The organism is Paenibacillus gansuensis (assembly GCF_042684925.1).
Classification (GTDB): domain Bacteria; phylum Bacillota; class Bacilli; order Paenibacillales; family DY6; genus Paenibacillus_N; species Paenibacillus_N gansuensis.
The window spans coordinates 229585-460270 of sequence record NZ_JBHUME010000002.1 but is presented as its reverse complement, the minus strand read 5'-3'; the positions used below and the strand labels follow the sequence as shown (position 1 = coordinate 460270).

The window sequence follows — 230686 nt, the reverse complement described above, 5'->3', positions numbered from 1 at the left end:
AGCTTCAAAGACTCCGTGTCCTTCCTGTACACAGGATTGAATCCGGTTCAATACGGAGTTACTCCCGGCGTCTTGAGGGAAGAGCAGATGAGTGTGGTGACAGGCAAAGTCCAGGACACGGAAGGCAGCCCTATTCCCGGCGTAAAAGTGACTGTTCTCAATCACAACGATTACGGTATGACGGCCTCCCGCCTGGACGGGGCATATGATATTGTCGTCAACGGAGGGAAAGGCATAACGCTTCAATTTGAAAAGGCCGGCTACATGACCGTACAGCGCAAGGCACCTGCGGACTGGAACGAGTTTCACACGATGCCGGATGTCGTGCTCAAGCCATATGACACGAAAGTTACGGAAGTAACACTGAGTGGTTCAACCGAAGTGCAGGCGGCCCGGGGCAGCCTTGTCACGGACGAGGACGGTTCGCGGCAGGCGGCGGTACTGTTTCAACCGGGTACGACAGCTACGATCCAGCTTCCTGACGGTACTGTCAGAACGCTGGATAAGTTGAACGTCCGGGCGACAGAGTACACGGTCGGCGACAAAGGCGAGGAATCTATGCCCGGCGAAATCCCTTCCAGTGTAGCTTACACCTATGCCGTCGAGCTTTCTGCGGATGAAGCGGTAGCTGCGGGGGCAACCAGACTGGATTTCAACAAACCGGTTTATGTGTACGTTGATAATTTCCTGGACCTGCAAGTGGGCAGTATTGTGCCGAGCGGCTACTATAACCTGAAGCAAGGGGCATGGGAAGCGGAGCCTGACGGCTATGTGGTTCAGGTCGTTTCCGAAAATGGCGGCACCGCCCAGATCGATATAAACGGCGACGGGGTCGCTGAGGCGGATTCGGTGCTTGCCGGGTTCGGCTGGACGCCGGGGGAACGCCTGAAAGTCGCTCAACTTTACGATGCAGGCAAAACCTTATGGAGAGTACCTGCACATCATTTCTCACCATACGATTACAATCAGAACTCCATTGTTCGTCCGGATGACAGGCTGATGCCGCCTAACGATCCGGTTGACAATCCGGCGAAGGATAAGGGAGACGGCAAAGCGGATCCTTGTAACGATAAAGGTTCGATTATCGGATGCTACAGCCAGACACTGGGTCAATCCATCCCGATTCAGGGGACTTCGTTATCCTTGGACTATCATAGCGATCTGACCGCGGGTTACAAACTGAGGGGCGAGATAGAAGTGCCTGTCACCGACGGCAGGTCCCTCTCTTCGCAGCTGATGATGGCGGACGTAACGGTTACCGTCGCAGGAAAAACCATGAAACAAACGTTTGCGGTCTCTTCTCTAACGAAAAACTTAAAAGCCAAGTTTACTTGGGACGGTCTGGACCGCTACGGCCGCAAGCTGATCGGTGAGCAGCCCTATACGGCCATCGTCAGCTATCACTATCCTTCTACGATGTATATCGGGACACTGCCGCCTTCCGGCGGGGGAGGAGGAGGTTCAGGCGGAGGTTCAGGCGGAGGAACCGGGGGAACGAGGTCATTCGGCCAGGCCCCCTCGATGGCGGACAGTACCGGCTATTTCCGCCAAGGCCGGGACAATGGCTTGTTGAACCGACAATATAACGGTTATATGGTCAGCCCAAATAACCCTTATGAAGAAACCGGAATTGCCGGATGGAAGCTAAGCAGCCAGGATATGCTCCTGAACTTGGACCAGGGTTACAGAACGGAGCAAATGAACGGGACTGCAGAAGGAATCTCCATCCCGTCGTCACCCGGCAATGTAGTCGGTCCCGATGGCAGCTTTTATGTGAAGAAAGGATCCGATCTGTACCGTATCCTTCCTGACGGCAATGGAGCGGAAAAGGCCGAGACGCTAAGATCCGCTCAAGACGAACTGATCGCTTACGGAGCGGACGGTACGATGTACGCGAAAGATGTATCCACTCAGAATGTATACCGCAAAAGGGCCGGAGAAACATTCTGGACTCATTTTGCAGGGAATGGAACGGCCCGGCCTTTAGGTACTCCTGAATATTACGAGGACGGTACGCCGGCGACCTCTATTTCGTGGAGCAGCCAATTTACGGATTATGAAGTGGGACCGGAAGGGAAGCTTTATTTTATCAATGACAGTGTTCTTTACCGGGTGGACCCTAACGGAGTCATGTTCAACTATGCCGTAGCCGATAGCACGGTCAGAGACGATAATTATCTGGGCACCGGCGTTGCGGAAGGGGTTTCGTCGAAAGAAAATATCGGCTCGGTTCTCTCTGCCGAGATCGGCAAAGACGGTACCATTTATGTGCTGCAATATCACAGCATACAGCCCTGCCGGTCAGGCTGCGAGTCCAGAGGGAAAAGCGTATCCTTGATCAAAGCGATCTACCCGACCGGGGAAGTGCGGAATGTGGCCGGGGTGCCTTTTGCGGAGAACTTTGAGAGCGAAAACCAAGAGACACAGTACAATCTGGCTGACGGAGTGAATGCGTCCGAAGCGATCTTCTACACCTTGACTTTTGAAATGGATGAGCAAGGGACGATCTATTTCCCGGATTATACTTCTTCCAGCTTGAACCGCAATCTGTACAAAATCGATCAGGACGGAGTAATCCACTCGTTTGACCGCCGTGCCGTCGAGAAAGTGCAGCGGATCACCTCTGCGGAGGAAGAGCGCGACCCTGAACTCATTAATGTGCGTCTGCTGCAGGCGGGGCCGGGGGACCGGGTATATCTGTTCACGCAGGTACGGAATGTGGAAGCGATGGTATTCTATACGGGCAGCGGGCAGAACGGCGGAGAGACCCAAACCTGGACCAAACCGGACGACAGCAGCGCTTACGCGGGTGTCTACAGCCTCGAGAACGGAAGATTGCTTCGCACTGTAAGCACATTAACCGGAAAGACGCATGTTTCCTATGATTACGACGAAGCGGGCCGCCTGACCGCGATCCGGGATTTTAAAGGGGAAACCATCACCATCGCAAGGGACACCAACGGCGTTCCAACGCAAATTGTCAGTGCATACGGTCAAGTAACGCAACTGATTGTGGAAAACGGCCAGCTGAAACAGGTGACTAGTCCTGCAGGCGAAGCCTACACGATGGAATATGATGATTTCGGGTTGATGAAGCAATTTACCGATCCGGAGCAGCAGATCAAAAAATACGGCTTCGACGACAAAGGCCTCCTGACAAGAGCCGAAACGCCGCGTGAAGGTGTAAAAACACTGCAGCGCTCCAAAAATGATTTCGGATACGAAGTTAAAGTCACGGACCCGGATCAAAACGTCATGATCTACAAAGTAAGAAATCAGACCGGCATCAAGTCGATTACCGTGCAGGATGCGTCAGGAGCCGAAATCACAGTGAACGAATACACAGCCTTGACCACTAAGAGGTATCAGGATGATTCGATTGATTTCATGACCTTTGCCGCCGATCCTCAATGGGGTGAGGCCTATGTAACGCATATCCGAAGCCTGACGCACGACAGACAGGAAATAAATCAGGATATTAAGCGGGAAGCCGTGCTGTCAGATCCGAACAATCCTTACAGCCTTGTCTCTTTGAAGACGACTTTAACGCTGGAAGGAGCTTCTAGAACAAGCGAGTACTTCCCGGCAGAACGCAAAGTGAAGACGGTCACTGCAGAGGGACACCAATCTCTCATTTACATGGATGAGTGGGACCGTACGGTGCGGATTGAAGAACCTGGCACGACAATTGCCCCAATCCTGTACAGCTACGACGAGAGAGGGCGTTTGAAACGCGTCGAACAAGGCAACCAGTTCCTGGAATACACCTACAATGCAGCGGGTTTAGTCGAGACAGTTACCAATGCCGCAGGGTATGTGAAAACGTATAAATACGACGAGGCAAACCGCCTGAAAACAACCATTACTCCAGGCAAAAAGCAATATGAGTTTGGCTATGACGCCATGGGGAACCATACTTCTCTTGTGATGCCAAACGGGGAGACGGTCAGCCAGTCTTATAACAAAGACGGGGCTTTTGAAAGCATCCGCTTCGGGAACGAAACGAACGGGTTGTTCGTAAATCGGACGCTTACCTCTTCGAAAGATTTCTCTACTCTATGGAGCGGAAAAACAATCGATTACACTTATGAGGGAGACCAGTTGACTGGTATCAATGATACGGACATCCAACGGGGAATCTCATACGCTCCGGGTGAAAAGTGGGGCAGATTCGAAACGGTCAGCAGTGTGACGAACAATGTGTATAAGGATGCGCAGCAGGTGAAGTTCGCCTATGACGGCCTGAATATTACAGCCACCGAATTTACGGGCGATGCGAACGGCAGGTTCAGTTACAGCAATACTAAGTTTGGTCTGTTAACAAACATTGTTTCTTCAGTTACCTCATCCGTATACGGGAATCAGATCAGAATCGATGCGGTAGGCTACAACAACGATTTTGAGGTAAAACAAGCCGGTCCTTACAGTTTCGGATACAACGGGCCGAACAAAAGGCTGGACAGCATTGACGACGGACAAATTACAGTAAGCAGAAGCTATGATGACATGGGACGGGTGAGCAGCATTGCTTATACTGCCAAAGGGGCTGAAATTTACCGCGTCGCTTATACGTACGATCTGCGTAATTTCGTCGAGACTAAGACAGTAGTCAGCGGCGGAGCAGCTGAGACGTTTACCTACACGTACGATGCTGACGATCAATTAACCGACGTGGTGCGTACCCTGAACGGAGAGGCTTCCATTACGGAACATTACGAATATGATGTCAACAAAAACCGTACGATACGTGAAATCACCGGCGCAGCGAGGGAAATCAGCACTTACGGTGCCTTCGACCAGCTGCAGCAATCAGGGAATACGGCGTATGAATTCGATGCGGACGGTTTTATGACGAAACGGGGAGATGATACGTTCCGTTACGGGCCGAAAGGCGAATTGCTTGAGGCGTCCGCCAATGAGGATTTCATTCATTACACCTATGATGGCATGGGACGAATGACGGCACGCGAAGACGCTCAAGGCAAGACTCAATATTTGTACGGCAACAGAATGCACCCGAAATCCGTAAGTGCAGCTGTTGGACCGGATGGTGTCGTTACCTGGTATCATTACGACCTGAGCGGGTATTTGTTAGGTCTGGAGAGAAACGGCATCCGCTATGAGACGGTTACGGATCAGGCGGGAACACCGGTTCAGGTACTGGACGCCGACGGGAAGCTGGTTAAGGAAATGAAGTATGACAGCTTCGGCGTACAGCTTTCCGATACGAATCCGTCGTTCAAGCTCGATATCGGCTTTGCCGGGGGGATAGCGGATGAAGACACCAAACTAGTGCGTTTCGGCTCCCGGGATTATGATCCTGTGTCGGCACGATGGACGGCAAGAGATCCGATCTACTTCGACAGCGGGCAGGCCAACTTGTACGCATACGTGAATAACAACCCGATCGTTGTCCGCGATCCTTGCGGCCAAGGCTGTGTCGGCGGATCCATTTACAACTTCGTCGGCATTGGAGCGAAAATCTGTAAGGAAGGCGACGACTGGGCAATTTGCGGTGAGATTGGAGCCGGCTTCGGCGGTGGAATTGACATTGCGCCCGGTGAAGGGCTGCCTTCCAATCATACGGCTTTCGAAGTCGGTGTGAAGGTCAAAGGCGGGCCTGCATCAATAGCCGGAGGTTATGAATGGAAGCGGGAAAAAGGATCACCTTGTGTTCAGGGATCACCTAAGCTTTCAGCCGGGTTTGGACCTCTTGAGGTGGATATCCTTTCACCGAACGAATCCAAGGCTACGGGAGAATTGGATGATCTGCTCAAGCCGAACGATGCGATCGGCGAGAAATTTAAAGATGTGAACGATAACGGCTGGACTGTCAAAAATGGCTTGGAGGCAGCAGCCAAACTGAAGGGATGTAAGTCAACCAAGGCATAACACAGGCATATAACAAAAGGCTGCCCTCAAGGTCATTTTACCTTGAGGGCAGCCATTTCTATTAGTGCTTGGTCCGTATAAATCAGTTCCGGCTGACATCCGCATACTTATCGCGGATATTCAGAATTCCCGGCAGATTCTCGAAGAATAAGTCTACCAGCACCGGATCGAAGTGTTCTCCGCGCTCTTTGCGGAACAGCTGCAGAATATCTTCCAGCGGCCAAGCTTTCTTATAGACTCTGTCGCTGCCTAGTGCGTCGAACACATCGGCTAAGGCCGTAATCCGGCCGTAAATGTGAATCTCCTCGCCGGCTAACCCGTTCGGGTATCCTGTGCCGTTATATTTCTCATGATGCTGGTGGGCGATGATCGCCGCCGCTTTAATGATGCTGCGGTTGGACGACTTCAACATTTCGTAGCCGTAGGTGGAATGGTTTTTGATCGTGTCGAATTCCTCCGGCGTCAGCTTGCCCGGCTTGTTCAGGATGGCATCTGGGATGGCAACTTTCCCTACGTCATGCATAGAGGAAGCCATCCGCACCAGCTCCGCTTCGTCTTCCGGCAGGCCGTACTTGAGGGCCAGCAGCTTGGAGTATTCCGCTACTCTTTTGACATGATTGCCGGTTTCCTGAGACCTGGTTTCCACAATTTCGCCCAGCGTAAAGATAATTTCCTTGGAAGCATTCTCCACCTCTTCGTTGAGGTAGATGTTCTCGAAGGCTGCGGAAACGTTGGAGCAGTAAATTTCAATCAAATATCGGTTCCATTCGGTCAGGGAATGGACGCCTTCGAAGTAGATGACGTTCTCCATACCGGTTTTGCTCTGAAAATAGCAGACAAAATGATTATCCCGGAACTCGCTTTGCTTGGAACGGAACGCCTGCTCGATGTTCTGTAAGACCAGCGTGGGGACAATTTCGTCGATGCGCCGGTTTTCATCGTAATCGTGGTAGTCTCCCGTAGCTGCTAATATGTAGATTTCCTCCTGGCCTTTCGTCACCGCGAAGCTGTTGCAGTGAAGGGCATTCTTATGAAGATTCAGAATGGAGGTCAATTGGGTAAGCACACCTGTAGCGAAATTCTTCATCGACTTGGGCTCGAACAGGGCGGCAGAAGCCGTAATGATCCGTTCCAGGCCCACCTTATTGTTCTCTATGACTGTAATATCGCGATAAGAACGGAGGGCTGCCATGACCGTGGTGTACAATTTCTGCGAAGTCAGCTCCGTTTTCTCTTTATAATCGTTGATATCATAATTCGAAATGACGACTTTCTCCGGCGCTTGACCGGGCTGGCCCGTGCGCAGGATGATACGGACTGCATGATACTGCAGTTCCTCTCTTATATATTTCACGATTTTTAGGCCCGAATCGTCCTGATCCATCACCACATCCAGCAGAATGATGGCCGTGTCCGGGTTCTCGCGGATAACAGTGCAAGCTTGCGCTTCGGTAAAAGCGCTTAGAAACTCCAGCCGCTTCCCGTCGAATTCAAAATCGTTCAGCACCAGAGAGGTCAGATGGTGAATCTCCCGCTCGTCATCGACAATGATGATTTTCCATTTCTCTTCCGACCGTGAGGGTTCGCTGCTGCCGCCATGTTCAGCGGGGTCCTCATCGGCAAAAAGAAGCAGGTCGTCTAGATGTTCATTAGCCATGGTATCATCCCTCATTCATAGGTATCTGGATCGTAAAGTCGGTGCCCTTGCCTGCATGGCTTTCGCAGCTGATCGTTCCGCCCAGCGATTGGGTCACCAGATTGTACACAATGTGCATGCCGAGTCCGGTGCCGCCGCTGCTTCGGTTAGTCGTAAAGAACGGATCGAAGATCTGTGCGAGCACTTCAGGTGTCATGCCTTTGCCGTCATCGGAATAATGCAGCAGGGCATAACCGGGGGCCCGGGTAACTTCGATAACCATTTGGCCCTGATCGTCATTGCTGTATGCGTGAATTAAAGAGTTCATGATAAAATTCGTCAAGATCTGGGATATCACGCCCGGATCGGTGTATAGCTCAAGTCCTGCGTCACCTTTCACCGAAATCGTATGTTTCTTTTTCTTCAATTGAGGCTGCAGGCTCTTCAGTACCTCTTCGACATATGCTTTTACAAGAAATTTGCGCTTCACATGGGCGGAGCTGTCTACTGCCACCTGTTTGAAGCTTTTGACCAGTTCGGAAGCCCGCTGCAGATTGCTCTGGATCATGCCTGTTGTTTCGCTGACTGTCTTCAAGTATTCATCAAGATCGGACCGTTTCATCTGGTTTTGCTGATACAGCTTCAGGAAATCCCTAGATTTCTCATCTAAAAAGGAAGCTGCAGTCACACCGATCCCGATGGGCGTGTTGATTTCATGCGAAACCCCTGCCACCAAGCTGCCCAGCGCTACCATTTTCTCAGACTCCACCAGCTGCTTTTGTGCCTCCTGAATTGTAGTCATGGCCTCCTGAAGCTCTCTATACCGGCCTTCCAGATCATGAACCATTTCATTGAAAGCCGTCGCCACTTCTTCGAGCTCCTGGCTGGAGTGCAAGGTGATATCATCGTATGGAACTCCTTGTTTCACGGAGACGGCTGCAGCTCGGATCCGAAGCAGCGGATGGATCACCAGCTTGCGGATGATAAACCAAAGTGCAATAAGCAGCAGTGCCGTACTGGTCAGAGCAACCGCAATGTTGAATGTTATCCTGTTCCGGACGAGCGCGTAATTCTCGGAGGTATCAAGGATAAGTTCAATCGCACCAATCGTGGCGCCGTCTTCTTTCAGCGGAGCTGTAAGGCGGTCTATCGGGATTTCCGTTGCAGGGTCATGCAGGTGGATAACCGTAGCCTGATCCTTTTCCATCTGTCTAATCAGTCCGATCGGGGTTTTGTCTCCTATACGTGACCGGTCCGTAGAGGCGTGGACTTCATTCTGGCCGTACAAAGTGAGCTGCAGGACTTTGGAATTTTTGTATTGTATATAATCGAATATTTGCTGTACGTCCTTAAAAGAATGGGATTCTTCATATCTGCCGTTAATGGCGGTGGTCATCCCCTCAAGCTGGCTCACGTAGGTTTCTTCTACGGATCGCTGCAGGCTGTAGGAGTCGAACCCGACGATCACAGACATAGTCAGAATGGTAACGGACGAGACCAGAATCAGAACACGGTTCTGCAAACTTAATTTACGAAACACAGGACAGCTCTCCCGGGCGTTTTATTTGATGTCAAAATGAATCAGATCGGTTACATCATAAGGCGTGTGATCGTTATTATGAAGGGAGATTTTCAACGTATACGTTCCCGGCGGTAAATCGTTGAAGACATAGATGCCGTCTTTTACGCCGATCTTGTCCCCGTTATTCAAATACATATGAATGTGGCCTTCGCCTTCTTTGCGGGCTTGTCCGTAATGTTCCGGCGAAATTTTCATATCCGTGTCCACGGTAACCGTAGCCTTATTTCCTTCCACTTTCACGTCGACACCCATTTTAGGCTTATACCGCTCATGAGCTTCAGCCGTGTCCGCTGTCTTGGAGTCCCCGTTTCCGCAGGCCGCCAGAAGAGCACAGCAAACGGCAAGTATATACCATAACTTCATCGTTCCACCTCTTTACCTATCGATCTTACTTGTAACGGTACAGTTTCTACAAAATGCTCAGAAAATCCTTCCTAAAAACGCGAAAAACGCAAGATATTATCGAATTTTGTTGAGGAAGGGGAGGGACTGCTTAATTTTGCAGCCGGAGACACGCGAAATTTACAAATTTCTTTACATTCGACTGCCTTGTTTTATACTTAATGTAGATAGCATTTCAGGCGTTTACTGTTGTAAAGGAGCAAGGGAATGACCGATCAATCCATGATGGCGCAGCTGGCTCGGCTGCTTCCGCATATGCTGGATGTAATAGAGGATTCCATCTATATTATGAGGGTCGATAACGGAACTTTCCGTTATGAATATGTGAACCGGTCGGCCACCAGGTTCAGCGGGATTACTATGGACGCGGCAGGCATGTCGTTCGGGGAAATCAATCAGCCTGAGATGGCCGAGTATCTTCACAAGAAATACTCCAACGTGCTGGACAAGCGCAAGAGCATTAAATTTGAGGACGGCATCCTGATGCCAAACGGTTCCTTCAGCGGGGAGAGCATTCTCACGCCGATCATGGATGCTGAGGGTAATATTACGCATATTATCAGTGTTACCCGGGAAACTACGGAGCGGAAGCAATACGAGGAGCAGCTTCACCATTATGCTTATCAGGATGATTTAACGAAGCTGTATAACCGCAGATATTTGCTCGAGCATGTGCAGCAGCCTGACGTTCTTTATTTATTCGATTTGGATAATTTCAAGAATATTAACGATACGTTCGGACACGATGCCGGAGATCTTTTGCTGATGGAAGCGGCAGGACGCTTGAAAGACAGATTTGGCTCCGAGGCTGAGCTGATCCGCTTGGGAGGGGATGAGTTCATTGTGGCGTACATGCAGAAAAAGCAGGGACCGGGGGACGGTGCGCGCTTCATTAAAGAGCTGTTCCATCAGCCCTTCACTGTGAACGGACGGGAACTTTATATCAGTGCAAGTATCGGCGTGGCTGTCCGAAAAAGGGACGAGGATACCCCGACCTTGCTGAAACAGGCGGACATCGCGCTTTATCGGGTGAAAGGAAACGGAAGGAACGGCTATCATATTTATGAAGCAACCGCCAAATACGAGCATGTGGAGAATTTCATTCAGGAATTAAATAAGGGGGAAGCCGGTCACAGGTCGATAGGGTGACCGGTTGAAACGAACCGAGCCCACTTCCGCCAGCCGGTAAAGGGTCGCGGACTGGTAGGTACGGGCTTGACAAGCTTGCGGCACGCCGTCCATCGGTCCGGACCCGCATAGCGGCCGGGACGTGCAGCACCCCTGTGCCGCAATGCCCAAAAGTACCGTTATAGCACACACTCCTAACCTGTAACGCCCAAAAGTACCGTTACAGTACACACTCCAATCCTGCAACACCCAAAAGTACCGTTACAGCACACACTCCAATCCTGCAACGCCCAAAAGTACCGCTACAGCGCACACTTCCGCCCTGCAACACCCAAAAGTACCGTTACAGCGCACACTTCCGCCCTGCAACACCCAAAAGTACCGTTACAGCACACACTCCAATCCTGCAACGCCCAAAAGTACCGTTACAGTACACACTCCAATCCTGCAACGCCCAAAAGTACCGCTACAGCACACACTTCCGCCCTGCAACACCCAAAGTACCGTTACAGCACACACTCCTAACCTGTAACGCCCAAAAGTACCGTTACAGTACACACTCCAATCCTGCAACGCCCAAAAGTACCGCTACAGCGCACACTTCCGCCCTGCAACACCCAAAAGTACCGTTACAGCACACACTCCTAACCTGTAACGCCCAAAAGTACCGTTACAGCACACACTCCCGCCCTGCAACGCCCAAAAGTACCGTTACAGTACATACTCCAATCCTGCAACGCCCAAAAGTACCGATACAGCGCACACTCCTAACCTGTAACGCCCAAAAGTACCGTTACACACGCCCGGAAGTAGCTGTAGTGCCCAAAAGTACCATTCCATGCGACCGGAAGTAGCTGCAGTGTCCAAGAGTTCCGCCCCACTTTAAACGGCAGATTCTGCTGTTGCCGGGCGAGTCAGTCGAGAGATTCCAGAAACTCGTCCAAATCTTTGCTTCCTTTGGACTGATTGCATTCGTTGCAGGCGCATACGCAGTTGACCGGCGTAGTATGGCCGCCTTTGGCCCGGGGGAGAAGATGATCGATCGTGTCGCCATAGTTTCCACAGAAATAGCAGGTATAGCGGTCCCGTTTTAAAAGATACTGCTTGAAAGACCGGTTCGTAAAAAGCCGGCGGACGGTGTGGGAATTCACGACTACGGCCGCGTGTTCCATCACAAGATTGACCGCTGTCGCGAGGTCAGTCTCCTGATGCCAGCGGCGGCCTTTGTCCGTGCGGCCCCGCATGCGCAAGATGCCTGCCCGCGTCGGGCGCAGCTCGCCTACGCGCGCCCGCGCCAGCTCTGCTGCGCCGGCCAGCGGCCGCGGGCGCACTGCACGGAAGCCCGGTGAATGCGGATGCCGGGGAGGGGGCGGTGTTTCGCCGATCCCCGGAACGGACGTACCGCGGACTATGGAGGCTTTTGCCGCCGCGGCCGGCACAACGGCCGCTTGTTCGCCGGCAGCACTGTTTTTGCGCTGTTTCCGGCAGGTGCGGCAAGCCCCGCGTCTTGAGTTCGCACCTGAACGCCGGCCGGAGCGGCGCATGAAATGGCTTAGCGGCCGCTGCTGCTGACAGTAGCCGCATAGTTTATATGCAGGAAGTTCACCTTCCGTCGGTTCTGATTCGGATTCCGATGCTAAACCGGAATTGATTAGGGATTGCTGCTTTTCGCCCATCCGGGTGTCACCTCAACTTTTTTCTATTTCCTATTATACCCTTTCCTTACTTACACTGCACAACCGTTATCTCCGGCACAAGCCTAAGGACCTAGCGCAGGATTCGATATTTCCTAGGAAATATGCGGTGCTTTGTTGTCATTTGTCATACTGCGGCTGCAATGGAAAAGCCGGGTAAGACCAAATCCCCGTTTGCGGAGACGGCCTTCCCGGCTTTGTTTGTTACCACATAAGAAAGTATAATTTTTCGAAAATGAAAACGGGCCTTCTTTTTGTCGCGTAACCTACATATAAACGCGGTCGCTCCGCTTCGAAAGACCTCAATAGAGAGGTTTATCTCATCCCAGCCATTCCTGGCGCAGAGCGAACAAATCCTGAAGTTCGTTATTGGACAGCTCCGTGATCCAGCCCTCTGAGGTCGAAATCACATTCTCGGAGAGGGCCATTTTGCTTTCCAGCATCTCGTCGATCTTCTCTTCCAGCGTGCCCAGTGAAATGAATTTGTGCACCTGCACGTCACGGGTTTGGCCCATGCGGTAGGCGCGGTCCGTCGCCTGGTTTTCGACAGCGGGGTTCCACCATCTGTCGAAATGAAAGACATGGTTGGCCGCCGTAAGGTTCAGGCCTACACCGCCGGCTTTAAGCGATAGGATGAATACACCCGGTTGGCCTTCCTCCTGGGACTGAAACCGTTCGATCATGCGGTCCCTTTCGGCCTTCGGTGTACTGCCGTTCAGGTATTGCACGGGTTCATCCAGCTCTTGCTCAAGCACCCGCTTTATGATGCCGCCCATTCCGATATACTGGGTGAAGATAAGGCATTTATCGCCTTCTTCCCGAAGCTCCTTGACCATCGCAAGAAGACGCTCGAGCTTGGCAGACCGTTCAATAAAGGCTTCGTTGAACAAAGGTTCCGGAGAAGTTCCGGCAGCTTCAGACAAGGGCTCCTTCGTAAGCAGGACCGGATGGCCGCACAGCTGTTTCAGGCGGGTAAGCGCCGACAAAATAGCCCCTTTGCGCTCGATGCCTTCAAGCTTCTGCATCTTTTCCATCAGCTCCGTTACCGTCTGCTCGTACATGGCGCCTTGCTCTGCGGTCAGGTTGATATATACTTTCATTTCCTGCTTGTCCGGCAGGTCGAGTTGAATGTTAGGATCTTTCTTTTTGCGGCGCAGCATGAAAGGCTTTACGAGTTTTTGCAGTTCTTCCGTCTTACGCTGGTCCTGCTGCTTCTCGATCGCATTGGCGAACCTGTGCTGGAACGCCCGTTGATTGCCTAGGTATCCCGGGTTGGTAAAATCGTAAATGGCCCAAAGTTCCGAAAGCCTGTTCTCGATCGGCGTCCCTGTCAGCGCGACCCGGTGAGCGGAATGCAGGCTGCGTACCGCCAAGGATTGCTTGCTTTGCGGATTTTTGATGTTTTGGGCTTCATCCAAACAAATAGAGTTCCAGGTAACCCTCTGCAATGTGTCCTGATCCAGAAGGGCCGTTGCGTAAGATGTTAAAACAATATCCGCATGGGCGCAGGAGGCTAGAAGATCCTCGCTGTTTTCCCGTTTGGCTCCGTAGTGCAGCAAAATGTTCAGATCCGGAGCGAAGCGCGCGATCTCTTTCTGCCAGTTGCCCAATACAGATGTAGGGCAGATGAGCAGGGAGGCCCGGACCGCCGGCAGTGCTTGTTCGTTGTCGCCGGAAACTACGGAAATCGGGAGGGCCGCCGCCTCTTTCATGTGGAGGAGGTACGCGATGTACTGCACCGTCTTGCCGAGGCCCATGTCGTCGGCAAGGCATGCCCCGAGCCCGAACTGCCGCAGGAAGGCCAGCCAGGCGAAGCCGTCGCGCTGGTAAGGCCGAAGCTCTGCGCGAAGCCCGGCAGGGACCGGCACTTTCGCCCACTCGGACGCCTGGCCGAGCTGGGCGATCAGCTTAGCGAAATGTTCGCTAAGCTCCACCTCGAGGCGGAGATGCTCTTCCCGGGCGGCTCCGTCAGCCTCGTCAGCATCACCGCCGGCGCCGCCCAGCAGATGTAGCTGGAGGACGTCCTGGAAGGTGAGGCCTTGGGCTTTATCAACGCCGGACATCATCCGGCGCATTTGGGTAAGCAGGGCCGGATCCAGTTGGATCCACTGCCCGCGGAAGAGCACGAGGCGCGAGTTCCTGGCGACAAGCTCGGCGAATTCGGCCTCGCTGAGGTCGGCTTCGCCGATCGCAATACGCCAGTCGAAGTCGACGATGGCGTTCAGCCCGAACAGCGAGCCGCCGCGCCCGGTGCTGCCGCTGACGCGTGCGCGAAGCCGCGGCTTCTTCTTGCTGACGGCTTCCCACCACGCCGGCAGCAGCACCTGCCAGCCCGCAGCGATCAGCATGCGGCTGTCTGCGGTAAGAAACCGCCAGGCCGCGTCATCGCTGAGCGGCTCGGCGAACAGCGCGCCGCCTTCGGCTGCGCTTGCAGCGGCTGCGGGCAAATACGCCCGCAGCCGCTCGAGCCAGCCCGCGGCGCGCTCGCGCACGTGCGCGGTCCAGGCGCCCGGCCAGGCGCCTGCGGCAGTGCCATCCGCTTGCAGGCGGATGGGGTAGAGCGCCGCTGCATCCAGCTTGTCCTGCAGGACAAGCTGGAGCCGCCAGTCCGGAGCTTCTTCATCCGGCTCCAACAGCCGCAGCAGCGGCCGGAACGGCGCGGTGTCCTCGCGCCAGCCGATGGCGGCCAGCCAGTCCCTGGCGGTCGACCGCACGGCATCGGCTGACAGCGACTGGCTCGCCGGACCGCCTGCCGTTCCGCTGACCGCATCCGGGCTTTCAGCGCCGTTCACCTCATTCTTTCCGCGGGCCATCGCCAGGCCAGCACCCGTTCCGCGTCCCTGAAACAGGGCCGGAAACTCCCGGCGCAGATCGGCGGAAGCGGCTTCGCTGCCGTAATGACGCTCCGAAACCGCCGCCGAAAAGGCCGACTGCAGCGCACCGGTAAACCCGGCATCCTCCTGCTCGGCCTGTTCCAGCAGCAGGCGTTCCTCCGCCGTCAGCTGCTCCTCGTCCCATGTCCAGGCAAGCTGTCCCTGAACGAACCGTTCATAACTCGGGATATGCTGCCCAGCGTCCATCAAGCGCATCAGCGGGGGAGCGGCGCCGGCCAGACGTGCCGCTTCTCCGTCCCAACCCCATTGCACCGAGCCCAGCAGCTTCGGATCCGCGAAAAATGGCAGCACCCGTTCCGCCGGCAGAAGCGTGACATACACATCCTGAACCTGCTTCTGCTCCAGCGAAGTCCCGTAAAAGGTAGCCTCATCCCAGGCAAACAAAAGCTGCGTAAAATACTGCCCGTGCACCGCAGAGCCGTCTTCCGAGGATCCCCATAGCAGCGCATCGCCCTGATCGGTCAGTTTGGCATGAAGGGTTATATGTTTGGTATAAAAGTTCATTCCGTTAACTTTCCTTTCTTCAGCTCTTCCTGAAGGGCCCGGAGCCGGCTGTACCGCATGGTGAAGCCTTCCAAAAACAGTTCCCACCGGTCGGTCCGCTTTAATTTCTTATACAGCTTCGCCAGCCGTTTCAGCATCTTTACGGCAGCCTTGTAACTTTGCCTGTTTTTGAGGATCACATAGCGCTCGACCGCCTGGTGGTAGAAAGGCAGCAGCAGCTCGGGTGCGTCCTTCTCGATCGGGGCGAGTTCGCTCACTTTAAAATCCAGCGGGTCGCTGGCGATCGACAAATGAAAATCCATCCAAGCTTTCCACTTGCCGTGTTCGTACAGCTTCTCCTCGTATATATGCTGAGAGTAGGGAAGCATGTCGGCGAGAATATCCCAAAAGACCGGTTCTGCAGAAGGCAGCGCAGGGATCAGCAGATCCCAGTAAGCGGTGTATTCCCTCATATCACTGTGGGGCCGTCCCTTGAAAAAGGGCGAAAATTCCTTTAACCACGTAAATAACCGCTCCCACTCGGAATTTTCACTGATCCGGTGCAGGAAATAATACAGGAAATCGGAAGAAAACGATCCGGCTCGACCGGCCTCCCGAAGGGCTTCCCAGCAGTCGTCGTCGTTCCCGATATAGTAATACTGGAGTGCCAAAGCAATCTGCAGATTAAACGCAGAGACGGCCTGTGTTCCGGTGCCGGCTTCCTCCGCATCCGTGGGATGTGCCGCCGTCCGTTCCAACGCCTCAATTTCCTCCCGGTGGACTGCCACGTCGTTAGTTCCTGCCCCGAACCAGTGGCGCCACAGGCTGAAATAAATTTTGACAAAATGCCTTAAATCCTTCGGCTCCGTAACCGCACATTGCCGGACAAAAGCGGCGGTGCCGATCGCCATGGCCCGGCGTTCTGCCGACAAAGCGGACGCTTGGGCATCCGAGATTTTGCGCTGAAGCAGCTCCATCATATTGGAGACGGACTGATCGGTGTAAACCCCGCGTGAAGTAAAATAATAGCTGTGTTCTTCCGTGCGTTTGCGGACCAGATGCTGCAGCAGGTACAGATATAAATGGATTTGCAGCCACAGCCACTCATCAGCGTCCAGCCGTTGTCTGGCCGGTTCGAAGGTCTGCATAACCGCATTGGCGTAATGAAGGCCGCTGAGATGAGCGGGGAGATGAGCCGTGCTTTTGACGATAAAAGCGTATCGTTCTTCGACCGTCATTTGAGGCAATAGCATGATTTGCGCTTCGGTAAGTTCCGCCGCCTCGGCCGCAGGCTGCTGCTGGCGCGCTTTAATCGCTGCTTTGGCTTGCATCAGGGCCAGCTCGGATCTGGCGTTAGCCAGTTGATGTACGGACCGGCCCTGCTCCTCGGCAATGGCCAGCAGAACCGCTACCATATGTTTGCAGCCCCGGGGTACCGGGCATTCACAGTAACTCTGCCCCAGGTCGGCGAGATCGACAGACACGAGATAAGGCTCGCTGCCTTTCACTTCCGCTTTGACCGTCTTTTCGCCGGCCATCTTGATCAGCTCCGCCCGGCCTTGTTTATAGTATTGATATCCGCGCTTTAACGTAAGGTCATCGAACATAGAGGCTGTGTCTTCAACCAGCTTATTCCATTCCTCATCTTCCAGCGTTAGTAACAGGTTCATTCCGCTAAACTCCTTCATCTTCTATCCGGGTGTTTCTATGCTTTGTTTCTATCATTATACCATGTTTCCCGATGCACCCGGGTACAGGGCTGCCGGAAGCTTTTTGAGTTATAATATAGGGGACACTATGACGCAGGAGGGCTGTCTATATGCCAACGGCAGACAGAAAAACAACACTGATTCAATATATGAGCGAACACAGCATCGACCTGGCGGTGATCACTTCGCCGACCAACGTATATTATTTTACCGGATTTTACTGCAATCCTCATGAACGGTTTTTTGCCTATGTGGTAGACGGGCGGACGGGCGAAGAGACGCTGTTTGTCCCTTTGCTTGACCGTGCTGCTGCACAGGAAGAAGGCTCGGTTTCGAGGGTGGTCGGCATTTCCGATACGGAAGACGGTTATGAGGTATTGAAGCGTGAAAAAGGGAGCGGCGTACACAGGATCGGACTGGAGAAAAATATGGTGTCGCTGCTGCAGGGAGAACGGTTTGCCGGCCTTTGGCCCGGCTGCGGATTCGACAATATCGAGGAGTTCATTCTCTCGCTGCGGATGAAGAAGAGCGAGCAGGAAATCGGTAAAGTGGTTCATGCCGTTAAGCTTGTCGAGCAGGTGCTGGACCACGCAGTCAAGCTGGCAGTACCCGGCATGACGGAGCTGGAGCTGACGGCCGAGTTGGAATTCCAGATGAAGCGGTTGGGAGCGGAGAGGCCCTCATTCGATTCCATCGTTCTTACCGGTGCCCGTTCGGCGCTGCCCCATGGCGTGCCCGGCCATACCCCGATTGAAAACAATGCGTTTCTCCTCATTGATATCGGCGTGAAGGCGGACGGGTATTGCTCGGACATTACCAGGACATTTTTGATGGGAGAGGGCACGAAGGAGCAGGAAAGCATCTACGATGCGGTGCTGAACGCGAACCTGCTTGGGATCGCAGCCGTCCAGGCCGGCCGGCCGGTCTCGGTTCTGGACGATGCGGCCAGAAATGAAATCAGCCGCCTGGGGTACGGGGAGTATTTTACACACCGGGTAGGACACGGCTTCGGGATGGATATTCACGAGGCACCGTCGATTTCAGGCAACAACGGACTGATCATGGAGCCCGGGCTGCTGTTTACGATCGAGCCGGGCATTTATGTTCCATCCGTAGGAGGCGTCCGGATTGAGGATGATGTCTATATTGGAGAAGACGGTCAGGCAAGAGTGCTGACTTCATATCCTAAGGAATTGACCCGTCTTGGGTAAGAACGATGCAAAGAAGGGAAGCCTGCCGGCTTCCCTTTTTTTATGGACAAATATGATGGTGTAAATTTAGGGACGAATTGTACGCCTACACGAACAAAATATGTTACCTGGTTCTTTTCGCCCGTAGTCCCAGCAGGATCACTATGACGGCCAGCAAAACCGGAGCGATATGTTCGATGCCGGGCACTAGGGGCTCGAGAATCGGTTGGATGGCCTTATCGGTGACAATCATTTCGCCGGCAGTATATCCGAGTAATCCAGCCCCGATATAGACGATAATAGGAAACCGGTTCATGAGCGACATCAGCAGCTGGCTGCCCCAAATGATCAGAGGAATGCTGATCGCAAGGCCGGCGACAATGAGGAGCAAGTTTCCTCCGGCGGCGCCTGCTACGGCTACTACATTATCCAGGCTCATGACCAGATCCGCGATAATGATGGTGCGGATGGCCTCACCGATATTCGTGCCGGATTTCAGTTTATCGTGGCCGTCGTCTCCCTTGATAAGCTGAAGCGCGAGGAAAATCAGCAAAATTCCGCCGGCAGCCTGCACAAACGGGACACGCAAAATCCATACCGCCGCAACAGTAAGCACAATCCGCAGCACAATCGCTCCGAAGCTGCCCCAGAACACCGCTTTCCGCTGTTGGACCGGTTCCAGGTTCCGGCAGGCCAGCGCTATGACAACGGCATTGTCGCCGCTCAATACCAAATTGATGAACAGCACCTGTAACAATCCTAAAAGAAAACCTTCTCCTAACCAACTTTCCATGCCTTCACTCCTCTGAAACTTGTCCAGCTTGTGTATCTACTACATCTGCATTCCCCGAACCTGTGGAACCCATACGCATATTCCAAGCCTATCTACCATTTAAACAAAAGTGACCGTCAAACTCACTCCCGGACCGTATGATATGGATTGAACGCAAAAACAAGCCGCCCATTCGCCGGGCGGCTTACTGGCCAAACCATTCTAAGTTGCAACTTTACCCACAGATTCACCTTTCACCAGGGTGACATAGATTCTTTCATTCTCCACGGATTCGCCGGATAACAGCTTCAGCAGCTGTTCGGCCGCCAAGGCGCCCCATTTCTTTTTGGAATAATCGATCGTGGCGAGTCTTGGGGTTGTGTACTCCATCACTTCAATGTTATCGAATCCAATCAGATGAATGTGTTCTCCGATTCTATATTCGGTAGATTTCACTGTATTGTAGAAACCGAGCGCCATTTCGTCATTGAGGCAAAAGACAGCGCAAGGGCCGTTGTAGCCGCCTATAATCTGCCGGGCCGCCGCTTCGCCTGCCCCTTTATTAAAGTCACCGGGGATTTCTGTCAGGGTTACGCCGCCGTACCGCTTGACCGTTTGGCGTACCGCTTGCAGCCGCTGAAGGGAGTCGAACGAGTTGTCGGGGCCTGTAACGACATAGATATGATGATGGCCTTGCTCAATCAGATACTCTGCCGCCAGGGTCGCGCCTGCTTTGTTATCCAGCTGAACGAGATTGACATTCGGATGAACGAGCTCCCGGTCCAGGACCACCAGCTTATGGCCGCGGTCGGCGTACTGCAGCATTTTGCCGCTGTCGAACGTCCAATCCAGAACAATAGCTCCGTCTACCATCCGTTCCGGAAGCATCCGGTGCGATTGCATGCCGCTGCATACGACCAGGTCGTAACCTTTCTTGTGCAGAACATCTTTCATGCCCTGTACAAGCTGCCCGTAAAAGCCCCCGCTGAAATCGGTCAGAAATACGCCGATAATGCGCGTTTCCTGTTTCTTTAAATTCCGTGCCGCCGCATTCGGAACATAATTCAGTTCTTCGGCGATGGCCAGAATTCTCGCACCGGTTTCATCCGTTACTTTAGGGCTTCCATTCAGCGCGTAAGACACCGTTGAAATGGAAACGCCCGCTCGTTTGGCAATGTCTTTAATGCTTACCACGGCATTCGCTCCTATCTTGATTACAACCTGGACATACCATATTTTACTATAAAAAAGTACAAGGAACCATTATGATATCCGTTTATTTTTTTCGAGTTAGCCGAAACCGCAGTTCCGCTGTGTCCCTGCTGTTCGGGCCGACAAAAACGCTGAAGCTGCCCGCGTCGCTGGTGAACGACAAATCCGTGTGGAAATACCGGAGCTGTTCTTCCTTCAATATGAATTCAACCTCCCGGCTTTCGCCCGGCTGCAGAAGGATTTTGCGGAACTCTTTGAACTCTTTGAGAGGCCGCACTACTTCACCCGCATGATCCCGAGTATATAGCTGTACGGTTTCTTCCCCCGCCATGGCGCCCGTATTGGTTACGGTAAGAGTGGAACCATCAACCAGAGTGGCACGGAGAATGAGGATGTGCCGGAAAGAGAAAAGCGCGCTACTGTGAGCGCGCTTGGGTCGTTCGTTCGTATCTTACATCACTTTCGTGTTATCTGTGCAATAATTCCAGGTTGAACTCCGGCACGAGGCCCTCGAGCATAGCGCGGCTTAGGAGTGCCGTCACGGCGGCGTAGCCTTCTTCACCGAGTTCCGAGGTGAAGTTGTTAACATAGAGGCCGATGTGGGATTTGGCCACTTCGGGATCCATCTCCTGGGCGTGCTGCATCACGTAGTCGCGGGATGCGTCCGGATGCGCCCAGGCGTATTCCACCGAGGCGCGGATCCAGGCGGAGAGCGAGGAGGTGTCCAGCGTACGGCGGGCGATGATGGCGCCAAGGGGGATGGGCAGGCCGGTGTCGGACTCCCACCATTCCCCCATGTCAGCCATCAGCTGAAGCCCATAGTCCGGGTAGGTGAAACGGGCCTCATGAATGACGAGGCCGGCATCGACCCTGCCGTCGCGTACGGCGGGCATAATTTCGTGGAACGGCAGGACCACGATTTCGCCTACGCCGCCCGGGACGTTTTGGGACGCCCACAGCCGGAACAGGAGGTAGGCGGTGGAGCGCTCGCTTGGTACGGCGACTCGCCGGCCGGACAAAGCGGCGGGATCGGCTGCACCGTCCGCGGTGAGAACGAGCGGACCGCAGCCTCTGCCCAGCGCGCCCCCGCAAGGAAGCAGGGCATAGTCTTCGAGTACCCAAGGCAGGGCGGCATAGGAGATTTTCAGCACTTCAGGACCTTTGCCTTCCGCGGCCCAGCCGTTGGTAAAATCAATGTCCGCGTAGGTTACGTTCCATTCCGGAGAGCCGGGGATGAGACCGTGAACCATCGCATGGAAAACGAACGTATCGTTAGGACACGGGGAATAAGCGATATTCATCGCGGTTTCTTGCTTTGTCATGATGTTAGCACCTCCGCTGCTGCTGCGCTCGCGGCTTCCAGCGCCGCGAGCGCTTCTTTAATCCGCCAGGCCCCGCGGTCGCGCGGGCCTACCGGATTGGACACGGCGCGCAGTTCGGCGCAAGGCACGCCGAACTGCTTCGCCGCCGAGGCCGCGCCGAAGCCTTCCATGGCTTCGGCCACGGCCCCCGGCACGCGCTGCGCCAAGCGTGCCGCGGTTTCCGCCGTCCCGGTCACGGTAGATACCGTGAGCACGGGACCGGCGTGCGCCGGCAGACCGGCAGCGGTAAGCGCTGCGGCCAGCCGGGCGGCCAGGCTCGCGTCCGCCGCAATGCGCGCGGATCCGAAGCCCAGCTCGTCCACGCTGAGGAAGCCTTCCGGCGACTCAGCGCCTAAATCGGCGGCGACGATCTCGCTGGCGACGACCAGCTCGCCCACCGCCGCGCGGCCCGCGTAACCGCCGGCGATGCCGGCGCTGACGACAAGGCCGTAGCTGCCGCGGGCTAGCGCTGCCGCGGTGCCGGCCGCCGCTGCCGCGGGCCCTACCCCGGCCGCAAGGACGTCGATGCGGCCGGCGCGTTCCTGCCCCGTGCTGCGGATGCCCCGCAGCACGGCATCACGTTCCGCTTCGACGGCGGTCACGATCAGCACTTTTTTAGTATCGTTTATCATGAACTGCACCTCGTTCTCGTTTTGCCTGATTCGGATATTCCGTAAACCAACATTCCCATTGTAGCAAAGTTGCGGACGGTTTGGAAAACGGCTGACGGCGGGCTTATCTGATCGTGTATACTAGTAAGAAATCAACATGTCTTTTTGACAGGAGAAGAGAGCAGTGGGAATACATATGACAGGAAGGGCAGGAGGATACATATGACGGGAGAGTTAGCATGGGGACTTTTGGCGGCTGTATTGGCAGCGGGTTTCTTCCTAAGAATGAAGCTCCGGAATTACGGAGAACTCGGCAGGGCGAGGAAGGGATTGCGGTTGTTAACACAGCGACAGCTAACAGGGATTTCGGATGCGGCGGACCTGCCGATGTGGGATCATCATCAAGCCGTATTGAAAAAGCACCCCAGCGAATACAACCAGCTCAATATGGAGATTCAGTTCGAGCTTGCATATTTGGCTTTTTTGGAGCAGCATGTTCCCGAAGACAGTAGAATTGAGGTCTTGAAAGCAACAGCAGGGTACCGGAAGGACACCATTTGGGGCTTTAAAGTAAACCACAAATAACGAAGGGGACAGATCATCGTGAAAGGAACTCCCTCGCTGACGTGGCCAGGGTTATCGGGGATGGCGGCTGCTTTTAACAAATTATAGACATTCCTGTGAACGCAAAATTCGGTTTCGACTATACAGCCCCGCCCTAGCGCCCAAAACTACCGTTACAGCTAAGAGTCCACCGCTTAGCGCCCAAAAGTACCGTTACAACTGAGCGTCCAACGTTCTAGCGCCCAAAAGTACCGTTACAGCCGAGCGTCCACCGCCCTAACGCCCAAAAGTACCGTTACAGCCGAGCGTCCACCGCCCTAGCGCCCAAAAGTGCCGTTACAGCCGAGCGTCCACCGCCCTAGCGCCAAAAAGTAACGTAACAGCCAAGCGTCCAACGCCCTAGCGCCCAAAAGTAACGTAACAGCCAAGCGTCCAACGCCCTAGCGCCCAAAAGTACCGTTACAGCCGAGCGTCCACCGCCCTAACGCCTGAAAGTACCGTTACAGCTGACCGCGCTTCAGATTATCCCCTAGTGAAGCTAAAGCTGGCTCCCGGGGACCCGTTACCGATGCAAGTTTGACACGTCCCAATAGACCCCTCTTTTTGTCCTAAACACCCCGCTATAAGAAACCGCTTCCCTGCTAAAATAGGGCTATCAGAACTCAATTTATATAGAGAGAAGGTAATCTAATTGCAAAAGCCTGTGTATGAAACCCAAACGGAATGGAATGCCTCCTGGATATGGGGCGGTACGGAGACAAGCCCGAGGAATGAGTGGCGCTGTTTCCGCAGGAAGTTTCAAGTGCCTGCCGAAGGATGGAAGGATGCGGTTTTTTCGATTACGGCGGATTCCCGCTATGCGGTTTATATGAATGGAGAATTGTGCGGGAGAGGGCCGGTCCGTTCCTGGCCGGCAGAGCAGGCATATCACAGGTATGATGTAACTTATTTGTTGAAGCGGGGAGCGGAAAATACGATTGCCGTGCTGGTCATGCACTATGGCGTTTCCAACTTCATGTATCTGTTGGGCAGGGGCGGGCTGCTGGCCCAGCTTGAACTTCAGGACGCCGCAGGGCGGACGGTATTGCTGGAAGGAACCGGTGAGAGCTGGAGGACATCGCTTCATCAAGCTTACGATAAGTGCGCGCCGCGGATGTCATGCCAGCTGGCTTTTTCGGAGCGGATCAACGCAGGAGCTTGGGATCCGGAGTCATGGAAAGAGTCAGGGTATGATGACAGCTCCTGGCAGCAGGCAAAAGCGATCGGCAAGCCGGGAATGAAGCCTTGGACGTCGCTGCGGCCTAGCGGTATACCGGCTCTAACGGAAGAGGCCCTGTGGCCGGTCCGGGTAGAGTCCCTGAAGAAAGTAAAGCCCATTTCATGGGCGGGCTATGTGGATGTAAGGCCGCTTTTGGTACCGGATATTGTCAGTCAAGCCAATCAGGCTGGATTCGCAGGATTTCTCGTAACCGTCGTAAGCATCAAGCAGCCGGGGCAAGTCACGTTGGGAACGACCGGCGGCTTTTGGGGTTTCGGGGGCATTAGCGTAGCCGGAGTCCGGTATTCCCCGGATGAGATGCATGGGGAGCAGCCGGAGAGGTATATCACGGTTTCTTTGCCGGCCGGAGAGCATCTGGTTCTGTTCGAGCTGCTGGGCATGGACCATGGGTACGGTCTCCACATAGGGATCGATGCGGACCAGGAGTTGGAAGTTCTGTCCCCTATACTTGACACAACGCAGGGAACTCCTTTTGCTTATGCGGGACCCTTCGTTTCCTTTGTGACGCTGGATCATCAGGAAGGAAGCAATCCGCTGGCAGACTATGCAGGCTTCGGAGGGCAGAAGCCGCTGGACAAGGAGGCTTTCCCTGAGTATGAGAGTTTTGTCAGGATCCGGACGGCAGCCAACCTTCCAGAGGTGGAGAAGAGCGGCATTCTGCTACAGCCGGTTCCAGAGTCCTTTTCAGCAGAGGACTCGGTATACGTGCGGGCCTTATGGAATAAAGAAACCTTGCAGCTTCCTGTTCCCGGCCAGCTGCAGGCAGTCGTCATAGCGAACCGGATGCCTGGGGAAATTCCGTTGTTCGGCGACGGGGATACCGAATTGATTATCGATTTCGGCAAAGAAAGATCAGGCTATTGGCAATTTGAGGTGGATGCCCCGCAGGGCACGGTATTGGATTGGTACGGCTTCGAATATATGCGCGACGGCTGGAGACAAGACACATTCGGGCTGGACAATGTCCTGCGGTATGTATGCAAAGAAGGGCATCAGACATACCAGTCCCCTGTCCGGCGGGGATTCCGCTACGTTATGCTGACGGTCAGAGGGGCTTCCCGTCCGGTAAAGCTTTTCGGGGTGCAAACAGTGCAAAGCACGTTTCCTGTCGCTGAAATCGGCCGGTTCCACAGCTCGGATTCCCTGCTTAATGAGATTTGGGAAATCAGCAAGCATACGACCAAACTTTGCATGGAAGACACGTTCGTCGATTGCCCCGCATATGAGCAGACGTTCTGGGTCGGGGACAGCCGCAATGAGGCGTTGGTGAATTATTATGTGTTTGGGGCAACTGATATTGTGAAAAGGTGCTTGGAACTGGTGCCCGGCTCAAGATTTCAGACACCTCTCTATGGAGACCAGGTGCCGAGCGGCTGGAGCAGCGTCATTCCGAACTGGACTTTTTTCTGGGCAGCCGCTTGTCTGGAGTATGTGCAGCATACCGGGGATACAGGCTTTGCCACCAAAATTTGGCCGGACGTTAAGTACACACTGGAGCACTATCTGCAAAAGCTGGACGACCGCGGCTTATTGTTTATCAAAGGGTGGAATCTGCTGGATTGGGCTCCGATGGATCAGCCGGACAATGGGGTGGTGACACATCAGAACTTGATTTTGGCCAAAACGCTTCGCGCCGCCTCGGAACTCGCTTCCCTTGCCGGTGAAGGTTCCGAAGGAACACCGTTTGCCCAAGCAGCCGAACACCTCGCCGAAGCGGTTAACCGTTATTTGTGGTCGGAGGAACAGCAGGCTTATCTGGATTGTATCCATGCGGATGGAAAGAAGTCGGGTATTCTCAGTATGCAGACACAGGTAATCGCGCTGCTTAGCGGAGTTGCTCAAGGGGAGCGCAGGGAACGTCTGGTTGCGTATATGGCAGACCCGCCGCCTTCTTTTATCCAAATTGGCAGCCCGTTTATGTCTTTCTTTTATTATGAAGCGCTGGAGAACCTGGGGCGGTTTGATCTGTTATTGCAGGATATGCGGAAGCATTACGGTCAAATGGTGGAATATCAAGCTACGACTTGCTGGGAGATGTACCCGAACTTTGCGGAGAACCGGGCCAATTCCGCCATGTTAACCCGGAGCCACTGCCATGCCTGGTCGGCCGGCCCTGCTTATTTCCTGGGTGCGGCGATTCTCGGGGTACGACAGTCGGAGATTGGGTGGACGAAGGTGACGGTAGCGCCGCAGCCATGCGACCTGAAATGGGCCCGCGGGGCCGTGCCTTTGCCTCAAGGCGGCCGGGTCGATGTAGCTTGGCAGGTGGAGGAAACGGAAGCGGGCCGGGTGATCCATTTAAGCGTGCAGGCGCCTGAGGAAGTAGAAACGGTGTTGGAGATACCGGTAGGCTTTCTTCGCGGTGAGGTGGTACGTACCCACTTGTAACATAAAGCTAATCCCGGGGGGCTGCGCCCTTCGGGATTATTTATTGTGCATTTGTCACCCGGCTTTCCCCGGGGATTGGGTTATGCTACAATTTTTCCAATTCATGATGATGTGGAACCTGAAGTTACATACTATAGAACAAAAAGTACAAGGAGGGGCACCGGCATGGATTTACGCAAACTACGGCTCGACGAATCCACCCTAAGCCCGTTCAGCGAAGAGCGCGACGAAGTGGAACGGGATTACGCGAGACTGATTCAATCGCCGGCGTTCCGGAGACTGCAGGGGAAATCGCAGGTGTTCGGCGCAGGAACAGGGGATTATTACCGGACCAGGCTGACGCACTCGCTGGAAGTGTCGCAGGTTGCCCGCGAAGTGGCCCGTCGTATGCAGAAGCAGTATCCTTTTTTAGCAAAAAAAGAGCACCCCGGATTAATGATGGATCCGTCCGTAGTGGAATGCGCGGCAATTGCGCATGACTTAGGGCATCCGCCTTTTGGACATAAAGGGGAAGAAGTTTTAAATCATCTGCTGATGGAGGAGCACGGACTGCCATATGAGGGCAATGCCCAGAATTTCCGCATCCTGATGTTCCTGGAGAAGCGCGCGGGCAGTGACAGCGGCCTGGACTTAACGGCGGCCGTTCTGCTAGGCATTAACAAATATCCTTATTCGTTGAAGGAGCCGGGGCGCTTGAAGGGGGTATATCCCGGGGAATGGGAAGGCATCGGGTATTTGCGCGACCGGTGGAACATGCCGAAGGGCTGTTCGACGCTGGAGGCGCAGCTGATGGATCTGAGCGATGACATCGCCTACTCCACCCACGATATCGAGGACGGCATCAGGGCGGGCAAAATCCAGATGAACCGGACTTTTTTCGAGAATGAAAGCTTGGCGGAGCATATCGTGTGGGAGATTGTGAACGACCAGGGGAATTTGGAAGTCGGCTGGGATCAGGTGGATATCAAAGCAATGGTCAAGCAAGTGCTTGCCTCTTATCTCGATCAATGGGAAGAGATTTATCAGAAGGCGGGGCAGGAACCGTCGCGTACGCGCAGAGAAATGAAAGCCCGCTGGGTCAGCACCTTTGCCGGGCGTGTGGGCATTATTGACGACGGGGGCCGAAGCTGGAAGCGCGTGACGTTCATGAAGGACGGGCAAGAGGATATCGAGCTGCTTCGGACCATGGAGATTCTGAAAAAGCTTGCGTGGGTAACGCTGATTAAGGATTTCCGGGTGCAGCGTCTGCAAAAACGGAGCGAAATCATGATCCGCGGGTTATGGGACAGCTTTAAGGTAGAAGAGCACGGACGCCTGATCATTCCGCCGGATTGGATCAACAATTACGAACGCCATAAATCGGTGTGGAGTTGGCCGCGTTTTGTGGCGGACTATTTGTCGGGGATGACGGATGCTTATGCCGAAAAAGTGTATGCCGAACTGTTTGCCAGCAAGTCCGGAACGATCTATGAAATGGATTAGTACCGCATAAGGGAGAGGAAATGCCGTGACCGTCCATTCGGTTGAATTGGAATTTAACTTTACTAGAGAGCAGAATACTGCCGTGATAGAAACAATAGCGGAGTTATCCGAGAATGCATATTATCAGGGAGGCCGGGTTGCCGGGCTTTTTGCAGATGAGATGCGGGTGCCGGATGTGTACAGGTATGATTTGAGGTATATAGCAAATACGGAGAGTTGGGAGGCGGTCAGACTTCCTCAGGATGCAAGCCCTGCCGGGGGAATGGGGGAGGACACCCGTCCAACGCTTCTAGTTCTCATGGAATCTCCGCATAATGACGAGTATCTGTATTTGGATGAGAATGGGGATCCGGTAAAGATCCCTGTTGTTAGGGACCGGGCTGACGCTGTAAGGCGGATAGCCCGGGTTGAGCCGGTGCGGCCGGCAAACGGGAAAACGGGCGAGCATATGGACCGTTTTCTCGCCGCTGTGGCCGAGGGGCTTGCGCCCTCCGGGCGCGATGTGATGTACCGGGTGATTGTGGCGAACCCGGTTCAGTACCAGACGTCCCTGCATGCGGTGCATGGCGGGACGCTCAGCAAGCCATTGTACGGCGCATTGCGCGACAATGTGTGGAAGGCGCTGTGGACGCAGGAAGCGGTCCGCAGCGATTTTGCGGCGCGGCTGGCGGCGTATAAGCCGGCCGTTATCTTCAACGGCTGCACGCGGGTCGTGAAGCCGCTGGTGGAAGAAGCGATCCGCGAAGTCTTGCGCGGACAAGCTGTCGAATGTTACCGGGTGGCGCACCCGTTTGCCTGGTTCAGCGCTGCGAACCGTAAATTAACTAGAGTAGAGTTGGAAGAGTAGAGCTTTTTCAGGAGAAGAGCAAGCCTATTTCAGGTAATACATCTCATCTATTCCCGATTGACTTGTTCTTTATTGAGAACTATAATGTTCTTTGTGAAGAATATATTTTCATTTGGGGGGAAAGCTTTATGTTCAAAAAAGTAATGCCCTGGCTGCTCTGCACTACGCTTCTGCTGCTTCCTTTAAGCACGGCGCAGGCACAGTCGGAGCCGCAAGGCGATTCCTGCTCCTGTATCAGCTTAGTAGGAGACGAAGACAACTTTGGTCGGCAGACCTGCTGCTGGGATGTGACCCATGAACCGGATGACGGCGATTTCGACATCTGGAATACGGCCCCGAAATCGTGGACTCATAAGGTATTCGTTCCTCAAGGTGCTCAAATTACATACGCTGCATTAACGATCCGTTCGTTTAATGTACAAGACGGCGGTACTTCTTATGATCTGAAGCTTTATGCGGACGGTGTGGAGATTGCCGATGCTTTTGACCAAGTTTACAATCAGACGGCTGCTATTACGGTATTTCAATTAAGCACGGACGTAATCAGCCAGCTGAAGGATCATGAACTCAAGGTCGTTATGACGAATGCATCATCGGCTCCGCAGGACAGTTTCGCCGTAGATTACTCCAAGCTGGAAGTGAAATACCCGTGCATCGTACCCGTGCAGATAGACATTAAGCCTGGCAGCGATCCGAGCAGCTACGGCGCGAACTCGAAAGGGAAAATTCCGGTTGCCGTGTTCGGTACCTCTACATTCGATGTAACACGCATTGACGACAGTACGGTCCGTTTCGGAAATGCAGCTTACGGCGGTGCGGCCCCTGCCCACGCGTCGGTTGAAGATAAGAACGGGGACGGTATTCCTGACAAGGTGTACCATTTTAGCTTTCAAGATACAAATTTACAAATAGGAGATACGGTCGGTTATTTGAGCGGTTATGCGGACGGAATCCGGTTCTTAGGCTCAAGTGATGTAAATATTACCGGAAAAGGCGCTGCTAAGGGCAAAAAGTAGTTAGATGAGAAGTCGATGAAAATAGCACGGCCATGAAACATTCCTCTACTTTCGTATGTTAGAATAAGAGGAATGTTTTTTGGCGTTCTTACAGATTCTGCATATCCCTGCAAAGGAGTGAAAGATCATGGAGAAACAACCATTTCTTCAGAACCGTTCCCGTTCCCGCTGGATCGTGCCCGGCGCTGCCTTGGCGCTGCTGCTGTCACTTAGTGCGGGCAGCTTAGGCAGCCTTCCGGCAGGCCGGCAAGCGGAAGCTGCTGTACCGCAGCCCTCCGTCATCCTGGATGGCCAAAAGCTGGCCTTCGATGTGCCGCCGGCTGTATTCAACGGAACTACACTTGTGCCTATGCGCAAAATTTTTGAGGCTCTGGGCGCGGGAGTATTGTACAACAACTCCACTAGAACCGTAACGGCTGTGCGAGATCAGCTGGAAATCCAATACACCATTGGCCAAAAGACCGCTATTAAGAACGGTTGGACACTTCAGCTGGGCTCGGAACCCGGTCGTGTCACAAAGGGGGCGACACTGGTGCCGCTGCGTTTCGTCAGTGAGTCCATGGGGGCTTATGTGGGCTACGACCCCAAAACGCGTGTCGTTACCATCCGCAGCAACCGGAAAGGGAACTCTGTGACCCCAGCCGATCAATTGTCAGGTTACCGCATAACCCTCCCTTACCAGACGATCCTGAGCGATTTACCGCCATGGGTTTCTTATATCCGGCAAAATCAAAGTAAGGAATCGTATTTGTTTTTTGGAGATTCGACCACGTACGGGTCTTACTTGGGCAAGGCTGAAACCCTGCCTGCCAAAGTGCAGCAGCTTACGGGACATGCCTCCTATAATCTGGGGGTGCCGGGCTTCACAGCCGCTCAACTTGTTCCGTTCATGGAAAAAGCGCTGCAGGGAGTCGACCGCCCGAAAGTAATTGTTGAGCTTCAAAGCTTTTGGGGAGGCACACCTAAGACGTTTACCGGGTTTGAAGAGCTTTTGCAAGCGGACGTGCCGGCCTACGCGGACGCGCTGAACCATTTGCGGCGCGAATGGGTGAAAGACGCAGACCTGTTGGACTTGGCTTATCCATCTTATGCCCAGCAGCCAAAAGACCGCATCAAAGGACGCATTGCCCGGGGCAAGGAGCTGTTCACCCGTAAAGCCGAACTCGACCCTCAATTGAAAAAGCAGCTAACCAGTCTCCGGGAGCTGATCGCAGCACGGCCGGAACAGCAATTTTACTTATACATTCCTCCTTATCTGACATCGGAAATCAGCAAACATACCGCGTTGTCCGAAGCGGATTTGAAGGCCTATAACGCTAAGATGAAGGACCTTTTTGACGGATTGGACAATGTGAAATTCCAGGACTTTAACGCCGGGGATACGGTTTATGGACCAGCCGACTTCATCGACTGGTTACATCGCTCCAAAGCCGGCGAACAGCACTTCTCCAAAGCGATGGCCGGCTGGCTGGCGGGCGAGTAATGCCGTCTCTGGGTATGTTGAATGGCAGCATGCGGGGAGCATGGGGGATTAGCGGAACAAATTACTTCTAATTTCTGGGAAATTGGTAGCAAAAGTCAGTTAGAGGAAAAAAGGTTACTTATTACTCCAGATTTTCGCTGAATGTTGATGTTTTTCTGGTATTAAAGGAAGTTTTATCCGCTAAAATTCATTTTTGGCATGAAAAAGGGATAAATAGATAACCTTTTCCCCTTAATTTTTACGGGGGAGCAGCTGCGGAAAAATCGGGGACCGGAAGGGAGCGACCTGGTAAGAGGCAAATAGCCCGCTTGAACCGCCGGTTGGCCCCACGTCCGCCCGCATCGCCCGGCGCTTGCCACCCCCGCCGCCCGCACCGTGCTGGCTGTTTGCACCGTGCCGTCGTGCCGTGCTGCGCCACGTACGCATGCCGTGCCTTGCCACCATGTCGTGCCGCATACCCAGCCCGTGACGCACACCCGCACCACCGCACCGTGCTGTACCGCCCACCCACAACCGCCCGCAAGTCACCTTGCGGGCGGTTTCTTTTTGGCTTGTCACGCTTGTCATGCTAGTCTGCATAATTGTCCAAGTTCCCTCATAGACATGTTATCAGTTGTGAAACCATTACTGGTAAGGGGATGATGTTATGCGGAAGGTCGCCTGGATTTTGGCCATGGTGATGTGCGTGTCCGTGTTTTTGGCAGCATGCGGAACAAAAGACGCGTCAGGGGTAGTGAAAGACCTGGAAGGCAAAGCAAAGAAGCTGGACAGCTACCAAGGGTCCGGAACGATGAAACTGTATACGGGGCAGCAGCCTCAGGAGTACAACGTGGAAGTATGGTACCAGCAGCCGCACTATTACCGGATTTCTTTGACCAATGAGAAAAAAGATATTTCCCAAATCGTGCTCCGCAACGACGACGGGGTGTTCGTTTTGACGCCGCATCTGAACAAAAGCTTCCGGTTCCAAAGCAACTGGCCGGAAAATCAAGGACAGGTGTACCTCTACCAGACGCTTGTCCAAAGCATCCTGATGGACCAAACCCGCCAATTCGCCTCGGATAAAGAATATTATATGTTTGATGTAGTAGCGAATTACCAGAACGGTTCCCTGGCGCGCCAGAAAATCTGGCTGGATAAAAAGAACTATGCACCGCAAAAAGTCCAAGTTTCCGATGCCAACGCCAACGTGGTGGTGGAAGTGAATTTCAACCAGTTCGATTTCGGCAAAAAGTTTGAGAAAGACTCGTTCAGCATGCAGCGCAACATGACGGCTTCTTCGCTGGAGTCGATTCCGACGCTGGAAGAGGAGAACGAAGGAACAGAGCCTGTCGTCGCCGGGGAACAGGACGGCAAAGGAAACAACGCAGCTGCCGGCAGCAGCGCAGACAACCAGGCTGACGATCCAAACGCGGAGAACAGTGACGCGCCGGCCAAAGATCCGAACGCAGAGAACAGCGATGCGCCTGCTAAAGATCCGAGCGGCAATGCATCCGAGGAAGACGGCGATTCCCCGCAAGATGCTGATGACACGCAAGGCAAAGCTGATGATGCGGCAAAAGGTAACGAGGAAGGAACTCCGTCCGACAAAAACGATGATGCAACTTCAAAAGCGGACGAAGGTCAAGGTACTTCTGCAGGCGAAGAGGACGGCCAAGCATCGAAACCGGACAAAACCGCTCAATCCATGGCGGTTCTGGAGCCCGAGTACCTGCCTGAGGGCGTAGTGAAGAAAGACGAGTCCCAGATCAAGCTGGGCGAAAACAACGCAGTTATGATGCGCTACACAGGCGAGTATAACTATACGTTGATCCAAACTGTACCGCAGGACCATACGGTTACTTCGGTACCGGGCAAATTACTAGATCTTGGCTACACTTTCGGCGTCCTGACAGGCACGGACATGAGGACACTTATCTGGACTCATAACGGTTCAGAGTTCCGCCTGTCCTCGGGCGAACTGACTGACGATGACATGATTCGCATCGCCCAGTCCGTACAGGGTGAAATTGGCAAGTAACAGCTTCGGCCGCAGCAAGCAGTTTTGTAGTACAATGAGAAATCGAAAAAGCGGGGCGGGGCGCGCGTGTGCTCCGCTTCTTTGCGCCATTTTGCCTGCGGATTGCTAGATGATGGTTATGCCCGGTTCATTGACACGGCTGCCACCTAACCGCTAACATAGGGATATTGATTCCAAACGAGTGCAGGCATCGTAACAAAGGTGGACGGTTGTTGTGGAAGATTATTACCGGCAGACCAGGGTGGAGATCGACTTAGACGCCTTGGACCATAATTTGAATGAATTCAGACGGACTATATTGCCCGGCCAAAAGATTCTTGCTTCCGTGAAAGCGAACGCATACGGCCATGGCGCCGTAGGGATCGCCCGTGCCGCGGAGCGGTGGGGCATTGACTACGCGGGCGTTGCATTTCTCGACGAAGCGATCGAACTCCGCAATGCAGGGGTCCAAGTGCCGATTCTGGTGTTGGGGTACACCCCGCCGGAAGGTATACCTGCTGCGCTGGAGCATAACATTACATTAAATGTGTTTCACGAAGACTTGCTTACGGCCGCTGCAAAGCTTGCTTCCGCCGAGCGCCCGCTAAAGGTCCACTTGAAGGTGGATACCGGGATGGGCAGGCTTGGCGTGCTTGCGGACGGAGAGGCTGTTCCTTTTGTAGAGAAAGCGGTCTCGATTCCCGAGATCATGGTAGAAGGGCTGTTTACGCACTTTGCTTCCGCGGATGAAGCGGACAAAGAATACACGTACAGCCAATATGCCAAGTTCAAGCAGGTCATCGACGAGCTCGAAGCGAAGGGGATCCGGATTCCGCTGATCCACGCAGGCAACAGCGCCGCGGGTATCGACCTGCCGGAACTCAGCTGCTCGATGGTGCGGCTCGGCATTGCCATGTATGGCCTTTATCCTTCCGAAGAGGTCGATAAGAACAAAGTGAAATTGAAGCCTGTCATGAGTTTCAAGACTGCGCTGACTCACATCAAGACGCTTCCTCCCGGTTCAGGGATCAGCTACGGCACGATCTACCACACGGACGGAGAGGCGTTGATCGGCACGCTTCCTGTCGGTTACGCCGACGGCTTCAGCCGGATGGCGACAGGCAAAGCGGAGGCGCTCATCCGGGGACATAAGCTCCCTGTGGTAGGCCGCATTTGTATGGACCAGTGCATGGTGAATCTCACCGGACTTCCCGAGGAAGTGAAGGCCAGCTTACGCGTCGGCGAAGAAGCTGTCATTATGGGAACCCAAGGGGATGCATGCATTTCCGCCGAAGAAATCGCCCTGCATCTGGGGACGATTAATTACGAGCTGACCTGTATGGTAGCGAACCGCGTTCCCAGGGTGTTTTTGCGCGGCGGTAAAGCGGCGGCAGTAAGAAATTCGCTTCGGTAACGAGGCGGATGGAGGAAGTTTCCAGGGTGAATTTTTTGCGTATGAAGAGGAATTTGTCGCTTGGTGTTGAATGTATTGCAAGAAAGGTTTTGCAGGCGGATACATCATAGTTGATACACGATGCGCATATATTTACTCTTGTATAATTTTGCTTGGCGCACGACATAATGGTAGTAACGGTTTTGGAAATGTTTTGGGGGTGCGGAATCAGTGTCCAATATGCATAACACGAAGAGGATCATGATTAGTTTGCCGGATTATTTACTACAGGAGGTCGATGGGATCGTGGAGAAAGAAAATTCGAACCGGAGTGAATTTATCCGTCAGGCAATGAAACTGTACCTTACCGAGCGCAAGAAGAGGCAGCTTCGTGAATCCATGCAGCGCGGCTACATGGAAATGGCAAAAATCAACCTGAATATGGCATCGGAAGCGTTCTATGCGGAGGAAGATGCCGACAGCATTCTTGACCGCTTAGTTAGCGGGGTGTAACCATTGATCGTTAAACGCGGCGATGTGTTTTTTGCCGACCTCTCACCGGTGGTCGGGTCCGAGCAGGGCGGCGTACGCCCGGTGCTGGTCATACAGAACGATATAGGGAACCGGTTCAGTCCCACGGTCATCGTAGCGGCAATTACCGCCCAGATTCAGAAGGCGAAGCTGCCGACGCACGTGGAAATCGAAGCGGAAACGCACGGGTTCGACCGAGACTCGGTTATTTTGCTGGAACAAATCCGGACGATTGACAAACAACGGCTGACCGACAAAATCACCCATCTGGACGAGGAAACGATGCGCAAGGTGGATGAATCGCTGCAGATCAGCGTCGGATTGATAGAATTTTAAAATAAGATCAACGGGAACGGGGGGCTGACGAGGCTTCTCGTTTTTTTGATTTTTAGAGTATGGTAGAATATAGATTGCTGTTCTTGTAAAAATGGGGGAGTCGGATGATCAAAAAACTGGCGGGGCATTCGTTTACCAGGTTTCTCATGGTCGGGGTGCTGAACACGATGGTGGGGCTTGGCGCAACGTATCTGTTTTTGAACGGAATCGGGACGGGCTACTGGGTTTCCACGTTTCTGGGGAATGGTGCGGGGGCTGTGGTGAGCTATATTTTGAACCGGAGATTTACGTTTCAGTCCACGGCTCATGTCGGGCGCAGCTTCGGGAAATTCATCCTGGTTATTCTCGTGTGCTACTTCGTGTCGTACGGAGTCAGCTTAAAATTGGCCGAGGTTGTGCTGAAGGGGCTGGGGCTGAAGGAAACGCTTGGCAAAGAGCTGGCGGTATTGATCGGCACAGGCATTTACACAGTAATCAATTATGCCGGGCATCGGTTCTTCACGTTTCGCGCCCCTGCGGCGGGGACGCGCAGCGGCGTTCAATAAATAGGCTTAGGCAGGTTTTCGTGAATACATAAATTTTGGAGAAAAGGGATGATTCATATGTCGGAACAACAATCCATCGTAACGGAAGATCCCGCGCTGGTGAGAGAGCGCATTATCAAGCAGATGACCGGGGAGCTCCAGCTGTCGCTGAAGCAGGTGCGCACGACGGTGGACCTGTTGGATGAGGGGAACACGATTCCTTTTATCGCGAGGTACCGGAAGGAAATGACGGGGGAGCTGGATGAGAACCAGCTGCGCTCCATTGAAGAGCGGATGCAGTATTTGCGGAACCTGGAGGATCGCAAGCAGGAAGTGCTTCGCCTGATCGAAGAGCAGGGGAAGCTGACGGACGAGCTGCGCGGCCAGATCGTGCAGGCGGTGAAGCTGCAGGAGGTCGAGGACTTGTACCGGCCGTACCGGCAGAAACGGAAGACGCGCGCGAGCATTGCGAAGGAGCGCGGATTGGAACCGCTCGCGGATTGGCTGCTGTCGCAGCCGCGGAGCGGGTCTGTTGAGGCCGAGGCCGCGAAGTTCGTGGACGAGGCCCGCGGGGTGGAGAGCGCTGAAGCTGCGCTGCAGGGCGCGATGGATATTATCGCGGAGAGCGCTGCCGATGACGCGAAGGTGCGGGCTTGGGTCCGCCGGTATACGACGGACCACGGGATTGTGGTGACGGAGGCGAAGGACAGCTCGGCGGAGTCGGTGTATGAGATGTACTACGCTTACCAGGAGCCGGTGAAGCGGCTGCCGCCGCACCGGACGCTGGCGATCAACCGCGGAGAGCGCGAAGATGTGTTGAAGGTAAGCTTGACGGTGCCCGTGGAGCGGATCCATGAATTTATGGCGCGTCAGTTGATTCGCGGGGAATCCGTGACGAAGTCCTATCTGCTTGCTGTCGTAGAGGATGCTTATAAGCGCCTGATTGCGCCATCCATTGAGCGTGAAGTACGCAATGAGCTGACGGAAAAGGCAGAGGAGCATGCGATTCAGATTTTTGCGGAGAATCTGCGGAATTTGCTGCTTCAGGCGCCGATTAAGGGCAAAGTCGTACTGGGCGTGGACCCGGCTTACCGGACCGGCTGTAAGCTAGCGGTCGTCGACGATACGGGCAAAATGCTCGAGATCGCCGTCACTTACCCTACGCCGCCTAACAATAAGGTGGCGGAGGCCGAGAAAAAGTTCCTGGAGCTGATCGATAAATACGATATCGAGCTGATTGTTATCGGGAACGGCACCGCTTCCCGGGAAACGGAGCAGTTCGTTGCCGATGTGATCCGCAAGGTGAAGGGCCGTGAGCTGAAATATTTGATCGTCAGCGAGGCGGGCGCAAGCGTGTACTCCGCTTCAAAGATCGCGCAGGACGAGTTCCCGACGCTGGATGTAGCGGAGCGGAGCGCGATTTCCATCGCGCGCAGGCTGCAGGACCCGCTGGCCGAGCTGGTGAAGATCGATCCGAAGGCAATCGGGGTTGGGCAGTACCAGCACGACGTGGTGCAGAAGCGCCTGGAGGAGAGCCTGAAGGCGGTCGTAGAGTCTGCCGTTAACCATGTAGGCGTAGACCTGAACACGGCGTCTCCTTCGCTGCTGTCGTATGTGTCGGGCATTAATGCAACGCTGGCTAAGAACATCGTGAAGTTCCGCGAGGAGAACGGCAAGTTCATCAGCCGCCAGCAGCTGTCGAAGGTACCGCGGCTGGGGCCGAAAGCTTTCGAGCAATGCGTCGGCTTCATGCGCATTGCCGAAGGCACGAACCCGCTCGACAACACGCCGATTCATCCGGAATCGTACAAAACCGTCGACGCGTTGTTCAAGGAACTGCGCTTGGAGCTGGCGGCGCTAGGCTCCAAGGAGCTCAAGGACAAGCTTCAGGCGTTGGAGCCTGAAGCGGTGGCCGCGCAACTGGGCGTCGGGGTGCCGACGCTGCGCGACATCATGGACAGCCTTCAGCGCCCGGGCAGAGACCCGCGCGAAGAGCTGCCGCTGCCGATTTTTCACACGGATGTGCTCAAAATCGAAGACCTCGTGCCCGGCATGGAGCTGCAGGGCACGGTGCGCAACGTCATCGATTTCGGAGCCTTCATCGATATCGGCGTAAAGAACGACGGGCTGGTACATATCTCCCAGCTGGCGGACAAATTCGTTAAGCACCCGATGGACGTCGTCTCTGTCGGAGATACGGTAACCGTCTGGGTGCTGGGCGTGGACCTCAAGAAAGGCCGTGTCAGCCTTACCATGAAAAAGCCGCAGTAGTTGAAAAAGGGCTGTCCTGAAAGGTATAATTTACCTGTTGGACAGCCCTTTCATGTTAGGTCTGCTGAGGGGCGTTATGCCCTCCGGTCAGCTTGAATTCGTTGTCGTCGCCCGAATTGTGCGCGTCGACGGACTTAGTGCGGTAGAAGTACCAGCAGTCGGTCAGAAGTTTGATCTGGCGCCGGTCTTTTTTCAAAAAGGCTCTCATCAGTTGATTGCAAAGCCATTGCGGCATGGGTATCTCCCCTTCCCGGCAGTTCTAAGGTGACGTAGGTGAAACGGTTTACTTTAGAATATGGGAATAGGCAGCAGCCCGTGCAGGTCCGACCTAATTATTGGCAGAAGTTGCTGACGAGTTACCGGAAGGAATCTTCCAGCTCCTCGTACCATTGCTCAAGCTGCGCTTGCAGTGCCCGAATCTCCGTAAGCAGGGAGATCAGCGGGTAAGACTGTTCATTTATCGAAGCAAAAGTCCGCTCTAACTCATTGATATAATCCAATCCGCTGATTGTTGAATATTGAGGATCTACGAAATCCAGCTCTTCGCATTCGGCTACGGCGTATGGCAGCATAGGTACGTTAGATGCGGTAAGTTTGTCTATTTCCTTATGTAGTCTGCGGTTTAAAGCGCTGAGTTGGTAGGCATAGTCGGCGGGCATTTCCACAAAATGAAGCTGGTCCTGCATCCGCAAAATTACGTAACGCATTTTCGACATGTATTGACCTCCCCTCGGTTCCATCATACGTTCTTACTTGACAGTGTATCGTATAATTTAGTAAAAATTCAAGTAGGTGTGTATAAGGAAGTTGTCCTATTTTGGCGAAATGCAGAAGGGGGGTCGGACTATGGATAATGCGCAGCTGCAAGCTTGGGTAGAGCGGGTTTCTCTGGAATCATTCCGGCGTCCGTTCCTGCATAAAGCGACGTTTAATTCCAGGCTTCGATCTACGGGCGGCCGGTACTTTTTGCGTTCGCATAACATTGAAATCAGCCCTAAGCAGCTCGAAATGTTCGGATCAGAAGAAGTAGAAAAAATCATCAAGCATGAACTCTGCCATTATCATTTACATCTGATGCGCAAAGGATACCAGCACAGGGATGCGGATTTCAAGCAGCTGCTTGCCCAGGTGGGCGGAAGCCGGTTTTGCCAAGCTATGCCGGGTACCAAACGAAAGGAACCGTACCGGTATAAGCTGGTTTGCAGCGGCTGCGGCACTGAATTCATGCGTAAACGCAAAGTCGACGTCAAAAAGTATGGCTGCGGCCGCTGCCGAGGAAAGCTGGTACAGAGCTTGGTAGAGTCGCAGGGGTGAGCAAAGGTTCGGGTCAGTCTTCCGGGGGCAACGTGTGTGTTGAGTAAATATGTCGGGAAATGGCCTGGTTAGTGATATGACATATCACTAGCGGCCAAAATGTTAAAGTTAGTGATATCACATAGTACTAACAGGGGGGAATTAGCTGTTTTGAAGTAAATGTGGCCGGTATTATAAGGTTACAGCAAAGCTGCTCATGGAATAAATTCCGACGCGGGCGGGAAAAGTAACCCCAAGTGCTGATGCTGCTTGACTTGGCACCGCATTCATGATAATTTAATTACAATATTCCCTGATAGCTCAGTTGGTAGAGCACTCGACTGTTAATCGAGTTGTCACAGGTTCGAGTCCTGTTCGGGGAGCCATTTCTTTTTGGAGAGATACCCAAGTGGCTCAAGGGGACCCTCTGCTAAGGGGTTAGACTGCGTAAGTGGTGCGAGGGTTCGAATCCCTCTCTCTCCGTAGATGAATCAAGATCCGCATTCGGCGGATTTTTTTATTTGATTGGTTCTTACTTGTCTGAAATTCCCTGCAAATAAAGCTTGTCATTACGCTCTGTATACGCTATAATCATTTTTGTCGCCAAAAACGACAAGCATGAATCATGGCCCGTTGGTCAAGGGGTTAAGACACCTCCCTTTCACGGAGGTAACAGGGGTTCGAATCCCCTACGGGTCACCATTTTCTCACTGTTGGAATCGAATGCGGCTTCTGGGCTGACAACAAGATTCACATCATGAGCCATTAGCTCAGTTGGTAGAGCACCTGACTTTTAATCAGGGTGTCGTAGGTTCGAGTCCTACATGGCTCACCACTTTATCCTCAATAGAGTGGCAGATAGTATTATGCATCACTTATATGCGCGGTCGTGGTGGAACGGCAGACACGCTATCTTGAGGGGGTAGTGCCCAATGGGCGTGAGGGTTCAAATCCCTCCGACCGCATACGAAGGAAGTCCTTGCTGAGCAGGGGCTTTTTTTGTGTTCTAAAAACAATAAATTATTGTCGAAAACTGCTTGGGGACAGATTGGGGACGAAGTTTTTTTAGACCATAAGCTTATTGGTTATCTAAACATGAGGCTTTAAATCGGATTAAATTTATACTTGCCGTAAAGGGGATCAGTGCGATCTGATCTCACTAGCTGGTATTCTTGGTGAGGCTGGAGATTTGAGCGATTTGCACACGGAAATGCACTGCTCCGGCACGCTGGTCTTAACCTGGCAGAAGCAAGCTCATGCAAATGGACGGGACAGATGAAGATTAGTAAACATGGACGTTCTCGTCTCCGACATTTCGTTTTCATGATGACCAAAAATGGCCACCGTTCCTGGCGCAGCCGGGAACGCCCTTCACCCGGTCTTTGCCGGCGCACCCGGCCATCGGAACGCAGAGGAGAAAAGAGGAGCAATGGAACGTATCAGGTCTTGGCAGGCCCATGGCCGGCGTAGAGCTGGTCGTTCGCTTGCTCCTCCCGACTGAACGAGCTGAGGGATCCAAAGGAAGAAGAGAAAAAAATGTTAAGAGAAAATAAAGTATAGTCTGAAAACCCTTGATATATAGGAAACAATGATCCCATATAATGTCGCTAAACAAATGAAAAAAAAAAGAAGACCCGCAAACTACCGGGTCTACTCCTCTTTTTCATAAAGTATTCTTGACCATGCAGATTATTATACCTGACTCGTGGAGCGGTTTAACCAATCCTCGAAACGGGTCGGGGCGATGCGTGCATTGCCGCGAGGGACGAGAGAATGATCTTTATCGTCTATCTCAACACCATAGTACCGTGCTTTGTCGTCTGTAACCACCTGTCTAGTGTCTTTTTTTGCGGTCAGGAATCGACGAACGAGTTCGTCGAGACCTAGACGTTCTGGACCAGCCAGATCAACGATACCATTCACGGGTGTCTCAAGAGTGAAATCAACTAATGCTGCAGCAACATCATCCGATACGATCGGTTGTATAGGGGCAGACGGCATACGAACGATTTGGCCTTCTGTGGAGAATTGTGCAATGGCTTCAACGAACTCGAAGAACTGTGTCGCTCGAACGATTGTATAGGGAACTTTGGAAGCTTTAATCAGTTCTTCTTGTGCCATCTTCGCTCGGAAATAACCACTTTCAAGAAGGCCATCCGTACCAACAACCGACAACGCAACGTGATGTTTCACGCCAGCGGCAATTTCAGCTTCGAGGAGATTTTGAGTAGATGTTTTAAAGAACTCTAGAACTGCATTGTCCTCCCATGAAGGAGCGTTCGTAACATCTACGACAACTTGAGCGCCACTAATCGCTTCAGCCAATCCCTCTCCCGTAACGGAGTTGACACCTAAGGAAGGTGATGCCGCCACAACCTCATGGCCTAGCTTACGAAGGTTGTTTACTAGTTTATTTCCAATAAGTCCACTACCGCCAATAACTACAATTTTCATATAAATCCTCCTATTTTATACCCGTTATTTACAGGCTATTGTTATTTTCTTTTACACTATTAAGACAATTGGCAGTTTCAATGTGTGACATTCAAAAAAGCAGCCCCAATTTGATTAGGGACTGCTGCAGCTTTATTCAGTAAATCGTTCGAACCAGAGATCCGGAAAGAAATCTATAGAATTTACAATTTGTGGCTTATAAATAATAGAGAAGTTCTATACAAAGAACCCAATCCAATGTCGGGGAGTGGTTTCTTGTTTATATGTTGTACATTACGGTGAACCGTCTATGGTCGTTGCGACCAGGCGGACAGGCACAAGGACCTCCGGTGTATGGCTCACGGAAAATCCGCTGCTACTTATCGAGCACTAAGCACGAAAACCACTCCGACCGGTTGCGGGTGCATTGAGGTCTTATGTAAGAGAATAAGACGTGATTTAAGACGGAGTACAAGCTGAATAAAGACGTTACGACAGCCTGCCTCTTCGACCGGCTGTTTTTTTGGACCAAAAGCAGTTATCTACAACCGAATGAGATTGATCAAGCAGTTCTGATACCCAACAAAACGGAGAGATGATAGTAATAAACTCTTGATTATTGACGAACGTTTCACTATAGTTATGTGTTTGGATGACCAAAATGGAGAGGTAGTGGAAGTGTGATCAATGTTGGGTTGATTGGTGATTTCGATTAGACAGTGGTAGCACACGTCGCTATACCCCGTGCAATCCAGTTGGTGGCAGAGGATATCGCGGGGTCAATTATGAATGGGTTTCAACGCCTTCTTTGGATCACGATTTCGAACAAAAACTCTCCAGATTTCAAGCCCTGTGGGTAGTTCCTGCGAGCCCTTACCGTAGTATGAAGGGGGCAATGAATGGTATTCGGTATGCTCGGGAGCATCAGATTCCTTTTTTTGGTACATGCGGGGGCTTTCAACATATGATTATTGAGTTTGCCAGGAATGTCATGGGGGACTTACTGAAACCGATCGTGCGGAGGAAAACCCACGGTGTATATTATATTTTAGAGAGGTTTCATGTTAATCATCTGGCTGCATTTTTAATTCAACAGATATTGAAACACTGGAAAAACGACTATCGAGACTGAATGCACATTGTGTACTGTTGACTTTATCTCAACATGACTTATGCAAGACAAATACTCACGTTGAACTAAACTAAAGGCCACCGCTGCGAACATTGGCGGTGATGAGAATAGCTTCCATTAAAGGATGAAATTGCCGTCGATTGGTTAAACTTGCTAATCACATTTTAGAAGGAAGCATGCTAATATTGGCGGTGGAGCCAAGTCGCTTGGACAGAATGGATACGATGTTGCTTTATTGACCCATCCATTCTTAATACAGGCGGCGCCGGTATCGAGCTTGCCGCGGCTCGGTTGTTCTCTGCTAACGAAGCAACATGCACATCATCGGGGCGCCAAGCGGAACTGTCGAAACTTGGGGAAAGGCAGCCAGTTAGTTGGCTGTCTTTTTGGAATTATTCACTATACAAATTACAGAAGAGGGGCTATTATGCAAATTCAAACAATAAACCACACACAATTAGAGAACATCGAAGATTTGTATAAGACCTACAAGCCCCATTTATTTTCAATTGCATACCGTATGCTTGGTTCCAGTTCCGATGCCGAGGATATGGTTCAAGATTTATTCATAAGCATTTATGCATATCAAAATGAGAATATTAATAATATCAAATCATACTTAAGCAAAATGATGATCAATCGGTGTCTGAATGAATTAAAAAGTGCAAGAAAAAAAAGAATACGTTATGTAGGAAATTGGCTTCCGGAAGCATCTGTACCATTAATCGTAGAATGTCCGTTGGTAAGCTTAGAGCGTCATGACACGACTTCTTATGCTTTTCTTATACTTTTGGATAATCTTACGCCGTTGGAACGAGCTGTCTTTATCTTAAGAGAAGTCTTTATGTATAAATATAGTGAGATTGGCAAATTGTTCAACAAATCGGAAGTTAATTGCCGTAAAATATTCAGTCGTGTCAAGAAAAAAGTGAATCAGCTCGCCGAAAAAAACGAACTCTTAACGCCCCATCCAACTGAAGAAAAGGAACTGATGATCCGGTTCATCTCTGCCGTTACGAATGGAAACATTCAATCACTTGTGGACTTCGCTCGGGCTCGATTCCGGTTTTAAAAATAAATAAACAGCCGTGCTACGCGATAGCACGGCTTTTATGTTTTCTTGCCATGTTGAGGGGTTTCTTATCAAACTCGCAGTAATTCTGACAGAAATTGAGATGGCCTGCTGAATGCTGGTAAGTATGGAAGATCAAGATTGGAGGTATGCGGTGAACAGCTATGTCACAGATTGATAATGCCAATTGCCTTAATAGTGTTTAAGCAAAACAACTAACAATGAGGGTAAATGACACTAAAGATGATGAACCGTGAATCTTAGTAATTGTCCGGTTTGCTTAGTGAAAAATAGTAAATTCGAGATAGAAGGGGGTTGGGAAATATGTCCGATGTAGTGATTAAAGTAAACGATAATGGTCCGTTGCGTATAACAGGTAAAGTTGAACTGGTAGATGCAGAAGGGAATGGCTTCGAGACAAAAGAAACTTTCATTCTTTGTCGTTGTGGATTATCAGGCCAAAAGCCTTTCTGTGATTTGACGCACAAAGGTAAGTTTGAAAGTGCACCTCGTGCTTAAGGATGTAAGTACTTGAAATCATTAAACTGGGCTAAATAAACGGAGGTCATTAACATCACTCAAAAAACAGCTGGAATTCACCACATAACATCGTTTGTTCGCAATCCGCAGGCGAATGTCGACTTTTACTCAGGAGTGTTGGGTCTCCGACTCGTGAAAAAGACCATCAACTTTGATGCTCCGGACGTTTATCATCTTTATTTCGGAAATGAAGTTGGCAGTCCCGGAACAGCCATGACTTTCTTTCCGTCCGAAGGCGCCCGACGCGGCAGAATCGGAGGCGGACAAGTCGGATTTACAACTTTCGTAGTTCCTGTAGGGGCACTGGCGTTTTGGGAAGAACGCCTTTCCAAATTAAACATTGAATTTAATCGGACACAACGTTTCAACGAGACTTTTTTGCAATTCACGGATAAGGACGGCTTGCAGCTTGAGATCGTGGAAAGAGAAGGCGGCGCTCCCAGCAAATGGTCTTTTGGAGGCGTCCCAGCGGATAAAGCGATCAAAGGTTTCGGCGGTGCGATTCTTTACAGCATTGCCCCGGATCAAACACAAAAAACGCTGCAAAACGTCATGGGTTTGGAAAAAGTCGGTGAAGAGGGCGGACTGGTTCGTTATCGCTCCTATGGTGATATCGGGAACGTCATCGACATCAATGCGCAGCCGATGGACTGGGGAGCTGGAGGAGCAGGTACCGTCCATCATATCGCATGGCGTGCACAGAACAACACTGATCACGTGAAGTGGCGCGAACATGTCGTGAACAATGGTTTTCAGGCGACTGGAATCATTGACCGCCAGTACTTTAATGCGATTTATTTCCGTGAGCAAGGCGGCATCCTGTTTGAAATCGCAACGGATGATCCGGGATTCGTGACGGATGAACCTTTCGAAACCCTTGGGGAAAAACTTCAGCTTCCGGTTTGGTATGAGCCCAAACGTGACCTCATCGAAGAGAACCTCATGCCGATCGAAGTAAGGGTGTTGGAGGAAGATAAATCATGAAGCATGTTTATCAACCGAAGTTAAAGCCGCCGCAGTTTGGTACAAAGAAACATTTCAATAAGAAAGGGTGTTCGGATGATTTCGATTGATCCTTCCAGCTTAAGCGAGCGAGACAATTATAAATTCTTGATCGGTAGCGTTATTCCCCGGCCGATTGCCTGGGTAACAACGCAAACAGAATCAGGTATCGTGAACGCCGCCCCTTTCAGTTATTTTAATATCGTGACAGCGAATCCTCCCATGTTGTCCATTTCGGTACAGCGCAAGAATGGAAAGAAAAAGGATACGGCCAGAAATGCAAAGCGGGCGGGAGAATTTGTCGTCCATATCGCGGACGAAATGAATGTGGAATTTATGAACCAAACGGCCGTATCTTTAGGACCGGAGGAAAGTGAAATCGATTTTTCCGGTCTCCATCTTATGCCTAGCGAGATTGTGTCGATCCCCGCTATTGCGGAGGCCAGAATACGGATGGAATGTTTGCTTGAATCCTCGGTTACCCTGGGTGGAACCAAGGAAGAGCCCGCTTGCGACTTGCTCATCGGCAAGGTCGTAAGATTTCATATTGAAGATGAATTGTACAGCCAGGGACGCATAGATGCCCAAAAACTGCAACCGGTCAGCCGATTGGCAGGCATGAATTACGCGAAGCTTGGGGAAATATTCAGCCTGGAACGCCCTTGAAGAAAAAAGATCGATTCCTTTAAGGAATCGGTCTTTTTCTGTTTAGGGTGACGTTTGATTTTATTCTGGTGTTGTCAGGTGAGAGACAGAGACAAGCATGAAAATTAAAATGAGTGATTTGCCGGGGTTAGGCAAACGAATCTCTATGACGATGGCTAACGACAGCCGCTTCGTTCTGATCGTTCACCACACGGGTGTGAGAGAGCTTTATTATTTCGACGAAGATGAGGATGAAGAATGTATTCATCATATGCTGGCTCATTCGGATAACTATGACTCTTAAGGCCGCCTGAAGAATTTGTTGTTTCTGCTGTGGAAACTAAATAGTCGAAAAAAAGACGACTGTTATTCCTTATTACGGGAAATCGGTCGTCTTTTCTCTTACTTTTAATCTCTTTTTTGTTCACGGAAAAATGGCGTCACAGGATCTTATTTAGTTGCCTTCGGATCCTCCGAACATTTCTTCTGCATAGTGGGCGCCAAGACCATACGTACCGCCATGCTGTTTCGCGATATCCAGAACTTCTTTGTAGTTCTCTTGGTTCGCCCAGTCACGTTGCATTTCGAGCATATATTGCATCCAGGTCATCGGCTTCGCGCCCGCTTGGATCATGCGTTCTACAGCCATGTTGTGGGCTTCTTCGCTCACGCCTCCGGAAGCATCCGAGATGAAGTATACTTCAAAGCCTTGATCCAGTGCGGACAGGACAGGGTCAACCAAGCAAACTTCTGTCCAGAGTCCGGCCATCACGATTTTCGATTTGCCAAAGCTGTTTACTTTATCGGTGACGCGCTTGTCTTCCCAAGGGTTCATGGTCGTACGGTCGATCGGCTTTTGGTCCGGGAAAACCGCTTGAACTTCCGGGAAGATAGAACCGCTGAACGATTTGGCAGATACGGTGGTCAAAATCGTCGGCACGTCAAACACTTTTGCGGATTTCGCTAGAGCTTCCGTATTGTTGCGTACCAGTTCAACGGAATGGGATTTAACGGCGAAACCCATTTGAGGCTGGTGATCAATCAACATGAGGGAGTGGTCATTCGGTGTCAGTAGTTGAGAAGCCGCAACAGGTTTTGCGATCGGAGTTTTTTGACCTCCGGCTTCAGCAGCTGAAGTCGTTTTTAACGTATTGGAGAATGCAGCGACACCTGAGATCAGAGTCAAAGCAAGTGCTCCTGCTGCTAATTTTTTGATAATCGATGCTTGCATGAGAGTAGCTCCTTCTGTAGACTGATTTGGATTTCGTAAGCGCGCACTTACATAGATTAAAGGCAATCAAGCATCTGAATTTGTGACAAGGTTAATTGCAAGACCATATCAGAAGGGCAGGATGAGAAGAAGTTTGAGCAAAAGTTCGGGCAAGTCCATTCAAACAATAAACCACCTACAATTGGAGAACATCGAAGATTTGTATAGGACCTACAAGCCCCATTTATTTTCAATTGCATACCGTATGCTTGGTTCTTGTGGACATCGCTCGGGCTCGATTCCGATTGTAAAAATAAATAAACTCTGACAGCAATTGAGATGGCCTGTTGAATGCTAGTAAGATTGAAGATCAAGATAGAAGGTGTGTGATAAACAGCTATGTCACAGATTGATAATGCCAATTGCCTTAGTAGTGTTGCTTGGAACCCCAACGCTGTTTTAAATGTACAGAATTTACTTAGAAATCTTTCAGATGAAGTTGCAGTTCTACAGTTTTGGTTGCTTGCCGGTCAGAAACCTAAGGAAAGAATGGTTTATATTATAAAAAGTACAAACTTCAAATTAGGGACAAAATTCTTCATAAGTACTATGATTTTCCTTTTTGATCATGTTTATTTCGAAGCTAATACTGTCAGTTTAAGTCTAAAAGGGAGAATAACTTGTTATTCATACCTCCTCAACTATCTTGAGGGGGTAGTGCCCAATGGGCGTGAGGGTTCAAATCCCTCCGACCGCATACGAAGGAAGTCCTTGCTGAGCAGGGGCTTTTTTTGTTTGAAAAAATAATCAGCAACATTCTGCAGAAATGCTTGGTCGGACCTGTTTGGGGACGGAAAAGCTGCCTCGCCTTCTCTTATTTAGTGTCATTGACAAGGTGGCAGGATTAAAGGGGATCTTCCTTTTTTATTATAGTAATACTTTCATAAATCTACTGATTTACAAATTATGTGTTGTGAGCTACGATATTGAAAAGATGAGGAAGGAGTTGTTATATGATCCAAACATTTACTATTCATCAAGGCTATACGGATGCGTTGCCCGCGGATGTGGATATGGATGCGGAACGCTTGAATCTCCTAGATCGGTTTTATGGGGACATGATAGCCCAAGAGAAGCTGCAGGCAGCAAGTTATCTGGTGGCCCGAAGGGGAAAGATCGTGATACATCGTTCCCAAGGAAAACTAACGCCTGACAAGGACGGCAAAGATTTAATGCCCGATTCCGTACGTAAATTATACTCCATCACCAAGATTATTACCGCCGTCGCTATCGTCCAGCTGCTAGAGGAGGGCAAGCTTCACATTCAACAGCCGGTTTCCTCCATCATCCCCGAGTTCGACACTTCCACTCATCGTTCCATCACCATTTGGCATCTGCTTACACATACCTCGGGCTTAAAGCCCGACTCTGGCGTACTTTTTGAACCTTATGAACGGCCGCACTTTGAATGGTGGGCTAGGGAGAAGGAGAAGCATTTCGGCAGTTCGGATAAGGCAGACCGGATCAAGATGATTTTAAGCGGGCCGCTTTTCTGCAAACCCGGGGAACAATGGTTATATAATACAGCCGGTTATGCCATTCTGGGCGAGATCATTTCCCGCGTTGCCGACATGCCTTACGAGGAGTATATCCATAAGAAAATTACCGGGCCCCTCGGCATGGAACGATCCTTCTTTAGAGTGCCGGCATCGCTTCAGGACGAGACCTGCTACACGATGGACTGGGAGCGCGGGCAGATTTACGAACCGATAGAACGTGAACATTCACTTCCTCAAGCAGGCAGCGGGCTTTATTCGACGCTGAACGACCTGTACCGGTTTGGGCAGGCTATCCTACATGGCGGCACGTTGAACGGAACTGAAATTTTAGGCCGGCGGTCGGTGCAGATGATGCTGGCCAATCAGTTGCATCTAGTGGAAAACCGGTGCTGGGGCGGGGATAACAAGGATATGAAAATGGGCTTGGGCTGGTCTATGAGCCGCGACGATATTTGTACGCCGGGCACGGCTTCGCATGAAGGCTATGGCGCCAGCGGGTTGTTTATTGACCGGGAGGAGGAGCTGCTTTTTGCTTATTTCATTCCTTTTGTAAATGATTGGATTCACGATGCCGTTACGAACCCCCGCAACATGGTCTGGTCGTCTTTACTTTAAGAAGGGTAGGGTGAAATTCTATGCAGCAAGCAACGGATCAACTCCAGCAGCATTGCAGTCCGGAGGAGGCCGGGTACAGCCGAACCGCTCTGGACCGGCTGGATCATCATCTAAAGGACCTGGTTAGTTCAGGTAAACTGCAGAGCGCTTCCTATATGCTGTCCCGGGAAGGAAAGGTGTTTGCTTCCAACTCTCTGGGAAATCTGCGGTATACGGAGAATTCCCCCGCATTCCGAACGGAATCCATCCGCCGGATCGCTTCGATAACGAAGTGGTTCACGCTGGCTTCGATTATCATGCTGATGGAAGAAGGCAAGTTGAATCTCCACCAGCAGGTGAAAGTATATATTCCTGAATTCGATAAGCCCCTCTATGAAAAAATTGATATTTATCATCTATTAACTCATACATCCGGCATTGTTGCCGACGGCGGTTACTTCTTGGAAGCGTATCCAACGGGCTGGGGAGACATTCAGTTCATGTACGGCGACCATGATTTTAACGGGCCTGCACCCGACCGGACGCCTGAAGAAGCTGTTGCGTTCCGCAAATCCCAGTGGATTAAGGCCATCCTTGCCGCCAACCCGATCTGCGAACCGGGGAAATCCTGGAGGTACAGCTCTGCGGGATTTATAATCCTTGGCGAAATCATCAGCAGAGTTAGCGGGATGCCTTACGAACAGTTTGTAATGGAGCGGCTAGTCAAACCTTTAGGGTTGAATGCCACCTTCTTCGACGTGCCTGCTTCTTTGCAGAACGAGGTATGTGTGGTCAATGAGTGGGAAGCAAGGCGTCTCGGCCAGGCGGAGGACCGCACGGGATTGCCTCCGAGATCCGGCGGGGGGCTGTACTCAACGCTAGCGGATCTGACGGTGTTCGGAAACATGATGCTGAACGGCACGTCCCGCGGGCAAAGATTCATCAGCCGCAAGTCGATGGAGACGATCGTCCGGGATCAGTTTCCGCAAGGCATACCTGCCTATCACTGGGGAGCCGAACTCAAGAATTATCATTACGGCCTAAGCTGTATTCTTGGGTTACTGCCGGACTTGCACTGGCCATCCGGGTTCTCGCATGAGGGCGCGGGCCGAAGCGTGCTGGCGGTAGATCCGGCAGAGAAGTTTGTAGCTGCTGTGTTTGTCCCGACCGCGGAAGAATGGATACCGGAATCCATCTTGAATGTGAAGAACATCATTTGGTCAGGGCTGCGGTAAATGACATTTTGGCAGAGTACATTGAGGGCATGGAATGTAATGAGGGCCGTGGCATTCGTTACGTTTAAAGAGTGGGCAGCCTATCGCTCACACATGATTGCGACGCTGTTTGTAGGCCCGGTTTTTTTTCTGGTGCAGATGTCGGTATGGAATGCCGCTTTCTCCACGAAGGAGAAAATAGGCGGCATGGGCCTGCAGGAGATGATCATTTATTTTGCGATTACGATGATCATGAACTATATCGTTTTTGACTTTGCGGATTGGAATTTTCAAATGCTCATTCGCACGGGGAAGTTTCTCACGTTCCTCCTGAGGCCGGTATCTCACCGGTATTTCGCCCTATCCCAGAAGGTCGGGCACCGCTCACTCGGTTTTCTTCTGGAGTTTATCCCGGTCTATGCGGTGCTGTGGCTTGGATTTGGAATCCGTCTGGTACCGGATGACCTGGTTTGGACGGCGGTTTCCGTGCTGCTCGGATTTATCATGGTGTTCCTGATCAATTATTGCGTAGGTATGACTGCTTTCTGGCTTACCAATACCGGCGGTGTAAGGGGCGTGTTCCTCATCCTTAGGGATTTGTGCGCGGGCGTATTCGTGCCTCTTTCCTTTTTCCCGCACGAAATCCAAAACGTATTGTTTTATCTGCCGTTTCAGTTCATGTCTTATGTCCCCGTCAGAGTGTTTCTCGGTCATTATGAGCTGGCGGGACATACATATTCTGTTCCGTATATCGTAGGGCTGCAGGCGTTGGCCGTTGTGCTGATGTGGGGAATATCGGAATTGATGTGGCACCTTGGCATACGGCGGTTCACGGGGGTGGGGGCATGACGGAATCGTCGCGGGCGTTTCTGGCGGCTATGAAAGTTATTGTTTCCAGCAGGCTTGCCTACCGGGGGGATTTATACATCAGCATATTCGTGATGCTGCTTGGGGAAGCGATTCTCCCGTTCATCACCCTTCTAATCTATCGGTCGGGGGCATCTTTTCCGGGGTGGACGCTGGAGGAAGTGATGCTCTTGCAGGGGGTCTTTATGCTGTCCAAAGGGATCGCCTATCCTTTCTTCTACGGCATGGTTTACAACACATTGGACCGTGTCAGGGAAGGAACGTTTGAAGTGCTGCTGCTTAAGCCGAGGTCGGCCATGTTTATGACGATGGTAACGGGGTTTTCGCTGGACGGGATCGGGAGATTGTTAGGAGGCTTGTTCCTGTTCGGGTTCAGCCTTTCGGTTCTGCCCGCGCCTGAGCCGCTGCAGTGGGCGGGTTTTCTTCTCTTCATGGCGCTGTCCGCTTGCGTGCTGTTCGGATCGGCCTTAGTCATGTCAGGCATCTTATTTCACTGGGTTGGCAGCAGCCGAGTATATGATATACATGATGCCGTAACCACCTACGGGCGATATCCGCGAACCATATACTCGAAACCGCTGCAGTTTCTATTATCTTCATTGCTGCCGGTAGCCATGATTTCCTACTTTCCCTCATCGCTGCTGCTCGGGAAGGCTGACAGCGCTATGATGGGAGCGGCGGTCTCGAGCGCGGTTTTTTTGGCGGCGGCTATCGGATTCTGGCATTACATGCTGAGCAAGTATACCAGCGCGGGAGGATAATATGATTGAAGTTCGAGGCTTGCGAAAAAGTTATAAGACGTACGAACGGGGCCATACCCTAGCTGATGCATTCAAGAGCCTCTTTTATCGGAAGCCGATCGAGGTAGAAGCTGTCAAGGACATTAGCTTTCAAGTCGGCCAAGGCGAAATCATCGGTTTTCTGGGTCCGAACGGGGCGGGAAAATCGACAACGCTAAAAATATTGACGGGTGTCCTTCATCCAACCTCCGGCGAGGTTAACATTATGGGATATGTTCCATGGAAACAGCGTAAGCCCTATGTTGCCAACATCGGCGCCGTGTTCGGTCAGAAATCCCAGCTGCTGTGGGATATTCCGCCGCTGGATGCTTTTTATATGAATAAGGCGATCTATGGATTATCAGAGGCTTCCTTTCGAAGCACGCTGGACGATCTGGTGCAGCTCCTTGAAGTAGAGAATGTGTACCGTAAGCCCACCCGTCAGCTGTCCCTCGGAGAGAGGATGAAATGCGAATTTATCATGGCAATGCTCCACCGCCCGCAGATTGTGTTTTTGGATGAGCCCACGATCGGGCTGGACGTTGTAGCCAAGGAAAATATACGTACGTTCGTACGGAAGATGAATGAGGAGGGTGTCACGTTCGTCTTGACTACGCATGATTTGGACGATGTGGAGCAGCTTGCTCAACGTGTGCTGGTCATTAATCATGGGGAATTGATATTTGACGACCATTTGGCTGCGCTCAAAGGCGTTCTGGGGAACCACAAGCGTGTGCGTCTTGTTACGGAGACCCCGCTGCCGGATGAGATCGGACCGGATGCCTTTGTGATTGAACGGATTTCACCTTATGAGATCAAGCTGGAAGTGGATTCCTCCGGGCAATCGTTGAACCGGTTTATCCGCAGCTGCAGCGAACGGTTTTCCATTGTCGATATATCTATTGAGGAAGTTCCGATTGAAAGCGCGATGAAACAGTTGTACGGCACTCCTGCGAACCGGTTGGTGAGTGTATAGCTTGGACGAGTATTTTATGCAAACCGGTCCGATCAGGACAACGTCCCTGAGGACATTCGGCTCCGTAGCGGTTAATATTCCCCCTCCCGGGCTGATAATAATAGCCATAAGAACAGGTTGTTTGTTGCCTGCGTCTTATGGCTTTTATTGGTTACGGTGCTGGAGATCTTGTTGTTCTTATGAATCTTATATTGGTAATATAAATCAGGGTGAAAATGCTAGTAAACTAGGTTAATCTAAAAAAGCGGCAAAATTGCAACGGAAAGAGCGGGTCTTCATGATACGGCTGAAAGAGAAATTTGCACAATTTACCTTAAGAAAGAAACTGATCTTAACATTTTCTTGCTTTATCGTCATCCCTTTTATTATTATTGGCGGCACCTTGTCCTGGCTGTATGTCGAATCCAATCGGAGCATGATTCTCGATGCAGCCGTTGAAAGCAATAAACAAATCGTCAGGAATATTGATACATCGCTTAATCAGATATTACGCTTATCCTTATATCCCGTGCAGGATAAGGCTATATTACAGATCATGCATAAAGACTACACAGCATCTGCATTTCCGTTGTTTGAAAGGAGCCAGGATTACGATACGGCAGGCGCAATGATTAAGAACAGCATTCTGCTGTATTCGGATCTGATTGAATCCGTTGTCATGTACCAAAGCAAAAATCGGATGGTCATAGGGAGAAGTAATGACGATTACATGAATCATGCGTATTTGGAAACAGAGTTTCAACAGGAACCTTATGTCCGGAAGATCATAGATAAAAAAGGATTGTATGTGCCGATCGGCGTGCATCCGGAAAAATTGATGTCCTATGACAATACTCCCGTCGTCTCTATCGGCCGGGCGATCGTCGACCCCTACTCGAAAGAAAATTTGGGTTTTATTTTGCTTAATATCAGTGTGGACAAGTTGAAGACGTTATGGAGCGACATTCGTTTTACAAAGAACACCGGATTCTATTTGATCGATGAGAACAGAAGGATCATATACAGCAAAAATAAACGGGAAATCGGAGAATGGGCAGCGGACGTTATCGGAAATGACTTTGTCCACATGGACGGGGAGCAAAAAGGGTTACTGGAAAACAATAACGAGTATTTGATTGCCTCTACCTCACGTATTTCGAGTTGGATGGCCGTTACGATTATCCCCAAGAACGAATTATTCGCTTTCGTCAATACGATTGTAAGAACGATAGCCATTTCCCTTTTGGTTCTGTTGGGACTGTCGATACTCAGTTCGATATATATCGCCACAGGCATTACAAAGCCTTTATTCCATCTTCAAAGAAAGATGAAGCTGGTCTCTCAAGGGAATTTGGATGTTAGGATCGATATCCAGCAAGGGGAAGTCGGTAAAATCAGCATTACGATTGATAATATGCTCAAGGAAATTCGCAGGCTGATTCAAAAGATTTATGAAGATGAGCAGGAGAAAAGGAATTTGGAAGCACTAGCGCTTCAATCCCAAATCAAGCCTCATTTTATTTACAATACGCTTAATGTCATCAAGTGGATGGCGAAGATTCAGGGGGCTTCGGGAATTGAAGAAGCACTGACCGCTTTTACCAACGTGATCAAGTTTACGGCCAAGACGGAGAGTGATTATGTAACCATCTCCGACGAAGTGGTGTTCATCAAAAACTATACGAAAATTTTGGAGTTCCGTTATTTCAATAAATTTGAGGTTTCTTTCAACATAGATCCAGCTGTAATGGATTACAAAACTTTGAAGTTTCTGCTGCAGCCTCTAATCGAAAATGCGGTTTTCCACGGGTTTGATGAAATCCCTTATAAAGGTACATTAACGGTCAGCATTTTTGAAGATTCCGGCAGCTTACACATGATTGTTGCTGATAACGGCAGAGGATTTCGTGCCGAACAACGGAAAGAGGAGCTCGGCAAAACCGGTGATCAGTTAAATGAGATCGGTGTGAAGAATATAAGAAAACGCATTGAACTCCATTTTGGGGAAGAATATGGTTTGTGGATCACAAGCCAGGAAGGCGGCGGTACGGTGGCTAAGATTGTCGTGCCTGTCATCAATAACAACCACAAAGGTGAAACAAAATGAAATTGATTATCGTAGATGATGAGCCGCTTATTCAGATCGGAATTAAATCATCGATAGGCTGGCAAGGTTCGGGTGTGGAAATCATTGGGGAAGCGGCTGACGGCGAAGAGGCGTTAAAGCTGATCGAGGAGAAGAACCCTGACGTCGTTCTGCTGGATATCAAAATGCCGAAAAAAGACGGGCTTGAGGTGCTTTCAGAAATGAAGGCCAAAGGAATGAAGGCGAAGGTTATCGTTCTAAGCAGCTTTGACGATTTCGGTTACGTGAAGAAAGCTATGAAACTCGGAGCTGTGGATTATTTTCATAAACCAAGCATGAACATTGAGGAAATCTTAGACGTATTAAATAGCCTCAAAGAAGATATCGCAACGGATAACGAAAGCCGGCCACAGGAGCCGAATGCCGAACAGGAACGGGACAGGCTGCTTCATCATTTGCTGACAGGCAAAACGGATGATGCCCGACTGACGAAACTAAAGGAAGGCAACCTGCACGTCGTCTTATTTACGGTAAAACATTACCACCAGGTTATGAGACGGTACACCAAGGAAAGTCCGGCATTTCTGCCGAATATGATCCAAAACCTAATGAACGAGCTGCTCTCCAAAGAGAGCGAGATTGAATGTGTACGGATGGATGAAAACTTGTATGCTGTCATGGTTAGCTACAGCAGCTCTAAAAGTGTTAAGGAATCCTTCTCCCGTGTAAACGATCTCGTGTACATGATCCATTCTTCACTTAAAAGGTTTATCAACATCGATACAATATTCGGAATCAGCGAGGCGTTTCACTCTTTTGGACACTTCAGTCAAGCGTTCAGGCAGGCAAAGCAAGCTTTGGAAATGAAGTTTTATCATCCTAACGATCCGGTTTTCTACTACCGTGCCCGCAATGAGGATGAAGAGCAGAAGCACGAACAGATTCATGATTATGTCGTAGCTATGAAAAACGGATTAAAGGAGGAGAAATACGATGTGTTTGCCATAAATTTGGAAGCGTGGGAACGATATGTTGAGCAGTATGAATGTCTGACCGAGCGGGACGTCAAAAAGATTTATGAAGGACTTCATTTTATGCTGCAAGAAGGGGAGACTTATTCCGGAAAAAACACGGAACAGCAAGAGATTGAGGACTTTGTTGAATTATCCGCTTACTATCACGCGTTATTTAATGAAAAGCTGAAAGCTAAACTAACCGATACGAATAAGGAATATAATCCGCTCATAAGGAACATCATGCAATATATAGAAACGAATTATCAACAATCGATTTCATTAAAAATGTTAGGTGACATCTTTAAGGCCAGCCCGAATTATATCAGCCGTCTATTTAAACAAGAAGTGGACCGAGGTCTATTTGACTATCTGAATGAAGTTAGAATTCGCAGGGCCAAAGAGTTACTGAAGGACTCCAGTCATAAAATTTATGAAATCGCGGAAATGGTCGGATTCAACAGCCAGGTCCATTTCGCTATTGTATTCCATAAATATGTCGGGATGTCTCCGAAAGAGTATCGCAGGGAGATAGGTTGATTACAATAAATAAAAGTAAATTACAATAAATAAGTGCTCGAGATGAAAGCATGAGAAAACATGAGAACTAAGAAAATACTCCATTTTATTAAATTAATCATAATTTGATTAATTTTTTTTTGTCTGCACAACCTTTAACATTACTTGCAGATAGTAAATTACTCATTTTTATGAAGGGGGACTTACCATGAGAAACAAGAAAAAGCTAACGTCAATGCTTATGCTTGCGTTTGTTTTCATCTTCGTTCTGGCGGCTTGCGGCGCCGGCAAAGACAACGGAGGCAACGGTAACCAAGACGGAGCTAACGGAAATACAGGCAACAAAAAAACTACGGTAACGATGGGCTTCTGGGGTACCGCGCAGGATTTAAAGATTTATCAAGCGGCGGCGGATTCCATTTCGGAGAAGTATCCGAACATTGAGCTCAAAATCAAACAATACCCGAGCAGCGATCAATTCTGGAACGCACTTCCGGGTGAAATCGCAGCGAAAGTGGCGCCTGACTTTATTAAAATCTCAAATGAAGGTTCTTATGAGTACATCAATAAAGGTTTGTTCGCGGCACTGGACGATTTGATTCAACCAGCAGGCGTGGATATGAATAAATTCAGCAAAGCCTCGACTGATATTTGGAAAGTAGACGGCAAGCTGTACGGTGTTCCTAACAGCAGTTCTCCGGCCATGTTCTTCATCAACGAAGAGATGTGGAAGAAAGCGGGGCTGGGCGCTTATCCTACAACTTGGGAAGAAGTTCAGGCTGCAGCGAAAAAGCTGACAACGAAAGACGTATACGGTATCACGATTAATCTTGATCCTTACCATATTACTAATTACGCAAAAAGCTTCGGCGGAGGATGGAATAACGGTAAAACGATCAACTCCCCTGAAAACGTCCAAGCATTGCAAACGATATTCGATATGTATAAAGACGGTGTCGCAGTAACTCCTAAATCCGTCGGCTTTGGCTGGGACGGGGAGGTATTTGCTAACGGAAAATCCGCTATGACAACAGGCGGGCACTGGTATAAGAGCTTCTTGAAAGATGCTGCTCCTGACTTGAAATATGCAGCAATTCCTGTACCGAAAGGAACCGTTGCAGGAAGCGCCATGATTGCTGACGCTTATGTGGTCCTTCAAGATGCGAAAAATAAGGAAGCGGCACTGCAGGCAGCGTACTATATGACAAACGAGAAAACGCAAACAGAATTTATGAAATTGGGGAACAACTCGGCTGTAACAAGCTTGTCCTCCAAGTATTTCACGGAAAACCCGGAATTCAAAGGGGTTGAACCGGCACTTGCATACAGCACGGACTTCGGATATCCGGCGGAATCGAAGAAATTTAAAGATGAGCTGGTCAATCAGTTAGAAGCAAATATTCTGGGTGGAGCGAAGAAATCAGCTCAAGAAATTCTCGACAACATTCAGTCGCAATTCAAATAATTGATCGGTTCCCGTTTCTATTTATGAAACGGGAACCTTTTTTCCAGAGAGTTTTTACAATAAGAATGGAGGGATATAATGGCTGGCTATGAAAAACAGATTGCACAAGTTAGCGTAAATAGCGCAAAGAAGCATTCATGGTTCCGTTCCGTCACGGATTCGGATAGGGCTGTCGGCTGGTTGTTCTCTTTACCTTTTTTAATATTATGGGTATGGTGGTTTTTCTATCCCTTTATACAGTCTTTTATCAGAAGCTTTCAGGACGCGAATTTCGCTGATTTGGATGAAGCGAAGTTTATAGGTTTGCAAAACTATATCAATATATTGCAGGACTCGGAATTTTACAGGGCGGTTCTTCACTCCTTGCAAATTGTCTTAATTGCGGTACCGGTTCAAACGATCCTCGGTTTGCTTATGGCGGTTTTGGTCAATCAGAAGGTGAAAGGAAAGGGATTGTTCAGAACCATCTTTTTCATTCCCTATATCACTTCGCAAATCGCGGTGACAACCGTATTTATGACGCTGTTCAAACAAGGCACTTTCGTCACTGAATTTTTTACTTTTTTCGGTTTTGACAATGTCACCTGGTATGCCAGTACAAATTATGCCTTATTGTTCATTGCGATCCTGTTCATTTTTCAACAGAGCGGATTCAGCATGATCGTGTATTTATCGGCACTTCAGGAAGTCCCGAAAGACCTTTATGAAGCGGGACAAATCGACGGAGCATCAAAATGGGCTCAGTTCCGTTATATTACCGTGCCTTATTTGAAGCCGATTACCTTCTTTGTCGTTTCCGTATCCACGATACTCGGTTTTCAAATCTACGACCAAATTGCGGCGATTTCAAGATATGGCGCCCTGGGATCTCCGGCAGGCGCAACGAGCACAGTCGTAACTTATTTCTACCAAAACGGTATTCGTTATTTAAACATCGGTTACGGTAGTGCGGCCGTCGTCTTATTTTTCTTTATCATCATGATCATTACGTTTCTTCAGAAGAAACTGCTGGATGAAAAGGGGTGATGTTGAATGTCAGCTAACAAAAGGGTTTCTACTATTGCAATTTACGCACTGCTTATCATTTTTGGATTTATCTTTGCCGTTCCGTTCTTGTACACGATATACACGTCGCTTGTCAGTTTGCAGGACGTCAACAAGTTTGCGGAATTATCGGATTTGACGTTTAAAAATTACACGCTGTTTTTTACCAATGAAGCCTATAATGTTCCGAAATGGCTATTCAATACCGTGATTATAACCGGTTTGGTTATTCTCGGAAATTTGATTATAAATCCGATGGCTGCGTTTGCTCTTGCGAAATTGGAATTTACAGGAAAGAAAATGGTTTACTGGATTGTTGTTGCAACGATGATGGTTCCATATCAGATGATCCTCATTCCGGTATACGTCAATGTAGCCCACTTGGGGTGGTTGAACACCTTTACGGCTTTGACGGTTCCTTTTCTTTATCAGTGTTTGTATATTTTCATGTTAAGGCAGTTTTTCATTACCGTACCGGGTGAATTTATTGAAGCGGCCCGAATGGACGGACTGACGAAAATGGGTGCCTTCTGGCGCATTGTTTATCCGCTCGCTAAATCGCCGTTGATAACGATGTCGATTCTTGCTTTTGCAGGGACGTGGAACAGTTACCTGATTCCGAGCACTTTGATCAATATTCCGGAGAAATATGTGCTCGTTGTCGGGTTGAACAGCCTAAAAGACGCATTCTTCGAAAACACGCCGCTTATTATGGCAGGTGTAGTGCTGACCACGCTTCCGATTTTGGTCTTCTTCTTCATTTTCCAAAAACAATATATCGAAGGCGTATCCAGCGCCGGTATCAAAGGATGAGCTAATGCTTGACTACATGAATTTACAGAGGAATGAGGGCTGCGGATGGATTACCGTGTCATAAAAGAAGGCGGGTTATTTTATCTTACAGATTTAAATGGCGATGTAGCCGGTAACGATGAAAAAGGACATGGCCTGTATACTAACGATACCCGTTTTTTAAGCCGTATGGAGCTTTATATCGACGGAGAAAAACCGTCGCTGCTGTCTTCAGATGCGGACAAGAGCTATTTTGCTGCCATGCGGCTTATGAAGGTGGAGAAAGATGCAGGCGCGATTGAAATTGTCAGGGAACGTTATATCTACGACGGCACCTTGTATGAGAAGGTGTCGCTCACAAATTATTTTCCTGACGCGGTACGGTTCGATTTCGCAGTTCACTTTGATGCTGATTTCCAGGACATGTTTATCGTCCGGAAATACCGTACGGGTGACGTCGGCCATATAAGCGGCAGGGAACTGAACGAACAAAAGCTTTCCATCCGTTATGAAGGAAAGGACAACATTCAACGAGAAACACTGATCCGCTGGGACGAGAAGGAAACGGCAGCGGATTTGAATGGGGAGATTCATTTCACCGTTGCGCTGGAGCCGAAGCAAACGAAGCAAATATGCTTCTTTATTACTCCTATATTGCAGGATCAACGTAAGACGAGTGCCAGAACATTCGAGGACGGGCTTCAGCTTCTGGAAGCCTCTTACGAAGAATGGTATAAAGCAGCCACTAGCGTTACGACGGACTCCGGCATTTTCAACGGATTATACCGGCGCGGAGTGCAGGATTTACGGATGCTTATGACCGACGTAGGCTACGGCGACATTCCGGTGGCCGGGCTTCCATGGTTCGCTGTTCCATTCGGACGGGATAGCCTGATCACGTCATTGTTCATGCTTCCTCTCAATCCGGACAGCGTGAAAGGAACGCTTCGCACGCTGGCGGCCTATCAGGGAACGGCAAACGATGCGTGGCGGGATGAGCAGCCGGGGAAAATTATGCACGAAATCCGTTTCGGTGAACTTGCGAATACGAACCAGTCACCATTTTCCCCGTACTACGGTTCTGTAGATTCTACTCCGTTGTTTCTTGTGTTGATTGTAGAGTATGTACGCTGGACAGGTGATCTTGCTCTTGTGGAAGAGTTAATGCCGAATGTGATCCGTGCTTTGGAATGGATCGATGCAGCCGATCAGGCGGGCAATGGGTTCCTCACTTACCATCAGGAGGCGGAGAAAGGCTTTCCGAATCAAGGATGGAAAGACTCCGCAAATTCGATCGTGCATGAAACGGGAGCGTATGCCGCAACTCCCATTGCACTTTCTGAGGTGCAAGGCTACGTTTACCAAGCACGAAAAGGGCTGGCTCCGATTATGGAGAGGCTTGGAAAACAGGAATTAGCGGATAAATTGCAGCGTGAAGCCGAGGCGGGCAAAGCTCATTTTGAAAGGGCCTTTTGGATGGAAGACGAACGATATTATGCAATCGCTCTGGATAAGGAACAGCGCCAGGTACGTTCTGTTACATCCAATCCTGGACATTTGCTTCTGGCTGAGCTTCCCGATACGGCACGTGCCGACGATCTTGTCAAACGGCTGACCGCACCGGATATGTTTAACGGATATGGCATTCGTACGATGAGCACGGAGTCGAGCGGTTACTATCCGATGAGCTATCATAATGGCAGCGTGTGGCCGCACGATAATGCGATGATATTGTTAGGCTTAAGCCGAATGGGCTATAACCGTGAAGCAGCCGAGGTTATGACTGGACTTCTTGCTACATCTACTTACTTTGAATACCAACGTTTGCCGGAATTGTTTTGCGGCCATGATTCGGCTCTAGGTAGTCCTGTACCATATCCTACCACTTGCTCTCCGCAGGCGTGGGCGGCGGGTACGTCCATCGTCTTTTTACAAGTGATTTTAGGACTCGTTCCGGATGCGTTAACCAAAACCATTACCCTTGATCCGTTTCTGCCGGATACACTTAACGAGTTTAAAGCGGAGCATATCGGCGTCGGTGAAGGGCGTTTATCGGTTAAGCTGACACGGACAATCGATTCGGATCGTCCGACCGTTGAAATTATTGAAAATACAACCGGTTATCAATTGATAATGGGAATGGGAGCATAAACGTATGAAAAAAACATGGTGGAAGGAAGCCGTTGTTTATCAGGTGTATTGGCGCAGCTTTTATGACACCGACGGAGATGGATATGGAGATTTGGAAGGTGTCATCCAAAAGCTGGATTATATTCGTGAATTAGGCGCTGATGTCATTTGGTTGAATCCATGCTACGGTTCGCCGGACGTGGATAATGGATACGACATCTCCGATTACCGATCCATTATGCCGAAGGCAGGGACAATGGATACCTTCGAGCGGCTGTTGAAGGAAGTGCATGCCCGCGGAATGAAGCTGATCATGGACCTTGTTGTGAACCATACCTCCGATCAGCATCCATGGTTTATCGAATCACGTTCCTCCAAGGATAACCCGAAGAGGGACTATTATATTTGGCGGAAAGAAACCAACAATTGGCGCTCCTACTTCACTCCGTCCACGTGGGAGTACGATCCGCGTACCGATGAATCGTATTTCCACTCCTTTGCGGTGGAACAACCGGACTTGAATTGGGACAATCCACAGGTACGGGAAGAAATTTATGACATGATGCGCTTTTGGCTAGACAAGGGCATTGACGGATTTCGTATGGATGTCATCAACCTGCTTGCTAAACAGCAGGGCTTTCCTGACGCGGAACAACCGGATAACATCTCTTATTTAGGGAACAACCCGGGTATACATGAATATTTGCAAGAAATGAATGAAAAGGTATTAAAACATTATGATATTTTCACCGTAGGCGAAATTCCTTTTGTCACACCTGAGGACGGGCTTCTTTATGTAGGGGAAGATCGGGCTGAACTTGATACCCTATTTCATTTTGAAGTATGCGACTACATGCCGCACTGGGACATGCACCGTTTCAAAGAGATTCAGAAGAGATGGTATGACGGGATGTGGGGAAAAGGGTGGAATTCGCAGTTTCTCAATAACCATGATCATACAAGACTCGTGACCAGGTTCGGCAACGACAGCACCTACAGGGTCGAATCGGCTAAATGCTTTGCTACATTGCTTCATACGCTCCCTGGCATGCCTTACATTTATCAAGGGGAAGAAATCGGGATGACGGGCGTGCGTTTTGAGTCGATTGATGACTACGACGATATTGCTATGAAGAATAAATATAAAGAGGAGGTGGAGAAAGGCCGCGATCCGCAAATGGTGTTCGAGGAACTTCTCCATCTATCGAGAGACAATTCCCGCACACCGATGCAGTGGGACACGTCGGAGCAGGCCGGTTTTACCCAAGGAACTCCTTGGATCAGAATGAATCCGAACTATACGAGCATTAACGCGGAACAGGCGCTGGCCGACCCGGATTCGATATTTTACTATTACCAAAACCTGATTCGGCTGCGAAAAGAAAATGAAGTTATGATTTATGGTTCATATGAGCCATTGATGGAACAAGACCCGGAAATTTACGCTTACTTACGGGTTTTGGGACAAGAACGTTGGTTGGTGCTGCTGAATATATCGGATCAGTCCGTCAAATTCGAGCTACCCGGGTCGTTGTCTGGAAAGTTAGGAGAAATGCTTACTTGTAATTATTCTCAACCGGTAGAGGATGATCTTAGATTAAGGCCTTATGAAGCCCGCATATACCGGGTATCGGTTGGACTGTAGGGATTAAAGCCATTCCATTCGGAATGGCTTTTTCATTGCTTCGGGAGTCAAGCCGGAGTATGGAATATAGAGCAGCGCACAGGCTTTCCGCCTGTGCGCTGCTCTTTTATGATCTTTTAGCTGTAGTGTTCCCAACAACAAGATCGGCCTCATAAGACGACGATAAGGCTTCGTTACCTTGAATTAGCTGGAGGAGGGTTTCAAAGGCCTTTTTTCCCATTTCTTCTTCTCTTTGGCGCATGTGTGTAAACCGGCGTTGCTCCGAAGAAAAGGCCGGGTGGTCAAAGCAAAGGATGGACAAATCTTGCGGGATTTGCAGACCCAGCGATTCGGCTGCGACGGCAGCCATATTAGCTATGTTATATTCTGCTGTGATGACGGCGGTCGGGTTCGTTTCTGAAAGGTAGGACCGGATTGCTTCGACGTTCTTTTGCGAGTCCGTATGGAAGTAAGTGGTGTCCGGCAGTTCCAGAATTTTCTGCACCATGATTCCGTTCTCAGCATGACTTTGGATATAACCCTGAATCCGATCGTCGACTACAGTTGTGACGGCTGTAGGAGGGGCGATGAATCCGATTTTCTCGTGTCCCAGCTCAAGAAGGTAATTCGTCGCCTTAACGGCCGCCGCTGCGTTATCCGTGCATACCGAGACTGCGTCCAACCCCTTAAGCGGCCTATCTACCAACACAAGAGGGAACTTCTCCACAACTAGTTTCAATATCTGATTGTTATAGGTGTCGTTGCTTGAGGGCCAGATGACCAAACCGTCCACCCCGGAATTCATCAGAAACTGAATGGCCTCTTCTTCTTCTTCTCGAATACCGAGGGACCTTCGTACAGTGAGGAAGCACCCCGTCTCTGCAGACTTGCGCTCTAACCCGTAAAACAAACGCGGACCATAGGAATCGTCGTAATCAGGTGTTATATATCCAATGACAGTTGGAAGTACCGCTCCTTGTTTCCGCGGGGGATGATTCCTGTTGTCTTCGGAAGCCGGCTGTGCGGAATAGGAATCAAGAACGAAGGATCCCCGTCCCGGATGCCGGTAGATATAACCCTGGGCCACAAGCATATCATAGGCTTTCTTTGATGTGATTCGGCTTACCCGGTATTGATCGGCCACTTCCTTCTCGGTCGGCACTTTCTCTCCCGATTTATAATGGCCCTCTTCTATATTTTTCTTCAAATCGTCGTAGATGATTTCATACATGGGTTTGGCAGAAGTACTGTTCATAGGTTCACGCTCCAGACTATATATTCCACATCTTATAGGAACCTTCTGCAATGAGCAAGTGAGGGTATGTGATAAGACATAATCATAATATCATATACAACATTATATTTATATCATTTATATCAAAAATAACATTGACATCTTTAATATGTAATATTTATAATGACAATTGAAAGCGTTAACTACATACATCAAGCATAAAAATTAACGCTTATATCCATTTGGGGGAGGAAATATTCGATGAAGAATTGGAAAGGCATATTTACCCTGGCTTTAGCACTTATGCTCATCTTTACAACGGCAGCTTGCAGCAACTCTAACAACGCAAGCGGCAACGGAAACGGCAACACAGCAGCAAACACAAATAAAGACGGCAATGGAGGCAGCGAACCTGCACCGGAGCCGAAAACAGTGAAAGTGGCGTTTGTGAAGTGGGGCGAAGACCATATTTGGATCAAATGGATGAATAAGGTGAAGAAAGAATTTGAAGAGAAGCATCCGGGGGTTACAGTGGAACTGATTCCTGTACCGGGCCAGGATTTTCAAACTAAGTTTTCTCTCATGATGATGGATGAGAAGACTGCGCCGGATGTACTGACGGAAGATACGTTCCTGGTGAACTCCGATGTGGCGGCAGGCAACTTATCCCCGTTGGACGATAAGCTTGCCGCATGGGAAGATTGGTCCAAAATAAACCCTGCAGTACATGAGGCTGTGAAGGGCGCGGACGGTAAATTGTATGGAGTCCCGTTCAATACAGATACCCGCGGACTGTATTACAACACCAATATCTTTAAAGAAGCAGGCATTCCGGTTCCTTGGCAGCCGAAGAACTGGAACGAGATTCTAGATGCCGCAGCCAAAATTAAGACAGCCAGACCGGATGTAGTTCCATTCTGGGCTAACGCAGGTAAAGCTACAGGCGAAGGCACTACGATGCAGACGTTTGAAATGCTGCTTTATGGAACCGACGATACTTTGTATGACTACGATCAGAACAAATGGGTAGTAGAAAGCCCGGGAATCGTGAAATCTCTGCAATTTGTCCAAAATATGTTCTCTAAAGGGCTGGGGCCGAAACTATCTCAGATCCTTACTCCGCAAGCCCCGCAAATTCTGGAGAAAGACCTGCTTCGCAAAGAGAAAGTTGGTATTGTCCTTAACGGCAACTGGATGCCGGGCCCGTTCCGTGAAGGCGGAACGCTTGCATGGCCTGAGATGACGAAAGTGTATCAGCTGGCTGCCATGCCTACCGAGCAAGGACAAGGGAAAGGCTTTACGTCCATGTCCGGCGGATGGGCGCTGTCCGTTCCAGCTAAAGCTCAGCAGAAAGATCTGGCATTCGAATTTGTAACGACAGCTATGAACTACGACAACCATAAGTTCTTGAGTTTAGGCGACGCTTCACTAACGCCTAGAACGGATTTGGCGGAAGACCCTGAGTATAAAGATGCGCCGGGCATGGTTGTCGGCAGAGCGGCAGAATTTATTCAATACACGAATTTCCGTCCTGCTTTCGCTGAATATCCTTCCGTATCCACTCACATTCAAGAGATGGTTGAAGTAGTGGCGGCAGGTAAGATGAAGCCTGAGGAAGCGATGAAGCAATTTTCCAAGAATGTCGTTCGTCTAGTTGGCGAGGATAAGGTCATCAAGAAATAATGTTTTCATTACATTAGTCCGGGATAAACTTCTTCCTGGACTAATGATTTTAATGCCCCGGAGGATTCATAGCATGTCAAAAACCGTAAACAGCAGCCTTCAACGGCACACGGCAGTGAAAGCTTCCTTTTTCCTATTGCCGGCATCTGCTTTAATGATTTTTTTCTTTTTTGTACCGGTAGCCATGACTTTTTTCTACGCCTTCACAAATAAGACTCTAAACGGACTGCATGCCAAACAGTACGACTTTGTAGGATTCGATAACTTTGTTTTCCTGTTCTCCGATGATAATTTTCGGGCTATCCTATTGAACACTTTGGTCTTCCTGTTCTTCTCGGCGATTGTCGGGCAGCAGGTGCTTGGATTTATAACAGCTTATTTAATGGACGAAAAGCCGAAGTTTATCCGAAGCGCGGTAGGTATCATTCTTATTGCGGCCTGGGTAGTTCCGGAGACGATCTGCGCATTTATCTGGTTTGCCTTTTTTAGCGATGAAGGAACGCTGAACCGCATTATGGATTTCGTCGGCATTAAGCCAATTGCTTGGCTCATCACGTTCCCTATGATTTCAGTCATCGTAGCCAATATCTGGCGCGGTACCGCTTTTTCCATGATGGTATTTCAAGCGGCTCTCGGAGACGTTCCGAAAGATATCAAGGAAGCAGCCAAAATGGACGGTGCCTCAGGCTTTCAAATGCTGATCCGCGTAACCTTGCCGGTGATCAAAAACGCCATCTTAATGAATATGGTACTGATTACATTAGCTACCTTGGGCGTGTTCACCCTGATTTTTGCCATGACCGGAGGCGGCCCAGGCATACAGACCGAAACGCTTCCTTTGTATATGTATCATCAAGCTTTTGTAGGATATCAAATCGGCTATGGAACCGCCATTGCTCTGATTCTGTTGTCAGTAGGGATTGTGGCCAGTCTGTTGTATATCCGGATTCTCAGAGTAAAAGTATGACCTAGGCAATAGTCAGGAGGAACTATGAAAAACAACGCTTATTTGAAGTTATCGTCATCTAACCCGGTTCTTGCTTACGGGATACTCGGCCTATTGGCTATTATTTTCTTGCTGCCCCTGCTGTGGGTCATTCTATCATCGGTCGATTCCAATGCTACGGTGTCCCTGCAGGCGCCGAGATCGTTGACACTGGATCATTATAAGGATGTTATCGGCAACAAGGAACAGCAAAGAGCGTTTATAAACGGACTTCTGCTGTCCATCGGGGCAACCTTAATCGTACTTGTGCTGGCGGGATTTGCCGCTTATCCCCTTTCCCGTTACCAATTCAAGACGAAACGCATGTACTTGTTTACGATTCTGTTCGCAACAGGGCTGCCGTTGTCGGCGGTTATGATTCCTGTATATCAGATCTTTGTGTACTTTAACCTGCATAATTCTCTGTTGTGGACATCCGTGTTTATGGCAGCAACGGCCTTGCCGGTAGGGATTTGGATGTTAAAAAATTTCATGGATTCGATTCCATACGAGCTTGAAGAAGCCGCTTGGATGGACGGTGCTTCCGCTTTTCAAACGCTGACGAGAATTATGGTCCCGCTGATGCTTCCAGGATTGTTTGCGGTAAGCATTACGTTGTTTTCAGGAGCATGGGGGAATTTCTTAGTTCCGTTTCTGCTGCTTCAATCTCCCGATAAGGTACCTGTTTCGGTCACTGTATTTCAATTTTTTGGCCAATACGGGATGGTTGAATATGGGAAGTTAGCGGCGTTCTCCATTCTTTATACGGTGCCGATCGTTGCGCTGTATGCTATGGGGCAGCGGTACATGTCGCAAGGATTCAGTTTCGGGGGAGCTGCCAAAGGCTGAGCAGGCTGCAACCAATAGAAACCAAGCATAGTAAGGAGTATAGGTATGTTCTGGACAGAAGAGAAACTAAAAGCACGAATAAGGGAACTATCATCCTACCGTTACAGAAATATGATCGAAATTGAAAGCTTTCAGTTTCGGCTGGGACAACAGGAAGATGTTCTGCGCCAAGGGGATCAATGGGGGGGGCGCGATGTTTATGCGGGTCTCAGTGCGCGATTTTCTTTTCCTAAGGACTGGCGCGGGAAGACTATAATAGGATGGTTCGATTTCGGGAAAACGGCTTTCGGCACGACGGGAGGATTCGAGTCCTTGCTGCTGGTAGACGGAGAGCCCTTCCAAGGGGTGGATACTTTTCATAGGGAAGTGCTGTTTCCTTCGGAGTTTGCGGGGCAGGAGAAGCAGCTTGAGTTCCAAGTCTGGTCAGGACTGGAAGGCATGCAGCGGGAGCAGATCCAGATGGTGCATCAGTTTAAGGCAGCCCGGATCGGCTGGTTGGATTCGGCGGCGGACGATCTGTATTTTACCGGCAGAGCCGCATTGGAGACACTGTCTGCTTTGACGGATGAAGCACCCGAGAAGCCGCTTATAAGGCAGGCGCTGAATAAGGCGTTTCAGCTTATTGATTGGGGGCACCCTGGATCGGACCAGTTTTATGCATCATTGTCCTTAGCGCTTGCGCATCTGAATCAGGGGATAGAAAGGATCGGCAAGCACCACCCCGTTACCGTGCTTGCCATAGGACATACGCATATTGATGTAGCCTGGCTATGGCGGCTCAAGCATACCCGGGAGAAGATCGCCAGATCTTTCTCTACCGTGTTAAGGCTGATGGAGCATTATCCGGAATATCAATTCCTGCAAACCCAGTCTCAGCTGTACGATTATATCCGCGAAGACCATCCTGCTATTTACAAGCAGATCAAGGATCGGGCAGCGGAAGGACGCTGGGAAGCGGGTGGCGCGATGTGGCTGGAGGCAGACTGCAACTTGCCGTCAGGGGAATCTCTGGTGCGCCAGATCCTGTACGGTACCCGGTTTTTTCGCGATCAATTCGGTGTAGAGTGCACCTATTTATGGCTGCCTGACGTATTCGGATACTCATGGGCGCTTCCCCAAATTCTGAAAAAATCGGGAATCGAGATGTTCATGACCACCAAGATCAGCTGGAACCAGTATAACCGTATGCCGCATGATACGTTCCGGTGGCGGGGCATCGACGGTACAGAGATACTGACTCATTTCATAACAACGCCTGATGTTGATAATACTGCGGCAACCTCTTACACCTATAACGGCGTTGTGGCTGCGCAGACTGTCAAAGGTATATGGGATCAATACCGGGATAAGGAACTCACTCAGGATTTATTAATGTGTTACGGATACGGCGACGGCGGAGGCGGCGTGAACAGGGATATGCTGGAGATGCGGCGCAGGCTGGACCGGATGCCGGGCATTCCCCGCGTCCAGACAGGAAGAGCCGATGTCTATTTCGATAAGCTCCGGCAGACGGTGGAAAACACAGAGGCTTATGTACATACATGGGATGGAGAACTATATCTGGAGCTGCACCGGGGAACCTACACAAGCCAAGCCGCCGTCAAAAAAGCCAATCGCAAGCTTGAGCTGCTGTTCCGTGAATCGGAGATCCTGAACATTTTGTTGGGCATACATCAGGAAAACCTCGATATGTACCCTAAAAAGCGGCTTCAAGCAGGATGGACGATCTTGCTGCGAAATCAGTTTCACGATATTATCCCAGGTTCGTCCATTCAAGACGTCTATAAGGACAGTTTGCAGGAGTATAGTGAAGCTGACGCCATTGCAAGAGAAACGATAGGGGCTGCCGCCGAAGTTTTGCAGGCGAGTGAGGAACCGGCATATACCGTCTTTAATACAGTTTCGTGGAAACGGGACGGTCTGGCTTTGCTGCAGGGTGCAGACGCTGAGCAGAGTTCCGCTCGCTGGACCGATTCCCGAGGACGGCTGCTTGTCAGCCAAACGGATAAACAGGGTGTATGGATCAAGATGGCCGAAGTACCCCCGATGGGATATCAGACGATTTATCCTGCCGGCAAAGCAGTACAGGTTTCGAAGGAGCTTCCATTCCGCTTTACGCCCACAGGCATAAGTACTCCTTATTATGAAATGAGCTGGAATGAGTGCGGGCAGTTTACCCGGATTTACGATAAGCAGGCTGCCAGGGAAGTGCTCAAGCCGGAGGAAAGAGGCAACGTACTTCAAGTATATGAAGATAAGCCTTTGGACTGGGACGCTTGGGATATTGAGCTCTATCACAGGGAGAAAATGTTGGAGGTTACCGGCTCTTTAGAGATAAAGCTTGTAACGGAAGGTCCGTTGTTCGCGATTGTCCGAATGAGCTGGCAATACCAGTCTTCGACCATTGAGCAGGATATCGTATTCTACTCAGAAGACAGGCGTATCGATTTTCGTACCAAAGTGCATTGGCACGAACAGAATCAGCTGCTGAAGGTATCTTTCCCTGTGAACATCAGAGCCACCGAGGCTACTTACGATATTCAGTACGGAAACGTGAAGCGCCCGACCCATTGGAATACAAGCTGGGATATGGCGCGCTTTGAGACGGCAGCTCACCAATGGGCGGATCTTTCAGAAAGAGGGTACGGCGTAAGTATCCTGAACGATTGTAAATACGGGCATGCCGTGAAAGATCATATTATGACGCTGACGCTGATTAAGTCGGCTGTATGGCCAGACCCCCAAGCGGATCAAGGTTTACATGAGTTTACTTATTCCCTGTATCCACATCAGGGCGACTGGGCCCAAGGCAGCACTGTTCCGGCGGCCTGGGATTTGAACCAGCCTCTTACCGTCCTGCCCGGAAAGGCGGCGGATCGTCCGGCCGAGAAATCCTTTGTGACCATTTCACAGCCTAATGTGATGTTGGATGCATTAAAGATGGAAGAGGACGGTTCTTCCCTGATTGTACGGGTACATGAATATACGGGACAGAGCGGGCCTGTTGAGATTACGGCGGATTTCTCCGTTCAAAGCTGGCAGGAATGCGATTTACTCGAACGCGGGTCGGGGGAGATGCGGACAGGAAAGTCGATATCTTTTGATATCAAACCATACGAAGTCAAGACGTTTCTGCTGACGATCGGGTAGCATTTCGGGGCGGGGCTTTTGAGAGGGGTGATGCCGGAAGGTTTTTGACACCTTAGATAGACTTGAATTAGCAATGGGCTTCTACAATTTATTGAGGAGGAATTGTTACATGCTAAGTGTAAAGTCGTTTCGTGCAAAAACGCTCAAATGGATTCTCCTGTCGGCCTTGCTGCTCACCTTGATTCCGGTAGGGACCGCCCAGGCAGCGGTAAACAATTTTTACAATGTAATCATGCAGGACGGTGCAGACCCTTGGATGTATAAACACACCGATGGCTATTATTACTTTACCAAGACCACGGGTGATGGGGTTACTTTGTGGAGATCCAAAACGATCAGCGGTGTGGATGCGGGCGAACAGAAGCAGGTCATGTCCGGATGCTGCGGCATATGGGCTCCCGAGCTTCACTGGATCAATAATAAATGGTACATTTATTACGCCAAAGACAATGGAAATAATGTGAATCATAGAATGTATGTGTTGGAAAACAGTTCGGCAGACCCTTTCACCGGAACTTGGACGGACAAAGGGCAGATTACCGACAGCACCAATAAATGGGCGATTGACGGGACAGTGCTGAATAACGGCGGCAACTTGTACTTCCTGTGGTCCGGCTGGGAAGGGGATACCGACGGCCAGCAGAATCTATACATTGCTCATATGAGCAATCCTTGGACAATTGATTCCGCCAGAACCAAAATTGCAACTCCGCAGTACAGCTGGGAAACCAATACTTATCCGACGGTAAACGAAGGGCCGCAAGTGATCGTTCGCAATGGAACGATCAGTCTGGTGTACTCCGCCAGCGGCAGCTGGACGAACGGATATTGCCTTGGATTGATTACGGCAAGCACAAGCAGTGATTTGCTGTCGGCGTCTTCCTGGACAAAGCGTTCCACGCCGATTTTCTCCAGCGCCAACGGAATTTACGGCCCCGGGCACCACAGCTTTACGAAGTCCAAAGACGGCAACGAGGACTGGATTATTTATCATGGCGCACGCTGGGACGGCGCAGGGTGGACCCGTTCTGTACGCGCACAAAAATTCACTTGGAATACAGACAACACTCCTTATCTCGGTTCGCCTGCGAGTCCTAACACTCCTATCACGCTTCCGTCCGGAGAGGCCCAGCATGACCGTTATGAAGGAGAGTCTGCTTTCATGTCCGGAGGCGCTTACGCTTCGTCGGACACCACGGCTTCCAACGGAAGTAAAGCGGGGCATATCGACGCCGCCGGCAGTTACGTCGAGTTTACCGTGCAAGCGCCTGCAGCAGGCAACTATGTTGTTGCTGCAAGAACAGCGAACGGTACATCGGGTCAACCGATGGCTACTTTTAAACTTTCAATAAACGGGGGTACGGGAAGTACGTTCTACGTAGTATATTCCGGCTGGCAGAATTGGACGAATGCAACAGCCAAAGTATACTTAAATGCAGGGACGAACAAGGTGCGTTTCACGAGGGATACGAATTATGCCGAAATCGACGCCATTGACGTCTTCCCTGTGCAATAAAGACTGTTTCCAGCCCTAATTCAGTAGGAGGCATTATGAACAGAAAAACTTCGGGAAACCCCATAGCAGAAGGATATTACGCCGATCCGGAAAGCCGTTTTTTTGAAGGGAAGTATTGGATTTATCCAACTTGGTCTGCACCTTACGAAGAGCAGCGCCATCTGGATGCGTTCAGTTCAACGAACCTTGCGGATTGGGACAAAACAGAGCGAATCCTGGACGGTGACGTGATAAGCTGGTTCACGCATGCCTTATGGGCGCCATCGCCGATCGATGCGAATGGGAAGTATTACTTATACTTCAGCGCGAATGACATTCAAAACGACAACGAGCTGGGCGGCATCGGCGTAGCCGTAGCGGATCGGCCGGAAGGCCCGTTCCGCGATGCGCTGGGCAAGCCGCTCATTGACAGGTTCCATAACGGAGCGCAACCGATCGACCCGCATGTGTTCCGGGATGATGACGGAACGTACTATTTGTACTACGGCGGTTGGAGGCACTGCAATCTCGTTAAGCTCGGTGCGGACATGACCAGCATCGTGCCGTTCGAGGACGGCAGCGTCTACAAGGAGGTTACGCCTGACGGCTACGTGGAAGGTCCTTGCATGCTGAAACGGAACGGCGTTTATTACTTCATGTGGGCCGAAGGAGATTGGGGCGGCCCGGGATATTCCGTCGGATACAGCATGTCGGACACCCCGTTCGGGCCGTTTAAGAGGCTGAGCGTGATCCTGAAACAGGATGAGAACATTGCTACTTCAGCAGGACATCACAGCTTCCTTCAAGTTCCTGGGAAGGATGAGTGGTACATCACCTACCACCGCCGGCCGCTGGGAGAAACGAATATTCATCACAGGGTACTCTGTATCGACAGGATGCATTTCAACCCGGACGGAACGATCCGGCCGGTAGCGATGACGCATAGCGGTGTGGAGCGGATATAGCTGTACAACGGTTTGGGAAGGTGCCCGGCCATGACCAACAGGTCATGTGCCGGGCACTTTTTTTATGGTACGCTAGCTAAAAAAGGAGGACAAGCGATGCTGAAGCTGTTAATTGCCGACGACGAACTTTGGGTGAGGCAGGGGCTGACGGAAACGATCGACTGGATCGTCCTAGGTATTTCGGAAGTAAAAGAAGCGGCTACCGGGGCCGAAGCGCTCCGTATTTCCAGTGCCTTCGAGCCGGATATCATTATCACGGATATTAAGATGCCTGGGCTGGACGGCCTGCAATTCATTGAAGAACTTAGAAACACAGGGAGCAAGGCGAAGGTGATTTTTATCAGCGGGTTCAGTGAATTCGGCTACGCGCAGAAGGCAGTGAAGCTCGGGGCGTTCGATTACATGCTGAAGCCGATCGAGGAGCCGGTCCTAATGGATATCATGGAACGCTGCGTGAAGGAGATCCGCAAAGAACAGGAATCGGTCTTTCAGCTTGAATCCATGAACGGCTGTATTCGGGAAAGCCTGCCTCTGGCCAGGCAGAAGTTTATCGAGCGCTGTTTAACGACGCCAGTAAGGGCGGAGGAATGGAAGAGAGGCGCAGAACAGCTTCAGCTTCAGTTACATACAGGGAATCTGTACGCTGCATCTATCATAGTCCACCATTGGAAGGCCGGCCGTTCGAATGGACTCAGCGACATGAACTTACTGCGGTATGCTTTAGGGAACATGGCGGAGGAACTGCTGGGAGAAGCGGGGCTTCAGGTATTCTCCTGTCCGCTGCAGATGGAAGGGCAGCCGGATGTGGCTCTGGTGCTGTCTTATGCAGAGGCAGGGCCTTCAGAAGAAGAAATCGCTTTGGCGGCCGGCAGGTTGGTTCAAGCTGCCGGGCACTATTTGAATATGCCGATAAGTATAGCCATTCGTTCATGCCAGACGGAGGAGACTCTTTTTGGAACATTCCAGAAAGCGCTAACATTATGTGCCGAATCCTTTTACAGCGGTGAAGGCAGCTTGTTCATTTCCATGAAAGATGAAACGTCGGTCCCTGCACTGAGCGGTGTTACGGTCGATAAGCCTGCGCTGATGCCCGTTGTAGACTCCACCTGGGGAGCAAGGGTGCTGCATGCTTCGGCTACCGGCGACAAGGACAAGCTGCAAGAGTTGGCCGAAGAGGTGATCAGGCGCCTGTTAGCGATTCAAGGAACAGCCGAAACTCTGCGGATCCGGCGCGAGGTGAATTATCAGCTGCAAGGTCTGCTTTTTACGTGGGAAGAACGGCAGCAGAGGTCAGTTTCAGCGGCAGAATCTGTATTTGATAAGCTTACACTGATGCAATGTACATTAGCTGGCTGGAAAGAAGCCTTTCTCTCCGTGTTCCTTCCTGTACAGCGGGAACGCCCTTCTGCTGCCCGCAGACCGATTGAAAAGGCGCTCCAGTTTATCGAGGAGAATTATAACCGGAGCATCACTCTTCAGGACACGGCCGATCTGTTATATCTCAACCCCTCCTATCTCAGCCGCCTGTTTCATGAGGAAACCGGGGAGACATTCAGCAAGTACATTGTACGTGTAAGAATGAGGCGTGCCAAAGAACTGCTGAAAAATACGCCGCTGAAGGTTTACGAAATTGCTGACCGGGTAGGTTACAAGGACTTCCGCCATTTTGCGAAAACATTTAAGGAAACAGAAGGCATTACGCCAGCTCAATATAGGGATTATGGAAATTAGGAGGGCAGCGAATGACATCGCCTGGTTTTTTGAAATGGAGATCGGTAGGGTTAAAAGTATTCGCCTTCTATTTTCTATCGATGGTGCTGGTCATTGGCGTCATGGGTTACTTGTCTTATATCCGCTCGGCCGACATGATGAACTCGAAAATCGGCGGGGTGGCCAGACAGTCTGTAGAACAGACGCGCAAAAGGCTAGAGATGATTGTCAATGAATACGAGAATAGAGCTTGGCTCATTTTCAGCAATCAGGAAGTACAGAAACAACTGCTCAACCACTACGCCGACGGTGTGGAGAAATCGGAGGTTACGCTTAGGAACAACCGGTTTCTCTCCAATTTAATCAATGCCAATAACGACACGGTGAATATATATTTACTGAGCGATCAGGACACGTCATACAGGTATTCTCCGAATAACCAGTTTTTCGTGTATAACAACTTTCCTAACACTTACCGTGAGGAAGCTTGGTACAAGCAAATCCAAGAGGCGGACGGGCAAACGGTTTATTTCGGGATCAGGCGCTCCAATATCCGTTATATCGCGGACCAGGATCCGGACCGTCCGTTGTTCTGCTTTGGCAAGGCGATCAAAAATTTGGCGAACCGGAATGAAATTATCGGAGTTATGCTTTACGAGGTAGATCCGGAGCAGATAAGAGGTATTTTGGAGGAACTGGACTTTAACCACACAGGGGAGACATTTCTTATCGAGAATGAAGATTCCAGCGTGGTAGCGGACAGGATGGCCAGCGGAAGCGCAAAGCCATTGCAGGTGAGTGCGCAAGCGCTGTCGGATCGTACGGGTAGCTTCAAACAGACCGTCGGCGGGAGGGAAGAACTGGTGGTGTTCGATCGGTTTCAAGACTATCCGTGGACACTGGTCGGCTTGATCCGTGCAGAAGAGTACATGAAGGATTCAGCGGAAATCGGGATATTTATGACTGTGATTGCAGCCGGGTTTGGGGCTATAGCTGTTGCTCTCGGCTTTTTTGTAGCGCGCCAGGCTCACAAGCCTCTCTACATTATGATCCGGGCGATGCGCAAAGCGAGGGAAGGGGACCTGAATTCCCTGATTTCCCATAGGAGGAAAGATGAATTCGGCATTTTATATACGCACTTTAATGCGATGGTCATGGAGCTTAAGGAACAGATTAACGAGGTTTACGTTCAGAAATGGCTGCAAAAGGAACTGCAGATGAAAATGCTCGGCTCGCAAATCAACGCTCACTTTCTATATAACACCCTGGATTCCGTTCATTGGATCGCAAGGATCCGCAAGGTGGATGAAATTAGTACGATGGTGTTCGGACTGTCCCGATATCTCCGTTTGAGCTTGAATGAAGGACGGGATGAGGTGTCCCTGTCTGAAATTAAGGAGCTGCTGGAAAGCTATTTGTCCATACAAATGGTGCGTTACCGTGATAAATTTACGTTTTCCCTCGAAATAGAGGAGAGCCTCTACGAGTACCGGGTGCTGAAATATATTTTCCAGCCGCTCATTGAAAATGCCATTTATCACGGGCTGGAAAAGAAAGAGGGCAGCGGCAGCCTGCGGGTACGGTTTTTGAGGCAGGAAGGGCTTTTGTGCTTTGAAGTGGAAGATGACGGCGCAGGGATTGCAGAGGAAGAATTGGCAAGGCTGCAGGAAATGCTTGCACAGAAGGAGACGGCGGGAGAGCATTATTTTGCCCTGAGGAACATAAGCGCACAAATCCATATCACCTACGGACCCGAATACGGACTAACGATCAAGAGCAGACCCGGAGCAGGGACGCTGGTCCGGATGATCATTCCGCTAAAGAAGTAAAAATACACCACTAAACCTCAAACCGCTCTCCTTACGCTTCCCTTCGGGAACGCTTACAATTTACTTATCAGGGACGCCTGACAACATCATTTACACAATGAAGGGGACGATCGTTATGCCAGCAAACAGAGCGTGGAAGTGGACGGCCGTTATGGTGCTGCTCTTTGTATCCATCTTGTCCGGGTGCAGCGGCGGGAATAATGGCGGCAAAGAAGGAAATTCAGGGGAACTGTCTGCTAATAATCAGGCAAACAATGCTGACGCAGGCACGGACAAATCCGATGCCGGCCCGGTGACCATCAACTTCTGGTTCCCATGGAGCGGCGACTTTCAGAAAGATTTCAAAAAGTTTGTAGTAGAACCGTTTGAGGCGTCTCACCCGAACATTAAAGTGAAAATGACGTTTGTGGAGAACTCGGGCAATACACAGGCCTCCGACAAGCTTCTGACAGCCGTTGCCGGCGGAAAAGCGCCGGATGTGGCATTGTTTGACCGGTTCATGGTCGGCTCCTGGGCGGAAAAAGGTTCACTGGAAGACTTGACGGACCTCATTGCCAAGGACGGGGTGAAACCGGAAGACTATTACCCTAGCGTTTGGAAAGAAGTGAATTATAAAGACCGCGTTTATGCGATGCCTTGGAATACGGATAACCGCGGAATGTACTATAACAAGACTTTGATGAAAAAGGCGGGCCTTGACCCTGAACAGCCTCCAAAAACGATCGAAGAACTAGACCGTATGGCGGAAGCTATGTTTGTGAAAGGCAAAAACGGCAAGTTCGAGCAAGTCGGGTTCATCCCTTGGATGGGGCAGGGCTATCTGTTTACGCAAGGCTGGAATTTCGGCGGCCAATGGGAGAAAGACGGCCAGCTTACGCCAAACGATCCCCGCATTGTGAAAGCGCTGGAGTGGATGGTGGGTTATTCCAAGAAATATGACACGGCAACGATGAACGCATTCTCCGATGCGGCAGGCCAGTCCGGCCAAAATCCGTTCATTTCCGGTAAAGTCGGCTTTATCTTCGACGGTAACTGGCTGCTGAACGATATCGAGAAGTACAAAGCTGACTTTGAGTGGGGCGTAGCGCCGATGCCTGCACCGGAAGGTTATCCGTCGATCACTTGGGCGGGCGGATGGTCCTATATTATGCCAAAAGGCGCAAAACACCGCGATGAGGCATGGGAGTTCATCAAGTATGTTGCAGGTAAAGAAGGCGTATTAGCTTGGGCGAAACGTCCGAATGCTCAATTCGACATCACTTGTCTGCCTGCTGCCAATGAAGAACTCGGTATGACCACCAAACCGAACATGAGCGTGTTCGTGAATATGATGCAGACTTCCTTTACGAGACCGGTATCCCCTGTAAGCGGATTTTTGTGGAACGAAATGTTCCGGGTTCAGGATTTAGCGCTGAATAACAAGGGGAACCCGCAGCAGCTGCTGGATGATGTGAAGAAGAATGTAGATGCGGAACTGGCGAAGCTGAAAACACAATAATGAAGTGTGCACGGGAAAGCGGGCGGTACTTGTGATGAGGTGCCGCCTTTTTATCGGGCAGAACGGCCGAAAGGAGACTTATGAATGCCGGATCAGCAAAGGTCGTTGGCGAATCGCCATGCTGTAACGAATGAAGCCTATATCCCGATACCTCGGAAGAAGGCGTGGAACGCATATGAAAATAAAATTAAACTGTACGGGTTTTTGTTTGCCATGCCTTGGATTATCGGATTGCTGCTGTTTAATGCATTTCCGCTGCTGGCCTCGCTTTATTACAGTTTTACGAATTACAGCATATTAGAATCAGGAACCTGGGTCGGTTTAGAGAATTACCGTGCTTTGCTGCAGGACGATATCTTCTGGGTCAGTATATACAATACTCTTTACTATACTGCCATTTTTGTGCCGGTGAGCATTATTGCCGGAGTCGCACTTGCGCTGTTGTTAAATTTGAATATCCGCGGCCAGGGAATTTACAGAACGTTATTTTTTATTCCCAGTCTGGTGCCGTTAATCGCTTCTGTCATCATCTGGATGTGGCTGCTGAACCCGCAGTTCGGAGTCATTAACTATTTGCTCGATCTGGCGGGAATTTCAGGTCCTTCCTGGCTGGGTGACGAAAGGTTCTCGAAAATTTCCCTGATTCTCATTTCGTTGTGGGGCATTGGCCAATCGATCGTGATTTATCTTGCCGGTCTGCAGGATATCCCTCAGGATTATTACGATGCTGCGGATGTGGACGGTGCCTCGGTGTTTCAAAGATTGAGGCATATTACATTGCCCCTGCTCACGCCTGTTATATTCTTTAACCTGGTTATGGGGACGATCGGCGCGCTTCAAAACTTTATTCTGCCACAGGTGCTTACTGGCGGGCAAGGAACCCCTGCAAATTCCATGATGTTCTATGTCATGCACTTATACCGGAACGGTTTCGGATATTTGAAAATGGGGTATGCCTCCGCGATGGCGTGGATCCTGTTCCTGCTGGTGGTAGGACTGACCGCCCTGATTTTTGCAACACAGAAGAAATGGGTTTATTACCAGGGAAAAGAATAACGGCATAAGCAAGCGGAAGGAGAGGTAGCATGAATTCCTGGAGTAGTAACAAGCTGCTGCAGCGCTCAGCAGCACATATCGTTTTGATCATCGCGGCATTATTCTTTGCGGCTCCGCTGCTGTTCATGATCTCGATCTCGGTGAAGCCGAACAGCGAGCTGTTCGATTGGCCGCCCAAGCTCATTCCGGGCGCCTTCGAATGGAGAAATTATACAGACGCCTTGGAGTACATCCCTTTTTTCTCCTATTTATGGAATACAGTCAAAGTAGCTTTACTGGCAACAGCCGGGATCTTGTTCTCGTGTCCTATGGTCGCATATAGCATGGCGCGGTTCCAATGGAGAGGTTCCAAGCTCCTGTTTGCGCTCACCTTGGGTGTCATGATGCTCCCTTTTCAGGTGACGATGATTCCTATCTTTATCTTTTTTAAAGAGATTGGCTGGGTAGATACGTATTTGCCTCTGTGGGTTCCGGCCTTTTTCGGCTCGCCGTTCCTCATCTTCCTGTTAACGCAATTTTTTCGGGGACTTCCCAAAGAGCTGGAGGATGCCGCGAGAATCGACGGCGCTAACGAACTGTTGATTTATCTGAGGATCATGCTTCCGCTCTGCCGGCCTGCCTTGCTGACTGTAGCTTTATTCCAGTTCATGGGCAGCTGGTCGGATTATATCGGTCCGCTCATTTACTTGTCGGATGATACCAAATATACGGTTATGCTCGGATTGGCCGCGTTCCGTACCCAGCACGGCGTAGAATGGCAGATGCTGATGGCGACCTCGATGATGGTGACAGTTCCGATTATTGTGCTGTACTTCTTTGTGCAGAAATCGTTTATTCGGGGAATTACATTTTCAGGGATCAAATAAATCGGAGGAGGCTGTATTATGGGAAAATGGTGGAAAAGCTGCGGAATCTGGTGTGTTGCCTTACTATTAATTGCAGGTATTATTCCGGGAAAGGCTCTTGCGGGCACTCCTGATTTCAGTAACCCGGTTCTATCCGACGGGGCGGATCCTTATGCGGTTTTCAAAGACGGCTATTATTATTACACACATACTACCGGCGGGGATGTAACGATTTGGAAAACCAAGTCCTTGACGAATCTGGAAACAGCCCAGAAAAAGACGATCTGGCGCACAACCGACAATCCGGGGCTGTGCGACGGTGCGAACTGTACGTACGTATGGGCTCCGGAACTGCATTATACCGCCGGTAAGTGGTACTTATACGTCGCCTTGGATTTCAAAGTGTACGCATTCGAAGCCAATACCCAAGATCCTATGGGGGCTTATGCGCTCAAGGGATTGATGACCAGCGGTATTGACGCGACTTTATTTGAATTGAACGGGAAAACGTATTTTATGTATAACGACTGGCTGAACGGCACGAACGGTATCTTTATTCATGAAATGAGCAATCCGTACACGTTGACATCCAAGCGCACCCGTATTGCAGTGCCTACTTATAACTGGGAAATCAATCCTAACTCCCAAGGGGGTACGAACGAAGGGGCGGCTGTGCTGATAAGGAACGGGAAAGTATTTATCATCTATTCAGCGAATGACTGGATGTCCGAGAACTACTGCCTGGGACTGTTGACCGCATCAGCTTCAAGCGACCTGTTTAACACCGCTTCCTGGACGAAATCGGCGAACCCGATTTTCCAGAAAAACTCCGCAAACGGCGTGTACGGACCGGGCCATAACAGTTTTGTGAAATCACCGGACGGTACAGAAGACTGGAATGTATATCACGCCAAGAAAATTCAGGCACAGGACGGAGCGAGAAATGTCAGAATCCAGAAAGTAACCTGGAATCCGGATGGCTCTCCGAATTTGGGCATCCCGCTTGCACTGAGCGCTAAACAGCTGGTACCGTCCGGAGATCAGCAAATCCGATATGAAGCGGAAGACGCGAAAATAAATCATGCAGCAACGGCTTCGGATCCGAATGCTTCCGGCGGCAGCAAAGCGGCTTACATCGATTATTCGGACAGCTATGTTGAATATTCGGTGAAGGTTCCCTCTTCCGGAACTTACAGTATGAAGGTACGGTACCATAACGATTGGGGAACCAGCACGCATAACGTCAGTGTCAATGGCGGCTCGGGCACGGCCCTTTCCTATGGCAGCGGCTATGGTACGGCAGTGTTGAATGTGAATTTGAATGCGGGCAGCAACACGATCCGTTTCAGTAAGGGCAGCAGTTTCGCGGAATTAGACTACATCGATATACCGCTCCGCCATGAGGCGGAGAAGGCAGTCCTAAACCATGCAGGTACAGCGTCCGACAATACTGCCTCCGGCGGGCAAAAGGCCGGGTATATCGACTACGCCGACAGTTATGCGGAATTCAGTGTGAATGTGCCTGCAGCCGGAACGTACAACGTGCAAGTCCGCTACCATAATGACTGGGGAGCCAGCACCCACAATGTGTCCGTCAATGGGGGAGCGGGGTTCAGCCTTTCCTACGGAAGCGGGTGGAACATCACCTCATTCAATGTATCGTTAAATAAGGGTTATAACAAAATCCGCTTCAGTAAAGGCAGCAGCTATACGGAACTGGATTACATTGAGGTGGCTTACCCTTAATGATGCAGAAGAAGGCTTGGTTTAGCAAAATTGCGTTGGCCGCCTTGCTGCTTGCGGCGGCCGGCTGGGGAGGATGGGTGTTCATGTCTCATTCGGAACAAGTATCGCACCAAGATTCGGACGGCAAACCGGAGACTGCTTCCGTATATCAGAATCCTGTCTTTGGGCCGACGTTCGCGGATCCAACGATATTGAAAGCTGGCGACGGCTACTACTATGCATACGCTACCCAAGAGGATTGGTACGACGGGAACGGTACGCATCTGGTTCCGGTGATTCGGAGCAAGGACCTGGCCGCATGGGAGTACGTAAGGGATGCCTTCGACCGGAAACCGGCTTGGCGGCCTGACTCTTTCGGCATTTGGGCGCCTGATATCTCGTACCATAAGGATGGAAAATATTACCTATACTACTCATTGTCTGAGTGGGGAAATTTGGCCGATCCGGGTGTCGGCGTTGCGGTGTCGGACCGGCCCGAGGGGCCTTTTAAGGATCAGGGCATGATTCTGGACACGGCGGGAAGCGGGGTCGGGAACTCGATTGACCCGCAATATGTGGAAGATGATGACGGGAAACCCTATCTGATATGGGGAAGTTTTCATGGGATTTACGGAATACCGTTATCCGAAGACGGCTTGAAAGCAGTTGGTGAGAAATTCCCGATTGCAGGACCTGATTTCGAAGCGCCGTATATCGTTAAGAGAGACGGTTATTACTACTTCTTCGGATCTACGGGAACTTGCTGCGAAGGGGAAAACAGTTCGTACGCGGTTGCTGTGGGCCGGGCGGAATCGCTGAGGGGACCATACCTCGACAAGGAAGGCAAAGACTTGTTGCATTCTTCGGGAAGCCTGCTGTTGGTGGGAAGCAACCTGTGGGAAGAGAATGGGACATTTGCCGGACCCGGGCATAATTCATTGGTAACGGATGAACAGGGAGAGGATTGGATCGTTTATCACGCGATCGACATCAAGAAGCCATATAACGACAACGGCGGTACGGTCCGTCCGCTGATGGTCGACCGGATAAAGTGGAAGGACGGATGGCCGGAAGTCGCGGGAATGGTACCCAGCCAGACTCCGCAGGCGTTAAAAACGAAGAAGTGAAGGCAGAACAGCCCGCGAGGGCTGTTTTGTTGTGTTTGCGCGCTGACCAGGAATTCTGATCATATCCGAAGATATGCAGCATTTCCCCTAATCCATGCGAAGTATGGAATGACTATCCGGGATATAATGGCTTCAGTTAACAAAATCCGTAATTAACTGGAGGTTATACCAATGACAACCCAAGCTCTTTCGAAGCAGGAAGTTGAGTTTTATAAGGAAAACGGATATTACTTGTACAAGAAACCCCTCTTTAGTGCCGAAAAAATGCAGGTTCTGACTTCCATCTTTGAAGAGCAGCTTGCAGAGAAAGGAAGCAAATTGTCCGACGAACTGGATACCCCCCATTTCCGTGATGAACGGCTGCTGGATTTCCTTTTGTCGGATGAGGTACTTGATCTGGTAGAACCGATCATCGGGCCGAATATTGGATTGTGGTCGAGTCATTTCATCTGTAAAGATCCGTATGTAGGCCGCGCTACGCCATGGCATGAGGATTCGGCTTATTGGAACGGCAGATTGAGCAGCTTCGACAAAATCATTACCGTCTGGCTGGCGATAGACCGCAGCTGGAAGGAAAACGGATGTATGCGCGTTATTCCGGGCACGCACCGTAATGGGTTCTCCGAATACGAGGAAGTGGACGGAACCAGCAATTTGTTCAACACACAAATTAAGAGCGATGCCGTCGATGAGTCACAAGCGGTATACTTCGAGTTAGAATCGGGGGAATGCTCGCTTCACGATTCACGGATTATTCATGGCGCAACGCCGAATACAAGCCCGTATCGCCGCTGCGGTTACACGATGCGTTACTTCTCTACAGAAGCGCTCGTATATCCTGAGAAGAACCCTGGTTTTAAAGTTTGGCTTGCCCGTGGCAAGAATATAGCCGGAACGCAATTCGTCAACGAATAACCGGAATTCGGCCCTGCCAATTCCGGTTATATGCATACCCTTCCATACACCAAGGCTGCTGTAGCGGATTTATGGGATGTTAACGAGTGGATGGCGGCTAGAATCGCAGCAGAAATGAAGACTTTATAGAAGGAAATACACGCAACAAGCCGGACTAAAAAGTTCCGGCTTGTTTAACGTGCGCATGGCAATGATTCCCGCCTAAAGTCCCATTTTCCAGATTTGGATAATGGAGCGCTTTTGTGATGACATCTACAGATAGTGTAAACTAGGAGCATAACATTGCTTATTAAAGGGGGCCCCAATGAACCGACTTATCTTTGTCTATAACGCGAACAGCGGAATGCTAAACGGCCTGTTGGACAGTATACATAAAATCGTTTCCCCGGACACGTATCCCTGTTCTTTATGCTCTCTGACCTACGGCTACGCAGGTATGCGTAAAGAATGGCGAAGCTTTATCCAGGAACTGCCGGTGGAAGCCGCATTTTTGCACCTGGATGAACTGCCGTCCCATCTTCCGCCAGCGGAGTACCCTTGTGCCTTCCTGCAGGATGGAGATCGTGCGCGCTTGCTCATTTCAGCGGGTGAATTAAATGCATGTACTAGTATAGAAGAACTTAAAACACTGGTCCTCTCGAAAATAAAGGGAAATGTTGGATGAAAGCTTTAAGATCAATAAGGACTAATGTATCGGGGAAGGAGTGTCTCTAGTGGAGCGAAAGCAGCCCCCCAGGCTGACCAATGCCGAATATATTTTGCAAAAGCATGTTCCTGTTCAAGTGTTTCACGGGATCCATTCGGGAACTATTGCCCTTCATTGGCATGAATTTTACGAGTTGAGCTTTGTTGTGTCCGGAGCAGGGGAGCACCGGCTGAACGGTTCTTCTTACCCCTTATCTGCAGGGACTGTCTTTCTTCTGACTCCTGCGGATTTTCATGAGCTGGTATCCCTTGCGGATCAGCCTCTGGAAATATATAATTTCATTTTCACGGAGGCTCTGTTGGATGACCGTTTGTATCATTGGCTGTTCAGCGGAGGGCTGCGTCTTCAGGCACAGCTACCAGAGGAGCAGCGGCGTCGGGTGTATTTGGATTATGAGCGCTTGCATGAAGAGACCGCGGTTTGGCAGGAGGGCAGCGAAATTGTTGTTAAGGCAACACTCCAGAGGCTGCTCGTAGATTTGTACCGCGCAAGCGCAGTAAACTATATGGAACCCAGAAGCCAGCTTGCCGAACCGCAGAATCTAAACCTCAATTTGCAAAAAGCGCTGATTTACATTCATCATCATTTCCGCGAAAACCTGAGTTTGGACGATGCCGCGGCGCAAGCCAATTACTCTGCCACCTATTTCAGCGAAAGTTTTTCAAAATCGATAGGGCAGCCGTTCCAGCGTTATTTGCAAAATGTCAGGATGCAGTTCGCCGAATCGCTGCTTAAGGCGTCCGCCCTGCCCGTTACCGAAATTTGCTATGCAGCCGGCTTTAATACGCTGGGGCATTTCGAGCGGGTGTTCCGTCAGCGGACGGGGATGTCCCCTCGGGAATATCGGACCGTTTCGGAGATAGCGGAAAGATCCGGGAACGGCTGAATATGGATTTCGGAGCCATGCTAACCCTGTCGCTTCTTCTGCCGATCGTTCTTTTGCTGGTTTATATCTTGGTAAAAATGGCAACGAAAAAGGAAATTCCTGAATCGAACTATACGCCTCTGGATTTTATTATGGGGCAGACGCCAATTGAGTTTCATGAAGAAAAGAAAACGAAAGAGGAGCAAGAAGGACAAGGAGAAGATAAGTAACCCGTCCATGCATAAGGCAAGCCCCCCAACAGGCAGAGACGCGTTGGGGGGCTTTTCCTGTTACTTGATTTGTTTCGTAACCGAGTAGGTTAACAGCATACGGGCGTAGCTGATCTGGTCTCCCAGCTTTTGGACCACGACGGGGTTGATCCCGGTAGTATCCAAATTAATCAACGCTTCGATCTGTCCCAGCATAGCCTCTACGCTTCCATAAGCCTTCCAAGGAAGGTCTTCGTTTAACTGCTTCGTTACAACTTGGACTTTCTGTTCCAGCAATTTGGCCGTTTTCTCATCCATAGCTTTGCGAGGCACATACACTTCGTTCGCGTCCTTTACCATGGATTCCAGCAGCGCTGCTATAGCCTGTTGCGGATGCATGCCGGTAGAGACTGCCTTGTCTCTCCACGGGCCTTTGCGCAAGGCATCCACAGCCAGCGGGCTTGCCTGGCCGAAAGCAAAAATCGTAGTGCCGTGATCAATGTCGCGTGCCGCCTGTACTTGGGCTACCGTTTCGTAAGGCCCCATGTGCACATACATCGGAAAGATGCCGCTGTAAGTGAGGTTGCCCGGCTTCAGCTCGGACATATGCTGCTGAACGGACTCTCTAACGCTATCCACGCTGTAGGAGTAGGCCTGCGGAATGACAACGTCGACGTATTGCGACCAGTTGCCGATTTTCTCGGCTTCGGCTCCCGGTTCCGGCGTAGCTGACACTACGAGCTGGCTGTTCAGCGCTTTCATTTCACGATACACCGTTTTGACAAATTCGTCTTCGGCATCGACGATCCAATCCGACCACTGTTTCCACTGCTCAGGCTGGGTTTGGGGATCCAGGGTATAAGGATCTATGCCGGACTCCTTCGCATAGGCTGTGCGCGAGTAGTCGCTGAAGTTGTAGCTTTCTTTCCAATCGGACGCATGCGGGAAGCGCATGTAGTCGAGATCCACGCCGGCCATATGGTAGGACGTCACCATTTCCTTTGTAATTCCGAGCAGGTAATTCTGTACCGCCGGGTTGGTTATGTCCATCCAGAAGTAGCCGTTGCCCTTCTGCGGCATAGGCTTGCCGGAACCGACCTGGCTGCGGGATACAGCCGACCAGTCCGGATGGGCTTTCAGCACCGGACCGCCGGATGGGTCAATGCCTACCATGAATCCGTCAAGCCAGGCATGTACGGCGATCCCTCTCTTGGCGGCCTCCTCCATGAACACTTTCAGCGGGTCCCATCCCTTAAACAGCGGGTTCTGTTCTGCGATGCCATGCTCTGCCGCCGTCTTACTCGGGAAGATCGTATACCCCTGCCACCATGTCTCCAGGTACAGTTCATTGAAGCCGGCTGCCTGCATCCGGTCCAACGTCTTGGCGATTTGCTCCGGACTCTTCTCGAGTGGACGGTACCAGACACCGCGGCTTTCCGCTGTCCGGCTTGGAAGGGAGAGGTAGAAAGCATCGCGCGCTGCCGCTGTAGCTTGTTTGGAAACGTATACGCTTGCTACCGGATCGGATTCCAGCACTAAGCGTGCCTGCTTCAGCAAAGTTTCTGCTTTCTGCACTTGTGCGGAGGCCTGTTCGAACGGCGCATTTACAAATTGATCATAACCCTTTTGGATGGCGGCTTTCGCTTCGGAAACCGCTTGACCCGCCTGATACACGTAAGAAGAGGCGTCTTTGGATATGGTCAATGCCAGTCCGTTCAACTGCACTTTCGCGCCAACCTCGGAAATCGAGCTCAGCCAGGCTGCATTCGTGCCATGTGCGCTGATGACATATCCGTTAGCAGGAATGGCCGAATCCGCGCCGCCTGCAGACTGAATGATCCCGTCCACGACAGTCACTTCATAGCCGTATTGATTCGTCCGGGTAGACGGGCCAAAAGCAGGGGTATATACGAGCAGCTGATCCGGTCCGCGATATCCGTCGAATAGCGCGCCCGCCGGGTTATTTTGCGGTGTCGGGTCGATGACCATGACGGTGTTGCTTGCTGATTTGGTTATAGGTTCGCTGTACGTAACTCGATCACCGACTTTGAAATGGGTTAACAAGTCCTTGCGAACGTCCGGCGTGCCTCCAGGGCCTGCTGATAACACGAGGCCATTAACGGGAATTTCCGAGTTACCGCTGCGCGAAACGTCGCCGAAAGCGGAATTCACGTCTTTTACCTCATATTGTCCCGGTGTTCCTGTCTCCACCAGCACGACTTCGGCTCCGAATGCATTCGTCGAGGTGGAATAACCCCACAGCGGAGTATAGGCTACCAGCATGCCTGCTCCTCTTGTCATATTCAATCCTGAGATAACTGCTGTAAACCCGTCCGAAGCGGTGACCGAATAGCCTGAATCCGCGCTTTGCGCATACACGGCGGCTTGCGGCGCACCGGGGAAGGGAGCAACTGCGGCCATGGCAACTGCTAACGTTCCGGCAAGAGCCGCTTTACGGAACGCAGGTCCAAACAAGGTTTTCTCGTACATCATGTACCTCCTTCAGTTTAGATAATCTTTAATAATGAAAACGCTTTAACGATTGCGTGATTATTATAAAACAGAAAGAAGGAAATTTCCACCACAAATTTAATTTAAAAAGAAATATATTTTCTATTTAGCATAAAAAAAGGGCAGATTCCCTGACAGGATCTGCTCTTATGGCCAAGCGTCTATTCTATGGATTCCCGAAACCCAACCAAGCTGCCGGCAGCCGTCTCCGGCTGTACCCATACAACTCCGTCAGCTGAAGTTTGATAGGGGATACCGCTCTTTTGCAGCATGTGATGGACCTGTGGCATGCTCTTTACGGCGACGATGAACCCTAAAAATCCGTTCCGGATGTCCGTCTCGAGCCCGGAGAATCGTTCCCGCGAGCGGGCCTCATCCAGCAGCGTAAGCCGGCCGCACCAGGTCACATGGTTCTGAAGAGGGTTTACGTTACAATGGGCGAAGGATAAGCTGCCGTAGCGTTCTGCCGCCTGATCTGTATCGTCTACAAGCAGAATAACCTCGTCCAGCCTGAAAGCTCCGTTCGGATGCTGAAACCGTTCTTTTTGATAGATCAGCTCCGGCGTAAGATGCTCTACAACACAGACGAGCCCTTCGGGGAAGGAAGGTTCCGCAAAACCGAACCATTCAAAAGAGGCGGTGCCTGTTACCTCCCCATGAACGGCGGGACGCGTGGAAACCAGCGTGCCCGCAGGCTGCAGCGACAACCGCTGAAACGCCTCGCGGCTTGCCTGCGCGTTGCCGGAAGCCATGGCAAGAATATGGAGTCCTTCACGGCGGCTCACATAGCGGGCCAAGTGATCGTCTCCTTGAGAGGCGATCAGCTCAATATAACCGGCATCAAATACGAAGTGACTGTTCCGGGAAGGCTGCCTTCCGCTGTCATCCCCAAGTGCTAGAGAGGTCACGCCGGGAGAATAAAATCCCAGCCTGCCCAAAGCCTCTCTCATCTCAACTACATTGCGGCCCACGATTCCGACATGATCGATAGGAACGTTCAGCGTCAGCCGGCCCCTCATCAGATTACGGCAATGGCTTCCATCTCTAGAAGCAGTTCAGGGTAATACAGGCCGGTGATCGGGATCGTTCCGCTTGCCGGAACGGCTCCTTTAAACATTTCATTGCGAATCTCAGCCACAATCGGCATATGAGTAATATCGGTCAAGTACCATGTCGTTTTTACGACATCGGCTAAGGTCGCCCCGGCTGCGGCCAGGATGAGCTCCAGGTTCTCAATGGTTTTACGGGTTTGTGCCCGAATATCTCCCGCGCCAACCACATTCCAGTCCACATCAAGAGCTGTAATCGTTCCTGTGTAAATCGTCGAAGTGACATTGCTCACTTTAATCGCTTGGGCATACGGTCCGCGAGGGGGGAGTACTTCCGGGGTGAAGACAATTTCTTTAAGTGCTTTATGTGTCATGATTAAGTTCCTCCTGAAGTATGATTATTTCCAGTAATCCGGTTTGGAAAAGCCTTTGGACGCTTCGTCAGTTTCAATGAAAGTTTTAAATTCATCGGATTGGTAAGCCTCCACAAGATCTTTGGCAAAAGGCTTATCTTTGTCCTCGCCGCGTACCGCCAAAATGATTTGATAGATCGCCGGCGGTTCTTCCAGCAGCAAAGCTTCGGAAAGCTTCATACCGGCTGCAATGACATGATTCCCGGTAATGACCGAAAAGTCAACGTCGGCCAGCGAACGAGGCAGCTGCGGTGCTTCCAGCGGAACGAATTTGAGGTTTTTAGGATTTTCCGTTACATCTTTTTCCGTTGCAAGCAGCGGGTCGATATCCGGTTTGATTTTGATCAGGCCGGCTTTCTCAAGCAGTACCAGGGATCTGGCCAGGTTGGAAGCGTCGTTAGGCAGCGAAATTTCCGCATTGTCTTTCAGCTCGTCCAAACTCTTGGCATTATTGGAATAGATGCCAAGCGGTGCGGTAGGAACTTTAATGAGTTCTGTGATATCGGATTTATCTTTCTCGTTAACAGATTTGAGATATCCTTCATGCTGGAATACATTCGCGTCAATAGACTTGTCCGTCAGAGAGGAGTTAGGCTGAATCGCATTGCTGAATTCAATGACTTCGACTTTGTACCCTTTCTTCTCCAGAACAGGTTGAACGGAACGTTTGAACTGATCGCTGTAAGGTCCTGCCATAAAGCCGAGCTTGATGCTTTTCTTGTCGCCTTCCTGTTCTTTGCTGCTGCAGGCCGATAAGCCGAATGCCAGCGCGATGGCCAGCGTGGCAAGTGTTGCTGTTTTTCCTAACTTCGATAATTTCATGTGGTTTCTCTCCCTAAAATGATTATTTTCTTTTATCTAACCGGCCTGCTGCCCATGTGCCCACAGACTGTACCAGCTGAACCAAAAACAATAAAATAACGATACACGTGACCATAATGTCGGTTTGAAACCGGTAGTATCCGTAGCGGATCGCCAGATCGCCGACCCCGCCTCCGCCAACCGCTCCCGCCATGGCCGAGTAAGAGATGAAGCTGACGATGGTAACGGTCAATCCCGACATCAGGCTTGGCCTTGCTTCGGAAAGCAGCACTCTTCGAATGATGAACCAAGTGTTCGCACCGGTGGAGACCGCAGCCTCGATAATTCCCCTAGGCACCTCTCTCAGGCTTTGCTCCACCAGCCTGCCGAAAAAAGGAATAGCGGCTACTGATAAGGAAACGGACGCTGCTACGGGCCCGATCGTCGTACCCGTAATGAGACGCGTAAGAGGGATCAAGGACAACAGCAGAATAATAAACGGAAAGGAACGGACCAAATTGACCAAATAGTTGGCCGTCCGGTTTAACCAGCGGCTTTGGTGAAGGCTGTTCTGTGAAGTCAGGTAAAGGAAAATACCGAGCGGACCGCCGAACACAACCGCAGCCGTGATCGAGATGACAACCATCATAATGGTCTGTTGAATGGACTTTACAATCTCCGGAAGCATATTGATGATGTTATCCATACGTCACCGTCTCTTTCGTCCAGCCGCCCGCCGTCTCAAACAGAAATTTGCCCAAGTCCGTACTCGGAGTCACGTCGCCGCGGGTCAGATCCAGGTGTTCGATAATCTGCCCGTTTTCCATTACGGCTGCCTTGTTGCATATATATTTGACGACATTGATCTCATGCGTAACGATGACGATGGTTACGCCCAGCTCGCGGTTGATGCGTTCCAGAAACTTGAGCAGGGAAAGAGTCGTATGCGGGTCCAGCGAGGAAGTCGGCTCATCGCAGAGCAGCACCTTCGGATTATTCGCCAGTGCCCGGGCAATGGCTACCCTCTGCTTCTGTCCGCCGCTGAGCCTTGCAGGATATTCAAGCGCTTTGTCGCCAAGCCCGACAATGTCCAAGCAGTCCGCCGCGCGTTTGGTCCGTTCCGAGGCAGGCACACCTGCCACTTCCAGCGCGAATTCCACATTAGCAAGGCAAGTCTCGTTGCTCAACAGGTTAAAATGCTGAAATATCATGCCGATCGAATGTCTGGCTTGCCGTAATTCCTTGGCACCTAAGGAAGTCAATTCCTGTCCGTCCACCGTTACCGTGCCTGAGGTCGGCTGTTCCAAAAGATTAATCAGCCGCAGCAGAGTCGATTTGCCTGCGCCGCTGAATCCGATCAGTCCATAAATGTCGCCTTTCTCCACTGTTAGGGAGGTTGGGGATACGGCTTGAAGGGTGTGTTTGCCAGTTGTAAAGCTTTTACTGACATTGCGCAATTCAATCATGTAGAAGAAACCCTCCTTTTCATAGTAGTTTACTAGGATTTAACCCAATGTAACATGAAAGAGGGGAAAGATCAATATTGTGAGTGTCAATTTATGTCGAAGTGAGAGGGGAGCAGCATAGGATAAATTTCAGTTTTACTGCGGCGGCGGCTCTCTGAAATTCTGATGAAAAATAGGAAGCCCCCTGCGACGGATTACAGGTGGTTTTTTTCTCCGTGTTGCGTCAGGCCCCATCTTTACTCCCTAAAATAGGCATGCTATGATCTACATCATAATTGATATATCTGGTAATTAACAAACTTTCTTGGTGGAGGTACGTAGGATGAATGGATTCTCGCTTTGGTTTGAAAGGGCTTCCATGGAATGGGCGCAGGGCTTGCCTGTAGGAAACGGCAGACTGGGCGCTGTTATTCACGGAGGGCAGGGAGAAGAAGTTTGGAGCTTGTCGGAATCGACCTACTGGTCCGGCCGTCCCGAGCCGCTTGCTCCGCCGGCTAACGACAAGGCCGGTTTGGAGCGGATGCGCAAGTTGTTTTTTGAAGGCGATTACATAGCGGGCGAGGCGCTGGCACAGCAAATGCTTCAGCCGGCAAAGCGAAACTTCGGCACGAACCTGCCGTTAGGAAAGGTTAGGCTGCAGCTGGCAAATGAGTCCGGCAATCGCCGGAGGGAACTTAAGTTGGGGGAAGCGCTGGTAATTTCGGACTACGTGACGGAGTCCGGTCCCGTTCAAAGCGAGGTACTGGCTTCACACGCCGACGGCGTGCTTGCCGCTCGAATCCGGAGCGGGCGGGGCGGAGGGGTGAACTTCTCCGTCGCCATCGAAGGGGATCATCTGGCGGTGATAGAGTTGTCGGCAGCGGTGGGCTCGGGTGAGCTTCGCTTCTCGGCGCAGGCGCTCGAGACAATGCACAGCGACGGTACTTGCGGCGTTCGCTGTGAAGGAATACTGCGCTTGGAAGCTTCAGGCGGTGCCGTTTTGTACGAATCGGGAGCCCTGCATGTGCGTGATGCGGATGAGGCGATTCTATACTTAGCCGTGTCTACTGATTACCGTGCGAAAGACGATGACTGGGCGCTGGAATGCGGAAGGCTGATTGCTCAGGTGAGTTCCAAAGGCTTCGATAACGTGAAAGCCGACCATCTCTCCGATTACCGAGGACTATACGACCGCGTGCAGCTGGAGCTGGGGGACACGCCCCGATCTGCGCTGCCGACCGATGAACGCATTCGGCTACTTGCGGCCGATCCGGAGGGAGATCCGCAGCTGTTCGCGTTATTTTATCAATATGGACGCTATTTGATGATTGCGGGATCCAGGGAGGATTCGCCGCTTCCCCTGAACTTACAGGGCATTTGGAACGACGGCGAGGCCAACCGGATGCAGTGGAGCTGCGACTATCATCTAGACGTCAATACACAGATGAATTATTACCCGGCTGAGGCCGCCAATTTGGCGGAGTGCCACCTTCCGCTCATGCGATTTGTACAGGACCTTGCTCAGTCAGGGGAGAATTCGGCGAGGCATTTTTACGACAGCGAGGGCTGGGTAGCGCACGTCTTCACGAACGCTTGGGGCTTTGCCTCCCCCGGATGGGAAACTTCATGGGGGTTGAATGTGACCGGCGGGCTATGGATCGCGGCCCATCTGAGGGAGCATTATCTGTTCGGACCGGACCGGGAGTTTTTGGCGAATACTGCCTACCCGGTATTACGGGATGCGGCCCGCTTTTTCCTGGATTATATGACCATCCATCCCGCTTACGGCTGGCTCGTGACAGGGCCGTCCAATTCGCCGGAGAACAGCTTCTATCCCGGCGGCGGAGAGCGTTCGCACCAGCTGTCCATGGGGGCTACGATGGATCAGATGCTCGTCCGGGAGCTGTTCGAGTTTGTCCTCGACGCGGCCCGGCTGCTTGATGCGGATGAAGAGCTTCAGAGGAAGCTGGAAAAAGCCGCCACCAAGCTGCCGCCGCTTCAAATCGGAGCCTGGGGCCAGCTCCAGGAATGGCTGGAGGATTTCGGCGAAGTCCAGCCGGATCACCGCCATCTCTCTCATCTGTACGGATTGTATCCGGGGGATCAGATTTCTCCGCTCACCACGCCGGAGCTTGCGGCAGCGGCGAAGCAAACGCTCGAGGGCCGAAGCAGCCGAAACTCTCTCGAGGATGTTGAATTTACCTTGGCGTTGTTTGCATCCTGCTTCGCAAGGCTCCGCGACGGGGATGCGGCTTACCGGCAGATCGCCTATTTAATTGGAGCGCTCTGCTTCGATAACCTGTTCACCTATTCCAAAGCGGGTATTGCGGGCGCCGAGACGAACATTTTTGTCATCGACGGAAATTTTGGCGGCACGGCCGCAGTTACCGAAATGCTGCTGCAGAGCCAGCTGGGCGAGATCGATCTGCTGCCCGCGCTCCCGGCCGCATGGCCGAACGGCAGTGTTCGCGGACTGAAGGCGCGCGGCGGCACTGAAGTGGCCGTCCTCTGGGAGAACGGCCGGTTAAAACGGGCGGAGTTCATTCCAGCCGCGGCAGGCAAGCTTCGCATACGTTCCGGTGAACATACGGCTGAGCTGGAGGTCCAAGCGGGAGTGCCGGTTTCCATTGGTTCTTTGCTCGAACCCTTGCATGTGTAGTGTTAAGCGGCAGAGGCGCCATTGCCGATGCCGCTTGGATGCAATATAAGGATCACGAATTTGCTAGTGTTATCATAAAAAGGGAGGTCTGTTTGTGCTGAAACCTTCCCCTCTTTTCCGCCGGTTTTTGGTTTCCTACCTCGTTATTCTTCTCATTCCCAGTCTCGCCGGCTATATGTCATACCGGACTTCGATTTCCGTTGCGACGTCGGTATCCATCGAGAACGGCATTTCGCAGCTTAGAAGCAGCCAACAGCTGCTGGAGCGGCGCATGGCTGAGGTGGAGGGGTTTACGCGACAGCTCGCCATTAACGAAAATTTGAACCAATTGATGAATGAGTATGCGACGGGCGGCAAAACCAATGTGTTCGGCATATGGAAAAGCATGCAGGAAGTCACGACGTTTGGGCAGACGAATGATTTTTTGCGCCATTATTTTATTTACTTGCGAAACTACAATGTCGTACTGACGCCCGGATCCGCCTATGTAAGACCGGAGCATTACTACGAGAACTATCATTATCGGAATATGGCCTTCACGGAGTGGAAACGGGAAATTATCGGAAAAACCCACCAAAGGGAGATGCTGCCTTTGCATCCCTTTGTGTCCGCGGGCGCCGGGAGCACGGTCATGACCTATATGCAGTCTCTGCCGCTCGACAGTTTCAGTGAATCCTCGCCCGCCGTCGTTGTGGTGCTTATTGACCAAAAAACAGTTTCCAGCCTGTTCTCCGGCATAACCCGGAGTTACGGAGGGTGGGTACGAGTCGGAGACAGCCAGGGCCGTACGCTCAGTCTGCAGGGCAGCGGCGCGCCGGACATTCCTTCGTTGAACCGCGATCCCCGGTTCAACCCCGCCAAGGTTACCCAACACTACAAAGACGATCTCGTCATTACTATTCAATCGGAGAAGAATGGCTGGGTATACCAGGCGGGGATCCCCGAAAGCGCACTTCTGGAGAAGGCGAACCGGATTAAAGCGATTACGTGGATGTTTACCGGCGCCGCCTTGCCTATCGGCCTTATAGCCGGCTTGGTGCTGGCCTACCGGGACAGTGCTCCGATTGCCAGACTGCTTGGCGTATTTGGGCAGGAGGGGAGGCAAGGACGCAATGCTTACGATTTTCTGCAGGGCAATATCGCGGAGATGATCACGAGCAACCGGAAGCTGGAGGCGGAGCTGCGGCGTCAGCAGCCTTTGGTCAGAGACGCTTTTTACAAGCGGCTCATCGCCGGAGAGCTTCAAACGAGGGAAGAGATCTCAGCTGCGGCCATTCAGGCTGACGCGAGCTTAACCGGGAACGCCGGGTATGTAGCATTAGTAAAGATCAACGGATATTCCGGGATGGATAATGTAGAGGTGCTCAACGAGCTGAACGCGGCCCGGCTTGTGTTGAAGCAGGCGGTGCTGGAGAGGGAAGGTCCTGTGCAGATGACGGATCTGGGCGCTGACAAAATCGTACTTCTATACCTCACGGAAGAGGGCAGGGAGAATGAGCTTACCGAGGAACGGGTCCATCAAGGACTTCATAGGCTGGCGGACGAGATATTCCAGGAGTACAAGATTTCCGTGCTTGCCGCCGTCGGCGGGCGCTTTGAGGCATTGACGGAGATCAGCCATGTATATGAACTCGCGAAGCAGACGCTGGACCATGCCGTGCAAACGGGCAGCAAGACGGTCGTATGGTACGGCGAATCGGCATTGGACAGCGCAACCTATTATTACCCGCTCGATGTCGAGCTGCGTTTGATCGGGACACTCAGGGCCGGCGAACTGGAGGAGGCGAGGCGTTTCATCCAGACCATCCTGCAGCAAAACATGGAGGCGCGGGAGCTGTCGGCCGAGATGAGAGGCCAGCTCGGACTAGAGATCAAGGGCACATTCCTGAAGCTGCTTGAGCAAAAAACGTTCGCGGAAGCCGATGCGTTTGAACAGGTGAAGTCGCGGATCATCGGACTTCAGCCTCCCGAGTCCATGGAGACATTCCGGATGGAGATCGACGGAATTATGGCGATGCTGTGCGGGATGGTTGCTTCGAAGAAGAATGAGCTTCACGTGCGGACAGTTGAGAAGATGAAACAGTTTATTATGGAGCATTATACGGATACGGAACTGACTCTGTACCGTGTGGCCGAGCATGTGGAGCGCCCGGAGAAATACGTCTCTCAGTTATTTAAGGATGTAACGGGCACCAATATGTCCGATTATCTGGAGCAGGTCCGTATGAATCAGGCGGCTTCGCTGCTGAAAGCAAACTCGTATACCATTGACGAGATCTCCTCGATGGTCGGCTATAACAGTTCTCATTCTTTCAGACGGGCGTTCAAGCGCGTTACCGGTGTCTCGCCGAGTACGTACCGGCAGTCCATGGAGGCATAGCGGCTGAGATCAGGACATTTTAACTAAAAAGCGGAAAATCCGGGGTGCGCAGCACTCCGGTTTTTTTTATGACCGCTGATGCTTCCGATGCCAGCTTTTTTTACAAAAGCTCTTAGCCGCCTTTGGATTCGTGTTCTCAACAGCGGCTGGAGGCCTACTGAGAGGGAATAGAGGACGGTCAACGGATGAATTGGGCTACGTACGATTGGAAAGCTGTACGCATAACAACCGAATTGTACCTATTCGGCCATATTCGTATCCACTATGATGAAAAAATGAAATCGCTATCATTTTATGACGGCATGCTTCCATGCGAAGGGAGGGACGTTACAGGCCGGCTTTCACATGTAAAACCACGCATCTTTTTTAATGACCAGACAGGTAAAAGAATGGAGATGACTGAGGGTGAGAAGAAGAAGAAGCTTGTTTTTGATAGTACTGGTTATGCTCGTAGTTACAGCTCAACTCGGCTTGGCCGTGCAGCCCGCACGTATTGCAAAGGCAGCGGACAACGGTTTGGCCCAGCGTCCTTACATGGGCTGGAGCAGCTACAGTATGCAGGTTTACAGCGGCGACTCCAAGTGGATCAACGCGGCGCAAATCATGGCTCAATCCGACGCCATGCATGAGAAGCTGCAGGCTCATGGCTATAACTACATAAATATCGACGCAGGCTGGAACGGCGGCATGGATGAGTACGGCCGTCCGGTGCCGAGTCAAACGCTATATCCGAACGGGCTTCAGGAGGTCATCGATCATGTGCATGCCAACGGGCAGAAAATCGGCTTGTATATGATTCCGGGCCTTTCGAAAGAAGCCTATGAAAAGGATCTCCCCATCTACGGAGCCGAGAATTGCTCGGCACGGGACATCGCAGCACAGCCGCTGCGGACGGGGGATTACTGGAACATCGGGCTGAAAATAGACTTCAGTAATTCCTGTGCGCAGTCTTATATCGATTCCATTGCGGATATGTTGGGCGAATGGGGAATCGATTTCCTGAAGTTTGACAGCGTCACTCCCGGCTCAGGACATAACGACACATCGATCGATGCCCGTGATGACGTCGCTGCCTGGTCGAAGGCACTGAAGCCCCACGGCATCTGGTTCGAACTGTCTTGGGCGCTCGACCACAACTATGCTGATTATTGGAAGAAGCATGCCAACGGCTGGCGGATCGATTGGGATGTAGAATGCTATTGCGAAAATGTGGCGCTCACAAACTGGAACAATATTGCCCGCCTGTTCCCGTTAGCGGCCACCTGGTGGAGAGACGCAGGGCCGGGCGGCTGGAACGATTTCGACTCGCTTAACATCGGCAACGGGGCCATGGACGGCTTGACGCCGGTCGAAAGGCAAACGGCCATGACGTTCTGGTCGGTCTCTTCGGCCCAGCTGTTTACCGGCAATGACTTAACAAACCTTGACGAATACGGGCTTTCCCTGCTGACGAACGATGAGGCCATTGCAGTCAACCAGGCTGGGCATCCGGCCCATCCCGTTTCCCTCGAGACGAAACAGCAGGTATGGTATGCCAACAATGGGGACGGAACGTTAAACGTAGCGTTGTTTAATCTGGGCGACTCGGCGGCCTCCGTCACTGCCAGCTGGAAGGAACTCGGGATAACCGGCTCAGTTTCCGTTCGGGACTTGTGGAGTCACAGCGAGCTTGGCGTGTTCGAAGACGGTTTCACGGACGAGGACATTCCAGCTCACGGATCCCGCCTGCTTAAGCTGACTGTGCAGAAGGGCGGAACGGTTTCAGCTAACGACGACGACACCGATATGCGGTATGACGGCGTTTGGCAGCGCAACGGCGGCCTGGAGCTTGCAGCTGCAAGCCAAAAGCTCGCCGTAAAGGTAACTGACAGTTCGGTAGTCAGCAGCGGTCTCGATCCGGCCGAAGCTGTCTTTGATAAGAAAGCGGATGCTCAAACTGATATTACTACCAAGGTGATCGCGAACGGGAATACCCTTACCGGCATTACTTTCGGCGGGAATCGTCTAAAGGAAGGAACAGATTATACGGTTACGGACAACACCGTTACCATTCGTAAGGAGTTCCTCGCCCTCAGCCCGGTCGGCACGGTCAATCTGATCTTTATGTTCAGCGGGGGCAAGCCGCAGACGTTCTCGATTCTGGTGAAAGATACGACAATCCAGAACAGTTCCGTCAACCCAGGGGCCATCAGTTTCGACAAGGGGGACGGTGACCGGCAGCCCGTCACAGCGAAGCTCTCGTTAAGAGGCAACACCTTGACCGGCATTACGAATGGCGGGGTGCCGTTGACGCCGGATACCGATTACACAGTGGCCGGCGATACAGTGACCTTCAAGGAGGACTATTTGTTTGCGCTTCCTGAGGGATCCTCGCCGCTAACATTTACATTCAGCGGCGGCACGGCCAAAACAATCGCGCTTACGATCCGGGACACCTCCAAGGGAGGATCGTACACGATCAATGACACCGATTCCAATATTGCCTATCATGGACCGTGGAATTACAGCTATAACCGGAATCTTGGAGATTACCGCGATGACGTCCATTTCCTTGAGGCGGACGGTGAGTACTTCGAATACACGTTTCAGGGTACGGGCATTGAGGTGTTTACCGAGCTGGATCCTTCCCAAGGAGCCATTGACTTTTACATGGATGGGGACTACAAAATGACGGTAAACGCCGTGAATACAGGGCGGTTGACCCAACAGGCCGTCTTCAGCACGGCCGGTCTTGAGGCCGGCACCCATACAGTGAAGGCCGTGAAGAAATCGGGGTGGTTCATGCTTCTCGACAAGCTCCGCGTCACGCTGCCGGACCTGATCGCCCCTGCGGAAGCGTCGTACGACAAAGCCGCGGAAGGGCAGACCGGCATCGTTATTACCCTCAATCATAACGGCTTGACAGCAATCCGCAGCCAATCCGCCCCGCTTGCTTCGGGCAGTGATTATTCGGTAGAGGCGAATCAGGTTTCCATTGGCAGCAGCTATTTGGCTGCGCAGCCGGTGGGCACAACAAAGCTGACTTTTGACTTCCAGGACGGCTCCACGCAAACACTTGAAGTGAGGATCGACGACAGTTCCGCAGAGAATAGCACGATTGCTCCGGATACGGCTGATTTTGACCGGAAGACGGATCGGCAATCAGACGTATCGACAAAACTCACATGGAACGGGAATACATTGCTCGGTATCAAGAACGGCGGTGCGGCCTTAACAGCCGGAACCGACTATTCGATTTCGGGAGATCAGCTTGTGATCAGCAAAGCTTATCTGGCCAATCAGCCGGTCGGGACGACGAAGCTGATATTCACTTTTAGCGCTGGAGCTTCGCAGACTCTTACAGTACACATCTCCGACACGACAGCTCCTAGCAGCGAGATCCGTCCCTCCGCCGCAAGCTTTGATAAAGCGGGAAGCGATGCGGGTGTTGTAACGACGATCATACCGAACGGCAATACACTGGCAGGGATAACGAACGGCGGAGAGCCCCTGAACGCAGGTGAGGATTACAGTGTTTCCGGCGACATCGTTACGATCAGCCGCGAATATTTGGACGCCCAGCCCGTCGGGATGACCGGACTGCAGCTTCAGTTTAGCGCAGGGCAGCCCCAAACACTGGCCATTGCCGTATACGATTCGGCGCTCGGCCGTTACGTCTCGCTGAACGACGACGCGTCAGGAATCCAGTATACAGGCTCTTGGCAGACCAGCCGGGGACGAGGACTCGGCGATTATTCGGATGACGTGCATTATACGGAAAAGAACGGCGACTACTTTGAGTTTTCGTTCACAGGTACGGGTATTGACATTGTTACTGAGAAAGAAGGGGCACAGGGCGATATCGAAATCTGGATTGACGGCGTGCAGCGCCAAACGATCAGCACTTACAACCCTAGCCGGCTTGTGAAACAGACTGTGTTTGTTGCCGCCGATTTGCCTTATGGACCTCATACGCTGAAGGCCGTCAAAAAATCGGGGTATTACATGCTGCTTGACCAGCTTCGTTACAAAGTAACGGATCTCATTACACCTTCAGAGTTCATATTTGATAAAAATGATGCAGAAGCCAAGGACGTAACCGTGTCAACAGCCGTCGACGAGAGCGGACTCATCAGCGTCCGCAACGGCGAAGTTTCCCTATCGGCGGGGACGGATTACACCGTGAACGATAATCAGATTCTCATCGCCAAAAGCTACCTGGCTGCGCAGCCTGCCGGCACGAGCTATCTATCGTTCGACTTCGCAGGCGATTTCAGGAATGACGTTCATGCTTCGGCGGGTGACGGCGCTTCCGTGTCATACACCTTTAAGGGCTCCGGCTTCTCTTGGATCGGACCGAAAGGCCCCGGACTCGGAGATATTGATTTCTACGTCGACGGCGTTTACCGGCAAACGGTCAGCGCTTATCATTCCAGCCGTCAAGTCGAGCAGACGCTCTTTACCCTAACGGGGTTGGCGGAAGGGGTCCACACCGTAAAGGCGGTCAAGAAATCGGGAGATTACCTGCTGGCGGACCGGTTGGATTATCAGGTCGGCGCAGCGGGCTTGGAGCTGGCGAATACGGATTTGCCTGATGGCAAGGTCGGCCAGCTCTACGAAGTTCAGTTGGCGGGGAAGGGCGGAACGGGCTCCTACCGGTTTGAAGTGACCGGGAAGGGATTGCCGGAAGGGTTGACGTTAAGCCACAGCGGCAACCTCTCCGGCACTCCAGAGAAGCCGGGGATGTCTAAATTCAGCCTGACCTTAACCGATGAAGCCGGCGCAGTCGTTCATCGGGAGTTTAAAATCAAAATTTCAAACGGAAATAAACCGGCCAAGTAATCTTAAGGGCGTTCTTCCGGCATTCTGCCGGGGGAGCGCCCTCTGGTTTAGGACCGGAAAATCGGGATTGGGATGCCTGCCGGTGAATTGTACCTTGGGCAAGAAGCATGGTTCTGCAGCATACAGCAGTTCAACAATCGACAGGCATACCTTAAGTAGTTACCGGATCTGCTGACATTAAGCGGAATGCTGTACCCTTCCCTCCGGAGGAGAATTGTACGTTCTCCGTCTTAAGTTGTACCTACTCAAGCGGTGTCCGATCAGCTAAGATCGTGGTGTAGAAAGCGCTAACATATGCGCCACACTATCACTAGGGGGGATCCTTCTGCAGCAATTCACAACTTCGCCACATCATACGCATAAGCGCCGGAGGGTAAAGGGGCACGGGCTCGGCAGGCAGGCGTCGAAGAGCTTCCGAAAGCATTGGCAGCTTTACCTGCTCATCTTGCCGCCGCTTCTGTTTTTTCTTATTTTCAAGTATTACCCGATGCTGAACGCGGTACTGGCCTTCAAAGACTACAACGTGATCAAAGGCATTTGGGGCAGCCCATGGGTAGGCCTTAAAAACTTCCGTCTCCTTTTTGAGAATCCAGCCTTTAAGGATCTCGTGAAGAATACGCTTCTGATCAGCTTCTATCTGCTGGCGGCGGGCTTTCCGATCCCGATTCTGCTTGCCTTAATGCTGAACGAGGTGCGAAATGCCCGGTTCAAGCGGTTCGTCCAGCTGGTAACCTTTGCGCCGTATTTCATCTCTACGGTTGTCATGGTCTCTATCATCATGCTGTTTCTGGCGCCCCGGCTTGGCTTTGTCAATACATTTTTAAATCATATGGGGCATGATTCCGTAAATTTCCTCGGTGAAGCAGGTATGTTCCGTTCCATATATGTATGGTCGGACATATGGCAAACGGCCGGCTACTCCGCGGTGATCTATCTGGCGGCGCTTGCGGCGGTCGACCCGACACTATACGAAGCAGCCCGTGTGGATGGAGCATCCCGGCTTCAAAAAATCCGGCATGTCGATCTGCCGGGTATACTGCCAACGATCTCAGTTATTCTGATTTTGAACGTGGGCAATGTGATGGCGATCGGCTTCGAGAAAATTTACCTTCTGCAGAATCCGCTCAACACGTCAACTTCGGAAACCATCGCTACTTATATTTATAAAATCGGGCTGTTAAACGCCAACTACAGCTTTGCAACGGCCGTAGGGCTGTTCAATTCCGTTATTAATCTGGTTTTGCTGGTGGTCGTAAACAGTCTGGCCAAACGATTCTCGAACAGCAGCATCTGGTAACTTGGAGGGGAAATATGGAAGCGAAACTCGAAACGAGAAAATTTGTAACGCAGCAGGCCATTCGGGACTCCGCCGGCGATCGGACGCTGATGATCTTCATTTATCTTGTGCTTGCTGCAGTACTGGTCATCGTCCTGTATCCATTGATTTATATTCTGAGCAGTTCCTTGAGCAGTCCGTCGGCGGTCACCTCCGGCCGGGTTTGGCTGTGGCCCGTGGAGTTTTCCCTCAAAGGATATGCCGCGCTCACAAAGAATCCGCAAATCATGACCGGTTATGGCAATTCATTGTTCTATACGGCTGTAGGCACGATCATCAGTGTTACTTTAACCATCATGCTCGCTTATCCGCTGTCGCGGCGTTCCTTTTTCGGTCGGAACGGGCTTATGATGCTGATTACATTTACCATGCTTTTCAACGGAGGGCTGATTCCGACCTATTTGGTCGTCAAAGCGCTCGGTATGATCGATACCCGCTGGGCGATTGTTATCCCGAACGCCATTTGGGTGTGGCAGGTCATCATCGCCCGGTCCTTTTTCCAGAGCAATGTTCCGGAGGAGCTGATGGAAGCAAGCGAGATGGACGGATGCAGCGATTTGCGCTTCCTGTGGAGTGTCGTCGTTCCGCTTTCCAAACCGATCATCGCGGTACTGGTTCTGATGTATGCGGTCGGCCAGTGGAATGCCTATTTCGACGCTCTGATCTATCTAAAGTCGGCGGAACGGTTTCCGCTTCAGCTGGTGCTTCGGAGCATCATTATCCAGAACAACAGCACGGGTCTCATGGATGCCATGAAGCAGGTCGAGCGGCAGCAGCTGGCAGAGCTTCTGAAGTATTCCTTAATTGTTGTCGCCACATTGCCTGTATTGCTGATTTACCCGTTCGTACAGAGATATTTTGTGCAAGGTATGCTCGTCGGCTCCGTTAAGGGTTGATGCTGACTCTGCTCCGGCAGGCACCTTGCCAGGGGGGGATTGCTATGTGATGATTGAGCGGCATGAGCGGTTCCGGATAAGATCATAGTAGATGAAAAAGGGAGAGTGTCACTTTGAAAAAGAAAATAGCAATTCTTCTTACTGGACTTCTTATGTTCTCGAGCGTGCTTGCAGCGTGTTCGAAGAACGGCGGGTCGAACGAGGTTTCTTCGCCTCCGGCTGAGAACAGCGGGAATACGGCCTCCGCCGCCCCTGTAACCGTCAAGATGTTCGCCATTCAAGAGCCGAATATCGATTTGCAAACAAACAAATTCACAAAATTTGTAGAGGAGAAGTTTAACATCAAGATCGATTGGCAGACCATTCCGTCCGACGGCGCCAAGGAGAAGAGGCAAATCTCGCTGGCGAGCGGCGACTACCCGGATGCTTACTTGCTTCCGGCTTACTCCGATCAGTTTACACAGGCGGATGTTCTGAAATATGGGAAACAGGGCGTGTTCGTTCCGCTGAATGACCTGATTGACAAGTATGCTCCCAACATCAAGGCGGCTATGAGCGAAGATGATTCACTCCGTGCGTTCAACACGGCCCCTGACGGCAACGTTTATGGACTGGTGGCGTACAGCGAATGCTTCCACTGCTCTTATCCGAACAAACTGTGGTTGAATACAACCTGGCTGAAAAAGTTGAATCTGGAAATGCCGAAGACACCCGAGGAGTTCAAAAAGGTACTGGAAGCATTCAAGAACAACGACCCTAACGGCAACGGCAAAGCGGACGAAGTGCCGCTCAGCGGGGCCATCGAAGATTACGGTGTTCGTGTCATTCCGTTCCTGATGAACGCATTCGTTTACGACGACGATCGCAACTATTTGAATTTGACGAACGGCAAGGTGGAGTCCGCCGCCGTCAAGCCCGAATGGAAGGAAGGCTTGACCTACATTAAGTCGTTGTATGACGGGGGGCTCATCGATCCGGGCGCCTTTACACAGAACTCCGAAGCTTATAAGAAGATAGGTGAGAATGCGGATGTTCAAATTCTCGGCGCAGGAGCCGGGATGCATCCGGCGATCTTCGTTAACATCGACAAAGGAAACAAATATTCCGCTGATTACAACCCGCTGCCTCCGCTGACCGGACCGCATGGTTCCTTTGTAACGCATGACGGCGGCGGCGTCGCTCCGGGAGCCAAATTCGTCATCACGAACAAAGCGAGTGAAGAGGCGCGTGTTGCCTTGATCAAGCTCGTGGATTATCTGTTTACGCCGGAAGGCCAGACAAACGGGGCTGCGGGCATGAAGGGCATCGACTGGACGGATCCTGAGCCTGGAGATAAAGCGCTGGGCGAGAACGTCAAACCGATGATCAAGCCGATTCCTGCAACGGAAGGGGAGGCGCCGCGCAACGCGGGCTGGAGCGGCCTCGCCCACTTCTACATGCCGAAGGAATACCGCGACAGTTACGTACAAGGCACAGACATTTATGATTCGGCAAACTACGAGCGCCGCCTCTACGATGCAACGATGCTTTATAAGGGACATGAACCGAAGGAGCTTCTGCCGCTGTGGTCGATTTGGATGGATCCGGAAACCATTGACGAGGCCAGCATTCTCCAAACGAACATCAAGAAATATATCGAAGAGAACGCGCTCCAATTCATCACCGGGAACAAGGACCTGAACAAGGATTGGGACAATTATGTAAAAGGGCTCCAATCGTTAAATCTCGACCGCTACCTTGAAATCCTGCAAAAAGCGTATGACTCTTCCGCCAAGTAAGTTCATGGATTAAAATATGAAACAGCAGCAGACAAGGACTTTTTTAAGTCCTTGTCTGCTGCTGTTTTGTTGAACGTTAAGGGGCGGATTACTATTTGTTTTTTATATATTCAACCCATTGCTCATGCAGCTCTAACTCAGAATGACCAAAAATTTCAAGGTAACCATTTGGAATCCTGATCAATTTATTCAACGCGTCCAATCCATATTTATTGACAATGAACTCGACAATCAGATAAGAAAATTGAAATCCTTTCATCGTTTCAAAATCCCAAGTATCATTATTTAACTCTTGAAAAGACGGGACAACAAGATTATGAATGTGATCCAGAGTACTGCTCTTGATGAATTCTTCGCTCATTCCTTTTGATTCATATCCCCCAATACCCTGGCGCAGCCATCTTGGAGCATGCTGATTGATGTCACTGATTAACCACATGGTGCACAAGTGTACGGTGGACTTTAGAATGGATTGATACGTATGCGCTGGTCCGGAATTCAAAGGGGACACAATTTTTAAATAAAGAAAGAGACTCCGAAAGAATTGGTCGGCCGAATCTTCGGCATTCAGCAAACAGTGACCAGCACCCTGATGATCGCAGCCCCTCTGACCGGTGGTATGTTAATCCAATCGTTAGGAGCAGGCTATCTCTTCCTGCTGCTGGGCTTGTTAACGGGAGCGCTCGGTTTGCTTGGGAACGTGTGCCAACGGGTAATCTGGCCGAGGGCCGGAACCCGGTCCCATGATAAGCAACTGCTGCAGGGGCAGCAGTTGGATTTATAGCTTTACGCTTCCTCCAGCGGAGTCAGATAGCTGATATTGCCGCGGTTGGTCCGGCGGAACGTGCCGGGGGTGACTTCGTGGAGGAAGAATTCCGCCGCAGCCTATAATGGGAAACAAGAAAGGCCGTTCTCAAATGTGACTTTGAGGACGGCCTTTTTCTGTGCAGGAGCTATTCCCGGTACTGTAACCCGCCGATCTGAGCGGTCACCGGCAGCCATAATGGCTGGAAGCTGCGGCTGTCAGCCGGAGCAAACTGGGACAGATACGCGTAATCCGGGTACGAAATCTGGTCTAATAGATAGGCTGACTCGCTGGCACCCGGGATCCTGCGCTTGTTCAGCGCCTTGATCATGTCCTCAGCTGAGCGGATGCCCAACCCGTGACCGTAATAGGAGTCGGTGCCCATTTTGATCACATTTTCACCCTGCCACTCCATATGGTCCGGATCCACATCCGGATTTTTGAAGTACAGCACATCGCCGGGGCGGGCAAAAGCACTGTCGGTATTTCTGGTAGTCAGGCCTAGGTCGCTGTCATAGTTCCAGCTGTACAACAGCAGGTTGGGAAACAGTTCGTTAAATTTCTGTTCACCGATCGTATCCAACACCGCTTTATAGAGGAGGATGACAATGGCAACCGCGCACTCGAACGCATATTTTTTGCCGTCGGTAAAAATATCGCGGATTCCGTCCGCAGGGGTAACCCCCTTGCGAAGCAGAAATCCCCCCTGATTGGTCAGATGCCAGTACTTTTCGTTGCATTTGGCCGTCCGGAACGACGCAAACCGGGTCCCGCCCCGGTGCATGTCTTCTGCAGCTTTTAGTATGTTGGACCTTAGCTGGCTCTCAAAATTCATGTCCGCCTCACCTTTCTCCTATGGGTACTTGGTGATATTATATGGGCGGGCAGGTGCAGAGGTGATGGGAAGAGCAGGTGAAATTGTACTTGACTGAGGCTGCTCGGTAACCGGCTGCCTTCATGATATAATACGGTTACTGTCAGCTAGGAAATGGATAAAGGATATAAGGTGCCTCCTACGCAAAAGGAGGGTTTCCCGCTTTCCTCGGATACTACAAGCACAAGGGCATCCGTTCTTTCGGAGAGGCCGATGGCGGCGCGGTGGCGTGTTCCGAGCTTATAAGAATCATACTTCTGTTCTGTCAACGGGAGAATGTTGGCGGCCGAATGGATTGTGTCGTCGCGGATGAGAACGGCCCCATCGTGCAGCGGGCTGGCAGGTACAAAAATGGACTCCAGCAGGGAACTGGTAATGGCGGCGGCGAGCGGGATCCCCGGCGTAATCCAGCTGCTCAGCTCATCGCTGCGTTCCATTACGATGAGGGCGCCTTGGCGTTTAGTGCTTAATTGCTGGATCGAGCGCGAGATTTCATTATATTTTGTGGTAAAAGGCGATAGAAAGCAGTTGAGATAGTACGTCGAAGCCAGCGTTTCGGTTTCGGTAAATTTACGGGACAATCCATCGAATTGGTTAAGCAGGCATTTGTCCGAATCGTTGTCCAAAATAGCAATAATGGTATCAAGCTGCTCTTTTATCGCTTCAAGCTGTTCTTTCAGATAGATCCGCAGAGGGGAAAAGTCACAATTGTCATGTTCCAAGGTCCGTGGCCTCCTGTTCTTTTGTTTACTTTTTCCAGAAAGCGGGCAAGTTATTCTTTATAGAGAAAAGGAGAAGTTGCATTATGAATGGAAAGCAGGCGGCGGGTGAACTCGCTGTAAAATATATACAAGATGGAATGAATGTCGGGCTCGGTACCGGATCCACGGTATACTGGACGATTCTGAAGCTCGGCGAACGGGTACGGGAGGGGCTGCAAGTACGCGCAGTGCCTACCTCGGTGCGGACGGAGGAACTGGCACGGGAGCAGGGAATTCCGCTGATCCAGTTTGCCGATTTGGCACGGCCGCTAGATCTGACTATTGACGGAGCCGATGAGGTGAACCCGCAGCTCAGCTTGATCAAAGGCGGCGGCGGGGCGCTGCTCCGGGAAAAACTTGTCGCGGCCTATTCCGAACGCTTCATTGTAGTAGCGGACGATACGAAGGAAGTAGCTGCCTTGGGGCGTTTCCCGCTTCCTGTGGAAGTCGTGCCGTTTGGCTGGGAAATCACTTCCCGGCGGCTTGCCGCGTTAGGTTGTGAGCCGATTCTCAGGCGGTCGGACAGAGACGGCACAACGTACCATACAGACAACGGCAACTATATTCTGGACTGCCGCTTCGGAACTATTAGCGATCCGGGTAGCTTAGGCCGCGAACTCAACGCGCTGCCGGGTGTCGTGGAGCATGGGCTCTTTGTCGGCATGGCGGAACGCTGCCTGCTAGGCGGGGAGAACGGGAGCGTGCGGGAAATCGTGATAAGATAATGGAATAATCCTAATAACCGGGGCGGGGATGCTCCGGTTTTTTTGTGCAATATCAGAATGAATAACTTGTCGGCGGCAGCCGTTTAACTCTGTAAAGCTTCCTTTTTTTGCTATAAAATGAACCTTATGTGGTTCTCGGTTGTTTATAGTTTGTAAATGGAAGGGAGGGTGAAGATGAGCGAACGGGAGCTGTTTGACCTGTACAAGAAGGAGATTTACAAAACATGTTACTATATGCTGCAAAATCAAGCGGACGCGGAGGATGTGTGCCAGGAAGTATTTATTTCCGCATTCAAGCATGACTGGCGGCGGGTGGAGTTTGTGAAGACATGGCTGCTGCGGATTGCGGTCAATCAATGTATGAATCATTTGAAAAAACAGTCGAGGGCCCGCGAGAAGATTGCTGCTTTGTTTCATTCGGCCCGGCAGGACACACATAGGGCGGCTGAGTCCATTGTGATGGATCAAGTCGGCTGGCAGGAATGCGTGGATCTGTTACATCTGGTACCTGTAAAAATGCGGTCGGCCCTTTTGCTGCGGTATATGCACGATTATAGCCTGAATGAAGTGGCCGAAATTTTGGACATCCCTGTAGGAACGGTGAAATCCCGTCTGAATAAAGGGCTCGCATTGTTAAGGAACAGGCTGGAGCACACAGGAATGTATAAGAACGGGAGGGATTTGCATGGACAAAGCGACTCGGCTGTTATCCCATATTCGCGGACGTGAAGAGGAAGTGGAATATCCGGATTTTGAAACCATGTGGCAACAGGTAGAACGGCAGCTGCCTGATCCGAATACCCGGCTAAAAACAGTATCGGCCCGGAGCGGGAGAAAATGGCGCAAATACACTTTACTTACGGTAGCTGCGACGGTTTTGGTGGCGACTCCCGTGCTTGCTTCCGTAACGAACCAGTGGGATCGGCTGTTGTCGTACAGGTCTGGCCTTCAAAATGCATTAGATCAAGGCCTCGGGCAAACGATCGAGAAAACCGTCACTCAAGGCAACTCGAAATTAACGGTCAATACAGCTCTGATTGACGAGAATCGGACGGTTATTTTGTTTACTTTGGACACGGGGGTGGGAAAGGATAAGTTCCCCGGGTTCTCAAAATCAGTATTAGTAGATGCAGAGGGAAAAGAACATGGAACTGTCAGCACTATCCGTTGGGATGAAACAACACAAAAATGGAACGGTTATTTTGAATCACATTGGGTACCTCAAGAAATGGAGAGCGAAGTAAGCTTCAGACTTGATGATTTGCATTTAGCTAAACAAATGTATAAGAACATAGATTACTCAGTTAAAACATCGGGAGATAAAATTCATAAGATTAGTGTTAACCGGGATGGGATCCAGGACGTCAAGATCCAAGCTTTTGATCAAGGAGATAAAGTGATGGTGGATATGTTCACGTCTTACTCTGCTGAGAAAAATAACAATATTGTATCGTTGAAAATATGGAAAGGTACGACGCCCATTAAGGAAGCGGGAACGAGCAAACTTGGAACACCGAATGAGTCGGGTGAGATTAATGCTCAGCACTATTTTAACAAAAAGGATCTCGAGCAAGACAATCTTCGTTACACACTTTCATATATGGCTGAAGAAGCTCGACCTAAGCTGGATTGGTCCATTCCATTAAGTCTAAACAAGGCAAAGATGTTGTCGGCAACCGTAGAGAAACAGATCGATACAACTTTTGAGTATGCAGGAGTTACAACGCATTTTGATAAAATGATACTTACGCCAACACAAATTAGATTGCAGGGTACTGAAATAAAAACTAAAGGCTACCTGCCGTTTCCGTTTCAACATATTGCTCTAAAAGTTGATGGTATTCAAATTAATGGTTCCATGGAATATACGGATCGGGAGAGTAATGAGGTTACTTATCGATTTGAGATTCCACGACATTTTAAAATGAAATCTGATGCCGTTGTATCTTTTGTTGGAAAGTATGAAGTGTTATTAAAGCGGGACGTGCGCGAGCCCATTCATATGAAGGGGATCAGCGAAACGAAAAAGTCATTGGTTACCAAAGTAGGCGGTTATGATGTGAAATGGACTTATTATAAAAAAGACGGAAACCTCTATGTTCAAAGCGAAAGCGATGACCCAACCTTCGGGGGAGTTAACCAAACGTATATAAAATTAAACGGTGAACGAACTTCCGCAAAGCCAGTTTCCTTGAACTTTACCGGTGATGGCAACAACAAGGCAGTCGATATGTATAAGGATTATCCTTCCGATGAGGCTGAAATCTATATATTCTGGTACTACGCAGAAGATCCGCAGAAAGAAGTTGAAATTGAATTGAAGAGTGCAAGCAAATAGTCCTGAATATGTAACAAAGCCGTCTTCTGCTTAGTATCATTGTTAAAGAAGGAGGAGAGGCTAATGTTTTACCGCGGAAGAGTGAAGCCGAGCAAGGGAGCATCATTGCTGGGAATGATCGTGGGGGGCATCTTTGTCATCATTGGATTCACAACTGTGCTGCCGACGTTTGGCTGGTTCGGGATCGTCTGGACTCTGTTTGCTTTGGGGATTGCGATCAGCCATGCCGTTAATTTTTTTGGAAGAACAGGGGTTGCTAACTGGGATGTGGAAATGCAGGTGCCGAGTGCTCCAACTTCAACTAACGATTTCGAATCCAAATTGCGGAAGCTGGAAAAGTTGAAACAAGACGGTCTTATCTCGGATGAGGAGTATGAAGATAAGCGCAGCCAAATTTTGAACGATATATGGTAGTTGTAAACTGGCAAGACTCCGTTGCGTTAAGCGTGACCGGAGTTTTTTATTTGCTCTGAGAAAAATGTGTAACCGCCTATTCGCAAGATCCGATGAGCGTCATGCAGCACTCGAAAGGGAGTATGTCGTTTATATTGAAGATGACGCGCAAGGTAGAATTCTGATGTACCGGTTCTCGGATGGTGCTTTTCCTGATTTGAACTCCGGTTAGGAATGGCAACCTGGGGTTAATCACTAGTAGTAAAACTACATGTCCAACACAACTAAGGAGGAATCGCGATGAAGTGGAGAGGACGGCAAGGCAGCGCCAATGTGGAAGACCGGCGGGGAATGGGAATGGGCGGCAAAGGGATGGTCGGCGGCGGACTGGGCTTGATCATCGTGCTGATCGTGACGCTCCTCGGAGGCAATCCGGGGGATCTTCTGGGAGGGTTGCAAAATGCGGGTCAAGGCGGAGCGGCTTATGAGGAAACTGCACAGGACAAGGAACTGGCCGAGTTCGTTTCCGTCGTTCTTGCGGACACGGAGGAGGTCTGGTCGGATGTATTCCGTAAAGAGGGGCTCGAATATACGGAACCGAAACTTGTTCTGTACTCCGGCAGTGTCGAATCCGCGTGCGGAACGGCCGGGTCGGCGGTAGGCCCATTTTATTGCCCGGGCGATCAGAAGTTATACATTGACCTAAGCTTCTATCAAGAGCTTCAAAACCGGTTCCAGGCTCCGGGAGATTTTGCTATGGCGTATGTGATTGCGCATGAAGTAGGTCACCACGTGCAGACGCTGCTGGGGACAACGGAGAAGCTGGCGCCCCTGCGCCAAAAGCTGAGCGAAAAGGAGTATAACAAAGTTCAGGTCAGATTTGAGCTGCAAGCCGACTATATGGCGGGCGTGTGGGCGAACCATGCGCAAAGCATGGACTTGCTGGAACAGGGAGACCTGGAGGAAGCCGTGCGTGCAGCCAGTGCGGTAGGCGATGACAGCATCCAGAAACAGTCGCAAGGCTATGTCGTTCCGGACAGCTTTACGCACGGGACATCGGAACAGCGCATGCGGTGGTTCAAGAAAGGCTTCCAGAACGGGACCATCGAAGGCGGAGACACGTTCAAGGCTAGAGCTCTGTAAAGGCCATTTCCTCATAAAAACACACATCTATTAAAGACACCGGTGATTCTTACCGACTGACGAAGAAAGGCACAAAAAAACAAGCAGAGCTGCACAGCCCTGCTTGTTATCTCATGTTTGATTTAGAACCCGCCGTCACCCAGGTTAAACTGCCAGTGGATGCCGAACTTGTCCTGCAATTGGCCATAGCATTTGCTCCAGAATGTTTCCTGCAGCTCCATGCCCACTGTGCCGCCGTCGCTTAGCTGTTGGAAGTAGGATCTCAGTTCGTCTTCGTTGTCCAGAACGAGGGAAAGCGAAACGTTGTTTCCTTCGATGAATTTCATGCCCGGGAACACATCGGAGAACATAACCCTGCTGCCGCTGATTTCGAGGCGAGAATGCATAACCATGTTTTTGGCTTCATCCGGCATTGGATAATTCGGGTCAGCAGGCACATCACCAAACGCCATGATCTTAGGTTCAGGCTGTCCGAATACTTTGGCGTAGTACAGAACCGCATCGCGGCAGTTTCCGTTAAAATTCAGGTACACATCGATTGACATGAAATTCCCTCCTAATGTATGTAGAAGCTTCTTCCATATCATAACTCGAAAGGGTCTTGGCTACAAATAGAAGATGGAAGGCTTTGCCGAGCCTTAACCGCGCTGCGATTCCGTATATGCTCTCCTGTATGCGGTCGGCGTACAGCCAAATCTGTCTTTGAAAGTCAGGTTAAAATAACTGAGGTTCGCGAAACCGCAGTCCAGAGCGATCTCCATGATGCTTTTGCCTGTCCCGCGAAGCAGCAGAGCGGCCTGCTGAACCCGGTACGTATTGATGTATTCAATGGGGCTTTTCATCGTATAAGATTTAAAAAAACGGCAGAAATAAGATTCGTTAACGGACAACAGTGATGCCAGTTGATGCAGCTGGATCGGTTCTTTATAATGGCTTTCGATATATTCCAGTACGCGCTTCAGCCGCTCAGTTTTACTCCCGCTTCCGCTTCGGTCTGCAGCAGGCGGTGACGACAGCTGCAGCAGCCGGGACATGCCCAGGCACAATAATCCTTTCGTGGCCAGTTCGAAGGCCGGAGGCCTGGAGGTGTTCAGTTCGAAGAGTTCATGCAACAGGTCCAGCACGTAGGCGTGTCCGCCGGCTTTCCGGGTCAGATAGACCGGGGGAGCGAACTTTCTATCCAGCATCGGCTGCATATACAGTTCATGAAGGCTGTCTGCGGAGCGTCCGCCCAGCAGGTCCGCATGAAATACCACGGCGCGAAACGCGCACAATTCCCCATTTGTAATAAAACCTGAATGAAGTTCCCCGCTGTTTACAAAAATGGCTTCTCCCGCATCTACCTCATAATCCTGAATCCCTACCCGAAACACAGCGCTTCCCTCCGTAACCAGAAGAAACTCTAATTCGTCATGCCAGTGCAGTTCCAGCAAAGGCTGCTCCGGTGGACAGGAAATATCATAGATGCTGAGCGGATAAACCGGGTCCCCATGGACCCGGTCTTCTTTAAGCAGGTCCTTGTTCATAAAACTCTCCTTATCATTGGGTCAAAATTGTGTTAATGATAGTCAAAATTGAAGCGGAAACCTTTTGAAATAGTCAATATCATTATAATTAGTTAAAGGAGGCGGTTACAAATGAAATTTACCGACGGGTACTGGGGAGTCCGGGACGGGGTACATATGGAGTATGCCACTGAGGTAAGGGATTTGCGTATCGACAAAGACACGGTTTCCGTTTATTCAGCAACCAAATTCGTACGCTCCAAAGGCGAGACGCTGAACGCAGCTTTGCTTACGGCGGAAATTAGCTCTCCCATTCCCGATGTCATTAAAGTAAAATGGATTCATCACGCCGGCGGGCGCATCGAAGGACCGCAGTTTCCCCTGCATTCCGATCCTCTGCATAAGGTTCGGATCGAAGAGAAAGCAGACTATGTAACTGTTCAAAGCGGAGGTCTAACGGCCAGAATCCGCAGGTCGCCTATGTGGGGATTGGATTTTTGGCAAAATGGTAAGCGCTTAACCGGTACAGGGGCCAAAGGAGCAGCTTACGTTACGGACAGGGGTACGCCCTATATTCGAGAGATGCTGGATCTGGGTGTCGGGGAACAAGTTTACGGGCTGGGCGAGAGGTTTACCCCTTTTGTGAAAAACGGCCAGAGTGTTGATATATGGAACGAAGACGGGGGGACGGCCACGGAGCAGGCTTACAAGAACGTGCCTTTTTACCTGTCGAGCGGGGGATACGGCGTGTTTGTGAACCATCCGGAACGGGTCTCGTTTGAGATGGCTTCCGAATTCGTATCCAAAGCAGGCTTTAGTGTTCAAGGTGAAACGCTGGAGTATTTCATCATCGGCGGAGATACGCTTAAGGATGTTCTGGACAACTATACGAAACTGACAGGAAGGCCCGCGCTGCCGCCTGCGTGGTCGTTCGGGCTGTGGCTGACGACTTCGTTTACTACGGATTATGATGAAGCGACCTGCCTTACGTTTATTGAGGGCATGGCGGAGAGGCAAATTCCTTTGCATGTGTTCCATTTTGACTGTTTCTGGATGAAAGAGTATCAATGGTGCGATTTTGAGTGGGACCCGGCCATGTTTCCGGACCCCGAGGGCATGCTGAGGAGGCTCAAAGAGCGCGGGTTGCGCATTTGCGTATGGATTAATTCTTATATCGCCCAGAAATCGCCTTTATTCCGTGAAGGAGCCGAAAAAGGCTATCTGCTGCGCAAGCCGAACGGGGACGTCTGGCAATGGGATAACTGGCAGGCGGGTATGGGACTGGTCGATTTCACAAATCCGGATGCGGCGGCGTGGTACCAGGGACATTTGAAGCGGCTCATGGATATGGGCGTGGACTGTTTCAAAACGGACTTCGGCGAGCGAATTCCGACCGATGTCGTTTATTATGACGGTTCTGATCCTGTAAAAATGCACAACTATTACACTCAGCTCTATAACAAAGCGGTCTTCGAGGTGCTGGAGCAGCATCGGGGTGTGAACGAGGCGATGCTGTTCGCCCGTTCGGCAACGGCAGGGGGCCAAATGTATCCCGTACATTGGGGCGGCGACTGCTCTGCTACCTATGACTCTATGGCGGAAACGCTGAGAGGCGGATTGTCGCTGGGCTTGTCCGGCTTCGGGTTTTGGAGCCATGATATCAGCGGTTTTGAGCGGACGGCGCCGCCGGATATTTACAAGCGGTGGGTCGCTTTCGGGCTGCTGTCTTCCCACAGCAGGCTGCACGGCAACGAATCGTACCGCGTACCTTGGCTGTTCGATGAGGAGGCGGTGGATGTACTCCGTTATTTCACGGAACTGAAATGCACCCTGATGCCCTATCTGTTCGGCTATGCGGTTGAGGCCGGGAAACGCGGCCTTCCGATGATGAGGGCGATGGTACTGGAATTTCCGGAAGATCCGGCTTGCCGGTATCTCGACCGGCAGTATATGCTCGGGGAGAAGCTGCTGGTTGCTCCGATCTTCAACGAGGAAGGAACGGTGGAATATTACGTGCCGGAGGGTCGCTGGACCTCCTTCCTAACGGGCGAGGCTGTAATTGGAGGCAGATGGATGAAGGAGAAGCACGGTTACTTGACGCTGCCGCTCCTGGTGAAGCCTAATTCCCTGATCGCCATAGGCGCGGATTCGCAGAAGCCGGATTATGATTTTGCCGACGGGGTGACGCTGCATCTGTTCGAACTGGAAGACGGGAACTCTGCGGAGACTGTGGTGTACGATATGCAGGGAACGCAGGAGCTGAGAGTACAGGCTGTTCGTAAGGGGAACGAAATTACCGTAACTTCCGAGGGTGCTAGGAAACCGTGGCATCTGCTTCTTCGAGGCATCGGAGACGTAACCGCCCTAGAGGGTGCAGCATCGGAGAGCTCAGCGCGGGGTGTGCTTGTATCCCCAGGCCTGGGTGTGCAGCAGTTCAAGGTTGAGCTGTAAAACTGATGTATAACTGGCCGTAGCAGGGAGGATATCCTCCCTTTATACAGACTTATCCATAGAGGGAGGATGAAAATGATGATTAGCAGCAAATTGCCGAAACTGTGGTATGGCGGTGATTACAATCCGGAACAATGGGAAGCGGACGTATGGGCGGAAGATGTCCGTATGTTCAAGCTTGCCGGAATTGATATAGCAACGCTAAACGTGTTTTCCTGGGCGCTCAATCAGCCCGCTGAAGATGTGTATGATTTCGCCTGGTTGGATGAAACGATTGATAGGCTCTACAGCAACGGGGTCTATACGTGCCTTGCGACGGGAACCGGCGCACATCCAGCATGGATGGCCAAGAAGTATCCGGACGTGCTGCGCGTGGATCATGAAGGGCGTCAACGCAAGTTCGGCGGCCGGCATAACTCCTGCCCGAACAGCCCCGCTTACCGGAAGTTCTCTGAGAAGATGGCCGATAAGCTGGGAGAGAGGTACAAGGATCATCCCGGCGTGCTGATCTGGCATGTCTCCAACGAATACGGAGGGTATTGTTACTGCGAGCGCTGCGAACAGGCATTCAGGACCTGGCTCCGGAACCGGTACGGCACTCTTGATAGGATCAACAAAGCGTGGAACACGAGATTTTGGGGACACACCTTTTATGATTGGGATGAAATTGTAGTTCCGAACGCGCTCAGCGAGGAGCGGGGAGGCCGTACCAGCTTTCAGGGGATCTCTTTGGATTATCGCCGGTTTCAGTCCGACAGTCTGCTGGAGTGTTACAAACTGGAGCATCGGATGTTGAAGAAACATACGCCGCACCTGCCCGTAACGACAAACCTGATGGGAACCTACCCTGAACTGGATTATTTCAAGTGGGCCAAAGAAATGGACATCGTATCCTGGGATAACTATCCCTCGTTGGACACACCTTTCAGCTACACAGCAATGGTCCACGATTTGATGCGGGGATTGAAAAGCGGCCAGCCGTTCATGCTGATGGAGCAGACGCCGAGCCAGCAGAACTGGCAGGCTTATAACACCCTTAAACGTCCGGGCGTGATGAGGCTGTGGAGCTATCAGGCGGTAGCCCATGGAGCCGATACCGTCATGTTCTTTCAGCTGCGGCGGTCGATCGGGGCCTGCGAGAAGTATCACGGTGCCGTCATCGAGCATGCGGGACATGAGCATACCCGCGTATTCCGGGAATGCGCCGCGCTGGGCAGCGAACTTCAGCAGCTTGGGGATGCCGTCCCCGATTCCCGTATACAGGCAAAGGCGGCCATCGTCTTCGATTGGGAAAACCGGTGGGCCGTTGAAATGTCAAGCGGACCGACCGTCGCGCTCGATTATGTAAAAGAGGTTCATAAATACTACGATGCGCTGTTCCAGAACCACATCCAAGTGGATATGGTCGGTACTGACGAAGACCTCTCGGCCTACGATCTGGTCATCGCCCCGGTGCTTTATATGGTGAAGCCTGGCTGGGCCAAGAAGATCGAGGAGTTTACGTCGGGCGGAGGCACGTTTGTAACGACTTTTTTCAGCGGCATCGTGAATGAGAACGATCTGGTTGTAACCGGCGGGTATCCCGGGGAGCTGCGGAACCTACTTGGGATCTGGGCGGAAGAAATCGACGCTTTGTTCCCGGATCAGCGCAACAGCATCGTCATGAAGCACCCTCCAGGCGGACTTAAGCATATCGATGGAATGAAAGACGTTTACGATTGCGGGCTGCTCTGTGACCTGATTCATCTGGAAGGGGCGGAAGCGGTTGCGGAATACGGCCAGGATTTCTATAAAGGCATGCCTGCGGTGACCGTAAATAAATTTGGCAGAGGGGAGGCATGGTATGCAGCCACGAGTCCGGAGCCTTCGTTTCTTCAGGCATGGCTTGCCCGGTTATGTGAGAACAAGGGGATTACACCGCTTGTCCGGAATGCGCCGGGGGACTTGGAAGCATCGCTTCGAACCAAGGATGGCAAAGAACTATTATTCCTTCTTAATCACGGATCCGAAGAGGTACAGGCTGGGCTCCTTAAAGAAGGTTATACCGACCTGCTGACGGGAGTTAGGCATGGGGATACCGTGACGGTGCCGGCGAAAGGTGTTATGATTTTGATAAACTAGCCCGGCAGGGGGACTTAAGAAATGGCTCCGACCTTAACCCGCATCATCAACGATATGAAATTGCGGACAAAATTGTTCGTGTCGTTTATCTTCGTCGTATTCGTTCCGGTACTGATCGTGGGGCTTTTCCTTACGGTGCAGCTTCGGGAAATGGCGCTTGGTAATGCGGAGGAACAGACGGCTGCGGATATTCAGAGGGTGAAGGTGCGAACGTCGGAGCTTCTTAACGTCGCTTATGACAGCGCTTACCGTTTGGCGAATGACAGCAGGCTGGAACGAATCGTGAACCGCAAATACGAGACGGTGTACGATGTGGTGGAAGCTTACCGCAGTTACCCCGATTTTAAAGAACTGTTAAGGCTTTATAAAGAAATTTCAGGCATCCGGTTCTATATGGACAACCCGACCATGTTGAACAACTGGGAGTTTCTGCAGCCGGACAAACAGATTATGGACGCGCCTTGGTACAGATCCGCACAGTATACCTCTCCTGGTATTGTCGGGTGGGACTATATCAAAGATGAGCGGGACGGAAAGATGTATTTGAGCCTTGTGCAGAAGGTCAGCTTTTATAAGGAGCAAACCAGCGGAGTTCTCGTCATCAATATCAACATGGCTTTGCTGAATTCTATTTTGAAACAAGAAACCTTCGATACGATGATTGTAGATGATAACGGCAAGATCATTGCTTCCAACCGCGCAGGCTGGAACGGTTCCACGCTGGATGATATCGGGATGGACCGGCGCGTAATCTCCGAGACGGAAGGGATTTTCCGGTCCGATGTGGACGGACAGGCGTCGCAGATGCTGATAGAGCCGTTGATTCCGAAATCGAGCTACAACTCGCTTCGCATTGTGTCCGTTCTTTCCATAGGCAGCGCTGTGAAGGATGCCAACCGGATCAACCGTCTTGCCTTGACCGTCGTTTCCGCAGGTCTTATCATAGCGATCCTGCTGATTTATGCGGTTTCCACCATTCTCTCCAAAAGGATGCTAAAGCTGAGCAAGCACATCAATAAGGTGGCAACGGGCAATTTGGAGGGGGCCTTGGAAATCGACGGGAAAGACGAGATCGCCCAATTGTCCAGGCAGTTCAATGCTATGGTGCAGAGCATCCAGTCGCTGATGACGGAAGTGCAGGAATCGAACCGGAAGAATATGATACTCGAGTCCAAGCAGAACGAGATCAAACTAAAGATGATGGCGAGCCAGATCAACCCTCACTTCCTGTTCAACACGCTCGAGTCCATCCGCATGAAAGCGCACCTGAAAGGGGAGCGGGAAATCTCACAGATCGTAGGGCTGCTAGGAAAGCTGATGCGCAAAAACCTAGAGGCGGGACGCCGGAAAACCGCACTGTCCGATGAACTCACAATTGTCCGCTGTTATCTGGAGATCCAAAAGTTCCGTTATGAGGACCGTCTTCATTACAAACTTGAAATTGATCCCGAAGCGGAGTGTGCGGGCATTCCCCCGCTGATCATTCAGCCATTAGTGGAAAATGCGGTGATTCACGGTCTCGAAGGCAAGGAAGAGGGCGGAACGGTTACCATCTCTGTTCAAGCCGAAGGGGACCGGGTTCATGTAAGTGTGGCCGATGACGGAACCGGTATGGGCAGGGAACAGCTGGATAAGCTCCGCGGCACGCTGGATGCTGCGGAGGAAGAAGAGCAGGCCCGGATCGGGCTGCGTAACGTCCATACGCGCTTGAAGCTTTCTTATGCCGGGAACCCGGGTTTGGATTATGACAGCATTCCCGGGAAGGGGACGAAAGTTCGCTTTACCATTCCATGGGGAGGGGACGCCGATGAAGTATAAGGTATTGCTGGTGGATGACGAGCCCTCCATTAGGGAAGGTCTCCGCACCTTACTCGATTGGGGGATGCTGGGTTATCAAGTGATGGATACGGCAGCGAATGCCAGGGAAGCTTTGGCGAAGTTCGAGGGTGTTCAACCTGATCTGATCATTGTTGATATTCGGATGCCAGGCATGTCCGGTCTTGAGCTTGTAGAGAAGCTAAGGGAACAGTATGATGAATTCCATGTTCTTGTCCTGAGCGGTTATGCCGACTTCGACTATGCAAGAAAAGCGATTGTGAATCAAGTGGACGGTTATTTGCTGAAGCCGGTGGATGAAGAGGAACTCGCAGCGCACTTAACAACATTGAAAGGCAGGCTGGACCTGGAACAAAGCAGAGTAGGGAGCATAGCTCATACGAGAACGCCGGAAGAAATCATTTTGGCGGTGCTCCAAGGGGGCATGGAGGGAGATGAGCCGCTTCCTGTTCCGGAGTCTCTTCTCTGGTCCGGGTACGAGGCGGTGCTTATTCAGCTGCAGGATAGAGGCGGCCCCGACCCGGATTCCGTTATGCAGGTCAAACGCCTTCTTACGGAAAGTTTAGAACAGAGAGGCCGGGGAGTCGTATTTGCCTTGGGACCGCACCTGGGCATTATGGCGAAAGAGAACGGCGGCGCCCGTCAGGCATCGCTTCAAGTGTACCAAGAGATCATTACTGCTGCATGCGCTCAGGCAGGGGTTGATTTTACTGCGGTTAGCGGCGGTGTCGTTCCCAGTCTTGGGGACCTGACCTTGGCGGTGAACCGCGCTTCGGAGCTGCTGCAGGACAAGTTTTATTACGCTAAGGGTACGATTATCTCGGAAAGCTGCTTCCGCCAGGGCAGCAGGTCAAGCATGCTTGAGGACAATGGATTCAAGAGTGGAGCCCTGTGGGTGGACCGGCTTTACTTAGCAGTGGATCTCGGGAACCTGGAGGCTGTAGACGGGCGGACGCAACAGCTGTTTGAAGAGCTTAGAACGGGGGGCCTGCGCGAACAGGACTTTAAGACGGCGCTTGTTCATATCATTACGTCCGTTCTGGCGAAGCTGGCCCAGCACAGGCCGCAGTTCCAGGAACAGCTTACGGGTTTAACCGCCAGACTAATGGAGGCGCATGTGCATTACAGGTTCGATGACCTCCGCCTTTTTATAAGGGATCTGCTCCGTTCCGCCGCTGCTGTTCTCGATACGGCCGATCCTGAGCGTCACATTGCCAAAATGGTCGATTTAATCCATAGAAATTATCAGGAAAATTTGAAGCTCGAGACACTGGCCGAGGTATTTAATTACAACAGCGCTTATCTGGGGAAGCTGTTCAAATCCGCTACAGGAGAGTACTTTAACACTTATGTCGACAAGGTACGGATCGATCGGGCCAAAGAGCTGTTGGAGCAAGGGATGAAGGTGTACCAGGTGGCAGAGAACGTCGGATATACCCATGTGGATTATTTCCACAGCAAATTCAAGAAATATGAGGGAAGATCCCCTTCCGCTTACCGCAAAAAATAGACGTCTTCGTCCCGAATCACACCCTCCGCGGTGTGTTTTTCGGTTTAATTAAGCGCTTACACTAATTTCTGCATGATTTTCTGCTAAATCCTTCGGGTAGAGCCGGTAAAGCGCTTGCAGTATGATAAAAGCAACAGGCAGGAGGGGAATACATGAAAGCGATAGTCAACCAATCCGTTCAACCTGCTGCGCGTGCCGGCAAGATTCGGTCTGGCTTCTGGCGCAGGGCACTGCGGGACAGGTATCTGTATGCGATGTCCATCCCGTTCGTCATATGGGTGTTCATCTTCAGCTATTTGCCGTTATGGGGCTGGACGATGGCTTTTCAGAACTACCGCCCGGGGAAATCGTTCGGGGAACAAAAGTGGGTCGGATGGAAGCATTTTAAAACCCTGTTTCAAGACGACACGTTCTACCTTGTCATGAGAAATACGCTGGCCATGAGCTTTATGGGCCTGGCCGCCGGCTTTGCGGTAGCCATTGTGTTCGCCATCTTCCTGAATGAGGTGCGGCACATGGCGTTCAAGCGGTTCACGCAAACCGTATCCTATTTGCCGCATTTCGTATCCTGGGTCGTCGTGGCCGGGATCGTAACCAAGATGCTGTCCACCGAGAACGGGGCCGTCAATGACTTTCTGATGTGGATCGGGGCTATCCGTGAACCCATTCAGTTCATGGCGAAGGGAGAGCTGTTCTGGGGCATTGTCACCGTTTCCGATGTGTGGAAGGAAACAGGATGGAACGCCATTATTTACTTAGCGGCGATCGCCGGCATCGGGCCGGAACTGTACGAGGCGTCCAAAGTGGACGGAGCCAGCCGTCTCCGCCAGATCTGGCACATCACGCTGCCGGGAATCCGGCCGACCATCATCATACTGCTCATTATGTCTATCGGCCACCTGATCAGTATCGGTTTCGAAAAGCAGTTCCTTCTCGGGAACAATCTGGTAAGCGAATACTCTCAAGTGCTGGATCTATATTCCCTGCAGTACGGGCTTCAAATGAGCCGCTTCTCCTTCGGGACAGCGATCAACATATTTAACTCCATCGTGAGTCTGATCCTGCTGTTCGCTGCCAACGGATTGTTCAAGCGGTTCACCAAAGAAAGCATTATGTAGGAGGGAGAACGATGACTTCGAGATGGAGGGGCGCACCCGTATCCGACCGTGTATTTGACATTGTGGTGTACTTCACGATTATGATGGCGACGCTGCTGACGCTGTATCCCTTTTTGAACGTGCTGGCGTTGTCCTTCAACGATTCCATTGACAGTGTTCGCGGCGGCATTACCGTTTGGCCCAGAGAGTTTACGCTGAAAAATTACCAGGTCATCTTCGGTTTCGACGGCTTGACCACAGGTTTCAGAATTTCATTACTGCGCACAGTGGCGGGGACGCTGCTTGGGCTTGCGAGCGCCTCTATGCTGGCTTTTACGCTGGCAAGGCCCGACTTTCAGGGAAGACGATTTATCTCGGTGTTTCTGGCACTGACGATGTATGTATCCGGCGGCCTCATTCCCGTCTATATGCTGATCCGCGACTTGGGGATGATGAACAGCTTTGCGGTCTACATCCTTCCGGGATTGGTATCTGCTTTCAATGTCTTCGTCATCCGTTCTTTTATTGACGGGATCCCATATGCGCTTCAAGAATCAGCCAAAATAGACGGTGCGAATGATTTCACTATATTCTGGCGGGTGATCCTGCCTATGACAAAGCCGGCTCTGGCCACTATTGCTTTGTTTCTGGCGGTAGGGCAGTGGAACTCCTGGTTTGACACGTACTTGTACAACGGTTCATCCGAACAGCTGACTACACTTCAGTATGAGTTAATGAAAGTGCTGCAAAGCACAACGACAGGCAACGGGGATTACCGCAGCAATAATATGACGCAAGTCATGACAGCTGTGTCTCCCGAATCGGTGAAGATGGCGATAACCATTTTCGTTACCGTGCCGATTTTGCTGGTGTATCCGTTCCTGCAGCGCTATTTTGTAAAAGGAATGACACTGGGAGCCGTGAAAGGCTGATTGCGGTATGTACAGGGGCACCTGTTCTACATGATAACTAAGACAAACGGGAGGGTTTATCGATGGCAAAAAGAAGACGGGCCGCGCTTGTCCTGACTGCCGTGCTGATTGCGGGAGCTTTGGCAGGGTGTAGCGGGAACGGCAACGGCGGGAACACGGCAAATACGGGAACCGGCAAGAACGGCGGCAGCACCAATGCAGCCTCTGAAAAGCCGATTACGATGACGTTCTACAGTGAAGATCCGAGCCCGAACTGGGCGAATATGCAGGATGACATCGGCAAGGTGCTGACGGAGAAGACAGGCATTACGCTGGATGCTGAATTTGCCGTCGGCGATCCGGTTCAAAAGAGCGCCTTAATTGCGGCAAGCGGCAATTATCCCGATCTCATCAGCTCGAAGAACAGTATCAATAAATTTGTGGATGCCGGCGCCGTGATTGACCTGACCGATCTCATCGAGGAGCATGCGCCGAACATCAAGAAGCTTTTTGAAGGCCAAATGAACCGTCTTCGTTACAGCAATGAGGATAAATCCATCTATGTAATTCCGACCTATGCCGGTGTAGACCATACTTATTTTAATGCCGGCGGAGGGTTTGAGCTGCAGCACCGTGTCGTAAAGGAGCTGGGCTTTCCTAAGATCCGCACAGTGAAAGATTTTGAAAACGCGATCAAAACATACCTGCAAAAACACCCTAAAGATGAGAACGGCAACCCCAATATCGGCCTTTCCTTGAATGCGGATGATTGGCATATGTATATTTCGGTTACTAACCCTGCGTTCTACACTACAGGGGCTCCTGATGACGGGGAATATCAGATTGACGTCGATACCCAAAAAGTAACGTATCACTTCCGCCGTCCGGAAGAGAAGGAATACTTCCGCTGGCTGAACCACATGAATGCGGAAGGGCTTCTGGATAAAGAGAGTTTTGTGCAAAAGTACGACCAATATAAAGCGAAGGTGGCTTCCGGACGTGTGCTCGGTTTGATTGATCAGGACTGGGATTACGGCGACGGGGAAAAAGCATTGAAGGCCGAGGGGAAATTCGAGTACGGCTACGGCCACTATCCTGTTACTTTGACGGAGGATACGAAAGAAACCTCGTTCTGGCCGACAGGCTTCATGGCCGGCTACGGTGTCGCGATTTCCGCAGATAACCCGGATCCGGTAAAGACGATTAAATTCCTGGATTATTTGGCGTCGGATGAAGGGCAGGTACTGGTGAACTGGGGAATTGAGGGCAAACATTACAAAGTGGAAAATGGGAAACGCGTTATTCCAAAAGAAGTCAACGACCGCAAAGTGAATGATGCCGCCAACTTCCAGAAAGAAACCGGCATTGGCACCTACACCAACATTGGGCCGCATTACGGCGACGGAGTGAAGGATGCAACAGACAATTACTATACAACCAGCTTCCCGGAGCAAATTACAGCAAGCTTTAACGAGGTGGAGAAAGAAGTGCTGGCAGCTTACAAAGCCAACACTTGGAAAGACCTGTTCCCGTCGGAAGATGAGTTCCCTGTAAGGCCGTGGGGAGCGGCTTGGAACATACCGGTGCCGGGTGAAAGCGAAATTACGATTTTGGATGAGAAACTGAAAGATATTACGTGGAAACGGATTCCGGAGTTGATATTGGCCAACCCTGCTAACTTCGATAACATATGGGACTCCTACATGAAGGACCTCGAAAAAGCGGGAGTAGAGAAGGCTGAAGATCTTCGCGAAGAATTGGTGAAACAGCGCGTACAATTGTGGTCCGAAGAATAAACATGATCAAGGGCCCGGGTTTCCCGGGCTTTTGAACTTGGGGAGGGGCGTACGAACATGCCGGAACTTGGCGGAAATGCGGAATGGAAGCTGTGGTATGAGCAGCCGGCTTCGCGCTGGGAAGAAGCGCTGCCTATCGGGAATGGGCGGTTAGGAGGCATGGTCTTCGGCGGAACGGTATCAGAAGTGATCTCATTGAATGAAGACACATTATGGGCCGGTTTTCCGCGGGATACGATGAATTATGAAGCAAGAAGGCACCTGTCCGCCGTGAGGGATTTGATTCGGGAACGCCGCTTTCGGGAAGCGGAAAAGCGGATCGAACAGCGGATGCTGGGTGTGGACTGTCAGCCTTATTTGCCGCTCGGCGATTTGACGTTTCATTGGTTGGGTGAGGGCTCGCAGCAGGTAAGATACCGACGTGAGCTTGATCTTTCTACCGGTATCGCTGCTGTGGAAGCCGCTAGTACCGGCGGCAGCCGGACTTCGGCGTATTTCGTCAGCAGTCCGGATCAGGTTCTGGCCGTGCGGCATGCTGCCGCCGAGGGAGAGACTATCGGGTTTGATGTAGGTTTGTCCGCGCAGCTCCGGTCTTCGGTTATTGCAGAAGGGACGAATGAGCTTGTTTTAACCGGCCGGGCACCGAGCCAGGTCTCGAACAATCATAGAGGGGACCATCCGGAACCGGTCCTGTATGAAGAAGGGCTTGGACTATTGTTCGAGGCAAGGATCATAGTGGAGACCGACGGCTTGGTGAACCGGAGCGGGGACGGCAAGCATCTGCAAGTACGGGACGCTGCCTGGGCGACAGTCTATCTGGCGGCAGGCACTGCCTTTGCTGGATTTGACAAGCAGCCGGCAGAGGATGGAAGACAGTCGGTGCATTGCCGCAGTGCTTTGGACCGTGCCCGGCGTCTAGGATATGAGAAGCTCCGGGAAAGGCATGTACAGGATCATCTGTCTCTGTTCGGGCGTGTAGATTTACAGTTGGGGCGTTCGCCGCAGGCCGACCTTCCAACCGATATGCGTCTGGAGGCTTATCGGCAGGATAAGAATGATCCGGCCCTGGAAGCACTGTATTTCCAATACGGCCGCTATTTGCTGATGGCCAGTTCCCGTCCGGGCACGCAGCCCGCTAACTTGCAGGGCATTTGGAATCCTCATGTGCAGCCGCCGTGGAACAGCGATTATACGACTAATATCAATACGCAGATGAATTACTGGCCCGCCGAGGTCTGTAATTTGAGCGAATGCCATGAACCTCTGTTCGATATGGTGGAGGAGCTTCGGGTGGCGGGAGCACGTGCTGCAAGGATCCATTACGGGGCCCGAGGCTGGACCGCTCATCACAATGTAGATTTGTGGCGTATGGCGACACCTACAGGGGGAAATGCGAGCTGGGCTTTTTGGCCGATGTCAGGAGCCTGGTTTTGTTCCCACTTGTGGGAGAGGTATCTCTTTGGGCGGGATGAAGCATTCCTCAGACAAAAAGCCTATCCGGCCATGAAAGAAGCGGCTTTATTCTGCCTGGATTGGCTTGTGGAGAATGAGGCCGGCGAATGGACGACAAGCCCGTCTACTTCCCCGGAGAACAAGTTCCTGGATGAGACGGGTGAACCTTGCAGCGTATCCGCCGGATCCACCATGGATATCAGTCTGATCCGCAGCCTGTTTCTGAGCTGTATCGAGGCTTCCAGCATTCTTGTAACCGATGGGGAGTTTCGCAGGGAGTTGGAGAGGGCGCTTGGCAATCTGGCTCCCATCCGAATTGCAGCTAACGGAACGATTCAGGAATGGAGCGAGGATTTCCCTGAGTCCGAACCTGGGCATCGTCATGTATCTCACTTGTACGGTCTGTACCCCGGCACTTTGATTCATGACGGAACGCCCGAGCTGCTTGCGGCGGCGGAAGCTTCGCTGGAACGCAGGCTCTCGCACGGCGGAGGACATACGGGCTGGAGCTGTGCATGGCTGATCAATCTATATGCAAGACTGAAGGACGCCGGCCGAGCACACACGTTTGTGCAAACGCTGCTGGCTCGCTCTACATATCCCAATCTGCTCGACGCCCATCCTCCTTTCCAGATTGACGGAAACTTCGGCGGTACCGCGGGCATGGCTGAAATGCTGCTGCAAAGCCATCAAGGGTACATCGAGCTCTTGCCGGCTTTGCCCGCTGCGTGGGCGACGGGCAGCGTAAAGGGGCTTCGGTCCAGAGGAGGGTTCACGGTGGATATGGAGTGGATTGATGGACACCTGGAAGAAGCGGTACTTTACGCAGAGGCAGGCGGATTATGTAAAGTGAACTACGCGAGATCGCGGCTTGTCTTGGAGGAGGGTTCCGCAATGATCCCGCTGGATGAAGGGTTTACTGCCGTTAAAGGGAGGGCTTACCGAATCCGGAGTGTACATCGGCTGGCGGAAAAAGACGTTCACATCTAATAGAAGGGCAGCCCGGGAAGGTTTTTGAAACCTGTGGGCTGCCCTTTTCGTTCATGAAGAGTATCCAAATAATCCTAATTAAGGTAAAATTAAAGGGATGCTTCAAAATAGTGATGAAGAGGAGAGGTAGTCCATGATCTCCACAGCAATGATTATCCTACTGCTGTTAAGTACGGATGTGTATAACATGGTGAAACATCCGGCAGCATACCGCGCATGGCGGGCGGCACTGAACTTTGGAATCGGCTGCTTGAGCATAGTCCTGGCCGCGTTATTCTACTGGAACGCCTACCGGCCCAGAGTAGGCCCCGTAGGCAATGGGCCGGATCATGAGCAGGTGTGGTGGCTTTTTGTGTGGATGCTGGGCACCGGTATTGTGTTCATCATTATGGGTTGTGTAGGTTTATGGATCAGGGCGAAATCTAAATATGATCATACGGAGGTCCTTAATGAAATCCATTAACATATGGTCCTTTGCTGTATCCTCCTGATCATTGGCTGGCTGGGCGGTATGGCCTAGCTTAAAGTTAATCTTTCTTGTTCTGCGCGAGTTCGATGAGATAATCCAGTTTCTTATTCATTTCGATGGTATGATGGCGGGCGGCAGTGGAATTACCCAGCAGTTTTCTAATAAAAGCTATGAACGATACCGCGAAAATTACGAGAAGACCGATAACAATCAGCATAAACAGGACGGCAGGCCAATTGATGAAGTACATGGAACATCTCCTTATGGTTTTTAACATAGATTATACAAGTAAAGCCCGAATATGGGAAACTCTGGTTAGGGATCCATCCGACCAATCAGCATAACCAAAGTCACATCACGTCAAGGTGTTCATGATCTATGATCCCTTACAGGATGTGTTTTTTTGTGCGAAAAAAGCCCCGGCCGAGTATGCCTAACGGCTCATTCCTGTTTGTCCACCGCATAATCCGAATAATTCCGCCGGCATGTAAATATGTTTATAGTACCTCAATGGTAAGCGTATACATACAAATTGGTCTGAACATGAGGGTTCACTTTCAATCCAGAAACGGAGGGCTTAGACATGTCAATCGGCAAAAAATCAGTCACCATTCTCTCGACCGCCATTCTCTGCGCATCTTTGTTATTCGGCTGTACGACGAAAACCGAAGACGGGGATTCCAAAGGGAAAACAACGATCACAATCACCTATAGAGACGACGGTGCCGGGAAAAAAGGCTCGCTTTATAAGTGGATTGAAGAGGTTGCAGCAAGTTACCCTGACAAGAATGTGGTGGTCAAGCAGACCCCGATTCAAGCTTCGGAAGGGGATTATTTTGCCAAAATCGCACTGGCCCTGAAATCCAAGGATACCGCACCGGATATCGTGACGGAGGATACGTTCATTCTGAATTCCGATGCGAGCGCGGGCTTTCTGGAGCCGCTGGATGACAAGCTGAAGGAGTGGGAGGACTGGACGAACGGCTCGTTTATCGAAGCAATGAAAAAAGGCGTGACGGCCAGCGACGGTAAAGTATACGGCGTCCCTTACAATACGGATTCCCGCGGCCTGTGGTATAACAAGGACATTTTCAAAAAAGCGGGGCTGCCGGAAGACTGGAAGCCAAAGTCGTGGGATGAGGTGCTCGCCGCCGCAAGAACGATTAAGGAAAAAGCACCGGACGTGGTTCCTATCTGGATGAACATGGGCAAAGCGACCGGGGAAGCGACCTCGATGCAGACCTATGAAATGCTGCTGTACGGAACAGGGGAGCGTCTTTATGACGATGCCAGCGGTAAATGGATCACCAAGAGCCAGGGTATTCTTGACGCACTGACCTTCATTGAAACCGTGAACAAAGAGAAGCTGGGACCGCCGCTGTCCAAGGTGCTGAACGGGCAGGCGGGCAATACCTCCTCCCGCGAATACCTGCCGCAGGGCAAGCTGGCGATTTCACTGGACGGTTCTTGGATTACGGGGAACTATTTTGAAAGCGGCGCTGCGCCTTGGCCTGAATACAAGGATGTTTTAGGCTTCGCTCCTATGCCGACCAGCAAAGGGCAGGAGCCCGGATCGATTACGCTGGCCGGAGGCTGGGCGCTGTCTGTCCCGAGCAACGCGAAGCATAAGGACGAAGCGTTCGAATTCATCAAATATGCGTTGAACAAGGAGAACTCCAAGAAACTGGTCATCTCCTCGGGCAACATTACGGTGCGGGCGGATGTAGCGAAGGATCCGGAATATACGAAACTGCCGTTCAACGAGATTGCCACCGAATATTTGCAAAATGCGGAATTCCGTCCGGCACAGGATAAATATCCGGAAGTGTCCACCCAAATTCAAACGATGGTAGAGTCGGTCGCCTCCGGAACCTCACCGGCGGATGCCGCAGCGAAATATGCGCAGGATGTCACCCGAATCGTCGGAGCAGATCATATCTTAGAAAAATAATGGCAGCATGCCTGCCCAGGCCCGGTTCTTAGGAGGACTTGGGCAGGCTGAATTTTGCAGGAAAAGGAGAGGAGCAGCTTGAGCACAGCAGCAGCGGCAAACGGATTGTACAAGCGGCGCAAGTACAGCTGGATATATTTCCTGCTTCCCTCAGCGGCGATTATGCTGGTGTTTTTCATCTACCCGATTCTGTTGACTTTCTTCTATTCGTTCACAAATCTTGCTCTGACCGGGGAATCGGCTAAAGAGCTGAAATTTGTCGGGATAGACAACTATATACATATGTTCCGCGATCCGACGGTGAAAATCAGCATCTGGAACACCCTGATCTTCCTGTTCGGTTCCGCTGTCATCGGGCAGCAGTTTCTTGGGTTTTTCATAGCTTTGTTAATGAAGCATAAAAATCGGACGTTCCGGCGTGTGATCGGGACGATTGTTTTAGCCGGCTGGGTGACTCCCGAGATTGTATGCGCGTTGTGCCTGTACAGCTTTTTTGGGGACGATGGTACGCTGAACGCCATTCTGCATTTCTTTGGTATGACGGAAGTAGCCTGGTTGTATACGCTTCCGATGCTGACCGTCATTTTGGCGAATATCTGGCATGGGACCGCGTTCTCGATGCTTGTGTTTCAGGCGGCGCTGGACGATGTGCCAAGTGAGATCGAAGAGGCTGCCGTAGTCGACGGAGCGTCAAGGTGGCAGATTTTAACCCGCATCATTTTGCCGTATATCAAAGACACATTTACTACGAATATGATGCTGGTGACGCTGCAGACATTGGGGGTATTCGGGCTGATTTACGCCATGACGGGCGGAGGCCCCGGTACATCGACCACCACGCTTCCCATTTTTATGTACAATCAGGCTTTCGTGAACTATCAGCTGGGTTACGGAACCGCGATCTCGTTAGTGCTGCTGGTGATGGGAATTATTTTGAGCCTGTTCTATATCCGTTCCATGAAATAGGCCGTAATCAAGGAGAGTCGCTATGAATGCCAAACAACGAAAGCTGGTATTTCGCATCCTACCCTATGCAGTCCTCACCCTCATTGGAATCTCCTTCCTGCTGCCGCTGTTGTGGGTGCTGGTTGCTTCCGTCGATGCGAACGCGCTTCAGTCGCTAAAAGTTCCTTCCCGCTTCACCGGCGGAAATTATGTCGATGTCATCACCAATCCCGACAATCAGCGTGCTTTTCTGATCGGGATCGTCATGTCGCTAGGTCAGGCGGTACTTGTCGTACTGCTGGCGCTGCTGGCGGCCTATCCGCTGTCCCGGTACCAATTGAGATATAAAAAGCCTTTCATGCTGACGATTTTGTTCATGACGTCCTTGCCGATCACTGCAGTCATGGTGCCTGTGTACCAAATGTTCCTGACCTTGAAGCTGTACGATTCGATTGGCGGCGTGATTTTGTTCTACGTAGCTTCTTCGATGCCTTATGGGATTTGGATGCTCAAAAACTTCATGGACTCCGTTCCGGCCGACCTGGAAGAAGCAGCATGGGTGGACGGCGCCTCGGTTTTTGCGGGGATCCGGAAAGTAGTCGCTCCATTGATGATTCCCGGCATCTGTACGGTCGCCATCTTCACGTTTTCGGGGAGCTGGGGGAACTTTTTCGTGCCTTATATTCTGCTGCAGAACCCCGAGAATTTCCCGGCTTCCTTAAAACTGTACCAGTTCTTCGGGCAGTACGGGATGGTCGATTACGGCAGCTTGGCGGCTTTTTCGGTGCTGTATGCGCTCCCTTCGGTGGTCATGTACGTGCTTTCGCAGCAGTTTATGTCTAAGGGGTTCGGGCTGCAGGGGGGAACAAAGGGGTAAGTTTTCTATTTAAATACTACTAAGACGCCGAAAGGCGTTTTCTTTTTGCCATCAGCATGATGCATATTCAAGCCAATTAGAGGGAAACTGAAACGGTGGAATAAAGTGCCAAAAGGTACTGAAAAATCAGATATTTACAATAGAGAAAAATCGGAGTATTATAAGTCCAACAAACTTGTATACAAGTACACATGTTTTTATAGGAGGCTGTTACGATGCAGTTAGGTATGATTGGTTTAGGAAAAATGGGATACAATCTTGTTCAAAATTTACTTGACCATAAACATGATGTGGTGGTGTATGATGTGAACCCGGAGCCGGGCCGGAAGCTAGCAGCTTTAGGTGCGCGTCCTGCAGATACGATTGAGGAAGTGGTCGCTAAGCTGTCGTCTCCGCGTGTGTTGTGGATCATGGTTCCGGCAGGAAAAATTGTGGACAGCGTCATCGATACCTTGCTGCCGGTCCTGGAAGCGGGCGATATTGTGATTGACGGAGGAAACTCCCATTTCAAAGAATCGGCTGCGCGTACGGAGCGGCTGGGTGCGAAGGGCGTAAAATTCTTCGACGTGGGTACTTCCGGCGGAACGCAGGGTGCAGCGGAAGGCGGCTGCTTCATGATCGGCGGGGACAAGGAAACATTCCCCGTCATTGAGCCTCTGTTCCGGGATATCGCGGTGGACAAAGGATATCTGTATGCGGGTACGAACGGGAGCGGCCATTTCCTGAAAATGATCCATAACGGAATCGAATACGGCATGATGCAGGCGATCGCCGAGGGCTTTGAAGTATTGTCCAAAAGCGGTTTCGACTACAATTACGAAGAAGTGGCACGCGTCTGGGCGAACGGATCGGTCATCCGCAGCTGGCTGATGGATCTTACGGAGTCTGCATTCTCGAAAGATCCGAACCTGGATGGAATTAAAGGCGTTATGCAGAGTTCCGGAGAGGGCAAGTGGACAGTGGAAACGGCGCTGGATCTGGAAGTGGCCACGCCTGTTATGGCCATGTCTCTGCTCATGCGTTACCGTTCCCTGGAGACGGATACGTTCCACGGTAAAGTGGTGGCGGCACTGCGCAACGAGTTTGGCGGCCATGCGGTAGTCCGCAGCGATTCATAGGAGTAAGAAACCCCTGTAGAACGTTCCGCCGCCGATATGGTAAAATTGGAAGAAATGATTGCATACTGGCGGTGTTACCGTTACCTGCAAAGGGGTACGAAAGATGAAACAATTTCCTTCATCATGGCTGCAGGGTGTCTCCCGCGGCGAAGCGATTACCTGCGAGCTTAGGCTGCAGATTCTCGACGGCAGAATCAAATCGGGTGAGGTTCTCTCGGAAAACCGGATTGCAGCAGATTTCGGCGTAAGCAGGTCGCCTGTGAGAGAGGCGCTGAAGGCGTTATCGAGTGAAGGGCTGATCCGGCTGGAACGCATGGGCGCTGTGGTGCTCGGGCTTAGCCAGGAACATGTGGAAGAGCTGTATGACGTCCGCTTCCTGATCGAAAGCTTTGCACAGCAGCGGCTTGCCGACGGGGACCATCAAGCACTGTTGAATCAGCTGAAACAGGCAATCGATAAGATGGAACTGGCGGTGAAGCATGACGACATCGTCCAGTTTGCCCAACTGGATTTCGGGTTTCACGAAGCCATCGTAACCGAGGCGGGCCATACCAGAATCCTTCACTTATGGAACAGCATCCGGCATCTGGTGCTTACGCTGATGCTGATTACAACCAAAGAAGTATTTTCCGAAGGGGAAGCGAAACTGCAGCTGGTTATCGATAAACACCGGACGATTGTCCAGGCGCTGGAGTCCCGGGACCGGGAACAGATCCGGCGGACGGTCAGCGACTATTTCGCAGATTCAAGGAAAACACTGCATATTAGCTTGCCATAGCAAAACAGGGGAAAAGATGAGCCATCTTTTCCTTGTTTTGTTTGAACGGATACATACAGCACTTATCGTTCTGATTATAAAACCAGGCAGCGCGTGTAAACATGTAGAAGATAATGAACGCGGACAGGGAGGCAGATAGGGAATATGGGTGTCCAAAAGTATATGATCGGAGTCGATATCGGCACAACCAGCACCAAGGCGGTACTATTCAAAGAGAACGGGGCGATTGTTACCAAAGCCGACCAGGGATATCCGTTGTTTACTCCGACCACGGTGGCGGCGGAGCAGGATCCGGACCTGATTTTTCAAGCGGTTATCAAGACACTGAAGCAGGTCATGGGTACAAGTAAAATCCTTGCGGAGAACGTGCTTTTCACTTCTTTCAGCTCCGCTATGCACAGCGTTATAGCAGTGGATGCGGAAGGCAAGCCGCTTACACGGTGCATCACCTGGGCGGATAACCGGAGCGCAGGCTGGTCGGAGAAATTGAAAACGGAGATGAACGGGCATGAGCTCTATTTGCGGACAGGAACTCCGATTCACCCTATGTCCCCTCTGACCAAGCTCATGTGGCTGCGCCACGATGAGGAAGCGCTGTTTGCAAAAACAGCTAAATTTATCTCCATCAAGGAATACGTACTGTTTAAACTGTTCAACCAATATGTAGTCGATTATTCCATAGCCTCTGCAACCGGGATGATGAATTTGGAGCAACTGGCATGGGACGAGGAAGTGCTGCAGCTGGCAGGCATCACAGAGAGCAAGTTGTCCAGGCTGGTTCCGACTACTTATGTACTGAATGGGCTAAATCCGGTGTTTGCACAGGAAATGGGGCTGTCCGCGTCTACGCCTTTTGTCATCGGAGCAAGCGACGGGGTGTTGTCCAATCTTGGCGTGGACGCAATCGAGCCGGGCGTGGTGGCGGCTACGATCGGTACGAGCGGCGCCATCCGCACCGTGACGGACCGGCCTGCGACGGACCCGAAAGGGCGGATCTTCTGCTACGCTCTTACCGAGAAACATTGGGTCATCGGAGGGCCGGTGAATAATGGCGGGGTCATCTTCCGGTGGGCACGCGACGAGTTTGCGGCCTCAGAAGTGGAGACCGCCAAACGGCTCGGTATCGATTCCTACGATTTGCTCGTTCAAATTGCGGAAAAGGTACGCCCAGGTGCCGATGGATTGCTATTCCATCCCTATTTGACCGGCGAGCGGGCGCCGCTGTGGAATCCGAATGCCCGGGGCTCCTTTTTCGGATTAACTATGCATCACCGCAAAGAACATATGATCCGGGCCGTGCTGGAAGGCGTCATCTTCAACATGTACACGGTGCTGATCGCGATGGAAGAGGTTATCGGCCGCCCTAAAAAGATCCACGCGACCGGGGGCTTCGCGCGTTCCCCGCTATGGCGGCAGATGATGTCCGATATATTCGGCCAGGAAGTGGTCGTGCCGGAGAGCTACGAAAGCTCTTGTCTGGGTGCAGCCGTATTGGGACTGTATGCGACCGGCAGAACCGATACGCTCAGCATTGTGTCCGGCATGGTCGGTGAAACTTACGAACATAAGCCGATCCCGGCCCATGCGGAAGCCTACCGGAAGCTGCTGCCGATCTACATTTCACTTTCCCGGAAGTTCGAAGAAGAGTACGCCGCGATTGCGGAGTTCCAGAGGAGCCCGTTCAGCGGATAACAAAGGAGATGACTTGAATGCATGCCACGCAGGATATTGTCTCGATTTGGAGTAAATTTGACAACTTTCCGATGGAAACGTTAACGAAGGCCTGGTACTTCCAGCGCGGCGGCGAAACCAAGCAAAGAGAAGTTTCTTTGATGCGGGAACACCGATTGCAATATGGGATTGCCGGGAACTGTTTCGATTTATCGTTGTGGCTGCTGCATGAATTTAGCGAGGCAGGGCTTAAGGCATATCCTGTTTTCACGCCTGATGCTCATGTAGCGGTAATCGCTGTCAATGACAGCGGGCACAGGTACTTTTGCGATCTCGGCGACCAATGGCTGGCCCCGGTACTGGTGGATAGCACCCATCCTGATTTTACAACGGAACGGATGACGGGCTTCTTTCCTGCGGCGGAGATCCAGGTTTCCGTAGAGGGGGAGGATTTGACATTTGCGTATCATCGGCCAAACGGGAAGTCAAGTCATCAGACATTCAGCCTCAGGCCGGTCCCTCATCAAGAATTTATGCAGGCCGCTGAAATCTGCCAGAGAAACCGGAACCTGAAGCCCCTTTTGGAATGCCGGGTTCCTTTTGCGGGGCAAAGGGCCCACTGGGAGTTTTACGATTGGGAAAGTGCGGAAAGCACGGATAAGGGAATAAAGAGAGAGCCCAGGAATCTGGACGTTGCATACTGGTGCAGCAAGATACACGAGAAAACGGGGTATGATCCAGACTTTCTGGAGGAAGCCCTGCAGATCTATGCCTCCCGGCGGACTTCTTCCGAAAAGTAAAAAATATGTCCATCACTCCTAACAAAATGTCTGTAGGTTCGGGCCGACCGCTGTCGTATGATCATAGTGTATACCGAATCAGGAGGGGACTTTATGAGCGTAAACCTGACCATTCCAACTCAGCAGTATGATCCTGCAGAAATCATGGGAGCTTTGTACGGACCCGGCATTTTAGGGTTAAAAGGAGCCTTTACCCGTGAGTTCGCAAAGGAACTGGGCGAAGATATTGCAGTTCTATATGAAGAAGCTTTGAAAAGACCGGGCGGAGCCGTAGGCCGCGGCCCCAAACGCCATTACGTGGAGATTCATCCGGAAGATATCCGCGGCTTTGTAGAGCTGGCTACTCATCCTTGGGTGAAAGCGGTATGCGAAACGGTTCTGGGCCCGGACTACAAAATCGTCGAAATCGGGTTTGACGTGCCTAACCCGGGCGCCGAGAACCAACCGTGGCACCGCGATTTTCCCGCACCGGAGGACACTGTGAAGGGCAGAAGGCTGAACTCGCTTGCCTTTAACCTGACAACAGTGGATGTAGAGCCGGATATGGGCCCATTCGAAATAGCACCGGGAACCCAATGGGATGATGCATCTGCCTTCGAACATGAGATGTTCCCGCCTAAAGAATTTTATTCCCGGTACGAAGAACGGGCAGAGCAAAAGATGCCGAAAATGGGGGATATCTCTGTCCGCTCTGCGCTGACGATTCACCGGGGTACCGCCAACCGTTCGGATAAAGCCAGACCGGTTCTGGTGCTGGGCGTAGACGCTCCAGGAGCTAACAACCATGAGCGCCATGATCTGCAGGTCACGAAAGCTTTTTATGAGAAGCTTCCGGATGATCTGAAAAGCCGTTTGCTCTGCCGCATTGTCGATGAGCTGGAAGTCATCGTGCAGGGGCATACGATTGAAGGGCTGATGATGGGAGAGGCTTAATTCGTTACAACATATGAAACGCAATGAGAATTGCTGCATAGAAAGAGGGCTGCCGAGGCAGCCCTCTTTTTCAAAATTTCAGAAAGTATAAATGTTCACGTTATACCCGATTCTGAAATTTCTCCGGAATGAAACGAACTGACGCCTAGAAGGACGGCGCCAACTCTTTCACCTTGTGCCGGTTTTCTCATTGGCGAATAACTGCATCTAACGTTTCCACAGTGCTCCTACCCTGCCCGCGGAACACACTGGGCGCCACCCCGACCCAGCGTTTAAACTGCCTGCTGAAATGGGCGGTTGTCCGGTATCCCAGCATCAAACCGATCTGGTCGATCGGCATTGGGGTCTGGAGCAGCAATCGCTTGGCCTCCTCAGTCACCAATTCAGTCAAATATTGGCGGGGAGGCTTGCCGAAGGCTTTGCGGAACGTCCGGTTTAATCTGGACGGGGAAATGCCCAAAGACAGGGCAATCCAATGCAGCGTGGTACGCTCTTCGTGAGCATCATTATGGAACAGGGTTTCCCTGACCGCCTGTTCCATATGCCAGGCGATCTGCTCCGCCAACTCACCGGCGGTGGACCCTGTTTCCGGCTGTCTCGTCTGCAGCAACTGTTCACCCAATGCGCCAAATAGCTCAAACATTGCCGCGTGAAGGCGCATGCGTTGAAGCACTGACGAGGGAGAGGATGCAGGGTTTTTCGATAACTCGCATAAGGAAGCCAATGCAGGGACGATAGCCGGGGTAAGCGCAGAATCGGATGGGAAATACACCTCACGCTGCCGCAGCAGTTCAGCCGCAAACGCATGATCGTCCATGCTGAAATGTACACAGAAATAGGTAAACCCGTGGGGACCGGATTCGATACACGAATGGGTCATTCCGGGCCGGATTATCAGCAAGTCACCTGCCTTCTGGGGGTAGGGCTTTCCATCGACCACCATCGTCATTTCTCCCTCCATCACCCAGTGAATCTCAAATAGCGTGTGTTCATGAGACGGATAGGTCCATCCCCTGGAAACGCTGCGGACATGCAGTCCCATCAGATGAAGCGTCATTCTGACGTCAGGTAAGCTGCCTAGTTCCTTCATTCCAGTCATGACTGCCTCCCAGCGAAAAGAAGTGATGTTCGAAAAGGGTAACAGTCCGTTCAAAAAGACAATGGCTGACCTCATCGAAAGCGTGATACGTTGATCATAACTGAAAAAGGAGGAGGAACGCCAGATGCATCCGAAATCAATATTTTTTAATGCACACCATGCTCCCATTGGGGCTTTTGCCAGCTTTACGTTAGGCTATAGAGGCGCCAAGGGAGGGCTTGGCCTGGAATTGGGGAAACCGGCCGACCAGAATATCTATATCGGGGTTGAGTCCGATAAGGGTAATTATTACGAGGCTCTTCCGTTTTTTGAAGCAGGGGAAGACGAGGCTGTACGCTATGACGTAGAGAAAGTGCAGGGCGGGCGGGCCGCCGGACTGGGCGTGGTTCCTTTTGCTAAAGAGGAGATCTCCAGGAATTTTGGAGCAGGAACAGATTCATGGACAGCAGGGGACTTGATGTTTACCGTGTTTTCGCCGTTTCGATCCGTACCCGATCCGGCCGCAGGCAGCACGGAGCAGTTGAAGGAAGCCATTCTTCCCGCCGTATTGGCCGAACTTACCATTGATAATTCACAGGGGTCCAAAACCAGAAGGGCCTTTTTCGGATATCAGGGAACAGATCCATACAGTGCAATGCGCAGAATTGAAGAGTCGGGAAGAGGAGTGGCAGGGGTTGGGCAAGGACCGCTTACTGCCATTGCAGTGCAAGAGAACGGGGTGGAGACGGCCGTTGGATTCTCGATGGAATCGCTGCTGACAGCAGAAGCGAAGGAAAACTGGAAGTTCGGGCTGGGCGGCGTTGCCGCAAACTTGATGGATGTGCCTGCAGGCGAGCGCCGCACCTATAGATTCGCCATTTGCTTCTATAGGGGCGGAATCGCTACGTCCGGGTTGGAAACGACCTATTACTATACCCGTTTCTACCGGAATATCGAGGAAGTGGCTGCGTATGCTCTAGCGAATTTTGACCGGATCAAAGAGGCAAGTCTGGCGTCCGACCGCGTGTTGGAGGAATCCAGTCTTACGGAAGACCGGGCATTCATGTTGGCGCATGCGATCCGGAGTTATTACGGAAGTACGCAATTTCTTGCAAACGGCGACGAGCCCGTATGGGTTGTCAACGAAGGCGAGTACCGGATGATGAATACGTTTGATTTAACCGTGGACCAGCTGTTTTTTGAAATGAAAATGAATCCCTGGACCGTTAAAAACGAGCTCGATCTGTTCGCGGAAAGGTACAGCTACGAGGACGAAGTGTTCTTCCCGGGCGCACCGGACCAGCTATACCCGGGAGGGATCAGCTTCACTCATGATATGGGCGTGGCTAATGTGTTCTCGCGTCCCGGTTTCTCCTCCTATGAACTGCACGGCATTGACGGCTGTTTCTCCCATATGACGCACGAACAATTGGTGAACTGGGTGCTGTGCGCGGCGGTGTACGCGGAGGGGACCAAGGATACGGAATGGCTGGGCCGCAGGCTGGGACTGCTGCAGTCGTGCTTCGACAGCATGCTGAAACGGGACCATCCGGATGCGGAACTCCGCAACGGCGTTATGGCGCTGGACAGTTCCCGTACGATGGGCGGCGCGGAAATTACAACATACGATAGCCTGGATGTATCGTTAGGGCAGTCCCGTAATAATATTTACATGGCAGGCAAATGCTGGGCCTCTTATGTGGCGCTGGAGAAGCTTTTTGACGAGAACGGTTTGAAAGAACTGGCGGAACAGGCCAGACTGCAGGCTGGAAAGACCGCTGCGACTTTGGCTGCGCAGATTACGGAAGAGGGATATATCCCGGCAGTCATTCAGGAAGGCAATGAATCCCGGATTATCCCGGCAATAGAAGGGCTCGTTTTTCCTTATTTTACGGGGCGTAAAGATGTGTTGGAGGAGAATGGGCCTTACAAGGAGCTGCTGCAGGTTTTGGAAAGGCATTTGCGAACCGTACTGCAGGAAGGGGTATGCCTGTTCGAAGACGGCGGATGGAAGCTTTCATCGACCAGCAATAACTCCTGGCTGAGCAAAATCTATTTAAGCCAGTTCGTAGCCCGTCAAATTCTCGGTTTAGAGGACGATGAGAAGCTCCGCCGGTCCGATGCCGCACACGTCGGCTGGCTCCTTCATCCGGAAGAATCCTACTGGTGCTGGAGCGATCAGATGATTTCGGGCGTTGCCAAAGGGAGCAAGTATTACCCGAGAGGGGTCACGGCTATGCTGTGGCTGGAGGAGAGCGCAAACCGATAGGAACAATACAAGAAAGGAAGCCCTTAGGCTTCCTTTTTGTCCATTTTGTCCTTGCCGTCCGTAAACCAGAGAGGATCGTTATTGTCGACTTCCCCGTTATAATTGATCAGAATTTCGTCGCCAGCTTTAATATCCGTATAAGCATAGAAGTCCACGGTGAGATTGTCGAAATTCAGGTCATAGGTGCAGTTTGGCGTATAAGAATGGTTGAATAAGCTGCCGTATCCCAGAACGACGGCACCGTGGTTAATTCCGAATTCGAAAACGTAATCGGACAGCGAGGAATGTTCAATCAGCACGTGTTCCTCATTAGGGTAAGTGATCACGGGAGCCACGTGAAGGAGCTCGCCCTTGGCAATGTCACGCGTGGCGAACACTCCCCGGTTAAATTCGCCTTCACTTAATTTGGATGTTTTGACTTCAATCATAGGTCACCTGCTATTTAGTCGTTTAGGGATCATTCTACTCCACTCCGCTGGAAACAGCAAATACAGCAGGTCTATAAAACATAGTACTCCTGCGGCGGCAGGCACCCGGGTACAATGTGAATATAAGATCAAGAGCTGAAGATTCGGGTAACAGATCAAGTGCTAAAGGCGGGGATCAAGTATGAGCGGCAAAATTGTACTGGCGGGCGGGAGCGGTTTTATCGGAACCTATCTGGCGGACAGATTCAGAGAGCAGGGAAGCAGCGTGGTTGTGATATCCAGGTCTGCAGGGGATCTCGGCTGGGATGATCACGGGAAACTGGCGGAAGTTTTGAACGGGGCCGATGTACTGGTTAATTTAGCGGGGAAGTCGGTGGACTGCCGTTATAACGATAAGAACAAAAGGGATATTCTGCGGTCGAGGACAGATACGACACGGGCGCTGGGGGAAGCTGTGCTCCGGTGTGCGCGGCCTCCGAAGCTGTGGATTAATTCGAGCACAGCCACCATCTACCGGCATGCGGAAGACCGTCCCATGACGGAGGAAAACGGGGAGATCGGCACCGGGTTTTCCGTTAGTGTGGCGAAGGCGTGGGAGGAGGCTTTCTTCTCGTTTGCGCTTCCGCATACCAGAAAGATCGCGCTTAGGATCTCGATTGTATTGGGCCGAGGCGGCGTCATGAAGCCTTTGAGCAGGCTGACGGCATTGGGCTTGGGCGGCACACAGGGTCCGGGGAATCAGATGTTCAGCTGGATCCATATCGAGGATCTGTGTCGGATCATCTGTTATGTCCGGGAGCGGGAGGATTTGGACGGAGTGTTTAACGCTGCGTCACCTCATCCGGTCATGAACCGCGAATTCATGAAGCAGCTGCGCAGCGCATGCGGTCGCAGTTTCGGGCTGCCCATGCCCGTCTGGCTGTTGGAAGCAGGAGCACGCCTCATCCGCACGGAAACCGAGCTCATTCTAAAAAGCCGCTGGGTTACCCCCGAACGGCTGCTGAGGGAGGGCTTTTCGTTCCGATACGGGGAGTTGCGCGAGGCGTTGGAGCAGATATTCGAATAAGATCATTCCCAAAATAGGTATCATATGGTAAGTTTGGGTTTGTATTAACTTAAGCCGGGAGGGTGTTATGGATACAAGTTCAGGGTGAGCATTTTCATTAGTTCCGTTTCTTTTCATTAGTGTTTTTTATGTGGTATTACTTTGTTTAGGTATTTACGGCTTTATCCTGTTCGTCAAACTGGCGAGGCGCGGCATCAAGGCTTTGGATATTTACATTTCGAAAAACTCAGGCGCTCAGCGGATCGATATGAACAGGGGGCAATAGAGGGATGTTGTGTATGTTTGTTTGTTTATGTTTTATAGCAGTTTCGACATTTGCCTTTAGGAGGGCTGGGATGACCAACCCATATTCTAAAGGATTGTTCCTTGCTATCCTGTTATCCATTGTATCGGTTATCACTCTTGCTCAAAACTATACCCAAAGCCTAATTCCAGAAGCAAACGACGGAATAGGCATTTCAAACTCTCTGGCTTATTGGATTATTGGAGCTGACGGATGGTCAATAGACAGCTTCCGGGACGCCTACCAGAATTCAATATATGTCAGTCTTCTTCTAGTTGCTGTATATCCAATTGTGTTAATTTATGAATCAAGATTCAAAAAGAGATAAACCAGAGTGTGGGGCAGCAGTGTGAAAGATAGGTCAAAGATAGGATACAAATAGTTAGTTTGCAGTCAGATAGTTGGTTGAAGCGACTGGTTGGCGGCTAACGAATCTGAGGCACCTTATTTGATGTGTTTTGAGTAACTTTCTGCTCTAACGAATCGAGGGAACCTTATTTGACCAGTTTCGGAGGTTTGGGCTTGATAAAAGAACAAATAAGGTGGCTGCGATTCGTTAGAATTTCAAATCGGCTAATTTGGGCGAAATAAGGTGTCTGTGATTCGTTAGGATTTTCAAAGTGGCTGATTTGGACGAGTTAAGATGTGTAGGGCGTTTAGCATGCCGGATGTTTCAACAGCCTAGCTAGCCGGAACCCTACATTCCGACATGCTAGCTGGAAGTCTGAAGCGGAACAGTAGCGACCAAGTCGCTCGCACCCGCCAGCGGTAGAACTGGCACCCACGCGCCAAAAAGGACCCTCTCGGGTCCCTTAAGAGAAAGTTTATAGTTATTTGGAAGCGGCCAGGTGTTCCGCCAATCTGTCCCAAGTCTCCGTAATGCCTTGCAGCATACCCATATCCATCACGGCTTTCAGTTCTTCCGGCGTATTGTAGCGGGTTCTGCTTACAAGTTTCGTTTGACCGTTCTCGTCAAGAAGTTCCATGGTCGTGATGGATGTAGGCATCCCTTCCACAATGTTTCCATCGGCATCGGAGAAAGAATCGGAATAAACGATTCTGTTCGGTTCGTCGATTTCGTGGTAAGTTGCAATACCCCAAGATTCCATGCCGTAGAAATCCCCCTGATTCTCATCCATACACTTCATGCAATAGTGCCAGGTTCCGCCGGGACGGAAGTCCACGCGGCATACGCTGAGAATCCATCCTCGAGGTCCCCACCAATGCTTCAGATGTTCTTCTTTCGAGAAAGCCTGAAACACCAGTTCACGGGGGGCGTCAAATACACGCTCCAGAATCAGATCATTGCCTTCCACACGGGACACCATTTGATTTGCTGCATTTGCTTGGGACATTGTTCATTACCTCCAATAAAGTAGTAGATGAATGCAAATTCCGGGGACACTGGACCGAAGGCCTTTATTTCGAGTCCCCATTCTTTCCTTGCAATTCGCGCAAATAATCGTCCAGCCGGTTGAACCGGTCCTCCCAAAGGCTGCGGAACGAAGTGATCCATTCTTCCATCTCCAGGAACGGTTTCGGGCTCAGCTTATAAAATCGCTTATTTGCACTGGGCTGCACTTCCACCAACCCGGATTCATTCAGTACGCGAAGATGTTTGGAAACCTGCGGTTGCTGCAGCCCCAGACGTTCGGCAATTTCGCCTACGGTCAGAGGCCCCTCCCGAAGCAATTCAACGATCTGATACCGGTTGGGCTCGGCGAGTGCGCTCAAAGTTGTTAATTTCACGCCCATAGCAACTGCTCCTCTCTGATACAAATATACATTAAAGGGAATATTCCTGTCAAGGAATATTTGGTTGTTTTTTCCGCTAATCCCATTTCGTAATTCATCCGGTCGTCTGTTTTCCGCATGGCCCCGCTAAATTAAGGAAGTCGCTAGATACGTAGGACGTTTGGGGAAACAGTGAATTAGGCCTATTTTTCAAAAGACAGTTTACAAATTTTCTCTGTTCCTGTATTCTTGGGATGAATTGAATATGTTTCACGGGGGCTCGGAGAACCGGGCTGAGAGGAGTGCTGATACGGCGCTCGACCGTTATACCTGAACTGGATAATGCCAGCGGAGGAATGAAGCCTAGAGAACGTGACTACGGGACCGCTTGTTTATGCTTGCGGTCTTTTTCTGTTTTGTTGCGTTGATCGAAACCAAGGGTGGACCTCTATCTATGTACCGTCCGCATGCATGTGCGGAATCATGAGAAGGAGGTTTTTTGCTGTGTCCAAAAAGGGAGAAGAAGCGGTAATCGGCGGGAGCGGAGAGAATAATAGGCTGATTCAGCCGTTTCCGGCAAGCCGGAAAGTGTATGTGGAAGGGGAAACGGAGACAGTTCGGGTGCCGATGAGGGAGATTCGGCTGAGCCCGACCCGGCTGGCTGATGCAGAAGAGGAGAACTTGCCTGTTCGAGTATATGATACGAGCGGCCCCTACACGGATGATGCGTATCAAGCGGACATTCGCAAAGGCTTGCCGGCAGGCAGGTATGAATGGATCCGGTCCCGCGGGGATGTAGAAGAGTATGAAGGCCGTACAGTGAAACCGGAAGACAATGGGCTTGCGGCAGGCAAAGTAGGGGATGCGGCGGATGTGTTTCCTTCGAACAGAAGGAGGCCATTCAGGGCCAAGGCGGGGGGGAACGTCACTCAAATACATTATGCCCGACGCGGGATCATTACGCCGGAAATGGAGTTTGCCGCGATCCGGGAGCAGGTCGATCCTGAATTTGTCCGCAGCGAAATTGCCAGAGGACGGGCGATTCTGCCGAACAACGTGAATCACCCGGAGAGCGAGCCGATGGTGATTGGGAAGCACTTTTTGGTGAAAATCAATGCGAATATCGGAAATTCCGCCGTCACCTCTTCGATCGAGGAGGAAGTGGAGAAGATGACCTGGGCGGTCCGCTGGGGCGCGGACACCATTATGGATTTGTCGACGGGGCGGAACATACATACTACCCGCGAGTGGATTCTCCGGAACAGCCCTGTTCCTGTAGGGACGGTTCCGTTGTATCAGGCTCTGGAAAAGGTAGGCGGGAAGGCGGAAGAGCTGACTTGGGAAATTTACCGGGACACGCTGATTGAGCAGGCGGAGCAGGGTGTGGATTATTTTACGATTCATGCGGGTGTCCTTCTGCGGTACATACCGATGACGGCCAAGCGCTTGACGGGCATCGTGTCCCGCGGCGGTTCGATCATGGCGTCCTGGTGCCTGGCTCATCATAAGGAGAATTTTTTGTATACGCATTTTGAGGAAATCTGCGAAATTATGAAAGCTTACGATATCGCATTCTCGTTAGGTGACGGGCTGCGGCCGGGATCGATCGCCGATGCCAATGACGAGGCGCAGTTCGCGGAGCTGCAGACGCTGGGGGAGTTGACGGACATCGCCTGGCGGCACGACGTCCAGCTGATGGTGGAGGGGCCGGGCCATGTCCCGATGCACAAAATCAAGGAGAATATGGACCTGCAGGCGGACATCTGCAAGGAAGCCCCGTTTTACACGCTGGGCCCGCTGACGACCGACATCGCGCCGGGCTACGATCATATCACTTCGGCCATCGGCGCTGCGATGATCGGTTCCTTCGGAACTTCCATGCTGTGCTATGTCACCCCGAAAGAGCATCTGGGTCTGCCGAACAAAGAGGATGTAAGGGAAGGCGTCGTCACTTACAAGATCGCCGCACACGCCGCTGATTTGGCCAAAGGCCATCCGGGAGCGCAGGAACGGGACGACGCGCTGTCTAAAGCGCGGTTCGAATTCCGCTGGCGCGACCAGTTCAACTTGTCGCTCGATCCGGAACGCGCGATGTCCTATCACGACGAGACGCTGCCTGCCGAAGGTGCGAAGACGGCGCATTTTTGCTCGATGTGCGGGCCTAAGTTTTGTTCGATGCGAATTACGCAGGATATCAGGGAGTATGCAAAGCAGCACGGATTGGAGGACGGCGAGGCCTTCGAGCGCGGTATGCGGGAGAAGGCGGAAGAGTATACGGGGAGCCGGGGGTGAGCGGGGTGGTCTGGTTAAGCAGCAGGGAGGCGGAGGGGGACTCGCAGGAAAGTGATTCGCGGGAACAGCACTTGAAGGGACCGGACTTGCAGGAACGAGACTTGCGGAAGAAGGACTCGCAGGAACGGGGAGAAACGAGGTTGGAAGCGGAGGCAACACCTAGGTCCACATCCGGCCTTGCGGAGTTGCATGTGGTGTCCGACGGGAAGCAGCCGTGGGATCGGCTGATTCGTATTGCCGCAGAGATCGCCGGAGACGTGACGGCGATCCACCTGCGGGAACCGCAAGCGGGCGCAGCTATGCTGTGCGAGCTTGCGGGTTTGATGATCGCGGCGGGCGTGCCTGCCGCCAAGATCATCGTGAACGGCCGCGCCGACGTGGCCTGGGCCATGCAGGCGGGCGGCGTGCAGTTAGGGCACCGCAGCATTAGTGCGGTGCAGGTGCGCGAACGCTTCCCGGGGCTGCGGATCGGGCGGTCGGTGCACCGCCCGGAGGAAGCCGCGGAAGCGGCGGCTCTAGGAGCGGATTACGTGCTCTACGGGCACGTATATGCGACGCAGTCTAAGCCCGGGCAGCCGGGGCGGGGACTGCGGGAGCTCTGCGAAGCCGCGCAGCGGGCGAGCGTGCCGGTCATCGCGATAGGCGGCATCGCGCCGGAGCATGCGGCGGAGCTGCTGGATGCCGGGGCGGCGGGGATCGCCGTCATGTCCGGCATCTGGGGCGCGGCCGATCCGGCGGCGGCTGCTGCAGACTATCGGGCGGCGCTTGATGAAGTGAGCGCGGGTAGGTGGATGCCGGCATGAGCGGTGAAACCAATGAAAGAGCGGCTGATCTTATTATCGTGGGAGGCGGAGTCATCGGCTGTTCGGCTGCTTTTTATGCGGCGAAACGCGGATTGAAAGTGATCGTAATCGATGGCGGTTCGGTGGGGGGAGAAGCTTCCGGAGCAGCTGCCGGTATGCTTGGGGCGCAGGGCGAAATGCTGCACGGCGGACCGCTGTTCCCGCTGGCAAGAAGAAGCCGTGCGATGTTTCCCGCATTGGTGGAGGAGTTGGAAGCACTAAGCGGGATCTCCGTTGGTTATGTGAACGAGGGGATGCTGAAGCCTGCTTTTGATGGGGAAACAAGGGAAACCTTACTTGCCGGTGCAGCGTTTCAGAGGAACGAGGGAGAGCGGGCGGAATGGCTGGAACCAGAAGAAGTGCTTACGATGGAACCCCGATTGTCCCGGTCGCTCTTGGGAGCACTTTACCTGCCATCGGATGGTCAAGTTTCCGCACCGGAGCTTACCCGTGCTTACGTCTATGCGGCTAAAGCGCTCGGGGCGGCGGTTCGGGAATACGAACCGGCACTGGAACTGCTAATGGATTACGGCCGATGCCGCGGAATAAGGACACCACGAAAAACTTATTATGGGAATGAGATAGTGCTGGCCTGCGGTGCATGGGCCTCCGTATGGTTGAACAGTCAGGGGCTGGACTCGATAGAATCTATCCCTATCAAAGGTGAATGCCTGATGTTACAAAGCGCTGAGCCGCTAATAACACGCACTGTGTTCAGCAGGGGCTGTTATCTGGTGCCCAAACGGGGAAACCGTACACTGATCGGGGCAACATCTTATGAGGGCTGCACTGACCGCAGCTTAACCGTCAACGGTGTTCAGCAGCTTTTGAATGCAGCTTGTTCGGTTGTTCCCTCAGTGCAGCAGGCTAGTTGGGAACGAGGCTGGACGGGGATCCGGCCAGGGACGGAAGACGGGCTGCCGGTCATCGGACGCCATCCCCAAGCGGAGGGATTGCTCGCAGCTTACGGCCATTATAGAAACGGAATTTTGCTGAGTCCCGTTACCGGTGAGCTTATTGCAGAGCTGGCGGCCGGACGCAGTGAGGAGGAGCTTGGCATCGGGGCGTTCGGATTCGGTAGAAATGCAGCCGGTGAACAGGTGAAACCGAAGCATAGCAAGGAGGCGGCATATCCGTGAATTTGATCATTAACGGCGAAACGGTGAGCGTGCCGGGGGATTGCACCCGCGTGGTTACGCTGCTGGAGCACTTTGGCTTTCACACGAAGGTAGTCATTGTGGAACATAACGGAAACATATTGGAGAAACGGCTGCATGAAAGCACTCCTTTAGTTGAGGGTGATCGTGTGGAAATGATTCATTTTGTCGGAGGAGGATAAGCTTATCATGTTGCAAATCGGTCATCACTTATTTCAGTCCCGCTTGCTGCTGGGTACAGGGAAATTTCCAAACGCGGCGGTGCAAAAGGCAGCCGCTGCAGCGTCCGGGTCGGAAATTCTAACGTTTGCGGTGCGGAGAATGAACATTTATGAGGGGAGTCAGCCGGATCTGCTGGAGCAGCTGGATATATCCAAATACAAGCTGCTGCCAAATACGGCGGGGGCCAAAACAGCGGAGGAAGCGGTCCGCATTGCGGCACTGGCCAAGGCATCGGGCTTATGCGATATGGTTAAGGTGGAAGTGATCGGGGATGACCGGACGCTGTATCCGGACCCGGTGGAAACGCTGAGGGCATCGGAAATGCTGCTCGGGCAAGGCTTTATCGTTCTTGCTTACACTTCCGACGATGTGGTGCTTGCCCGCAGGCTTCAGGACCTGGGCGTTCATGCGATTATGCCTGGCGCGTCGCCGATCGGCTCCGGTCAGGGGATTATCAATCCGCTCAACCTTAGCTTTATTATCGAGCAGGCTACCGTCCCTGTCATTGTGGATGCGGGCATCGGCGCGCCTTCGGATGCGGCCAAGGCGATGGAGATGGGAGCTGACGGCGTGCTCTTGAACACGGCGGTCAGCGGTGCGGGCGACCCGGTCCGAATGGCGGCGGCGATGAAAATGGCTGTGGAAGCGGGACGCATGTGCTATGAAGCCGGGCGGATTCCGGTGAAGCGGTATGCGTCGGCCAGCAGTCCTTTGGATTCGGCGAAGCTGCCAGTGTAGGCGAGGAATGAAGGGGACGGAAAACGGTAATGAAAGCCCCGCCCCCCAATTCATCTTGAAAGCGAGTGGAGGAGAGACTGCCGTGACAATTTGTAAAGCTCTTACCATTGCGGGTTCCGACAGCGGCGGAGGTGCAGGTATTCAGGCGGATCTAAAGACATTTCAGGAATTGGACGTTTTTGGGATGAGTGCCGTGACCGCCGTGACAGCCCAGAATACATTGGGCGTTCATGGGGTGTATCCGCTGGGGGCGGTAGCCTTGATTGCCCAACTGGATGCGGTTGGTACGGATTTGCAGCCGGATGCTCTAAAAACGGGGATGCTTTTTGACCAGTCTTGTATAAAAGCAGCTGCGGATCGTATTCGGCATTATCGTTGGAGGAATGTAACCGCGGACCCGGTCATGATGGCAAAGAACGGCCAACCGCTTCTACAGCCGGATGCGGTGAGGACAATGATCGAATTGTTGTTTCCTCTATGTACACTCATCACGCCCAATCTTCCGGAGGCTGCAGCACTTACGGGTATGAAGGACATTTGCGGGATGGACCGGAAGCGGGAAGCTGCCCGGCGATTGCATGCGATGGGGCCAACCTATGTTCTGCTTAAAGGGGGACATGATGAGTCCGACCCTTCGGTGACTGACTTGTTGTATGACGGAGAAGCTTTTATAGAATTTAGCGGTACCCGCATTTCAACCCGCCACACTCATGGAACCGGCTGCACGTTGTCTGCTGCGATTACCGCCGAACTGGCCAAAGGTGCCACTGTACCGGCTGCCGTTGCAACGGGAAAAGCCTTCGTTCAGGCCGCCATCGAGGACGCCCTGCACATCGGTGCGGGCCAGGGCCCTACACATCATGGCGCGTTTCGGAGAAGGCTGCAAGAGGGAATTGTTGAGCAGGGAGTTGAAAGCATATGTTGACAGATCCAACGAAGGAAAGCAACTGTATCGTGGAACACACTTTACCTGAGTCACACTCGCATGAGCGCGTGCGATTGATGCTGCAATTGTACTTTGTCGCAGGCACGCCCGACTGCCCGGGCGGAGACCTCGCCCGGGTGCTCGCGGAAGCGATCCGCGGCGGCATCACCGCGTACCAGTTCCGCGAGAAAGGCCCCGGCGCGCTGCACGGCCGCGCCCGGTTCGAGCTCGCGGCGCAGCTGCGCGAGCTCTGCGCCAGCGCCGGCGTTCCCTTCATCGTCAACGACGATGTGGAACTGGCGCTGGCGCTCTCGGCCGACGGCGTGCACGTCGGCCAAACCGACGCCCCTGCGGCTGAAGTCCGCCGCCGCATCGGCGCCATGCTGCTCGGCGTCTCCGCACACGACGCCGGGGAAGCCCGCCGCGCCGCCGCAGACGGCGCGGACTACCTTGGCGTCGGGCCGATGTACCCGACCGCCACAAAGCTGGACGCCCGGACCGTTCAGGGCCCGGGCGTCCTGTCCCGGCTGCGCGAAAGCGGCCTGATGCTGCCGATCGTGGGGATCGGCGGCATCACCGCGGCCCGTGCCGCTGCCGTGACAGGGGCGGGAGCCGACGGAATCGCCGTCGTCTCCGCTATCAGCCGCGCCGCGGATCCGTTCCGCGCGGCGCAGCAGTTTAGCACACCGGGAAGTTTAGCTTATAGAGATTGACTTTTGTTCCACCATCGCCATAATGAGGACATAAGAACCGGCTTGCCCTCAATAACCGCATCGGATGTGACACTTTTGACCAGCAAAAAGCCCCGTCGGCCTAAAAGAAACGAACTGTTGCCGTATTTACCCAATACAATCTCTGCAGAACAAGTGACTGAAATGAAAAAGACCGCTGTTTGTGCACTTACCGGCTCTCCGGAGGGCGTGACTTTGGATCATTTCATTCCCGTGGCATGGGGGCATGGCGGGCATTACCCGGGCAACATCTATTTCGTTAAGCGTGAATTGAATATGTTTAAATCGAATCTGAATCCGTTCAAATGGATCAAAAAAGTTTCCCTACACAAAAACATCCCTCTGACGGGATGGGACTTATTGGTGAGGACATTGGCCGAACAAAATGAAGTAACTGTTAAGGAATTCAGGCAATATGTAAATTGGTGCGAGAAACATAAACGGACAAAAGAGATGCTTATGTCGGACCCGCGTCCCTCGCTTGAATTATGGAGGGAAACCTTAAACTGATCCGATTAGGGAACCCATAGGAGAATTTATTGACTCACATACAAAAACCGTCCCCGGCGATAAACACAAAGAACGGTTTCAATTTAACAGCAGTTCGGTATTAGATTAGGCCAGTCATTCTGATTTACAAGCATATGCAGAGATAGTCCGCAACCTGGCGCCAACCTGGGCGGACTATTTTCGTTTATTCAAGTACGTTAACAACGCGAGAATGAACATTCCCATCATCATTACTTCCCCAAAAGTAAACGTCATAGGCATCACCTCCGCTATGGAGGCGACCTTTCCCACCCAAGTTCATTGTGCAACTCTATTATATCAGACACACGGCTAGAATTACTCTATCTATTGAATCGCTCAACAAAACAATGGCAGTCAGGAGCATATCATTTCACCTCCCGACTGCCTTTATAAATCTATTTACCTTCCAATATATCGCTCAAACACAAACCCGTAATCTTTCAAATGATACTGCTTCCGCGCATCCGTCAACCAGTCGAAGGCCGCCTGATTCAGCGCTTTGAACTGTCCTGCCAAGTCAACTTCTTTCGGTGTTCCGCGGCCTAATGCAGTGGAGGCGAGATTCAAGCTTTGACCTGCCTGGTTCAACGCAATCTCGTTCTCATGGCTGATTTCGGCAATCCGCAGCAGCGATTTGTAGATGTCCTTAACGTCTTCGATGAACTTCTTATGCACATCGATGGAGTAGGCTATGCCGCCCATGCTGAATTTCAGCTCTACGTCCAGGTCTACTGTACCGGCCGTTTCCATCAGCACATTGGAAATCGGATGCGTGCTGTAGCTCAGTCTGCGAAGCGTGCGCTTCTTGCTCATAGCACTGGTGCCGTCCAGGTGAATCAAAGCGAGATTGGTGAAGCAGTACTCATCGGTTTTAGACTTAATCAGAAAATAAATCTTCTCCTGATCTTCATGCATCACATAGTCGTCAGCGTCTACTTTGTTGTAATCCTCCGGTTTAATTACACTTCCCACATCACTTAAACCAAGCATATCCGCCGCTACTTTACCGAACAAGAACATCAGCCTCTTTCTATTTGGAATTACAAATAATACGATCGGCTCTGTCATTAAGTTTCATGATACGGGGCGCGAATAACTGCTTGACAAATGCCTCCCAATGATTTATCTTTAATTCAAGATAATCATTTAACAACGCTTGGAGGCAGAACAACGTGTCCCACCATTTGGATTCAGATCCCGCACAATCGCTGAAGCTGTTCGTTATTTTGTCAAAAGCTTACAAGACTTTAATGGACCAAGCGGTCCGGGATATGAAGCAGTATGGTCTTTCCCCGTCTGAATTTACAATACTGGAAGTGCTGTATACGAAGGGGAGCATTCCGCTGCAGCAGATTGGTGACAAGATTCTGATTACAAGCGGCACTATTACTTACAACATCGATAAGCTTGCGGCCAAAGGGCTGCTTCGCCGGGTGCCGTGCCAGGAGGACCGCAGAGTCACGTTTGCGGAAATTACGGAGGAGGGGAACCGGCTGTTCGATACGATTTTTCCCCAGCATGCCGGCCGCCTGCATTCTTTGATGCACGGACTTTCACCGGAGGAGAAAGATGCAGCAATGATTTTGCTTAAAAAGCTGGGCAAAGGGGCTGCCGAAGGGTAGCTCATCATCTTTGGCCCAATATCTTGAATTAAAGATTTTTAATTGCCGTAAAAGAGTATTTTGGACCCGAATGGGAAAATTAAGAAAAAGTGCAGGAGGAATTTAGGATGTCATTACAAACCGCAGGAATTCATCACATTACCGCTTTTGCCCGCAATCCGCAGGAGAACGTAGACTTTTATGCAGGGGTGCTGGGACTTCGCCTGGTGAAGCAGACGATCAACTTTGATGCGCCGGAAGTGTATCACTTGTATTTTGGGGATGAAAAAGGAAGCCCGGGAACGATCATCACGTTCTTCCCATGGCCGAACTCCCGCAAAGGGCGGATCGGCGGCGGCCAGGTCGGCATTACAACTTACATTATTCCGCCTGGCTCGCTGAGCTTCTGGGAAGACCGCTTGAAAAAGCTGGGTGTGTCTTACAGCAGAGCTACCCGTTTTGAGGAAGTATATCTGCAGTTTGCGGACCATGAAGGGCTTCGCCTGGAGCTGGTTGAGCGGGAGGAAGGACCGGCCAGCACGTGGTCTTTCGGAGGCGTGCCTGCCGAGAAAGCGATCAAAGGCTTCGGCGGAGCCGTGTTGTTTAGTACGGAACCTCAATCTACTTCCGATACGCTGGCAAATCTCCTGGGTATGGTGAAAGTGGGCGAAGATGTAGGTTATGCGCGGTATCAGGCGCAGGGGGAGATCGGCAACCGGATCGACGTATCGCTGACCCGCATGCCGCATGGCAGCGGCGGGGCAGGCACAGTGCACCATATCGCATGGCGCGCCAAGGATGACGCACAGCATGCCGCATGGCGTGAAACGGTTGCAGGGTACGGCTTCCAGCCGACACCGATTGTAGACCGCCAATACTTTAATGCGCTGTACTTCCGTGAAGAAGGCGGGATTTTATTCGAGATTGCAACGGATCCTCCGGGCTTTGCGAAAGATGAAGCGCCTGAAACGCTGGGCGAAAAACTGATGCTGCCGGAATGGTTCGAGCCGCACCGGGAACAAATTAAAGCCGGATTGGAGCCGTTCGTAGTCCGCGTGCTGGAGGGGGATAAAGCATGATTCATCTGTTCGAAAAAGGGAGCGATCCGTCCGCACCGACACTGGTACTATTCCACGGCACAGGAGGAAATGAGCATCAAATGGTTCCTTTAGCGAAAGAATTCAGCCCCGGTTCCTCGGTGCTGAGCCTTCGGGGGAACGTACTGGAGAACGGCATGCCTCGCTTCTTCCGCCGCTTGGCGGAGGGCGTGTTCGATGAAGCGGATCTAATTTTCCGAACGCAGGAAGTGAAGGATTTTCTGGATCAGGCGGCTGTGGAGCATGGCTTTGACCGCGACAATCTGGTGGCGGTGGGCTACTCTAACGGTGCCAATATCATTGGCAGCCTATTGTTCCATCATGAGGGTGTGCTGAAAGGGGCCATCCTTCATCACCCGATGGTACCTCGCCGCGGCGTCGCGATTCCTGAACTGAAGGGACTGCCTGTCTTCATCGGCGCGGGCACGAACGACCCGATTTGCCCTCGCCCGGAAACGGAGGAGCTGACCGGATTGCTGAGCGATGCAGGCGCTGATGTGATGCTGCATTGGGAGTCGTTCGGGCACCAGTTGACCAACTCGGAAATAGACACTGCTGTTCAGTGGTTCCGGAAGAATTTTGCGTAAGGGCTTTGCTGTGATGAATGGCCTGTCTGTTTCACTATTTTTCCATAGGGGTACTTATAGACAGGACGGAAAACATTACATCACGAGGAGCTGAAGATCATGTTTAAAAAAGTAAAGATTACTTGTTTAACACTGCTTGTAGCTGCCGCGTTTAGTTCAACTGCTGCTTTTGCGGCACCGGAGAATCAGGCTGCGCCTGCTTCATCCACGCAATCCACCAACGCGACAGACAACGATGACGGTATGGACTGGGGTTGGCTGGGACTGCTTGGTTTAGCCGGGCTTGCCGGATTGAAACGCAGGGATGACGACCGTATTGTGGACCGTGACAGCCATTAATTGAATGTACCGATTAGTGAAAATAAAGACAGAGAGCCCATCTTGACATTCAGTCAAGATGGGCTTTCTTGTGTTCAAATAAACTGTTGTTTCCTAACCTTATTACTTAATGTTCTTACGAAGAATCTTAGCTTCATTTAATCTCTGTTCGGGTGCGGCTTTTTCACTATTATCACATGGGTCGCTTTGCTCTGCGCGCCGTCCTCGTCAGTAACAGTGAGTGTGACGGTGTACGTACCCGGGCGCTTAAATCTTTTGTTGACGTTCACGAGCGAAGAAGCGGTACCATCGCCGAAGTCCCAAGCATAGTTCAGGGTAGTCCCGTCAGGATCGCTGGACCCTGAAGCGCTGAATGCATTATCCTTTAACGAATCTGTCGTGGCCGAAGCTTGGATGACAGCTACAGGGGCAAGGTTCCTGACATATAATTTCCCTAGGGCTGCGGTATCTGTCCGATTGCCGGCCTGATCTACCGCGGATACGGTTATGGCTGCTCCCTCAACTAACAGACTGTTTGGAATAAGGAAGGAGCCTTCGTAATGCCCCGGCGTCTTCTCCGTCAATTTCCAAGTACTAGACATTCCTGAAAGGAGAAGACTTGGCGGGATAGCGACTGAGAACGAGGCTGCAACATCCGGCTCACTGTCGAACGCTACGTTCAGTGTTTGCCCCCTAGCAAGATACAGATCTACTGCAGGTTCTATATTTGTAATTACAGGCTTCGTCGTATCCAACGTAACGGTACGGATGAGGTCGGTCACATTCCCCGCCTGATCGCTGGCTTGAATGGCTATTCGGTTCTCCCCGTCTTTCAAATGGACCTGGGTGCTGAACTTCCCGCCATCGGCTGTTTGGATTGTTTCTCCGTTTATCTTTAGTTCGCCTGGATGTTCGTCATAGGTGGTCCCAGTAACGGTAATCGTACTTTGATTCGTTCGGGTACCTTCAGCCGGTGAAACTAAGTTAATAATGGGAGCTGCATTATCCAAATTGATTGAAACCGAAGCTGAACGCTCACTTACCAGGTCATCGTAGGACAACTCGGCACTGATTTGGTTAAGTCCCGGCTGAAGAGTTACTGGTATGGTCAGTTTTCCATTTACTAAAGCACCAGTCGCCGCAAAGTTCAAACCATTGTAAACATGTGCTGTAACACCTTCCACCGGCGAGGTCAGTGTGACATTCACACTTGACTGATTCGTGACGCGAGGGGATGCAGGATCAGTGATAACAGGCGCATCCAGAGGGTTGAGAACGTTTGCGCGTATCATGTATTCACTATTAGCATTTAATCCCGAAATAAGTCCCCACAAATTGTTATTCCTATCCCAACTTCTTCGTTCTGAAATCTTAGAATACCAAGTACCAAGCCAAGGTGCATCTTCCGAATCCCCAACTTGAATATAAACAATGTAAAACTCACTGGCCATGGAGACGGGTTCAGGGAAAGTAACCGTAGTCAGCTGTTTATTTGGTAGCCCCGTTCCGGTGAATGGCCCGGAAATCATTTTACCTGGTGAGCCATTCGGACCGCTTGCATCCATGAGTGCATATTGGAATTCATATCGTCGAGGCTTGGGATCTTCGCCGTCATCCCTTAACAGGAAAGAAGCACCCGTAACGAGCGTACCTGTTGCTGGCGGTGTGATTCTGAGAGCAAAAGCGTTACCTCCCTTCGCGAATCGGGTACCACCGGAATTCAAACTTCCGTCATCATATTTAATCTCTCCGGGAATACCAGCAAAGGAACCCAATGTAATATCTACTGCAATATCTCTATCCGGAAGCACAGTTACTGGTACATTCTTGATCATATAGTTGTCAGCAAAAACAGCCAGGGTGTAGGTCCCCTCCAAAGCTTGTAAGGTAAACCGACTGGAATCGTCTGTTGTTACCGGACTCACTCGTGCATCTTCCCTGACCATGACGGTTGCTCCGGCAATGGCCTTACCCGTAAGTTTATCCGACACTGTTCCGGCAATCGTGCCGTAAGGTTTGGCTTCTAATTGGAAATCCAGGTTCGTAGTAACACCGTTACCTGCAATGGTAACTTGTTTCGTCTGCGGATAGTAACCGTATGATTCCGCAGTTACTTCATAGACGCCCGCGCTATGAGTGAATGAGAAAGCGCCCGTAATTGGGTCCGCACCTGTTGCCAAACCGGTTTCTCTCAACGTTATGACAGCCTCTACCGGTAGAAATTGAGGCGGATCATTTGCTGTTTCATCACCAGTTGAAAAGGTGACTGACTCTGCAGTCTGTTGACTTGTATCGGCATCAGCTTGAACCGTTTCATCTTCAAGGGAGGACACTTCTGCTGATGTGGGCCTATAGCTGCTGATTTCTGAACTTACTACTGAAGGAATTTTTAGGCTTGGAACAACGTGTGAACTGAAAACTTTGAAATTATCTAGATACCAACCTTCATAGTTACCTCCCTCATCAGAAGTTAGACGATACCGGACCTGCACCTTCTGTCCGGCATACTTTGACAGATTATAAGTTATACTGTTCCATTTATACCCTATTACGTTGTTGTTGTATTTAGCAAGTTGGGCCCAAGTTTTTCCTCCATTATTAGTTATTTCAACTATACCGAAATCACGGTAGCTCTCAATCACATACCATTGGTCAAACGTCAAGGCAACTTCTTTCCTGCCTGTCAGATCCAGTATAGGTGAGATAAGAGATGCGTCCGCATTGCTGGGATAATAACGATTTGGGCTGGATGCCCATGCGTAAGGCGCTGAGACGGCAGTGCTGGGTCCGGGGTAGGCAGGGCTTACACGCTGCCAGAGATCCTCTTTACCGCTATGTGTCCAACCATTATCGTCCGGCCCGTCGAACGAATCTTCAAATAGAATGTCCGGACCGTACACGGTCATGGTTACGCCGTCGGATTTTGAGCTTTCATTCCCGCTGTAATCTATAGAACTTACAGAGTATACGTAAGTATTATTGATGAGTGCTGAAGTGTCCGTATAAGCTTTTGTCTCCACGGTGGCCAATCGTTCAGGTTCAGATCCGCCATACGTTGTACGATACACGGAATAGGCATAAACATCATAATCTTCTGCGGCATCCCAGGTAAGTTGTGCATTTCCGTAGAGATTAGAAGTTCCTTTTAAACCGCCGGGAGCCGATGGCACCGTTTGATCCCGAGTCCGTAAAGCTAGGTCGTCAATAAACCAGCCTGATTTGTTGTGAATAAAATCGGAGGTGAAAGTAAACTTAAGGAATATCCGTTGTCCGGCATATCTCGTAACGTCCAGGAATTTTGTTGTCCAGGCTTTCCCGGTACCCGTTAGGCTAAATTGTTGAACATATTCATAATTAGTCTCTTTACTTGCAATCCAGATCCCTCCAAAATCAAAATCCGTCTCCATATCGTACCAATGCTTAAAGGTAATGAAACCTCCTTCGTCCGACTTGGTTAAATCAATAGGAGGCATAATGATTTCAGTGTTTGTCTGAGGCTCATATAATTTGTTCAGCGAGGTGGACAGCACTTTCTTGCCGGAATAAGCGGTTCGTGGACCCGCAGTCGGGATGCCCCAAGCCCAAGGCGCACCGGACTTGGCCTGAATAGTGAATCCATTCAGATCGGTTTCAAAATCCTGAACATAACCAGGTGTAATCCCGTTAGATACATCTACGTGATAAACCGGTGTTTCAATCACATTTTTACCATAGTCGGTTATCTGAATATAATATTCCAATCCTGCAAGCTGTATCATGGATTTAGGAACTACAGCGGTATAATTCCCGTCTCTTGCGTCGCCGTAAGTACGCTTCATTGGAAAGGGAATATAGGGCTCCGTCCCCGATACGCGTCCGAATACCTGCACAGAAGAGACGCTGATGTTATCTCTAACATTTGCAGTAAGCACGGCTTCTACGTCCTTAAATATGGAAACAAGCGGTGTATGGGTAATTACCGGCACTTGCGTATCTGTTCCCTTCACCATAACGGTTCCGGAGACCTTACCGGCTCCTTCCATTACGGAATTCACAGCTTTAAGTGCATTCACGATGCCGTAGCCATATCCCTGGTTTGGTGAACTGGGATATTCGGTATCCGTCCGAGGCGTTGCTGTGTTCTGCAGCACCTCTTCCAATTGCTCCACAGTCAGCGACCGATTGGCTTGGAGCAGCAGCGCAGCTATAGCTGCAGTATGAGGTGCGGCCATAGATGTACCGCTCCAGCCCCCTTCATAGTACCCTTTAGGAACCGAGGAACGTATATAGACACCGGGAGCTGACACTTCCGGCTTCAGCTCTCCATAGGGAGAGGGTCCCCGCAGGGAGAAATCTGCGAGTTGTCCGTTACTGTCCGTGGCTCCTGTTGCGAACGACTCTGGATAATTTGCAGGATTAGCAATGGAGCCTGCTTCGCCAGTTTCCCCATCGTATTGTGTATTTCCTGCGGAGAATACGGGAAAGATCCCGGCAGCCCGCCAAGCCTCCACCATCGGGCGGAACCACTCATCTTTATCAGATCCGCCGCTCCAGGAGTTGTTTACTATGTCAGGTGCCATCTCGGGATGGAGTCTCCCTTGTTTATCCATGGGAGCAAGCAGCCACTGTGCACCACGCAGGATGGTGGAATCGTATGCGTACGGATCGAACAAACGCAACGCAATCCATTTTGCACCGGGAGCCACCCCGATCTGGTTCTTTCCATCATCTTCAGAACCGACCATAGTCCCCATCGTATGGGTGCCGTGTCCATCTGTATCGATTGGCAATTTATTGTAATTGTCCGCATCATACCAGCTCAGTTCAGGATTCTCAATTTCTCCCCGGGCGTTGTATCCCCGCCATTTACGCTTCAAGGCAGGATGTGTATAGTCTACGCCTGTATCCATGTTAGCCACGACAATGCCAGTCCCGTCAATTCCCTTGCTCCATACCTCCGGAGCCTGAACACGTTTGACGTTCCATTCAATTTCTGAGGATGACGTTCCAATGGAATTTGGATTTAAACTAGACGGTTCCGTTTGGATTGCCTTGTCCAAGTATCGTTTGCGGTCAGGTACGATAGTGAGAATATCGGAACGCGCGGCCAGCTCTTCCATAACCTCCTTTGTCGAGGTTACAGACATGGCATTCACAATGAAGTAGCTTTTAAAATCTTTTACGCCTTTATTGCCCAACTTCAGTTTTGTCAGTTGGTTGTGAATTGGGCTCTGTGTGCGGGAAGCTGTCTCCCTAAGTGTGGTGATGACTGCATTGCGGGCAGATAATTTCATGGCTGCGGGTGTTGCACGGTTTGCTTTTGCTTTACGTTGGGCTTGCAGGGAAACCGTCTGGGGATCCGCCTGTTCTTTCATTTTGATCAGATAGCTTACATAGACCTCATTTTCAAATTGCTTCTTCAATTCCTTGTCTACTTTTGGAACGGGAGGAACGGAACTCTCAGGAGCCTGGTACTGAATGGCGGGGGGATCTAAAACTTGGACCCCTGATGGGGTATCAGCGGCATTAACCGGAAGGGCCAGTGTGAGAGCCAATACGGTAACAATCCCTTTGGACAGCATCTTACGCAGTTTGTATCCGTTCACGAATGTACAACTCCTATTTATGTAATATAATTCCTGATACGTATCGTATCACGTGAGTTGCAGAACGAAAAGGAGATTTTATTGACCTCCATACAAAAAAACGAACCCCCTTGAGTGATACAGAAGAGGGTCGTCTTGCTGCTTATCCCATAGTCATTACTGCCCATCTAATTCAGAAGTACAGTGCTTTATTACCGAGTAAATACCTGGAGGAAGATACTGGAATTGGTCCGTTATATCTATATACCATGATAAGGTTTAGTGTTACTTTAACTTTGATACACTATGTATCATAAATCCGATTTAAACTATAAAGAGGAGGCCTGCAGGTACCGGAACGATAAAAGCATATATCTACGGGCGGTTCATAGCCGAGGAAAGACTTACATTGAAACGTAAACTAACACCGGATTATTACAAACCTACTAATGGCGATTGGGGGCATACTGCGGATTTGCGTTTAATGGCAACATGGGAGGACGGTCCGGCAGGGCCTGCAGACAAATATTTATTTTCTTATTACGGCAGAGGGGCTACGGTAGCTGGACGACAAGAAGTTCAATATCAGCCCTTTCAATATCAGTCCTTTGAATTTCCGAAGGCCAATTTCAGATATATAGAAGTCCGTTCTGTATACGGTGATTTTGTAAGCGAGCCAATGATTATTAGAGGAAACCTTCCGTAACTAACAGGTAATGACAAAAGCCCATTTGATCTAATGATCAAATGGGCTCCTTCTCATTCCTCCAACTTACTCCCCAACCCTCATAACCTCCGCAATCAACCGGTACGAATTCACTCTCGCAGCAAAATTATGCACAGGCGTCACGATCATAAACTCATCCGTACCGTACCTTTCGGACATTTCCAGCAGTTTCTGTTTCACCTGCTCCGGATTGCCTACGATTCTGCGGTGGCGCCGTGCATTCATATGCTCCAAATCGTAAGGCGTATAAGGATAATCCATGGCCGTTTGTACGGATGGGAAGGTGTCGAGCATCCGGCCCTGTTCCAATCGCAGGAAGAACAGATCCGCGCTGGTGGCCAGCCGGTTCGCTTCTTCCTCGGTTTCGGCGCAGATGACGAGCACAGCAGCCAAGGTACGCGGTTCGTCGTTCAGCACGGAAGGCTGGAACTGCTCCTTGTACAGCTGAATGGCCTGCTCACTGCCGGGCACGCCGAAGAACTGCGCGTAGGCATAGGCCTGGCCCATTGCGGCCGCGATTCTTGCGCTGCCGAGGCTGGAGCCGAGCAGCCACAGGTCCGGCGCCGTCGGAATGGACGGCGCGGTGTGCAGCCCGGGGAACCGGTGGTCCTCGGGCAGCGATTCATGCAAATAGCCGGCCAAGTCGGCGATTTGCTGAGGGTACAGATCCACATCGCTGCGCTTGCCTTCCTGCAGCGCGCGGGTGGACAGCGGCATGCCGCCCGGCGCGCGGCCGGTGCCGAGATCGATGCGGCCCGGGTGCAGTGCTTCCAGCAGGCGGAAGTTCTCCGCCACCTTGTAGGCGCTGTAGTGGGTCAGCATGATGCCGCCTGAGCCTAGCCGGATGCGCTGCGTCAGCGCCGCCATGTGCGCAATGAGCACTTCCGGGCTGGAGTGGGCCAGCGCTTTCGACGAGTGGTGCTCCGAAACCCAAAAGCGAGTATACCCCAGCTTCTCCGCTTCCTGTGCCAGCCGGGTCGTTTCCATCAACGCATCCTGCGCAGTTCTTCCTTCACTTATTTGCGATTGGTCCAAAACACTTAGCTTGATCATATGATATTCTCCTCAATGTGAGACTATATTTAAATAAGTAACTTATTTCAAGTGTACACTACATGGCATACAGTGGCAAACATCCTGCTGATTGGCGATACTCTGTTCGAAGGGGGGATAGTTACAAGCACTAAGCGTAAGTCGTTGAAGCAAGGCAACGTTTCGTTTGATATGGTTGCCCCCCACTAGTGTGAAGCATGCACCCCATATGATATGATCCCAGTGTGACCATTTTCTTTACAAAGGAGCTTGAACTTGTTCGCTTTCATTCCTATTTTGCTAGTGTATCTCGGGTTGAATTATTTTATCGGCTGGAACGGATCGCTGCTGTTGTCCTATTACGGAAATCCCGTTCCGCAAGGCGTGTATTGGACGTTATTTGCTCTGATGGTGTTTGCCTATCTTCTTGGCAGATCCCCGTTTCCAGGCGGACCGGCCGGCAGGGCGCTGAAGTGGATCGGCTCGTATTATTTTGCTTTCATGGAATTTGCGGTCATTGTACTTCCGTTAGCGGATCTCAGCTTGTGGCTGGCGAAACGAAACGGGGGAAATCCTGACGTTTATGTACCGGTGATCAGTTCCCTGACGTTATTGATCTTTGTCGCTTTATTGATCCGCGGCTCCTGGAATGCATGGAATCCGGTTGTCCGCAAGTACGAGATTGAGGTGGACAAGCAGGCAGGGAACCTGAAACAGCTGCGCATTGCCGTGGCTTCGGACCTGCACTTGGGAGATATTGTGGATAACCGCCATTTGGGGCGTCTGGTATCCATCGTGAAGGAAATGAAACCGGACCTCGTCCTGCTGCCGGGGGATGTAATCGATGATGTGGTGGAGCCTTTTATCCGCAAAAACATGATCGAACAGCTGAAGCAGCTCACCCCGAAATACGGTATATATGCGGTGCTAGGCAATCATGAATATTACGGCGGCCATATTAATCGCTACACAAAGCACATGAAGGAAAACGGCATACCCGTTTTACAGGACGAAACGGTGCTGATCGACAATTCATTCTATGTAGCGGGCCGCAAAGATAAAACCGCGCAAAGCATGGACCCGGCGGGAAGACTCAGCCAGGCGGAGCTGCTGTCAGGTCTGGACCACAGCAAGCCGATCGTCCTGATGGATCATCAGCCTTACCAGTTCCAGGAGGCGGCCGATGCAGGTGCGGACCTGATGCTGTCCGGACACACGCACCGCGGGCAGTTTGCCCCGAATCACTGGGTGACGCGCCGATTGTTTGAGCTGGACTGGGGTTATCTAAGGAAGCACAACATGCATGTCATCGTCTCCTCCGGCTTTGGGACCTGGGGACCGCCGATCCGGCTGGCATCGCGTTCGGAGATTGTGGAAGTGAAAGTTATTTTTAAAAAGTAACCGTTTTCTGATGTTACAAAGCGTAGCAAGCCTATCTGATACCAGTTATAATGATATCGGATAGGAGGGAGAGCATGGATTTTGCCTATATAATAAAAATCATTTATACGCTGATGTTTCCGCCTTCTTTACTTTGGCTGGTACTGAGCGGGCTGGCCGTGTACACCTTCTGGAAGAAACGCCGACGTTTCGGCTATGTTTTACTCGCTTTGTCCATCTTTAGTTACATCACCACCTGTTCGTTTACGGGATACCTGTTGAACCGCAGTCTGGATACTCAGCTGGTTTATCCTCAGAACATCGAGGGGGATGTCATTATTGTGCTGGGCGAAGGGGCCTCCTTGCGGGTGCAGAGTGTGGATGATATCGGAGAGCTTCAGCCTAATTCCGCACTGAATGTGCTGGTGGCAATGAAACTGTACCGCAAGCTGCATGTGCCTATCCTGCTTTCCGGCGGGCAAGGGCTCGGTGTCAGCTCGGCCGGCAACGAATCCGATATCTCACGACGGTATTTGCTCAGTATGGGAGTGCCAGAACGAATGATACTAACAGACAATGGAAGCAGAACAACGCTGGAGAATGCAAGGGCATCCAAACGGATCCTGGAGCAGGAAGGGTTCAACAGGCCCATTCTGGTGGCCTCCGCCTTTCATATGGAGAGGGCAGTCACCCTGTTCACGGAGGAAGGGATGAACGTCCTCCCGGTTCCGTCGCTGCTGCAGCCCAAAGTGGTTCACCGGTTTAACCTCTTTGATTTTATTCCTTCCAGTGCAGGCAGTTTTGCTGTACAACGGGGGATAAAAGAGATGCTCGGCAGATTACAGCATTGGTTCGTATAAAACCTTCTTATTAATAGAAGGTTTTTTCTTTTTCCTATGGGTCATAAGTATGTAATGAACTTGAGGAAGGGGCTGAACCCGTGAGCGTATACCAGGCGGTTGGTTGTTTTCTTTCGCTGATTCCCGGAGCAGGGCAGTTTTATCTCGGCAGAATGGCAGCGGGGACGTTCTATGCTGGTATGCATGGACTTTTATTATATTTTTATTTGCAGGCAGAGGGCTCCAATATGTTAGTTGTAGCTCCTCTGGGCTTTTTGGTCTATGCGGCTGGAATGCTTGATTATGTCTATTTATCCCGCAAGCAACCTATACGGATTGGCATCATTCGCTCTGCAGCCAGAGGGCTGGCGGGCGTTTGCGTATTTTTCATGATCTGTACAACCAGCTTTTTCGTTTATCAAATCCCTCAATTCTTCCATAATACGGTTGAGGAATCCGTGCAGGAGAGAATCCAAAAGTATCTGGAAAACAAGTATGGCCATCCATTCGAATTTGTTTCTATTACGGGAGGCATTTCCTCGCAAAGATACAGGGCTGTCATGTATCCCCTCAACGATCCCGGTATCCGTTTTCACGTGACGCAGGCATATGCGGGCTCGGTTACTTTTCAAGACCAATATCTTAAGGTGCTTTGGTCCGTACAGCTCAAGAGCAAAGTCAACGCCTTACTGCGGACCCATTTCCCGGGAAGTACTGCAACTGTATCCGTTCTTCCCGGCGGCAGGCTGAATAAAAAGGCGTATCAATATGAGGATATACTTGATAATCCTAATGGCGAGGTGCGCCAAATACAGGTGAAACTCAGCATAAAGAAGGATACATCAGGAGCATCTACGGAAACAGTCTACATACAGAAACTCGCAGAGCTTCTTCCGGAGCTGAGAGGGCTGGGTGTACGGGGTGTACCTTTCTACGTTTATGCAAACGGTGTGCTGATCGGGGAGTGAACGTGTGCAGGGATGAGGTAGTATGAACTACATAGTTTTAAGACTTCTAACATCTATCAAAATTTGGATGTGTCATCTATAATGTTACATATTGTATCAATAGACATAGAAATAAACCTTGGAGGGAACCATGAACAAACGTTTAGAACTGATTCAAGCTTCAAGAGCGCTGGTACCGCTTCTTGTCATTGCCTTTCATGTTGCGATCGTTATGAGGGATTATTTTGATTACAATTTCCTTCATGCGGCCAGCTTGGAAAAATCGGGAGGCGTGGATTACTTCTTTGTGCTTTCCGGCTTTATGATTTTCTTCATCTACTATAAACATATTGGGGCGAAGGAGAAATTTAAGAGTTACCTGATTTCACGTATGATTCGAATTTACCCCGTCTATTGGGTGCTTACGCTCTCGCTCATCCCCGTATATTTCCTGATGCCGGCCTTTGGCGGAGGACATGAAACCCAGCCGGGAGTTATCATCCGCTCCCTGTTACTGCTGCCTCAAGAAAATGCCCCGATTCTTACGGTGGCCTGGTCCCTTACACTTACATTACTCTATTACCTGGCCTTTTCACTGATGTTTATCTTGCCTAGATTTGCATTATGGGCCTTATATTCGATATGGGCGGCCCTCATCATATTCGGTGTAACGGGATTCCTTACTTTCGATGAAAACATGTATCTGGAAACGCTGTTTCATCCGCTTCTGTTGGAGTCTCTCGGCGGCAGTGTCTGTGCGTTTATCGTGCTGAAAACTAGGCCTGCTATGGGCTTGGCTCCAGTAATTTTGGGTGTCGGGGGTTATGTGTTCGCCTGGGTAAACGGGGTCTATGAATGGATCGATGTTCCTGCCAGCCTGCTTTACGGAGTATCTTCGATGCTTCTGATTGCGGGATTGGGATTCATCGATACTTCTCGTCAAATCAATGTCGGAAAAGTATTGAATTATATCGGAAACGCCTCATTTTCCATCTATCTCACGAACTTTATTACCATATCGTTATGCGCCAAACTATTTCAAAAAGCCAAAGTGCATGAAGCAGCCGGAGGCCTAATCAGCAGCATATTGATGATTGCCTTCGCGGTGGCTGCAGGCTGTATAGTGCATACGTTATTGGAAAAACCCATTGGCACCAAGTTAAAGCACCGGGTGCTGGGACGCAGCGGCCCGGTATCTGCCCGGAATCGAGGTACCAATGTGTTAGCTGCACAAGGGAAATAAACACTCGTCAACAGGGAGGCAGATATGTGATGAAGCGAATTGAATGGATCGATGTCGCGAAAGGGATTGGAATTATACTCGTTGTGATGGGGCATACAAGCAGTATTACTTCAGATGCTGCGCGGATGATTTTTTCGTTTCATATGCCATTATTCTTCTTCTTATCCGGCTTTGTGTTTTCGGCTTCAAAATACAAGACGCTGCTCAGCTTCGTAAAACGCAAGGCTGTCACATTGTTGATCCCTTATGTTACCTTTTCCGTCCTTACCTATGGATTCTGGGCAGTAATTGGACGAAAGTTTGAGGGACAAGACGTGAGCTTATGGAAGCCTCTGCTCGGCATTGTATATTCGAATGGAATTGACAATTGGCTGGTTCATGGAATTACACTCTGGTTTTTAACCTGTTTGTTTGTGGTTGAGGTTGCTTTTTACCTGATATTCCGAAACCTGTCCGTAAAAAGGGTGGGATTTCTGCTGCTTGTTTGTTCGGTGATCGGTTATGCGGACAGTTTGTATTCCGGTTTCAGGCTGCCATGGAGTATCGATGTCGCCTTTACGGCTATCGTGTTTTACGGTCTAGGATACATAGCGAAGAAGCTCCAGTGGAACCCGGCCGCCTATGGCAGCGCGCAGGCACTTCTGATCCTGATTGCCGCTGCAGCGGGGAATATTGGTTTCGACATGTTGAACGGATCTGTCCCAAAGGTGGATATGAACAAAAACCAACTTGGTGTTTACGTTTACTTTTATCTCTCGGCAATCTGTGGAATCGCAGCAATCTTGGTGTTATCCAGCCTGGTTGCGCGCTTTGGCAAAATGTTGACTTATCTGGGCAGAAATACGCTGGTCATCTTGGCCTTCCATATTATAACGTTTAAGCTTATGAAGGCTGTACTCACGTACGGTTTCCAAGTATCTGCCGAACAGATGGAGAAATCGCTCGTGTGGTCTATCGGATTTACAATAGCGTCCCTGTTGATGCTTGTACCCGTCAATTATTTCTTTACTAAGTATATGCCGGTGATGATCGGCAGACCAAAGAAGATTGGCTTGAACTCTCAGTTGCAGGCTTCAGCATCGCAAGTATGAAGCTGTCCCTGTAACATGCGTAAACTTAGAGGGCGTGTCCTTGCGGCATGCCTTTTTGCTTTGTGCAGAAAAGCACGATTCCGACATGGGAAGCGTTTCCTATGCAGCAGTCCGGACTTTGAGTGAGGTAATTTGAACTGTAATAACCAGTTAAGTCCCACAAAATTTGGTAAGTACTTATTGTTCTGCTGACTAAAGACAGCGTTTACTAGAGGATCACATCATTCGTTTTTTTGAATTCTACCAAGCAAGGAAGCGCTGCCAACCAGCCTGCTGATTTGCCAATTCTAAGGTCCTGTAAGGAGAAAGGCCTATACCTGTCAAAATCGGTCTGATACATAACGGAGCATGCCATAGGATGCAGGACGTTTAGGGGGGGATGCAGAAGAAAACGTTTTATTCATCAAATGTTTACAAGATTCAGGCGGGCGGACCTAAGAAAAATCATACAAGTCAGGAGAAAAGGACGTAGCTGAGAACAGGTATGAAAAGCTATGCTTAGTAATAGATTTATGTATGATATTGGATTGCGTTTGTTCTCTTCCTAGGCCGGTAACAATGTTATTTTCCACTGAACGGCACAAAAATCGGTTTAAAACACGAACATTGTGTACATACCTGTTACGGCTGAGTCAACAATCACTAGAAACCTAAAGAAATAGAATAGGGATAGGAGAGGTTTGATGATAAGCATGGCGAAGAAGGAGAATAAAGTGGATGTAGATGTGCGTAAAGTAATGGAGCAGCTCGGGATCCGGCAGGACATCGCCGAGCTGCTCAGGGAGTGGAAAGAGGACGTTCAGCCGAATGCAATTACCGGATAGACCGTTCCGCTCGGATGAAGGCGATAAACCGCCGGGCTTCCTCTTTGGTCAGCTTTTTCCCGTCGATCATCAGATTATATTTCTCAAGTAATTCTTCGTCAGACAGTTCCAGCTCGCTTACAAAATCGTGAACGGCGGGTTCTGGAACGGCGCTTGTTTCGGAAGTGCGGCCGATTAAATAATCAATGCTGACTTTGAACAAGTCGGCGATCTTGGTCAGGGTCTCGTAGTCGGGTTCGCGGCGATTGGTTTCATAATGTGACAACGAGGCTCTTGAGATGCCAAGACGTGAAGCCAGCTCTTCCTGGGTAAACCCTTGTTTCTCCCGCAAGTTATGGATGATCGTTCCGTATGGCATAGACATGTTCCCTTCAATGGAGAAATCCGTAAAGTGATGCTCTTAATTAAATAATAATTTCAATGCTTAGTACATGTCAAAAAAAAGAAGAAATATGATACAAAATGTATTTTTTAATCAAAAATTAATCTTTTTTTTCGTTGACACGATACATTTTGTAACATATAGTTTGAACTGGATTGTATCATCATCCTTTTGTTAACAAAATTTACATTAAATTTACATCTTAACCTTTACTACAACAATATCGGAGGATGGCCATGGAAACGAATGAGTTCAAAGATTATCTAACTATGTTGAAACGCAGATGGCATATCATTACCTTGATTGTACTGCTGACAACGATTGGGGCGGGATTGTACAGTTACCTGGTAATCAAGCCTACATATGAAGCTTCCACGAAGCTGATCGTTAACGTGAAACAGAATGTCGGGCTCCTGGGAGAACTGAAGCTTGATGACATCAACTCCAATATGAAGCTGGTCGATACGTATAAGGAAATTATCAAAACTCCGCCGATCCTGGATAAAGTGGCCGCGCAATACCCGGAGTTGAGCGACAGTACTTCAGGGTTAAACCAGAAAATTTCGGTCAACTCCGTAAACGGTACACAGGTGATGACCGTTAAAGTAAGGGATCAATCCTATGAGAAGGCAGCAAAGATTGCAAACGCCGTATCGGTTGTTTTCAAGCAAGAAATCCCGTCCATTATGAAAATCGATAACGTTACGATTCTCAGCCTGGCCAAGGCCGATGCGAATCCTGCACCGGTTGCTCCAAATAAAGTGCTGAATATCCTGGTCGCTTTTGTGCTTTCTTTAATGGTTGGAGCAGGACTTGCATTCGCACTCGAATTTATGGACGATACACTGAAAACGGAAAGCGACATCGAGCGTTATCTCGGATTAAGCACACTTACTACGGTATATTCGATTACGAAGAGCGACATCACCTCGAAATCGAACCGAAATTATAAGAGGGTAGGTGAACCTGGTTATGCCACAATCAACCAATAGCCCGCTGCTCATTGCAGACAGCAACCCGCACTCTCCGATTACGGAAGCTTATCGTACGCTGCGCACGAATATCAGATTCTCTTCAGTGGATAAGCCGGCTCAAGTCATCATGGTCGGTTCGGCGGTTCCGGGTGAAGGCAAAAGCACTACGGCAGCAAATCTCTCCATTGTCTATGCCCAGGAAGGAAAGAAAGTGCTCCTGATGGACTGTGACTTAAGGAAGCCAACAGTTCATACCAGGTTTGCCGTTCATAACCGTAACGGGTTAACGAATCTGCTGGCGGGAAATTATCAGCCTCATGAAGCTTTCCGTGAAACAGGAGTCGATAATCTGACCGTAATCACCTCCGGTGCCATTCCTCATAATCCTTCGGAGCTGCTTGCTTCGAAGAGAATGGCGGGATTGCTGGAGAAATTCCGTGCAGACTTCGATATCATCATCATCGATACTCCTCCGATCCTTGCCGTGACAGATGCGTTGATCGTCTCTTCCTTTAGCGACGGGGTGGTCCTCGTAGTGAAATCCGGAAAGACGAAAAAAGCGCTTGTACAGAAAGCCAAATCGAGCTTGGATCATGTCAATGCCAATCTGCTTGGTGTCGTGCTCAATAACAAGAAACGGGAAGACGCAGAAGCAGGCTATGTTTATTACTACGGAGCGGACGAAGCGAAATAATCGCCCGACGCTCCTTCTATAAGGCACAAATATATTCCACATGATACATTACGTATCAAATACAAAAAGGAAACGGATAGGTGAACAGGATGAGAAGAGTAAAAAAAGCAATTATCCCTGCTGCCGGTTTAGGAACAAGATTTCTGCCAGCCACCAAAGCCATGCCCAAGGAAATGCTGCCGATCGTAGACAAGCCGACGATCCAGTACATCGTAGAGGAAGCCGTTGCCTCAGGTATTGAAGATATCATCATCGTCACCGGAAAAGGAAAACGCGCGATTGAAGACCATTTCGACAACGCTTTTGAGCTGGAGCAGAACCTGATGGAAAAGGGCAAGCTGGCGTTATTGGACGAAGTACGCCGCTCCTCCCGCGTTGAAATTCATTATATCCGCCAAAAAGAGCCGAAGGGTCTCGGACACGCGGTGTGGTGCGCCCGGAACTTCATTGGGGATGAACCGTTTGCGGTTCTGCTCGGAGATGATATTGTTCAGGCTCAGACGCCTTGCATCAAACAGCTGATTCAGCAATATGAGGAATCACAGAAATCCGTTATCGGTGTGCAGCCGGTTTCTTATGAGGAAACCAACCGTTACGGAATCGTGGATCCGATCGAATCCATCGGACGCCTAAGCACGGTCCGCCAATTCGTGGAGAAGCCGTCGCTAGGAAAAGCTCCTTCCAATCTGGCGATCATGGGTCGTTACGTCCTGACACCGGGCATCTTCAAACATCTGGCCCTGCAGGAAACGGGGGCCGGCGGAGAGATTCAACTGACGGATGCCATTCAGAGGCTCAATGAAGAAGAAGGCGTTCTGGCATACGACTTTGAAGGCGCACGCTATGACGTAGGGGAGAAGCTGGGATTCATTACTACAACGCTTGAGTTTGCCCTGCAGAACAAAGACATCCGCTATCCGTTGATCACGGCAATGGAAGAAATCCTTGAGCGGGTTCACTTAAATTCTATGCTATCAATTCGAGGTGAAGAGCAATGAATATGATCAATCCGAATAAAGAGGCCTATTACAGTACGGCATTAAGTGCAACAGCGGCCAGTGAGAGGCTTAGTTATGCAATCGGCAAAAGAGTGATGGATTTCACAGGAGCGCTGGTTGGCCTAATTCTTGCGTTTCCCCTATTTCTGATCGTTGCGATTCTGATCAAATGGGAAGATCCGAAGGGCCCAGTATTCTTTAAACAGAAACGGGTCGGTAAAAACGAGAAAATCTTCTATATGTTCAAATTTCGTTCCATGGTAACCGATGCCGAAAAGATGCTGGATAAGCTCTTGGCTCAGAACGAAGTGAGCGGTGCGATGTTTAAGATGAAGAACGACCCGCGCGTAACGCGTATCGGCCGTTTCATCCGCAAGACGAGCATCGACGAGCTTCCGCAGCTGTGGAACGTATTGAAAGGCGAAATGAGCCTGGTTGGACCACGGCCGCCTCTTCAAAGAGAAGTGGATGAATACACGGCGTACCAAAAACAGCGCTTGGCTGTAACGCCGGGCTGCACAGGACTTTGGCAGTGCGGCGCCCGTAACTCCGTAGGTTTTGAAGAAATGGTCGAATTGGATCTGAAATACATCGCGACGAGAAGCATCAAGAACGACATCAAAATTATTCTCAAGACGGTCAAAGCCCTGACGGGTTCCAACAACGCATTTTAATGGATGCTATCCATTCCCGGCACAGGCCTTCTTCAGAAGTAAGGAGTGAGCAGCAATGAACAAACGTGTTTTGCATGATGTGAAAGTGTGGTGGTTCAATCCCGCGATACTGCTCGGACTGATCGGAACGATCATTATCACGGGTGCCGCCGCCATACCGGCACAGAATTACTACATGTATTACCGTGTCACAAAGTACATTACGCTCGGTAACGTGATGTATATGATCATGCCGCTCCTCTGCTTTTTGACAGGCTGCCTGCTGGTGTTCCAGCTGTTTCGGCCGCTAAAGAAGAATGCCGGGTTTTATACGGAATTTGAGTCCAATGCAGGCTTGTACAGGAAAGCGATATTTGTACTCTTCTTCCTGACAGTTACGGGGTACGCCTTGTGGATGCTTTCTCTGATCCGCAACGGCGCCACACCCGCCACATTCCTTAATGTACTGGCAGGGAAGCAAAATGCGATTTTTGAGATCAAGCATAATTTTTTGACCAAGGTATCCGGTGTGACTTCCTTAACGAATTTCGGTGTTCCATTTATGATTTTGTCGATGTATTTCAGTTATTTGTACAAAGACAAAACGGTGCGCCGGATGATGGCTGTCATCGCCCTGCTTGCCGTTTTCCGGGCTATCTTCTTTGCTGAACGGCTGGCTATTCTGGAACTGCTTGTCCCGTCCATCGTCATTTACGTGGTCATGCGTCTCAGGGACGGGAAACGGATTCCGCTGATCGGCATGTTTCCGGCGATAGGATTTGCTTTTGTTGTAGTGCTGTTCGGTATCGGGGAATATTTCCGTTCTTGGGTCAATTATTACATGTACGTTTATCCATCTTACTTTGACTTCATTACGACCCGGTTTTTCGGATACTACGTAAATGCGCTCAACACCGGTATGCTCTACTTTGAGCACTTGGGAGCAGGTAGTAATCCGTTTCCGTTCTTTACATTAAATTGGTTCTGGGAATTCCCGCTCATTAGCGGAAAGTATGCGCAGCTGTTCGGTACCGATCCGGACGCAAACGTGCTGAATGTGCTTACGACAATGGGGAATCCCGAATATAACAACCCGTCGGGCATCATGCTTCCGTATCAGGATTTCGGCCTGGTCGGCACCGCCACGTTCTGGCTCCTGCTGGGAGCATTGACCGGTACGGCCTATACGTTGTTCCGCAAAGGATATATGCTCGGTGCCATGTTATATCCGATCTGGTTTCTGGGACTGACGGAGCTGCCGAGATATGTGTATTTCACGACTGGACGTTTCTTTCCGGCCTGGATTTCCTTCTTCGGAATCCTCGCCATCGTAGCTTTTAGAAAAAGATTTGCAGCAACACCATATAAATCAAGGGTTGGGGAGAGAACTTTCTATGAAAATTACAATCATGAACGCTTACACGTGGTTCAACAAAGGTGACGCCGGCATTTTGATGGGGCATTTGAACGAAATCAATGCGGTGGTGGAAAATCCGGAGATTCATATTCTTTCCTTTACGCCGGAAGTGGACTATGACCGTTACAGCAAGCTGCAGAACGTGAAATCCGTGAAATCCAACTTGCTCAATCCTTATCCGTTCAAAAAGACCAAAATGGGCAAGCTGATCGCCATCTCCAAGCTGGCCGTCATCAGCGCGCTGCAAATGATTCTGTTCTTCCTGTTCCGCGGCTTGTTCGTGAATGCGAATAAATCGATGAAGACGCTGAAAGAAAGCGATCTGATCATCGTCTGCGGCGGCGGGTTCCTGGGCGGGAATAAATTTAACAGCCTGATCCATCTGCATCAGATCTTCCTGGCGACGTTCCTTGGACGCAAAGTTGTGCTATGGGGAACTTCTGTAGAGCCGCCTACGAACAAGCTGATCAAAAAGATTACCGAAACCGTGCTGGGCCGTCTGGATTTCGTATATCCGCGCGAGGACGTAACGGTGAAATACTTCCAGACGTTCCTTCCGAAAGACAAATTTGCTTTCACGCCGGACCTTGCGTTCATGGTTCCGAAGAAGAACAGCCCGCTGGTAGACGACATTTATGCGCGCCTGCCGCAGGACAAAACGCTGATCGGCCTTACCGTCCGCAAATGGCATTTCCCTAAGAGTGCGGATAAAGAAGCGGCCGCAGCCAAGTACAAGGAATCTGTTGTGACGTTGATCCGCCGGATTTCCCAAGAGAAGAACGCAGTGTTCGTGTTCATTCCGCAGGTTATTTTTGACGGGGACGATGACCGCATCATTGCTAATGAGATCAAGAACATGCTGCCTGAGAAAGTGAAGGACAGCTTCATCATTTTGACGGAAGACCTTAGCCCGATGGAAATTAAAGAGCTGATCAGCCGCTTCTACATTTTTGTAGGAACACGTATGCACTCCAATATTTTCGCTACAGGCGCCGAAGTGCCGACTGTTGCGATCGCTTATGAGAAGAAAACGAACGGCATCATGCAGATGCTGGAACTGAACAATTATGTTGTCAACATCGAAGACATTACACCGACGAACATTGTGGAGATGGTACATCACTGCTTGCGTTCCCGCGAGCGCCTGCATGAACATCTGGGCCGTAAAATTCCGCAAGTTCAACAACTGATCCGCAGCAAATCTGCATTTTTGGGGGAAATCACGAATGAACATCACCATCTTGTCGCTCAGAGGGCCAACCAACTTTCCACATAAAGGAGGGGCGCGCGAGTACATCAAGTATCTCGCGGCTCCGTGGCAGAAGGAAGGGCATAAGATCACGCTCGTGTGCGGAATTGAGAAAAAGTACGGGCTGCCGGGGCATGAATTCGTCGACGGGATCGAAGTGATCCGCATCGGCAAATCGGGAACGCCGATTTTGGCCATCTGGAAGTACTACTGGAAGCATCTGCGCAAGAGTACGGATCTGCTGATTGAGAACATGGTATCGTTCCCGATGCTGTCGCCGATGCTGGCCCCGGGGAAAAACAACACGACGATCGTGCATCACTTGACCGGGAAAGCGTATTGGACGACGCAAAGCCTGCCGAAGGCGATCATCGGGACGTTCATGGAGCGTGTCGTTCTGCCGGTCGTGTACCGGCGGACCAAAATGGTGGCCGTCAGCGAGCTGACCCGAGGGGAACTCGTACATAACGGGCTGCGTGAGGACCGCGTTGAGATTATCGAGCCCGGGGTAGACAACAGCTACTTCTGCCCGGACCCGTCCGTGGCGAAGGAGCCGCTGATCTTCTACATCGGCCGTATGGGCGGCGTTAAGAAGGTCGATCACCTGATCAGCGCGTTCAAGCAGCTGTCCCCGTCATATCCGGAGCTCCGCCTTGTGGTGGCGGGGCCGGGCGAGACGGAGGAGCTGAAGAAGCTGGCCGGCGACGCGCCGGTGGAATTCGCAGGGTTCCTCAGCGAGGAACAGAAGCGGGATTTGTATCGTCGGGCGATGGTGTTCGCGAGCCCGTCGCTGCGTGAGGGCTTCGGCATCACCTATGTCGAAGCAAATGCCTGCGGCACGCCTGTCGTCGGCTACAAGATCGACGGGCTGGCCACGGTGGCGGACGGAGCCGGAATCTTCGTGGATTCCGGGGACGTGGATGCGCTGGCGGACGCGATGGAAAGCATCGTGGCCGACAGCGGGCTGCGCCGCCGGATGGAGGAGGCGGCGCTGGCGAGCGCAGCGCGGTTCAGCTGGAAAGTATCCAGCCGCAAGGGGCTGGCATACGTGAAAGCTGAACGGACGGCGAAAGCTGCCGTGACCGGGGCGCAGTTGTGAGTTCGGGGAGGAGGAACCGTCCGTGAAAATAGTAATGGTATCGGAATGTCTTGGCGGAGGTGTGCTCACCTATGTGCAGACTCAGGCTAATTTCATGGCGCAGGAAGGCCATGACATCGTTCTGATTTACTCCCGCAGGGAACAGACACCGCCGCCGGACACATTAAGAGCGATGTTTGATTCTCATGTGCGGATGATAGAGGTGGAGTTTAAACGGAGCAGTGTATGGTCTTTCGTACGCTACTCCCGCGAGCTTCGCAGGCTGGTTGACAAGGAACAGCCGGATGTAGTGCATTATCACTCCAGTTTTGCCGGACTGTTCGGACGCATGGCTGTGAATACGAAGGGGATTTCTTCTTACTATACTCCTCACGGTTATGCGTTTCTGCAGATCGTGAAAAGCAAGCTTGCCCGGAAAATCTATTTCCTAATGGAACGCGCCGCTGTCCTCATGGACCGCAGTACCGTCATCATTCCGATCTCGGCATCGGAAGAGGCCGCAGCACTGGATGTTTCCCTGAAAGCTGCGATCGTGAAGGTTGATACAGGGATCGACATTGAGCTGCTTGAAGCCAAACGCGCGGGCATTGATTCTCAAGTACGGGCTGCCTCCCGTAAGCAGATTGTTTCGTGCGGCCGGTTGTCGCAGCAGAAAAACCCTCTGTTGTTTGTAGAGGTGGCCAAGGAATGCGTGAAGCGCGGTGTGGATGCCGACTTTCTGTGGATTGGCGGCGGTGAACTGGAAGGCGAAGTGCGGGCAAAAATGGCGGAGTACGGTTTAGAAGACCGCATTCGCATAACGGGCTGGGTCAAGCATGATGAAGCGATCCGGGAAATGGATCTCCATACGGATATTTATCTGCAGACTTCCCTCTGGGAAGGGCTGCCGATTACGGTACTGGAGGCCATGTATCTGGAAACCTGCGTGATCGTCAATAAAGCGCCTGGCAATGTGGATCCGATCGAACACGGCCGCAACGGTTTCATTGTCTCCGATGCTGCCGAATTCGCGGACGTAATCGAGTTCGTCCTGAACGAGCCTGCCCGCAGGGAAGCGATCAAATGTTATGCAAGGCAGCATATCGAGGAGAACTTCAATATGAAGCACAATACGCGCAAAATGCTGCAAAAGTATACGGATGATCTTCGCCAATCCGCTTCGGAGAAGCTTGCGTTATCCGTAACAAGATAGATTATAGAGAGTTCGGCCTATCGGACAAATACTGTTTTTTGGGAGTGCATGCATCATGGGACAAGGGCGGAACGTACCGGGCTCGGGCTCGGTCGTAAGGAGCGCTTCATATAATACGATCACCCGGGTAGTCAGCGCCTTTTTCGGTTACATCAACCTGGTACTGGTAGCAAGGATTCTGGATATTAACGATTTCGGGATCTATGCCTTTCTGATCAACCTGTTGGCTATCGCATATATCGTAGCAAATGTGGGGATGGAAAATACGCTGCTCGTGCTGCTGCCGAAGCGGAGGGAAACCGGGGATTACCGGGATAGCAACGGAACCTTAGTAACGGCTCTGGCCTATACTTTAGGCGCGTCGATCGTGCTTTTGGCGGGGTTGTGGCTTGCAACGCCGTTATTCAGCAGCATGTTCGAAAGCACGCATTCCATCCGGCTGTTCTTTCTGATTATGCTGGCTTCGATCCCGTTTCAGGCGATTGTCGTGTATTCCCGGGTTGTCAATCAGGCGAATTTCCAATTTCTGCGATCGACCTTTCCTGAGAATGTCATCCGTCCCGTCAGCTATTTCCTGATGCTTTGCGCCTTTCTGCTGTGGTTCCGGGATATGGGGGAGCTTGTGCTATGGGGATACCTTGCCAGCTTCATCCTGGCCTGTGCTTTTGCTTACACCTGGGTAATGAAATCGACGAAGCTGTCGTTCCGCCGCTCCGATGTAAAGCATGACGCGGAAGTAATCAAGCTTGCTCCGCAGTTTATGTCTATCCAAATGCTTAACCAGATTGCGCCTTTCGTAGTGACGTTCATTATGGGGCTGTATCTGGCGGCCGAGTTTCTCGGTTACTTCCGGGCTTCCCAGCAGACATCGGCGTTGATTGCGTTCACGCTGCGTTCTCTGGAGATGGTGTTTGCTCCGATGATCGCTACATTGTATCTGACAAAAGATATGCCTGCGATCAGCAGGTTGTACAAAAGCATCACGAAATGGATTTTTGCTACGGGCGGATGGATTTCCATCGTGGCCATCATCGGTGCGGAACTGGTTATGAACGCATTCGGAGACCGTTTTGCCACCGCTGCCTATGCACTGCAGATTTTGGCTGTAGGCCAGCTGGTCAATGCCGCTTCCGGATCATGCGAGTATTTGCTGATGATGACTGGCAGGCAGAAAACGGTTGTGTATACGACCGTGATGCAGGTAGCTTTGGTAACTGTGTTAAGTCTGGTCCTGATTCCGGTATGGGGACTTTTGGGTGCGGTACTGGCCGTATCGGTCGGCATTATTGCCTTTAAAGCAACATTAATTGTGATTGTCTACCGGAAGCTGGGCATTACGCCTTTCTCCAAAACCTATTGGGGTACGGCAGCCAGTATCCTTATCTCGTTCCTGTTTACCTATGCCGTATATCGTGCGGTAGGAACGGAGGATTGGATGCTGTCCCTCGCCGTTCTGGCGGCGGCTTCTACTGTAAGCTTCGTGCTGCTTTTCTGGAAATTAGGCCTGTCGGCCGAGGAAAAAACGACCGTCTTCGCAAGAGTGAAACGCTTGTACATCAAACCTTCAAGGAGTGGAGCCAGATGAAAATTATTTTGCTGTCAGGGGGATCCGGGAGCCGGCTTTGGCCGCTGTCCAATGATGCCCGTTCCAAACAATTTCTGAAGGTGCTGGAAACGCCGGAAGGCGAGACTGTATCGATGGTGCAGCGGGTGTGGGAACAGATTCGTTCCTGCGGATTCGAGGGCGAGGCTGTCGTGGCTACCAGCAGCACGCAGGTGGAGATTTTGCGCAGCCAGCTTGGCGAAGAGGTACCGTTAATCGTAGAACCGGAACGCAGAGATACGTTCCCGGCAATTGCGCTGGCTTCTACGTATTTATATTCGGCGCAGTCCGTCAGCCTGGATGAGATTGTGGTTGTGCTGCCGGTAGATCCTTATGTGGAAAACGAGTTTTTCCATAAATTGAAAGAACTGGAATCGGCTATCCGCCAGACGGAAGCGGAACTAGCGCTTATGGGCGTGTACCCGACCTATCCTTCCACGAAATACGGTTATATCGTTCCTGAAGAAGATGACGGATCGGCTTACCGGAAAGTGAAGAAGTTCGCTGAGAAACCGGATGATCTGACGGCCCGTCTGCTGATGGAAATGAACGCTTACTGGAACTGCGGCGTATTCGCTTTCCGTCTGGGCTTCATGATCGATACGCTGATCGCCAAGCAGGTGCCGGTGCAGTACGACGAACTGCTGAAGCAGTACGGTTCGCTTCCGAAAATCAGCTTTGACTACGAGGTTGTTGAGAAGGCAGAACAAATTACCGTCATTCCTTACAGCGGGTACTGGAAGGATCTTGGCACGTGGAACACGCTGACTGAAGAAATGTCTTCCGATACGCTGGGTGACGATGTATGCAGCCATGAATGCCGGAATACGCATGTGTTGAACGAACTCGATATTCCGATTACCGTGATCGGTCTCGACGATGTAGTTGTTGCAGCCAGCCCTGACGGAATTCTGGTTTCCGCCAAGTCGGAGAGCCACAAAGTGAAGGAATTGATGAAAGTCAAGCAAGCCCCTCGCTATGAAGAGAAAAAATGGGGCTGGATCCGCATCCTCGATTCGAACACGTATGACGGCGGCTACAGTGTCGTTACGAAGCGAATCGGCATTCATGCGGACAGCCATTTGGGATATCGGATGCATACGATGGTTGATGAAGTTTGGACCGTCGTGCAGGGAGAAGGAGAATTTATTTATAACGGAAACCGGATGCACCTGGCGCCGGGCAATGTCGTTCACATCCCGAAAAAGACGCTGCATGGCGTAAAAGCTTCGGGAGATATGGAAATTATTGTTGTCCAGACCGGACATGGACAGGAATCGGATGAAACGATTGAGCTGTATGACGGTTGGCAGACACAAGCCGCCAATTAACCGCAGTAGGGTATAGAGAGATAGACGCACCTTGACCACAGGACACAACCTAACGGAAAGGGCGTCTTTCCTGCTATTCCTGCGGAACTGGAGGGAACAACTATGACAAAGCATACTGGAACTGGAATGAAACCTTGGAAGAAATGGATGCTCGGCAGCGCAGCGGCGGTATTATTGCTGGTGCTTGGCGGAGCGGGATACTTGTACTATCAGATTCAGTCTATTACTACGGCTGATATTTTACAGCGCCATCCGGAACCGGGTGAATCCGGGGACTCCTCGCAGGACAAACCGGCAGCGCAGGTACCTAAACCCCTTTACGGCGCTGTGGACAAGGCTGGAGAGCTGGCTAATCAGAGCATCAATTCTAAAGATGCGATGGATGTGGCCGCTGTGCTGCTGAGATCAGGCCTGAGCATGAAAGAAATTATGTATTTGCAGGGCAATGCCACAGAGAAGCTTTCAAACGAGAAGAAACAGGAAATCCGTGATTTGCTTCTAAAGAAGCTTTCTCCTGAGGAGATTAAAGCATTGCGTGCCGTAACCCATAAATACGGAAAGGGATTAGTCATTCTAGATCCCGAATATCCGATTGAACTTGTCGGCGTATATGACGAGAAGGAACGTGCCCGCATTAAAGAGGAACTGAAGAAGAAGGCCCAGTCCACAGGAGCAGGCGATGCGGCGGATACAGGTAATGTTGTTTCTGCAGGCAGTGACAAAAACACAAGCGGTAAGGCTTCGGATCATCCGGATTTGTCGCAAGACAACAACGAGGTTAAAGATGAACCGAAAACAGCGGCGGCCAAGCCTAACGGGACGTCCGGAAATTCCGGATCGAAAGGATCAACAGGCACTTCGGGATCATCAGGATCAACCGGTACATCGGGTACCTCCGGCTCTTCCTCAGCCCGGAAGGCGGCGGAACGGAGATATGAAGGGAAACTGGCTTCCCTTAGGTCCAGCTGCCGCTCGAAGAGCAGCGCTATCATTGGTCAGATCAAATCCGAAGTCAGTGGAGGCTCCGTTTCCTTAAAGACACTGCAGAGCAAGTTCCTGCCGAAGGTGGCTGCGGCCGAAAGCTCCTGCGACGCTAAGTTTGAATCGATCATCGGTTCGGCTGTCAGTGAGTTTAAATCGAATGGATGGAGCCAGTCTGCCATAAGCCGCTGGAGATCAGAGTATAACAGCTCTAAGGCGGAGATGCAGGCTAGTGCAGCAGCCCAAATTTCTTCGATGATGAACTAGGAAACGGTACATTCTTGGAGGAGTTGATGCCTATGTGAGAAAGAATACCGTTCTCACGGGCTGTATGGCCCGAGTAAGAAATGTTGCAGTCATTGATTTATTTGAGGAGGACAAGCACTCATGATTAAGAAGAACAAATATGTCGTACTAGCGGTTTCTGCATGCTTGCTGATGAATGTTTCCGCTGCAGGTGCGTTAGCTGCGGCTCCGACGAAAGCTGTTGTAAAACCGGCAGTAAAAGGGTCGTGGGTTTCCGTTGCGGCCAAAGCGAAAGTGGAAGCAGAAAAAACGGACAAGAATGACAAGAATGACAAGGACAAGCCTCAAAACCCTAACCAGACTCAGAATCAGATTGATAAAGAGGCGGTTGCTGCTTTCCAGGAACTCCGCAAGGAAGCGGAAGCTGCTTTCACGAAGCTGCTGGTCCAGTATATGAAGGCCGGTACAGCGGAAGAGAAACAGCAATTGGTGCAGCAGGGAAAGTCCGAATTAAGCGAAATCTCCACCAAGTTTAACCAGACATACAATACTTATTCGGCAAAAGGCGCGAGCCAAAGTGTGCTGGATACAGCGCAGAAACAGTTTGATAACGGTGTAGAACAGTTATACAGCCACAACAAGTAGTGTCCATGGCAAGGCACACGTTCCCCAGGCGTGTGCTTTCTTCAAGACCAAATACAAGATGAGGTGATTTTTGATTATGAAATGGAACAAGAAAGTAACCGCTTCGATTATGGCAATGAGCATGTCTACAGGGCTTTTATCAGGGCTTCCGGTATTATCGGGAGATGTTGCAGGTAAGTTAGGTTTGGCATCCGTCGTTTCTGCGGCTGAAGCACGCCCGACCTTCATCGATCCTGCCATTACAGCAAGAATGGTGGAAATCCGGACCGCCCTGGTGGCAATCTCGCAGGAATATCCGCAAGATTTGGCTAACGTAAGAGCGGCCAGGGACCAGGTTAAAGCGTTGGACCCGAGCAATCCGGCTCACTTGAATCTGATCAATCCAACTTGGAATCAGGTGAAATTCCTGTTCCAACCGGACGAATATCAGGAAATCCGTGAGGATCTGCTTGGCTTTGTTCAAGCTTTGGCCATCACTTACTACGGTGATGGAAGTGAATTGGAAAATATCGCATTGCAGAACCAATTCAATGATACGGCCCGAAAGTTTGCCCTCAAGGCAGGAGTAGACCAGAACATTCGCGTGTCTGATTTTGCTGAATTTATTTTCGGTAATGACAGCTACACAGGAGTAGAGCCCATTGTAAGAAAGCATATTAAGGGCCTGAACATGCCTCAAATTTATGCACTTTTAGAAGACGACGCAGCTAAAAAAGAGTTTATGATAAAAGTATTGAAAGATGTCTTGGACGAGCCTAACGTGAATGACAACGTTATCGGTAAGATTCTGTCTTTCTACGCAAAGCTGTCCCCTGGTATTTTACCTAGTTTAGCAGAGACATCTGCGAATTTTGAAGCGAAGATCCCAGCAGGCCGCGCCGCGGGTAACGCGATGCTGTTCGCCGTCATGAGAACTGAGTCCGAAGCGTATATTTCCAAACAAACTGGCAACGGAAGAAAAGCTGAAGCCAATCTGAAAGTGCTTGGGCGCGAAGTTCCGTCTATGCTCGTGGAATGGTCTGTAAAGAAGGGGACTACTCCAACAGCAAAACTTACATCAGACGGTGACATTACGATTGAGAAGAATCAGTCTACAGGCAGCGTAACTGCTGTAGCTACCGTTCTGGGGCGCCCTTTGGCTGAGGAAACCTTCACATTAACCGCGGGCAAACCGGGTAACGGCGGCGATAATGGCAGCCCTCAAGAGGAGTATCAGGCAGCAATCCAGAAGCTTACCGTCCAGTTCCTTATTAAACTTCAAAATGCAACTACCGAAAAAGAGCGTACAAAACTTTACCAGCAATATTACAAAGATCTGCAGGAACTAGCCAAGAAATATGAGGATAAATAACCTGCCGAAACAAAGCAAAGGGTAAGCAGCCAATTTAAATAGCCCCCTTGTCAAGGTCATTTAAAAGAGACGTTAGGCAGCATGACAAAAAAAGATGATTCCTGTTCTGAAAGTATGGACGGGGGTCATCTTTTTTTATCTCCATTGTTATCCGGATTTTTTGATGAGTGAACCTATCAAAGTGTTAAGTACTTAATTAGCATTCAATTAGAAGATGTATTTACTTTAATATCCTTTTAAAACGATTCCAAGCCGTTGTCGGCATGGGTTCGTTTTCTAATTGGCGTCATGTTGCAACCTGAATGAATGAAATCCATCAAAGTGGTATTCATTTTGAATATGTCTTACTTTATTTGGAATAATAGCAATGACAAAGGTAAGCAGGAGGATCTTTCATGAGACGGTTTAATAGAGGTGAATTCAGAAAAAACAAAAATATTTATCAAATGAAAATTACTAACCTGGAAGAAGACAATATAAATGAGTTTACAACGGACATGGAGCAAAACGAAAAGATATTAAAAGAAGCGTTTGAGGATTGTTCTGATTTGGAATACCGAAAGATTGAAGTTAAGCATAACCTTCAGTGGCTCATTGTTTACATTGATAATTTAATTGATAAAAATATGCTTGAAGAGCATGTAATTAAACCAATGTTAAAGAGTGTAAATAGGGATACGGTTCAGTTGAAAGAAGTAGACATGAAAAATGAAATTATATCCATAGGAACCACGAATAACTCTACAAAAGTGTCGGATACCATAAGAAACGTCTTAGAAGGGCATGCCGCCATTCTAATGACAAACAGCAACAACGTAATGACGGTTTCAGTTCCGGGTTTATCCAAAAGAAGTCTTGAGGAAGCGTCATCCGAACCGGTAATACGCGGACCAAAAGACGGCTTCATCGAACAAATTTCCACAAACATAAGTCTGATACGTTCTAGACTTAAAACTTCACAATTAAAGGTAGAGTATTTCACCTTAGGAGAGATTACCCAGACTCGAATCGCGATTTTATACCTAAAGGGTATTGCGCCGGACACATTAGTTGAAGAAGTTAGAACAAGATTAAAGCCAATTGAGCTTGACGGAGTTCTCGACTCAGCTTATATTGAAGAATTTATTGAGGATCAACCGTTTTCACCATTTCCCCAAGTGCTTAACACGGAGCGCCCCGATGTGGTATCCGCTGAATTGCTTGAAGGAAAAGTAGCCATAGTTGTGGATACTACCCCCTTTGTCCTTATTGTTCCGATGACGTTCTGGACAGGACTACAGGCAAGTGAAGATTACTATATTCGTTGGCCTGTAGCTACTTTTGTTCGATGGATTCGGTTCCTCTTTATCAATTTTGCGATATTTGCTCCATCACTGTATGTAGCTATTACGACCTTCCATCAGGAGATGATACCCACTAATCTTTTACTTAGTATTTCTGGCTCGAGGGAATCCGTTCCCTTTCCTGCGATGATCGAAGCTTTATTTATAGAAATCATTTTTGAAGCCCTCCGGGAAGCAGGGATTCGTCTGCCTAAACAGATAGGCCCAACGATAAGTATAGTTGGAGGTATAGTTATCGGGCAAGCAGCGGTTCAAGCTGGATTAATATCTGCTCCGGTAGTAATCATCGTAGCCATCACTGGAATTTCCGCGTTTACGATTCCTCGATACACCTTTGCGAACGGAATCCGATTACTCCGTTTTCCCATGTTATTCTTAGCGGGGACACTGGGCCTTTATGGCATTGTTCTAGGATTACTAGGCATCATGTTACACGTGACGAACCTTCGATCATTCGGGGCTCTTTATTTTTCTCCAATAACGCCGCTTAAGGTTACCGCATTGAAGGATGTTTTGATTAGGATACCGATTTGGGCGAAATTTCGTCAACAGGGGAGACAGAAGTAACAACTCCCGGGAAATTGGGTTGAAAGTTGGAGGATAACAAATGAGATCACTAAAATATATGTTTCTTCTCTTATTCGTTATCATTTGCGGGTGTTGGGATCGTACAGAGATTAATGATCTAGCATTTGTTATGGGTACTGCCATAGATGTGGCGGACAATGGTAACCTGCTATGTACCATTCAAATCGCCGTCCCCTTATCTATTCAAGGAGGAATGAATGGAGGAGGGAGCGGCAACAAATTTTTCTATATAACCGCAGAGGGCAAAAATGGAAATGAAGTTCATGACAATCTCCAGAAAAAAAGCTCACGCCTTTTGTTTTACTCTCATCGCAGCGTCGTGTTTCTTAGTGAACGTTTAGCTAAACAAGGAATTGAAAATGTACTGGATATTTTTACTCATGATCCTAGGAATCGCTTGAAAACCTATCTTATGGTTGTGAAAGGGGGAGAAGCGCGGAATATTCTGAAATTGAATTCTCCTTTAAAGCAAGTACCGATTGAAGCGGTTAGAGGAATCGAAGTTTCGGGAGAAGATGTAGGAGTAACCTTGCGCGATTTTTTTATTGCATATGAAAGTGAGGGGGTTCATCCTGTTGTAGGGGTGGTTGAACAAGAGAACCGCTCAAACGATCCGCATAAGCAAGTATTTAGGGTATCGGGGACCGGCGTTTTTAAAAATCTCAAACTATCCGGTTTATTAGATGAAAGAGATACACTAGTGCAGTTGTGGGTGACAGGCAAGCTGAAGAACGGTCCTTTCACTGCCAAATTACCTAAAGGTAAGGGGCAGGTTGGGATGATTATAAACCATTTCGATCGTAAAATAATTACGCAGATTCAACGTGATTCAGTACATTTTAAGATCCAACTGAAAGGTCAAGGGAATTTAGTCGAGAATAATACCGAACTGGATATCAACGACCCCCAAAACTTGAAACTAATCAAAAAAGCGTTAGAAGATGCAGCCAAGAAACAAGTTCAAGATTTTATAATTAAAATCCAGAAGGAATATAAAGCGGATAGCGTGGGATTTGGACGGGAAATATATAAAAATTATCCGGAACAATGGGATATTTGGAAGAATAAATGGGATAAGCGGTTTCCAGAATCAAAGATATCGATTGAAGTAAACCTTTCGATAAGAGGAGCGGGAATGGTCCATTCTTCTTTCGAACAAAAGGAGACCGAATAATGTTCGTTGTACATATCGTAACTTTTGTTATATTAATACTGGGATGGACCATCTATGAAGCTCAGATTTTTCTAAATGCAAAACAGCTTAAAGCGGCTGTAATATATTGTTGTTTGATGGGATTATGTATGGTCCTAGGCTCGTTCTTGATTGCCCAGGTTCATATACCGAGTACAACGGTTCCTCCGAGAATCTTATTTGAGGACATCGGTAAAATGATTTTGCAGCAATGAATTTAAGGCACTGACTTCTTCCATCGCCTCTTTATCGTATCAATGATAAGCAGGAAAAGGGGCAATATAAAATGTGTAAAAAATGCATAACTGGGATACGTATTTCTTAGATAACTGGCTAACTCAGTGGAATAATTCACAAATATGGAAACAGATCCTATCACGGATAATATTGTTAATGGGACTACAAAGTTCCTGTAACTTTTCAAGTTAAAAAGGTGGGCTATGCTTATACATATAATAAAGAAGGTAATTGATACTTTTATAAAGCAACCCATAACCCATATAGCTACCGCAAAGGCCTCCAAGCGTTCAAAGCTTCCTTCTATACCTATATACTGAATTACGCTTAATACGGGAAAAGCCAATTTTTTTGTTAACGGCCCAAACATCATGATGAGAGGTAAAATAGTAATGCAGAAAAGGCCGGAAATGATTAACAATGAGATAAACGAAAATGTAGTTGCCTTCTTCGGTTGATTTAAAAAAGGAAGAAGCCACCCCAAAATAATAAATTGAGTTAAGTACGCAAGAGGGAATACAGTCGCCTGAAGGACGGGAACGACTCCCTTACTTAAGACAGGACGGAGCCGCTCCGGATCCGATTCAGCGAGCATGAGGAACAAAAGTGGTATGAGCAAAGTAAAGATGAGTAAGGCGAGAGACTCATTACATCTTGCGATGGCTTCGATACCCATATAGACTGCTATACCGCATATGAGTGCTAACGTTAGACTGACAATGACAGATGGAGTTCTTATGAGAAAAACGGTATTAATAAACTGTATGTGTTGATTAAGGATAATGAAATCAAAATTAAGCCAGTAATAAAGAAAATAACATCCCAGGAATTTTCCAGGCCATTTGCCTATAATTTGAGTACTATACTGTGTAATTGTCTGTCCCGGATAACGATTTGATAATATGATCATTATCCAAACATTTAATGCTGCGATCAAAGCCCCAGGAAAAATCGTGAGCCAAGCATCCTGTCTGGCTATTTTTTCCATTAGACTCGGTGCGACAAGAATCAGGGTGGGAGCAATAAAGGAAAAAACTAATAAACTCAGCTGAATTCCCGATATTTTTTCAGTGGTCTTCATTCGCGTTCTCCTTCTGGTCAGATACTCACCAAGTATTCCCATCTTAGTTTCTTGTATACGGTGCAAAACAATCTGGGAGTGGCTAGAGCCCCTCTGGAAATACATGATATTCTGGATATTCTCTTCCAGCATCGAGATTTCTTCTTGTAATTCCGAGTAATCTGATGTACTATATTGTAGATTACCCAATTGCATATGTGGGAACAGGTGTTGCGGCATGTCTAGACATAGGCGGCTGTAACTTAATAGGGAAGTTTGGTGCAATGCCAACGCGGTCCCGCCACTGTAACAGAGGAGTTTTCAGCAAGCAAGAATGCCACTGGCCTTACGGCCGGGAAGGGCGCTGAGGATGAGGATACTGGAGCCAGGAGACCTGCCTGTTCTGACGACACTGCTTAACCTACGGGAGATAGGGAGGTGTTGAGATGGCAGCCTGCGCATGGACTATAGCAAGGCATTCTTACCCATTTTGACATCGGGGAAGAATGTCTTTTTTTGCGTTCAAACAAATTGAATTTACAGGAGGCGCATCAACATGAGTCAAGCCGTTAATACGAGTTTAGGATACCCGAGAATCGGGCTGAAAAGAGAGTGGAAGCGGGCGCTGGAGAGCTTTTGGTCGGGCCGGTCGGATGAGGATGAATTCGAAAAGAGGATGAAGGAGATCCGGTTGAGCCATCTGGCTGCCCAGCAGCGGCAAGGATTGGATCTGATTCCGGTCGGCGATTTTTCCCTGTATGACCATGTGCTGGACACGGCGGCGATGTTCGGGCTGGTGCCCAAGCGGTTTGCCAAGCTCGACGATGGAGGCAAAATCACAAACGAACTGTATTTCGCTATGGCTAGAGGCAGCAAGGAAGCCGCAGCCTGCGAGATGACCAAATGGTTCAACACGAACTATCACTATATTGTGCCTGAGTTAGGCGGGACAGAGCCGAGTCTCCGGGAGAACCGGCCTTTACAATTATTCAGGGAGACCAAGCAAGAGCTCGGCATCACAGGCAAACCCGTACTGCTTGGATTATTTACCTTCCTTAAGCTTTCCAAAGGGTATGCAGCTCAGGACATCCGCCAATGGATTGGTAAGCTGCTGCCCTTGTACGCTGTAATTCTGAAGGAGCTGGAGCAGGAAGGAGCAGCTTGGGTCCAAATCGATGAGCCGATTTTGGTAACAGAACTGACGGAAGAGGACCGAGCCCTTGTGAACGAGATTTATAGTTATTTACGCGGAGCCGCACCCGGGGTCAACCTGATGCTGCAAACGTATTTCGATGCGGTGGACCGCTATGAGCAGATGGTCAAGCTGCCGGTAGCCGGGATCGGGCTGGACTTCACCGGCAACGGTGCCGTTCAGCTGGAGCAAATCCGTAAGTCCGGTTTCCCACTGGACAAAATTCTGGCCGTTGGACTTATCGACGGGCGCAACATCTGGCGGGCGGACCTCGAGCAAAAGCTGAAGGTACTTGCGGAGATTACGGCAATCGTTCCGAAGGAACGGCTTTGGATCCAGCCCTCCTGCAGCCTGCTGCACGTGCCGGTCAGCACAAGTGAAGAGAAGCTGCTGCCGGATGCGGTACTGGATGCGCTTGCCTTTGCCAACGAGAAAATCAGCGAAACGGTACTGCTCACAAGCCTGGTGAACGAAGGCCGATGGAATTCGGTAGAAGATGCGCAGCTTCTGAGCAACAAGGTGGCGCTAATGGAATTAAACACGCTTCCGGAGCGCCGTAACGAGGAGGTACGCGCAGCATCCCGCGATGCGCAGCAGCAGGATGCGGCCAGAGCGCTGCCTTTTGCCCAACGCAGACTGCTCCAGCAGAAGAAATGGATGCTGCCGTTCCTTCCTTCGACGACGATCGGAAGCTTTCCGCAAACACAGGAGATCCGCAATGCTAGAAGAGCATGGCGCAGCGGCGAGTGGAGCGAGGAGCGCTACCGGCTGTTCGTGCAGGAGCAGATACGGGAGTGGATCGCAATTCAAGAGGAAATCGGCCTGGATGTGCTTGTGCACGGGGAATTTGAGCGGACGGATATGGTGGAATTTTTCGGTGAAAAGCTGGAGGGATTTGTCTTTACCTCGAACGGATGGGTGCAGTCCTACGGCTCCCGCTGCGTGAAACCGCCCGTTATTTATGGGGATGTAACTTTCCGCAGCCCGATGACCGTGGAGGAAACCGTGTACGCCCAGTCGCTCACCGCCAAGCCGGTGAAGGGAATGCTGACCGGCCCGGTGACCATACTGAACTGGTCGTTCGTCCGGGACGATCTTCCCCGGGACGAGGTTGCCTCGCAGATCGCCGTCGCCATCCGAAACGAGGTTCAGGCACTGGAGCAGGCCGGTATCGAGATGATCCAGGTGGACGAGCCTGCTTTAAGGGAAGGGCTTCCGCTGAAAGCATCGCAAAAAGACCGGTATCTGCAATGGGCGGTGCACGCGTTCCGTATAGCGACAGCCTCCGTTCGGGATACGACGCAGATCCATACGCATATGTGTTACTGCGAATTTCATGATATGATCGACGCGATCCGGGACATGGATGCGGATGTGATTTCGATTGAAACGTCCCGCAGCCACGGCGAATTGGTTTCCAGTTTTGAGGAACATCGCTACGGGCAGGGAATCGGCCTAGGCGTATACGATATTCACAGTCCCCGCGTGCCGTCCGTGGAGGAAATGTCCAACATGATCGAACGGGCGCTGCAAGTGCTGGATCCCGAATTGTTCTGGATTAACCCGGACTGCGGCCTGAAAACGAGAGGGAAGCACGAAACGGTAGAATCTTTGAGACATATGGTAGAAGCTGCTAACCAGTTTAGAGCCGCTAGAGCCGTATTAACCTCCTAATCATTTGATCCGCCTTGAGTCTGATAGATTCCGCAGCTGCTTTTGATGCGGAATCTATCAGGCTTTTTCTGTTTCATGGGTCGACATAAACCGACATTCTATGTTATATTGGGATTCTGATAACGTGGTAACGTACTAAAGCATTTTATCCATTGATAACAAAGGGGACAGTCATTCATGAAGCGTTTTACAGCAATTTTCATTGTATTAATTCTATCGGCAAGCCTGCTGGCGGCTTGTTCCAGCTCTAAGGACAGCGGCAAGCTGGTGATCGGGATTGACGATAAGTTCGCGCCTATGGGCTTCCGGGACGACAAGAACGAGATTGTCGGTTTCGATATAGACTATGCTAAGGCGGCTGCCGAAAAGATGGGTGTGGAAGCGGAGTTTCTTCCTATCGATTGGAGCGCTAAAGAATCTGAATTGAACAGTGGTCGGATCGACTTGATCTGGAACGGATATACGATTACGGAGGAACGCAAAGGCAAAGTGCTGTTTACCAAGCCGTATCTGGAAAACTCTCAGGTCATCGTCACTAAGAAAGATTCCCCGATCCGCAGCATGAGTGACCTGACAGGAAAAACCATCGGATTGCAATCCCTGTCTTCGGCTGCCGATGCAGTGAACGGTAGCCCTCTCAAAGACCAAGTGAAGCAAATTACCGAATATAAGGACAATGTGCTGGCGCTGAGCGATCTGCGTATCGGACGCATCGAAGCGGTGGTCATTGACGAGATTGTCATCAAGTATTACATGTCCAAGGAAAAGGATGCGTTCTCCCTGCTGGATGAGTCGGTAGCACCGGAAGAGTACGGTATCGGCGTGAAAAAAGGAAACGAAGAGCTGTTGAACAAACTTCAAAAGGCACTGGACGAACTGAACGCCGACGGAACGGCAGCGAAGATTTCCCGGACCTGGTTCGGCGAAGACAAAGTATTGAAATAATGTACGCGGAACAGGATTTCCTTCCCGGAAATCTTGTTTTGTTTTTAAGGAGAGTGCAGGCATGTCGCCCGACTATATTCTAAATATGTTAAAACCTATGCTGGAAGGCGCACAAATGACGGTGCTGCTGTTCCTGATCGCCATTGCGGCATCCATTCCGCTCGGCTTTCTGCTGACCTTGGCTATCCGTAGCCGAATCAGGGCCGTTGCGTGGCTTAGCCACGGATATATTTACATCATGCGGGGCACCCCGCTGCTGCTGCAACTGCTGTTTATCTGCTTCGGGCTGCCGCTCATCCCCGGAGTGGGCGAATACCTGGTGTTGGACCGGTTCGTCGCCGCCTGCCTGGGCTTTACGTTAAACTATGCGGCGTATTTTGCCGAAATCTTCCGGGGCGGACTGCTCGCCATCGACAAGGGGCAGTATGAAGCATCTCAGGTGCTGGGCCTCAGCAGATGGCATACGACCACGAAGGTTATTCTGCCGCAGATGTTCCGCGTAGCGCTGCCTGCTGTCTCTAACGAGTCGATTACCCTCGTGAAGGATACCGCCCTGTTGTACGCGGTAGCCGTTCCGGAGCTGCTCCACTATGCGCAGACCGTCGTGAACCGTGATTTCACGATCGTGCCCTTTTTCATTGCGGGCCTCATTTATTTGATCATGACCCTATTGTTGACCCTGTTCTTTAAATGGCTGGAACACCGCTTCAAATTCGAGTGAAAGGAAGGTGCGGTATGGCGATCATCGAAGTAACCGACCTGAAAAAATCTTACGGCGCCTTGGAGGTGCTGAAACGAATCACGCTGGACATCAACAAGAACGAGGTCGTGGCCATCATCGGTCCTTCCGGGTCCGGAAAAAGCACTTTGCTCCGCAGCCTAATCCATCTCGAGGAGATCAGCGCGGGAACCATTCGGATAGCAGGCGACGATCTGGTAAGGAACGGCGTTTATGCCAAGCCGCAATACATCAAGCGGATCACGTCCCGGATGGGCATGGTATTTCAGCATTTCAACTTGTTTCCGCACTTGAAGGTACTAGAGAATCTGGAACTGGCTCCGCGGCTTGCGAAGCAGGGATCACCGGCCGAACTCCGCGACCGCAGCCGTGAGCTGATGCATAAAATCGGTCTCACCGAGCGGGCGGAAGCGTATCCTGCAAACCTTTCCGGCGGACAAAAGCAGCGCGTCGCTATCGCCCGGGCCTTGATGCTGAACCCGGAGATTCTGCTGTTCGACGAGCCGACCTCGGCTCTCGATCCGGAGCTGACCGGCGAGGTGCTGGAAGTGATGAAACAGCTCGCCAAGGAGCAGATGACCATGATCGTGGTGACGCATGAGATGGGATTCGCCCGGGAGGTGGCGGACCGGGTCATTTTTATGGATCAGGGAGAGATCATTGAATCGGGGACGCCGGAACAACTTTTCATGAACCCGGTCATGGATCGGACCAAAGCCTTCCTCCAACGGAGCTACAAATGAAGAAAACATGGACTCCCCCTCATGGGAGAATCCATGTTTTTCTTTTTACCGTTAGGAATAGGTCCCGTATTATAATTTAATCGCCTTCTCCGCATTTTTCACATCGGCTGCAAGCAGCCTATCGAGGTTATAAGCGGGGTACAGGTCCCGCTGATACATAAAGTTAAACACCTTTGCATGCATGTCAATTGCTTTGTTCAGATGCTTCCGGAACGTTTCCCGCAATTGGGGGGTAGCTGTCTCGGTAATGGCGATGGAATAATTGCGAACGGCTGTTTTGGCAAAAATCAGCAGCTGTCCCGCATAAAATGGAGTAAGGTCCCCTTCCGCTACCGCTCTCATTGGCTTAGGAGCTTGAGGGTAGTAGGCCAACAGCTCTTCCAGGTTTTTCTCCAGGTTTTTGATGGCCTCCGTATAAAGTGCCTTCAGCTGAGCGTCCTTCACATTCGGCATATTCATTTTCAGCGCCGTCAAATTATTCGATTGAAATGCAGTCAGTTCATGCAATTCTAACGTTTCATGCCAAGCAAGGTGCTCTTCAGGCTTTCTGTATTCTTGCGACAACGTAATCCCTCCAATGCTGTAATGGTATACCTTATGCAGGCAGGTGCGGAAATGGAAAGTTGTCTGCAAAAGGATACAGGCGGAGCCCTGAGTGGAAACTTTTTTCCATGATTTCCGTATATATGCTGATTGGAGGTGTTTGCTATATATACCATCAGGAAGCTGGCAGCATGGATCAGGAAATTCAATACCGCTTCTTTAGTGACGTCGGCTGTCGTACTTGTGCTCCTCAGTTCATGCGTCATCCGGCTGCTGGAGCCGGACCGGTTCCCTTCTTTGTTTACGGCGGTCTGGTACGTGATGACTACAGTGACAACAGTAGGGTACGGCGATTTGTATCCCGAAACGGTCCCCGGCAAGCTGGTTGCGATGCTGCTGTTCCTCTTGGGGATCGGTCTGATCGGTGTAGTAATCGGCAAAGTAGTGGACGGATTCGCTGCATTTACAAGAAGGAAGGAGGAAGGGCGGATGGATTATCAGGGCAGAAACCATATTGTAATGATCGGCTGGAGCAAAAAAACGCAAATTGCCGTGGACGAGGTTCTGGATTCGGACAATGCGGCCGAAGTCGTACTGATCGACGAGTTGGAACGAGCTCCGCTCCAAAGGCACAGGTTCCATTATATTCAGGGGGATCCTACGGATCCGGGGACGCTTCGGCGGGCGAATGCGGCTTATGCCAGATCCGCGATCCTGTTTGCGGACGAACGGATTCAGGATGCTTCTCTGGTCGACGGAAAGTCGCTGCTGGTTGCTTCCACCATTGAAAGTCTGGCACCGAATGTGTATACGACAGTGGAAATTATGCAGGAAAAACATATTCCCAACTTTCAGCATGCCAAAGTCAATGATTTCATATTATCTCAGGAAACCATCTCCAGACTGGCCGTACGTTCCGCTCTCACCAGCGGGATTACCTCCTTGTATAACCGCCTGATCCGCAAAGGGGAGGAAGCCGGTGAAGGAGAGCTGTACGAAGTCAGGCCGTCCCGTGTTTGGCGTACGTACGGGGACGCTTTCGAGGCGCTGCTGGCTGAAGGAGCGACGCTGATCGGCGATCAGCACCATTTGGGTGTAACTCAGCGGCTGGGCGAGGAACTGCCAAAAGATGCGAAATTGTATGTGCTGTGTGAGGAAAAGAGCTATCGTATCATCTTATCGAAATACAACGCTGGAGGAGAGGCCTGATGGCATCAAGTGACACGATTGACTTAACTTATCTGGAATGGGATGAATCCCGCAGAGAGTCTTCCTCCGTCTGGCTGCAAACCGGCGTGGCCCAAGGCGAACTCTTTCTTGCCAAGCTTGTAAACGCCACTTTGTTCCGGAACCGGCTGGGAGAGCACGTATCCAATGAGACGGACCAGTACGGTCATGCCGCTGTGTACATAAAACCTTGGATGGACAGCTGCCTGCCCGAGTACGGTGCAGCGGTCCGTGAAGCGTTGTTTGATTATTGCGACGTGTCGGAACAGATGGAGATGGAATATTGGCGTTTTGAGGAGGGGCGGTTTACCAAATGGATTAAGGAACCCTTATCCTCCGCTTTGGCTGCTGCTTCCATCCTGCTGGATCATTACCGGACGATCCATTATACGGATTATGAAGTGTTGTATGCTGTCCATGATTTGGACCGGAAGAAAGTCGTTATGTTTTTGAAACAAACGGATGAATAGATAAAGGAGTGTCCACATGAATCCACAACAGATTGACAGCTGGTACCGTCGGGAATGTGCTTCGGCAGGTGTACCTGAGGAGCAGGAGAAAACGCCTTTGGCCAAAAAAATGCTGGCCTTTACGCTGATGGTCGCTTTGCCGGTCGCCGCCACGGGATGTTCTTCCAATGCACAAGCCGATGCTTACAGCGAATGCCGGTGGGAGAAGGAACAATACGGTTACGAATATGATTGTGACGACGATACGAGCTCCGGTAGCTGGTATAAGAAGAAAGGATATTCCTCTAAGCACTCTTCCATCTCAACCGCCGGGGCCTATTATAAAGCCAAAGGCTTCGGAAGCGGGGGAAGCAGCAAGGGGTCGTGGGGCGGTTGACGAAAGGCAGGATCGTAAATCTCCCCGTTCCTTATGATGCAGCGTTTGCGGGCGAGCGCGGAGAACGTATTCCTTACTACAGAATGTACGGGAAGCCCTATTGCCTGCCTTCCCTCACTGTGTATACAGTCAGCGAGGTCGAGAGGCTGCAGGAGGCTGCGGAGCGGGTGGATCAAGTGTACAACAAAGTTCTCCTATTTGTGCAGAGGGAACTGCCGGACGTTTTTCTGGTCAAAGTGCTGGGACTTCGTCCCGATATGCTTTCTGCCGCCCGTATAGAAGTGCCTTATCACGGTGTTTCCCGTCAAGACTGGATCTTGACACCCGCCGGGGAGTTGAAATGCATCGAGAACAATACCGACACGCCTACCGGCATACCTGAAGCTGCTTGGCTGGCGGGGTCTTTCATCCAGGACTGCCCGCAGTACAGGAATCTATCGGCTGGGATGGACGGTCTCATCCGGGACGCTTTTGCAGCCTTGATCCGCTATTATCGCGAGCAGGGTACGGAGGGGGATGTCGTTTTCAGCAGCTACGGCTGGCATGAAGAGGACTCGGCCAATGCGAAGTATCTGCTTGAGCAGGTGAAGGAAGCCGGGGTGGAAGCGCGGTTTGCGCCCTTGGAGGAAATCGAGATTGTTCCCGGGGAAGGCCTATACCATGACGACAAGCGCATCGGCATCTGGTACCGGTTGTATCCGCTGGAATATTTGGCGGACGATCAGGACGATCAGGGCAACCCGATCGGCAGCGAGGTGTTCCGGCTAGTACAAGACGGGCTTCTTGCCGTGATCAACCCTGTGCAGAGCCTGATTACACAAAGCAAAGGCTTCATGGCGCTCATCTGGTCGCTGTATGAGAAACAGCAGGCGGTTACGGAGCTGATGGGCACCGAAGAGGCGGTATTGGACGCAGCTGACATGGAGACAATCCGGCGTTATTTGCTGCCAACCTATACAACGCCGCAGCCTTTTTTGGACCGGTCGATCCCGTTTGTCTCCAAAGGCTATTGGGGCCGGGAAGGCAAGGGAACGGTACTTCATGATGCCGCCGGAAGCGAAGAAATCGTGGAAAAGGGCAACACGGACCCTGAAGAGGCGGAGGAAATTACTTCCTATTACGCGCAGCAGCCGAAAATTTATCAGCATAGGATCCCGATGGAGGCAATTGCAGCAGACAGTGGGGAAGGTACGGTACAAGGGTATTTGCTTACAGGGGTGTACGTGATCGGACACCGGTTTGCCGGAATTTTGCCGCGGGTCGGGGGATTGATTACCGGTGATTTGGCTTGCTTTTGCCCTGCGGCGGTTAGGGACGAACAATAGACAAGGGAAGAGGGACGGGAACTATGGAAAATATGCTTACGGACTTATGGCATGTGTTGATCGGAATTGCACTGATTTTGGTCATGATGGCAGCGGGGTATCTGGTTTTCAGCAAACTTACGAAATTCGATGATTACGCAGAAATTCAAAAGGGAAACGAAGCGGCGGGCATTTATATGGGAGGCAAGCTGCTGGGCCTGGCGATTATTGTAGGCCTGGTATCGTACAGCTCTGACTCCTGGGTGGAAATGATCGTGTGGTCTGTAGTCGGGATTATCGCACTTTGCCTGGTTTACGTGCTGTTCGATTTCCTTACTCCCAAGCTTGATGTATGCCGTGAAATTGAAAAAGGAAACAAAGCCGTCGCCCAGCTTCTTCGTTCCATCCTGGTCGGTGTATCGCTGGTGATCGGCACTTTCTTGATGTAACTCTAAAAGCCAGGAAATTGAGTTACAGCGGGGAACCGCCTGCTGAATAATCAACTTACAATGATAATCTTCCCTGGACTGCAGGGAAGATTATTTTTGCATTAACCACAGTTCAAAGGAAGGGATTTACGCTCCGATTATGGAAGATATAAGAGTGGAAGTGATCCAAGCCTGGATTTTACGTATCATTTGCGGAAGCTTGTCTTCTAAATTTCAAAGCAGGATGTGCAGCGGGATGAACGGATTACCTCAAAACGATCAGGTTCTCGAAAACATATTTTCCGCCTTGCGGTGGTTTTTTCTTGTGGTATCTGCTTGGATCTATATGGCTTACTACGAGTCTGAAAGTACGGTTCTGTGCTTTTGGGTGCTGATTGCCTTCGGTACGCTGTACATGGGTGCGGCCCAGTGGGTACTGATGAAAGCCGAAATGAACACCAGAATATACGTGACTCTTACGAGGGTCGGAGTCGTCTTCGATATCGCGGCGGTAGTAGGGTTAATGATGATCACCGGCGGAGCGGAGAGCCCGATGTTTGCTATAAATTACTTGATTATTCTGCATGCTTCTGTCTATTGGGGACTCCGCGGCGGGATCGGCAGCGCTGCAGTTTTGGCCTTGAGTTATACGGGGGTTCTGCTGCTGGGGCCTTTCCAAGTGCAATCGGTGCCCTATTATGTGATGAATTATTTTTTTCTGGCGATTGTCGGTACTATGGGCGGAATGATTGTGTCCAGGGAACGGAAGCATCTAAATGAAAAAACGATTGCGCAGAATATTGCCAAAACCGATTACCTGACGGGTCTCTATAACCACAGGACGTTCCAGGAAACGCTGAAAGAGCTCGTGGACACCAATACGAAATTCACCCTGGTTATGGCGGATATCGATTATTTCAAAAGAATTAATGACATGTTCGGGCATCTATCCGGAGATCGTGTGCTTAAGGAAATTGCGACACATCTGGAACAGATGCTACCTGCGGGGAAAGGCACGGCTTTCCGCTACGGAGGCGAGGAGTTTGCCGTCCTTGTCCGGGACTTGCCGATCACGCAAGTGAAGATGATGCTACATCAGCTGCGGTCAGAGCTGCAGGAATGTGTATTCTCTTATTGTGACAGCGATATGCGGGTGACGATGAGCTTCGGTGTGGCCGAGTTTTGCGGCCAGTCTGCTGCAGGGCTTGTACGGCAAGCGGATGAAGCACTATACGAAGCCAAGCGGCTGGGACGCAACCAGGTAGTGCTTGCGGGGTAAGTGGCCTAAGTAAGCTGGACTTTTTCAGATGACATGTTAGGCGGACGTCTGTTTAGGATAGGCTGGGTGGCCGTTTGTATGGCTAAAGGTTGGATCCCGCAGTTTTTGTGGCATAATGGGAGTAGCAACGTATTTACGGTAGGGAGCTGTGAAGCATGAAGACAGAGTTGCCTCATTTAGAGGATAGTTCATTGACAATTTACATACGGCCGGTTAATCTGACGCGTTTTCAGAATGAGGACGAGCTTCGGGAGAAGGCGATTGAATGGGGCTTGATGACGGCCAATGCCAAAACCAAGTCCCAATACTGGTATAAAGGCAGAGAATATAAAAGGCTGTGTACTCTGGTAGGCTACGATCATCCGCTGACTTGTGTCGTTGAGTTCCAGGATGGGAATCTGCATAACGTGCATTATGCTTACCTGAAGGAGATGCAGGCGGCAGGGTTTAGTGCGGGTCCGAAAGTGGTCCAGCAGGATTCGGATGAGGCGGATGCGGGCGAGGATTCAGAAGCTTCGGCGGCGAATGCTGAGGCTGACGGTGCTGACTCGCAGCTGGCAAGCGGCGGTCAAGCAGGCGCTGCAGCGGTGTCTTCCGGCGCGGGGACTGAGCAGCCGGAGGAAGCTGAAGAGGCTCAGTCGGAAGAGCCTAAGCAGGCAGCAAAGCCAGCAGCTAAAGCGGCCAAGGCGCCGAAAGCACCGAAAGCGCCGAAAATTGTGCTGCCGGAGGAGAAGATGGCTGCCTCCGCGACCGTCCACGAGTTCACGACCAAGTACAACCATTTCAACGACAGCGAGGATGAGGTGGTCGTATACTCGGACGTGAAAATCACAAAACCGGACGAAGAACAGGTGGAGCTTGATTTTGCTTGGTCCAGCTACAGCGGCACGTTGAAGAAACAGGAGCTGGAAGCGGGAGACCGCATCACGTTCGAAGCCAAATTTGCGGACAAGAAGCTGAACAAAGAAGTCCGTTTCAAAATTAACAACCCGTCGAAGATCCAGAAACAATAGCTCGTTTTTTGGCGCAGTCAGCAGGTTTCTTGATCAGCAACTTACACGGCCGCCTGTGTTTACGGTCAGCAACTCTCGGGCTCACCAACCTCGACGGTCACTTAGCGGACGAGATTACCTCTAATTTGTCGGTGAATGAGGTAAATAGACTTTAGTGGAGAAAAGTTCCCTTAATTTGGCGAATATAAGCCTTTTTGAAGCGAAAAGTAGAGAATAGAGGAAGTTTTATCCTTTAAATGGGGAATGCAGCTCGTTTTGTACGAATTAGGGGAAGCTTTCTCTCTTAGTAAGTTGAAAGAGCTGCTGGATGCCGCATCGCACTGCTTCTAAGCAGCAAACGCAAAGAACCCCCGGTACTTCATCCGAAGCGCCGGGGGTTCTTTGCGTTGCCTTACATGTTCACTTCAAATTGCTGCACCAATTCATGGCCGTATACCGCGAAGGCGGAGAGGACGGCGGCGAGCAGCAGGTAAGCGACGAGGACTTTCCACTTCACGGAGCGGGGCGCCTCGTAGTAGGTGGATAAGCGCTCCAGCTGCTCGTTCACGATGGCCAGTTTCTCGTTCAGCTCCCGCTGGACACGGACCAGCAGCTCGGAAGGAGCCGGGTTCTGCGGATCAGCCTCATAGAAGTACACCGGCTGGAATTCCCACTGTTTCACCAGTTCCAGCGCCTGAAGCGAGTACCCTAAATCCAACTTCGCTTTTTCCCGCGCCAGCTTCTCGTTATCGTGGATGAACGGGATCAGCGTTTTGCGGGTGTGCTGAATGACCCGCTCGGACTCTGCAATGGTGGACTGCAGTTCCCGTTTGAGTTCAAACGTGCTGTTCATGGACGGCCACTCCTGTATGGAGTCCCTCAGCCGGACAAGATTGTATTTCTCATGCGCAACGATCGCTGCACGATACCCTTCACGCTGCCGGTTCCACCAGGTTACGACACCGAAGATGAGAATCAGAATGGTGATAGGGCTCGGGCGAAAATAGACGACGATAAAAAGGCCGGCCAGACCGATAAACCAGATTTTGCTGGATAGGACGGACACGATCCGGCCGCCGTCGAGCGGAGATACTGGGATCAGGTTAAACAAGTTGATCAAGGCGCCGAGGTAGATCACAAGAGCCCAGAACGGATCCTCTGTTGCATAGTACAAACCAATGGCAGGCAAGAACGAGATCAGGCCTGCCAGTGGACCGCCGTAGGCAAGGTAAGCTTCCGTAGCTGCATCGCGCGGCTTGTCTTTCATAGAAATAAATGCACCTACGAACGGAATGAACACAGCCGGGGAAGTCGTGATTCCCTTACGCCGCGCTGCTATCACATGACCCATCTCATGGACAAAGATCAAGTAAATAAGCGCAACAGCGAACTTCCATCCATAAAAAACCGCATAAGTCGCAAGGGAAGCAGCCATAGTGATAAACGTGCCTCCGAACTTGGACCATTTGAGCAGGGCGAGCACCCACTTGAATTTGGCTATAAGAAACACGCCTGCGGCGGCAAGAAACGATTTATTGCGTGTACCGGACAATTGCATTCTTCCTTTCCCGGGAAATGATTTTCAAGGCTAGACTCTATTATACGATAAAATGAAACCTGAAGTTTCGCCGCCGCATCCATCCCAGGACAGACAAAGAAACCCCCATCAGCCTCGAGGCAAAAAAGGGGTTGGTGCAACCTATAGTGAAAATCCTACACGCGGCCTCTGCCGCTCCTTCGTATCGATCGTAATCGCCCGGATCGAGCTAACCGGGATATACAGCTCCTGATACTCGGTCCGGTACTTCACGAACTGTTCGTTCGCTTCTTCCAAAATCCCGTCCTTGGCGGCTGCCCCGTCCAAAAATACAATCGTAACTTCTTTCCCCATCAACTGTTCCAGCATGGTAACCGTTCCTCCTTCTTAATCCTCTTACAAAGAGGTGATGATTTTGTCAATGACGCCATAGTCCATTGCTTCCTGCGCGGTCATGAAGTAATCCCGGTCCATATCCTTTTCGACCTTGTCTGCCGATTGTCCTGTACGTTCCGCTGTAAGCTGCACCGTTTTTTCGCGTATTTGCAAAATCCGTTTGGCGCTGATCGCAATATCGCTGGCCTGCCCTTGGGCGCCGCCGTGAGGCTGATGGATCATGACCTCGCTGTTCGGCAGGGCGAGCCGCTTCCCTTTGGTGCCCGCCAGGAGAAGAATTGCGCCAAAGGAGGCAGCCATGCCGGTGCAGATGGTACTTACATCCGGTTTAATAAACTGCATCGTATCGTAGATGCCGAAACCGGCAGAGGTTGATCCGCCCGGACTGTTAATATACATATGAATGTCTTTCTCCGGGTCTTCCGCCGACAAGAACAGGAGTTGAGCGATGATGCTGTTAGCCAGCTGATCGTCAATTGCCGCCCCTACAAAAATAATCCGGTCCTTCAACAGCCGGGAATAAATATCATACGAACGCTCGCCGCGGCTGGTCTGCTCCACGACATAAGGGATATAATTCATTGAAATCGACCTCCGTCACCTGAAATTTGATATGCATATAAGTAAACGGCGTGCAGAACCGGAAGGATACGCTGGTATGGAATTTAAAAAAGATGCCGCCCGGCGTATCTTCCGAACTATGAAATTCGTATACTTAGGGCATAACTCCAATTTAAAAAACGGCCGCGAAAGGGGCGGATGCGCAATGAATCCTAACGGAACAGCTTCGCACGAGGACACAAAATCTTATCTTGCTCTAAAGCGATACTGTCTTTCATTGACCAAAACAAGTTGGGACGCGGAGGACCTGGCCCAGAACGCTTGGTTGAAAGCTTATGCATATCTGAAACAAACGCCATCCGATCTGCCTGAGGCGCTTATGATCCGCATGGCCAAACACAGCTGGATCGATCAAGTCCGGCGGCAGAATGTACTCAAACGAGTGCTCCATAAGCACGAAACCGAGGCAAAGACTGTGCAACAGACCGAAGCAGGAGTGTCCTCCGAGCTGGAGATCCTGTTCCACGGGCTCATCCGCCATCTGTCCCCGCTGCAGCGCGGCGTGTTTCTGCTGCGGGATGTCTTCAGCTATTCGGCTGCCGAGACAGCTCTGCGGCTCGGTACCTCTACGGGCGCCGTTAAAGCGGCGCTGCACCGCGCCCGGCAGGCTTTGCCTTTGGTAAGGAAGGAGTGGGAAACGGGAAGTCTTCCCGCTGCTAAGGACGAGGACACGAAAAGTTTTATACGTGCGCTTGCTTCGGCTTACACGAACGGGCATATTCAGTCGCTTGTCACGCTGGTAATGAATGACGGCGTTGATGCAGCGGCAGCAGTTACCCGGGTGCAGCAAGAAGCATCGCAAGCAGGAAAGCTGCGTAGTTCAGGGATCGGCGGGACCACTGCACCGAAGATGGCGGCTTGACTATTTTACAGGTGATGTGAAGGGTTTTAGCAGGGTTTTACGTTCATCATAGCGAACTGTATATCAAACTATGACGGCCATCCCCATGGGGATGGTTTTCGCTGCTTCCTTGGGAGGAATCATATTGGTAAGAACACACGATCAACTTTGCCTCAAATGCCAACAGGAGATCTTTTGGGAAGCTGAGATGGAGCCGGTGGATACGTGTCCGCATTGCAGCAAACCGCTTGCTGATTATTGGAGCTATCAACTGAAAGAAACCCGGGGTGAACCTTTCACCCCTGAAACTTTTGCGAAAGCACTGGATGTGCTGGAAATGATGCCTTACCAGGATGTCGCCTCGTCCGTGAAGGCGGTAAAACATGCCTTAGAAACGGCTGGAAGGCTCGGTATAGAACATTTAAAAATGCGTGTCCTGCTTGTCCAAGCCGACGTCATGGGCAGGCAGGGAGAAATTGCTGAGGGCGGGCGCATGCTGATGGAGGTAAAAGACTGGGCCATCGTTCACAGGAATGCTTATGTGCTGTCGCGCAGTCACCGGCTGTTAACGGGATTTTTCCGGAGGATCGGGGACATGGCCGGCGCTTTTGAACATGCGGTCAGAGCTGTGGAGCAGACCCCGCCCGATGTTCCGCCCCGCATAAAGGCGGACCATTTGATGATTCTTGCCTTAATGCTGGATGAAACAGGAGCTTACGAGTCGGCGAGCTACCGGTTTCAAGAAGTGATGGAAATCGCCTCCGAGGTGCAGGATTCGCAGCTGGCGCTGAATACATTAAACAACATGGCTTTTACCCGCTATGAGCAGGGAGATGCCGTGAAGGCGATGGAACTGGTCGATCAAATGAAGGAGGTGGCCGGCCAATACCATCTTCCTTTGGGCGCGCATCAGCTTGACACGATTGCCAGAACTCTTATGCTGCTCGGACTGGCTGAACAGGCCGAAAACACGCTTCGCCCGGCCATTGAAAATCCGGAGGGACGGATGCTGGCTGAAATCTCAGCGCTGCCCGAGAGCATGATTACCTACGCGGAAGCCCATCGCGCACAGGGAGCGTTTGACCGGGCTCAGTCCACGATGGATAAGGCGCGGGAGTTATGCGATAAATACGGGTTGTCCGGGCTGAAGGTGAGAGTGAAGCTGGAACAATGCAACATTTATGCGGCTCAAGGCCGGTATAAGGAAGCGTTCGACATGCACCGCGAATATCATGCTGAAGCCGAGACGCTGCGGGCCAACGAGATGCAGGCCCGTACCCGCATACTTCAAGCCGTGTTTGATGCGGAGGAGGCGCGCCGGGTAAGCGAACAGTACCGCGAGATGGCGCTCCGCGATCCGTTGACCGGACTGCATAACCGGAGGTTCATCGATGCGCATATCGATACGCTGTTGGAACGTGCATCCGCAACGGGAGAGCATATTACGGTGATGATGATCGACCTGGATCACTTCAAGGTGATCAACGATACGTTATCGCATGCCGTCGGTGATCAGGTTCTTTTGAACATCGCTAAACTGCTGACTTCCGCCGTTGCCGAAACGGCGGCGGTGTCCAGATTCGGGGGAGAGGAATTCGTGGTGGTTCTCTCCGGTACGGATGAAAGGGAAGGCCATGCGTGCGCCGAACGGATCCGGAACAGCATATGCAGCGCGGATTGGAAGGAGATTACCGGCGATTTGCGCATTACGGCCAGTATTGGCGCCAGCACTGCGGCAGGCGGCAGGACCACCCGGTTTACGCTGCTTTCCCAGGCGGATGTCAATTTATATACAGCGAAGCGGGCAGGCCGGAATAGGGTCGTCTCTTCAGGCGTATAGTTTAGTAACGAAGGGAGAGGTAAGTCATGAGGGTTGAATGTCCATGGTGCGGCAATCATGTAGAGCTCGTTCATCAGACTTGTCCAGTGTGCCTCCATGAGGTGCTGCAGGATCATCTGAATTCGGAGGCGGACGAAGGCAAAGAAGGCAAAACGCCGGAAGCCAGCCTGGGGGAAGCGGACTTTGCAAGTATTGAAGAGGCTATTCAATTCAAGTTCAAATGCGCAAAGTGCGGATACACCGAGTGCCGGACGAAAGAAGTAGCGATGAGCGGGACAGGGCTTAGCAAACTTTTGGACGTGGAATACAACCATTATCTGTTCGTTAGCTGTGAACAGTGCGGTTTCGTCGAGGTGTACAACCCGGACGTGCTTCGCGGGCACACCTCCGGACAATTATCTACTGTATTGGATATTCTGTTCGGCGGATAGATTCGTACAACGGCTTCTTTTTATGTCTGAATCCACCTCATTACTAGTCCGTATTCACCCCATCTCTTGGCAGGCATCTGTACTACAATAGAATCAAAATCTATCTGTTACAGGAGGCGTCCCGCATGGTAACTGTCCGTAAAGTGAGAATCGAGTATAAGAGGAACCCTTTAGGTATAGACGTCCAAAAGCCGCGGATCAGCTGGCAGCTTCAATCGGACCGCAGAGGAACGGCACAGCAGGCTTACCAGATTCAAGTATCAGTAGAGGATACGTTTCAGCTGGTGCTTTGGAACACGCAAAAAGTAGATTCCGAGGACAATCTGCATATCCCTTATGAGGGGCCGGAGCTTGTAGCGAGAACACGTTATTTTGTGCGCGTACGGATATGGGATGAGCAGGGGCAGGTTTCGCCTTGGAGCGAGATTGGGCATTGGGAGACGGCTTTACTGGCTGCAGGAGACTGGGAAGCTCAGTGGATTACGCCGGCGGAAGATCATCTGAACCGGCAGGAAGAGGCGGCTTTTTTGCTTCGAAAAGAGTTCGAGGTGCGCCCGCAGATCCGCTCGGCCCGCATCTATTCAACGGCGCTGGGCGTCTATGAGCTGCATCTGAACGGTACAAGAGTAAGCGAGGACCGTTTATCTCCAGGCTGGACGTCTTATAGCCATAGGCTGCAATATCAGACTTATGATGTGACCGGTCTTCTGAACGATGGGGCGAACGCTGTCGGGATGGCTTTGGCCAACGGCTGGTATAAAGGAAACTTGGCATGGGATGGACGCAGCAATATATACGGTGACAGGCGCGCCGGCTTGCTCCAGCTTGAGATCAGATACGAGGACGGAAGCCGGCAGGTCATCTCTACGGATGAAACTTGGAGCTCCGCAACAGGTCCGGTTGTTTATGCTGAGATTTACCATGGGGAGACGTATGACGCTCGTCTGGAAATATCGGGCTGGAGCGAAGCGGGTTCTCCTTCGGGCTCATGGGGAACGGTAGAGACTTTGGCGCCGCCGGCAGCAGTATTGAAGGCTCAGGAGAGCGAGCCGGTTCAAGTTGTTTCGGAGATTAAGCCGGTAGAGCTCATTCATACGCCCAGCGGGGAAACGGTCATTGATTTTGGACAAAACATGGTGGGCTGGGTTGCATTCCGTGTCACCGGTGAAGCGGGAACAACCGTTACGCTGCATCATGCCGAGGTACTGGACGGGGAAGGAAACTTTTATACGGAGAACCTGCGCAGCGCAAAGCAGCAAATAAGGTACATATGCAAAGGCGGGCAGGAGGAACGGTACGAACCGCATTTTACGTTCCAGGGCTTCCGCTATGTGAAAGTCGAGGGGTATACCGGGGAGCTGCGACTGGATGCGTTTACCGGCCGCGTCGTGCATTCGGCTATGGAGCAAACCGGAAAGTTCGAATGTTCGAATCCGCTGCTGAACCAGCTGCAAAGTAACATTGTGTGGGGGCAAAAAGGAAACTTCCTCGACGTTCCGACGGACTGCCCGCAGCGGGATGAACGGCTTGGATGGACAGGAGATGCTCAGGTGTTTATCCGGACGGCTGCTTTTAATATGGAGGTCGCGTCTTTTTTCACCAAGTGGCTTCGGGATTTGCAGGCGGATCAAGCGGAGGACGGAGCGGTTCCTTTTGTCGTACCGAATGTGCTGGACGGCTATTCTTCGGCAGCCTGGGGTGATGCCGCAGTCATCTGCCCGTGGAACTTGTATGTATGCTATGGGGACCGTCGCATCCTTCAGGAACAGTTTGCGAGCATGAAAGCCTGGGTAGAGTACATCCGCAGGCAAGGGGACAATGAGTATTTATGGAATACGGGCTTCCACTTCGGCGATTGGCTGGGACTGGATGCGAAGGAGAACAGCTATATCGGCGCTACGCCGACGGACCTCATCGCAACCGCTTTCTATGCTTACTCCACACAGCTTGTATCCAAAGCGGCGGAGGTTCTGGGCCTGGAGGAGGAAGCGCGTAAGTATAAAGAACTGCACTCCCGGATCAGCGAGCATTTTCATCTAGAGTTCGTTACTCCGAATCACCGCCTGGCAGCTCCAACGCAAACCGCACATGTACTCGCGTTAATGTTCGGACTGGTGGAAGGCCCGGCTAAGGAACGGACCGCAGCCACGCTGGCCAAAATGATTGAAGACAACAAGTATCACTTGACCACAGGGTTCGTTGGAACACCTTACCTTTGTCTGGCGCTGTCGGAGAACGGATATCACGAGACAGCCGCTAAGCTGGTTACCCAAACGTCTTATCCGTCCTGGCTGTATTCCATAACGAAGGGCGCCACGACCATATGGGAGCATTGGGACGGGATTAAGGAAGACGGCAGCTTTTGGAGCAAGGATATGAACTCTTATAATCATTATGCATACGGCTCTATCGGCGACTGGCTGTACCGGGTATTGGCAGGGCTCGACGCGGCGGAAGACCGGCCGGGTTATAAGCGTATTCTGTTGAAGCCGCAGCCTTCCGAGGAATTTGAGTATGCCTCAGCTGAGCTAGAGTCCATGTATGGCCCGATCCGCAGTTCCTGGCGGCGGGATTCCGAGTCGCTGACCATGGCGGTCGAAATTGAAATTCCCGCAAATACTACCGCTCAGGTAACGCTTCCCGAAGCTGCAGCGGACCGTGTCATGGAAGGCGGGACGCTTCTTAGCCAGACGGAGGGCATCAATTCCGTTAGACAGCTCGGCAGTGCGGTTGTGTTTGAGGCAGGCTCCGGAAAGTACAGTTTCTCGTACCCGCTGGCAGCCCGGCTGGCGGAGCAGACAGTGTAATAGGAATTCCTCGGGATTAGGGTCCTTTTGGCATAAGGTACGGTATGGTATGATAAAAGGCATCTGAAGCCAAGGTGAGTGAAAAGCATGAAGGAAGAGAAAGGCAGCGCATCGGATCTGCCGGCTGCCGCGCTGCAAGCGGAGAACGAGGCGCTCAGGGCGGAATGGGAACGGCTGCAGGCGGAGAACTCGGCGCTGAAAGCGGAGCGGGAGCAAGTAACGGCAGAGAATGCGGCGCTGCAAGCGATGGCCGAGCAAATAAAGGCTCATGTCGAGCAAGTAAATGCCGACAATAAGAGGCTTGTCCACGAGAAGGAAGCGCTGGAGCAGGAAACCGCCAGGCTCCGCCGGTCGCTGCGGAAACAAGCCGCCGCTTACGTCCCGACGCGATTATATGAAACATTGAGAGAGTAATTTTAGGCAGGGAAACAGGTTGCATTCGGCCTCATTCTCCTCTATAATTTGAGCAGATTGGTAGCTTGAGAGAATTGAATAACCAACTTTACCGTTAGGTGCCTAGTCGCTGCGATTTTCGCTAGAGACGGGTTAAAAGGGAAGCCGGTGAGATTCCGGCACGGTCGCGCCACTGTAATTAGGGGATTGCCTCACCGAAGCCACTGTCCATGACGCACATGGATGGGAAGGCGGGGGCGAATCAGAAACCCATAAGTCAGGAGACCTGCCTTGCGGTCTAGCAGACGAAGTCCTTCGCGAAAGAGGAATCGGCGCACCGGGATCGGCACCCTGACGGGGAGGCCGACTTGTATCCTTGTTTGCTGTACCCTCTGTCCATAATTGGGCAGGGGGTTTTTCGTTTATCGGGTTGTTTGAACGGACCAGGCTCCTATCTCACTAGAATTGCAAAGGGAGAGGGACACAGATGAAGAGAAGTTTGAAGTGGCACAAGTCTTCATGGCTTGCCATGGTTTTGCTGTTTGCGTTGGCGTTGACAGCGTGCGGTACGAACGGCGGCGGGAATGCAGCGGCGGGCAGTAACGCAGAAACGAAACAAGAGGGGAATGCGGCAGGGAATAACACGGCTGCCGGCAATGCGGCTGACAACGCCGGCGATGCCAAGACCGTTTATCCGCTAACGCTGAAAGACAGTACAGGTACGGACGTAACCTTCGATAAAGCGCCTGCGAAAATCGCTACCCTCGTACCGAGCGAAACGGAAGCCGTTTACGCCGTTGGCGCCGGGGACCGCATTGTAGGGGTTGATGATTACAGCGATTACCCGGAGGAAGCGAAAACAAAGCCGAAGCTGGGTGATATGAACATCAATCTGGAAGCGGTTGTTGCGGCGAAGCCGGATGTGGTGTTCGCACATTCGAGCATACAATCCAAGGTCATCGAGGAGCTTCGGGGGCTCAATGTAAAAGTGTTCGCTTCCGATCCCAAGTCGGTGGATGAAGTGATAGCGAAGATCGATACGGTTGGACAAATCCTGGATTTACAGGCAGGCGCCAAGCAGGTGACGGACCAGATGAAAGCGGAGAAACAGCAGGTCGTTGATGCCTTGAAAGGAACTCCGCTCAAAAAAGTGTACATGGAATTCTCCCCGGGATGGACCGTCGGCAGCGGGGAATACATGGACGAGCTGGTTACGCTGGCCGGGGGAGACAATGTAGGCAAGGCGAAAGCCGGCTGGTATGAAATTGACCCCGAGGCGATTATTAAAGCGAATCCGGAGGTCATTTTATACGCCAAAGATGATGAATATCTGAAGAATAGTATCTATGACGGGATTATAAAGCGTCCGGGATTTAAGGAAATTGGAGCCGTGAAGAACGGTCAGGTATTTCCGTTGGATAACAATATGATCAGCCGGGTAGGGCCGCGTTTAACGAAAGTGCTGCTGGATATGGCCAAGGCCATTCATCCGGACCTGGTGAAGTAATGAAGCGGAAGCTGATGTGGATTTTGGGAGGGGCGGGGGTGCTCCTCCTTTTATCCGTTATGGTAAGTTTGTCGCTTGGTGCCGCTCATGTGCCTTTGACGAAGGTTTGGAGTATTTTGCTGGATCAGGTTCCTTTGGCGGGGCGGCTGGTCTCAGTTCCGTCCGGAATGGAAGCGGAAAGCACCATTATTCTGGATGTGCGGTTAACGCGCGTTGTGCTGGCTATTTTGGTAGGGGCGGCATTGGCTCTGGCAGGGGCGGGATTTCAAGGCGTGCTGCGGAATCCGCTTGCAGATCCATACACTCTGGGTGTGGCAACGGGCGCTTCAGTCGGGGCGGCTTTCCTGATCTTGTTCGGATGGCAGACGGCGGCGGGGCAGTGGACGGTTCCGGCGGTAGCTTTTGCGACGGGAATGTTGACCTTGTTCGGGGTACTCCGTCTTGCTTCCCACGAGGGCAAAATGGAGTTGGAGACGCTGCTGCTGTCGGGAGTGGTGGTACAGGCATTTTTGGGCTCGGCCGTGTCGTTCATGGTGTCCCTCTCCAATAATGTGGTCAATGAGATCGTGTTCTGGATGATGGGCAGTCTGTCGAAAAGAGGCTGGGATTACTCCCTTGCCATGATCCCCTATCTTGTCATTGGAATTGTAGTGCTGCTCAGCTACAGCCGGAATTTGAACCTGTTTGCGCTTGGCGAGCGCCAGGCGGCTCATATGGGTGTCCATGTGCAGCGTACGAAGCTGGTGGTGCTGATCGTGTCGACCCTGCTTACGGCGGCGGCGGTTTCGGTGGCGGGCGTGGTCGGTTTTGTCGGATTGGTCGTGCCTCATCTGGTGCGGCTTTTGTTCGGTCCGGACTATCGGATTTTGATGCCGGTGTCTGCGGTGGTCGGAGGCATGTATGTGCTGTGGTCGGATACACTCGCCCGGCTCGTCCTGTCCCCTAAGGAGATCCCGCTGGGTGTGGTGACGGCTTTTATCGGGGCTCCGTTTTTTGCTTATTTGCTGCGGAAAAGAAAAATGGGGAGGTGAGGACATTGGGAAAATCCGAGGAACGTGCGGTGAAGAACCCGGCGCTGAAGATGCACGGTGCTGCGGGGGCGCAGTCAAATGTATTCCGGCGTGGGTTGGGGAAAGTGGAGCAGGAAATCAGCGCGTCGGCATTTCCGATGGTCGAGGTGAGCCGGGTCAGCAAGACTTATGGTGCGGCCAAGGTGCTCGATCAGGTAGATGTTACTGTGGCTCCCGGAAGCTTCCACGGGATTATCGGGCCGAACGGCAGCGGGAAGTCCACCTTGCTTAAGCTGATGTCCGGCATCGATAGGCTGGAGCAAGGCAGTGTCCAGTTACACGGGAAACCCATTGCAGCATATGGGGCCAAGGAGCTTGCCCGGTTCATGGCTGTTTTGCAGCAGGAAGGGCTTCCGGCGGTAGGCTTTACCGTGCGGGAAGTAGTTGAAATGGGCAGATACCCTTATCAATCCTGGCTTGGCGGTGAGGCGGGGGATGCTGAGAAACTGATTGACAGTGTCATGGACAAACTGGGGTTGTCCGTTTATGCGGAACGGCCGGTTGCTGCTCTAAGCGGAGGGGAACGCCAGCGTGTAGCCCTTGCGAAGACCATGGTCCAGGAGCCGCTGTTGCTGCTGCTCGATGAACCGACAACCTTTCTGGATATCGGCTACCAGCTGCAAATGATGGACTATGTCCGCACATGGCAGCAGGAGTGCGGGATGACCGTTGTGGCGGTCCTCCATGACTTGAACCTTGCTGCGCAGTATTGCGACAGCTTGACCGTGCTGCACCGGGGCAAAGTAGCGGTTAGCGGCACGCCCCGCGAGGTGCTGACGAAGGAATGGATTGAGCAGGTATACGGTACCAAGCCGGAAATCGTGCCGCACCCAAGCACGGGCGCTCCGCAGATTCTGCTGACGCCGGGGGAGGTTTGAAGGCGGCAGCTAGAATGGGACTTAGTAAATGACCCGTGGTGAATGGATCGGATAAAGAGGGGTAGAAATTACCCACCGTTAGCGGGAAGAGCGTACGGAGGATAGAAATGACCCGCCATTGGCGGGAAGAGTGTACGTAGGGTAGAAATTACCCACTATTGGCGAGAAGAGCGTATGGAGGGAAGAATGACCCACCGTTGCCGACAAAGGTACTTAGAAGAGAGGGGAATGTTACATGGTAACGATTCAAGAAATGATTGAGCGGATTAAGCCGTTGGACCAGAAAGCGATGGAAGAGGCGCAGCGCAGGCTGGACAGCCTGACGAAGCCGCCGGGCAGTTTGGGGCGCTTGGAAGAGATGGCCAAGCAGGCCGCCGGCATTACGGGAGAAGTGACACCGGACTTGTCCCGTAAGGCCGTCATGGTCATGGCGGGGGATCACGGCGTCTGCGAAGAGGGTGTGAGCGCCTTCCCGCCGGAAGTAACCCCGCAGATGGTGCTCAACTTCCTGGGCGGCGGCGCAGCGGTTAACGTGCTTGCGCGCCAAGCCAGCGCCGATGTCGTCTGTGTCGACATCGGCGTCAATGCGGAGCTCGAGCACCCCGGACTCGAGCAGCGCAAGATCCGTCGCGGCACGGGCAACATCGCCCGCGGCCCGGCTATGACACGCGCGGAGGCCGAAGCGGCCGTGCGCGTGGGCTTTGAGCTTGTGGCGGAGCGCGCCGCCCAAGGGTACCGCGTCTTCGCGACCGGAGAGATGGGCATCGGCAACACGACGCCTAGCAGCGCAATTATGGTCGCGTTGACGGGGATCTCCCCGGACCAGGCCGTAGGCCGAGGCACCGGGATCGACGAAGCGCGCCGGCTCCACAAAGTGGACGTCGTGCGCCGCGCGCTGGAAATCAACGCGCCGGATCCGGCAGACGCGCTGGATGTGCTGGCGAAGCTGGGCGGCCTCGAAATCGCCGGACTGGTCGGCGTCATTCTAGGCGCGGCAGCGCATCGCTGTCTTGTGGTGGTGGATGGCTTCATCTCGTCCGCCGCAGCTTTGATCGCCGTGCGTTTGGCACCGCAGGCAGCGGCCTACATGGTCGGTTCGCATATGTCCATGGAGCAAGGACATGCCTTGCTGGTGGAGGCGGCCGGCTTAAAACCCGTATTGCACATGGATATGCGTCTTGGCGAGGGGACGGGGGCGGTGCTGGCGTTCCATTTTATCGATGCGGCGCAGTTGATTATGAAAGAAATGGCTACCTTCGAAAGCGCCGGAGTTTCCGGCAAAGAGTAAGCATAGATGTTACAAAACGGGCGGTCTACACGATTTAGGGGAGGGAGCATTAGGATGGCGGAACAAATGCAGGAGGATATAGCAATACGGTCAAAGCCTTCTCAACAGCAGGGTACAGAGCGCACTCCCTCCGGGGACAGCTCCCCACAAGAGAAAAAGCCGGCAAGAACTCTCATGCTCCAAGGCACAGCCTCCGATGTGGGAAAAAGCCTCCTGACTGCAGCCCTCTGCCGCATCGCCAAACAAGACGGGTACGCGGTGGCTCCCTTCAAATCGCAGAATATGTCCCTAAACTCCTATGTCACACCTGACGGCAAAGAGATCGGACGCGCCCAGGGCATGCAGGCCGATGCGTGCGGTATCCCGGCTTCAACCGACATGAACCCGATCCTGCTGAAGCCCTCTTCCGACATGGCCTCACAGGTAGTGGTTCACGGCCGGCCCTTGGCTACAATGGATGCGCTCGAGTATCGTAACAACTATCTGCAAAAAGCCGAACCTGTGGTCAAAGAAGCATTGGACCGGCTGAGGAGCGGCTATGACCTGGTTGTGCTGGAAGGTGCGGGCAGCCCGGCTGAAGTCAATTTGAAAGACCGCGACATTGTGAACATGAGGCTCGCAGGCTGGGCCGATGCGCCGGTGCTGCTGGTGGCGGACATTGACCGCGGAGGGGTGTTTGCTTCCATCGTAGGGACGCTGGAAATTCTCGAGCCCGAGGAAAGAGACAGAATCAAAGGCTTCCTGATTAATAAATTTAGAGGGGACGTTACGCTGCTTAAGTCCGGTTTGGACTGGCTGGAACAACGAACCGGCAAGCCCGTTCTAGGCGTGATCCCTTTCCTGCCAAATGTGACACTGGAAGACGAGGATTCGCTGTCTCTCCAACATTCGGCCCGGGCACAATCGATGAATATAAGTAACAGTCTGCAACCCCAAAAACTGGATATCGCCGTGATCCGGCTCCCCCGGATCTCTAATTTTACAGACGCGGATCCCCTGTGGGCTGAAGAGGACGTTGCCCTCAGGTACGTCTCCAAAGCGGAGGAATTCGGTTGTCCGGACGCCGTGCTGCTCCCCGGGACCAAAAACACACTCGGAGACTTGGCATTCCTGACAGCGGAAGGGCTTGACCTTGAGCTGACACAATATGCTGCAGCTGGGGGCTGGATGGCCGGGATCTGCGGTGGGTACCAAATGATGGGCCTAACTTTGTCGGACCCCTATGGCGCAGATTCGGGTTCCGGTATGCCTTCGGAGGCACAAGGGCTTGGCGTATTCCCGCTGCATACCGTATTTTCTGAAGAAAAAACGACCGTCCGCAGTCAGGGGCTAGCGGCTCATTGGGATGAAGGAGAACTGCTGCCGGTAGAGGGATATGAGATCCACATGGGGCAAACCGAAACGGAGCCAGTCGGCCGAACCGCAACAAATGGCACAACGGATACCGCCGCGAATCCCTTACTCACGTTAGCTGATGGGACAAAAAAGGGCGTAATCACACGCTCCGGACGGCAGTGGGGGACGTATTTGCACGGCATTTTGCATAATGATGAATTCCGCCGAAGCTGGCTGAACGCCATAAGACGAAGTAAAGGCTGGGAGCCTATCGAAGGCAGTCTGAAGTTTCGCGAACGGCGCGAAGCGGAGTTTGACCGGTTAGCGGACCATGTAAGGCAGCATGTTCGGATGGATCTGATATACAGCATGGTGCATGAAGAGAGTCCGGGACCGGACGCCGGCAGGTAGAGAGGAAGAGTGGATTGAACGAAAAACATATCAACAGGCCGACGCCTGGTAAACTTGTACCGGAAGGGCGTAATGGAATCGATAGACGGCCCGAAACGAACGGACTGCTTGAAACCTACGGTCACGGCGGGGATTTGGAGACGGCAGCACAACGGTTTGGCATAGCCAGGGAAGAACTGCTGGATTTCAGTGCCAACATCAATCCGCTGGGGCCTCCGCCGAACGTAACGGAGGCAATCATAGAAGGACTCTCCTCCATTATCCATTATCCGGACCCGGGGCACCGCCGGTTGAATCAGCTATTAGCCGCACGATTGGGACTCCAACCTGAATGCATTATCGTTGGAAACGGGGCCGCCGAATGCATGGCGCTCGCTCTGCTGGGCCTCAATGCAGGGACGGTGGGTATCGCGGTTCCCTGCTTCTCGGAGTACGGGCAGCTGGCAGTTCAGTTCGGAGCGAAAGTCCTCACTGCTGCGGGCACTGCCGAGCAAGGTTTTATACCTGCCTTAGCCAATCTGAGAAGACTAATTGCAGCTTCGGACGCAGTCTTCCTGGGCTCCCCTAATAATCCTACAGGTACCGTCTATTCGCTCGGCATCCTGCACGAATTGGTAGAGCTGGCGGAGGAACACGGTACGTACCTGATCATGGATGAAGCTTTCATAGATTTCATTCCGCCCGAAGAGCGGATCACCTTGCTTCCGGAACTTCACCGCTATCCTCACCTCATCCTGATTCATTCCATGACCAAATTTTACGCGATTCCAGGGCTGCGATTAGGCTATGCAGCTGCTCACCCGGAGACCGCTGCGAAGCTGCGCGGCAAGCAGGTGACCTGGAGTGTGAACGCACTGGCTTTACTGGCTGGGGAAGCCTGTTTGGGCGGCGGTTTGGAGGACTATGAACAACGGACAAGAGAGCTGATTAAAAGGCAGAGGGAATGGTTGGTTACCCAGCTGAGCACCCCGGAACTCGGGCTTCGTATTTGGCCAAGCGCGGCCAACTTCCTGCTGCTTCGGCTGCCGGAAACCTGGACTGCGTCGGAGTTCCAACAATCGATGGGGCGCAGAGGGATTATGATCCGCAGCTGTGCCATGTACGAGGGGCTGACGCCTCAGGATATCCGTGTGGCTGTCCGCTCCGCTGAAGACAACATCCGCCTGGTTCATACGATGCGGGAAGTGCTTGGAGAAAGGGGAATCCAGGCATGAAACTCATTATGATTTCGGGAGGGGTACGTTCCGGCAAAAGCAAATTTGCGGAAGAACTCGCAACGCGGTGCGCGGCTGGATCGCCGGTTCTATATGTTGCGACAGGGCGGAGTTATGACGCCGAAATGCAGCAGAGAATTGAAGCCCACCAAGGCAGGCGTCCTTCCCATTGGGGATGCATTGAAGCCGCGGACTCGCTTGTAGGAAGCGTCCGTCACTATAACGCTTATTCCACCGTATTGGTGGATACCATGTCCGCACGGATCGGAAACGTGCTGATGTCGGCGCCGGAAACGAAGCTCCGGTCTCAGGCCATAACGGCTGCGATCCAACAGGAAATGCAGCAATGGATCGTACAGCTGCAAACCGTCACTGCGGCTAAAGAAGCCAAAACTGAGACAGTCATCGTCGTGACCGATGAAGCCGGGCTAGGCGGGGTGGCGATGACCCCGCTCGGACGATGGTTTCAGGATGTTGTCGGGGATGCGAATCAAGCGGTGGCTGCTGCTGCCGATGAGGTCTATTTTGTCGTAAGCGGGCTGCCTTGGAGGGTAAAGGGATGAATTCATTTTGGCATGCGGTGTCCTTCCTCACCCGGTTCCCGGTTCCGTCGTTTGGATCCAAAGAAGGGGACTGGGAACGAAGCCCCCGCTGGTACGCCGTTGTCGGTTTGCTTCTCGGGGCAGCCCTTTGGGGCCTTTCGTTTCCGCTGGAGTATGGGCTCGGGCCTATGGCAGGGGCTGCCACGCTCCTGGCAGTCTGGATTTATATGACCGGTGCGCTTCACCTGGACGGATGGATGGACCTCGCGGACGGGCTCGGCAGCAACCGGAGCCGGGAGCGGATGCTGGAAATTATGAAAGACAGCCGGGTGGGCGCGATGGGCGTTGTGGCGGCCGTGGTGCTGCTTCTCCTGAAGTTTACCGCTTTAGTTATGGTGCTGAGCCTGACAGGGCCGCTGCAAAGCGCATGTCTGCTGATCGTACCAGCTGCCGGAAGGTTTTTGCTGGCTGTGGTCATCCGGACTGTTCCCTACATATCCTCCAACGGGTTGGGGCAGGGGCTCCGTGAAGGGGTGACTGCTTCATTTTTAACGGTGCAGGGGATAGGCCTCGGGGGTTTGGCCTATGTTGTTTCGGGCCTGGGCGCGGTTCCCATGGCTGCGGCAGCGGCTGCGGCAGCCTGGGTTCTTACTCGAAAGGTAAGGTCTGCGCTGGGCGGCTATACGGGGGACGGATACGGCGCTTTGGTGGAAGTTACGGAAACCGCGGCCTTGCTGGGGCTCGTTTGGATGCTTAAATTTATTTAGGATGAGACAGGAGTTTAGGATATGGCACAGCCTTTTAGGGAACATGGTGATAAAAAAAGCATTCCTTACCGGTCCGCATTGCTAACGGATTGGCAAATTAGGTTCGAGGACAAGGACCGGATCGTGTTCCGTGCGGGAAAGCCGGCGGATGTTCTGAGCAGTGCTGTGTACGGCGGGGGCTGGCGGAAAGCGGACCATCTGGTGAATTGGAAAGTCCCGCTTAGTTTTGACTGCACGGATCCGGTTGCCATGATGCAGAGGCAGTTGAACGTATGGGGATACCCTGAACAGTCGACGTCCGGGTTGCAGACGGCGGCTCATCTGACGCATGCTTCTGTTGCAGAGGAACAGGGAGACGGCTATAAGCTGTTGGTCTGCTCTACCGCGGGTACCTCTAATGCAGCAAGAGCCGGCCAGCCGCGGACTACCTTTGCTGCGTATCGTGCAGGGACGATCAATATCGTCGTGATCATGGAGGGCCGGATGGCAGCAAGCGCGATGGTCAATGCGGTGATTACCATAAGCGAGGCCAAAGCTGCCGCATTGCAGGATGCAGGCATTGTGGATACCGAGAACGGGCTCAGCGCAACAGGAACCACGACGGATGCAGTTGCCCTTGCGGTAACCCAGACTGGCCCGGAGGAACTGGAGCACCGTTACGCGGGGGCGGCCACCGCCATCGGCAACGCGATCGGCCGGCTTGTGTATTTGACGGTCAGCGAAGCGGTCCGCACGCAAAAGGAGGATGCATAGGATTATGCTGCATCCTTTTATTTTTGCGGCCGCTTATGTGACCGACCTGCTGGTCGGCGACCCGCGGCAGCTGCCGCATCCGGTTGTCGCCATAGGTCGCGCGACCGCCCTGCTGGAGCGGGGCATCCGGCGCACGGTCCGCTCGGACCGCGGCTTGAAACTCGCGGGCTTTGCTTTTCCGCTCGCGCTCGTCGGCGGCTCCTTCGCGCTGACGTGGGCGCTGCTGCGGCTGCTGGCGATGGTCCATCCGTGGCTGGCCGTAGCGGCTGAGGTGTGGCTGATCGCCACCACCGTTGCCGCCAAAGGCCTGGCCCAAGCCGGGATGGACATCTTCCGCCGCCTCGCAGCGGGAGACCTGCCCGCCGCGCGCAAGGCTCTCGGCATGGTTGTCGGCAGAGATACCGACAACCTGAACGAGGCCGAGATCACGCGCGGCGCGGTGGAGACCGTCGCCGAGAATATCGTCGACGGGATTATCTCGCCGCTGTTCTATGCGGCGATCGGCGGCGCTCCGCTGGCGATGGCGTACCGGGCCGCGAATACGCTTGACTCGATGGTGGGGTACCGGAACGACCGCTACCAGCATCTCGGCTTCGCTTCGGCCCGGTTCGACGATCTCGCCAACTGGATCCCGGCCCGGTTGACCGTGCTGGCACTGGCCGCCGCAGCCTTCTTGATGAGGCTGCCGGCAGGCCGCCTGCTGCGCACGGTCGCCCGGGATGCGCGCCGCCATCCGAGCCCGAACAGCGGGTACCCTGAATCCGCCGTAGCCGGCGCGCTGGGCGTGCAGCTCGGCGGACTGAACTACTACTCGGGCGTGCCTTCGGACCGCGCCAGGATGGGCGATCCTCTGCAGCCGCTGCAGGCCGGCCACATCCGCCGGACCGTGCAGCTGATGTATTTGTCCTCCGCCTTGTTTACCGCGGCGGTTACAGGGCTGCTCTTGTTATTTTCACTCAGCTGACTCCACAAAGGTTCTTTTTAACGCAGCAAGGACTTCCTGACTTTTTGTAGAATGGTTCCTATAACCGGCAAGAAGGGAGCAAGCAGATATGGAGAATAGACGGAATTGGGCAGGAAACTACACTTACAACGCCAAAGAGATGCATATTCCGGAAACGGTGGAGGAAGTGCAGGAACTTGTGGCCCGCAGCAAGCAAATGAAAGTACTTGGAACCCGCCATTCCTTTAATGGAATCGCGGACACGCCAGGAAGCCATCTGTCCCTGCAAAAGCTCAACCGCGTAATATCCCTGGACCGTATCCAAAACACCGTTACGGTGGAAGCCGGGATTCGTTACGGGGAGTTAGGCAGCTACCTGAACAGTCAAGGCTATGCGCTGCCTAATTTGGCCTCGCTTCCGCACATTACAGTGGCAGGGGCTGTCGCCACGGCAACGCATGGCTCGGGAAACAGGAACGCTTCTCTTGCCGCGTCGGTACAATCCTTAGAGATGGTCCAGGCGGACGGGGAAGCGGCAGTCTTCTCTCATGGCGGGGAAGATAGTAAGTTCGCAGGAACCGTTGTTCATCTCGGGGGCCTTGGGGTTGTGACAAAGCTCACTTTGAATGTCGTTCCAACGTTTGAAATAACCCAATATGTGTACGACGATTTGCGGTTGGAGGTACTGGAGCGGCATTTCGACGAACTTTTCTCAAGCGCCTATAGTGTCAGCCTGTTTACGGACTGGAAACGCCCGGTTTTTAATCAGGTTTGGGTGAAGCGCAAGGTTGATGCTGGCCGGACCGAAATTCCGTTAGATGAGGTGTTCGGCGCCCAAAAAGCCGATACCAAGCGCCATCCCGTGCCCGGGTCTTCCGCTGAGAATTGCAGCGAGCAGCTTGGCATTCCGGGGCCGTGGCACGAGCGGCTGCCTCACTTCCGCATGGATTTCACGCCCAGTGCAGGAGAGGAATTGCAGAGCGAATATTTCGTGCCCCGGCACGCCGCTTACGATGCCTTGCTGGCGTTAAATGAAATCCGGGATCGCATAGCACCGCTCCTGTATATCTCGGAAGTACGCACGATTGCCGCAGATGAACTGTGGATGAGTCCTTGCTACCGTCAGGATTCAACGGCATTTCATTTCACATGGAAACCGGACTGGAAAGCAGTTCAGCAAGTGCTGCCCTTGATCGAGCGTCAGCTGGCACCCTTCCAGGCTCGTCCGCATTGGGGAAAACTGTTTACGATGGATCCGGACTATGTCCAGTCTCTATACACGAGATACGCCGACTTCAGGCAGCTGCTCTTGAATAGGGACCCTGACGGAAAGTTCCGAAACAGCTTCTTGACTTCTTATTTTTTGTAAAATTGATGTTTTAACGGGAGCGGCGGCCTTCATGCTCCGCCGTTTCTGCTACATACAATCCTTCCCCCGTTCGCCACTCTGCGTACAAAACGTTCTCCGCATCGCCGTAACCTTTGTTTATCAATTCCTTACGCAGCCACAATTCATCTTTGCCCAGCAAGAGCAGTTGTTCCTTCTGAATTTCCCCGTCTTCGATCAGTCCGGCCCCAGGATGCTGTTCCTTTTCCGGCAAGTCGAAATCTTCCCGTGTAACCTGGTCGTACCCGGATTTTTTCAGCACACTGAGGCCCCCGTTCGTTTCCAGCAGGGCGTACGCAACTTCCCGGATTGAAAACACATCCCTTTGCCGCAGCATCATCTGTAATTGTTCAAAATCCATGTTGTTCCGGTGCATCTGCCGCACATTTACTTTTCCGTCCTCGATCAGCAGCACGGGGCTTCCGTCCAGCGGACGGCGCAGCGTTTTGAACTTATAGGTCACCTTTTCCAGCGTAAAACTCAGCAAAGCCCAGAAAGCCAGCGCGTACAGCAGGCGCGAGAAATGTACCTCTTTATCGTAGACCGTGTTACCGACAATCTCGCTAAGCATCAGGGAAGAAATGAAGTCGAAAGGGGTCAGCTGGGCAATCTCTTTTTTGCCTAACAGCCGGGTCATCAGCCATAATCCGATAAATCCCGTCAGCAGCTTTACGCTGATATACAGTAAATCGGCCATCTGCACTCCCTCCTTTTTCAATTACTTAAACCCAGCCGATCCCGTTCTAACCTTCTCCCCGCCGCCATTTTTCCCCAAACTTATTTCCTGTTACAACGGAGCCAATATCTGCCCGAAAAAGTCCTTGATCATATGAGAAATTTGCACGCTCTGCTCCTCGAGGACAAAATGCCCCCCGCACAACAGGGAAGTTTGGCTATAGCTTACGACTTGATTGAAGAAAAGGGCCCCATCCAAAGTGAAAATGAAATCGTTCTTCCCCCAGGCAACTAGGACGGGAGGCTGATATCTGCGCAAATATTGCTGCCAGACCGGATATTGTTCCACATTCGTTCTGTAATCGTACCCCAGCTCAAGCTGGATGCTGCTGTTGCCCGGCCGATCCAGCAAGGGCTGATCCATATTGTATCCATCGGGGCTGATGAAATAAGGCTGGCAAGCTCCTTGTAAATACTGCCTTCTGGTGAAATCAAACGTGATCACTTGGGCAAAAGCGGCTTCCGTCCGGGGATTGCGGTCCGCCCACAGTGCTTTAAACAGGTCGAACGGCTGGCCTAAACCTTCTTCGTTTACCACTGTATTTTGTATGACAAAACCTGCCACACGCCGCGGATTTCGGATTGCCATTCGGAAGCCGACAGGTCCGCCGTAATCGTGAACGTATAGGATCATCTGGCGTATCCCCATTGCATCTAACAGCTTCTCCACAAGGATCGAAATATGTTCAAACGTATACGAAAACTCCTGCGGGGACGGGGCACTGCTATTGCCGTAGCCGGGATAATCCGGGGCTATGACATGGAACCGGTCGGCTAACAGCGGGATGAGGTCGCGGAACATAAAGGAGGACGTGGGGAACCCGTGCAGCAGGACGATGGCAGGCATCCCGGGAGACCCGGCTTCACGGAAAAAGAGGTCGATTCCTTCGATATTCATTTTTTTATACCGTATCATGGGAACAACTCCTCGGAACTAAGGTTTTTACCAACCTATGCGGGGCAGGGTTATCCAAAGTCCGTTATGGAACTAAACACGGGTGATTTTCGTTATATTACCAAACAGGAGGTGCGGTATGAATCCCACGATCAAAAGAATGGTGATGCAGCTTGTCTATGTGGCCGTGTTTCTCTTCCTATGCAAAATAGGGCTGGAATGGCAGTCCGACTATTTACAGAATGCAACCCGCGGTTATCACCGTTTTGAGAACAATGTAAGGGAGATACATCTTGTTTCTTGCTTGCTTCCCTTAGGTTTGGGCGTCCTGCTGGCGCTGCCCCGCCTTAGAAAGCTAATGAGGCAGCCAGGCACTTGGAGGGTAGACTGGTTCTCCCTGATCATCGTCGGTTTGCCGGCACTGTATGTGCTGTTGCTGCCTATCTTTTTATACTCAGGTATACGCCTAAGTTACTTGCCTCTTGGTAAAACCCTAATTACCAGCTCAGGGGGGTTGAACACAGCGACCACTTTAAGCGGTGTAATTTTAGGTTACTTATGGATCGTCGTTTGGAAGCGGGGGAGGGACACGGAATGAGCTGTGAGCTTGTGTTTTTTCGGAAGGCTTGGGAGAACGAGCTGAAGGCTTTTGTTTTAGATGAATCGCAGATGGATTATGTATTTTTACCTGCAAAAGCTTTAGATGTTCTAAATGACGAATTTTGTTTTTCCGTGGTTATTCTTTGGGAGGATGTGCCTGTCGGTTTTTTTGTTCTCCACTTCAGCGAAGAAGTCAGCCTTTTTACGGATCACGAATATGCTGTCTTCCTGCGGGCTTTTTCTATTAACCAAAAGCATCAAGGAAAGGGCTACGCCAAAGCAGCTCTGAACCAACTGCAAAATTTCATGCAAACCCATTTCCCACAAATATCAGAGGTTGTATTAACCGTGAACGAGAACAATGTGCCGGCCCAGCGGTTGTATGAGGAATCCGGTTTTTCCTATGTAGGGAAGAACAAACAAGGCAGAAGCGGGATGGAGTTAGGAATGCATATTTTGCTCAAAAGATGAGAGTTTAGGTGGCGGCTCTATTAAATTTCGAAATTGTTAAATAGTAGACATCGGTAATAACTAAATTCCCCTTAGGAGAATAAGATGCGAAAATTGATTGCTCAAGAGTTAGTCTCAATGGACGGTTTTTTTGCGGGACCAAACGGCGAGATAGATTGGCATAACGTCGATGATGAATATAGCGAGTACGCGAAAGACTTTCTCGATACATTAGACGTTCTTTTATTCGGGCGTGTTACTTATCAACTTATGGAAGACTACTGGATAACAGCGTCCGGTGACATTGCCCACAAAATGAATACGTTACCCAAGATTGTTTTTTCGAAAACCTTAAAGAACGTTGGATGGCAAAATACAAGACTAGTTGTAGACCATGTTGTTGACGAAATCAAGAATCTCAAGAGCCAGTCAGGCAAGGACTTAGCAATTTTAGGGAGCGGTGACTTAGTTTCATATTTGATGAACGCAGGACTGATTGATGAATATCAAATTACGGTAGTTCCTGTTGTTATGGGAACTGGTAAACCATTATTCAAAGACATTCATGATAGAGTGAATATGAAACTATTAAAATCAAAGACACTTCGCTCTGGGAGTGTCCAACTTTTTTATCAACCGCTCGGAAGAGAAGGATTGTCCTAGAAAAGTTACTTTGATATATACGACCAAAGGGGGGAATAGATTGTCGATTACATTGAAACGATTAAAAACGCAAGATCAAGTAGACTTGCTAGATACTGAATTTTCCAAGCATTATCCCTGGTTTACACAAAGCAACTATCATGAAACATGCTTAGCCGAGAATGAAGCGGGCACCAGAGTTACCATGTTAGCTTATTACAATGATGATCTTGCTGGGTGCTGTCATCTGCTTCGCAAATCGAAATATCCTTATTTTGAACAGCTTCATATACCTGAAATTAATAACCTAAATGTGTTTCCACAGTATAGAAAACAAAGGGTAGCGAGTACCCTGCTTGACGAGTTAGAAAACATAGCTGCTATGTACTCCAAATTCGTTGGCTTGGGAGTCGGATTATATAAAGACTATGGAAATGCTCAACGCATGTATTGTAAGAGAGGCTATGTTTTAGACGGGAATGGAGTTACATATCAAAATGTTGAAGTGAACCCTGGAACAACTGTTATGGTGGATGATGATTTGCTTTTGTATTTAATGAAAGAAGTTCAGTAATAAGAATGCGAAGAAGTGTTGATTCCCGCGATTATGGTAACGTTTTTCGTTATTATGCTGCGCCATTACTGTATTTCCACGTTTTTTGCGAAAAGTTCGGGACAAACGACCATGAATTACCATAATCGGCAGTGACATATACATAATAAGGAGAATGGTGGTTGTTTGTTGCGGTGAATTAAGGTAATCAGGCGACAGGATAAGGAAATTGATTACCATAGCACAAAGGTACAGCGGGATTCCATCATGTCACGGGGTAAAGTTAAATAAGCAGAAAAGCCGCGGTTAGCCCCCGCGGCTTTTTCCTACTTGGAATACAATTGGGCGTACACACTGCCCCGTTCCATCAATTCCTCATGTGTTCCTTCTTCTGCGATCCCTTCATTGGAAAGGACTAAGATTCGATCCGCGCCTCGAATGGTCGACAGGCGATGAGCAATGACAATGGTGGTCCGGCCCTTGGACAGCAGGTCCAAGGAATCTTTCACGATGCTCTCGCTTTCATTGTCCAGCGCACTTGTTGCTTCATCCAGGATGAGGATCGGAGGGTCTTTCAAAAATACTCTGGCAATGCTAAGCCTCTGCCGTTGCCCGCCGGAGAGCATGACGCCCCGCTGGCCGATTTCAGTGTGATAACCTTCGGCTAAACCCATGATGAAATCATGAGCGTTGGCGCGCTTTGCCGCCTCGATAATTTCTTCCTCACCCGCGCCGGGTTTTCCGTAACGAATGTTGTCGATAACGGTTCCGGCAAACAGGTACACGTCCTGCTGGACAATCCCGATCTTGCTACGCAGCGACGACAGGTCCGCTTGGCGGACATCGAGGCCATCTACCAATACCTGACCCTCTGTTACGTCATAAAACCGCGGAATCAAGGAACATAACGTGGTCTTGCCTGCACCCGACGGACCGACGAGCGCTACAAACTGGCCAGGCTCTACACGAAGAGTTACATCACGAAGCACAGGCGATAGATGATTCTCGTAACGGAACGTTACATTGCGGAACTCTATCCTTCCTGAGACATCAGTCAGCTTCTCGGCCCGGTTACTGTTTCTGATATCAGGCTGCAGATTCATGATGTCCATAAAGCGCTGGAAGCCGGTAATGCCCTCCTGAAATTGCGTGCTCATATGGGTCAGCTTCTGCATAGGTTCCACCAGAAACCCCACATACAGCAAAAAGGTGATCAAATCCGCCAAATCCAGCATGTCACCTACAATGAGGGTGCTTCCCATGATAATGATCGTGATCGTAATGAGTTGGATGATGGTTTCAAAGCTGTTATAAAATACGGCTTCCGTACGGTACGTTGTTTTACGGCTGTGAAGAAAAAGATGATTAATATGATCGAACTTTTCCTTTTCCACATGTTCATTGGCAAAAGACTGCACCACACGGATTCCGGCTAAGCTGTCCTCTACCTGAGCGTTTACCTCCGCTATCTTTTCTTTGTTTGCCGTCAAAGCCCGGTTCAGCTTCTTGTTGCTGTAGAAAGAGAGAAAGCCCAGCAGCGGGAAGAAGCAAAAGACGACTAACGTAAACGGTGTGTTGATGAACAGCAGGATCACAAAAGCGCCGATCAGGCGGACAAAATACTTCATGTAATCTTCAGGACCATGATGGTACAGCTCGGACAGAAGGAGCAGGTCGTTCGTAATGCGGGACATCAGTTCGCCGGTCTTGCGCTTGTCGAAGAAGCGAAAGGATAATCTCTGCATGTGTGTAAACAGCTCGCTGCGCATATCCCGTTCCATCCGGGCTCCGATCTCATGCCCTCTGTAGTCTACGATATAGTTGCCGACATGCTGGACAGCAGTCAGGACGAGCATCAGCGCGCCAACCCGGTACACTTCACCCATCGCTTTCGTCAAATCGCCGGCCAGCACTTCTTTGGTAATATAGCGTACGAGCAATGGAAATACGAGACTCACTGCAGAAGTGAGAAAGGCACAGAACAACACAAGTGTAAATACTTTTGCATAAGGTCTATAGTAGGACAGAAATTTACGTACCGGAAATCGCATAAATACCCCTTTATGATTTTTAGGCTGCACATAAGGGGATATTGTGCCGCTTTACTGTTGCGGACCACCCTTACGTACTGAGGTTGACGGCGTCATTGTTTTCATGATTATGCCTCCTTGTTTAGAATTACCCCCATTATACGGGAGAGACTGCGGGGGCAGTAAGGAAGATTTCATTAAAATCATACTTTCCCCAGATGGTTCTATCGATTTTCTTTACGGATATTTCCGCTGAGTACACAGCCGGTGCCGAACATGGTACCGGCTTTTTTTTTCTTAACGCCAGATCCAAGAAACAGGAATCCAAAATAGGGAATTAGTGGGATTTTATAAGTTATTGCTAACAGGTATGATTACTACTAGAAAAGAGAGGAGCACACCAACATGAATGACTTGCAGACACACACTTTAAACTCGAGGCCTGAATCCTTAGGGGTGATTTCCTTACTAAGGGAGACGTTACAATTTTGCGTAAGGCATATAGGCCCGCTGCTGTTCATTCTGTTCAGTGTCGCCATTCCATGGGAACTGCTGGACTATTTGTTTTTGAACGAAGGATCCGATATATCGAAATGGGGAATTAAGACGGCTGTCAGCGTGATATTGGGTATGGTTGTCCAGTCCTTTACAACGGCGGCCGTTATCGCTTATATGTACCGCGTACTCCTGCAGAAATCATCAATAACCATGGTTCAGGCCTACTGGTTAAGTTATCCATATGGGCTGTGGTTGTTCGGATACACTTTGCTGGTCATAGCCGCTACAGGGTTGGGGCTGCTGTTCCTGCTTGTCCCTGGAATCTTCTTCTTAGCCAGGTTTGCTTTATACCAATGCGTCATCATGTTTGAAGGAACAGAGAAGAACCCGTTGTCCCGAAGCAATGCACTGGTAAAAGGGCATACCTGGGGCATATTGGCGTCTCTTGTCCTCTTAATTATGCTCGCGATGGCGTTGCAATGGGTGTTTCAACAAACAATGGGAATACCTCTTTTGGAGCTGCCGCTTCTGTGGATGTTTGTTTACAATTTGGCAGCCCATGTTATTTTCACAATCTCTACCGTATGGACGGTTTTGGCCTACATCAGGCTTCGGAACATGGAACACCCACAGGCGGAAATCGTGCTGGCGTGAAGATAAGGGATGCTCCATAATAAAGAGTAACTAAGCCACGTACTATGAATGAACGGGGGACTGCGTATCAAAGACATTTTGTATCAATCCATGAGCAGGCTTACTTCACTCTCCAAAGAAGAGCAGCAGGCCATAGTTGATGA

At 51.1% G+C, this 230686-nt stretch carries 193 protein-coding genes, 5 tRNA genes, 2 pseudogenes and 3 riboswitches (2 of these 203 running past the window's edge); of the genes and pseudogenes, 156 read left to right on the top strand and 44 right to left on the bottom strand.

The features are described from left to right. A protein-coding gene (locus ACFSUF_RS02260; RefSeq protein WP_377599676.1) for a fibronectin type III domain-containing protein crosses the window boundary here: on the top strand, positions 1–5892 show its 3' portion. It extends 3519 nt beyond the left edge of the window; the window shows 5892 of its 9411 coding nt (coding positions 3520–9411); the start codon falls outside the window, past its left edge; its stop codon occupies positions 5890–5892. An 82-nt stretch (positions 5893–5974) separates the two neighbouring features. Here the strand turns inward: ACFSUF_RS02260 and ACFSUF_RS02255 are convergent, their stop codons facing one another. From ACFSUF_RS02255 to ACFSUF_RS02245, 3 genes are read right to left on the bottom strand one after another with little or no spacing between them, the layout of a single operon-like run. Next, positions 5975–7549, bottom strand: a complete 1575-nt coding sequence (locus tag ACFSUF_RS02255) for a DUF3369 domain-containing protein (RefSeq protein WP_377599674.1) — start codon at positions 7547–7549, stop codon at positions 5975–5977. 4 nt (positions 7550–7553) lie between these two features. Then, on the bottom strand, positions 7554–9068 hold the full coding sequence (locus ACFSUF_RS02250; RefSeq protein WP_377599672.1) for a sensor histidine kinase: 1515 nt from the start codon (positions 9066–9068) through the stop codon (positions 7554–7556). Between the two features lie 21 nt (positions 9069–9089). Further along, entirely contained in the window at positions 9090–9473 is a 384-nt protein-coding gene (locus ACFSUF_RS02245) for a carboxypeptidase-like regulatory domain-containing protein (RefSeq protein ID WP_377599670.1), read from the bottom strand. 246 nt (positions 9474–9719) lie between these two features. Here ACFSUF_RS02245 and ACFSUF_RS02240 point away from each other — a divergent pair, with 246 nt between their 5' ends. After that, on the top strand, positions 9720–10661 hold the full coding sequence (locus ACFSUF_RS02240; protein ID WP_377599668.1) for a diguanylate cyclase domain-containing protein: 942 nt from the start codon (positions 9720–9722) through the stop codon (positions 10659–10661). An 893-nt stretch (positions 10662–11554) separates the two neighbouring features. Here ACFSUF_RS02240 and ACFSUF_RS02235 read toward each other — a convergent pair. From ACFSUF_RS02235 to ACFSUF_RS02225, 3 genes are all read right to left on the bottom strand, one after another. Next, on the bottom strand, positions 11555–12316 hold the full coding sequence (locus tag ACFSUF_RS02235) for an HNH endonuclease (protein ID WP_377599666.1): 762 nt from the start codon (positions 12314–12316) through the stop codon (positions 11555–11557). A 338-nt stretch (positions 12317–12654) separates the two neighbouring features. Further along, positions 12655–15732: a DEAD/DEAH box helicase gene (locus ACFSUF_RS02230; RefSeq protein WP_377599664.1), complete on the bottom strand. Its 3078-nt coding sequence runs from the start codon at positions 15730–15732 to the stop codon at positions 12655–12657. Continuing rightward, positions 15729–17381: an SWIM zinc finger family protein gene (locus ACFSUF_RS02225; protein WP_377599662.1), complete on the bottom strand. Its 1653-nt coding sequence runs from the start codon at positions 17379–17381 to the stop codon at positions 15729–15731. The genes ACFSUF_RS02230 and ACFSUF_RS02225 overlap by 4 nt, the downstream gene beginning before the upstream one ends. A gap of 149 nt (positions 17382–17530) precedes the next feature. Here ACFSUF_RS02225 and ACFSUF_RS02220 point away from each other — a divergent pair, with 149 nt between their 5' ends. Next, on the top strand, positions 17531–18631 hold the full coding sequence (locus ACFSUF_RS02220) for a M24 family metallopeptidase (protein WP_377599660.1): 1101 nt from the start codon (positions 17531–17533) through the stop codon (positions 18629–18631). Between the two features lie 103 nt (positions 18632–18734). Here the strand turns inward: ACFSUF_RS02220 and ACFSUF_RS02215 are convergent, their stop codons facing one another. From ACFSUF_RS02215 to ACFSUF_RS02195, 5 genes and pseudogenes are all read right to left on the bottom strand, one after another. Continuing rightward, positions 18735–19403 (bottom strand): TerC family protein, encoded by a 669-nt coding sequence (locus tag ACFSUF_RS02215; protein ID WP_377599658.1) that lies wholly within the window; start codon positions 19401–19403, stop codon positions 18735–18737. A gap of 201 nt (positions 19404–19604) precedes the next feature. After that, positions 19605–20576 (bottom strand): LacI family DNA-binding transcriptional regulator, encoded by a 972-nt coding sequence (locus ACFSUF_RS02210; protein WP_377599656.1) that lies wholly within the window; start codon positions 20574–20576, stop codon positions 19605–19607. An 82-nt stretch (positions 20577–20658) separates the two neighbouring features. Beyond that, positions 20659–20952, bottom strand: a pseudogene (locus ACFSUF_RS02205) (fibronectin type III-like domain-contianing protein); the annotation flags it as partial. A 109-nt stretch (positions 20953–21061) separates the two neighbouring features. Beyond that, entirely contained in the window at positions 21062–21895 is an 834-nt protein-coding gene (locus ACFSUF_RS02200; protein WP_377600223.1) for a 1,4-dihydroxy-6-naphthoate synthase, read from the bottom strand. 17 nt (positions 21896–21912) lie between these two features. Next, positions 21913–22587: a futalosine hydrolase gene (locus ACFSUF_RS02195; RefSeq protein ID WP_377599654.1), complete on the bottom strand. Its 675-nt coding sequence runs from the start codon at positions 22585–22587 to the stop codon at positions 21913–21915. A gap of 201 nt (positions 22588–22788) precedes the next feature. Between ACFSUF_RS02195 and ACFSUF_RS02190 the strand changes: the two genes are divergently transcribed. From ACFSUF_RS02190 to ACFSUF_RS02135, 12 genes are all read left to right on the top strand, one after another. Further along, positions 22789–23151 carry a hypothetical protein gene (locus tag ACFSUF_RS02190; protein WP_377599651.1) on the top strand — a complete coding sequence of 121 codons (363 nt, stop codon included), beginning with the start codon at positions 22789–22791 and terminating at the stop codon, positions 23149–23151. Positions 23152–23821: 670 nt separating this feature from the next. Then, complete coding sequence (locus ACFSUF_RS02185) at positions 23822–26797, top strand: family 78 glycoside hydrolase catalytic domain (protein WP_377599649.1); 2976 nt, start codon at positions 23822–23824, stop codon at positions 26795–26797. Between the two features lie 165 nt (positions 26798–26962). Then, entirely contained in the window at positions 26963–28279 is a 1317-nt protein-coding gene (locus ACFSUF_RS02180; RefSeq protein WP_377599647.1) for a deoxyguanosinetriphosphate triphosphohydrolase family protein, read from the top strand. 25 nt (positions 28280–28304) lie between these two features. Then, positions 28305–29126, top strand: a complete 822-nt coding sequence (locus tag ACFSUF_RS02175) for a hypothetical protein (RefSeq protein WP_377599645.1) — start codon at positions 28305–28307, stop codon at positions 29124–29126. A 128-nt stretch (positions 29127–29254) separates the two neighbouring features. Further along, positions 29255–30142, top strand: a complete 888-nt coding sequence (locus ACFSUF_RS02170; protein ID WP_377599643.1) for a hypothetical protein — start codon at positions 29255–29257, stop codon at positions 30140–30142. 127 nt (positions 30143–30269) lie between these two features. Further along, a complete protein-coding gene (locus ACFSUF_RS02165) occupies positions 30270–31625 on the top strand; it encodes a stalk domain-containing protein (protein WP_377599641.1) in 1356 nt (451 codons plus the stop codon). 646 nt (positions 31626–32271) lie between these two features. After that, a complete protein-coding gene (locus ACFSUF_RS02160; protein ID WP_377599638.1) occupies positions 32272–33645 on the top strand; it encodes an outer membrane lipoprotein carrier protein LolA in 1374 nt (457 codons plus the stop codon). Positions 33646–33859: 214 nt separating this feature from the next. After that, positions 33860–35038: an alanine racemase gene (gene alr / locus ACFSUF_RS02155; RefSeq protein ID WP_377599636.1), complete on the top strand. Its 1179-nt coding sequence runs from the start codon at positions 33860–33862 to the stop codon at positions 35036–35038. 210 nt (positions 35039–35248) lie between these two features. Further along, on the top strand, positions 35249–35530 hold the full coding sequence (locus ACFSUF_RS02150; RefSeq protein ID WP_377599633.1) for a CopG family ribbon-helix-helix protein: 282 nt from the start codon (positions 35249–35251) through the stop codon (positions 35528–35530). A gap of 3 nt (positions 35531–35533) precedes the next feature. After that, positions 35534–35884 (top strand): type II toxin-antitoxin system PemK/MazF family toxin, encoded by a 351-nt coding sequence (locus tag ACFSUF_RS02145; protein WP_377599632.1) that lies wholly within the window; start codon positions 35534–35536, stop codon positions 35882–35884. Positions 35885–35988: 104 nt separating this feature from the next. Then, positions 35989–36429 carry a GtrA family protein gene (locus ACFSUF_RS02140; protein WP_377599630.1) on the top strand — a complete coding sequence of 147 codons (441 nt, stop codon included), beginning with the start codon at positions 35989–35991 and terminating at the stop codon, positions 36427–36429. A 57-nt stretch (positions 36430–36486) separates the two neighbouring features. Beyond that, a complete protein-coding gene (locus tag ACFSUF_RS02135; RefSeq protein WP_377599628.1) occupies positions 36487–38679 on the top strand; it encodes a Tex family protein in 2193 nt (730 codons plus the stop codon). A 55-nt stretch (positions 38680–38734) separates the two neighbouring features. Here ACFSUF_RS02135 and cmpA read toward each other — a convergent pair whose 3' ends face one another. Beyond that, entirely contained in the window at positions 38735–38914 is a 180-nt protein-coding gene (cmpA, locus tag ACFSUF_RS02130; protein ID WP_377599626.1) for a cortex morphogenetic protein CmpA, read from the bottom strand. Positions 38915–39035: 121 nt separating this feature from the next. Next, entirely contained in the window at positions 39036–39395 is a 360-nt protein-coding gene (locus tag ACFSUF_RS02125; RefSeq protein WP_377599624.1) for a hydrolase/acyltransferase, read from the bottom strand. A gap of 130 nt (positions 39396–39525) precedes the next feature. On the opposite strand from ACFSUF_RS02125, the gene ACFSUF_RS02120 reads away from it, so the two are divergent. From ACFSUF_RS02120 to ACFSUF_RS02090, 7 genes and pseudogenes are all read left to right on the top strand, one after another. Continuing rightward, complete coding sequence (locus tag ACFSUF_RS02120; RefSeq protein WP_377599623.1) at positions 39526–39993, top strand: SprT family protein; 468 nt, start codon at positions 39526–39528, stop codon at positions 39991–39993. Positions 39994–40282: 289 nt separating this feature from the next. Continuing rightward, a tRNA-Asn gene (locus ACFSUF_RS02115) sits at positions 40283–40358 on the top strand. A gap of 9 nt (positions 40359–40367) precedes the next feature. Beyond that, positions 40368–40455: transfer RNA gene (locus ACFSUF_RS02110), tRNA-Ser, on the top strand. 144 nt (positions 40456–40599) lie between these two features. Continuing rightward, positions 40600–40674, top strand: a tRNA-Glu gene (locus tag ACFSUF_RS02105). A 57-nt stretch (positions 40675–40731) separates the two neighbouring features. Beyond that, positions 40732–40807: transfer RNA gene (locus ACFSUF_RS02100), tRNA-Lys, on the top strand. Between the two features lie 48 nt (positions 40808–40855). Beyond that, positions 40856–40937 (top strand) — tRNA-Leu (locus ACFSUF_RS02095). Between the two features lie 188 nt (positions 40938–41125). Continuing rightward, positions 41126–41304, top strand: a pseudogene (locus ACFSUF_RS02090) (transposase); the annotation flags it as partial. Positions 41305–41664: 360 nt separating this feature from the next. Here ACFSUF_RS02090 and ACFSUF_RS02085 read toward each other — a convergent pair. Further along, positions 41665–42426, bottom strand: a complete 762-nt coding sequence (locus tag ACFSUF_RS02085; RefSeq protein ID WP_377599621.1) for an SDR family oxidoreductase — start codon at positions 42424–42426, stop codon at positions 41665–41667. An 862-nt stretch (positions 42427–43288) separates the two neighbouring features. On the opposite strand from ACFSUF_RS02085, the gene ACFSUF_RS02080 reads away from it, so the two are divergent. From ACFSUF_RS02080 to ACFSUF_RS02055, 6 genes are all read left to right on the top strand, one after another. Next, positions 43289–43537: a glutamine amidotransferase-related protein gene (locus tag ACFSUF_RS02080; protein ID WP_377600221.1), complete on the top strand. Its 249-nt coding sequence runs from the start codon at positions 43289–43291 to the stop codon at positions 43535–43537. Positions 43538–43964: 427 nt separating this feature from the next. Then, the gene (locus tag ACFSUF_RS02075; RefSeq protein WP_377599619.1) at positions 43965–44609 is read left to right on the top strand and encodes a sigma-70 family RNA polymerase sigma factor; all 645 of its coding nucleotides are present in this window, start codon (positions 43965–43967) and stop codon (positions 44607–44609) included. 324 nt (positions 44610–44933) lie between these two features. Continuing rightward, positions 44934–45128, top strand: a complete 195-nt coding sequence (locus tag ACFSUF_RS02070) for a CDGSH iron-sulfur domain-containing protein (protein WP_377599617.1) — start codon at positions 44934–44936, stop codon at positions 45126–45128. A 54-nt stretch (positions 45129–45182) separates the two neighbouring features. Next, positions 45183–46133, top strand: a complete 951-nt coding sequence (locus ACFSUF_RS02065) for a ring-cleaving dioxygenase (RefSeq protein WP_377600219.1) — start codon at positions 45183–45185, stop codon at positions 46131–46133. Between the two features lie 75 nt (positions 46134–46208). After that, positions 46209–46817 carry a flavin reductase family protein gene (locus ACFSUF_RS02060; protein WP_377599615.1) on the top strand — a complete coding sequence of 203 codons (609 nt, stop codon included), beginning with the start codon at positions 46209–46211 and terminating at the stop codon, positions 46815–46817. 97 nt (positions 46818–46914) lie between these two features. Continuing rightward, positions 46915–47100: a hypothetical protein gene (locus ACFSUF_RS02055; RefSeq protein ID WP_377599613.1), complete on the top strand. Its 186-nt coding sequence runs from the start codon at positions 46915–46917 to the stop codon at positions 47098–47100. A 150-nt stretch (positions 47101–47250) separates the two neighbouring features. Here ACFSUF_RS02055 and ACFSUF_RS02050 read toward each other — a convergent pair whose 3' ends face one another. Further along, positions 47251–47844 (bottom strand): hydrolase, encoded by a 594-nt coding sequence (locus ACFSUF_RS02050; protein WP_377600217.1) that lies wholly within the window; start codon positions 47842–47844, stop codon positions 47251–47253. Positions 47845–49019: 1175 nt separating this feature from the next. Between ACFSUF_RS02050 and ACFSUF_RS02045 the strand changes: the two genes are divergently transcribed. The 12 genes from ACFSUF_RS02045 to ACFSUF_RS01990 all read left to right on the top strand — a co-directional run bounded on the left by ACFSUF_RS02045 (position 49020) and on the right by ACFSUF_RS01990 (position 64668). Then, positions 49020–50180: a serine hydrolase domain-containing protein gene (locus tag ACFSUF_RS02045; protein ID WP_377599610.1), complete on the top strand. Its 1161-nt coding sequence runs from the start codon at positions 49020–49022 to the stop codon at positions 50178–50180. A gap of 20 nt (positions 50181–50200) precedes the next feature. Next, positions 50201–51394 (top strand): serine hydrolase domain-containing protein, encoded by a 1194-nt coding sequence (locus tag ACFSUF_RS02040; RefSeq protein ID WP_377599608.1) that lies wholly within the window; start codon positions 50201–50203, stop codon positions 51392–51394. A gap of 39 nt (positions 51395–51433) precedes the next feature. Then, a complete protein-coding gene (locus tag ACFSUF_RS02035) occupies positions 51434–52222 on the top strand; it encodes an ABC transporter permease (RefSeq protein WP_377599606.1) in 789 nt (262 codons plus the stop codon). Next, positions 52219–53001, top strand: coding sequence for an ABC transporter permease (locus ACFSUF_RS02030; RefSeq protein ID WP_377599604.1), 783 nt, complete (start codon positions 52219–52221; stop codon positions 52999–53001). Before ACFSUF_RS02035 ends, ACFSUF_RS02030 begins: the two co-directional genes overlap by 4 nt. Before the next feature lies 1 nt (position 53002). Continuing rightward, entirely contained in the window at positions 53003–53995 is a 993-nt protein-coding gene (locus ACFSUF_RS02025) for an ABC transporter ATP-binding protein (RefSeq protein WP_377599602.1), read from the top strand. A 277-nt stretch (positions 53996–54272) separates the two neighbouring features. Continuing rightward, positions 54273–56081, top strand: a complete 1809-nt coding sequence (locus tag ACFSUF_RS02020; RefSeq protein ID WP_377599600.1) for a sensor histidine kinase — start codon at positions 54273–54275, stop codon at positions 56079–56081. Further along, positions 56078–57613, top strand: coding sequence for a response regulator (locus tag ACFSUF_RS02015; RefSeq protein ID WP_377599598.1), 1536 nt, complete (start codon positions 56078–56080; stop codon positions 57611–57613). The genes ACFSUF_RS02020 and ACFSUF_RS02015 overlap by 4 nt, the downstream gene beginning before the upstream one ends. Before the next feature lie 187 nt (positions 57614–57800). Further along, positions 57801–59057: an ABC transporter substrate-binding protein gene (locus ACFSUF_RS02010; RefSeq protein WP_377599596.1), complete on the top strand. Its 1257-nt coding sequence runs from the start codon at positions 57801–57803 to the stop codon at positions 59055–59057. Positions 59058–59135: 78 nt separating this feature from the next. After that, the gene (locus ACFSUF_RS02005; protein WP_377599594.1) at positions 59136–60083 is read left to right on the top strand and encodes a carbohydrate ABC transporter permease; all 948 of its coding nucleotides are present in this window, start codon (positions 59136–59138) and stop codon (positions 60081–60083) included. Between the two features lie 6 nt (positions 60084–60089). After that, entirely contained in the window at positions 60090–60914 is an 825-nt protein-coding gene (locus ACFSUF_RS02000) for a carbohydrate ABC transporter permease (RefSeq protein WP_377599592.1), read from the top strand. Between the two features lie 45 nt (positions 60915–60959). After that, the gene (locus ACFSUF_RS01995; protein WP_377599590.1) at positions 60960–63044 is read left to right on the top strand and encodes an amylo-alpha-1,6-glucosidase; all 2085 of its coding nucleotides are present in this window, start codon (positions 60960–60962) and stop codon (positions 63042–63044) included. 4 nt (positions 63045–63048) lie between these two features. Next, positions 63049–64668 (top strand): glycoside hydrolase family 13 protein, encoded by a 1620-nt coding sequence (locus ACFSUF_RS01990; protein ID WP_377599588.1) that lies wholly within the window; start codon positions 63049–63051, stop codon positions 64666–64668. 106 nt (positions 64669–64774) lie between these two features. Here ACFSUF_RS01990 and ACFSUF_RS01985 read toward each other — a convergent pair whose 3' ends face one another. Next, positions 64775–65902, bottom strand: a complete 1128-nt coding sequence (locus ACFSUF_RS01985) for a GntR family transcriptional regulator (protein ID WP_377599586.1) — start codon at positions 65900–65902, stop codon at positions 64775–64777. A gap of 240 nt (positions 65903–66142) precedes the next feature. On the opposite strand from ACFSUF_RS01985, the gene ACFSUF_RS01980 reads away from it, so the two are divergent. The 17 genes from ACFSUF_RS01980 to ACFSUF_RS01900 all read left to right on the top strand — a co-directional run bounded on the left by ACFSUF_RS01980 (position 66143) and on the right by ACFSUF_RS01900 (position 87514). Further along, entirely contained in the window at positions 66143–67564 is a 1422-nt protein-coding gene (locus ACFSUF_RS01980) for an extracellular solute-binding protein (RefSeq protein ID WP_377599584.1), read from the top strand. Positions 67565–67637: 73 nt separating this feature from the next. Next, positions 67638–68531 carry a carbohydrate ABC transporter permease gene (locus tag ACFSUF_RS01975; protein WP_377599582.1) on the top strand — a complete coding sequence of 298 codons (894 nt, stop codon included), beginning with the start codon at positions 67638–67640 and terminating at the stop codon, positions 68529–68531. A 24-nt stretch (positions 68532–68555) separates the two neighbouring features. Next, positions 68556–69398 carry a carbohydrate ABC transporter permease gene (locus ACFSUF_RS01970; protein ID WP_377599580.1) on the top strand — a complete coding sequence of 281 codons (843 nt, stop codon included), beginning with the start codon at positions 68556–68558 and terminating at the stop codon, positions 69396–69398. A 45-nt stretch (positions 69399–69443) separates the two neighbouring features. Further along, the gene (locus tag ACFSUF_RS01965; protein ID WP_377599578.1) at positions 69444–72548 is read left to right on the top strand and encodes an alpha-mannosidase; all 3105 of its coding nucleotides are present in this window, start codon (positions 69444–69446) and stop codon (positions 72546–72548) included. A 109-nt stretch (positions 72549–72657) separates the two neighbouring features. Then, positions 72658–74064 (top strand): family 43 glycosylhydrolase, encoded by a 1407-nt coding sequence (locus tag ACFSUF_RS01960; RefSeq protein WP_377599576.1) that lies wholly within the window; start codon positions 72658–72660, stop codon positions 74062–74064. 35 nt (positions 74065–74099) lie between these two features. Beyond that, on the top strand, positions 74100–75008 hold the full coding sequence (locus ACFSUF_RS01955; RefSeq protein WP_377599574.1) for a glycoside hydrolase family 43 protein: 909 nt from the start codon (positions 74100–74102) through the stop codon (positions 75006–75008). Positions 75009–75104: 96 nt separating this feature from the next. Then, on the top strand, positions 75105–76739 hold the full coding sequence (locus ACFSUF_RS01950) for a response regulator transcription factor (protein WP_377599572.1): 1635 nt from the start codon (positions 75105–75107) through the stop codon (positions 76737–76739). Positions 76740–76750: 11 nt separating this feature from the next. Then, complete coding sequence (locus ACFSUF_RS01945; protein WP_377599570.1) at positions 76751–78547, top strand: sensor histidine kinase; 1797 nt, start codon at positions 76751–76753, stop codon at positions 78545–78547. Between the two features lie 115 nt (positions 78548–78662). Then, positions 78663–80045, top strand: coding sequence for an ABC transporter substrate-binding protein (locus ACFSUF_RS01940; RefSeq protein WP_377599568.1), 1383 nt, complete (start codon positions 78663–78665; stop codon positions 80043–80045). Positions 80046–80129: 84 nt separating this feature from the next. Beyond that, on the top strand, positions 80130–81101 hold the full coding sequence (locus tag ACFSUF_RS01935; RefSeq protein ID WP_377599565.1) for a carbohydrate ABC transporter permease: 972 nt from the start codon (positions 80130–80132) through the stop codon (positions 81099–81101). 29 nt (positions 81102–81130) lie between these two features. Continuing rightward, complete coding sequence (locus ACFSUF_RS01930) at positions 81131–81967, top strand: carbohydrate ABC transporter permease (RefSeq protein WP_377599563.1); 837 nt, start codon at positions 81131–81133, stop codon at positions 81965–81967. Positions 81968–81985: 18 nt separating this feature from the next. Continuing rightward, positions 81986–83692 carry a family 43 glycosylhydrolase gene (locus ACFSUF_RS01925; RefSeq protein ID WP_377599561.1) on the top strand — a complete coding sequence of 569 codons (1707 nt, stop codon included), beginning with the start codon at positions 81986–81988 and terminating at the stop codon, positions 83690–83692. After that, positions 83692–84798 carry a family 43 glycosylhydrolase gene (locus tag ACFSUF_RS01920; RefSeq protein WP_377599560.1) on the top strand — a complete coding sequence of 369 codons (1107 nt, stop codon included), beginning with the start codon at positions 83692–83694 and terminating at the stop codon, positions 84796–84798. The genes ACFSUF_RS01925 and ACFSUF_RS01920 overlap by 1 nt, the downstream gene beginning before the upstream one ends. A gap of 171 nt (positions 84799–84969) precedes the next feature. Next, positions 84970–85713 carry a phytanoyl-CoA dioxygenase family protein gene (locus ACFSUF_RS01915; protein WP_377599558.1) on the top strand — a complete coding sequence of 248 codons (744 nt, stop codon included), beginning with the start codon at positions 84970–84972 and terminating at the stop codon, positions 85711–85713. 304 nt (positions 85714–86017) lie between these two features. Continuing rightward, positions 86018–86377, top strand: coding sequence for a hypothetical protein (locus ACFSUF_RS01910; RefSeq protein WP_377599556.1), 360 nt, complete (start codon positions 86018–86020; stop codon positions 86375–86377). 49 nt (positions 86378–86426) lie between these two features. After that, positions 86427–87305, top strand: coding sequence for a helix-turn-helix transcriptional regulator (locus ACFSUF_RS01905; RefSeq protein ID WP_377599554.1), 879 nt, complete (start codon positions 86427–86429; stop codon positions 87303–87305). Between the two features lie 2 nt (positions 87306–87307). Then, positions 87308–87514: a DUF3951 domain-containing protein gene (locus tag ACFSUF_RS01900; protein ID WP_377599553.1), complete on the top strand. Its 207-nt coding sequence runs from the start codon at positions 87308–87310 to the stop codon at positions 87512–87514. Positions 87515–87574: 60 nt separating this feature from the next. On the opposite strand, the gene ACFSUF_RS01895 is transcribed toward ACFSUF_RS01900, so the two are convergent. The 6 genes from ACFSUF_RS01895 to ACFSUF_RS01870 all read right to left on the bottom strand — a co-directional run bounded on the left by ACFSUF_RS01895 (position 87575) and on the right by ACFSUF_RS01870 (position 93733). Beyond that, entirely contained in the window at positions 87575–89986 is a 2412-nt protein-coding gene (locus tag ACFSUF_RS01895) for a glycoside hydrolase family 10 protein (RefSeq protein ID WP_377599551.1), read from the bottom strand. A 179-nt stretch (positions 89987–90165) separates the two neighbouring features. Beyond that, the gene (locus ACFSUF_RS01890; protein WP_377599550.1) at positions 90166–91023 is read right to left on the bottom strand and encodes a VOC family protein; all 858 of its coding nucleotides are present in this window, start codon (positions 91021–91023) and stop codon (positions 90166–90168) included. Continuing rightward, positions 91023–91427: a RidA family protein gene (locus tag ACFSUF_RS01885; protein WP_377599548.1), complete on the bottom strand. Its 405-nt coding sequence runs from the start codon at positions 91425–91427 to the stop codon at positions 91023–91025. The genes ACFSUF_RS01890 and ACFSUF_RS01885 overlap by 1 nt, the downstream gene beginning before the upstream one ends. A 24-nt stretch (positions 91428–91451) precedes the next feature. Next, on the bottom strand, positions 91452–92288 hold the full coding sequence (locus ACFSUF_RS01880; RefSeq protein ID WP_377599546.1) for a MetQ/NlpA family ABC transporter substrate-binding protein: 837 nt from the start codon (positions 92286–92288) through the stop codon (positions 91452–91454). Positions 92289–92310: 22 nt separating this feature from the next. After that, on the bottom strand, positions 92311–92973 hold the full coding sequence (locus ACFSUF_RS01875) for a methionine ABC transporter permease (protein ID WP_377599544.1): 663 nt from the start codon (positions 92971–92973) through the stop codon (positions 92311–92313). Continuing rightward, the gene (locus tag ACFSUF_RS01870) at positions 92966–93733 is read right to left on the bottom strand and encodes a methionine ABC transporter ATP-binding protein (protein ID WP_377599542.1); all 768 of its coding nucleotides are present in this window, start codon (positions 93731–93733) and stop codon (positions 92966–92968) included. The genes ACFSUF_RS01875 and ACFSUF_RS01870 overlap by 8 nt, the downstream gene beginning before the upstream one ends. A gap of 322 nt (positions 93734–94055) precedes the next feature. On the opposite strand from ACFSUF_RS01870, the gene ACFSUF_RS01865 reads away from it, so the two are divergent. The 6 genes from ACFSUF_RS01865 to ACFSUF_RS01840 all read left to right on the top strand — a co-directional run bounded on the left by ACFSUF_RS01865 (position 94056) and on the right by ACFSUF_RS01840 (position 107582). Continuing rightward, entirely contained in the window at positions 94056–96371 is a 2316-nt protein-coding gene (locus tag ACFSUF_RS01865) for a glycoside hydrolase family 95 protein (protein ID WP_377599540.1), read from the top strand. 94 nt (positions 96372–96465) lie between these two features. Then, positions 96466–98751 carry an AraC family transcriptional regulator gene (locus ACFSUF_RS01860; RefSeq protein WP_377599538.1) on the top strand — a complete coding sequence of 762 codons (2286 nt, stop codon included), beginning with the start codon at positions 96466–96468 and terminating at the stop codon, positions 98749–98751. Between the two features lie 405 nt (positions 98752–99156). Continuing rightward, a complete protein-coding gene (locus tag ACFSUF_RS01855) occupies positions 99157–103572 on the top strand; it encodes a X2-like carbohydrate binding domain-containing protein (RefSeq protein ID WP_377599536.1) in 4416 nt (1471 codons plus the stop codon). A gap of 487 nt (positions 103573–104059) precedes the next feature. Then, positions 104060–104869: an ABC transporter permease gene (locus ACFSUF_RS01850; protein WP_377599534.1), complete on the top strand. Its 810-nt coding sequence runs from the start codon at positions 104060–104062 to the stop codon at positions 104867–104869. A 14-nt stretch (positions 104870–104883) separates the two neighbouring features. Next, positions 104884–105804: a carbohydrate ABC transporter permease gene (locus ACFSUF_RS01845; protein ID WP_377599532.1), complete on the top strand. Its 921-nt coding sequence runs from the start codon at positions 104884–104886 to the stop codon at positions 105802–105804. Between the two features lie 113 nt (positions 105805–105917). Then, on the top strand, positions 105918–107582 hold the full coding sequence (locus ACFSUF_RS01840; RefSeq protein ID WP_377599530.1) for an extracellular solute-binding protein: 1665 nt from the start codon (positions 105918–105920) through the stop codon (positions 107580–107582). 91 nt (positions 107583–107673) lie between these two features. Here ACFSUF_RS01840 and ACFSUF_RS01835 read toward each other — a convergent pair whose 3' ends face one another. Then, on the bottom strand, positions 107674–107943 hold the full coding sequence (locus ACFSUF_RS01835) for a hypothetical protein (protein ID WP_377599528.1): 270 nt from the start codon (positions 107941–107943) through the stop codon (positions 107674–107676). A gap of 183 nt (positions 107944–108126) precedes the next feature. On the opposite strand from ACFSUF_RS01835, the gene ACFSUF_RS01830 reads away from it, so the two are divergent. Continuing rightward, positions 108127–108366, top strand: coding sequence for a hypothetical protein (locus ACFSUF_RS01830; protein ID WP_377599526.1), 240 nt, complete (start codon positions 108127–108129; stop codon positions 108364–108366). Positions 108367–108535: 169 nt separating this feature from the next. On the opposite strand, the gene ACFSUF_RS01825 is transcribed toward ACFSUF_RS01830, so the two are convergent. Beyond that, the gene (locus ACFSUF_RS01825) at positions 108536–109222 is read right to left on the bottom strand and encodes a protein-glutamine gamma-glutamyltransferase (RefSeq protein ID WP_377599525.1); all 687 of its coding nucleotides are present in this window, start codon (positions 109220–109222) and stop codon (positions 108536–108538) included. A gap of 146 nt (positions 109223–109368) precedes the next feature. Further along, entirely contained in the window at positions 109369–109983 is a 615-nt protein-coding gene (cdaS, locus tag ACFSUF_RS01820; RefSeq protein WP_377599523.1) for a sporulation-specific diadenylate cyclase CdaS, read from the bottom strand. An 83-nt stretch (positions 109984–110066) separates the two neighbouring features. Between cdaS and rpiA the strand changes: the two genes are divergently transcribed. The 5 genes from rpiA (at position 110067) to ypfJ (ending at position 114621) form a co-directional block, all read left to right on the top strand. Continuing rightward, positions 110067–110747, top strand: coding sequence for a ribose-5-phosphate isomerase RpiA (rpiA, locus tag ACFSUF_RS01815; protein WP_377599520.1), 681 nt, complete (start codon positions 110067–110069; stop codon positions 110745–110747). A 174-nt stretch (positions 110748–110921) separates the two neighbouring features. Next, on the top strand, positions 110922–111476 hold the full coding sequence (locus ACFSUF_RS01810) for an RNA polymerase sigma factor (protein WP_377599519.1): 555 nt from the start codon (positions 110922–110924) through the stop codon (positions 111474–111476). After that, positions 111433–113085: a DUF4179 domain-containing protein gene (locus tag ACFSUF_RS01805; RefSeq protein ID WP_377599517.1), complete on the top strand. Its 1653-nt coding sequence runs from the start codon at positions 111433–111435 to the stop codon at positions 113083–113085. Before ACFSUF_RS01810 ends, ACFSUF_RS01805 begins: the two co-directional genes overlap by 44 nt. 63 nt (positions 113086–113148) lie before the next feature. Next, complete coding sequence (locus tag ACFSUF_RS01800) at positions 113149–113499, top strand: SHOCT domain-containing protein (protein ID WP_377599515.1); 351 nt, start codon at positions 113149–113151, stop codon at positions 113497–113499. 279 nt (positions 113500–113778) lie between these two features. Beyond that, complete coding sequence (ypfJ, locus tag ACFSUF_RS01795) at positions 113779–114621, top strand: KPN_02809 family neutral zinc metallopeptidase (protein ID WP_377599512.1); 843 nt, start codon at positions 113779–113781, stop codon at positions 114619–114621. Between the two features lie 122 nt (positions 114622–114743). On the opposite strand, the gene ACFSUF_RS01790 is transcribed toward ypfJ, so the two are convergent. Together ACFSUF_RS01790 and ACFSUF_RS01785 are read right to left on the bottom strand one after the other, a co-directional pair. After that, entirely contained in the window at positions 114744–115166 is a 423-nt protein-coding gene (locus ACFSUF_RS01790; protein WP_377599510.1) for a VOC family protein, read from the bottom strand. Between the two features lie 93 nt (positions 115167–115259). Next, complete coding sequence (locus tag ACFSUF_RS01785) at positions 115260–116147, bottom strand: helix-turn-helix transcriptional regulator (protein WP_377599508.1); 888 nt, start codon at positions 116145–116147, stop codon at positions 115260–115262. A gap of 111 nt (positions 116148–116258) precedes the next feature. Here ACFSUF_RS01785 and yicI point away from each other — a divergent pair, with 111 nt between their 5' ends. From yicI to ACFSUF_RS01740, 9 genes are all read left to right on the top strand, one after another. After that, positions 116259–118577, top strand: coding sequence for an alpha-xylosidase (gene yicI / locus ACFSUF_RS01780; RefSeq protein WP_377599506.1), 2319 nt, complete (start codon positions 116259–116261; stop codon positions 118575–118577). 78 nt (positions 118578–118655) lie between these two features. Further along, on the top strand, positions 118656–120698 hold the full coding sequence (locus ACFSUF_RS01775) for a beta-galactosidase (RefSeq protein ID WP_377600215.1): 2043 nt from the start codon (positions 118656–118658) through the stop codon (positions 120696–120698). Between the two features lie 21 nt (positions 120699–120719). Continuing rightward, positions 120720–122516, top strand: coding sequence for a sensor histidine kinase (locus ACFSUF_RS01770; protein WP_377599504.1), 1797 nt, complete (start codon positions 120720–120722; stop codon positions 122514–122516). Beyond that, positions 122506–124044, top strand: coding sequence for a response regulator (locus tag ACFSUF_RS01765; protein WP_377599502.1), 1539 nt, complete (start codon positions 122506–122508; stop codon positions 124042–124044). Before ACFSUF_RS01770 ends, ACFSUF_RS01765 begins: the two co-directional genes overlap by 11 nt. 152 nt (positions 124045–124196) lie before the next feature. Beyond that, entirely contained in the window at positions 124197–125162 is a 966-nt protein-coding gene (locus ACFSUF_RS01760) for an ABC transporter permease (protein WP_377599500.1), read from the top strand. Between the two features lie 11 nt (positions 125163–125173). Continuing rightward, entirely contained in the window at positions 125174–126073 is a 900-nt protein-coding gene (locus ACFSUF_RS01755; protein WP_377599498.1) for a carbohydrate ABC transporter permease, read from the top strand. A 62-nt stretch (positions 126074–126135) separates the two neighbouring features. Further along, complete coding sequence (locus ACFSUF_RS01750) at positions 126136–127848, top strand: ABC transporter substrate-binding protein (RefSeq protein ID WP_377599496.1); 1713 nt, start codon at positions 126136–126138, stop codon at positions 127846–127848. Positions 127849–127905: 57 nt separating this feature from the next. Further along, positions 127906–130290, top strand: a complete 2385-nt coding sequence (locus ACFSUF_RS01745) for a glycoside hydrolase family 95 protein (protein WP_377599494.1) — start codon at positions 127906–127908, stop codon at positions 130288–130290. Between the two features lie 133 nt (positions 130291–130423). After that, positions 130424–130753 carry a hypothetical protein gene (locus tag ACFSUF_RS01740; protein WP_377599493.1) on the top strand — a complete coding sequence of 110 codons (330 nt, stop codon included), beginning with the start codon at positions 130424–130426 and terminating at the stop codon, positions 130751–130753. Positions 130754–130817: 64 nt separating this feature from the next. Here the strand turns inward: ACFSUF_RS01740 and ACFSUF_RS01735 are convergent, their stop codons facing one another. Continuing rightward, positions 130818–131009 (bottom strand): DUF4083 family protein, encoded by a 192-nt coding sequence (locus ACFSUF_RS01735; protein WP_377599491.1) that lies wholly within the window; start codon positions 131007–131009, stop codon positions 130818–130820. A gap of 333 nt (positions 131010–131342) precedes the next feature. On the opposite strand from ACFSUF_RS01735, the gene ACFSUF_RS01730 reads away from it, so the two are divergent. The 8 genes from ACFSUF_RS01730 to ACFSUF_RS01695 all read left to right on the top strand — a co-directional run bounded on the left by ACFSUF_RS01730 (position 131343) and on the right by ACFSUF_RS01695 (position 139832). Further along, positions 131343–132710, top strand: coding sequence for an ABC transporter substrate-binding protein (locus ACFSUF_RS01730; protein WP_377599489.1), 1368 nt, complete (start codon positions 131343–131345; stop codon positions 132708–132710). Positions 132711–132872: 162 nt separating this feature from the next. Continuing rightward, positions 132873–133676 (top strand): carbohydrate ABC transporter permease, encoded by an 804-nt coding sequence (locus ACFSUF_RS01725; RefSeq protein ID WP_377600213.1) that lies wholly within the window; start codon positions 132873–132875, stop codon positions 133674–133676. 22 nt (positions 133677–133698) lie between these two features. Further along, positions 133699–134532, top strand: coding sequence for a carbohydrate ABC transporter permease (locus ACFSUF_RS01720; protein WP_377599487.1), 834 nt, complete (start codon positions 133699–133701; stop codon positions 134530–134532). Between the two features lie 215 nt (positions 134533–134747). Continuing rightward, positions 134748–135650: a phosphogluconate dehydrogenase (NAD(+)-dependent, decarboxylating) gene (gene gnd, locus ACFSUF_RS01715; protein WP_377599485.1), complete on the top strand. Its 903-nt coding sequence runs from the start codon at positions 134748–134750 to the stop codon at positions 135648–135650. Between the two features lie 103 nt (positions 135651–135753). Then, positions 135754–136428, top strand: coding sequence for a GntR family transcriptional regulator (locus ACFSUF_RS01710; RefSeq protein WP_377599483.1), 675 nt, complete (start codon positions 135754–135756; stop codon positions 136426–136428). Between the two features lie 144 nt (positions 136429–136572). Further along, positions 136573–138120: a gluconokinase gene (gntK, locus tag ACFSUF_RS01705; protein ID WP_377599481.1), complete on the top strand. Its 1548-nt coding sequence runs from the start codon at positions 136573–136575 to the stop codon at positions 138118–138120. A 17-nt stretch (positions 138121–138137) separates the two neighbouring features. After that, positions 138138–138899, top strand: a complete 762-nt coding sequence (locus tag ACFSUF_RS01700) for a hypothetical protein (RefSeq protein WP_377599480.1) — start codon at positions 138138–138140, stop codon at positions 138897–138899. Positions 138900–138992: 93 nt separating this feature from the next. Further along, a complete protein-coding gene (locus ACFSUF_RS01695; protein WP_377599478.1) occupies positions 138993–139832 on the top strand; it encodes a phytanoyl-CoA dioxygenase family protein in 840 nt (279 codons plus the stop codon). A gap of 187 nt (positions 139833–140019) precedes the next feature. Here the strand turns inward: ACFSUF_RS01695 and ACFSUF_RS01690 are convergent, their stop codons facing one another. Further along, positions 140020–140931: an AraC family transcriptional regulator gene (locus ACFSUF_RS01690; protein WP_377599475.1), complete on the bottom strand. Its 912-nt coding sequence runs from the start codon at positions 140929–140931 to the stop codon at positions 140020–140022. A gap of 124 nt (positions 140932–141055) precedes the next feature. On the opposite strand from ACFSUF_RS01690, the gene ACFSUF_RS01685 reads away from it, so the two are divergent. Continuing rightward, positions 141056–143179: a glycoside hydrolase family 52 protein gene (locus ACFSUF_RS01685; protein ID WP_377599473.1), complete on the top strand. Its 2124-nt coding sequence runs from the start codon at positions 141056–141058 to the stop codon at positions 143177–143179. Positions 143180–143202: 23 nt separating this feature from the next. On the opposite strand, the gene ACFSUF_RS01680 is transcribed toward ACFSUF_RS01685, so the two are convergent. Then, positions 143203–143607: an SET domain-containing protein gene (locus tag ACFSUF_RS01680; protein WP_377599471.1), complete on the bottom strand. Its 405-nt coding sequence runs from the start codon at positions 143605–143607 to the stop codon at positions 143203–143205. Positions 143608–143788: 181 nt separating this feature from the next. Between ACFSUF_RS01680 and ACFSUF_RS01675 the strand changes: the two genes are divergently transcribed. Further along, a complete protein-coding gene (locus ACFSUF_RS01675) occupies positions 143789–144673 on the top strand; it encodes a TIGR01777 family oxidoreductase (RefSeq protein ID WP_377599469.1) in 885 nt (294 codons plus the stop codon). Between the two features lie 335 nt (positions 144674–145008). After that, positions 145009–145284, top strand: coding sequence for a hypothetical protein (locus tag ACFSUF_RS01670; protein ID WP_377599467.1), 276 nt, complete (start codon positions 145009–145011; stop codon positions 145282–145284). Positions 145285–145786: 502 nt separating this feature from the next. On the opposite strand, the gene ACFSUF_RS01665 is transcribed toward ACFSUF_RS01670, so the two are convergent. Together ACFSUF_RS01665 and ACFSUF_RS01660 are read right to left on the bottom strand one after the other, a co-directional pair. Further along, positions 145787–146311 carry an SRPBCC domain-containing protein gene (locus tag ACFSUF_RS01665; protein ID WP_377599465.1) on the bottom strand — a complete coding sequence of 175 codons (525 nt, stop codon included), beginning with the start codon at positions 146309–146311 and terminating at the stop codon, positions 145787–145789. 64 nt (positions 146312–146375) lie between these two features. Next, on the bottom strand, positions 146376–146711 hold the full coding sequence (locus ACFSUF_RS01660) for an ArsR/SmtB family transcription factor (RefSeq protein WP_377599462.1): 336 nt from the start codon (positions 146709–146711) through the stop codon (positions 146376–146378). A 241-nt stretch (positions 146712–146952) separates the two neighbouring features. Further along, positions 146953–147065, top strand: a riboswitch (TPP riboswitch). A 183-nt stretch (positions 147066–147248) separates the two neighbouring features. On the opposite strand from ACFSUF_RS01660, the gene thiC reads away from it, so the two are divergent. From thiC to ACFSUF_RS01620, 8 genes are all read left to right on the top strand, one after another. Continuing rightward, positions 147249–148982 (top strand): phosphomethylpyrimidine synthase ThiC, encoded by a 1734-nt coding sequence (gene thiC / locus ACFSUF_RS01655; protein WP_377600211.1) that lies wholly within the window; start codon positions 147249–147251, stop codon positions 148980–148982. Beyond that, positions 148979–149785, top strand: coding sequence for a thiamine phosphate synthase (locus ACFSUF_RS01650; RefSeq protein WP_377600209.1), 807 nt, complete (start codon positions 148979–148981; stop codon positions 149783–149785). The genes thiC and ACFSUF_RS01650 overlap by 4 nt, the downstream gene beginning before the upstream one ends. After that, positions 149782–150963 carry a glycine oxidase ThiO gene (gene thiO, locus ACFSUF_RS01645; RefSeq protein ID WP_377599459.1) on the top strand — a complete coding sequence of 394 codons (1182 nt, stop codon included), beginning with the start codon at positions 149782–149784 and terminating at the stop codon, positions 150961–150963. The genes ACFSUF_RS01650 and thiO overlap by 4 nt, the downstream gene beginning before the upstream one ends. Next, on the top strand, positions 150960–151163 hold the full coding sequence (gene thiS, locus ACFSUF_RS01640) for a sulfur carrier protein ThiS (protein WP_377599457.1): 204 nt from the start codon (positions 150960–150962) through the stop codon (positions 151161–151163). The genes thiO and thiS overlap by 4 nt, the downstream gene beginning before the upstream one ends. A 7-nt stretch (positions 151164–151170) precedes the next feature. Next, on the top strand, positions 151171–151941 hold the full coding sequence (locus ACFSUF_RS01635; protein ID WP_377599456.1) for a thiazole synthase: 771 nt from the start codon (positions 151171–151173) through the stop codon (positions 151939–151941). 82 nt (positions 151942–152023) lie between these two features. Continuing rightward, positions 152024–152866 carry a bifunctional hydroxymethylpyrimidine kinase/phosphomethylpyrimidine kinase gene (gene thiD / locus ACFSUF_RS01630; RefSeq protein ID WP_377599454.1) on the top strand — a complete coding sequence of 281 codons (843 nt, stop codon included), beginning with the start codon at positions 152024–152026 and terminating at the stop codon, positions 152864–152866. A 77-nt stretch (positions 152867–152943) separates the two neighbouring features. After that, the gene (gene thiE / locus ACFSUF_RS01625; protein WP_377600207.1) at positions 152944–153579 is read left to right on the top strand and encodes a thiamine phosphate synthase; all 636 of its coding nucleotides are present in this window, start codon (positions 152944–152946) and stop codon (positions 153577–153579) included. A gap of 213 nt (positions 153580–153792) precedes the next feature. Then, positions 153793–154107, top strand: a complete 315-nt coding sequence (locus ACFSUF_RS01620; protein ID WP_377599452.1) for a hypothetical protein — start codon at positions 153793–153795, stop codon at positions 154105–154107. Between the two features lie 420 nt (positions 154108–154527). Here the strand turns inward: ACFSUF_RS01620 and ACFSUF_RS01615 are convergent, their stop codons facing one another. Next, entirely contained in the window at positions 154528–155142 is a 615-nt protein-coding gene (locus ACFSUF_RS01615; protein ID WP_377599449.1) for a PH domain-containing protein, read from the bottom strand. Between the two features lie 158 nt (positions 155143–155300). Here ACFSUF_RS01615 and ACFSUF_RS01610 point away from each other — a divergent pair, with 158 nt between their 5' ends. The 4 genes from ACFSUF_RS01610 (at position 155301) to ACFSUF_RS01595 (ending at position 157752) form a co-directional block, all read left to right on the top strand. Beyond that, complete coding sequence (locus ACFSUF_RS01610) at positions 155301–155750, top strand: MarR family winged helix-turn-helix transcriptional regulator (RefSeq protein ID WP_377599448.1); 450 nt, start codon at positions 155301–155303, stop codon at positions 155748–155750. A gap of 107 nt (positions 155751–155857) precedes the next feature. Further along, complete coding sequence (locus tag ACFSUF_RS01605; RefSeq protein ID WP_377599446.1) at positions 155858–156808, top strand: ring-cleaving dioxygenase; 951 nt, start codon at positions 155858–155860, stop codon at positions 156806–156808. Continuing rightward, the gene (locus ACFSUF_RS01600) at positions 156805–157413 is read left to right on the top strand and encodes an alpha/beta hydrolase (RefSeq protein ID WP_377599445.1); all 609 of its coding nucleotides are present in this window, start codon (positions 156805–156807) and stop codon (positions 157411–157413) included. Before ACFSUF_RS01605 ends, ACFSUF_RS01600 begins: the two co-directional genes overlap by 4 nt. A 99-nt stretch (positions 157414–157512) precedes the next feature. Next, entirely contained in the window at positions 157513–157752 is a 240-nt protein-coding gene (locus ACFSUF_RS01595; RefSeq protein ID WP_377599443.1) for a WGxxGxxG family protein, read from the top strand. Between the two features lie 137 nt (positions 157753–157889). On the opposite strand, the gene ACFSUF_RS01590 is transcribed toward ACFSUF_RS01595, so the two are convergent. Then, positions 157890–163316 carry a S8 family serine peptidase gene (locus ACFSUF_RS01590; protein WP_377599442.1) on the bottom strand — a complete coding sequence of 1809 codons (5427 nt, stop codon included), beginning with the start codon at positions 163314–163316 and terminating at the stop codon, positions 157890–157892. 388 nt (positions 163317–163704) lie between these two features. On the opposite strand from ACFSUF_RS01590, the gene ACFSUF_RS01585 reads away from it, so the two are divergent. Next, positions 163705–164001 carry a hypothetical protein gene (locus tag ACFSUF_RS01585; RefSeq protein ID WP_377599440.1) on the top strand — a complete coding sequence of 99 codons (297 nt, stop codon included), beginning with the start codon at positions 163705–163707 and terminating at the stop codon, positions 163999–164001. Positions 164002–164067: 66 nt separating this feature from the next. On the opposite strand, the gene ACFSUF_RS01580 is transcribed toward ACFSUF_RS01585, so the two are convergent. Continuing rightward, positions 164068–165075: an LLM class flavin-dependent oxidoreductase gene (locus ACFSUF_RS01580; protein WP_377599438.1), complete on the bottom strand. Its 1008-nt coding sequence runs from the start codon at positions 165073–165075 to the stop codon at positions 164068–164070. Between the two features lie 255 nt (positions 165076–165330). On the opposite strand from ACFSUF_RS01580, the gene ACFSUF_RS01575 reads away from it, so the two are divergent. From ACFSUF_RS01575 to ACFSUF_RS01550, 6 genes are all read left to right on the top strand, one after another. Then, complete coding sequence (locus ACFSUF_RS01575; RefSeq protein WP_377599436.1) at positions 165331–166455, top strand: metallophosphoesterase; 1125 nt, start codon at positions 165331–165333, stop codon at positions 166453–166455. A 74-nt stretch (positions 166456–166529) separates the two neighbouring features. Then, positions 166530–167294 (top strand): YdcF family protein, encoded by a 765-nt coding sequence (locus ACFSUF_RS01570; RefSeq protein ID WP_377599434.1) that lies wholly within the window; start codon positions 166530–166532, stop codon positions 167292–167294. 80 nt (positions 167295–167374) lie between these two features. After that, a complete protein-coding gene (locus tag ACFSUF_RS01565; protein WP_377599432.1) occupies positions 167375–168241 on the top strand; it encodes a hypothetical protein in 867 nt (288 codons plus the stop codon). 130 nt (positions 168242–168371) lie between these two features. Continuing rightward, positions 168372–169463, top strand: a complete 1092-nt coding sequence (locus ACFSUF_RS01560) for an acyltransferase family protein (RefSeq protein ID WP_377599431.1) — start codon at positions 168372–168374, stop codon at positions 169461–169463. Positions 169464–169492: 29 nt separating this feature from the next. Continuing rightward, a complete protein-coding gene (locus ACFSUF_RS01555) occupies positions 169493–170554 on the top strand; it encodes an acyltransferase family protein (RefSeq protein WP_377599429.1) in 1062 nt (353 codons plus the stop codon). Between the two features lie 683 nt (positions 170555–171237). Then, positions 171238–171378, top strand: coding sequence for a hypothetical protein (locus tag ACFSUF_RS01550; protein ID WP_377599427.1), 141 nt, complete (start codon positions 171238–171240; stop codon positions 171376–171378). Here the strand turns inward: ACFSUF_RS01550 and ACFSUF_RS01545 are convergent. Then, positions 171368–171736, bottom strand: a complete 369-nt coding sequence (locus ACFSUF_RS01545) for a helix-turn-helix domain-containing protein (protein ID WP_377599425.1) — start codon at positions 171734–171736, stop codon at positions 171368–171370. The two genes, ACFSUF_RS01550 and ACFSUF_RS01545, sit on opposite strands and share 11 nt — an antisense overlap. A gap of 260 nt (positions 171737–171996) precedes the next feature. Here ACFSUF_RS01545 and ACFSUF_RS01540 point away from each other — a divergent pair, with 260 nt between their 5' ends. The 15 genes from ACFSUF_RS01540 to ACFSUF_RS01470 all read left to right on the top strand — a co-directional run bounded on the left by ACFSUF_RS01540 (position 171997) and on the right by ACFSUF_RS01470 (position 189298). After that, a complete protein-coding gene (locus tag ACFSUF_RS01540) occupies positions 171997–172752 on the top strand; it encodes a YveK family protein (protein ID WP_377599423.1) in 756 nt (251 codons plus the stop codon). Further along, positions 172733–173428: a CpsD/CapB family tyrosine-protein kinase gene (locus ACFSUF_RS01535; RefSeq protein WP_377599421.1), complete on the top strand. Its 696-nt coding sequence runs from the start codon at positions 172733–172735 to the stop codon at positions 173426–173428. The genes ACFSUF_RS01540 and ACFSUF_RS01535 overlap by 20 nt, the downstream gene beginning before the upstream one ends. Before the next feature lie 89 nt (positions 173429–173517). After that, positions 173518–174426, top strand: coding sequence for a UTP--glucose-1-phosphate uridylyltransferase GalU (galU, locus tag ACFSUF_RS01530; RefSeq protein WP_377599419.1), 909 nt, complete (start codon positions 173518–173520; stop codon positions 174424–174426). Positions 174427–174428: 2 nt separating this feature from the next. Continuing rightward, positions 174429–175100: a sugar transferase gene (locus ACFSUF_RS01525; RefSeq protein ID WP_377600205.1), complete on the top strand. Its 672-nt coding sequence runs from the start codon at positions 174429–174431 to the stop codon at positions 175098–175100. Positions 175101–175155: 55 nt separating this feature from the next. Then, on the top strand, positions 175156–176520 hold the full coding sequence (locus ACFSUF_RS01520; RefSeq protein ID WP_377599417.1) for an O-antigen polymerase: 1365 nt from the start codon (positions 175156–175158) through the stop codon (positions 176518–176520). Beyond that, a complete protein-coding gene (locus ACFSUF_RS01515) occupies positions 176474–177772 on the top strand; it encodes a polysaccharide pyruvyl transferase family protein (RefSeq protein ID WP_377599415.1) in 1299 nt (432 codons plus the stop codon). Before ACFSUF_RS01520 ends, ACFSUF_RS01515 begins: the two co-directional genes overlap by 47 nt. After that, complete coding sequence (locus ACFSUF_RS01510; protein WP_377599414.1) at positions 177723–178844, top strand: glycosyltransferase family 4 protein; 1122 nt, start codon at positions 177723–177725, stop codon at positions 178842–178844. Before ACFSUF_RS01515 ends, ACFSUF_RS01510 begins: the two co-directional genes overlap by 50 nt. A 22-nt stretch (positions 178845–178866) precedes the next feature. Further along, complete coding sequence (locus ACFSUF_RS01505) at positions 178867–180036, top strand: glycosyltransferase (protein ID WP_377599412.1); 1170 nt, start codon at positions 178867–178869, stop codon at positions 180034–180036. Between the two features lie 55 nt (positions 180037–180091). Beyond that, complete coding sequence (locus ACFSUF_RS01500; protein ID WP_377599410.1) at positions 180092–181621, top strand: oligosaccharide flippase family protein; 1530 nt, start codon at positions 180092–180094, stop codon at positions 181619–181621. After that, positions 181618–182970: a sugar phosphate nucleotidyltransferase gene (locus ACFSUF_RS01495; RefSeq protein WP_377599409.1), complete on the top strand. Its 1353-nt coding sequence runs from the start codon at positions 181618–181620 to the stop codon at positions 182968–182970. Before ACFSUF_RS01500 ends, ACFSUF_RS01495 begins: the two co-directional genes overlap by 4 nt. Before the next feature lie 102 nt (positions 182971–183072). Continuing rightward, the gene (locus ACFSUF_RS01490; protein WP_377599407.1) at positions 183073–184218 is read left to right on the top strand and encodes a hypothetical protein; all 1146 of its coding nucleotides are present in this window, start codon (positions 183073–183075) and stop codon (positions 184216–184218) included. Between the two features lie 120 nt (positions 184219–184338). Beyond that, positions 184339–184842, top strand: a complete 504-nt coding sequence (locus ACFSUF_RS01485; RefSeq protein WP_377599405.1) for a hypothetical protein — start codon at positions 184339–184341, stop codon at positions 184840–184842. A 76-nt stretch (positions 184843–184918) separates the two neighbouring features. Beyond that, positions 184919–186193: a hypothetical protein gene (locus ACFSUF_RS01480; RefSeq protein ID WP_377599403.1), complete on the top strand. Its 1275-nt coding sequence runs from the start codon at positions 184919–184921 to the stop codon at positions 186191–186193. A 395-nt stretch (positions 186194–186588) separates the two neighbouring features. Then, positions 186589–188103 carry a spore germination protein gene (locus ACFSUF_RS01475; protein WP_377599401.1) on the top strand — a complete coding sequence of 505 codons (1515 nt, stop codon included), beginning with the start codon at positions 186589–186591 and terminating at the stop codon, positions 188101–188103. Between the two features lie 40 nt (positions 188104–188143). Then, positions 188144–189298, top strand: coding sequence for a Ger(x)C family spore germination protein (locus tag ACFSUF_RS01470; protein ID WP_377599399.1), 1155 nt, complete (start codon positions 188144–188146; stop codon positions 189296–189298). Between the two features lie 235 nt (positions 189299–189533). On the opposite strand, the gene ACFSUF_RS01465 is transcribed toward ACFSUF_RS01470, so the two are convergent. Beyond that, the gene (locus ACFSUF_RS01465; RefSeq protein ID WP_377599397.1) at positions 189534–190634 is read right to left on the bottom strand and encodes a GerAB/ArcD/ProY family transporter; all 1101 of its coding nucleotides are present in this window, start codon (positions 190632–190634) and stop codon (positions 189534–189536) included. Between the two features lie 188 nt (positions 190635–190822). Further along, positions 190823–191029, top strand: a riboswitch (cobalamin riboswitch). 140 nt (positions 191030–191169) lie between these two features. Here ACFSUF_RS01465 and metE point away from each other — a divergent pair. The 4 genes from metE (at position 191170) to ACFSUF_RS01445 (ending at position 195906) form a co-directional block, all read left to right on the top strand. After that, on the top strand, positions 191170–193479 hold the full coding sequence (metE, locus tag ACFSUF_RS01460; protein WP_377599395.1) for a 5-methyltetrahydropteroyltriglutamate--homocysteine S-methyltransferase: 2310 nt from the start codon (positions 191170–191172) through the stop codon (positions 193477–193479). Positions 193480–193656: 177 nt separating this feature from the next. After that, positions 193657–194424, top strand: coding sequence for an amino acid ABC transporter substrate-binding protein (locus tag ACFSUF_RS01455; protein ID WP_377599392.1), 768 nt, complete (start codon positions 193657–193659; stop codon positions 194422–194424). 61 nt (positions 194425–194485) lie between these two features. Continuing rightward, entirely contained in the window at positions 194486–195145 is a 660-nt protein-coding gene (locus ACFSUF_RS01450) for an amino acid ABC transporter permease (RefSeq protein WP_377599390.1), read from the top strand. Between the two features lie 14 nt (positions 195146–195159). Next, positions 195160–195906: an amino acid ABC transporter ATP-binding protein gene (locus tag ACFSUF_RS01445; RefSeq protein WP_377599388.1), complete on the top strand. Its 747-nt coding sequence runs from the start codon at positions 195160–195162 to the stop codon at positions 195904–195906. Between the two features lie 69 nt (positions 195907–195975). Here the strand turns inward: ACFSUF_RS01445 and ACFSUF_RS01440 are convergent, their stop codons facing one another. Beyond that, the gene (locus ACFSUF_RS01440) at positions 195976–196470 is read right to left on the bottom strand and encodes a spore coat protein (RefSeq protein WP_377599386.1); all 495 of its coding nucleotides are present in this window, start codon (positions 196468–196470) and stop codon (positions 195976–195978) included. A 135-nt stretch (positions 196471–196605) separates the two neighbouring features. On the opposite strand from ACFSUF_RS01440, the gene ACFSUF_RS01435 reads away from it, so the two are divergent. The 7 genes from ACFSUF_RS01435 to ACFSUF_RS01405 all read left to right on the top strand — a co-directional run bounded on the left by ACFSUF_RS01435 (position 196606) and on the right by ACFSUF_RS01405 (position 202546). Then, positions 196606–197658 (top strand): ion channel, encoded by a 1053-nt coding sequence (locus tag ACFSUF_RS01435; protein WP_377599384.1) that lies wholly within the window; start codon positions 196606–196608, stop codon positions 197656–197658. Further along, positions 197658–198146, top strand: a complete 489-nt coding sequence (locus ACFSUF_RS01430; protein ID WP_377599382.1) for a hypothetical protein — start codon at positions 197658–197660, stop codon at positions 198144–198146. The genes ACFSUF_RS01435 and ACFSUF_RS01430 overlap by 1 nt, the downstream gene beginning before the upstream one ends. 16 nt (positions 198147–198162) lie before the next feature. Further along, entirely contained in the window at positions 198163–198522 is a 360-nt protein-coding gene (locus ACFSUF_RS01425) for a hypothetical protein (protein ID WP_377599380.1), read from the top strand. Continuing rightward, positions 198519–199847 carry a glutathionylspermidine synthase family protein gene (locus ACFSUF_RS01420; RefSeq protein ID WP_377599378.1) on the top strand — a complete coding sequence of 443 codons (1329 nt, stop codon included), beginning with the start codon at positions 198519–198521 and terminating at the stop codon, positions 199845–199847. Before ACFSUF_RS01425 ends, ACFSUF_RS01420 begins: the two co-directional genes overlap by 4 nt. Positions 199848–199870: 23 nt before the next feature. Further along, positions 199871–200275, top strand: coding sequence for a DUF350 domain-containing protein (locus tag ACFSUF_RS01415; RefSeq protein WP_377599376.1), 405 nt, complete (start codon positions 199871–199873; stop codon positions 200273–200275). Between the two features lie 235 nt (positions 200276–200510). Further along, on the top strand, positions 200511–201533 hold the full coding sequence (locus tag ACFSUF_RS01410) for a GGDEF domain-containing protein (protein ID WP_377599373.1): 1023 nt from the start codon (positions 200511–200513) through the stop codon (positions 201531–201533). Between the two features lie 155 nt (positions 201534–201688). Then, positions 201689–202546, top strand: coding sequence for a hypothetical protein (locus tag ACFSUF_RS01405; protein ID WP_377599371.1), 858 nt, complete (start codon positions 201689–201691; stop codon positions 202544–202546). 391 nt (positions 202547–202937) lie between these two features. Here the strand turns inward: ACFSUF_RS01405 and ACFSUF_RS01400 are convergent, their stop codons facing one another. From ACFSUF_RS01400 to clpP, 3 genes are all read right to left on the bottom strand, one after another. Further along, positions 202938–204083 carry a site-2 protease family protein gene (locus ACFSUF_RS01400; RefSeq protein ID WP_377599370.1) on the bottom strand — a complete coding sequence of 382 codons (1146 nt, stop codon included), beginning with the start codon at positions 204081–204083 and terminating at the stop codon, positions 202938–202940. A gap of 141 nt (positions 204084–204224) precedes the next feature. Further along, positions 204225–204431, bottom strand: coding sequence for a hypothetical protein (locus ACFSUF_RS01395; protein WP_377599368.1), 207 nt, complete (start codon positions 204429–204431; stop codon positions 204225–204227). A 27-nt stretch (positions 204432–204458) separates the two neighbouring features. Continuing rightward, positions 204459–205040: an ATP-dependent Clp endopeptidase proteolytic subunit ClpP gene (gene clpP, locus ACFSUF_RS01390; protein ID WP_377599366.1), complete on the bottom strand. Its 582-nt coding sequence runs from the start codon at positions 205038–205040 to the stop codon at positions 204459–204461. A 184-nt stretch (positions 205041–205224) separates the two neighbouring features. On the opposite strand from clpP, the gene ACFSUF_RS01385 reads away from it, so the two are divergent. The 16 genes from ACFSUF_RS01385 to ACFSUF_RS01310 all read left to right on the top strand — a co-directional run bounded on the left by ACFSUF_RS01385 (position 205225) and on the right by ACFSUF_RS01310 (position 223468). Beyond that, positions 205225–205941 carry a sigma-70 family RNA polymerase sigma factor gene (locus tag ACFSUF_RS01385; RefSeq protein ID WP_377599364.1) on the top strand — a complete coding sequence of 239 codons (717 nt, stop codon included), beginning with the start codon at positions 205225–205227 and terminating at the stop codon, positions 205939–205941. A 124-nt stretch (positions 205942–206065) separates the two neighbouring features. Next, positions 206066–207760: a tetratricopeptide repeat-containing diguanylate cyclase gene (locus ACFSUF_RS01380; protein ID WP_377599362.1), complete on the top strand. Its 1695-nt coding sequence runs from the start codon at positions 206066–206068 to the stop codon at positions 207758–207760. A 26-nt stretch (positions 207761–207786) separates the two neighbouring features. Continuing rightward, positions 207787–208191 carry a zinc ribbon domain-containing protein gene (locus ACFSUF_RS01375; RefSeq protein ID WP_377599360.1) on the top strand — a complete coding sequence of 135 codons (405 nt, stop codon included), beginning with the start codon at positions 207787–207789 and terminating at the stop codon, positions 208189–208191. Positions 208192–208316: 125 nt separating this feature from the next. Beyond that, complete coding sequence (locus tag ACFSUF_RS01370; protein WP_377599358.1) at positions 208317–210998, top strand: family 78 glycoside hydrolase catalytic domain; 2682 nt, start codon at positions 208317–208319, stop codon at positions 210996–210998. Positions 210999–211085: 87 nt separating this feature from the next. Beyond that, positions 211086–211412, top strand: coding sequence for a hypothetical protein (locus tag ACFSUF_RS01365; RefSeq protein ID WP_377599356.1), 327 nt, complete (start codon positions 211086–211088; stop codon positions 211410–211412). 79 nt (positions 211413–211491) lie between these two features. Beyond that, a riboswitch (cobalamin riboswitch) is annotated at positions 211492–211699 on the top strand. A 179-nt stretch (positions 211700–211878) separates the two neighbouring features. Beyond that, positions 211879–212898, top strand: coding sequence for an ABC transporter substrate-binding protein (locus ACFSUF_RS01360; protein ID WP_377599355.1), 1020 nt, complete (start codon positions 211879–211881; stop codon positions 212896–212898). Further along, the gene (locus ACFSUF_RS01355) at positions 212898–213929 is read left to right on the top strand and encodes a FecCD family ABC transporter permease (protein WP_377599353.1); all 1032 of its coding nucleotides are present in this window, start codon (positions 212898–212900) and stop codon (positions 213927–213929) included. Before ACFSUF_RS01360 ends, ACFSUF_RS01355 begins: the two co-directional genes overlap by 1 nt. A gap of 5 nt (positions 213930–213934) precedes the next feature. Further along, positions 213935–214846, top strand: coding sequence for a heme ABC transporter ATP-binding protein (locus ACFSUF_RS01350; protein WP_377599351.1), 912 nt, complete (start codon positions 213935–213937; stop codon positions 214844–214846). Positions 214847–215081: 235 nt separating this feature from the next. Beyond that, on the top strand, positions 215082–216134 hold the full coding sequence (gene cobT / locus ACFSUF_RS01345) for a nicotinate-nucleotide--dimethylbenzimidazole phosphoribosyltransferase (RefSeq protein ID WP_377599349.1): 1053 nt from the start codon (positions 215082–215084) through the stop codon (positions 216132–216134). A 54-nt stretch (positions 216135–216188) separates the two neighbouring features. Next, a complete protein-coding gene (locus ACFSUF_RS01340; protein WP_377599347.1) occupies positions 216189–217880 on the top strand; it encodes a cobyric acid synthase in 1692 nt (563 codons plus the stop codon). A 104-nt stretch (positions 217881–217984) separates the two neighbouring features. Next, positions 217985–219094 carry a threonine-phosphate decarboxylase CobD gene (gene cobD, locus ACFSUF_RS01335; RefSeq protein WP_377600203.1) on the top strand — a complete coding sequence of 370 codons (1110 nt, stop codon included), beginning with the start codon at positions 217985–217987 and terminating at the stop codon, positions 219092–219094. After that, positions 219091–219657 carry a bifunctional adenosylcobinamide kinase/adenosylcobinamide-phosphate guanylyltransferase gene (locus ACFSUF_RS01330; RefSeq protein ID WP_377599345.1) on the top strand — a complete coding sequence of 189 codons (567 nt, stop codon included), beginning with the start codon at positions 219091–219093 and terminating at the stop codon, positions 219655–219657. Before cobD ends, ACFSUF_RS01330 begins: the two co-directional genes overlap by 4 nt. Next, positions 219654–220403: an adenosylcobinamide-GDP ribazoletransferase gene (cobS, locus tag ACFSUF_RS01325; protein WP_377599343.1), complete on the top strand. Its 750-nt coding sequence runs from the start codon at positions 219654–219656 to the stop codon at positions 220401–220403. The genes ACFSUF_RS01330 and cobS overlap by 4 nt, the downstream gene beginning before the upstream one ends. Positions 220404–220424: 21 nt before the next feature. After that, positions 220425–221156 (top strand): adenosylcobinamide amidohydrolase, encoded by a 732-nt coding sequence (locus tag ACFSUF_RS01320; RefSeq protein ID WP_377599341.1) that lies wholly within the window; start codon positions 220425–220427, stop codon positions 221154–221156. A gap of 4 nt (positions 221157–221160) precedes the next feature. After that, on the top strand, positions 221161–222120 hold the full coding sequence (cbiB, locus tag ACFSUF_RS01315; protein ID WP_377599339.1) for an adenosylcobinamide-phosphate synthase CbiB: 960 nt from the start codon (positions 221161–221163) through the stop codon (positions 222118–222120). A gap of 88 nt (positions 222121–222208) precedes the next feature. Beyond that, the gene (locus ACFSUF_RS01310; RefSeq protein ID WP_377599337.1) at positions 222209–223468 is read left to right on the top strand and encodes an FAD-binding protein; all 1260 of its coding nucleotides are present in this window, start codon (positions 222209–222211) and stop codon (positions 223466–223468) included. A gap of 10 nt (positions 223469–223478) precedes the next feature. On the opposite strand, the gene ACFSUF_RS01305 is transcribed toward ACFSUF_RS01310, so the two are convergent. Continuing rightward, positions 223479–224183 carry a DUF421 domain-containing protein gene (locus ACFSUF_RS01305; RefSeq protein ID WP_377599335.1) on the bottom strand — a complete coding sequence of 235 codons (705 nt, stop codon included), beginning with the start codon at positions 224181–224183 and terminating at the stop codon, positions 223479–223481. A 90-nt stretch (positions 224184–224273) separates the two neighbouring features. After that, positions 224274–225137 (bottom strand): alpha/beta fold hydrolase, encoded by an 864-nt coding sequence (locus ACFSUF_RS01300; protein ID WP_377599333.1) that lies wholly within the window; start codon positions 225135–225137, stop codon positions 224274–224276. A 118-nt stretch (positions 225138–225255) separates the two neighbouring features. Here ACFSUF_RS01300 and ACFSUF_RS01295 point away from each other — a divergent pair, with 118 nt between their 5' ends. The 4 genes from ACFSUF_RS01295 to ACFSUF_RS01280 all read left to right on the top strand — a co-directional run bounded on the left by ACFSUF_RS01295 (position 225256) and on the right by ACFSUF_RS01280 (position 227382). Next, the gene (locus tag ACFSUF_RS01295) at positions 225256–225714 is read left to right on the top strand and encodes a hypothetical protein (protein WP_377599331.1); all 459 of its coding nucleotides are present in this window, start codon (positions 225256–225258) and stop codon (positions 225712–225714) included. Continuing rightward, positions 225687–226187 (top strand): GNAT family N-acetyltransferase, encoded by a 501-nt coding sequence (locus tag ACFSUF_RS01290; protein WP_377599329.1) that lies wholly within the window; start codon positions 225687–225689, stop codon positions 226185–226187. The genes ACFSUF_RS01295 and ACFSUF_RS01290 overlap by 28 nt, the downstream gene beginning before the upstream one ends. An 84-nt stretch (positions 226188–226271) precedes the next feature. Continuing rightward, a complete protein-coding gene (locus ACFSUF_RS01285) occupies positions 226272–226829 on the top strand; it encodes a dihydrofolate reductase family protein (protein ID WP_377599327.1) in 558 nt (185 codons plus the stop codon). A gap of 40 nt (positions 226830–226869) precedes the next feature. Then, the gene (locus ACFSUF_RS01280) at positions 226870–227382 is read left to right on the top strand and encodes a GNAT family N-acetyltransferase (RefSeq protein ID WP_377599325.1); all 513 of its coding nucleotides are present in this window, start codon (positions 226870–226872) and stop codon (positions 227380–227382) included. Between the two features lie 305 nt (positions 227383–227687). Here the strand turns inward: ACFSUF_RS01280 and ACFSUF_RS01275 are convergent, their stop codons facing one another. Then, positions 227688–229412, bottom strand: a complete 1725-nt coding sequence (locus ACFSUF_RS01275; RefSeq protein ID WP_377599323.1) for an ABC transporter ATP-binding protein — start codon at positions 229410–229412, stop codon at positions 227688–227690. A 384-nt stretch (positions 229413–229796) separates the two neighbouring features. On the opposite strand from ACFSUF_RS01275, the gene ACFSUF_RS01270 reads away from it, so the two are divergent. Together ACFSUF_RS01270 and ACFSUF_RS01265 are read left to right on the top strand one after the other, a co-directional pair. Further along, positions 229797–230543 (top strand): hypothetical protein, encoded by a 747-nt coding sequence (locus tag ACFSUF_RS01270; RefSeq protein ID WP_377599321.1) that lies wholly within the window; start codon positions 229797–229799, stop codon positions 230541–230543. Between the two features lie 66 nt (positions 230544–230609). Continuing rightward, on the top strand, positions 230610–230686 hold the beginning of the coding sequence (locus ACFSUF_RS01265) for a Crp/Fnr family transcriptional regulator (RefSeq protein WP_377600200.1). The gene runs 505 nt beyond the window's last position; the window shows 77 of its 582 coding nt (coding positions 1–77); the start codon lies at positions 230610–230612; its stop codon lies beyond the right edge, outside the window.

What these genes read in the sequence shown, in the direction of transcription:
- ACFSUF_RS02255 (WP_377599674.1), bottom strand. Translation starts at nt 7,549, where the DNA reads ATGGCTAATGAACATCTAGACGACCTGCTTCTTTTTGCCGATGAGGAC.
- ACFSUF_RS02245 (WP_377599670.1), bottom strand. Translation starts at nt 9,473, where the DNA reads ATGAAGTTATGGTATATACTTGCCGTTTGCTGTGCTCTTCTGGCGGCC.
- ACFSUF_RS02240 (WP_377599668.1), top strand. Translation starts at nt 9,720, where the DNA reads ATGACCGATCAATCCATGATGGCGCAGCTGGCTCGGCTGCTTCCGCAT.
- ACFSUF_RS02235 (WP_377599666.1), bottom strand. Translation starts at nt 12,316, where the DNA reads ATGGGCGAAAAGCAGCAATCCCTAATCAATTCCGGTTTAGCATCGGAA.
- ACFSUF_RS02230 (WP_377599664.1), bottom strand. Translation starts at nt 15,732, where the DNA reads ATGAACTTTTATACCAAACATATAACCCTTCATGCCAAACTGACCGAT.
- ACFSUF_RS02225 (WP_377599662.1), bottom strand. Translation starts at nt 17,381, where the DNA reads ATGAACCTGTTACTAACGCTGGAAGATGAGGAATGGAATAAGCTGGTT.
- ACFSUF_RS02220 (WP_377599660.1), top strand. Translation starts at nt 17,531, where the DNA reads ATGCCAACGGCAGACAGAAAAACAACACTGATTCAATATATGAGCGAA.
- ACFSUF_RS02215 (WP_377599658.1), bottom strand. Translation starts at nt 19,403, where the DNA reads ATGGAAAGTTGGTTAGGAGAAGGTTTTCTTTTAGGATTGTTACAGGTG.
- ACFSUF_RS02200 (WP_377600223.1), bottom strand. Translation starts at nt 21,895, where the DNA reads ATGAATATCGCTTATTCCCCGTGTCCTAACGATACGTTCGTTTTCCAT.
- ACFSUF_RS02195 (WP_377599654.1), bottom strand. Translation starts at nt 22,587, where the DNA reads ATGATAAACGATACTAAAAAAGTGCTGATCGTGACCGCCGTCGAAGCG.
- ACFSUF_RS02190 (WP_377599651.1), top strand. Translation starts at nt 22,789, where the DNA reads ATGACGGGAGAGTTAGCATGGGGACTTTTGGCGGCTGTATTGGCAGCG.
- ACFSUF_RS02180 (WP_377599647.1), top strand. Translation starts at nt 26,963, where the DNA reads ATGGATTTACGCAAACTACGGCTCGACGAATCCACCCTAAGCCCGTTC.
- ACFSUF_RS02170 (WP_377599643.1), top strand. Translation starts at nt 29,255, where the DNA reads ATGTTCAAAAAAGTAATGCCCTGGCTGCTCTGCACTACGCTTCTGCTG.
- ACFSUF_RS02165 (WP_377599641.1), top strand. Translation starts at nt 30,270, where the DNA reads ATGGAGAAACAACCATTTCTTCAGAACCGTTCCCGTTCCCGCTGGATC.
- ACFSUF_RS02160 (WP_377599638.1), top strand. Translation starts at nt 32,272, where the DNA reads ATGCGGAAGGTCGCCTGGATTTTGGCCATGGTGATGTGCGTGTCCGTG.
- ACFSUF_RS02140 (WP_377599630.1), top strand. Translation starts at nt 35,989, where the DNA reads ATGATCAAAAAACTGGCGGGGCATTCGTTTACCAGGTTTCTCATGGTC.
- ACFSUF_RS02135 (WP_377599628.1), top strand. Translation starts at nt 36,487, where the DNA reads ATGTCGGAACAACAATCCATCGTAACGGAAGATCCCGCGCTGGTGAGA.
- cmpA (WP_377599626.1), bottom strand. Translation starts at nt 38,914, where the DNA reads ATGCCGCAATGGCTTTGCAATCAACTGATGAGAGCCTTTTTGAAAAAA.
- ACFSUF_RS02125 (WP_377599624.1), bottom strand. Translation starts at nt 39,395, where the DNA reads ATGTCGAAAATGCGTTACGTAATTTTGCGGATGCAGGACCAGCTTCAT.
- ACFSUF_RS02120 (WP_377599623.1), top strand. Translation starts at nt 39,526, where the DNA reads ATGGATAATGCGCAGCTGCAAGCTTGGGTAGAGCGGGTTTCTCTGGAA.
- ACFSUF_RS02085 (WP_377599621.1), bottom strand. Translation starts at nt 42,426, where the DNA reads ATGAAAATTGTAGTTATTGGCGGTAGTGGACTTATTGGAAATAAACTA.
- ACFSUF_RS02080 (WP_377600221.1), top strand. Translation starts at nt 43,289, where the DNA reads ATGAAGGGGGCAATGAATGGTATTCGGTATGCTCGGGAGCATCAGATT.
- ACFSUF_RS02075 (WP_377599619.1), top strand. Translation starts at nt 43,965, where the DNA reads ATGCAAATTCAAACAATAAACCACACACAATTAGAGAACATCGAAGAT.
- ACFSUF_RS02070 (WP_377599617.1), top strand. Translation starts at nt 44,934, where the DNA reads ATGTCCGATGTAGTGATTAAAGTAAACGATAATGGTCCGTTGCGTATA.
- ACFSUF_RS02060 (WP_377599615.1), top strand. Translation starts at nt 46,209, where the DNA reads ATGATTTCGATTGATCCTTCCAGCTTAAGCGAGCGAGACAATTATAAA.
- ACFSUF_RS02055 (WP_377599613.1), top strand. Translation starts at nt 46,915, where the DNA reads ATGAAAATTAAAATGAGTGATTTGCCGGGGTTAGGCAAACGAATCTCT.
- ACFSUF_RS02050 (WP_377600217.1), bottom strand. Translation starts at nt 47,844, where the DNA reads ATGTTGATTGATCACCAGCCTCAAATGGGTTTCGCCGTTAAATCCCAT.
- ACFSUF_RS02045 (WP_377599610.1), top strand. Translation starts at nt 49,020, where the DNA reads ATGATCCAAACATTTACTATTCATCAAGGCTATACGGATGCGTTGCCC.
- ACFSUF_RS02040 (WP_377599608.1), top strand. Translation starts at nt 50,201, where the DNA reads ATGCAGCAAGCAACGGATCAACTCCAGCAGCATTGCAGTCCGGAGGAG.
- ACFSUF_RS02035 (WP_377599606.1), top strand. Translation starts at nt 51,434, where the DNA reads ATGAGGGCCGTGGCATTCGTTACGTTTAAAGAGTGGGCAGCCTATCGC.
- ACFSUF_RS02030 (WP_377599604.1), top strand. Translation starts at nt 52,219, where the DNA reads ATGACGGAATCGTCGCGGGCGTTTCTGGCGGCTATGAAAGTTATTGTT.
- ACFSUF_RS02025 (WP_377599602.1), top strand. Translation starts at nt 53,003, where the DNA reads ATGATTGAAGTTCGAGGCTTGCGAAAAAGTTATAAGACGTACGAACGG.
- ACFSUF_RS02020 (WP_377599600.1), top strand. Translation starts at nt 54,273, where the DNA reads ATGATACGGCTGAAAGAGAAATTTGCACAATTTACCTTAAGAAAGAAA.
- ACFSUF_RS02015 (WP_377599598.1), top strand. Translation starts at nt 56,078, where the DNA reads ATGAAATTGATTATCGTAGATGATGAGCCGCTTATTCAGATCGGAATT.
- ACFSUF_RS02010 (WP_377599596.1), top strand. Translation starts at nt 57,801, where the DNA reads ATGAGAAACAAGAAAAAGCTAACGTCAATGCTTATGCTTGCGTTTGTT.
- ACFSUF_RS02005 (WP_377599594.1), top strand. Translation starts at nt 59,136, where the DNA reads ATGGCTGGCTATGAAAAACAGATTGCACAAGTTAGCGTAAATAGCGCA.
- ACFSUF_RS02000 (WP_377599592.1), top strand. Translation starts at nt 60,090, where the DNA reads ATGTCAGCTAACAAAAGGGTTTCTACTATTGCAATTTACGCACTGCTT.
- ACFSUF_RS01995 (WP_377599590.1), top strand. Translation starts at nt 60,960, where the DNA reads ATGGATTACCGTGTCATAAAAGAAGGCGGGTTATTTTATCTTACAGAT.
- ACFSUF_RS01990 (WP_377599588.1), top strand. Translation starts at nt 63,049, where the DNA reads ATGAAAAAAACATGGTGGAAGGAAGCCGTTGTTTATCAGGTGTATTGG.
- ACFSUF_RS01985 (WP_377599586.1), bottom strand. Translation starts at nt 65,902, where the DNA reads ATGAACAGTACTTCTGCCAAACCCATGTATGAAATCATCTACGACGAT.
- ACFSUF_RS01980 (WP_377599584.1), top strand. Translation starts at nt 66,143, where the DNA reads ATGAAGAATTGGAAAGGCATATTTACCCTGGCTTTAGCACTTATGCTC.
- ACFSUF_RS01975 (WP_377599582.1), top strand. Translation starts at nt 67,638, where the DNA reads ATGTCAAAAACCGTAAACAGCAGCCTTCAACGGCACACGGCAGTGAAA.
- ACFSUF_RS01970 (WP_377599580.1), top strand. Translation starts at nt 68,556, where the DNA reads ATGAAAAACAACGCTTATTTGAAGTTATCGTCATCTAACCCGGTTCTT.
- ACFSUF_RS01965 (WP_377599578.1), top strand. Translation starts at nt 69,444, where the DNA reads ATGTTCTGGACAGAAGAGAAACTAAAAGCACGAATAAGGGAACTATCA.
- ACFSUF_RS01960 (WP_377599576.1), top strand. Translation starts at nt 72,658, where the DNA reads ATGCTAAGTGTAAAGTCGTTTCGTGCAAAAACGCTCAAATGGATTCTC.
- ACFSUF_RS01955 (WP_377599574.1), top strand. Translation starts at nt 74,100, where the DNA reads ATGAACAGAAAAACTTCGGGAAACCCCATAGCAGAAGGATATTACGCC.
- ACFSUF_RS01950 (WP_377599572.1), top strand. Translation starts at nt 75,105, where the DNA reads ATGCTGAAGCTGTTAATTGCCGACGACGAACTTTGGGTGAGGCAGGGG.
- ACFSUF_RS01945 (WP_377599570.1), top strand. Translation starts at nt 76,751, where the DNA reads ATGACATCGCCTGGTTTTTTGAAATGGAGATCGGTAGGGTTAAAAGTA.
- ACFSUF_RS01940 (WP_377599568.1), top strand. Translation starts at nt 78,663, where the DNA reads ATGCCAGCAAACAGAGCGTGGAAGTGGACGGCCGTTATGGTGCTGCTC.
- ACFSUF_RS01935 (WP_377599565.1), top strand. Translation starts at nt 80,130, where the DNA reads ATGCCGGATCAGCAAAGGTCGTTGGCGAATCGCCATGCTGTAACGAAT.
- ACFSUF_RS01930 (WP_377599563.1), top strand. Translation starts at nt 81,131, where the DNA reads ATGAATTCCTGGAGTAGTAACAAGCTGCTGCAGCGCTCAGCAGCACAT.
- ACFSUF_RS01925 (WP_377599561.1), top strand. Translation starts at nt 81,986, where the DNA reads ATGGGAAAATGGTGGAAAAGCTGCGGAATCTGGTGTGTTGCCTTACTA.
- ACFSUF_RS01920 (WP_377599560.1), top strand. Translation starts at nt 83,692, where the DNA reads ATGATGCAGAAGAAGGCTTGGTTTAGCAAAATTGCGTTGGCCGCCTTG.
- ACFSUF_RS01915 (WP_377599558.1), top strand. Translation starts at nt 84,970, where the DNA reads ATGACAACCCAAGCTCTTTCGAAGCAGGAAGTTGAGTTTTATAAGGAA.
- ACFSUF_RS01910 (WP_377599556.1), top strand. Translation starts at nt 86,018, where the DNA reads ATGAACCGACTTATCTTTGTCTATAACGCGAACAGCGGAATGCTAAAC.
- ACFSUF_RS01900 (WP_377599553.1), top strand. Translation starts at nt 87,308, where the DNA reads ATGGATTTCGGAGCCATGCTAACCCTGTCGCTTCTTCTGCCGATCGTT.
- ACFSUF_RS01895 (WP_377599551.1), bottom strand. Translation starts at nt 89,986, where the DNA reads ATGATGTACGAGAAAACCTTGTTTGGACCTGCGTTCCGTAAAGCGGCT.
- ACFSUF_RS01890 (WP_377599550.1), bottom strand. Translation starts at nt 91,023, where the DNA reads ATGAGGGGCCGGCTGACGCTGAACGTTCCTATCGATCATGTCGGAATC.
- ACFSUF_RS01885 (WP_377599548.1), bottom strand. Translation starts at nt 91,427, where the DNA reads ATGACACATAAAGCACTTAAAGAAATTGTCTTCACCCCGGAAGTACTC.
- ACFSUF_RS01880 (WP_377599546.1), bottom strand. Translation starts at nt 92,288, where the DNA reads ATGAAATTATCGAAGTTAGGAAAAACAGCAACACTTGCCACGCTGGCC.
- ACFSUF_RS01875 (WP_377599544.1), bottom strand. Translation starts at nt 92,973, where the DNA reads ATGGATAACATCATCAATATGCTTCCGGAGATTGTAAAGTCCATTCAA.
- ACFSUF_RS01870 (WP_377599542.1), bottom strand. Translation starts at nt 93,733, where the DNA reads ATGATTGAATTGCGCAATGTCAGTAAAAGCTTTACAACTGGCAAACAC.
- ACFSUF_RS01865 (WP_377599540.1), top strand. Translation starts at nt 94,056, where the DNA reads ATGAATGGATTCTCGCTTTGGTTTGAAAGGGCTTCCATGGAATGGGCG.
- ACFSUF_RS01850 (WP_377599534.1), top strand. Translation starts at nt 104,060, where the DNA reads ATGCTGAACGCGGTACTGGCCTTCAAAGACTACAACGTGATCAAAGGC.
- ACFSUF_RS01845 (WP_377599532.1), top strand. Translation starts at nt 104,884, where the DNA reads ATGGAAGCGAAACTCGAAACGAGAAAATTTGTAACGCAGCAGGCCATT.
- ACFSUF_RS01835 (WP_377599528.1), bottom strand. Translation starts at nt 107,943, where the DNA reads ATGAGCGAAGAATTCATCAAGAGCAGTACTCTGGATCACATTCATAAT.
- ACFSUF_RS01825 (WP_377599525.1), bottom strand. Translation starts at nt 109,222, where the DNA reads ATGAATTTTGAGAGCCAGCTAAGGTCCAACATACTAAAAGCTGCAGAA.
- rpiA (WP_377599520.1), top strand. Translation starts at nt 110,067, where the DNA reads ATGAATGGAAAGCAGGCGGCGGGTGAACTCGCTGTAAAATATATACAA.
- ACFSUF_RS01810 (WP_377599519.1), top strand. Translation starts at nt 110,922, where the DNA reads ATGAGCGAACGGGAGCTGTTTGACCTGTACAAGAAGGAGATTTACAAA.
- ACFSUF_RS01805 (WP_377599517.1), top strand. Translation starts at nt 111,433, where the DNA reads ATGGACAAAGCGACTCGGCTGTTATCCCATATTCGCGGACGTGAAGAG.
- ACFSUF_RS01800 (WP_377599515.1), top strand. Translation starts at nt 113,149, where the DNA reads ATGTTTTACCGCGGAAGAGTGAAGCCGAGCAAGGGAGCATCATTGCTG.
- ypfJ (WP_377599512.1), top strand. Translation starts at nt 113,779, where the DNA reads ATGAAGTGGAGAGGACGGCAAGGCAGCGCCAATGTGGAAGACCGGCGG.
- ACFSUF_RS01790 (WP_377599510.1), bottom strand. Translation starts at nt 115,166, where the DNA reads ATGTCAATCGATGTGTACCTGAATTTTAACGGAAACTGCCGCGATGCG.
- ACFSUF_RS01785 (WP_377599508.1), bottom strand. Translation starts at nt 116,147, where the DNA reads ATGAACAAGGACCTGCTTAAAGAAGACCGGGTCCATGGGGACCCGGTT.
- yicI (WP_377599506.1), top strand. Translation starts at nt 116,259, where the DNA reads ATGAAATTTACCGACGGGTACTGGGGAGTCCGGGACGGGGTACATATG.
- ACFSUF_RS01775 (WP_377600215.1), top strand. Translation starts at nt 118,656, where the DNA reads ATGATTAGCAGCAAATTGCCGAAACTGTGGTATGGCGGTGATTACAAT.
- ACFSUF_RS01770 (WP_377599504.1), top strand. Translation starts at nt 120,720, where the DNA reads ATGGCTCCGACCTTAACCCGCATCATCAACGATATGAAATTGCGGACA.
- ACFSUF_RS01765 (WP_377599502.1), top strand. Translation starts at nt 122,506, where the DNA reads ATGAAGTATAAGGTATTGCTGGTGGATGACGAGCCCTCCATTAGGGAA.
- ACFSUF_RS01760 (WP_377599500.1), top strand. Translation starts at nt 124,197, where the DNA reads ATGAAAGCGATAGTCAACCAATCCGTTCAACCTGCTGCGCGTGCCGGC.
- ACFSUF_RS01755 (WP_377599498.1), top strand. Translation starts at nt 125,174, where the DNA reads ATGACTTCGAGATGGAGGGGCGCACCCGTATCCGACCGTGTATTTGAC.
- ACFSUF_RS01750 (WP_377599496.1), top strand. Translation starts at nt 126,136, where the DNA reads ATGGCAAAAAGAAGACGGGCCGCGCTTGTCCTGACTGCCGTGCTGATT.
- ACFSUF_RS01745 (WP_377599494.1), top strand. Translation starts at nt 127,906, where the DNA reads ATGCCGGAACTTGGCGGAAATGCGGAATGGAAGCTGTGGTATGAGCAG.
- ACFSUF_RS01740 (WP_377599493.1), top strand. Translation starts at nt 130,424, where the DNA reads ATGATCTCCACAGCAATGATTATCCTACTGCTGTTAAGTACGGATGTG.
- ACFSUF_RS01735 (WP_377599491.1), bottom strand. Translation starts at nt 131,009, where the DNA reads ATGTACTTCATCAATTGGCCTGCCGTCCTGTTTATGCTGATTGTTATC.
- ACFSUF_RS01730 (WP_377599489.1), top strand. Translation starts at nt 131,343, where the DNA reads ATGTCAATCGGCAAAAAATCAGTCACCATTCTCTCGACCGCCATTCTC.
- ACFSUF_RS01725 (WP_377600213.1), top strand. Translation starts at nt 132,873, where the DNA reads ATGCTGGTGTTTTTCATCTACCCGATTCTGTTGACTTTCTTCTATTCG.
- ACFSUF_RS01720 (WP_377599487.1), top strand. Translation starts at nt 133,699, where the DNA reads ATGAATGCCAAACAACGAAAGCTGGTATTTCGCATCCTACCCTATGCA.
- gnd (WP_377599485.1), top strand. Translation starts at nt 134,748, where the DNA reads ATGCAGTTAGGTATGATTGGTTTAGGAAAAATGGGATACAATCTTGTT.
- ACFSUF_RS01710 (WP_377599483.1), top strand. Translation starts at nt 135,754, where the DNA reads ATGAAACAATTTCCTTCATCATGGCTGCAGGGTGTCTCCCGCGGCGAA.
- gntK (WP_377599481.1), top strand. Translation starts at nt 136,573, where the DNA reads ATGGGTGTCCAAAAGTATATGATCGGAGTCGATATCGGCACAACCAGC.
- ACFSUF_RS01700 (WP_377599480.1), top strand. Translation starts at nt 138,138, where the DNA reads ATGCATGCCACGCAGGATATTGTCTCGATTTGGAGTAAATTTGACAAC.
- ACFSUF_RS01695 (WP_377599478.1), top strand. Translation starts at nt 138,993, where the DNA reads ATGAGCGTAAACCTGACCATTCCAACTCAGCAGTATGATCCTGCAGAA.
- ACFSUF_RS01690 (WP_377599475.1), bottom strand. Translation starts at nt 140,931, where the DNA reads ATGACTGGAATGAAGGAACTAGGCAGCTTACCTGACGTCAGAATGACG.
- ACFSUF_RS01685 (WP_377599473.1), top strand. Translation starts at nt 141,056, where the DNA reads ATGCATCCGAAATCAATATTTTTTAATGCACACCATGCTCCCATTGGG.
- ACFSUF_RS01680 (WP_377599471.1), bottom strand. Translation starts at nt 143,607, where the DNA reads ATGATTGAAGTCAAAACATCCAAATTAAGTGAAGGCGAATTTAACCGG.
- ACFSUF_RS01675 (WP_377599469.1), top strand. Translation starts at nt 143,789, where the DNA reads ATGAGCGGCAAAATTGTACTGGCGGGCGGGAGCGGTTTTATCGGAACC.
- ACFSUF_RS01670 (WP_377599467.1), top strand. Translation starts at nt 145,009, where the DNA reads ATGACCAACCCATATTCTAAAGGATTGTTCCTTGCTATCCTGTTATCC.
- ACFSUF_RS01665 (WP_377599465.1), bottom strand. Translation starts at nt 146,311, where the DNA reads ATGTCCCAAGCAAATGCAGCAAATCAAATGGTGTCCCGTGTGGAAGGC.
- ACFSUF_RS01660 (WP_377599462.1), bottom strand. Translation starts at nt 146,711, where the DNA reads ATGGGCGTGAAATTAACAACTTTGAGCGCACTCGCCGAGCCCAACCGG.
- thiO (WP_377599459.1), top strand. Translation starts at nt 149,782, where the DNA reads ATGAGCGGTGAAACCAATGAAAGAGCGGCTGATCTTATTATCGTGGGA.
- ACFSUF_RS01635 (WP_377599456.1), top strand. Translation starts at nt 151,171, where the DNA reads ATGTTGCAAATCGGTCATCACTTATTTCAGTCCCGCTTGCTGCTGGGT.
- thiE (WP_377600207.1), top strand. Translation starts at nt 152,944, where the DNA reads ATGCTGCAATTGTACTTTGTCGCAGGCACGCCCGACTGCCCGGGCGGA.
- ACFSUF_RS01605 (WP_377599446.1), top strand. Translation starts at nt 155,858, where the DNA reads ATGTCATTACAAACCGCAGGAATTCATCACATTACCGCTTTTGCCCGC.
- ACFSUF_RS01600 (WP_377599445.1), top strand. Translation starts at nt 156,805, where the DNA reads ATGATTCATCTGTTCGAAAAAGGGAGCGATCCGTCCGCACCGACACTG.
- ACFSUF_RS01595 (WP_377599443.1), top strand. Translation starts at nt 157,513, where the DNA reads ATGTTTAAAAAAGTAAAGATTACTTGTTTAACACTGCTTGTAGCTGCC.
- ACFSUF_RS01580 (WP_377599438.1), bottom strand. Translation starts at nt 165,075, where the DNA reads ATGATCAAGCTAAGTGTTTTGGACCAATCGCAAATAAGTGAAGGAAGA.
- ACFSUF_RS01570 (WP_377599434.1), top strand. Translation starts at nt 166,530, where the DNA reads ATGGATTTTGCCTATATAATAAAAATCATTTATACGCTGATGTTTCCG.
- ACFSUF_RS01560 (WP_377599431.1), top strand. Translation starts at nt 168,372, where the DNA reads ATGAACAAACGTTTAGAACTGATTCAAGCTTCAAGAGCGCTGGTACCG.
- ACFSUF_RS01555 (WP_377599429.1), top strand. Translation starts at nt 169,493, where the DNA reads ATGAAGCGAATTGAATGGATCGATGTCGCGAAAGGGATTGGAATTATA.
- ACFSUF_RS01550 (WP_377599427.1), top strand. Translation starts at nt 171,238, where the DNA reads ATGATAAGCATGGCGAAGAAGGAGAATAAAGTGGATGTAGATGTGCGT.
- ACFSUF_RS01545 (WP_377599425.1), bottom strand. Translation starts at nt 171,736, where the DNA reads ATGCCATACGGAACGATCATCCATAACTTGCGGGAGAAACAAGGGTTT.
- ACFSUF_RS01540 (WP_377599423.1), top strand. Translation starts at nt 171,997, where the DNA reads ATGGAAACGAATGAGTTCAAAGATTATCTAACTATGTTGAAACGCAGA.
- ACFSUF_RS01535 (WP_377599421.1), top strand. Translation starts at nt 172,733, where the DNA reads ATGCCACAATCAACCAATAGCCCGCTGCTCATTGCAGACAGCAACCCG.
- galU (WP_377599419.1), top strand. Translation starts at nt 173,518, where the DNA reads ATGAGAAGAGTAAAAAAAGCAATTATCCCTGCTGCCGGTTTAGGAACA.
- ACFSUF_RS01525 (WP_377600205.1), top strand. Translation starts at nt 174,429, where the DNA reads ATGATCAATCCGAATAAAGAGGCCTATTACAGTACGGCATTAAGTGCA.
- ACFSUF_RS01520 (WP_377599417.1), top strand. Translation starts at nt 175,156, where the DNA reads ATGAACAAACGTGTTTTGCATGATGTGAAAGTGTGGTGGTTCAATCCC.
- ACFSUF_RS01515 (WP_377599415.1), top strand. Translation starts at nt 176,474, where the DNA reads ATGAAAATTACAATCATGAACGCTTACACGTGGTTCAACAAAGGTGAC.
- ACFSUF_RS01510 (WP_377599414.1), top strand. Translation starts at nt 177,723, where the DNA reads ATGAACATCACCATCTTGTCGCTCAGAGGGCCAACCAACTTTCCACAT.
- ACFSUF_RS01500 (WP_377599410.1), top strand. Translation starts at nt 180,092, where the DNA reads ATGGGACAAGGGCGGAACGTACCGGGCTCGGGCTCGGTCGTAAGGAGC.
- ACFSUF_RS01495 (WP_377599409.1), top strand. Translation starts at nt 181,618, where the DNA reads ATGAAAATTATTTTGCTGTCAGGGGGATCCGGGAGCCGGCTTTGGCCG.
- ACFSUF_RS01490 (WP_377599407.1), top strand. Translation starts at nt 183,073, where the DNA reads ATGACAAAGCATACTGGAACTGGAATGAAACCTTGGAAGAAATGGATG.
- ACFSUF_RS01485 (WP_377599405.1), top strand. Translation starts at nt 184,339, where the DNA reads ATGATTAAGAAGAACAAATATGTCGTACTAGCGGTTTCTGCATGCTTG.
- ACFSUF_RS01480 (WP_377599403.1), top strand. Translation starts at nt 184,919, where the DNA reads ATGAAATGGAACAAGAAAGTAACCGCTTCGATTATGGCAATGAGCATG.
- ACFSUF_RS01475 (WP_377599401.1), top strand. Translation starts at nt 186,589, where the DNA reads ATGAGACGGTTTAATAGAGGTGAATTCAGAAAAAACAAAAATATTTAT.
- ACFSUF_RS01470 (WP_377599399.1), top strand. Translation starts at nt 188,144, where the DNA reads ATGAGATCACTAAAATATATGTTTCTTCTCTTATTCGTTATCATTTGC.
- ACFSUF_RS01465 (WP_377599397.1), bottom strand. Translation starts at nt 190,634, where the DNA reads ATGAAGACCACTGAAAAAATATCGGGAATTCAGCTGAGTTTATTAGTT.
- metE (WP_377599395.1), top strand. Translation starts at nt 191,170, where the DNA reads ATGAGTCAAGCCGTTAATACGAGTTTAGGATACCCGAGAATCGGGCTG.
- ACFSUF_RS01455 (WP_377599392.1), top strand. Translation starts at nt 193,657, where the DNA reads ATGAAGCGTTTTACAGCAATTTTCATTGTATTAATTCTATCGGCAAGC.
- ACFSUF_RS01450 (WP_377599390.1), top strand. Translation starts at nt 194,486, where the DNA reads ATGTCGCCCGACTATATTCTAAATATGTTAAAACCTATGCTGGAAGGC.
- ACFSUF_RS01445 (WP_377599388.1), top strand. Translation starts at nt 195,160, where the DNA reads ATGGCGATCATCGAAGTAACCGACCTGAAAAAATCTTACGGCGCCTTG.
- ACFSUF_RS01430 (WP_377599382.1), top strand. Translation starts at nt 197,658, where the DNA reads ATGGCATCAAGTGACACGATTGACTTAACTTATCTGGAATGGGATGAA.
- ACFSUF_RS01425 (WP_377599380.1), top strand. Translation starts at nt 198,163, where the DNA reads ATGAATCCACAACAGATTGACAGCTGGTACCGTCGGGAATGTGCTTCG.
- ACFSUF_RS01415 (WP_377599376.1), top strand. Translation starts at nt 199,871, where the DNA reads ATGGAAAATATGCTTACGGACTTATGGCATGTGTTGATCGGAATTGCA.
- ACFSUF_RS01410 (WP_377599373.1), top strand. Translation starts at nt 200,511, where the DNA reads ATGAACGGATTACCTCAAAACGATCAGGTTCTCGAAAACATATTTTCC.
- ACFSUF_RS01405 (WP_377599371.1), top strand. Translation starts at nt 201,689, where the DNA reads ATGAAGACAGAGTTGCCTCATTTAGAGGATAGTTCATTGACAATTTAC.
- ACFSUF_RS01400 (WP_377599370.1), bottom strand. Translation starts at nt 204,083, where the DNA reads ATGCAATTGTCCGGTACACGCAATAAATCGTTTCTTGCCGCCGCAGGC.
- ACFSUF_RS01395 (WP_377599368.1), bottom strand. Translation starts at nt 204,431, where the DNA reads ATGCTGGAACAGTTGATGGGGAAAGAAGTTACGATTGTATTTTTGGAC.
- clpP (WP_377599366.1), bottom strand. Translation starts at nt 205,040, where the DNA reads ATGAATTATATCCCTTATGTCGTGGAGCAGACCAGCCGCGGCGAGCGT.
- ACFSUF_RS01385 (WP_377599364.1), top strand. Translation starts at nt 205,225, where the DNA reads ATGAATCCTAACGGAACAGCTTCGCACGAGGACACAAAATCTTATCTT.
- ACFSUF_RS01375 (WP_377599360.1), top strand. Translation starts at nt 207,787, where the DNA reads ATGAGGGTTGAATGTCCATGGTGCGGCAATCATGTAGAGCTCGTTCAT.
- ACFSUF_RS01370 (WP_377599358.1), top strand. Translation starts at nt 208,317, where the DNA reads ATGGTAACTGTCCGTAAAGTGAGAATCGAGTATAAGAGGAACCCTTTA.
- ACFSUF_RS01365 (WP_377599356.1), top strand. Translation starts at nt 211,086, where the DNA reads ATGAAGGAAGAGAAAGGCAGCGCATCGGATCTGCCGGCTGCCGCGCTG.
- ACFSUF_RS01360 (WP_377599355.1), top strand. Translation starts at nt 211,879, where the DNA reads ATGAAGAGAAGTTTGAAGTGGCACAAGTCTTCATGGCTTGCCATGGTT.
- ACFSUF_RS01355 (WP_377599353.1), top strand. Translation starts at nt 212,898, where the DNA reads ATGAAGCGGAAGCTGATGTGGATTTTGGGAGGGGCGGGGGTGCTCCTC.
- cobT (WP_377599349.1), top strand. Translation starts at nt 215,082, where the DNA reads ATGGTAACGATTCAAGAAATGATTGAGCGGATTAAGCCGTTGGACCAG.
- ACFSUF_RS01340 (WP_377599347.1), top strand. Translation starts at nt 216,189, where the DNA reads ATGGCGGAACAAATGCAGGAGGATATAGCAATACGGTCAAAGCCTTCT.
- ACFSUF_RS01330 (WP_377599345.1), top strand. Translation starts at nt 219,091, where the DNA reads ATGAAACTCATTATGATTTCGGGAGGGGTACGTTCCGGCAAAAGCAAA.
- cobS (WP_377599343.1), top strand. Translation starts at nt 219,654, where the DNA reads ATGAATTCATTTTGGCATGCGGTGTCCTTCCTCACCCGGTTCCCGGTT.
- ACFSUF_RS01320 (WP_377599341.1), top strand. Translation starts at nt 220,425, where the DNA reads ATGGCACAGCCTTTTAGGGAACATGGTGATAAAAAAAGCATTCCTTAC.
- cbiB (WP_377599339.1), top strand. Translation starts at nt 221,161, where the DNA reads ATGCTGCATCCTTTTATTTTTGCGGCCGCTTATGTGACCGACCTGCTG.
- ACFSUF_RS01310 (WP_377599337.1), top strand. Translation starts at nt 222,209, where the DNA reads ATGGAGAATAGACGGAATTGGGCAGGAAACTACACTTACAACGCCAAA.
- ACFSUF_RS01305 (WP_377599335.1), bottom strand. Translation starts at nt 224,183, where the DNA reads ATGGCCGATTTACTGTATATCAGCGTAAAGCTGCTGACGGGATTTATC.
- ACFSUF_RS01300 (WP_377599333.1), bottom strand. Translation starts at nt 225,137, where the DNA reads ATGATACGGTATAAAAAAATGAATATCGAAGGAATCGACCTCTTTTTC.
- ACFSUF_RS01295 (WP_377599331.1), top strand. Translation starts at nt 225,256, where the DNA reads ATGAATCCCACGATCAAAAGAATGGTGATGCAGCTTGTCTATGTGGCC.
- ACFSUF_RS01285 (WP_377599327.1), top strand. Translation starts at nt 226,272, where the DNA reads ATGCGAAAATTGATTGCTCAAGAGTTAGTCTCAATGGACGGTTTTTTT.
- ACFSUF_RS01275 (WP_377599323.1), bottom strand. Translation starts at nt 229,412, where the DNA reads ATGCGATTTCCGGTACGTAAATTTCTGTCCTACTATAGACCTTATGCA.
- ACFSUF_RS01270 (WP_377599321.1), top strand. Translation starts at nt 229,797, where the DNA reads ATGAATGACTTGCAGACACACACTTTAAACTCGAGGCCTGAATCCTTA.